208 protein-coding genes, 12 tRNA genes, 3 rRNA genes, 2 other RNA genes, 5 pseudogenes and 1 riboswitch (1 of these 231 only partly in view) are annotated in these 230,686 nt (G+C 37.8%); of the genes and pseudogenes, 108 read left to right on the forward strand and 122 right to left on the reverse strand.

Translation table 11 applies throughout. From position 1 onward, the window contains the following. The first annotated feature begins 303 nt into the window (after positions 1-303). The 5 genes from carA to MZO21_RS08995 all read left to right on the forward strand — a co-directional run bounded on the left by carA (position 304) and on the right by MZO21_RS08995 (position 7,504). Positions 304-1,446 (forward strand): glutamine-hydrolyzing carbamoyl-phosphate synthase small subunit, encoded by a 1,143-nt coding sequence (carA, locus tag MZO21_RS08975; RefSeq protein WP_154773256.1) that lies wholly within the window; start codon positions 304-306, stop codon positions 1,444-1,446. Between the two features lie 13 nt (positions 1,447-1,459). After that, positions 1,460-4,690 carry a carbamoyl-phosphate synthase large subunit gene (gene carB / locus MZO21_RS08980; protein ID WP_154773255.1) on the forward strand — a complete coding sequence of 1,077 codons (3,231 nt, stop codon included), beginning with the start codon at positions 1,460-1,462 and terminating at the stop codon, positions 4,688-4,690. Between the two features lie 105 nt (positions 4,691-4,795). After that, complete coding sequence (gene greA / locus MZO21_RS08985; RefSeq protein WP_154773254.1) at positions 4,796-5,272, forward strand: transcription elongation factor GreA; 477 nt, start codon at positions 4,796-4,798, stop codon at positions 5,270-5,272. Positions 5,273-5,401: 129 nt separating this feature from the next. Next, positions 5,402-6,838: a cryptochrome/photolyase family protein gene (locus tag MZO21_RS08990; RefSeq protein WP_154773253.1), complete on the forward strand. Its 1,437-nt coding sequence runs from the start codon at positions 5,402-5,404 to the stop codon at positions 6,836-6,838. Between the two features lie 42 nt (positions 6,839-6,880). After that, complete coding sequence (locus MZO21_RS08995; protein ID WP_154773252.1) at positions 6,881-7,504, forward strand: CatB-related O-acetyltransferase; 624 nt, start codon at positions 6,881-6,883, stop codon at positions 7,502-7,504. On the opposite strand, the gene MZO21_RS09000 is transcribed toward MZO21_RS08995, so the two are convergent. Continuing rightward, a complete protein-coding gene (locus tag MZO21_RS09000) occupies positions 7,499-8,389 on the reverse strand; it encodes a hypothetical protein (RefSeq protein ID WP_154773251.1) in 891 nt (296 codons plus the stop codon). The two genes, MZO21_RS08995 and MZO21_RS09000, sit on opposite strands and share 6 nt — an antisense overlap. A 179-nt stretch (positions 8,390-8,568) precedes the next feature. Between MZO21_RS09000 and MZO21_RS09005 the strand changes: the two genes are divergently transcribed. From MZO21_RS09005 to MZO21_RS09015, 3 genes are all read left to right on the forward strand, one after another. After that, on the forward strand, positions 8,569-8,988 hold the full coding sequence (locus MZO21_RS09005; RefSeq protein WP_154773250.1) for a YeeE/YedE family protein: 420 nt from the start codon (positions 8,569-8,571) through the stop codon (positions 8,986-8,988). Continuing rightward, a complete protein-coding gene (locus tag MZO21_RS09010; protein WP_154773249.1) occupies positions 8,985-9,407 on the forward strand; it encodes a DUF6691 family protein in 423 nt (140 codons plus the stop codon). Before MZO21_RS09005 ends, MZO21_RS09010 begins: the two co-directional genes overlap by 4 nt. 269 nt (positions 9,408-9,676) lie before the next feature. Beyond that, complete coding sequence (locus tag MZO21_RS09015) at positions 9,677-10,117, forward strand: universal stress protein (protein ID WP_154773248.1); 441 nt, start codon at positions 9,677-9,679, stop codon at positions 10,115-10,117. Between the two features lie 45 nt (positions 10,118-10,162). Here MZO21_RS09015 and MZO21_RS09020 read toward each other — a convergent pair whose 3' ends face one another. The 4 genes from MZO21_RS09020 to MZO21_RS09035 all read right to left on the reverse strand — a co-directional run bounded on the left by MZO21_RS09020 (position 10,163) and on the right by MZO21_RS09035 (position 14,080). Continuing rightward, the gene (locus MZO21_RS09020; RefSeq protein WP_154773247.1) at positions 10,163-10,471 is read right to left on the reverse strand and encodes an MGMT family protein; all 309 of its coding nucleotides are present in this window, start codon (positions 10,469-10,471) and stop codon (positions 10,163-10,165) included. A 6-nt stretch (positions 10,472-10,477) separates the two neighbouring features. Beyond that, positions 10,478-11,977, reverse strand: a complete 1,500-nt coding sequence (locus tag MZO21_RS09025) for a cation:proton antiporter (RefSeq protein ID WP_154773246.1) — start codon at positions 11,975-11,977, stop codon at positions 10,478-10,480. 225 nt (positions 11,978-12,202) lie between these two features. Beyond that, complete coding sequence (gene ypfJ / locus MZO21_RS09030) at positions 12,203-13,108, reverse strand: KPN_02809 family neutral zinc metallopeptidase (RefSeq protein WP_154773245.1); 906 nt, start codon at positions 13,106-13,108, stop codon at positions 12,203-12,205. A gap of 48 nt (positions 13,109-13,156) precedes the next feature. Beyond that, positions 13,157-14,080, reverse strand: coding sequence for a DUF808 domain-containing protein (locus MZO21_RS09035; RefSeq protein ID WP_154773244.1), 924 nt, complete (start codon positions 14,078-14,080; stop codon positions 13,157-13,159). 277 nt (positions 14,081-14,357) lie between these two features. Here MZO21_RS09035 and trpS point away from each other — a divergent pair, with 277 nt between their 5' ends. Further along, positions 14,358-15,371, forward strand: coding sequence for a tryptophan--tRNA ligase (gene trpS / locus MZO21_RS09040; protein ID WP_154773243.1), 1,014 nt, complete (start codon positions 14,358-14,360; stop codon positions 15,369-15,371). Positions 15,372-15,739: 368 nt separating this feature from the next. On the opposite strand, the gene sucD is transcribed toward trpS, so the two are convergent. The 9 genes from sucD to sdhC form a co-directional block, all read right to left on the reverse strand. Beyond that, positions 15,740-16,630 (reverse strand): succinate--CoA ligase subunit alpha, encoded by an 891-nt coding sequence (gene sucD, locus MZO21_RS09045; RefSeq protein WP_154772328.1) that lies wholly within the window; start codon positions 16,628-16,630, stop codon positions 15,740-15,742. A gap of 12 nt (positions 16,631-16,642) precedes the next feature. After that, on the reverse strand, positions 16,643-17,809 hold the full coding sequence (gene sucC / locus MZO21_RS09050) for an ADP-forming succinate--CoA ligase subunit beta (protein WP_154772327.1): 1,167 nt from the start codon (positions 17,807-17,809) through the stop codon (positions 16,643-16,645). 169 nt (positions 17,810-17,978) lie between these two features. Then, positions 17,979-19,409 (reverse strand): dihydrolipoyl dehydrogenase, encoded by a 1,431-nt coding sequence (lpdA, locus tag MZO21_RS09055; protein ID WP_154772326.1) that lies wholly within the window; start codon positions 19,407-19,409, stop codon positions 17,979-17,981. A gap of 68 nt (positions 19,410-19,477) precedes the next feature. Continuing rightward, positions 19,478-20,686: a 2-oxoglutarate dehydrogenase complex dihydrolipoyllysine-residue succinyltransferase gene (gene odhB / locus MZO21_RS09060; RefSeq protein ID WP_154772325.1), complete on the reverse strand. Its 1,209-nt coding sequence runs from the start codon at positions 20,684-20,686 to the stop codon at positions 19,478-19,480. A gap of 18 nt (positions 20,687-20,704) precedes the next feature. Further along, entirely contained in the window at positions 20,705-23,524 is a 2,820-nt protein-coding gene (locus tag MZO21_RS09065; RefSeq protein WP_154772324.1) for a 2-oxoglutarate dehydrogenase E1 component, read from the reverse strand. Between the two features lie 738 nt (positions 23,525-24,262). Then, complete coding sequence (locus tag MZO21_RS09070; protein WP_154772323.1) at positions 24,263-24,973, reverse strand: succinate dehydrogenase iron-sulfur subunit; 711 nt, start codon at positions 24,971-24,973, stop codon at positions 24,263-24,265. A 14-nt stretch (positions 24,974-24,987) separates the two neighbouring features. Then, on the reverse strand, positions 24,988-26,886 hold the full coding sequence (locus MZO21_RS09075) for an FAD-binding protein (protein WP_154772322.1): 1,899 nt from the start codon (positions 26,884-26,886) through the stop codon (positions 24,988-24,990). Positions 26,887-26,898: 12 nt separating this feature from the next. Beyond that, positions 26,899-27,264 (reverse strand): succinate dehydrogenase, hydrophobic membrane anchor protein, encoded by a 366-nt coding sequence (sdhD, locus tag MZO21_RS09080; protein WP_154772337.1) that lies wholly within the window; start codon positions 27,262-27,264, stop codon positions 26,899-26,901. Then, positions 27,264-27,662 (reverse strand): succinate dehydrogenase, cytochrome b556 subunit, encoded by a 399-nt coding sequence (sdhC, locus tag MZO21_RS09085; protein WP_154772321.1) that lies wholly within the window; start codon positions 27,660-27,662, stop codon positions 27,264-27,266. Before sdhC ends, sdhD begins: the two co-directional genes overlap by 1 nt. A 1,010-nt stretch (positions 27,663-28,672) precedes the next feature. Here sdhC and gltA point away from each other — a divergent pair. From gltA to MZO21_RS09115, 6 genes and pseudogenes are all read left to right on the forward strand, one after another. Beyond that, positions 28,673-29,947 (forward strand): citrate synthase, encoded by a 1,275-nt coding sequence (gene gltA / locus MZO21_RS09090; RefSeq protein ID WP_154772320.1) that lies wholly within the window; start codon positions 28,673-28,675, stop codon positions 29,945-29,947. 238 nt (positions 29,948-30,185) lie between these two features. Further along, positions 30,186-31,730 (forward strand): annotated as a pseudogene (locus MZO21_RS09095) (peptide MFS transporter). Continuing rightward, positions 31,730-33,523: an aminopeptidase P family protein gene (locus MZO21_RS09100; RefSeq protein WP_248101803.1), complete on the forward strand. Its 1,794-nt coding sequence runs from the start codon at positions 31,730-31,732 to the stop codon at positions 33,521-33,523. The pseudogene MZO21_RS09095 and the gene MZO21_RS09100 overlap by 1 nt, the downstream one beginning before the upstream one ends. Before the next feature lie 227 nt (positions 33,524-33,750). Further along, on the forward strand, positions 33,751-35,295 hold the full coding sequence (locus MZO21_RS09105; protein ID WP_154772318.1) for a peptide MFS transporter: 1,545 nt from the start codon (positions 33,751-33,753) through the stop codon (positions 35,293-35,295). A gap of 130 nt (positions 35,296-35,425) precedes the next feature. Further along, positions 35,426-35,923, forward strand: a complete 498-nt coding sequence (locus MZO21_RS09110; RefSeq protein WP_154772336.1) for a hypothetical protein — start codon at positions 35,426-35,428, stop codon at positions 35,921-35,923. Between the two features lie 275 nt (positions 35,924-36,198). Then, on the forward strand, positions 36,199-37,824 hold the full coding sequence (locus MZO21_RS09115; protein ID WP_154772317.1) for an NAD+ synthase: 1,626 nt from the start codon (positions 36,199-36,201) through the stop codon (positions 37,822-37,824). 129 nt (positions 37,825-37,953) lie between these two features. Here the strand turns inward: MZO21_RS09115 and MZO21_RS09120 are convergent. Next, positions 37,954-38,030, reverse strand: a tRNA-Met gene (locus MZO21_RS09120). A 256-nt stretch (positions 38,031-38,286) separates the two neighbouring features. Between MZO21_RS09120 and MZO21_RS09125 the strand changes: the two genes are divergently transcribed. Continuing rightward, entirely contained in the window at positions 38,287-38,625 is a 339-nt protein-coding gene (locus tag MZO21_RS09125) for a hypothetical protein (RefSeq protein WP_248129632.1), read from the forward strand. A 58-nt stretch (positions 38,626-38,683) separates the two neighbouring features. Here MZO21_RS09125 and MZO21_RS09130 read toward each other — a convergent pair. From MZO21_RS09130 to coaD, 4 genes are all read right to left on the reverse strand, one after another. Beyond that, positions 38,684-38,760 (reverse strand) — tRNA-Met (locus MZO21_RS09130). A 72-nt stretch (positions 38,761-38,832) separates the two neighbouring features. Further along, positions 38,833-39,210, reverse strand: an RNA gene (rnpB, locus tag MZO21_RS09135) — RNase P RNA component class A. A 26-nt stretch (positions 39,211-39,236) separates the two neighbouring features. Continuing rightward, positions 39,237-39,500 carry a YfhL family 4Fe-4S dicluster ferredoxin gene (locus MZO21_RS09140; RefSeq protein ID WP_171501232.1) on the reverse strand — a complete coding sequence of 88 codons (264 nt, stop codon included), beginning with the start codon at positions 39,498-39,500 and terminating at the stop codon, positions 39,237-39,239. 1 nt (position 39,501) lies between these two features. Beyond that, positions 39,502-39,993, reverse strand: a complete 492-nt coding sequence (gene coaD, locus MZO21_RS09145) for a pantetheine-phosphate adenylyltransferase (RefSeq protein WP_154772314.1) — start codon at positions 39,991-39,993, stop codon at positions 39,502-39,504. A gap of 188 nt (positions 39,994-40,181) precedes the next feature. Here coaD and smpB point away from each other — a divergent pair, with 188 nt between their 5' ends. Beyond that, on the forward strand, positions 40,182-40,655 hold the full coding sequence (smpB, locus tag MZO21_RS09150; RefSeq protein WP_154772313.1) for an SsrA-binding protein SmpB: 474 nt from the start codon (positions 40,182-40,184) through the stop codon (positions 40,653-40,655). 57 nt (positions 40,656-40,712) lie between these two features. Here smpB and MZO21_RS09155 read toward each other — a convergent pair whose 3' ends face one another. Genes MZO21_RS09155 through rluD form a run of 3 tightly spaced genes read right to left on the reverse strand, consistent with a single transcriptional unit; the run spans position 40,713 to position 43,136 of the window. Next, complete coding sequence (locus tag MZO21_RS09155) at positions 40,713-41,264, reverse strand: flavodoxin family protein (protein ID WP_154772312.1); 552 nt, start codon at positions 41,262-41,264, stop codon at positions 40,713-40,715. A 39-nt stretch (positions 41,265-41,303) separates the two neighbouring features. Continuing rightward, on the reverse strand, positions 41,304-42,044 hold the full coding sequence (gene pgeF, locus MZO21_RS09160) for a peptidoglycan editing factor PgeF (RefSeq protein WP_154772311.1): 741 nt from the start codon (positions 42,042-42,044) through the stop codon (positions 41,304-41,306). A gap of 39 nt (positions 42,045-42,083) precedes the next feature. Continuing rightward, on the reverse strand, positions 42,084-43,136 hold the full coding sequence (gene rluD, locus MZO21_RS09165) for a 23S rRNA pseudouridine(1911/1915/1917) synthase RluD (RefSeq protein ID WP_154772310.1): 1,053 nt from the start codon (positions 43,134-43,136) through the stop codon (positions 42,084-42,086). 71 nt (positions 43,137-43,207) lie between these two features. On the opposite strand from rluD, the gene MZO21_RS09170 reads away from it, so the two are divergent. Continuing rightward, complete coding sequence (locus tag MZO21_RS09170) at positions 43,208-44,221, forward strand: outer membrane protein assembly factor BamD (RefSeq protein ID WP_154772309.1); 1,014 nt, start codon at positions 43,208-43,210, stop codon at positions 44,219-44,221. Positions 44,222-44,429: 208 nt separating this feature from the next. Continuing rightward, a complete protein-coding gene (locus tag MZO21_RS09175; protein ID WP_154772308.1) occupies positions 44,430-46,319 on the forward strand; it encodes a DNA primase in 1,890 nt (629 codons plus the stop codon). Positions 46,320-46,355: 36 nt separating this feature from the next. Here MZO21_RS09175 and hemA read toward each other — a convergent pair whose 3' ends face one another. Then, on the reverse strand, positions 46,356-47,639 hold the full coding sequence (hemA, locus tag MZO21_RS09180; RefSeq protein ID WP_154772307.1) for a glutamyl-tRNA reductase: 1,284 nt from the start codon (positions 47,637-47,639) through the stop codon (positions 46,356-46,358). 76 nt (positions 47,640-47,715) lie between these two features. Here hemA and MZO21_RS09185 point away from each other — a divergent pair, with 76 nt between their 5' ends. From MZO21_RS09185 to panD, 11 genes are all read left to right on the forward strand, one after another. After that, positions 47,716-49,428 (forward strand): tetratricopeptide repeat protein, encoded by a 1,713-nt coding sequence (locus tag MZO21_RS09185; protein WP_248101813.1) that lies wholly within the window; start codon positions 47,716-47,718, stop codon positions 49,426-49,428. 7 nt (positions 49,429-49,435) lie between these two features. Further along, the gene (gene lolB / locus MZO21_RS09190; RefSeq protein ID WP_154772306.1) at positions 49,436-50,014 is read left to right on the forward strand and encodes a lipoprotein insertase outer membrane protein LolB; all 579 of its coding nucleotides are present in this window, start codon (positions 49,436-49,438) and stop codon (positions 50,012-50,014) included. A gap of 12 nt (positions 50,015-50,026) precedes the next feature. Next, positions 50,027-50,857 (forward strand): 4-(cytidine 5'-diphospho)-2-C-methyl-D-erythritol kinase, encoded by an 831-nt coding sequence (gene ispE, locus MZO21_RS09195; protein WP_154772334.1) that lies wholly within the window; start codon positions 50,027-50,029, stop codon positions 50,855-50,857. Continuing rightward, positions 50,856-50,930, forward strand: a tRNA-Gln gene (locus MZO21_RS09200). The genes ispE and MZO21_RS09200 overlap by 2 nt, the downstream gene beginning before the upstream one ends. A 28-nt stretch (positions 50,931-50,958) precedes the next feature. Next, a tRNA-Gln gene (locus MZO21_RS09205) sits at positions 50,959-51,033 on the forward strand. A gap of 19 nt (positions 51,034-51,052) precedes the next feature. After that, a tRNA-Gln gene (locus MZO21_RS09210) sits at positions 51,053-51,127 on the forward strand. A gap of 91 nt (positions 51,128-51,218) precedes the next feature. Beyond that, positions 51,219-51,293: transfer RNA gene (locus tag MZO21_RS09215), tRNA-Gln, on the forward strand. A 36-nt stretch (positions 51,294-51,329) separates the two neighbouring features. After that, positions 51,330-52,283, forward strand: a complete 954-nt coding sequence (locus tag MZO21_RS09220) for a ribose-phosphate pyrophosphokinase (RefSeq protein ID WP_154772305.1) — start codon at positions 51,330-51,332, stop codon at positions 52,281-52,283. 99 nt (positions 52,284-52,382) lie between these two features. Beyond that, complete coding sequence (gene rplY, locus MZO21_RS09225; RefSeq protein WP_154772304.1) at positions 52,383-52,679, forward strand: 50S ribosomal protein L25; 297 nt, start codon at positions 52,383-52,385, stop codon at positions 52,677-52,679. Positions 52,680-52,698: 19 nt separating this feature from the next. Next, a complete protein-coding gene (gene pth, locus MZO21_RS09230) occupies positions 52,699-53,280 on the forward strand; it encodes an aminoacyl-tRNA hydrolase (protein WP_171501231.1) in 582 nt (193 codons plus the stop codon). Between the two features lie 140 nt (positions 53,281-53,420). Beyond that, the gene (panD, locus tag MZO21_RS09235; RefSeq protein ID WP_153372096.1) at positions 53,421-53,801 is read left to right on the forward strand and encodes an aspartate 1-decarboxylase; all 381 of its coding nucleotides are present in this window, start codon (positions 53,421-53,423) and stop codon (positions 53,799-53,801) included. 80 nt (positions 53,802-53,881) lie between these two features. Here panD and MZO21_RS09240 read toward each other — a convergent pair whose 3' ends face one another. Next, positions 53,882-54,457, reverse strand: coding sequence for a GDYXXLXY domain-containing protein (locus MZO21_RS09240; RefSeq protein WP_171501230.1), 576 nt, complete (start codon positions 54,455-54,457; stop codon positions 53,882-53,884). After that, positions 54,454-56,259: a DUF2157 domain-containing protein gene (locus MZO21_RS09245; RefSeq protein ID WP_154772303.1), complete on the reverse strand. Its 1,806-nt coding sequence runs from the start codon at positions 56,257-56,259 to the stop codon at positions 54,454-54,456. The genes MZO21_RS09240 and MZO21_RS09245 overlap by 4 nt, the downstream gene beginning before the upstream one ends. 168 nt (positions 56,260-56,427) lie before the next feature. Continuing rightward, positions 56,428-56,569: riboswitch (FMN riboswitch) on the forward strand. Positions 56,570-56,692: 123 nt separating this feature from the next. Between MZO21_RS09245 and ribB the strand changes: the two genes are divergently transcribed. Beyond that, on the forward strand, positions 56,693-57,352 hold the full coding sequence (gene ribB / locus MZO21_RS09250; RefSeq protein ID WP_248102250.1) for a 3,4-dihydroxy-2-butanone-4-phosphate synthase: 660 nt from the start codon (positions 56,693-56,695) through the stop codon (positions 57,350-57,352). Positions 57,353-57,370: 18 nt separating this feature from the next. On the opposite strand, the gene MZO21_RS09255 is transcribed toward ribB, so the two are convergent. Next, the gene (locus MZO21_RS09255; protein WP_154772301.1) at positions 57,371-57,859 is read right to left on the reverse strand and encodes a DUF1289 domain-containing protein; all 489 of its coding nucleotides are present in this window, start codon (positions 57,857-57,859) and stop codon (positions 57,371-57,373) included. A gap of 169 nt (positions 57,860-58,028) precedes the next feature. Between MZO21_RS09255 and MZO21_RS09260 the strand changes: the two genes are divergently transcribed. The 4 genes from MZO21_RS09260 to MZO21_RS09275 all read left to right on the forward strand — a co-directional run bounded on the left by MZO21_RS09260 (position 58,029) and on the right by MZO21_RS09275 (position 60,652). Then, positions 58,029-58,961 carry a rhodanese-related sulfurtransferase gene (locus MZO21_RS09260; protein ID WP_154772300.1) on the forward strand — a complete coding sequence of 311 codons (933 nt, stop codon included), beginning with the start codon at positions 58,029-58,031 and terminating at the stop codon, positions 58,959-58,961. A gap of 295 nt (positions 58,962-59,256) precedes the next feature. Further along, a complete protein-coding gene (locus MZO21_RS09265) occupies positions 59,257-59,544 on the forward strand; it encodes a hypothetical protein (protein WP_154772299.1) in 288 nt (95 codons plus the stop codon). 42 nt (positions 59,545-59,586) lie between these two features. Further along, on the forward strand, positions 59,587-60,204 hold the full coding sequence (locus tag MZO21_RS09270; protein ID WP_154772298.1) for a DedA family protein: 618 nt from the start codon (positions 59,587-59,589) through the stop codon (positions 60,202-60,204). 34 nt (positions 60,205-60,238) lie between these two features. Further along, complete coding sequence (locus tag MZO21_RS09275; protein ID WP_154772297.1) at positions 60,239-60,652, forward strand: ABZJ_00895 family protein; 414 nt, start codon at positions 60,239-60,241, stop codon at positions 60,650-60,652. 98 nt (positions 60,653-60,750) lie between these two features. Here the strand turns inward: MZO21_RS09275 and MZO21_RS09280 are convergent, their stop codons facing one another. Next, a complete protein-coding gene (locus MZO21_RS09280) occupies positions 60,751-61,275 on the reverse strand; it encodes a YecA family protein (protein ID WP_154772296.1) in 525 nt (174 codons plus the stop codon). A gap of 66 nt (positions 61,276-61,341) precedes the next feature. Then, positions 61,342-61,545, reverse strand: a complete 204-nt coding sequence (locus MZO21_RS09285) for a PA3496 family putative envelope integrity protein (protein ID WP_171501229.1) — start codon at positions 61,543-61,545, stop codon at positions 61,342-61,344. A gap of 372 nt (positions 61,546-61,917) precedes the next feature. Between MZO21_RS09285 and rpoD the strand changes: the two genes are divergently transcribed. The 6 genes from rpoD to MZO21_RS09315 all read left to right on the forward strand — a co-directional run bounded on the left by rpoD (position 61,918) and on the right by MZO21_RS09315 (position 68,426). Beyond that, on the forward strand, positions 61,918-63,798 hold the full coding sequence (gene rpoD / locus MZO21_RS09290; RefSeq protein ID WP_154772295.1) for an RNA polymerase sigma factor RpoD: 1,881 nt from the start codon (positions 61,918-61,920) through the stop codon (positions 63,796-63,798). A 111-nt stretch (positions 63,799-63,909) separates the two neighbouring features. Next, a complete protein-coding gene (locus MZO21_RS09295; RefSeq protein ID WP_154772294.1) occupies positions 63,910-64,197 on the forward strand; it encodes a YbeD family protein in 288 nt (95 codons plus the stop codon). A 96-nt stretch (positions 64,198-64,293) separates the two neighbouring features. Continuing rightward, positions 64,294-64,974 carry a lipoyl(octanoyl) transferase LipB gene (gene lipB, locus MZO21_RS09300; protein ID WP_154772293.1) on the forward strand — a complete coding sequence of 227 codons (681 nt, stop codon included), beginning with the start codon at positions 64,294-64,296 and terminating at the stop codon, positions 64,972-64,974. An 81-nt stretch (positions 64,975-65,055) separates the two neighbouring features. Further along, entirely contained in the window at positions 65,056-65,589 is a 534-nt protein-coding gene (locus MZO21_RS09305; RefSeq protein WP_248102247.1) for a hypothetical protein, read from the forward strand. A gap of 2 nt (positions 65,590-65,591) precedes the next feature. Beyond that, complete coding sequence (locus MZO21_RS09310) at positions 65,592-66,776, forward strand: iron-containing alcohol dehydrogenase (RefSeq protein WP_248102244.1); 1,185 nt, start codon at positions 65,592-65,594, stop codon at positions 66,774-66,776. A 261-nt stretch (positions 66,777-67,037) separates the two neighbouring features. Further along, a complete protein-coding gene (locus MZO21_RS09315; RefSeq protein ID WP_248102241.1) occupies positions 67,038-68,426 on the forward strand; it encodes an APC family permease in 1,389 nt (462 codons plus the stop codon). Between the two features lie 82 nt (positions 68,427-68,508). Here the strand turns inward: MZO21_RS09315 and MZO21_RS09320 are convergent, their stop codons facing one another. From MZO21_RS09320 to rplU, 8 genes are all read right to left on the reverse strand, one after another. Beyond that, positions 68,509-68,886, reverse strand: a complete 378-nt coding sequence (locus tag MZO21_RS09320) for a hypothetical protein (RefSeq protein ID WP_248129633.1) — start codon at positions 68,884-68,886, stop codon at positions 68,509-68,511. Between the two features lie 197 nt (positions 68,887-69,083). Continuing rightward, positions 69,084-69,563, reverse strand: a complete 480-nt coding sequence (locus tag MZO21_RS09325) for a tRNA (cytidine(34)-2'-O)-methyltransferase (protein ID WP_171501227.1) — start codon at positions 69,561-69,563, stop codon at positions 69,084-69,086. Between the two features lie 35 nt (positions 69,564-69,598). Then, a complete protein-coding gene (cysG, locus tag MZO21_RS09330) occupies positions 69,599-70,975 on the reverse strand; it encodes a siroheme synthase CysG (RefSeq protein ID WP_248102236.1) in 1,377 nt (458 codons plus the stop codon). 82 nt (positions 70,976-71,057) lie between these two features. Further along, a complete protein-coding gene (gene serS, locus MZO21_RS09335) occupies positions 71,058-72,329 on the reverse strand; it encodes a serine--tRNA ligase (RefSeq protein ID WP_154772289.1) in 1,272 nt (423 codons plus the stop codon). 121 nt (positions 72,330-72,450) lie between these two features. Next, on the reverse strand, positions 72,451-73,236 hold the full coding sequence (locus MZO21_RS09340) for an RsiV family protein (protein ID WP_154772288.1): 786 nt from the start codon (positions 73,234-73,236) through the stop codon (positions 72,451-72,453). A 162-nt stretch (positions 73,237-73,398) separates the two neighbouring features. Then, positions 73,399-74,097, reverse strand: coding sequence for an outer membrane lipoprotein chaperone LolA (lolA, locus tag MZO21_RS09345; protein ID WP_154772287.1), 699 nt, complete (start codon positions 74,095-74,097; stop codon positions 73,399-73,401). A 214-nt stretch (positions 74,098-74,311) separates the two neighbouring features. Further along, positions 74,312-74,566, reverse strand: coding sequence for a 50S ribosomal protein L27 (gene rpmA / locus MZO21_RS09350; RefSeq protein ID WP_005097774.1), 255 nt, complete (start codon positions 74,564-74,566; stop codon positions 74,312-74,314). A gap of 19 nt (positions 74,567-74,585) precedes the next feature. Beyond that, entirely contained in the window at positions 74,586-74,897 is a 312-nt protein-coding gene (gene rplU / locus MZO21_RS09355) for a 50S ribosomal protein L21 (RefSeq protein WP_004280640.1), read from the reverse strand. A gap of 421 nt (positions 74,898-75,318) precedes the next feature. Here rplU and sdsA point away from each other — a divergent pair, with 421 nt between their 5' ends. The 7 genes from sdsA (at position 75,319) to MZO21_RS09390 (ending at position 85,950) form a co-directional block, all read left to right on the forward strand. Continuing rightward, positions 75,319-76,296, forward strand: coding sequence for an All-trans-nonaprenyl-diphosphate synthase (gene sdsA, locus MZO21_RS09360; protein WP_154772286.1), 978 nt, complete (start codon positions 75,319-75,321; stop codon positions 76,294-76,296). Positions 76,297-76,346: 50 nt separating this feature from the next. Then, positions 76,347-78,398, forward strand: coding sequence for a site-specific recombinase (locus tag MZO21_RS09365; protein WP_154772285.1), 2,052 nt, complete (start codon positions 76,347-76,349; stop codon positions 78,396-78,398). Between the two features lie 774 nt (positions 78,399-79,172). Continuing rightward, positions 79,173-80,396 (forward strand): efflux RND transporter periplasmic adaptor subunit, encoded by a 1,224-nt coding sequence (locus MZO21_RS09370; RefSeq protein WP_248102233.1) that lies wholly within the window; start codon positions 79,173-79,175, stop codon positions 80,394-80,396. A gap of 12 nt (positions 80,397-80,408) precedes the next feature. Continuing rightward, complete coding sequence (locus MZO21_RS09375; RefSeq protein WP_248102230.1) at positions 80,409-83,588, forward strand: efflux RND transporter permease subunit; 3,180 nt, start codon at positions 80,409-80,411, stop codon at positions 83,586-83,588. Beyond that, positions 83,588-85,051, forward strand: a complete 1,464-nt coding sequence (gene adeK, locus MZO21_RS09380) for a multidrug efflux RND transporter AdeIJK outer membrane channel subunit AdeK (protein ID WP_248102254.1) — start codon at positions 83,588-83,590, stop codon at positions 85,049-85,051. Before MZO21_RS09375 ends, adeK begins: the two co-directional genes overlap by 1 nt. 102 nt (positions 85,052-85,153) lie before the next feature. Continuing rightward, positions 85,154-85,510: a YbjQ family protein gene (locus MZO21_RS09385; protein ID WP_154772282.1), complete on the forward strand. Its 357-nt coding sequence runs from the start codon at positions 85,154-85,156 to the stop codon at positions 85,508-85,510. Between the two features lie 5 nt (positions 85,511-85,515). Beyond that, a complete protein-coding gene (locus MZO21_RS09390) occupies positions 85,516-85,950 on the forward strand; it encodes a YbjQ family protein (RefSeq protein ID WP_154772281.1) in 435 nt (144 codons plus the stop codon). A 59-nt stretch (positions 85,951-86,009) separates the two neighbouring features. Here MZO21_RS09390 and MZO21_RS09395 read toward each other — a convergent pair whose 3' ends face one another. Both MZO21_RS09395 and MZO21_RS09400 read right to left on the reverse strand, forming a co-directional pair. Further along, positions 86,010-86,816: an SDR family oxidoreductase gene (locus MZO21_RS09395; RefSeq protein ID WP_248102228.1), complete on the reverse strand. Its 807-nt coding sequence runs from the start codon at positions 86,814-86,816 to the stop codon at positions 86,010-86,012. Between the two features lie 11 nt (positions 86,817-86,827). Further along, entirely contained in the window at positions 86,828-87,496 is a 669-nt protein-coding gene (locus MZO21_RS09400; RefSeq protein WP_248102226.1) for a hypothetical protein, read from the reverse strand. A 194-nt stretch (positions 87,497-87,690) separates the two neighbouring features. On the opposite strand from MZO21_RS09400, the gene MZO21_RS09405 reads away from it, so the two are divergent. Both MZO21_RS09405 and MZO21_RS15140 read left to right on the forward strand, forming a co-directional pair. Continuing rightward, entirely contained in the window at positions 87,691-90,585 is a 2,895-nt protein-coding gene (locus MZO21_RS09405) for a valine--tRNA ligase (RefSeq protein ID WP_248102223.1), read from the forward strand. 58 nt (positions 90,586-90,643) lie between these two features. Continuing rightward, positions 90,644-91,339 (forward strand): hypothetical protein, encoded by a 696-nt coding sequence (locus MZO21_RS15140; protein WP_348983666.1) that lies wholly within the window; start codon positions 90,644-90,646, stop codon positions 91,337-91,339. A 114-nt stretch (positions 91,340-91,453) separates the two neighbouring features. On the opposite strand, the gene nhaA is transcribed toward MZO21_RS15140, so the two are convergent. The 10 genes from nhaA to madL form a co-directional block, all read right to left on the reverse strand. Continuing rightward, a complete protein-coding gene (gene nhaA / locus MZO21_RS09415) occupies positions 91,454-92,791 on the reverse strand; it encodes a Na+/H+ antiporter NhaA (RefSeq protein WP_248102220.1) in 1,338 nt (445 codons plus the stop codon). Between the two features lie 80 nt (positions 92,792-92,871). Continuing rightward, positions 92,872-93,786 (reverse strand): acyltransferase domain-containing protein, encoded by a 915-nt coding sequence (locus MZO21_RS09420; RefSeq protein ID WP_248102217.1) that lies wholly within the window; start codon positions 93,784-93,786, stop codon positions 92,872-92,874. Then, entirely contained in the window at positions 93,764-94,642 is an 879-nt protein-coding gene (mdcB, locus tag MZO21_RS09425) for a triphosphoribosyl-dephospho-CoA synthase MdcB (protein ID WP_248102214.1), read from the reverse strand. The genes MZO21_RS09420 and mdcB overlap by 23 nt, the downstream gene beginning before the upstream one ends. 3 nt (positions 94,643-94,645) lie before the next feature. Further along, on the reverse strand, positions 94,646-95,290 hold the full coding sequence (mdcG, locus tag MZO21_RS09430) for a malonate decarboxylase holo-[acyl-carrier-protein] synthase (protein ID WP_248102211.1): 645 nt from the start codon (positions 95,288-95,290) through the stop codon (positions 94,646-94,648). Between the two features lie 13 nt (positions 95,291-95,303). Next, positions 95,304-96,020 (reverse strand): biotin-independent malonate decarboxylase subunit gamma, encoded by a 717-nt coding sequence (gene mdcE / locus MZO21_RS09435; protein WP_248102208.1) that lies wholly within the window; start codon positions 96,018-96,020, stop codon positions 95,304-95,306. After that, positions 96,017-96,913, reverse strand: a complete 897-nt coding sequence (locus tag MZO21_RS09440) for a biotin-independent malonate decarboxylase subunit beta (protein WP_248102205.1) — start codon at positions 96,911-96,913, stop codon at positions 96,017-96,019. The genes mdcE and MZO21_RS09440 overlap by 4 nt, the downstream gene beginning before the upstream one ends. Further along, positions 96,906-97,223: a malonate decarboxylase acyl carrier protein gene (mdcC, locus tag MZO21_RS09445; RefSeq protein ID WP_248102202.1), complete on the reverse strand. Its 318-nt coding sequence runs from the start codon at positions 97,221-97,223 to the stop codon at positions 96,906-96,908. Before mdcC ends, MZO21_RS09440 begins: the two co-directional genes overlap by 8 nt. A gap of 4 nt (positions 97,224-97,227) precedes the next feature. Continuing rightward, complete coding sequence (gene mdcA, locus MZO21_RS09450; protein WP_248102199.1) at positions 97,228-98,883, reverse strand: malonate decarboxylase subunit alpha; 1,656 nt, start codon at positions 98,881-98,883, stop codon at positions 97,228-97,230. Positions 98,884-98,919: 36 nt separating this feature from the next. After that, positions 98,920-99,681, reverse strand: coding sequence for a malonate transporter subunit MadM (gene madM, locus MZO21_RS09455; protein ID WP_248102197.1), 762 nt, complete (start codon positions 99,679-99,681; stop codon positions 98,920-98,922). Positions 99,682-99,720: 39 nt separating this feature from the next. Next, positions 99,721-100,134 (reverse strand): malonate transporter subunit MadL, encoded by a 414-nt coding sequence (madL, locus tag MZO21_RS09460; RefSeq protein WP_248102194.1) that lies wholly within the window; start codon positions 100,132-100,134, stop codon positions 99,721-99,723. Between the two features lie 130 nt (positions 100,135-100,264). Between madL and MZO21_RS09465 the strand changes: the two genes are divergently transcribed. Together MZO21_RS09465 and MZO21_RS09470 are read left to right on the forward strand one after the other, a co-directional pair. Then, a complete protein-coding gene (locus tag MZO21_RS09465; RefSeq protein WP_248102191.1) occupies positions 100,265-100,936 on the forward strand; it encodes a GntR family transcriptional regulator in 672 nt (223 codons plus the stop codon). Between the two features lie 72 nt (positions 100,937-101,008). Next, positions 101,009-101,418: pseudogene (locus MZO21_RS09470) on the forward strand (hypothetical protein); the annotation flags it as partial. Positions 101,419-101,664: 246 nt separating this feature from the next. Here the strand turns inward: MZO21_RS09470 and ssrA are convergent. After that, positions 101,665-102,023: a transfer-messenger RNA gene (gene ssrA / locus MZO21_RS09475) on the reverse strand. Between the two features lie 130 nt (positions 102,024-102,153). On the opposite strand from ssrA, the gene glpK reads away from it, so the two are divergent. Further along, positions 102,154-103,638, forward strand: a complete 1,485-nt coding sequence (gene glpK, locus MZO21_RS09480; RefSeq protein WP_248102188.1) for a glycerol kinase GlpK — start codon at positions 102,154-102,156, stop codon at positions 103,636-103,638. Between the two features lie 67 nt (positions 103,639-103,705). Here the strand turns inward: glpK and MZO21_RS09485 are convergent, their stop codons facing one another. The 3 genes from MZO21_RS09485 to MZO21_RS09495 all read right to left on the reverse strand — a co-directional run bounded on the left by MZO21_RS09485 (position 103,706) and on the right by MZO21_RS09495 (position 107,141). Beyond that, positions 103,706-105,235: a DHA2 family efflux MFS transporter permease subunit gene (locus tag MZO21_RS09485; protein ID WP_248102185.1), complete on the reverse strand. Its 1,530-nt coding sequence runs from the start codon at positions 105,233-105,235 to the stop codon at positions 103,706-103,708. Positions 105,236-105,241: 6 nt separating this feature from the next. Beyond that, positions 105,242-106,393, reverse strand: coding sequence for an HlyD family efflux transporter periplasmic adaptor subunit (locus MZO21_RS09490; RefSeq protein ID WP_248102182.1), 1,152 nt, complete (start codon positions 106,391-106,393; stop codon positions 105,242-105,244). Between the two features lie 250 nt (positions 106,394-106,643). Beyond that, positions 106,644-107,141 (reverse strand): thioesterase family protein, encoded by a 498-nt coding sequence (locus MZO21_RS09495; RefSeq protein WP_154773698.1) that lies wholly within the window; start codon positions 107,139-107,141, stop codon positions 106,644-106,646. 107 nt (positions 107,142-107,248) lie between these two features. On the opposite strand from MZO21_RS09495, the gene hemB reads away from it, so the two are divergent. Beyond that, the gene (gene hemB, locus MZO21_RS09500; RefSeq protein ID WP_248102179.1) at positions 107,249-108,262 is read left to right on the forward strand and encodes a porphobilinogen synthase; all 1,014 of its coding nucleotides are present in this window, start codon (positions 107,249-107,251) and stop codon (positions 108,260-108,262) included. 76 nt (positions 108,263-108,338) lie between these two features. Next, the gene (gene thiO, locus MZO21_RS09505; protein ID WP_154773700.1) at positions 108,339-109,457 is read left to right on the forward strand and encodes a glycine oxidase ThiO; all 1,119 of its coding nucleotides are present in this window, start codon (positions 108,339-108,341) and stop codon (positions 109,455-109,457) included. Positions 109,458-109,490: 33 nt separating this feature from the next. Here thiO and MZO21_RS09510 read toward each other — a convergent pair. After that, positions 109,491-109,850, reverse strand: a pseudogene (locus MZO21_RS09510) (diguanylate cyclase domain-containing protein); the annotation flags it as partial. 71 nt (positions 109,851-109,921) lie between these two features. Here MZO21_RS09510 and MZO21_RS09515 point away from each other — a divergent pair. Next, positions 109,922-110,623, forward strand: coding sequence for an IS1 family transposase (locus MZO21_RS09515; protein WP_152874006.1), 702 nt, complete (start codon positions 109,922-109,924; stop codon positions 110,621-110,623). 2 nt (positions 110,624-110,625) lie between these two features. On the opposite strand, the gene MZO21_RS09520 is transcribed toward MZO21_RS09515, so the two are convergent. Then, the gene (locus MZO21_RS09520) at positions 110,626-111,675 is read right to left on the reverse strand and encodes a sensor domain-containing diguanylate cyclase (RefSeq protein ID WP_248104254.1); all 1,050 of its coding nucleotides are present in this window, start codon (positions 111,673-111,675) and stop codon (positions 110,626-110,628) included. Between the two features lie 239 nt (positions 111,676-111,914). On the opposite strand from MZO21_RS09520, the gene MZO21_RS09525 reads away from it, so the two are divergent. Continuing rightward, positions 111,915-112,388: a transposase family protein gene (locus tag MZO21_RS09525; RefSeq protein ID WP_248129634.1), complete on the forward strand. Its 474-nt coding sequence runs from the start codon at positions 111,915-111,917 to the stop codon at positions 112,386-112,388. Then, the gene (locus MZO21_RS09530) at positions 112,280-112,768 is read left to right on the forward strand and encodes a transposase family protein (protein ID WP_248129660.1); all 489 of its coding nucleotides are present in this window, start codon (positions 112,280-112,282) and stop codon (positions 112,766-112,768) included. The genes MZO21_RS09525 and MZO21_RS09530 overlap by 109 nt, the downstream gene beginning before the upstream one ends. A 346-nt stretch (positions 112,769-113,114) precedes the next feature. Here MZO21_RS09530 and MZO21_RS09535 read toward each other — a convergent pair whose 3' ends face one another. Together MZO21_RS09535 and MZO21_RS09540 are read right to left on the reverse strand one after the other, a co-directional pair. Continuing rightward, entirely contained in the window at positions 113,115-113,564 is a 450-nt protein-coding gene (locus MZO21_RS09535; protein ID WP_154773820.1) for an ABZJ_00895 family protein, read from the reverse strand. Between the two features lie 290 nt (positions 113,565-113,854). Beyond that, positions 113,855-114,817, reverse strand: coding sequence for a GGDEF domain-containing protein (locus tag MZO21_RS09540; protein ID WP_248103117.1), 963 nt, complete (start codon positions 114,815-114,817; stop codon positions 113,855-113,857). A gap of 241 nt (positions 114,818-115,058) precedes the next feature. On the opposite strand from MZO21_RS09540, the gene MZO21_RS09545 reads away from it, so the two are divergent. Both MZO21_RS09545 and MZO21_RS09550 read left to right on the forward strand, forming a co-directional pair. Further along, positions 115,059-116,312 (forward strand): exonuclease SbcCD subunit D, encoded by a 1,254-nt coding sequence (locus tag MZO21_RS09545; protein ID WP_248103114.1) that lies wholly within the window; start codon positions 115,059-115,061, stop codon positions 116,310-116,312. Between the two features lie 9 nt (positions 116,313-116,321). Then, a complete protein-coding gene (locus MZO21_RS09550) occupies positions 116,322-119,918 on the forward strand; it encodes an AAA family ATPase (RefSeq protein WP_248103111.1) in 3,597 nt (1,198 codons plus the stop codon). 31 nt (positions 119,919-119,949) lie between these two features. Here the strand turns inward: MZO21_RS09550 and MZO21_RS09555 are convergent, their stop codons facing one another. Further along, the gene (locus MZO21_RS09555; RefSeq protein WP_154772398.1) at positions 119,950-120,372 is read right to left on the reverse strand and encodes a hypothetical protein; all 423 of its coding nucleotides are present in this window, start codon (positions 120,370-120,372) and stop codon (positions 119,950-119,952) included. A gap of 110 nt (positions 120,373-120,482) precedes the next feature. Continuing rightward, positions 120,483-121,169 carry a YggS family pyridoxal phosphate-dependent enzyme gene (locus tag MZO21_RS09560; protein WP_154772397.1) on the reverse strand — a complete coding sequence of 229 codons (687 nt, stop codon included), beginning with the start codon at positions 121,167-121,169 and terminating at the stop codon, positions 120,483-120,485. 123 nt (positions 121,170-121,292) lie between these two features. Here MZO21_RS09560 and MZO21_RS09565 point away from each other — a divergent pair, with 123 nt between their 5' ends. Then, positions 121,293-122,330, forward strand: a complete 1,038-nt coding sequence (locus MZO21_RS09565; RefSeq protein WP_154772396.1) for a type IV pilus twitching motility protein PilT — start codon at positions 121,293-121,295, stop codon at positions 122,328-122,330. 33 nt (positions 122,331-122,363) lie between these two features. Beyond that, on the forward strand, positions 122,364-123,485 hold the full coding sequence (locus MZO21_RS09570; protein WP_154772395.1) for a PilT/PilU family type 4a pilus ATPase: 1,122 nt from the start codon (positions 122,364-122,366) through the stop codon (positions 123,483-123,485). A gap of 64 nt (positions 123,486-123,549) precedes the next feature. On the opposite strand, the gene fur is transcribed toward MZO21_RS09570, so the two are convergent. Further along, positions 123,550-123,987, reverse strand: coding sequence for a ferric iron uptake transcriptional regulator (fur, locus tag MZO21_RS09575; RefSeq protein WP_154772394.1), 438 nt, complete (start codon positions 123,985-123,987; stop codon positions 123,550-123,552). A 111-nt stretch (positions 123,988-124,098) separates the two neighbouring features. Between fur and MZO21_RS09580 the strand changes: the two genes are divergently transcribed. Then, on the forward strand, positions 124,099-124,497 hold the full coding sequence (locus MZO21_RS09580) for an outer membrane protein assembly factor BamE (RefSeq protein ID WP_248103108.1): 399 nt from the start codon (positions 124,099-124,101) through the stop codon (positions 124,495-124,497). Between the two features lie 42 nt (positions 124,498-124,539). On the opposite strand, the gene MZO21_RS09585 is transcribed toward MZO21_RS09580, so the two are convergent. From MZO21_RS09585 to MZO21_RS09625, 9 genes are all read right to left on the reverse strand, one after another. Further along, positions 124,540-124,866, reverse strand: coding sequence for an RnfH family protein (locus tag MZO21_RS09585; protein WP_154772392.1), 327 nt, complete (start codon positions 124,864-124,866; stop codon positions 124,540-124,542). Beyond that, positions 124,866-125,948 (reverse strand): hypothetical protein, encoded by a 1,083-nt coding sequence (locus MZO21_RS09590; RefSeq protein WP_248103105.1) that lies wholly within the window; start codon positions 125,946-125,948, stop codon positions 124,866-124,868. Before MZO21_RS09590 ends, MZO21_RS09585 begins: the two co-directional genes overlap by 1 nt. Before the next feature lie 155 nt (positions 125,949-126,103). Beyond that, a complete protein-coding gene (locus MZO21_RS09595; protein WP_154772390.1) occupies positions 126,104-126,559 on the reverse strand; it encodes a bacteriohemerythrin in 456 nt (151 codons plus the stop codon). Positions 126,560-126,832: 273 nt separating this feature from the next. After that, entirely contained in the window at positions 126,833-127,681 is an 849-nt protein-coding gene (locus MZO21_RS09600) for a class II glutamine amidotransferase (RefSeq protein ID WP_154772389.1), read from the reverse strand. A 219-nt stretch (positions 127,682-127,900) separates the two neighbouring features. Further along, positions 127,901-128,797, reverse strand: a complete 897-nt coding sequence (gene argB / locus MZO21_RS09605) for an acetylglutamate kinase (protein ID WP_154772388.1) — start codon at positions 128,795-128,797, stop codon at positions 127,901-127,903. A gap of 10 nt (positions 128,798-128,807) precedes the next feature. Then, positions 128,808-130,232 (reverse strand): phosphomannomutase/phosphoglucomutase, encoded by a 1,425-nt coding sequence (locus MZO21_RS09610; protein ID WP_154772387.1) that lies wholly within the window; start codon positions 130,230-130,232, stop codon positions 128,808-128,810. 174 nt (positions 130,233-130,406) lie between these two features. Continuing rightward, complete coding sequence (dut, locus tag MZO21_RS09615) at positions 130,407-130,859, reverse strand: dUTP diphosphatase (RefSeq protein WP_154772386.1); 453 nt, start codon at positions 130,857-130,859, stop codon at positions 130,407-130,409. A gap of 26 nt (positions 130,860-130,885) precedes the next feature. After that, positions 130,886-132,928, reverse strand: coding sequence for a UvrD-helicase domain-containing protein (locus MZO21_RS09620; protein ID WP_154772385.1), 2,043 nt, complete (start codon positions 132,926-132,928; stop codon positions 130,886-130,888). A gap of 141 nt (positions 132,929-133,069) precedes the next feature. Beyond that, entirely contained in the window at positions 133,070-133,720 is a 651-nt protein-coding gene (locus MZO21_RS09625; protein WP_248103102.1) for an OmpA family protein, read from the reverse strand. Positions 133,721-133,965: 245 nt separating this feature from the next. Between MZO21_RS09625 and MZO21_RS09630 the strand changes: the two genes are divergently transcribed. From MZO21_RS09630 to MZO21_RS09655, 6 genes are all read left to right on the forward strand, one after another. After that, a complete protein-coding gene (locus MZO21_RS09630) occupies positions 133,966-134,889 on the forward strand; it encodes an acyltransferase (RefSeq protein WP_154772383.1) in 924 nt (307 codons plus the stop codon). Positions 134,890-134,900: 11 nt separating this feature from the next. Continuing rightward, positions 134,901-135,959 (forward strand): preprotein translocase subunit SecA, encoded by a 1,059-nt coding sequence (locus tag MZO21_RS09635; protein WP_154772382.1) that lies wholly within the window; start codon positions 134,901-134,903, stop codon positions 135,957-135,959. Positions 135,960-136,077: 118 nt separating this feature from the next. Further along, positions 136,078-136,791: a septum site-determining protein MinC gene (gene minC / locus MZO21_RS09640; protein WP_154772381.1), complete on the forward strand. Its 714-nt coding sequence runs from the start codon at positions 136,078-136,080 to the stop codon at positions 136,789-136,791. 67 nt (positions 136,792-136,858) lie between these two features. Further along, complete coding sequence (gene minD, locus MZO21_RS09645) at positions 136,859-137,671, forward strand: septum site-determining protein MinD (RefSeq protein WP_171501238.1); 813 nt, start codon at positions 136,859-136,861, stop codon at positions 137,669-137,671. A 1-nt stretch (position 137,672) separates the two neighbouring features. Continuing rightward, on the forward strand, positions 137,673-137,945 hold the full coding sequence (gene minE, locus MZO21_RS09650; RefSeq protein WP_154772380.1) for a cell division topological specificity factor MinE: 273 nt from the start codon (positions 137,673-137,675) through the stop codon (positions 137,943-137,945). Between the two features lie 128 nt (positions 137,946-138,073). Further along, the gene (locus tag MZO21_RS09655) at positions 138,074-138,361 is read left to right on the forward strand and encodes a PA4642 family protein (RefSeq protein ID WP_154772379.1); all 288 of its coding nucleotides are present in this window, start codon (positions 138,074-138,076) and stop codon (positions 138,359-138,361) included. A gap of 65 nt (positions 138,362-138,426) precedes the next feature. On the opposite strand, the gene MZO21_RS09660 is transcribed toward MZO21_RS09655, so the two are convergent. After that, the gene (locus tag MZO21_RS09660; RefSeq protein ID WP_154772378.1) at positions 138,427-139,050 is read right to left on the reverse strand and encodes a LysE family transporter; all 624 of its coding nucleotides are present in this window, start codon (positions 139,048-139,050) and stop codon (positions 138,427-138,429) included. Between the two features lie 94 nt (positions 139,051-139,144). Continuing rightward, entirely contained in the window at positions 139,145-142,291 is a 3,147-nt protein-coding gene (locus tag MZO21_RS09665) for a DNA translocase FtsK (RefSeq protein WP_248103099.1), read from the reverse strand. Positions 142,292-142,542: 251 nt separating this feature from the next. Between MZO21_RS09665 and trxB the strand changes: the two genes are divergently transcribed. Together trxB and MZO21_RS09675 are read left to right on the forward strand one after the other, a co-directional pair. Continuing rightward, positions 142,543-143,496, forward strand: a complete 954-nt coding sequence (gene trxB, locus MZO21_RS09670) for a thioredoxin-disulfide reductase (protein WP_154772376.1) — start codon at positions 142,543-142,545, stop codon at positions 143,494-143,496. Between the two features lie 95 nt (positions 143,497-143,591). Beyond that, a pseudogene (locus MZO21_RS09675) lies at positions 143,592-144,267 on the forward strand (methyltransferase regulatory domain-containing protein); the annotation flags it as partial. Between the two features lie 19 nt (positions 144,268-144,286). Here MZO21_RS09675 and MZO21_RS09680 read toward each other — a convergent pair. Beyond that, positions 144,287-145,377, reverse strand: a protein-coding gene (locus MZO21_RS09680; RefSeq protein ID WP_085940648.1) for an IS4-like element ISAba1 family transposase whose coding sequence is annotated in 2 segments (ribosomal slippage) — positions 144,287-144,837 and positions 144,837-145,377 — 1,092 coding nt in all. Because the reading frame shifts where the segments join, the coding sequence is not laid out codon by codon here. 89 nt (positions 145,378-145,466) lie between these two features. Here MZO21_RS09680 and sul2 point away from each other — a divergent pair. Beyond that, complete coding sequence (sul2, locus tag MZO21_RS09685; protein ID WP_001043260.1) at positions 145,467-146,282, forward strand: sulfonamide-resistant dihydropteroate synthase Sul2; 816 nt, start codon at positions 145,467-145,469, stop codon at positions 146,280-146,282. Positions 146,283-146,368: 86 nt separating this feature from the next. Beyond that, a complete protein-coding gene (locus tag MZO21_RS09690; RefSeq protein WP_000251875.1) occupies positions 146,369-146,671 on the forward strand; it encodes a phosphoglucosamine mutase in 303 nt (100 codons plus the stop codon). Between the two features lie 175 nt (positions 146,672-146,846). On the opposite strand, the gene MZO21_RS09695 is transcribed toward MZO21_RS09690, so the two are convergent. From MZO21_RS09695 to MZO21_RS09720, 6 genes and pseudogenes are all read right to left on the reverse strand, one after another. After that, complete coding sequence (locus MZO21_RS09695) at positions 146,847-148,340, reverse strand: IS91-like element ISCR2 family transposase (protein ID WP_001120888.1); 1,494 nt, start codon at positions 148,338-148,340, stop codon at positions 146,847-146,849. Between the two features lie 210 nt (positions 148,341-148,550). Next, positions 148,551-148,775: a hypothetical protein gene (locus MZO21_RS09700; protein ID WP_000743213.1), complete on the reverse strand. Its 225-nt coding sequence runs from the start codon at positions 148,773-148,775 to the stop codon at positions 148,551-148,553. Next, a complete protein-coding gene (locus tag MZO21_RS09705) occupies positions 148,772-149,509 on the reverse strand; it encodes a recombinase family protein (RefSeq protein ID WP_001366550.1) in 738 nt (245 codons plus the stop codon). The genes MZO21_RS09700 and MZO21_RS09705 overlap by 4 nt, the downstream gene beginning before the upstream one ends. A 148-nt stretch (positions 149,510-149,657) precedes the next feature. Further along, positions 149,658-150,824: a tetracycline-inactivating monooxygenase Tet(X3) gene (locus MZO21_RS09710; RefSeq protein WP_024160783.1), complete on the reverse strand. Its 1,167-nt coding sequence runs from the start codon at positions 150,822-150,824 to the stop codon at positions 149,658-149,660. A 189-nt stretch (positions 150,825-151,013) separates the two neighbouring features. Next, a complete protein-coding gene (locus MZO21_RS09715) occupies positions 151,014-151,721 on the reverse strand; it encodes a tyrosine-type recombinase/integrase (protein WP_160241743.1) in 708 nt (235 codons plus the stop codon). A 242-nt stretch (positions 151,722-151,963) separates the two neighbouring features. Further along, positions 151,964-152,794: pseudogene (locus MZO21_RS09720) on the reverse strand (IS91-like element ISCR2 family transposase); the annotation flags it as partial. Positions 152,795-152,857: 63 nt separating this feature from the next. Here MZO21_RS09720 and MZO21_RS09725 point away from each other — a divergent pair. Beyond that, positions 152,858-153,562 carry an IS6-like element IS1006 family transposase gene (locus MZO21_RS09725; protein ID WP_001067784.1) on the forward strand — a complete coding sequence of 235 codons (705 nt, stop codon included), beginning with the start codon at positions 152,858-152,860 and terminating at the stop codon, positions 153,560-153,562. An 84-nt stretch (positions 153,563-153,646) separates the two neighbouring features. On the opposite strand, the gene MZO21_RS09730 is transcribed toward MZO21_RS09725, so the two are convergent. Together MZO21_RS09730 and MZO21_RS09735 are read right to left on the reverse strand one after the other, a co-directional pair. Continuing rightward, on the reverse strand, positions 153,647-154,084 hold the full coding sequence (locus MZO21_RS09730) for a hypothetical protein (RefSeq protein WP_000030933.1): 438 nt from the start codon (positions 154,082-154,084) through the stop codon (positions 153,647-153,649). Positions 154,085-154,134: 50 nt separating this feature from the next. After that, on the reverse strand, positions 154,135-157,053 hold the full coding sequence (locus MZO21_RS09735) for an AAA family ATPase (RefSeq protein WP_005119228.1): 2,919 nt from the start codon (positions 157,051-157,053) through the stop codon (positions 154,135-154,137). Between the two features lie 453 nt (positions 157,054-157,506). Between MZO21_RS09735 and MZO21_RS09740 the strand changes: the two genes are divergently transcribed. Beyond that, on the forward strand, positions 157,507-158,037 hold the full coding sequence (locus MZO21_RS09740) for a conjugal transfer protein TraD (protein ID WP_000963725.1): 531 nt from the start codon (positions 157,507-157,509) through the stop codon (positions 158,035-158,037). Between the two features lie 232 nt (positions 158,038-158,269). On the opposite strand, the gene MZO21_RS09745 is transcribed toward MZO21_RS09740, so the two are convergent. The 4 genes from MZO21_RS09745 to aph(3'')-Ib form a co-directional block, all read right to left on the reverse strand. Beyond that, positions 158,270-158,680, reverse strand: coding sequence for a hypothetical protein (locus MZO21_RS09745; RefSeq protein ID WP_001057867.1), 411 nt, complete (start codon positions 158,678-158,680; stop codon positions 158,270-158,272). Between the two features lie 215 nt (positions 158,681-158,895). Then, the gene (locus MZO21_RS09750; RefSeq protein WP_000656635.1) at positions 158,896-159,318 is read right to left on the reverse strand and encodes a hypothetical protein; all 423 of its coding nucleotides are present in this window, start codon (positions 159,316-159,318) and stop codon (positions 158,896-158,898) included. A 141-nt stretch (positions 159,319-159,459) separates the two neighbouring features. Continuing rightward, the gene (locus tag MZO21_RS09755; protein WP_000480968.1) at positions 159,460-160,296 is read right to left on the reverse strand and encodes an aminoglycoside O-phosphotransferase APH(6)-Id; all 837 of its coding nucleotides are present in this window, start codon (positions 160,294-160,296) and stop codon (positions 159,460-159,462) included. Then, positions 160,296-161,099 carry an aminoglycoside O-phosphotransferase APH(3'')-Ib gene (gene aph(3'')-Ib, locus MZO21_RS09760; protein WP_001082319.1) on the reverse strand — a complete coding sequence of 268 codons (804 nt, stop codon included), beginning with the start codon at positions 161,097-161,099 and terminating at the stop codon, positions 160,296-160,298. Before aph(3'')-Ib ends, MZO21_RS09755 begins: the two co-directional genes overlap by 1 nt. A 101-nt stretch (positions 161,100-161,200) precedes the next feature. On the opposite strand from aph(3'')-Ib, the gene MZO21_RS09765 reads away from it, so the two are divergent. The 4 genes from MZO21_RS09765 to MZO21_RS09780 all read left to right on the forward strand — a co-directional run bounded on the left by MZO21_RS09765 (position 161,201) and on the right by MZO21_RS09780 (position 164,672). Next, positions 161,201-162,291, forward strand: a protein-coding gene (locus MZO21_RS09765; RefSeq protein ID WP_085940648.1) for an IS4-like element ISAba1 family transposase whose coding sequence is annotated in 2 segments (ribosomal slippage) — positions 161,201-161,741 and positions 161,741-162,291 — 1,092 coding nt in all. Because the reading frame shifts where the segments join, the coding sequence is not laid out codon by codon here. Then, a complete protein-coding gene (locus tag MZO21_RS09770) occupies positions 162,288-163,037 on the forward strand; it encodes a methyltransferase regulatory domain-containing protein (protein WP_248104207.1) in 750 nt (249 codons plus the stop codon). The genes MZO21_RS09765 and MZO21_RS09770 overlap by 4 nt, the downstream gene beginning before the upstream one ends. 75 nt (positions 163,038-163,112) lie before the next feature. Beyond that, positions 163,113-163,838 (forward strand): leucyl/phenylalanyl-tRNA--protein transferase, encoded by a 726-nt coding sequence (gene aat, locus MZO21_RS09775; RefSeq protein WP_248104209.1) that lies wholly within the window; start codon positions 163,113-163,115, stop codon positions 163,836-163,838. A gap of 18 nt (positions 163,839-163,856) precedes the next feature. Beyond that, positions 163,857-164,672 (forward strand): arginyltransferase, encoded by an 816-nt coding sequence (locus tag MZO21_RS09780; protein WP_154772374.1) that lies wholly within the window; start codon positions 163,857-163,859, stop codon positions 164,670-164,672. A 16-nt stretch (positions 164,673-164,688) separates the two neighbouring features. Here the strand turns inward: MZO21_RS09780 and rimI are convergent, their stop codons facing one another. The 6 genes from rimI to MZO21_RS09810 form a co-directional block, all read right to left on the reverse strand. Next, positions 164,689-165,147 (reverse strand): ribosomal protein S18-alanine N-acetyltransferase, encoded by a 459-nt coding sequence (gene rimI / locus MZO21_RS09785; protein ID WP_154772373.1) that lies wholly within the window; start codon positions 165,145-165,147, stop codon positions 164,689-164,691. A gap of 116 nt (positions 165,148-165,263) precedes the next feature. Then, positions 165,264-166,454, reverse strand: a complete 1,191-nt coding sequence (gene tuf / locus MZO21_RS09790; protein WP_154772372.1) for an elongation factor Tu — start codon at positions 166,452-166,454, stop codon at positions 165,264-165,266. A gap of 91 nt (positions 166,455-166,545) precedes the next feature. Beyond that, complete coding sequence (fusA, locus tag MZO21_RS09795; protein WP_154772371.1) at positions 166,546-168,684, reverse strand: elongation factor G; 2,139 nt, start codon at positions 168,682-168,684, stop codon at positions 166,546-166,548. A 130-nt stretch (positions 168,685-168,814) separates the two neighbouring features. Then, a complete protein-coding gene (gene rpsG / locus MZO21_RS09800; RefSeq protein ID WP_004279240.1) occupies positions 168,815-169,285 on the reverse strand; it encodes a 30S ribosomal protein S7 in 471 nt (156 codons plus the stop codon). Between the two features lie 179 nt (positions 169,286-169,464). Next, positions 169,465-169,839 carry a 30S ribosomal protein S12 gene (gene rpsL, locus MZO21_RS09805; RefSeq protein ID WP_004648013.1) on the reverse strand — a complete coding sequence of 125 codons (375 nt, stop codon included), beginning with the start codon at positions 169,837-169,839 and terminating at the stop codon, positions 169,465-169,467. Between the two features lie 209 nt (positions 169,840-170,048). After that, positions 170,049-171,377: an EcsC family protein gene (locus MZO21_RS09810; RefSeq protein WP_154772370.1), complete on the reverse strand. Its 1,329-nt coding sequence runs from the start codon at positions 171,375-171,377 to the stop codon at positions 170,049-170,051. A 257-nt stretch (positions 171,378-171,634) separates the two neighbouring features. Between MZO21_RS09810 and MZO21_RS09815 the strand changes: the two genes are divergently transcribed. Together MZO21_RS09815 and MZO21_RS09820 are read left to right on the forward strand one after the other, a co-directional pair. Continuing rightward, on the forward strand, positions 171,635-172,864 hold the full coding sequence (locus MZO21_RS09815; RefSeq protein ID WP_154772369.1) for a beta-ketoacyl synthase N-terminal-like domain-containing protein: 1,230 nt from the start codon (positions 171,635-171,637) through the stop codon (positions 172,862-172,864). Positions 172,865-172,883: 19 nt separating this feature from the next. Continuing rightward, complete coding sequence (locus MZO21_RS09820) at positions 172,884-173,336, forward strand: CopD family protein (RefSeq protein WP_154772368.1); 453 nt, start codon at positions 172,884-172,886, stop codon at positions 173,334-173,336. 311 nt (positions 173,337-173,647) lie between these two features. Here the strand turns inward: MZO21_RS09820 and MZO21_RS09825 are convergent, their stop codons facing one another. From MZO21_RS09825 to MZO21_RS09840, 4 genes are all read right to left on the reverse strand, one after another. After that, positions 173,648-175,069: an amino acid permease gene (locus MZO21_RS09825; RefSeq protein ID WP_154772367.1), complete on the reverse strand. Its 1,422-nt coding sequence runs from the start codon at positions 175,067-175,069 to the stop codon at positions 173,648-173,650. 160 nt (positions 175,070-175,229) lie between these two features. Next, positions 175,230-175,589 carry a RidA family protein gene (locus MZO21_RS09830; RefSeq protein ID WP_154772366.1) on the reverse strand — a complete coding sequence of 120 codons (360 nt, stop codon included), beginning with the start codon at positions 175,587-175,589 and terminating at the stop codon, positions 175,230-175,232. A 12-nt stretch (positions 175,590-175,601) separates the two neighbouring features. Next, positions 175,602-176,714, reverse strand: a complete 1,113-nt coding sequence (gene alr, locus MZO21_RS09835; RefSeq protein ID WP_154772365.1) for an alanine racemase — start codon at positions 176,712-176,714, stop codon at positions 175,602-175,604. A gap of 29 nt (positions 176,715-176,743) precedes the next feature. Next, complete coding sequence (locus MZO21_RS09840; protein WP_154772364.1) at positions 176,744-178,000, reverse strand: D-amino acid dehydrogenase; 1,257 nt, start codon at positions 177,998-178,000, stop codon at positions 176,744-176,746. A 139-nt stretch (positions 178,001-178,139) separates the two neighbouring features. On the opposite strand from MZO21_RS09840, the gene MZO21_RS09845 reads away from it, so the two are divergent. After that, a complete protein-coding gene (locus tag MZO21_RS09845) occupies positions 178,140-178,604 on the forward strand; it encodes a winged helix-turn-helix transcriptional regulator (protein WP_248102534.1) in 465 nt (154 codons plus the stop codon). A gap of 29 nt (positions 178,605-178,633) precedes the next feature. On the opposite strand, the gene MZO21_RS09850 is transcribed toward MZO21_RS09845, so the two are convergent. Continuing rightward, positions 178,634-179,290 (reverse strand): HAD-IA family hydrolase, encoded by a 657-nt coding sequence (locus MZO21_RS09850; protein ID WP_248102531.1) that lies wholly within the window; start codon positions 179,288-179,290, stop codon positions 178,634-178,636. Between the two features lie 112 nt (positions 179,291-179,402). On the opposite strand from MZO21_RS09850, the gene MZO21_RS09855 reads away from it, so the two are divergent. The 6 genes from MZO21_RS09855 (at position 179,403) to MZO21_RS09880 (ending at position 186,226) form a co-directional block, all read left to right on the forward strand. Next, complete coding sequence (locus MZO21_RS09855) at positions 179,403-180,170, forward strand: hydroxymethylpyrimidine/phosphomethylpyrimidine kinase (RefSeq protein WP_171501236.1); 768 nt, start codon at positions 179,403-179,405, stop codon at positions 180,168-180,170. A gap of 448 nt (positions 180,171-180,618) precedes the next feature. Then, positions 180,619-181,659: an AraC family transcriptional regulator gene (locus tag MZO21_RS09860; protein ID WP_248102528.1), complete on the forward strand. Its 1,041-nt coding sequence runs from the start codon at positions 180,619-180,621 to the stop codon at positions 181,657-181,659. A 147-nt stretch (positions 181,660-181,806) separates the two neighbouring features. Beyond that, on the forward strand, positions 181,807-183,012 hold the full coding sequence (locus tag MZO21_RS09865) for an acetyl-CoA C-acetyltransferase (protein WP_248102525.1): 1,206 nt from the start codon (positions 181,807-181,809) through the stop codon (positions 183,010-183,012). Positions 183,013-183,022: 10 nt separating this feature from the next. Next, positions 183,023-185,149 carry a 3-hydroxyacyl-CoA dehydrogenase NAD-binding domain-containing protein gene (locus MZO21_RS09870; RefSeq protein ID WP_248102522.1) on the forward strand — a complete coding sequence of 709 codons (2,127 nt, stop codon included), beginning with the start codon at positions 183,023-183,025 and terminating at the stop codon, positions 185,147-185,149. A gap of 159 nt (positions 185,150-185,308) precedes the next feature. Next, positions 185,309-185,623 (forward strand): hypothetical protein, encoded by a 315-nt coding sequence (locus MZO21_RS09875; protein WP_248102519.1) that lies wholly within the window; start codon positions 185,309-185,311, stop codon positions 185,621-185,623. A 168-nt stretch (positions 185,624-185,791) separates the two neighbouring features. Beyond that, on the forward strand, positions 185,792-186,226 hold the full coding sequence (locus MZO21_RS09880; RefSeq protein ID WP_248102516.1) for a DoxX family protein: 435 nt from the start codon (positions 185,792-185,794) through the stop codon (positions 186,224-186,226). A gap of 54 nt (positions 186,227-186,280) precedes the next feature. Here the strand turns inward: MZO21_RS09880 and MZO21_RS09885 are convergent, their stop codons facing one another. Next, entirely contained in the window at positions 186,281-186,721 is a 441-nt protein-coding gene (locus tag MZO21_RS09885) for a GNAT family N-acetyltransferase (RefSeq protein WP_248102513.1), read from the reverse strand. 9 nt (positions 186,722-186,730) lie between these two features. Next, on the reverse strand, positions 186,731-187,948 hold the full coding sequence (locus tag MZO21_RS09890) for a class I SAM-dependent methyltransferase (protein WP_248102510.1): 1,218 nt from the start codon (positions 187,946-187,948) through the stop codon (positions 186,731-186,733). Between the two features lie 104 nt (positions 187,949-188,052). Here MZO21_RS09890 and trhA point away from each other — a divergent pair, with 104 nt between their 5' ends. Next, positions 188,053-188,694 carry a PAQR family membrane homeostasis protein TrhA gene (trhA, locus tag MZO21_RS09895; protein ID WP_154772355.1) on the forward strand — a complete coding sequence of 214 codons (642 nt, stop codon included), beginning with the start codon at positions 188,053-188,055 and terminating at the stop codon, positions 188,692-188,694. A gap of 140 nt (positions 188,695-188,834) precedes the next feature. Then, positions 188,835-190,145 (forward strand): MFS transporter, encoded by a 1,311-nt coding sequence (locus MZO21_RS09900; protein WP_154772354.1) that lies wholly within the window; start codon positions 188,835-188,837, stop codon positions 190,143-190,145. A 70-nt stretch (positions 190,146-190,215) separates the two neighbouring features. Here MZO21_RS09900 and MZO21_RS09905 read toward each other — a convergent pair whose 3' ends face one another. Next, entirely contained in the window at positions 190,216-191,226 is a 1,011-nt protein-coding gene (locus MZO21_RS09905) for a metallophosphoesterase (RefSeq protein WP_154772353.1), read from the reverse strand. Between the two features lie 187 nt (positions 191,227-191,413). Here MZO21_RS09905 and MZO21_RS09910 point away from each other — a divergent pair, with 187 nt between their 5' ends. Continuing rightward, positions 191,414-192,964 (forward strand): phospholipase D family protein, encoded by a 1,551-nt coding sequence (locus MZO21_RS09910; RefSeq protein WP_154772403.1) that lies wholly within the window; start codon positions 191,414-191,416, stop codon positions 192,962-192,964. 3 nt (positions 192,965-192,967) lie between these two features. On the opposite strand, the gene MZO21_RS09915 is transcribed toward MZO21_RS09910, so the two are convergent. Next, entirely contained in the window at positions 192,968-193,750 is a 783-nt protein-coding gene (locus MZO21_RS09915; RefSeq protein WP_154772352.1) for a lysophospholipid acyltransferase family protein, read from the reverse strand. Between the two features lie 205 nt (positions 193,751-193,955). Between MZO21_RS09915 and MZO21_RS15120 the strand changes: the two genes are divergently transcribed. The 6 genes from MZO21_RS15120 to MZO21_RS09940 all read left to right on the forward strand — a co-directional run bounded on the left by MZO21_RS15120 (position 193,956) and on the right by MZO21_RS09940 (position 197,745). Continuing rightward, the gene (locus tag MZO21_RS15120) at positions 193,956-194,090 is read left to right on the forward strand and encodes a hypothetical protein (RefSeq protein ID WP_266095561.1); all 135 of its coding nucleotides are present in this window, start codon (positions 193,956-193,958) and stop codon (positions 194,088-194,090) included. Between the two features lie 71 nt (positions 194,091-194,161). Next, complete coding sequence (gene hflX, locus MZO21_RS09920; protein WP_171501234.1) at positions 194,162-195,502, forward strand: ribosome rescue GTPase HflX; 1,341 nt, start codon at positions 194,162-194,164, stop codon at positions 195,500-195,502. A gap of 35 nt (positions 195,503-195,537) precedes the next feature. Further along, a complete protein-coding gene (locus MZO21_RS09925) occupies positions 195,538-195,909 on the forward strand; it encodes a hypothetical protein (protein ID WP_248102507.1) in 372 nt (123 codons plus the stop codon). A gap of 10 nt (positions 195,910-195,919) precedes the next feature. Next, complete coding sequence (locus tag MZO21_RS09930; protein WP_248102505.1) at positions 195,920-196,594, forward strand: LrgB family protein; 675 nt, start codon at positions 195,920-195,922, stop codon at positions 196,592-196,594. A gap of 74 nt (positions 196,595-196,668) precedes the next feature. Further along, the gene (locus MZO21_RS09935; RefSeq protein ID WP_154772349.1) at positions 196,669-197,115 is read left to right on the forward strand and encodes a DUF2147 domain-containing protein; all 447 of its coding nucleotides are present in this window, start codon (positions 196,669-196,671) and stop codon (positions 197,113-197,115) included. A 186-nt stretch (positions 197,116-197,301) separates the two neighbouring features. Continuing rightward, positions 197,302-197,745: a DUF2147 domain-containing protein gene (locus MZO21_RS09940; RefSeq protein WP_154772348.1), complete on the forward strand. Its 444-nt coding sequence runs from the start codon at positions 197,302-197,304 to the stop codon at positions 197,743-197,745. 56 nt (positions 197,746-197,801) lie between these two features. Here the strand turns inward: MZO21_RS09940 and MZO21_RS09945 are convergent, their stop codons facing one another. The 4 genes from MZO21_RS09945 to pdxA all read right to left on the reverse strand — a co-directional run bounded on the left by MZO21_RS09945 (position 197,802) and on the right by pdxA (position 201,364). Continuing rightward, positions 197,802-198,611 carry a hypothetical protein gene (locus MZO21_RS09945; RefSeq protein WP_248102503.1) on the reverse strand — a complete coding sequence of 270 codons (810 nt, stop codon included), beginning with the start codon at positions 198,609-198,611 and terminating at the stop codon, positions 197,802-197,804. Between the two features lie 86 nt (positions 198,612-198,697). Then, positions 198,698-199,546, reverse strand: coding sequence for a symmetrical bis(5'-nucleosyl)-tetraphosphatase (locus tag MZO21_RS09950; RefSeq protein WP_248102500.1), 849 nt, complete (start codon positions 199,544-199,546; stop codon positions 198,698-198,700). Then, complete coding sequence (gene rsmA / locus MZO21_RS09955; protein WP_154772345.1) at positions 199,547-200,362, reverse strand: 16S rRNA (adenine(1518)-N(6)/adenine(1519)-N(6))-dimethyltransferase RsmA; 816 nt, start codon at positions 200,360-200,362, stop codon at positions 199,547-199,549. It lies immediately after the preceding gene. A gap of 33 nt (positions 200,363-200,395) precedes the next feature. Continuing rightward, positions 200,396-201,364, reverse strand: coding sequence for a 4-hydroxythreonine-4-phosphate dehydrogenase PdxA (pdxA, locus tag MZO21_RS09960; RefSeq protein WP_248102496.1), 969 nt, complete (start codon positions 201,362-201,364; stop codon positions 200,396-200,398). A 309-nt stretch (positions 201,365-201,673) separates the two neighbouring features. Here pdxA and rplM point away from each other — a divergent pair, with 309 nt between their 5' ends. The 9 genes from rplM (at position 201,674) to MZO21_RS10005 (ending at position 206,909) form a co-directional block, all read left to right on the forward strand. Beyond that, positions 201,674-202,102 (forward strand): 50S ribosomal protein L13, encoded by a 429-nt coding sequence (gene rplM / locus MZO21_RS09965; protein WP_153372433.1) that lies wholly within the window; start codon positions 201,674-201,676, stop codon positions 202,100-202,102. A 12-nt stretch (positions 202,103-202,114) separates the two neighbouring features. Then, positions 202,115-202,501: a 30S ribosomal protein S9 gene (rpsI, locus tag MZO21_RS09970; protein WP_067731057.1), complete on the forward strand. Its 387-nt coding sequence runs from the start codon at positions 202,115-202,117 to the stop codon at positions 202,499-202,501. 168 nt (positions 202,502-202,669) lie between these two features. Next, complete coding sequence (locus tag MZO21_RS09975; protein WP_154772343.1) at positions 202,670-203,323, forward strand: glutathione S-transferase N-terminal domain-containing protein; 654 nt, start codon at positions 202,670-202,672, stop codon at positions 203,321-203,323. 8 nt (positions 203,324-203,331) lie between these two features. After that, positions 203,332-203,760 carry a ClpXP protease specificity-enhancing factor gene (locus tag MZO21_RS09980; protein ID WP_154772342.1) on the forward strand — a complete coding sequence of 143 codons (429 nt, stop codon included), beginning with the start codon at positions 203,332-203,334 and terminating at the stop codon, positions 203,758-203,760. A gap of 16 nt (positions 203,761-203,776) precedes the next feature. Continuing rightward, positions 203,777-204,424 carry a hypothetical protein gene (locus tag MZO21_RS09985; protein ID WP_154772341.1) on the forward strand — a complete coding sequence of 216 codons (648 nt, stop codon included), beginning with the start codon at positions 203,777-203,779 and terminating at the stop codon, positions 204,422-204,424. A 356-nt stretch (positions 204,425-204,780) separates the two neighbouring features. Continuing rightward, on the forward strand, positions 204,781-205,107 hold the full coding sequence (locus tag MZO21_RS09990; protein ID WP_248102540.1) for a roadblock/LC7 domain-containing protein: 327 nt from the start codon (positions 204,781-204,783) through the stop codon (positions 205,105-205,107). A gap of 192 nt (positions 205,108-205,299) precedes the next feature. Continuing rightward, complete coding sequence (locus MZO21_RS09995) at positions 205,300-205,584, forward strand: hypothetical protein (RefSeq protein ID WP_248102493.1); 285 nt, start codon at positions 205,300-205,302, stop codon at positions 205,582-205,584. Between the two features lie 362 nt (positions 205,585-205,946). Further along, positions 205,947-206,489 (forward strand): GTP-binding protein, encoded by a 543-nt coding sequence (locus MZO21_RS10000; protein WP_154772339.1) that lies wholly within the window; start codon positions 205,947-205,949, stop codon positions 206,487-206,489. Beyond that, complete coding sequence (locus MZO21_RS10005; RefSeq protein WP_154772338.1) at positions 206,490-206,909, forward strand: roadblock/LC7 domain-containing protein; 420 nt, start codon at positions 206,490-206,492, stop codon at positions 206,907-206,909. Positions 206,910-206,987: 78 nt separating this feature from the next. Here the strand turns inward: MZO21_RS10005 and rrf are convergent. From rrf to trpA, 17 genes are all read right to left on the reverse strand, one after another. Further along, positions 206,988-207,102: ribosomal RNA gene (rrf, locus tag MZO21_RS10010) — 5S ribosomal RNA — on the reverse strand. Positions 207,103-207,278: 176 nt separating this feature from the next. Further along, positions 207,279-210,173, reverse strand: a 23S ribosomal RNA gene (locus tag MZO21_RS10015). Positions 210,174-210,547: 374 nt separating this feature from the next. Beyond that, positions 210,548-210,623, reverse strand: a tRNA-Ala gene (locus MZO21_RS10020). Between the two features lie 68 nt (positions 210,624-210,691). Beyond that, positions 210,692-210,768: transfer RNA gene (locus MZO21_RS10025), tRNA-Ile, on the reverse strand. Between the two features lie 60 nt (positions 210,769-210,828). Further along, a 16S ribosomal RNA gene (locus MZO21_RS10030) occupies positions 210,829-212,365 on the reverse strand. The 16S, 23S and 5S rRNA genes sit together here with 2 tRNA genes alongside, the layout of an rRNA operon. An 850-nt stretch (positions 212,366-213,215) precedes the next feature. Further along, positions 213,216-213,292 (reverse strand) — tRNA-Pro (locus MZO21_RS10035). A gap of 3 nt (positions 213,293-213,295) precedes the next feature. Then, positions 213,296-213,371: transfer RNA gene (locus MZO21_RS10040), tRNA-His, on the reverse strand. 42 nt (positions 213,372-213,413) lie between these two features. Beyond that, positions 213,414-213,490, reverse strand: a tRNA-Arg gene (locus tag MZO21_RS10045). Positions 213,491-213,535: 45 nt separating this feature from the next. Next, positions 213,536-213,612: transfer RNA gene (locus MZO21_RS10050), tRNA-Pro, on the reverse strand. Between the two features lie 143 nt (positions 213,613-213,755). Then, a complete protein-coding gene (gene nadA / locus MZO21_RS10055) occupies positions 213,756-214,829 on the reverse strand; it encodes a quinolinate synthase NadA (RefSeq protein WP_154772900.1) in 1,074 nt (357 codons plus the stop codon). A gap of 137 nt (positions 214,830-214,966) precedes the next feature. After that, positions 214,967-216,187 carry a bifunctional glutamate N-acetyltransferase/amino-acid acetyltransferase ArgJ gene (gene argJ / locus MZO21_RS10060; protein WP_154772865.1) on the reverse strand — a complete coding sequence of 407 codons (1,221 nt, stop codon included), beginning with the start codon at positions 216,185-216,187 and terminating at the stop codon, positions 214,967-214,969. A gap of 156 nt (positions 216,188-216,343) precedes the next feature. Beyond that, positions 216,344-216,643 carry a hypothetical protein gene (locus tag MZO21_RS10065; protein WP_154772866.1) on the reverse strand — a complete coding sequence of 100 codons (300 nt, stop codon included), beginning with the start codon at positions 216,641-216,643 and terminating at the stop codon, positions 216,344-216,346. Positions 216,644-216,801: 158 nt separating this feature from the next. Beyond that, positions 216,802-219,513 carry a preprotein translocase subunit SecA gene (gene secA, locus MZO21_RS10070; protein ID WP_154772867.1) on the reverse strand — a complete coding sequence of 904 codons (2,712 nt, stop codon included), beginning with the start codon at positions 219,511-219,513 and terminating at the stop codon, positions 216,802-216,804. A gap of 425 nt (positions 219,514-219,938) precedes the next feature. Beyond that, a complete protein-coding gene (locus MZO21_RS10075; RefSeq protein WP_154772868.1) occupies positions 219,939-220,967 on the reverse strand; it encodes an SPOR domain-containing protein in 1,029 nt (342 codons plus the stop codon). Next, positions 220,964-222,247, reverse strand: a complete 1,284-nt coding sequence (folC, locus tag MZO21_RS10080) for a bifunctional tetrahydrofolate synthase/dihydrofolate synthase (RefSeq protein ID WP_154772869.1) — start codon at positions 222,245-222,247, stop codon at positions 220,964-220,966. Before folC ends, MZO21_RS10075 begins: the two co-directional genes overlap by 4 nt. Further along, positions 222,244-223,140 (reverse strand): acetyl-CoA carboxylase, carboxyltransferase subunit beta, encoded by an 897-nt coding sequence (accD, locus tag MZO21_RS10085; RefSeq protein WP_154772870.1) that lies wholly within the window; start codon positions 223,138-223,140, stop codon positions 222,244-222,246. The genes folC and accD overlap by 4 nt, the downstream gene beginning before the upstream one ends. Next, positions 223,137-223,940 carry a tryptophan synthase subunit alpha gene (trpA, locus tag MZO21_RS10090; protein ID WP_154772871.1) on the reverse strand — a complete coding sequence of 268 codons (804 nt, stop codon included), beginning with the start codon at positions 223,938-223,940 and terminating at the stop codon, positions 223,137-223,139. The genes accD and trpA overlap by 4 nt, the downstream gene beginning before the upstream one ends. A gap of 361 nt (positions 223,941-224,301) precedes the next feature. On the opposite strand from trpA, the gene MZO21_RS10095 reads away from it, so the two are divergent. Both MZO21_RS10095 and MZO21_RS10100 read left to right on the forward strand, forming a co-directional pair. After that, the gene (locus MZO21_RS10095; RefSeq protein WP_248101511.1) at positions 224,302-225,633 is read left to right on the forward strand and encodes a Na+/H+ antiporter NhaC family protein; all 1,332 of its coding nucleotides are present in this window, start codon (positions 224,302-224,304) and stop codon (positions 225,631-225,633) included. A 201-nt stretch (positions 225,634-225,834) separates the two neighbouring features. Then, a complete protein-coding gene (locus tag MZO21_RS10100; RefSeq protein WP_154772873.1) occupies positions 225,835-227,673 on the forward strand; it encodes a DUF3413 domain-containing protein in 1,839 nt (612 codons plus the stop codon). A gap of 84 nt (positions 227,674-227,757) precedes the next feature. On the opposite strand, the gene MZO21_RS10105 is transcribed toward MZO21_RS10100, so the two are convergent. From MZO21_RS10105 to trpB, 3 genes are all read right to left on the reverse strand, one after another. Then, positions 227,758-228,750, reverse strand: coding sequence for a DUF2804 domain-containing protein (locus MZO21_RS10105; protein WP_248101508.1), 993 nt, complete (start codon positions 228,748-228,750; stop codon positions 227,758-227,760). 138 nt (positions 228,751-228,888) lie between these two features. Then, positions 228,889-229,419 (reverse strand): DUF1543 domain-containing protein, encoded by a 531-nt coding sequence (locus MZO21_RS10110; RefSeq protein ID WP_248101505.1) that lies wholly within the window; start codon positions 229,417-229,419, stop codon positions 228,889-228,891. 185 nt (positions 229,420-229,604) lie between these two features. Beyond that, a protein-coding gene (gene trpB, locus MZO21_RS10115; RefSeq protein WP_248101503.1) for a tryptophan synthase subunit beta crosses the window boundary here: on the reverse strand, positions 229,605-230,686 show its 3' portion. 160 nt of this gene lie beyond the right edge of the window; 1,082 of the gene's 1,242 nt are visible here — the last part of the coding sequence; the start codon falls outside the window, past its right edge — the gene reads right to left on this strand; the stop codon is at positions 229,605-229,607.

Raw genomic sequence — 230,686 nt, forward strand, 5'->3', positions numbered from 1 at the left:
ACCCAAAGTTACATCTTATTTATTATGTGATTTTTCAAATTTGATAAAATTTAAGTTTTGATTTGTTTAACAATTATTAATTGCTTAGTTTTTCAGTACAAGCTTAAGAAATAAACCAATACTCAAATTGCAAGTGATTTATCTTACTTATTCACAATAAATAGAATGGACTTTTGGCAGTGTTGTCCGTATAATGCCGTGTTAAGTTCAAGCGAGCAGACATAGGAGGGTAGGTTTAAAAAATAGCCTTCCTTTTTTTTCGTCTTCTCGCTTTTTTACAGCCTAAATTTCAGGAGCTTTGGTTTGAGCACCCCAGCAATTTTAGCCCTTGCCGACGGAACTATCTTTAAAGGTACTTCTATTGGCGCATCGGGTAGTACGACTGGTGAAGTCGTTTTTAACACTGCCATGACTGGCTATCAAGAAATTTTGACTGACCCAAGTTATGCACAACAACTTGTGACTTTAACTTATCCGCATATTGGTAACACTGGTTGCAATGATGAAGATGCTGAGTCAGGTCGAATTCATAAAGTATGGGCTAACGGTTTAATTATTCGTGACCTTCCTTTATTGCACAGTAACTTCCGAGCTACACAATCTTTAGGTGAATACTTAGAACAACATAATGTTGTAGCAATTGCAGATATCGACACCCGTAAACTTACACGTATTTTACGTGATAAAGGCGCGCAGAATGGTTGCATCCTTGCTGGCGAAAATATCACGGCAGAAGAAGCTTTAGAAAAAGCTCGTGCATTTGGTGGTTTAAACGGTTTAGATCTTGCAAAAGAGTGCTGTGATCCTGAAGGTTTCGAATGGACTGAAGGTTCTTGGACACTTGGTCAAGGTTTCTCTCAGCCTGAAGCTAAATTCCATGTTGTTGCATACGATTACGGTGTCAAAACCAACATCTTACGTATGCTTGCAGACCGCGGTTGTAAATTGACTGTTGTTCCTGCACAAACTCCTGCTGCTGACGTGCTTGCACTGAATCCAGATGGCGTGTTCTTATCGAACGGTCCTGGCGATCCTGCTGCATGTGACTACGCAATTGAAGCTGTAAAAACAATTGTTGAAGATGCTCGTAACGTACCAGTTTTTGGTATTTGCTTGGGTCATCAAATTCTAGCTTTAGCATCTGGTGCTAAAACTGTAAAAATGCCTCATGGTCATCATGGTGCAAACCATCCTGTACAGAACATTGAAACTGGCACAGTGATGATTACTTCGCAAAACCATGGCTTCGCAGTTGATTTCGATACATTACCTGCAAACTTGAAAGCTACGCACAAGTCTTTGTTCGATCAAACTCTTCAAGGGATTCATCGTACAGACAAACCTGCGTTCAGTTTCCAAGGTCACCCTGAAGCAAGCCCTGGTCCACATGACTGCGCACCATTGTTCGATCATTTCATCGAACTTATCGAAGCATCTAAGAAGTAATTAAGGAAGCATCATGGCTAAACGTACAGACATTAAAAGCATCTTAATTCTTGGTGCTGGTCCAATTGTTATTGGTCAAGCATGTGAGTTTGACTACTCAGGTGCACAAGCATGTAAAGCGCTTCGTGAAGAAGGTTACCGTGTAATTTTGGTAAACTCTAACCCTGCGACAATCATGACTGACCCGACAATGGCAGACGCAACTTACATCGAGCCAATCACTTGGCAGACTGTTGCAGCAATCATTGAAAAAGAGCGTCCAGATGCGGTTCTACCGACAATGGGTGGTCAAACAGCATTGAACTGTGCCCTTGCACTTGATGAGCACGGCATTTTAGAAAAATACAATGTTGAATTGATTGGTGCTACGAAAGAAGCGATTGAAAAAGCTGAAGATCGTAAATTATTCGACCAAGCAATGCGTAAAATTGGTCTTGAATGTCCAAAAGCTGACATTGCAGAATCAATGGAAGAAGCTTTAGAAATTCAAGCACGCTTCGGCTTCCCTGTAATCATTCGTCCATCATTCACGATGGGTGGTTCAGGTGGCGGTATCGCTTATAACAAAGAAGAATTCATTGAAATTTGTGAACGCGGTTTCGATCTTTCTCCAACTAAACAATTATTGATTGATGAATCTTTAATTGGTTGGAAAGAGTACGAAATGGAAGTTGTTCGTGACAAAAACGACAACTGTATCATTGTATGTACAATTGAAAACTTCGACCCAATGGGCGTGCACACGGGTGACTCAATCACTGTTGCGCCTGCTCAAACACTTACAGATAAAGAATTCCAATTACTACGTAATGCATCTTTAGCTGTACTTCGTGAAATTGGTGTTGAAACTGGTGGTTCTAACGTTCAGTTCGGTATTTGCCCGAAAACTGGTCGTATGGTTGTTATTGAGATGAACCCTCGTGTATCACGTTCATCTGCTTTAGCATCTAAAGCTACTGGCTTCCCTATTGCGAAAATTGCTGCGAAATTAGCTGTTGGTTACACGCTTGATGAATTGAAAAATGACATCACTGGCGGTACAACTCCTGCTTCGTTCGAACCTGCAATTGACTACGTAGTAACGAAGATTCCTCGTTTCAACTTCGAGAAATTCCCACAAGCTGACGCAACTTTAACAACACAGATGAAATCTGTGGGTGAAGTAATGGCAATTGGTCGTAACTTCCAAGAGTCTATGCAAAAAGCACTTCGTGGTCTTGAAGTGGGTGCTTGTGGCTTTGATGAAAAAATCGAAGTGGGCACTGAAGGCGCGAAAGAAAAAATTCTTCAAGAACTTAAAGTTCCAGGTCCTGAGCGTATTTGGTACGTGGGTGATGCATTCCGTCACGGTTTCACACTAGACGAAGTATTTGCTGCAACAAACATCGACAAATGGTTCTTGATTCAAATTGAAGACATCATCAAAACTGAAAATCAAATTAAGACTTTAGGTTTTGGCGATTTAAATGCAGACAATATCCGTTCGTTCAAACGCAAAGGTTTATCTGACCTTCGTATTGCGAACTTAATGGGTATTTCGCAAAAGCAATTCCGTAAACACCGTTGGAACTTGGGTGTAACTCCAGTTTACAAACGTGTTGATACATGTGCAGCTGAATTCGAATCTGATACAGCGTACATGTACTCTACTTACGATGATGAATGTGAAGCGAATCCGTCTAGCAAAGACAAAATCATGGTAATTGGCGGTGGTCCTAACCGTATTGGTCAAGGTATCGAATTCGATTACTGCTGTGTACACGCTGCCCTTGCAATGCGTGAAGATGGCTACGAAACAATTATGGTTAACTGTAACCCTGAAACTGTTTCTACAGACTACGACACATCAGATCGTTTGTACTTCGAACCAATTACGTTGGAAGATGTGCTTGAAATCGTACGTATTGAGAAGCCTAAAGGCATTATCGTTCAGTACGGTGGTCAAACTCCTCTTAAATTGGCTCGTGCTTTAGAAGAAGCGGGTGCACCAATTATCGGTACATCACCTGACGCAATTGACCGTGCAGAAGACCGTGAACGTTTCCAACAAATGATTCAACGTCTACAACTTCGTCAACCAAACAACAGCATTGTAAAATCTGCTGAAGAAGGTATGGCTGAAGCATCTAAAGTAGGCTACCCACTTGTTGTACGTCCATCTTACGTACTTGGTGGTCGCGCGATGGAAATCGTTTACAACGATGAAGAATTAAAACGCTACTTACGTGATGCTGTTCAAGCATCAAACGAAGCGCCTGTTCTTCTTGACCGTTTCTTAGATGACGCAATTGAAGTTGACGTAGACTGCGTATCTGACGGTAAAGACGTTGTTATTGGCGGTATTATGCAGCACATCGAACAAGCAGGTATTCACTCTGGTGACTCTGCATGTTCAATTCCTCCTTACTCTTTATCTAAAGAAGTTCAGGATGAAATGCGTCGTCAAACTGTTGCTATGGCAAAAGAGCTTGGCGTAATTGGTTTAATGAACGTTCAGTTTGCAGTTAAAGGCGATGACGTTTATATTCTTGAAGTGAACCCACGTGCATCTCGTACTGTTCCATTCGTATCGAAATGTATTGGCGAATCTTTAGCGAAAGTTGCTGCACGTTGTATGGCGGGTCAATCTCTTGTGTCTCAAGGATTCACATCAGAGATTATTCCTGAACACTTCTCTGTAAAAGAAGCAGTGTTCCCATTCAACAAATTCCCTGGTGTTGACCCTATTCTTGGGCCTGAAATGAAATCTACAGGCGAAGTAATGGGTGTTGGTAAATCTTTCGGCGAAGCATTCTATAAAGCTGTACTTGGTGCTAACGAACGTTTACCAGGCTTACCAACTGAAGGCGAAGTGAAACATGCATTCATCTCTGTACGTGAATCTGATAAACCACGTGCTGTAGGTATTGCTAAACAACTTATCGCTTTAGGCTTCAAGATTCTTGCAACCGATGGTACATTTAAAGTAATCAGCGAAGCTGGTCTTGAGTGTGAACGCGTGAACAAGGTTACTGAAGGTCGTCCTAACATTGTGGACCGTATTAAAAACGGCGAAATCCACCTTGTTATTAACACGACTGAAGGTAAAAAAGCGCAAGAAGATTCTTTCTCGATCCGTCGTTCAGCGCTTCAAGGTAAAGTGTATAACACAACTACTTTGAATGGTGCAGAAGCAGTATGCCAAGCTTTAGCAATCCAATTACCAATGGATGTTTACCGCTTGCAAGACCTTACTAAAGGTTAATTAAGTTACCAAGAAGTCCCGCTACCTCTTGGTGGCGGGATTTTTTTCATTTGTAGATCAATGTTTTTATTGATCTAATTTTTCTTACGAACTTGAGGGACAACAATGCAACGTTATCCTATGACTCCTGAAGGCAAAATTGCCCTAGAGAAAGAATTACAGCAACTTAAAAGTGTTGATCGTCCACGTATTATTGCAGCAATTGCTGAAGCACGTGAACATGGGGATTTAAAAGAAAATGCTGAATATCACGCTGCCCGTGAACAGCAAGGTTTCTGTGAAGGTCGTATTCAAGACATCGAAGGCAAATTAGGTGCAGCTCAAGAAATTGACGTAAAAACACTTGAGCAAAATGGCCGTGTTGTTTTTGGTGTGACTGTAACTATTGAAAACTTAGATACTGAAGAGCAAAAAACTTACAAAATTGTAGGCGATGATGAAGCTGACTTCAAAATTAATAAGATTTCTGTGAACTCACCAATTGCTCGTGGTCTTTTAGGTAAAAATGAAGGCGACGACGTAAAAATTGCAACTCCACAAGGTGAAGTTGAATACGAAATTGTAAAAGTTGAATATCTTTAATTTATAAAGCATTCATCTTAAAGCCCCTCTTTTGAGGGGTTTTTTATTATTTTTTCTAGAAAGTTCACGGAAAAATCACAAGAAATGTATATGATTTAAGACCTAATATTTCAAATTTTAAAATTAAATATGCAACTTATTTGGTTTAAACAAGATTTACGCATTCATGATCATGCTGCACTGTGGCAAGCGCATCAGGCAGGCTCATGTATTGCCCTTGTTGTTTTATCTCCAGAACAATGGAAACTGCATAACGATGCCGATATTAAAATTGATTTTTACCTTAGACAGTTACAACAATTAAAAATTGCACTTCAGCAAAAAAATATTCCTCTTATTATTTTAACTATTCCATTATGGAAAGACATTCCAAATAAACTATTAAGCTTATGCCAACATCATAATATTCAAGCTATTCATGCCAATATTGAGTTAGGTGTCAATGAACTTAAACGTGATGCTCAAATTCAAAATCTATTAGAAAAAAATAATATTCGTTTTGAGTTATATCATGACCGAACTATTTCCCCTGTTGGAAGCATTCGTAATAAAAGTGAATTGCCCTATCAAGTGTTTGGGGCATTTAAAAAGCAATGCTACGAAAAACTCAGCATAAGTTTGCCACAGTGCTATCCCACTATTGAGGTTCAAAATGCAATTCCACAGCACAAAGACTTTGCAAAAGAAGTTCCAATATTTAGTGATATTTACCCAGATTCAGAAGAAAAAGTAATCAGCGAAAATACACAAAATCTTTGGCAAATTGGTGAGCATCATGCTTGGGAGCTTTTAGATGAGTTTATTGCAAACCAAGTTGAGCATTATCATACAGAACGAGATTTCCCGAATTTAAATAGCACAAGCAAACTTGCAGCTTATTTAAATATTGGCATTCTTTCTATTCGCCAATGTTTACAAGCTTTGTTTCGCCACAGTCACGGCTATATGGAATTTGAAAACAATGGACAACAAATTTGGTTAGATGAATTACTTTGGCGTGAGTTTTATCAGCATATTTTATTCGACTACCCTCGCGTATCGAAAAACTTACCATTTAAATTAGACACTCAACGCATTGTATGGCGCAATGCTCCTGAAGATTTACACGCTTGGCAACAGGGTCAAACAGGCATTCCAATTGTAGATGCAGGCATGCGACAACTGCTTGCCACAGGTTGGATGCATAATCGTGTTCGTATGATTTGCGCGATGTTTTTAAGTAAAAATTTACTTATAGATTGGCGCTTAGGCGAGGCGTGGTTTATGCAGCATTTAATTGATGGTGATTTGGCTGCCAATAATGGTGGATGGCAGTGGTGTGCATCTACAGGAACAGATGCTGCACCGTATTTCCGTATTTTCAACCCTGTAAGTCAGTCGCAAAAGTTTGACGAAAATGGAGATTATATTCGTTTATGGATACCTGAAATTTCACATTTAGATGCGAAACAAATTCATGAACCTTATGCGAAAAATCCACAACTAAAATTGGATTATCCAAAGCCGATTGTAGATTTAAAAAGCAGTCGTATGCGTGCAATTGAAGCCTTTAAGCATTTGAGTTAACTTCGGCTATAATGGCGTTACGCTTGTTCTTTGATTGCTCTTATGGCTGAATCTTTAATTAATTCCCCTGTTAAGCATTGGTGTGAATTCGAATTTATTTCTAAAACTGTGAAAAACCCGAATATTCACATTAAGGGAAACTATTCTTATTATTCTGCTTATTGGGATCGGGGTTTTGAGCGTTGTGTTGTGCGTTATTTGCATGACAAGCCTTCTACGCCTGAGAAGCCAATTGATCAGCTTTATATTGGCAATTTCGTGTGTTTTGGGGCGGAATGCGTGATTATGATGGGCGGTAATCAGTTACACCGTACAGATTGGATTTCGGCTTTTCCCTTTGATACGCGTAGTTTTGTACCTGCGGGTGACACTGTTATTGGCGATGGTTGTTGGATTGGTTCTCGTGCCATGATTATGCAAGGTGTGAAACTTGGTGAAGGTGCTGTAGTTGCGACTGGTGCTGTAGTCACGAAGGATGTGCCTCCTTATGCCGTTGTAGGTGGCGTACCTGCGAAAGTTATTAAGTACCGTTTTCCTGAGGAAGATATAGAAAAACTGCTTTCTCTAAAGTTGTATGATTTAGATGAAAAGCAGTTTTTAAAGATACGTGAGCAATTGCAAACGGATGATGTATCGGCTCTAATTCAATATATTGAGAAGTTATGATCTACTCAAGATATATTGTTCATATCCATTTAAAAAAGCTTGTCTTTGTGGACAATCACTCAGCATTGCTAATTGTATTGCCATATATAATGACCAATTAATTTCCTCTACCTTAGCTTCTTCAAACTTAGCTTCTTTGAAAACAATATGTCTAAAGTCACGTAACCTTATAATTTCTTTGTTCACAATTTCTGAAGCCAACTCTTCTTGAAAATACTTTTGACGTTTATTACCATTCATTTTCAAATTAGGCAGAGAATTAATAATTGCTTCAAAAGCAACCCACATTAAAATAAAACGTTCATCTGGAAATCTTTGTTGAAAAGCTTTATCTAATAAAATTAAAGCATCAACTGGTAATTCACGTAATTGACAATATTCTATACTCTCATACAAATTTAAATCTTGAATATCAAATTTAGAAGCATAACCTAGCTCCGAATGATGACCCGCTACATCATAATTTTTTGAATCAAAATTACTTACTTGCATCAATTCACGAGCTATAGGGATTCCAAATATAATTCTTAAGCTATTAATTATATAAAGTGTCTTATCCTGACATTCTTGATTTTTTACTTCACCTTCTAACCCAATAGTTAGTTTTAAATTATTACTATTCTTTGGAACGGTGATTCCATAATTAGTACTAAAGCATTGACCATCTTCACTATAATGAGTTCTAAATTTCATCCTCTCTATTGAATCATCTTGTGGTCTAACAATACTAATATCAAAATACTTAAAATTATTAACTTTTAAAAAGTCTCGAACTCTAGGTAAATCAGAATGCATAATTGAAGAACTCCATATAGATTCTTCAAAATACGTAATTCCCTCAGCTCCCCACTCACTTATTAACTTCTTTCGAGTATCAACTATCATCTTTTTTATTCACTCATATAAAAACTTTAAGACCAATATACTTAAAAATTTCAAAGTAATAGGGACTTTTATCTAACAATATTAAAGAAAATCCACATCTATCAAGTTGAGTTTTTAGTTCCCTATTACCACAAGCAATTTCATATAATAAGCCATCATATTTTTAAAAGACTATGTTCATGCATGAATATATCATTTCATTTTTAGGTGGAACACTACTAGGCATATCTGCCGTGGGCTACTTATACGTGCATGGACGCATAGCAGGCATTAGCGGTTTACTCGCACAATCACTCAACATCAAAAACTTTATAAACTCCCCTGCATTTTGGTTCTTAACAGGCTTAATTGTTGTTCCATTTATCTATGCACTTTTCACACAACCTGAAATCAATATACAAGCATCACCATTCAGCATGATTATTGCAGGCTTACTTGTAGGCTTTGGCACACGTTTAGGCTCAGGCTGTACAAGCGGACATGGCATTTGCGGTATAAGTCGATTATCTCCACGCTCATTAATTGCGACTGTTAGCTTTATGCTTGCAGGCTTTGTAACCGTATATATAGCGCGCCATTTATTAGGAGCGAATGCATGAAAAACCTTCTCGCTTTTATATTTGGTGGCATTTTTTCGCTTGGTTTAATGATTTCAGGCATGGCAAATCCACAAAAGGTTTTAGACTTTTTAGATTTATTTGGACAGTGGGATGCAAGCCTTGCCTTTGTGATGATGGGCGCAATATACGTTGCGTTTATTCCATTTCAAAAAGCAATAAAACAAAACTCACCCAAAACAGTATTTAAAGAAGCTATTCAACTTCCACAAAATACACAAATAGATCGCTCACTTATTTTAGGTAGCATAATTTTTGGTATTGGTTGGGGAGTTGCAGGAATATGCCCTGCACCAAGCTTAACTTTAATTGGTTTAGGTCATTATGAAGGGCTGTATTTTATTATTTCCATGATTTTAGGCTTTTATATACATAAACTCATTTTTCAAAAGAATAGCTAAAACAAATTTTACATGGATGAAAATGCCAATTCATACATTGGCATTTTCATTAATCTAAGACTAAAGAATATATAGATGTTTACATTTTAATCTTTTTTGCCATTGTTCAATTCCTATAAATATTCATTAATAAATACATAAAGTTAGCTTTATATTCCAAGTGTTTTGGTGGGTTTTATTCTTTTATAAATCAATATATTATGAAGTTATAAAGAAGTATTCTTAACGTTTTAAGTAATTCAATTGTTTTAAAAATAAGGAGTAATAAAATGTCATTTAATAATATTTTAGTCCCTGTAGATGGTTCAGAAACATCTTATGCTGCAATTGAAAAAGCGGCAGATTTAGCAAAAGCATTTAATAGTAAAGTAACTGTTGTGCAAGTACTTACTTTAGACCCTTATATTGCTGCTGAATACATTACTGCATCTCATACAAACGAACTTATTGAGCGTGCGCGCACATCTTTACTTAAAACTTTAGATGAAGCGAAAGCTAAATTCGCTGAATACGGCGTAACCGTTGAAACTCAACTGTTAGAAGGTCAAGTCATTCAACGTGAAATCGTAAAAGCAGCTGAAGCAGCTAAAGCAGACATCATTGTGATTGGTTCGCATGGTCGTACAGGTTTCAAAAAATTAGTACTTGGTAGCGTTGCACAAAGCATTCTTGCTGAAGGCGAAGTTCCTGTACTTATTGTTCGTAAATAAGTCACTTCCCAATAAAAAAAGCTTCTTTTAAGAAGCTTTTTTTATTTATAGAATCCATTGAAATAGCTTCAAATTCACCTTGCCATTAAGCACCACAACCCCTTCTGATTGTAGTTTTAAAATTTGAATATTTTCACCAAGACCATCTTCTTTGCTTAGGCTAATTTTCCCTTGAGAATTAATCACTCTATGCCAGGGTACAGCTGTATCATCCGCCATATTTTTTAAAGCAAAACCCACGTGTCGTGCATGTTTAGGCAAACCTGCAAGCTTTGCAATTTGCCCATAGGTTGCGACTTTTCCTTTTGGAATTAACTGAATAATTCCATAAAATTCACGTATATAATCTTGCATTATAGTTTAGAAATTCTCTGGACTTTCAAGGCGCTTAACTTCTTGTAATTTATCTGGATGATGAAGCTTCGCGACACCATCATCTGTTTTCTGATCGACAATACTGTCTGGCTTATACACGCTAATAATTTCATTACCATGCTCGTCTTCTTCCACAACATATTGAAAACCTTTCTTATTCATTTTGTGGCACATACGCTGATACCAACCTTTGAATCCTGTTTTCTCTTCATTCGGGTTGTAATAAAAAGCATTCATTACCGCAGGCAAACCTAAACCACAAACCAAACCTGACAACAACACAGAAATAAATGTGTAGCCAATTAAAATACTACTATATTCACTTAATTGTGGAATATTAGCGACCGCCAAAATTAACGCAAGCGAAATACCACCACGCACCCCACCCCAAGATAAAATGACCAAACTACCGTTATAACTTTTATGTTTTAAACTTGGAAATAATGCAAATGATAAAAAATTCGCTGCAAAACGTGAAGCATGAAGAATAATAAAGGCAACAATACCACCCAAAATTAAACTTACACTTAAATCTAGAATGAAAAGTTCTAAGCCAATTAAGGTAAATAAGAACGAATTAATAATGCCTTCAACTGTATGCCAAAAATGGTTTACTTCACGAATTTCTCTATCTTGTAGAATCTCTTTCCATTTATTACCAACAATTAAACCACCAATAACACATGCAATTGGTGCAGATGCATGTGCAAACAAAGCGACTAAATATGAACCACAAGCCAGTAACGCAGTTGTTAAAATTAAAGACTCCATTTCATGCTTACCACGGAGTAAGCGTAAAATTCCTAAACCAAATGCCCAACCAATAATCACAGCAACAACAATTTCATAAAGTAGTGTTTCAAGTACACCCACAATTGTGAAATTTTCGCCTTGTAATACATTCAATAAAGTCATAAACAATGCAATACACATTGCATCGTTAAACAAAGACTCACCTTCAAGCTTCACCATAAGATGGTGCGGCGCACGAACAGAGCTTAAAACACCTTTAATTCCAATTGGGTCTGTTGCACCTAAAGCTGCACCAAGCAGTAAAAGCACCAATAAATTGACATGGTTACCCACTAAAATTTGATAACCATAAAGTAAAACGCCAACAAATACGGCACATAAAACTAAGGCAATACTGGCAAGAATACTAATAGGTTTCCAATAACTTCTTAAATCTGAAACCTTAAATTTCAAGGCAGATGACGTCAAAATAAAGCAGATTACGCCATTAATTAAAAAGTCATAAAAATCGATATGTCGAACAGCATTTTCAATGTTGTGAATATTAATAGTGATAAATTCATTACCACTCAATAAACTTGCACCCCATTGTAAAATAAAGACAAAAATTGCAGATACTAAGGGAACGCCTATCGCTTGAGGAAAACCTAAAACACGTTTGTTAAAGATTGTCGTTGCGATTGAAAGTGCAAAAATAACCGTAAAAATCTGGAGAAAAAAATAATTACCCATCAGTATTCCATATATTGCAACAGTACGTGCCCTTAATATTTCTATATTAAATAGAAAGTCTTTCAGGATTTATTATTTTAATAGTGTAATATTTTTTTCTAATTGCTTTTTCATTTGTTAAAGTTTTTTAACATAAATTTTTACATTTAGAATTTTTATACTTTATAAACAAAAAAAGGGAGCGAACTCCCTTTTATACATTTCTTTTAATCAAATCTTTAACCTTTAAATATTTTGATTAAACGTATCGCAATCGTTCATGTTTCCGCTTTTTAAACCCGTTTGAAACCACTTCATACGCTGTGCACTTGTGCCATGTGTAAAGCTATCTGGAACAACTTGCCCTGTTGCACTTTTCTGTAAATAATCATCGCCAATTTTATGCGCAGCATCCATAGCTTCTTCAATATCGCCCTGCTCTAAAAATTGAGTACGTTGTTGATTATGATGTGCCCAAATACCAGACAAACAATCTGCTTGTAATTCTTGTCGCACAGAAAGCTCATTTCCCTGAACTTTTGTCGCTTGTGAACGTGCTTTATGAACTTGTTCTGAAATACCCAATAAAGTTTGAATATGGTGCCCTACTTCATGTGCAACCACATAAGCCTGTGCAAAATCACCTGCTTGATCCTTCCGTGATAACTCAGTTTGGTTTTGCTCACCCGTAATACCCATTTGTGACTTCATATCTTTAAAAAAAGAAGTATCTATATAAACTTTTCGATCACTTGGGCAATAAAATGGTCCCATTGCTGACTGAGCTGTACCACATCCAGATTTTACAACGCCATTGAACATCACAAGTTTTGGTGGCTGATATTCTGCATTAAGCTGATCACGAAACACTTGAGTCCAAGTATCTTCTGTATCTGCCAAAACAGTTCCAACAAATTCCATTGCTTCTTGCTGATCTGGCGTTGGATTACTTAAGCCACTTGTTTCGGCAGGTTGAACTTGCGCTGTAACTTGTTTAGTCGCCTGATATGCTTGTTGAGGATCTACACCAAAAAACTTCCATGCAACAAAGGCTACAACTAAGCCAAGAATACTTATTCCGCCTGCTTTACCTGCACCGCCACCACGACGATCTTCAATATTATTACTTACCCGACGACCTTTCCAGCGCATAGTCTTATCCTTTTTTATATATGCTTTATTTTAGCGTTCTCTATTTCATTATGCTTGTTTTGCTTTTGAAAAAACTTTTTGTCCTAATGCAATAATCACTAATACAATTAATCCTGCAATAAAGCCTGTCACTAAATTAATCATGGTTGGTGTAACGGCACCCACAATATTTCCAACACTTGGAATAAGCTCCATATAATCTACGGCATCTTCAGTCCAATGGTGAAATAGTGGAATTGCATGATTAATTATTCCTCCACCCACTAAGAACATTGCAATAGTCCCTACAATAGTCAGTGTTTTCATCAGCTTTGGTGCAAAAGCAAGTAAAGCTCTACCCATACTTTGCTTTAGTGATGATGCTTGCTCTACCAAATACAAACCTAAATCATCAATTTTGACAATCATTGCGACCAAACCATAAACGCCTACTGTCATTCCTATTGCAATAACAGCCAATACACTCAATTTAGTCATAAAAGTGGCAGCAGCTACCGTGCCCAATGAAATCACCACAATTTCCGCAGATAAAATAAAATCAGTTCGAATTGCACCTTTAATTTTATCTTTTTCATACGCTGTTATATCAACATCTTCCAAAGACTTATTTTCAAGATGATTCTTTGAACCTGATTTCTTCTTATGTAAAGAGTGTAAAACCTTTTCCACACCTTCATAACACAAAAATAATCCACCAATCATAAGTAACGGATTAATAAGCCAAGGTGCAAATACGCTAATTAATAATGCAAGTGGAACTAAAATCAGCTTATTTACAAATGAACCTTTTGCAACAGCCCAAACTACAGGAAGCTCTCGGTCTGCTTTTACTCCACTCACCTGCTGTGCATTTAAAGCTAAGTCGTCGCCCAAAACACCTGCGGTTTTTTTCGCCGCCATTTTACTCATAACAGCAACATCGTCAAGTACAGTGGCAATATCATCTAATAGTAATAATAAACTGCTCGCCATTTTTTCTTATCCTATGCGTTTTCTATATTCTATATTTAATAACTACGTTAAAAAAAGAAAAATCTATTTATATAAACAAAGAAACTAAATAAAAGTTCCACCTTAAGTCATGTTCCAATTTAAAAATAAGTTCTAGTGATATTCATTAATATGTAAAAAATCTCCCTATTTTTCCACTTCACTATTTAATCTTGCTGACAATAAAAAATAAATTACCGTACAATAACTGCATTCTTTGTATATTTAAGTAGCGCTGGCTACTGTTCTGGAATTCATAATGAGTAATCAAGATAATCGTCCAGTGATTTTGACTGGCGACCGCCCTACTGGCCAACTTCACTTAGGTCACTTTGTAGGTTCTTTACGTTCACGCGTAGGTTTACAAGATTCGCATCATCAACATCTTTTATTGGCTGATGCTCAAGCATTTACAGATAATGCAGATAACTTTGAAAAAGTTCGTCGCAATATTATTGAAGTAGCAACAGACTATTTGGCTGTAGGCATTGACCCGACTAAAACAACAATTTGTGTTCAATCAAGCTTGCCTGCTTTAAATGAACTCACAATGTTGTATTTAAACTTTGTGACGGTATCGCGTTTAGAACGTAATCCAACAATTAAATCTGAAATTCAGATGCGTGGCTTCGAGCGTGATATTCCAGCAGGTTTCTTATGCTATCCAGTCGCTCAAGCGGCTGACATCACAGCATTTAAAGCAACAGTTGTTCCTGTTGGTGAAGACCAAATTCCAATGATTGAACAAACCAATGAAATTGTTCGTCGTTTAAACCGTCAAATTGGTCATGATTTACTTCCAGAATGCCAAGCATTACTTTCAAATGTAGGTCGTTTACCCGGCTTTGATGGTAAAGCAAAAATGTCTAAATCTTTAGGCAATACCATTGTGTTAGATGCGTCAGATAAAGACATTAAGAAAGCGGTTAATGCAATGTACACAGATCCAAATCACTTACGTGTTGAAGATCCAGGTCAAGTAGAAGGTAATGTTGTATTTACTTACTTAGATGCTTTCGATCCAAACAAAGAAGAAGTTGAAGAACTTAAAGCACATTATCGTCGTGGTGGTTTAGGCGATGGTACTGTGAAAAAACGTTTGGAAGGTGTTCTTAAAGAATTAATTACACCAATTCGTGAACGTCGTATGGAGCTTGCGAAAGATCCTGACTACATCATGGATATTTTAAAATCTGGTACAGACAAATGCCGTGACATTACACAACAAACTCTAGATGAAGTTAAATCTGGTTTAGGTGTTTTCCACTTTTAATATCTAAGCAATTTTTGAACAAAAAAGCTCATATTTGAGCTTTTTTGATTTTTATACATAAAGCGTGATGTAGTCACCTAAAATAACATTAATTACAAGGCTTAACACCAGCCACACAATAGAGTAAAAGACCTAATCTATTTTCTACATTATTATTCTCTTATCGAAATTAATCATATATTTAATTTCAATAGTTACCCCCGAACCTGTGAAAACAGATTCGATTTTCTGCGCAATGTGTACCCCAACCATTGCGTATTTTTTTGTCTAAAATTTAGTGAATATCCATCAATATAATTATTTATGTATTAATAGCAGAAAAATGACTGTAAAAAAGCCCTCAATTGAGGGCTTTTTTACAATTTAAATTAAACTAAACCTTTATCTTTCAGCACTTGATACATTGTAGAACCAAGCTCTGCTGGACTACGTGTATAAGCCATACCTGCTTTTTCAAATGCTGCAAATTTTTCTTCAGCAGTACCTTTACCACCAGAAATAATTGCACCAGCATGCCCCATACGCTTGCCTTTAGGCGCTGTTACACCTGCAATATAACCAACAACAGGTTTGGTCACATTGGACTTAATGTATTCAGCAGCTTCTTCTTCGGCAGAACCACCAATTTCACCAATCATAATAATGGCTTCAGTTTGTGGATCTTCTTGGAATAATTTCAAGCAATCAATTTGGTTCATACCTGGAATTGGGTCACCACCAATACCAATACATGTAGATTGACCTAAACCAAGCTTCGTCGTTTGAGCAACAGCTTCATACGTCAAAGTACCTGAACGTGAAATAATGCCAATTTTACCAGGTTGATGAATATGACCCGGCATAATGCCAATCTTACATTCGCCTGGAGTAATAATACCCGGACAGTTTGGACCAATTAAACGCGTGTTATTGCCATAAGTTTCTATATAGCGTTTTGCTTTTAACATATCAATTGTTGGCACGCCTTCGGTGATTACAACAATTAATTCCACGCCTGAATCTACAGCTTCAATAATTGAATCTAAAACAAATGGAGCAGGTACATAAATTACTGTTGCATCGGCAGATGTTTCACGTACAGCATCTTTCATTGTGTTGAAAACAGGAAGGTCTAAATGAACAGAAGCACCTTTTCCTGGTGTTACACCACCTACTACTTTTGTGCCATAGTCTAAAGCTTGAGCTGAATGGAAAGTACCATTTTTACCAGTAAAGCCTTGTACCAATACCTTTGTGTCTTTATTAATTAATACGCTCATGATTGATACTCCTTAAGCTTTCACTGCAGCAACGATTTTTTCTGCAGCATCGGCTAGGCCATTTGCAGAAATTAGTTTTAATCTTGATTCATCAAGTATTTTTGCACCAAGTTCAGCATTGTTACCTTCAAGGCGAACAACAACTGGAACAGATACATTTACTTCTTGAACCGCTGCAATAATTGCCTCAGCAATCATGTCACAACGCACAATACCACCAAAGATGTTAATTAAAACACCTTGAACAGAGCTATCTGCAAGAATAATTTTGAATGCTTCAATTACACGATCTTTCGTTGCACCACCACCAACATCTAGGAAGTTTGCAGGTTGACCACCATATAATTTAATGATGTCCATGGTTGCCATAGCAAGACCAGCACCATTCACCATACAACCAATATTACCCTCTAGGGCAACATAGTTAAGCTCGAATTCAGATGCTTTAAGTTCACGTTCATTTTCTTGCGATGTATCACGTAAAGCTAAAACTTCAGGTAAACGATAAAGTGCATTTGAATCGATACCTACTTTGGCATCTACACATAAAATATCGCCATTTTCACGAACAGAAAGCGGGTTAATTTCAAACAATGCAAAATCATTTTCAATAAATGCTTGATAAGCTGCTGTCATAATTTTTACAAATTGATTAATTTGCTTATCTTTTAAATTTAGTGCAAAAGCCACTTCACGTGCTTGGAATGGCAACAATCCAACTAAAGGATCTACTTCTACTTTAATAATTTTTTCTGGTGTTTCTTCTGCAACTTTCTCAATTTCAACACCACCCTCGGTTGATGCCATGAAAGTCACACGACGGCTTGAACGATCAACTACAGCACCAAGATATAATTCACGCTCAACAGGATATACATCTTCTGCAACAAGTACGCTATTTACAGGTTGACCATCTGCATCTGTTTGATAAGTAACAAGCCGTGTACCAATAATACTGTAAGCATAATCACGAGCTTCTTGTGCAGATTTAACAACCTTAACACCACCTGCTTTACCACGTCCGCCTGCATGTACTTGAGCTTTCATTACGGCAAACTTACCACCGAGTTTCTCAAATGCTTGAACCGCTTCTTCTGCATTCGTTGCAATAATGCCTTCTTGAACAGGCATTCCATATTTTTTTAATAGAGCTTTTGCTTGATACTCATGTAGATTCATTTAATTATTTACCTTTTACTACTTTTCACGTTTTTATGGTCACTAATACTTATACTGCTATGCAGTAAGCATTAGCATTTATCAAAATTTATTTTTATATTTTTAGATGATTGTTCAAGTTAAAACAACCACCAAATGTAAAGAGAGCGGCCGAAGCCGCTCTTTTTATTTATTTACGTTTACGCTGAATCGCATGAATGGCACGACCATCAACCGCTAAAGCAGCTTCATGAACTACTTCAGAGAATGTCGGGTGACCAAACGTCATCAATTGAAGATCTTCAACAGATGAAACAAATTCAAGTGCGATCATACCTTGGTGAACGATATCAGACGCAGCAGGTCCAATTACGTGCATACCAAGTAAACGGTCAGTTTTTGCATCAGCAACAAACTTAACGAAACCAGCACCTTCACCAGCAGCTAAAGCGCGACCATTTACAGCAAAACCGAATTGACCAGTTTTAACTTCATGACCTTTTTCTTTCGCTTGCTCTTCTGTTAAGCCTACCCACGCCGCTTCAGGGTGTGTGTAAATTACAGAAATAATTGTGTCGTAGTTAACTTGAGCAGCATGGCCGTGAATACGTTCAACAGCCATTACGCCTTCTTCCATTGCTTTATGAGCAAGCATTGGACCACGTACTAAGTCACCGATTGCATATACGCCTTCAACAGAAGTAGCACACCAATCGTTCACTTCAACTAAACCACGTTCAGTTAATTTAATACCACAATCATCCGCCAATAAACCTTCAGCATAAGCACGACGGCCTACACATACGATTAACTTGTCGAATACTTGAGTTTTGTCTTCACCACCTTGCGTGTACTTAACAGTTACTTCAGAACCGTTAACTTCTGTACCAGCAACTTTAGCGCCAACACGAATATCTAAACCTTGCTTAGTTAAAAGCTTTTGGTAGTCTTTTGCCAAAGCTTTATCAGCCATTGGTAAGAATGCATCCATTGCTTCAAATACAACAACTTCTGCACCAAGACGACGCCAAACTGAACCAAGTTCAAGACCAATAACACCAGCACCAATAACACCTAAACGCTTAGGCACTTCTTGGAATTCTAACGCACCAGTAGAATCAACAATAATGTCTTGATCTACAGGAGCTACTGGAATATTTACAGGTACAGAACCAGTCGCAAGAATTACGTATTTAGGCTCTAAAATTTGAGTTTCACCTTCGTGAGATACAAACTCAACTTTTTTACCAGCAAGTAATTTACCAGTACCTTTTAACCACTCAATACCGTTACCTTTTAATAACTGATCGATACCGCCAGTTAATTGGTCAACGATTTTGTCTTTACGCGCTAAAAGTTTAGCAAGATCGAACTTAACTTCACCAGTCGTAATACCATGATCATCTAAATGATGAACTGTATCTTCATAACGATGAGAAGAGTCAAGTAAAGCTTTAGAAGGGATACAACCTACGTTTAAGCAAGTACCACCTAAAGAAGGTTTACCTTTATGAATACGCTTTTCGATACACGCAACTTTAAAACCAAGTTGAGCTGCACGAATTGCTGCTTCGTAGCCACCTGGGCCACCACCGATTACAACTAAATCGAATTGAGACATTTGTATCTCCAAGAACGAGTTCAAAGGATCGCCCTGAACTCGTTTTGATTATTCTTAAGAACTATAAATTATAGATCAAGGATAAGACGTGCTGGCTCTTCTAACAATTCTTTGATTGCTACAAGGAAACCTACAGCTTCTTTACCATCGATTAAACGGTGGTCATAAGAAAGTGCCAAGTACATCATTGGCAAGATTTCTACTTGACCATTTACTGCCATAGGACGATCTTGGATTTTATGCATACCCAAAATAGCAGTTTGTGGTGTGTTCAAAATTGGAGTAGATAATAATGAACCGAAAGTACCACCATTAGTAATAGTGAAAGTACCGCCAGTCATATCTTCAATACCCAATTTACCATCACGTGCTTTCGCAGCGTAAGCACGGATACCGTTTTCAACTTCAGCATAGTTCATGCGATCTGTATCACGTAATACAGGAACTACTAAACCACGCTCAGAAGAAACAGCTACACCAATGTCATAGAAACCGTGATAAACAATATCTTCGCCATCAATTGAAGCATTTACAGCTGGGTAGCGTTTAAGTGCTTCAGTTGCAGCTTTAACAAAGAATGACATGAAGCCAAGACGTGCACCGTGACGCTTTTCAAAAGCATCTTTATATTGAGCACGCATTTCCATGATTGGTTTCATGTTAACTTCGTTAAAAGTCGTTAACATTGCAGTTTCTTGAGTTGCAGCAAGAAGACGTTCAGCAACACGCTTACGAAGACGAGTCATAGGAACACGTTTTTCGATACGCTCACCAACAGCAACACTTAAAGGTGCAGCAGCAGGTTTAGTTTGATGATTTGCAACATCTTCTTTAGTGATGCGACCACCACGACCAGAACCAGCAACATCAGAAGCAGCAATACCAGATTCTGTTAATGCTTTACGAACTGCAGGAGCTTGATCTGTAACAGCTTGAGCACGCTCAACAACAGGTGCAGCACCTGCTTGAGTTTGAGATGCAGCAACTTCTACTTTCTCTTCAGATTGAACTGCTTGAGTTTGAGCAGCGCCAGAAACAGCACCTTCTTCAAACTGAGCAATCACTTCATTTGAAAGAACAGTATCGCCTTCGCCTTTGATGATAGATGCAATTGTGCCATCAGCAGGAGCTACAACTTCTAAAACAACTTTATCTGTTTCAATATCACAGATTACTTCGTCACGTGATACTGCTTCACCTGGTTGTTTGTGCCAAGTTGCGATAGTTCCATCCGCAACTGATTCTGGGAATACAGGTGCTTTAATTTCGGTTGCCATGATTTTAGAATCTCCTGATTATTCTACGATCGCTAAAGCATCATTTACGAGCTGAGCTTGTTGTTTTGCATGTAAATATGGTGAACCACACGCTGGTGCAGCAGATGCTTCACGGCCCGCATAGCTAATACGTACTTGTTTACCAGCATTCATTACATCGTCATATAAACGAGGAGCAATGAACAACCAAGCACCTTGGTTTTTAGGCTCTTCTTGAGCCCAAACAAGTTCTTTCACATTTGGATATTGTGCTAGAACTTCAGCAAGACGTGCTTCTGGGTATGGATATAACTGTTCAATACGAACGATAGCTGTATTGTTCAATTCTTTTTCACGACGTTTTTCAACTAAGTCGTAGTAAACCTTACCACCACAAAGTACTAAACGAGTTACGTCTGCTTTGTTGATGTTGTCGATTTCATCAATCACAGTTTGGAATGAACCATTTGCAAGTTCTTCTAAAGTAGAAGTTGCTAACTTGTGACGAAGTAATGACTTAGGTGAAGTCACGATCAACGGTTTACGAATTGGACGAAGTGCTTGACGACGTAAAGCATGATAAATCTGTGCTGGTGTAGTCGGTGTAATCACTTGCATGTTGTCTTCTGCACAAAGCTGTAAGAAACGCTCTAAACGTGCTGAAGAATGCTCAGGACCCTGACCTTCAAAACCATGTGGAAGAAGCATTGTTAAACCACATGCACGTTCCCACTTCGTTTCACCAGAAGAAATGAATTGGTCGATAACCATTTGTGCACAGTTAGCGAAGTCACCAAACTGAGCTTCCCAAATGATCAAACTCTTAGGAAGAGTTGTTGCATAACCATATTCAAATGCAAGTACAGCCATTTCTGACAATAATGAGTCATAAATAGCAGTACGTGGCTGGTTTTCTTTTAAATTACAAAGTGGGATGTAAGTAGAACCATCTACTTGGTTATGCAATTTTGCATGACGGTGTGAGAACGTACCACGACCAACATCTTCACCTGTTAAACGAAGCAAGAAACCTTCATCTAAAATAGATGCATAAGCTAAAGTTTCAGCAGCACCCCAGTTTAGAGGCATTTCGCCTGTTTGCATTTTCAAACGATCATCAATCACTTTTGATACTTGGCGTTGCATTACGAAGCCCTCTGGAAGCTCACGCATTTTTGTACCAAGTTCTTTTAAGCGCTCGATCGGGAAAGTTGTATCCCAAACGTCTGTATAGTCATGACCTACATATGGAGACCAATCTACAAACATTTTTGTATTTGGTTCTAATACCAATGCATTCGCAACATGACGACCTGCTTCAAGATCAGCACGATAATCTTCAATCATTTGATCAGCAGTTTCACGATCTAATACTTTCTCTTGAACCAATTGATCAGCATACAAAGTACGAGTCGTCGTTTTTTTGTTGATCACTTGATACATCATTGGCTGAGTTGCAGCTGGCTCATCCGCTTCGTTATGACCACGACGACGGTAGCAGAACATATCAATCACAACATCTTTACGGAATGTATGACGGAAATCATGTGCCAATTGAGTTACAAAAATCACAGCTTCAGGATCATCACCATTTACATGGAAGATCGGCGCTTGGATCATTTTTGCAATATCAGTACAGTATTCTGTAGAACGCGCATCACGTGGATCTGAAGTTGTGAAGCCCACTTGGTTGTTTACAACAATGTGAACTGTACCACCTACTGTGAAACCACGAGTTTGTGACATTTGGAACGTTTCTTGGTTTACGCCTTGACCAGCAAATGCAGCATCACCATGAACGATAATTGGAAGTACATCATCACCACCAATATCTTTACGACGCACTTGACGAGCTCGTACAGAACCTTCAACTACAGGTCCAACGATTTCTAAGTGTGATGGGTTAAACGCTAATGCTAAGTGAACTTCGCCACCTGGAGTCATTACGTTAGATGAGAAACCTTGATGGTACTTAACGTCACCAGAACCTTTCTTATGAAGAGATTTACCTTCGAACTCACCAAATAGGTCAGCTGGGTTTTTACCCATGATGTTAACAAGAAGGTTTAAACGACCACGGTGTGGCATACCAATAACAACTTCTTTACAACCTACAGCACCTGCACGTTGAATAAGTTCGTTTACCATTGGAATGAAAGACTCACCGCCTTCTACACCAAAGCGTTTAGCGCCAACATATTTATTACCTAAATATTTTTCTAAACCTTCAGCAGCAGTTAAGCGTTCTAAAACGTGCTTTTTCTGATCCGCATTAAGTCCGAATTGCCCACGTGCACTTTCAAGACGTTGTTGAATCCAACGCTTCTCTTTGGTGTCCACAATGTGCATATATTCAACACCAATTGATCCGCAATAGATTTTTTCCATTGCATCAACAATTTCACCTAGAGTAGCTTCAGTCTTGCCAATCTCTAAGTTACCTGTATTGAATACTGTATCTAAATCAGATTTAGTTAAACCATGAGCGCCTAATTCTAAGTCATAAGCATCTTCACGTTTAGCCAAACCTAATGGATCCAACTTCGCTTTTTGATGACCACGGTTACGGTACGCAGCAATAAGTTGTAACACGCCAATTTGACGCTGACCATGTTCAGAACTCACTGTACTTTGCACAACAGACTGAATACGATTTGAGTTACGACCTAATAATAGAAATTGCTCGCGCACATTACTATGTGGTTGATCACCTTTTGGAAATTTATCGAAGTATTTACGCCAATCTTCTCCAACTGAATCTGGAGCCGTTAAATACTGCTCATAAATTTCTTCAATATACGCTGCACTATCAGCGGAAAGTTCAGTGTCTAGACGCGAAGCGTCAACAACTTCTTGCATTTTTGGACCCATTTCCTATTGCAAAAATATTTACAGGTTGCTTTTGACAGCAAAACCCATGATTTGTAATGTCAAATTGGCGACACTACATTACTCCCCTTTAGGCGTAACCTTTGAGGCGTTATCACTACATTAGATAACTCTAATGTAAACAATGAATCATAACGCCCTCAGCGGCATCATCACTCACATATACTCGGCGATACCGAGCAATTTTCTGCAAACTGACTTAGAAAAAATAACTTTTTAAGTTTGTTTTTCTAAAGCAATTATATTTATTAACGATTAATCACCCTATTTTGATTAAATTTCACACATAAAATATGCATTTTTTTCAAATATAGTGATGTGAGTTATTTTAACACGAACTTTCAACTTGAATTGATTTTTTTGACATATACCTTTCATAAATTGGCTAAATACAATACATATAATCCACCCTAATATATGGGGTTTTACATTTTGCAAATCAAGCTCTAAATTATTAAATTTTGATAATAAATTTTATTCGTATTTCTCAATAAAAATCGCCCTCAAACCCCTTCATATTAACATTTCAAATTTTAACTTTCAGTACAACTGTAAATTTCACTTTAATTTATAACTAAATAGATCACTTACTACCTTCCTTTAATTAGGAGTAAATTACTATAAGATCACCAAAACTTTTGTATCATTTTATTACTTATATATTAAAAAAAAGCACACCCGAAAGTGTGCTTTTTTTTAGTGCTAAAATTAGCCAGCTTGATCAAACATCATGCTACGGATATGACCAATAGCTTTTGTAGGATTCAAACCTTTAGGACAAACAGATACGCAGTTCATAATACCTTTACAACGGAATAGAGAGAATGGGTCGTCAAGACGAGCCAAACGCTCTTGTGTACCTGTATCACGCGAATCAATAATGAAACGGTATGCATTTAACAATGCAGATGGACCTAAGAATTTATCAGGGTTCCACCAGAATGATGGGCATGAAGTTGAACAACATGCACATAAAATACATTCATACAAACCATCTAAGTGTTCACGCTCTTCTGGAGATTGTAAACGCTCTTTAGGTGGCGCAGGTTGATTATTGATTAGGAATGGATGAATTTTGTTGTACTGTTCGTAGAACTGATTCATATCCACAACTAAATCTTTAACCACTGGCAAACCAGGTAAAGGACGAACTGTAATCACTTCTGGTAAATCGTTTAGGTTCCAAAGACACGCTAAACCATTTTTACCATTAATGTTCACACCATCAGAACCACAAATACCTTCACGGCACGAGCGACGGAATGTTAATGTTTCGTCCTGTACTTTTAGCGCAAGAAGAGCATCAAGCAACATACGATGCTTATCAGTCAACTCGAGCTTAAAAGTTTGCATGTACGGTGCTGCATCCTTATCAGGATCGTAGCGGTAGATATTAAATGTACGAGTACCTCTACTCATCTCAACTCTCCTAATTAGAATGTACGTGGTTTAGGTGGAATAGCCTGAACCGACAATGGACGGTAACGAACTGGCTTATACTCAAGACGGTTATCGCTAGAGAACCATAAAGTATGCTTCATCCATTCATCATCACGACGGCCGTACGGATAATCTGCATGATCAGGTGGTAATTCGAAATCTACCACCGTATGCGCACCACGACACTCTTTACGAGCAGCAGCAGAAATCAAGGTCGCTTTAGCAACTTCATAAATATTTTCAACTTCTAGAGCTTCAATACGTGCAGTGTTGAATACTTTAGATTTGTCTTTCAAATGAATATTACGTACGCGTGGCTCGATTGCAAGAATCTCTTTTACGCCTTTTTCAAGCAACTCAGTTGTACGGAATACACCTGCGTGGTCTTGAACAATGTCACGAATCGCATCAGCAACGTCTTGAGCATTTTCACCTGAAGTCGATTCATCCAATGCACGAATACGTGCAACAGTTTGCTCAAGTACAGTCGTAGGAAGTGGCTCGTACTCATCACCGTGATGCTTAGTCACATAATCGATAATGTGTTGACCAGCAGCTTTACCAAATACAACTAAGTCAAGAAGTGAGTTGGTACCTAGGCGGTTTGCACCATGTACAGATACACATGAACATTCACCGATTGCATAGAAACCTTTCACTGGTTTAGTGAAGTCACGGTCTTCTGCATTAGTAGAATAAACGTCATTTTCTTTATCGTAATGCGCTTTAAATGGAGTTGTCTCAACACTTTCAGGCACAACCACTTGACCGTGAATATTCGTAGGAATACCACCCATTTGATAATGGATTGTTGGTACAACTGGAATCGGCTCTTTAGTGATATCAACGTTCGCGAACTTCTTACCAATCTCAAATACAGATGGAAGACGCTTCATGATTGTTTCAGCACCCAAGTGCGTCATATCAAGCAAGATGTAGTCTTTCTTAGGACCACAACCACGACCTTCTTTAATTTCTTGGTCCATAGAACGTGATACAAAGTCACGTGGCGCCAAGTCCTTAAGTGTCGGAGCATAACGCTCCATGAACGGCTCGCCTGAATCGTTACGAAGGATTGCGCCTTCACCACGACAACCTTCAGTTAACAATACGCCTGCGCCCGCAACACCCGTTGGGTGGAATTGCCAGAATTCCATATCTTGTAATGGAATACCTGCACGAGCAGCCATACCAAGACCGTCACCAGTGTTGATATATGCGTTTGTAGATGCACGGTAAACACGACCAGCACCACCAGTAGCAAATAAAGTCGCTTTTGCTTGGAATACTGCAATTTTACCAGTTTCTTGGTCAATTGCTGTTACACCAAGTACATCGCCTGCTTCGTTACGGATTAAATCTAATGCGATCCATTCAACGAAGAATTGAGTACCCATTTTCACGTTGCTTTGATAAAGCGTGTGAAGAAGTGCGTGACCTGTACGGTCGGCAGCAGCACAAGCACGTGGAACCGCTTTTTCACCGTAGTTTGCAGAATGACCACCAAACGGACGTTGGTAAATTGTACCGTCTGCGTTACGGTCAAATGGCATACCTAGGTGTTCAAGTTCATAAACAACTTGAGGCGCTTCACGAGTCATAAACTCGATTGCGTCTTGGTCACCTAACCAGTCAGAACCTTTTACTGTATCGTAAAAGTGGTAGTGCCAATTATCTTCTTGCATGTTACCAAGAGATGCACCAATACCACCTTGAGCAGCTACAGTGTGTGAACGTGTTGGGAATACTTTAGTAAGTACCGCAACTTTCAAACCAGCTTGAGCAAGTTGGTAAGAAGCACGCATACCTGAACCACCACCACCAACGATGACTGCATCGAAAGTTTCGTGTGGAATATTTGTGTAATCTTCTTTAGGGTTTATAGCGCCCATGATTGTTTCCTATCAATTCGCCCAAAAAATCTGGATTGCCCAGATTGCGTATGCCAATACAGCAATAATTACTGCTGAAGTTAGTACAATACGCAAACCATTTGCAGAAGGACCCATTTGACGAGTCGTCACGTAATCCGTGAAAACCTGCCACATACCGATCCATGCATGTGCAACAAGAGATAAGACTGACAATAAAGATAAAATCTTCATTGGTGTTGTCATCATAAAACCGTACCACTGTTCAAAGTTGAATCCGCCATTACACAGAATCCAACCTAATACCACTACGGTATAAACAGCTAATACAACAGCACTTACGCGTTGGATAAACCAATCACGAGAACCTGAACCCGTAAAACCTGTAGCACTTTTCATTAGAGTACGATCCATACAAATGCTGCAACAATACCAATTGCAGACAAGATTAATGAAATAGTAGCTGCAACACGACCACTTTGCAGTTCTTCTGCAATGCCTTGATCAGCAAGTAAATGCTTGATACCAGCAATAAAGTGGAAAATTAAGCCAGCTACAAATACCCATACGATGAAACGCACAATAAAGCTATCAAAAACAGCTTGAACTTGTGCAAAACCTTCTGGAGAAGACAAAGATTTGTCTAAGATCCATAAAAGTACCGGAACGAGTAAAAATACGATGACACCTGAAAGACGGTGTAAAATTGATGCAATAGCCACAGGGGATTTTAAGTTTACTTCTAAAACTTGACCCATGGACAAATTGACAGGTCTGTTGCTTTTCACAGCGGGCATCCTGTAAGTAAAAACTCCATCCGGAGTTTGTTGGAATTAGTTCGAAGGAAAGCTGGCATAGATAGGCAAGCTTTTGCCTAAATTAAAAACGACACTGAATTATAAAACGTCAAGTTTCAAATTACAAACGGCTCTCAAGCCCATTTCAAGCAAATATCTATAAATAAGAATCATTAACAAAATATCAAATAGTATAAAATTCACCTATTTGAATATCAAAAAACACCCAAAGCCTGCATTTACCTAGGTTTACAGCTAAAAAAACGACTTTTTCAGTATTTTTATTACATACTTAGCCCAACCATAACTACGACTAAAGATGAATGTAATTGGAATGAGATTGGTTTTTCCCATAAGGTACAGCAAAATTTTAATCAACCCATTATTTTTAAATTAAATATTGCAAAGCTATTGAGCAAAATTATCAAATATCCTGAATATTAATAACAACTTAATTATTCAAATTAAACCTAACACCTATTTCCGCGATATTTTACGTATAAAATGACTCATATTTTTGGTTATTTTTTAATCTACGTGTGTTTTTCAATCAACCCAAACATCTATTTTTCAACCAATCAGTACATTAAAAAAGGATGTTTATATCATTTTATTTATAGTGATCTATCTAATGTTTTAGATTAAAAATTTAATGTAAGTTACGAAAATTATAATCTTTTACGCGATTTAGCCATTTACTTATATACAAAGCCACATGAATTAAACCCGTATAATTCCTTACAATTAAATTAAATCAGCTTATTTTTTTCTGCATTTCTCTTTAGATTTGACATATTATATTGCCCCGATACTGTGATTATATTATGTTTTTTATTAAGTTGGCTTTTTGACGAAACAATGATTTGTCAGCCTCTTTTTAGCCCTAAGTATAATTGACAAATTTTCAGTAGCTACTAATCTTGTAGCAATTTTCGATCCGTTTGATTCATGTATTAAAAGATGAACTTTTAGAATCAGACTAACATTCACCAGGACAGGAGATCTATTGAATGTCTGAAGCAACTGGCAAAAAAGCTGTTTTACAACTTGATGGCAAAGAAATTGAACTACCAATTTACAGCGGTACATTGGGCCCAGATGTAATCGACGTTAAAGATGTATTGGCCGCAGGTCACTTTACTTTTGATCCTGGTTTTATGGCTACTGCTTCTTGTGAGTCTAAAATCACATTCATCGATGGTAACAAAGGTATTCTTTTACACCGTGGTTACCCAATCGACCAGTTAGCTACTAAAGCTGATTACTTAGAAACTTGCTATTTATTATTAAATGGCGAGCTTCCAACTGCTGCACAAAAAGAAGAATTTGACGCTAAAGTTCGTAACCACACTATGGTTCACGATCAAGTTAGCCGCTTCTACAACGGTTTCCGTCGTGATGCTCACCCAATGGCTATAATGGTTGGTGTTGTTGGTGCGCTTTCTGCGTTCTATCACAACAACTTAGACATCGAAGATGTTAACCACCGTGAAATCACAGCAATTCGTTTAATTGCTAAGATTCCTACATTGGCAGCTTGGAGCTACAAGTACACTGTTGGTCAACCATTCGTTTACCCACGTAATGACTTAAGCTACGCTGAAAACTTCTTGTACATGATGTTTGCTACTCCTGCAGATCGTGATTACAAAGTTAACCCTATTCTTGCTAAAGCAATGGATCGTATTTTCACGCTTCATGCTGACCACGAACAAAACGCATCTACTTCTACAGTACGTTTAGCTGGTTCTACTGGCGCTAACCCTTATGCATGTATCGCTGCTGGTATCTCTGCACTTTGGGGACCTGCTCATGGTGGCGCGAACGAAGCTGTTCTTAAGATGCTTGATGAAATCGGCTCTGTAGAAAACGTTGCTGGCTTCATGGAAAAAGTGAAAACTAAAGAAGTTAAACTTATGGGCTTCGGTCACCGAGTTTACAAAAACTTCGATCCACGTGCGAAAGTAATGAAAGAGACTTGCGACGAAGTGTTAAGCGCACTTGGTATCAACGATCCACAATTAGCTTTAGCTATGGAACTTGAACGTATCGCTCTTTCTGACGAATACTTCATCAAACGTAACCTATACCCTAACGTAGACTTCTACTCAGGTATCATCCTTAAAGCGATTGGTATCCCAACAGAAATGTTTACTGTAATTTTCGCTCTTGCACGTACTGTTGGCTGGATCAGCCACTGGTTAGAAATGCACAGCGGTCCTTACAAAATCGGTCGTCCTCGTCAGCTTTACACTGGCGAAGTTCAACGCGATATCGTTCGTTAATTCGAACTCCGTTGAAAAAACCACCCTTTTGGGTGGTTTTTTTATACTAAAATTAATTCATTCTTTTTATTAATACTATTTATTCCAAAGTCAAATAGATTCTTTAGATTGAAACATAAACGCAATAATCTGTATTAATTACACATCATTTAATTACTATTCATCATCAATCCGCACATATAAAAGCCCATATATTCGAATTTCCATATGGAATTCAATAAATATAAACGGACTTTATATGCAGCCAGATGTAAATAAATACGATCAAGCTTTCTACGGACACCCAAAACCACTCAGAGGATTATTCTTCACAGAACTTTGGGAACGCTTTTCTTTTTACGGCATTCGCCCTCTTCTCATTCTTTATATGTCCGCAATGACAATTAATGGCGGTTTAGGACTAGATCTCCCTACTGCATCAGCAATTGTTGGTTTATTTGCAGGTTCTATGTATCTCATGACCGTATTTGGTGGATGGGTTGCAGATAACTGGCTAGGTCAAGCACGTGCTGTTTGGTATGGCTCAATTATTATGGCTTTAGGACATCTTTCTATTGCCTTAACTGCATTTTCTAGCAATTTCTTTTTCTATTTTGGTCTTGTACTTATTGTATTAGGCTCAGGTTTATTCAAAACCTGCATTTCCGTTATTGTCGGTACATTATATGAAGCCAAAGATTAACGACGTGATGCAGGATTTTCCATTTTCTATATGGGAATCAATTTAGGTTCTTTTGTTGCACCACTTATTACAGGCTTCCTAATTAAAGACTATGGTTGGCATTTAGGTTTTGGTGTTGGCGGACTAGGTATGTTGATTGCTCTGGTTATCTTCCGCTCTATTGCGGTACCAGAAATCACAGAATTCAGCACAGTTAAAACTATTGATAACTCTTGGAAACAAGCAACTAATCAAAACCGTCATGCACCTAAAATTGTGATGGGCTTTTTGGCCATTTGTGCGGTAGTAATTGCCTTAACAGCAACAGGGATTATCATCATTAATCCTGTTGAAATCGTCACTTATTTGACTGTTATAATTTGCATTACCATTATTGGCTATTTTGCCTACCTTTTACTATTTTCCAAAACCACTGTAAAAGAGAAACAAAAACTGGTTATTTGCTTTATTTTATTGATTATTGCCGCTTTATTTTGGTCTGCATTTGAACAATCAGCAACATCTCTTAATTTATTCGCAAATGATTTCACAAATAAATATGTATTCGGCTATGAAATACCTGCGGTATGGTTTCAATCTATTAACCCGTTATTTGTGATTATTTTCGCACCAATCATGGCCTGGCTTTGGGTAAAACTTAGGAAAGCAAATAAAGATCCGAGTTACATTTCCAAATTCATTATTGCTTTAGTGCTTGCTGCTTCAGGTTTTGGACTTATGGCACTTGCAAGTTACTCTGTTATTTCAAGTGGCGGTGCTTTAGTTTCACCTTGGTGGCTAATTTCAACATTCCTTTTACTTACCCTTGGTGAGTTGTGTCTAAGTCCAGTTGGTCTTTCAACAATGACCAAATTAGCACCTATCGTAATTCGTGGTCAGGTTATGGGACTATGGTTTACAGCATCTGCACTTGGTAACTTAATGGCGGGCTTAATTGGCGGTCATGTATCTCAAGATTCGCTACAAGATTTACCAACTTTATTTATACGTTGCGTAGTTGCCTTAATGATTGGTGCTATTGTTCTACTTATCATCAAAAAACCTATTCTTAAACTTATTTCAGATAGTGACGATAAAACTAAATTGACGGAAACTTTATAATGACTGCTTCAGAAAAACTTAAATGCTTACGCGAGCACATGCAAAAACACAATGTTGATGCTTTCATTGCACTAAGTGCTGATCCACATATGTCAGAATATTTACCTGACTATTGGAAAATTCGTGAGTGGCTTACAGGTTTCACAGGTTCTATTGGTACCATCTTAGTTACTCAAGATATTGCAGGACTTTGGGTAGATGGTCGCTATTGGGTTCAAGCAGAAACACAGCTTAAAGATACTGGTTTTAGTCTGCAAAAACTAACTAGCGATGAAAGCTCATCACATTGGGCTTGGTTAAGTCAAAATTTAAAAGCCAATGCAAATGTTTCAGTGAATACACAAACTGTCTCTGTTCAACAATTTGAAGTTTTACAGCGCATCGCTAAGTTAAATAATTTCAATATTGTTGAAAATATCGATCTCATTTCAGAAGTTTGGCAAGACCGCCCTGCCTTACCTGTGCAAGCAGTTTATGAAATGAAAGAAGGTATTAATGCATTACCCCGTACTAAAAAAATCAATAAAATTCGCGAAAAACTTGCTTCAAAGCAAATTGAAGGACATTTAATTTCTGCTGTAGATGATATTGCTTGGATACTGAATTGTCGTGGTGCAGATGTTGAATACAATCCTGTGTTCTTATCTCATCTTTATATCGACAGCAAACAAACTATCTTATTCTGTGACCTAAATAAGTTTGATGATGCTTTAGTTTCACGTTTTAAAAGTGAAAACATCACTATTTTAGATTACACAGAAAGTAAAAACTTCTTAAACAAACTACAAGTTTCTAGTGTTTTAATTGATCCTGCAAAAGTATCTTACTACCACCAAAGTGCTTTAAATTCTCAGGTGAAAATACATCACGATATTAACCCAAGCACTTTATTTAAGTCACAAAAGCACGAAAGTGAAATTGCACATATTCGCATCGCAATGCAAAAAGATGGCGTTGCGCTCTGTCATTTCTTCCATTGGTTAGAAAATGCTTTAAAACACAATGAAGCAATTAACGAACTTACCATTGATGAAAAAATTACAGCGTATCGTGCAGAGCAAGATGGTTTTATTGGACTAAGTTTCTCGACTATTGCAGGATTTAATGCTAACGGTGCACTCCCGCATTATCGCGCAACACCTGAAAGTTATAGCGATATTCAAGGTAATGGATTACTTCTAATTGACTCAGGTGGTCAATATGAAGATGGCACAACCGACATTACGCGAGTTGTTCCTGTAGGTACACCATCGGCTGATCAAAAACGTGATTACACGCTTGTTTTGAAATGTCATATTGCATTGGCACAAGTCGTTTATCCTGAAGGTTTAGCTGCGCCATTACTGGATTCAATTGCTCGTCAACATTTATGGCAACATCAATTGGACTATAGACACGGTACAGGTCACGGCGTTGGTTTTGCGTTAAATGTTCATGAAGGTCCACAAGTTTTATCTTATTACGCACCTATTCATGCGTATTCTAAACTACGTGAAGGCATGATTATTTCAAATGAACCTGGCTTGTATCATGAAGGTCAATACGGCATTCGAATTGAAAACTTGGTCGCAAACCGCTTAAAAGAAAATACCAGTACAATTTACGGTGATTTCTTAGAGTTTGAAACACTTACACTATGCCCAATTAATATTGATTGTATTGATTTAACTCTTATCACTAAAGAGGAAAAAACGTGGTTAAATCAATATCACAACACTGTTCGTGAACAACTTTCGCCTTCACTTACAGGTGAGGTTTTAGATTGGTTAATTCATAACACACGAAAAATCTAAGTAAAGAAAAGCCACCTTTGGGTGGCTTTTTTACACTCTAAAAAATTCATTCCTTTTGGTTATATTATTTATTCCAAAGTCAAATGAATTTCCTTACATGAAACATAATTGCAATAATTTCAATTAAATACACATCAATTTATTACCATTCAGCATCATACTGCTCATAAAAAAGCCCATATATTCAAAACTCAAACAATTAATTTAAAAAGAAAAATGGATTTTTTATGTCAAATGATGTCAAAAAATATGATGAGGAATTCTACGGACACCCAAAACCTTTAAGAGGTCTATTCTTTACCGAACTTTGGGAACGTTTTTCTTATTATGGTATTCGCCCTTTACTTATTCTTTATATGTCTGCAATGACAATTAATGGTGGTTTAGGCTTAGATAGACCTACTGCTGCCGCAATTGTTGGTTTATTTGCTGGCTCTATGTATTTAGTAACCGTTTTTGGTGGTTGGGTTGCCGATAACTGGTTAGGACAAGCGCGTTCCGTTTGGTATGGCTCTATTATTATTGCTTTAGGTCATTTATCTATTGCATTAACAGCGCTCTTTGGTACGTTTTTCTTTTATTTTGGGCTTGTGCTCATTGTTTTAGGATCTGGTTTATTTAAAACCTGTATTTCCATTATTGTCGGAACGCTATATGCCGCACAAGATTCACGTCGCGATGCTGGTTTTTCCATTTTCTACATGGGAATTAACTTAGGCGCATTTGTTGCTCCATTACTTACTGGCTTATTAGTAAAAGATAATGGATGGCATTTGGGCTTTGGTATTGGTGGCATTGGAATGTTAATTGCCTTGCTCATTTTCCGTTTTATTTCCATACCACAACTCAAACAGTTCAATGAAGCGCGTGGCATTCAAAACACTTGGAATCAAGCAACAAATTACAATCCGAAAGCACCTAAAATTGTTGCAGGCTTTTTAGTAATTTGCGGACTATTAATTACACTGGTTACTCTAGGTGTTATTACCATTAATCCAATATTACTTGTTACCTATTTAACTATTTTTATATGTGCCGCTATTGTTAGTTATTTTGCTTATCTTCTCTTGTTTTCAAAAACAACAATTCAAGAAAAGAAACAACTTGTGATTTGTTTTATCTTGCTTATTGTTGCGGCTTTATTTTGGTCTGCATTTGAACAAAAACCTACATCTTTCAATTTGTTCGCTCAAGACTTCACTTATCGCTACATTTTTGGATTTGAAATTCCAACTGTCTGGTTTCAATCAATAAATGCATTATTCATTATTATTTTCGCACCTATTATTGCATGGCTTTGGGTAAGACTTGGTAAGTCAAATAAAGACCCTAGTTATATTACTAAATTTATTATTGCTTTGGTTTTAGCCGCAGCTGGCTTTGGTGTTATGGTACTTGCAAGTCAATCTGTTCTTGCCAGTAGCGGTGCTTTAGTTTCTCCGCTATGGCTTGTATCAACACTGTTATTACTTACACTTGGTGAACTTTGCTTAAGTCCTGTTGGTCTTTCAACTATGACTAAATTAGCACCCACTGTTATTCGAGGTCAGGTAATGGGCCTGTGGTTTACAGCTTCAGCACTTGGTAATTTAATGGCAGGCTTAATTGGTGGTCACGTATCTCAAGATTCACTTCATGATTTGCCTACCTTATTTATGCGCTGTGTAATTGCTCTTCTTATTGGTGCTGCGGTTTTATTCTTACTGAAAAAACCTATTCTTAAACTCATTTCAGATTGTGATGAGAAGCCAAAGAACATTGAAGCCTCTTAAGTTTTAAATCATCTTGCAATAAAAAACCAAGCCTTTGTGCTTGGTTTTTTATATCTAATTTATAACCACAATACTTGATGTTTTTATTGAAGCTTTTATAGTGAAAGAATCAACTTACATGTCAAACACCATGAATCTTTTTCTAAGGTTTCTCCCCTTTTTTATTCATCTTCTTAAGCTGGATTTATTTAAAGCTCGATCACTAACAGCAGGTGAAATTGATTTGTGTCGTTCTGTTTTTGGCGATTTAATTAATTACAAGCAAGTCAAAATTATGAATCAACCCTATTTACCTTGGCAACATGCTTATATTTTTATGGCACCACAAGGAAATATTCACAGTAAAGACTCAATTTATAGAGAAGATTACTCAAAGGAAAATATTAATTTCCAAGCTGTTTTCATTCATGAAATGGCGCATATTTTGCAACACCAAAAGAACATAAACGTACTATTGCAAGGTACTTTATTACAAAGTGCCTATTACTTAAGTTTAAAATATTATAACCCCTATAAATATCAAATCATTAAGGGTAAATCTTTTTGGGCATACAATATTGAACAACAAGGAGATATTGCTCGAGACATTTTTCTAAAACGCATCCCGAATATTATTTTAAAGAACTAAAAAACATCAAAACAACACCCTTAATTTTGCATATAACAAGCCAATACATTTAGCCACGAATAAACATCATTAAACCCTAGCTTCTCTGCTAATTTAATATAAAATAACAAAGCGCTGTTTTTGCACTGCTAAATTTAATACTTTTCAGTGAAATAATTATGGTTTTTGCCTTGTGGCAGTATTTTTAGCATCAAACACCTCAAAGCCAAATTAAAGCAAAATAAAATCAAATGGTTAGATGTGTTTTAAACCTATAGGAATAGGATTAAATTTAAATGAAATCTTTTAAAATTGCCCTAGCTCAGTTCTCTCCAGTAGTTGGTGATATAGACGCTAACGTTCAAAAAATGATTGATCAAGCAAATGAAGCAACAAAACAAAATGCAGATCTAATCGTTTTTCCAGAATTATCTACAATTGGCTATCGCGCAGAGGATCTTTTCCTTCGCCCAAGTCTTACAAAACGTAGCGAAAATGCTTTTAAAGCACTTAGCCAAGTTAAAAATATTGTGATGGTTTTTGGCTTTGTAAACCAAACTGAAGATGGTCAACGTTATAACTCTGCTGCCGTTATGAAAGATGGTCAGATTTTAGGTATTTATAACAAACAAAACTTGCCAAATTACAGTGTGTTTGATGAGAAACGCTATTTCAGCGAAGGTCATCAACACCTTGTATTTGAATATTTAGGTCATAAGTTTGGTGTATTAATTTGTGAAGATGTTTGGTCACTTCCAACAGTACAACAACTTGCGAGATTAAATGTTGAAACTGCACTTGTACTTAATGCATCGCCATACGAAGTGGGTAAACCACAGCATCGCGTAGCAACTATGTCTGAGCTTGCTAAACAATTAAACATCAATTTGGTTTATACCAACCAAGTTGGCGGTCAAGATGATTTAATCTTTGATGGTACAAGCTTTGTTGTGAGCAATAGCGGTACTGTTGCAACTCAAGCAGCAACCTTCAAAGAAGAACTTCTTATTGCAGAATACGAAATTGAAAATAAAGCATTTAAACAAGGTTCAATTGCTCCTGCTTTAGACACAATGGCTGAAATTTACCAAAGCCTTGTTGTAGCAACACGTGATTATGTCACTCGCTCAGGCTTCCCTGGTGTTATTTTAGGTTTATCCGGTGGTATCGATTCTGCACTTACTCTTGCTATTGCTGTAGATGCAATTGGTGCAGACAAAGTACAAGCGGTGATGATGCCTTATACATACACTGCACAAATTAGTGTTGAAGATGCAGCAGAACAAGCGAAAAACATGGGTGTTACTTTTGGTATTGCCGAAATCAATCCTATTGTAAACAGCTTCATGCAAACACTTTACCCATTCTTTGGTAATAGCCCTGCCGATGCGACAGAAGAAAACCTACAAGCACGCTCTCGTGGCACATTGCTTATGGGTCTTTCAAATAAATTTGGTAACCTTGTACTTTCTACAGGTAACAAATCTGAATTAGCTGTTGGTTATTGCACGCTTTACGGTGATATGGTTGGTGGTTTTGCTGTACTTAAAGATGTGTATAAAACGATTGTCTTTGAACTTGCGAAATACCGTAACAGCATTTCAGAAACACCAGTTATTCCTGAACGTGTAATTACGCGTCCACCATCAGCAGAATTACGTCCAGATCAAAAAGATCAGGACTCTTTACCTGCTTACGATGTATTAGATGCGATTCTTTATGCGTACATTGAAGAAGATGTTAGCCAAGATAACATCATTGCTAAAGGCTTCGATAAAGACGTTGTAGAGAAAGTGATTAAACTTGTAGATCGTAACGAATACAAACGTCGCCAAGGCGCAATTGGTCCTCGTATTACTTCACGTGCATTTTCACGTGAACGTAGATACCCAATTGTGAATGGTTGGAAACCTGGAATCTAATCCTTTCCAATAAAAAAGCCCAAACATTTGTTTGGGCTTTTTTATGACTTAATCATTTTATTTTACTTAAAATAATTGAGCTTTTTACAGATAAAAAAAGACCACGTTTTGGAACGTGGTCTATAAAAATGGTGGCTATGACGAGACTTGAACTTGTGACCCCCGCATTATGAGTGCGGTGCTCTAACCAACTGAGCTACATAGCCGTAAACTGTGGACGCATTATCTAAATTTCATCCCTGATCGTCAAGCACTAATCACATCAAATGTTCAGTCTTTATACGAAATAATACTTTTTTATTATTTTTTGATTTAATTTCACTTTTTTAATCAAAAAAATGAGATTAAGGTTATGAATATATGATTGAAAACTTAAGTTAAAAGATGAAACTTTGGAAAAAATTAACGATATGCACTGTAGTTTCTCTATTAGGTGCATGCTCACTAATCTCCCCATTAGTCGTGGACTATAATGGCGTTAGGAGAGATGTTGCGACAGCAATCAATCAAAATACACTGCTCAGTATTTCAAGCAGGCATGTGCTTGTTGCTTATGCTAAAGAACAACAGAAAATTTTAAGTTCACAATATCAAAGTGAAGATCAACAAAAACGTTTAGCAACGGAACGAGCGATAGGCACATATTGCGCATTACAAAAAGTATCTGACAAAAAATTAAATTGGGTAGATTCAAAAATATTTGCTTTACCTGAACAGCAAGAAAAATTAAAACATAATCAAAGTTTACAAAATAAAATTCACATTAATAGTGCTGAAATTGATTGCACAAATAAATTTTAATATTTTCGACAAATTTTAGATAAAAAAAGACCACGTTTTGGAACGTGGTCTATAAAAATGGTGGCTATGACGAGACTTGAACTTGTGACCCCCGCATTATGAGTGCGGTGCTCTAACCAACTGAGCTACATAGCCGTAAACTGTGCGCGCATTATCTTCTGATATGATATTCGCGTCAAGCACTAACCGCGCTAATTGTACAAAAAATAGTGAAGTGAGCCGATAAGCCGGGTTCTGTCGTGAACGATCATTCCTCTAGGCGCACAATCACTCATGCGCTCAAGCGACCTACCCGAATCCAGCATGGGCCATGCCTAATGGATTCCTATTTGGTCTTGCTTCCGGTGGGGTTTACCTCGCCATGAACTGTTACCAGCCATGCGGTGCGCTCTTACCGCACCCTTTCACCCTTACCTTCGATTCTAATTGCTTAGAAACATAATGAAGGCGGTCTTCTCTCTGCTGCACTTGCCGTCGGTTTACACCGCCCAGGCGTTACCTGGCACCTTGCCCTATGAAGCCCGGACTTTCCTCCCCTGCTTCAATCACGGAGATTTCCACAGCAGCGATCGTCTGGCTCACTTCGAGGCGCATATTAACAAATATACGAACTAATTGCTTGATGTTTTTTGATCAGTTAGTTTTTCATACTTCGCTTGAAGCTGTTCACGCGTTTCAACATGATTCGGATCTAGCGGAATACAATCGACAGGACAAAATAACTGACACTGCGGTTCATCATGATGTCCTACGCACTCTGTACATAAATTTGGGTGGATTTCATAAATGACCTCCCCCATAAATATTGCCTCATTTGGGCAAACAGGCTCGCACACATCACAGTTAATGCATTCATCAGTTATATATAAAGACACGTTACCAACCTTGTTTATGCTTACGTTCAAATGCTTCTACCACAGCAGGTGGTACAAACTGAGTTACATCGCCTTGTAAACGCGCAATTTCACGTACAAGTGTCGATGAAATAAATGAATATTGTTCAGATGGTGTTAAAAATACAGCTTCAAAATTTGAATCTAAACGACGGTTCATATTTGCCAACTGAAATTCGTATTCGAAGTCAGACACAGCACGTAAACCACGTAATACAGCAGTCGCTTTTTGCTCGCGAAAAAAGTTTACAAGCAAACCATCAAAACCAAGAAACTCTACATTTGGTAAATGCTTTAAAGATTCCTTTGCTAATGCTACACGCTCTTCCAGAGTAAATACTGGATTTTTATGATGACCAATTGCAATTGCAACAACGACCTCATCGAACATTTTAGATGCACGTGAAACTAAGTCGATATGACCGTTGGTAATTGGATCAAAAGTCCCTGGATAAATTACGCGAGTTTTAGACATCCATTTTGCTCTGTTTTAGTGACAGATGGCTATTTTATCAAAAAGTAATTTTTTAGGTGAATAAACCTGTTATTTTTATGAAATATCTTAAGCAAGTACCTTAAATTACTTAAATACCTTTACATTTATCAATTGTCTTTAAGCCCTTGTTTGGGGCACAATAGACATAAGTTTGGAAGTAACTGATTATGGCGAAGGTAGAAGTTAAAAAAAATTCGAGTGGAACAATTGCGCTAAACAAGCGTGCCCGCCACGATTATTTTATCGAAGAAAAATTTGAAGCTGGTCTTTCATTAAAAGGCTGGGAAGTTAAATCTATGCGTGCTGGTCGTATGACCATCGTAGAAAGCTATATTACGTTTAAAAATGGTGAAGCTTTCTTATTTGGTGCGCAGGTTCAACCATTACTAAGCGCATCTACACATGTTGTTCCTGAAGCAACACGTACACGTAAGCTTTTGCTTAACCGTCGTGAAATTGAAAAACTACAAGGTGCAATTAACCAAAAAGGTTATTCTTGCGTACCTTTAGCGTGCTATTGGAAAGGTCGAAATGCCAAGCTTGAAATTGCATTGGTAAAAGGTAAGCAATTACATGACAAACGCGCAACTGAAAAAGACCGCGATTGGCAACGTGATAAAGCACGTATTTTCCACAAATAAAATACGCATAAAAAAACCTCCATTTGGAGGTTTTTTTAGTTTTAGGAATTAGTTTGTTTAGTTTAAACGCAACATTTGTGAAGCAATATGTTTACCAAACCAAATTGCAGTGTCCAAATCACCTTGTGGTGGCGTAACATCTACAGGCGCATTATCAGACTGAGTCATTAAGCCCAAAAAGCTCGACATACGGTTTACATCTTCAACTGAACGCCCTGTTGCCATTAGAGGCAAACCTGACCAAAGCATGCCATGTTGCATAGCAAATAAATTAATTTGCTGTAACACCGCCAATTTATCACCACTTAAACCACCACCATTGGTAAATGCTGCTGCAAGTTTTCCTTGCCACGCGCGTGCTAACCAACGTTTTGATGATTGCTCCATAAATAACTTCATTGCTGCACTGATGCTACCCATATAAGTTGGACAGCCAAAAATAATCGCATCGGCTGTATCTAGTACATCCCAGTCAATTTGTTCCACATTCATTAATGAAACACAAACTCCCGCATCTAAAGCACCCTGCTCAATATAACGAGCAACTTTAGCGGTATGTCCATAAGGACTGTGATAAACAATAGCAAGAGATTTAGAAGATATAGACATATCGATCAAAACAAAAAATTTGGAGAAAGTTTAGCATTTTCAGCGAATAAAGACGAATGTTGTCATACGTCCTGTTTTTGCTTCACGGCGATATGAGAAATATTCATCTGCTTGAGTATATGAACATTGATTGCCACCAAGTACAGTTTCAATTCCATGCTGATTCAAAATATAGCGCGCAATTGCGTATAAATCTGCATAGAACTTTCCTGCTACTTTCCCCGCTAAAAATGCACTTTCTAATGTAGGATATTTAGAGCAAAAAGCATCTTTAACTTCAGCACCAATTTCAAAACAAGGCTGACTAATTGCAGCACCTAACCATGCCCAAGTAGGTTTGGTTTGCATAGTTGCAATGGTATTTTCAACAATACCATTTGCTAAACCACGCCAACCTGCATGCAAATTTGCAACTTCCGAACCTTCAGCATTTCCCAAAACCACAGGCAAACAATCTGCTGTCATCATCATGAGTGCGTGAGATTTGGCTTGCGTAACCAAACCATCACCAACCAATGCATCGAAAGTAATCTGATCATTTACAGTATGACAAATCGTACTATGCGTTTGCGTCATCCATGTAATTTTATTCACACCAAATTCAGCAAAATCTTCTAACAAAGTCATGCGATGTTGCTGAACGCGATGCGCTTGGTCATTGACATGCAATGCAACATTAAATCCCGCTAATTCAGGCTGTTCAGAGTTTAATGTTTTCTCGTGATGCACTCTTGTTTGCCCCACAAAAACGCCTTGTGGTAAGCCTTGAACAAATTGCATGTCAATTTCCTTATAAAATCATCATCAAATTTTAAATGATTAGTACGCTTTGTTTTCTGTACGAAGTACATCAACCAATTGTGCAAAATCTTCAGGCCACGGTGCTTCAAACATCATATCTTCACCCGTTTTAGGATGGACTAAACCAAGTTTCGCAGCATGAAGTGCTTGGCGTTTAAAACCACGTAATGTATCTGCTAAAAGTTCAGAAGAACCCGCAGGTAAACGTACACGAGGCATATACACCTGATCGCCTACTAAGCCATAACCAATATAACTAAAGTGAACACGAATTTGGTGTGTACGACCAGTTTCTAAACGTGCTTGAACACGCGTGAAGTGTTGGAAACGCTCTTTTACGTTGTAGTGCGTAACAGCATCTTTACCACCAGGTAATACTGTCATTTTCACACGGTCCACAGGGTGACGTTTGATTGGCTCATCAATTGTGCCACCCGCAATAATGTTGCCATACACAACAACATCATAAATACGATAAACAGATTTTTTAGCCAATTGCTTACTTAAAGAAAATTGCGCTTCTAAGCTTTTAGCAACAACCAATAAACCACTCGTGTCTTTGTCGATACGATGTACTAAACCTGCACGTGCAAGTTCAGAAGATTTTGGATAATGATGAAGCAAAGCATTTACCAGAGTACCCGTTGAATTACCCGCACCTGGGTGAACAACCATACCAACAGGTTTATTAATAACTAAAATTTCATCATCTTCATAAATAATATTTAACGGAATATCTTCAGGTAAGCTACGTGTTTGGGCTTCAAGCTCAACATTTAATGTTAAAACTTCATCACCTTCACACTTGTACTTTGGCTTAACACTGTTACCATTAACCAATAAATGACCATCTTTCAGCCATTGTTTTAGTCTTTCTCTGGAATAATCGTTCCAAATCAAGGCTGCAACTTGGTCGATGCGTTGCCCTAAATAGCTTTCATCCAGTTGAAATTGCAACGATAAACGTGTTGCAGTTACTTCGGAAGTATGGTTATCTGCTTCCTCAGAATCATCAAATATATGGAAATCAGTTTCAGGGGTATTTGAATTGGAAGATTGTGCTTGGCTCATTTGATCATTCAGAAAAAAGTGGTTTAATTGTGCAATTGTAGCTCATTGCCCGGAATAACAGAGGAATTTTTATGTCGCTACCACATTATAAAATTACAATGCTTGCTCTAACGATTGGTATAACTACGTCAATCGTGGGTTGTAGCAGTAATCCAAAAAAAGAAGTGGTCGATACAGGTCCGCAGTCTAGCGAACAAGTTTATATTCAAAAAGCAGAAAAAGCACTTGAACGCGGTCAATATACAGACGCATCAAAACATTTAGAAGCAATTGAAACATATTATCCGACAGGCGAATATGCGCAACAAGCTCAATTAGAACTTTTATATGCGAAGTTTCAGCAAAAAGATTATGAAGGTGCGCTTGCATTAGCAGATCGTTTTATTCGCATGAATCCTCAACATCCTAACGTTGATTATGCTTACTATGTTCGTGGTGTGGCGAATATGGAGCAAAATTACGACGGTCTTATTCGTTTCACTTCACTTAAACAATCTCATCGCGATGTAAGCTATTTAAAAGTTGCTTATCAAAACTTTGTAGATCTTATTCGTCGCTACCCTTCTAGTACGTATGCTGTAGATGCAGCACAACGTATGAAGTTTATTGGTACCGAACTTGCTGAATCTGAAATGAATGCGGCTCGCTTTAACGAAAAACGTAAAGCTTGGGTTGCATCTATTGAGCGTGCGCAATGGGTTGTAGAACATTACCCAAATACACCGCAAGTTCCTGAAGCACTTGCAATGATGTCTAATGGCTATGCGCAATTGGGCGATCAACAACTTGCTCAGCAATATGCAGATGTCCTAAAACTGAATTCACCAAATCTTGTTAAAGCTGATGGCACTGTAAATATGCGTGCTGCACGTAACCAAGGTAGCTTATTAAACCGTGCAACTTTAGGTTTATTTGGTCGTGAAGCAACAACATCTACTGCAACTGAAATTGAAGCACCTCAAGATACAAACAAACCAAGTTTGTTGAATCGTGCTAGTTTTGGTTTATTAGATCGTCCGAATCGTGTTGAACCAACAACACCTGCAACAGCAAATGAAAGTTTATACGATCCACAGCGTAATTAAGCTTCTTAAGCATCGCATTTTCAGCAAGGGCAAGTTATCATACTTGCCCTTTTGCTTTTGCATGTACCGTTATTTTTTTAACATGATTAAAAGCTAGACAAATTTAAATTCAGTGACTAAATTGTGATTGTAGATGAATCACATACTGAAAATATTCGCAATTAACACAAAATCGATTTAGACCAACATAGCGACCGATAGAAGACTTATGGCAATTCCTCAGCACACGATAGATCAAATTTTAGATCGTACAGATATTGTCGATTTAATTGGTCAACGTGTGAAATTAAAAAAGTCAGGTCGTACCTATTCAGGCTGTTGCCCTTTTCATCAAGAAAAATCACCATCTTTCCATGTTTATGCAGACAAACAGTACTATCACTGCTTTGGTTGCCAAGCCAATGGTAATGCCATTCGCTTTTTAATGGATATTGATGGACGCAACTTTGTTGAGGTCATGAAAGATCTATCAAGCCAAACAGGCATAGATCTTCCAAAAGACAATCAAGAATCTAAAAAAATTCTCTATAAACGAGAAACAAAAAAACCGACAGCGCCAAAACCTGCTGAACAACAAACGGCTTCACCTGTTGTAGAAAATAGTGCACCTGTTGCCTTCGATCCATTTGAGGACTTTCAAGCTCCAAGCGATCCTTTTGCAGGTTTTGAACAATTTCAAATTGAAGATGAAGCACCTGCACAAGAAGGTAATCTTTTTGATTTATTGGAAAATATTGCACAATTTTACGAGCGCCAATTACCAAACAGTCAATCTGCACAGCAATATTTCAAAAAACGTGGCTTAACTGAAAAAACCATTCAGTTTTGGCGTTTAGGCTATGCACCTGAAGATTGGCAACATTTAGAAAAAGCATTTCCTCAAGATATTGAAGGTTTAAAGCTTTTAGGACTTATTCGTACAAGCGATAGCGGACGTGATTTCGACTTATTACGAGATCGTGTCATTTTCCCTATTCGTGATACAAAAGGTCGTGTTGTTGGATTTGGTGGTCGTGCGCTTAACGATGAAATAAAACCAAAATACATCAACTCACCCGATTCTGAAGTGTTTCATAAAAACCAACTTTTATATGGTTTGTATGAAGGACGCAAAGAAAAAGCACATGATTATTTAATGGTTGAAGGCTACATGGATGTTATTGCGTTACAGCAATCTGGCATTCATGGCGCTGTCGCAACATTAGGTACAGCAAGTAACACAGAACACTTAAATATTTTATTTAAGCAAAATAACCGCATTACCATTGCATTTGATGGTGATGCTGCGGGACAAAAAGCGGCACGCCGAACTTTAGAAATTGCATTACCACTATTAAATGATGGTCGTGAACTTAAGTTTTTTGTATTACCTAACGACCACGATCCAGATTCACTCATTCGACGTGAAGGTGTTGAAAACTTTAAGCGCCTGCTTGAAAATGCTCCACTAATGTCTGAATTTATTTTTAGCCATTTATCACGAAACCATAATGTAACCACACCCGAAGGCAAAAGTCAGGTAATGGCAGAGCTTAAACAGCTTACTGAACTACTTCCAAAATTCGGTTCTTATCGCTATTTATTACAACAATATTTCCGTGAAAAATTAGGTTTTAACCGTAAATGGCAACCTCAGGTTAATAATGATGCAGCTCTCAGCTTTAGCACAAAAATTGATGCTGAAGAATATGTTGCCGCAATTTTAATGAATCACCCATATTTGTATATTCATTTTGAACCTTTGCGCGCACTCATTCCGCAAGATCAATTACTTTATAAAATCCTGAATATTTTTAATATTATTTTTGATGAATTACCTGATGATGCTGAACATGCAAAATATTATGTGCTTGGTGCATGTGCGAATCACCACTTTGAATTACAAAGAATTTTACAGCAAGCGAATGTAAGCGATTACACTACTTCACCAGAGCAAGCAGATAAGCTCGCAGCAGATTTTTCAACGAAATTGCAACATCAATACTTGCAACAAAAAATTCGTTCGAAAAAGTTTACCAGTATTGCTGAAATGAAAAATCTAAAACATCAAATTTATATGATTGATAAAAAAAGATCGCTTACTTTAATTGATGAGTAAACGATCTTTTATTTAAATCATATTTTTAAAATTACGTTAAGGCTTTGGTTTACGACGTTTTTCAATTACATCACTTAAACTATTTTGTAAAACTTCTAAGCCTTCAGGATCTTCTGCTTTCGCAGCTTCACGTAATAAAATTGATGCTGGATGTAAAAGCTTTTGCGTTAACCGATGTGAAAATTCCTGTAAAACTTTCTCAGCATTTTCGCCCTTTTGTAATTGCAATAAAGCCTGTGCTAACTCTTCTTGACGCAAAACATCGCCATGTTCACGATATTGCTGAATTGTACTTCCTGCACCTTTAATTTTTTGCTGTGTAACCAACTCTGTTGCAAGCTGATTTACCATCACTTCAGCTTCAACCGCAGCCTGTCTACGTTGTGCTAAGTTTTCCTCAATAACACTTTGTAGATCATCTACACCATATAAATAAACGCCGTCTAGCGTTTCAACTTTGGCATCAATATCACGCGGAACAGCCAAATCGACCAATAACATTTGTTGGTAACGCCGCTTCTTTAATGCTGCTTTTACATCTTTAAAATGAATAACTTGATGCAAACTACCTGTGCAACTTGAAATTACATCTGCCCGATGTAAATTTTCTGCAAGTTGATCAAATTCAATAATTTCTACATTTACACGATGCGCTATTTCTTGCGCTAAACTTTCTGCTCTTGCTCGTGTTCTATTGCAAATAAGAACTTTACCAACACCCATTTCAGCTAAATGTTTAGCAACCAAGCTATTCATTTCGCCCGCAGCAACTACCATTACTGTCAATTCTTCAGGCTTACTGAATACTTGAATCGCCAACTGAGCTACAGCATAACCCATTGAAACAGCATGACTTCCTACTGCAGTTTCAGAACGAACACGTTTTGCTGCATAAAAAGCATATTCAAAAATTTGGTTAAGTTCAGGAGAAACTGTTTCAGAATCTTTTGCTAAAGCCAAAGCAGTTTTAACTTGTCCTAAAATTTGAGGTTCGCCCAACATTAAAGAATCAAGACCACTTGCTACACGCATTAGGTGCGTAACAGCTTGGGCATCTTCATAACGATATACATGATTTGCAAGTTGTTTTACATCAATACTATTTACTTGAGCGAGCCAATTTAACACCATGTCAACGTTCTCGGACATAGCGTAAACTTCAGTACGATTACACGTCGAAACCACCACCATTTTATTTAAATCGGCGTGATGGCTTTGACTTGCAAGTAAAGCACTTAACTTTTCTGGGTTAAATGCAATTTTTTCTCGCAACTCTACAGAAGCGGTTTGATGGTTGACACCCAATGCAAAGAAAGACATATCAGATCATCATTTCACTAAATTTATGCTATTGTGGATTATTGGTGTCATAAAAACATTACTTGGATTAAGAAAAATTCGTCAAATAAATAGCCAAATAAATGGCGTAAGAATCAAGCAATATTCTACCACAATCTTACTCATTGGTAGCATGTTCTCTGTTGCACAACTTCATGCAGCTGGAGGAATATATCATGCTAACTCAAAAAATAATGCGATAAAACAAAGTATGATTGCAGAATTTGCAATTGCATACCACGATATTCCGACTGCTTTACACAATTACACCGTTCTTGCAATTAAAGGCAACTCCACTTCTGTGAAACAACGCGCCTTAAATATTGCCATTGAACAAGAAGATTTAAGTGCCGCCTTAGAAATTGCAACGCATTGGGTTTTACAAGAACCCAAAGATGTTCCTGCTCTATTCTATTTATCACATATTGCACTAAAATCACATGAATATGAACTTGCTGCAGAAACGCTCGATAAAATTTTAAAAATAGATCCAAATGCAGAACTAGAAGAAATTTTAGCCAGTATTTCACCAGAACAAGCATCTGACCGTGAAGATCTCATTCGCGCTTTAAAAACCAGTAGTGAAAAAAACAATCCTTCTATTTTAGTTCTTATAGCAGGTCTTAAAGCTCAAAATGGTCAACTAGAAGATGCATTAGACACAATTAATTTAGCTTTAAAAAAACGTCCTAAAGCAACAAGTTATATCTTAATGAAGGCCAATCTGTTAAATGCGCTTGGCGACCAACAAGCAACATTAGCATGGTATGAAAAAGCCAGTAAAAAATATAAAAATAACTATGATATTCAAATTGCTGGCGCAAAGTTTTTAGTTAAGCAAAATAGAAATATAGATGCTTTAAACAGACTTGAAAATATTATTAAGAAATGGCCAAAGCAAGAAGAAGCTTTGTTTATTGCAGGCTTAACCAGTATTGATTTAAAGGAATATGAAAAAGCTGAAAAATATTTAGTTGAATTACGATCTTCCAATCAATATCAAAATGAAGCTTATTATTATTTAGCTGTAAATGCAGAACGCAAAGAGCATTATGAAACAGCGAAAGCTTATTATCGCTTGGTGGATGGAAGTTTATATTCAATTTCACGTCGTAGCATGATTTCTATTTTCGCCAAGCAAAATCAGTTGAGCGATGCTTTACGATTTTTAACACAAGAACGTGTGAATTATCCTCATCAAGCAAGTTTTCTGTATCAGGCACAAGCTGAAATTTTAATGATGATGAACAACAAAAAGGCAGCATTACGCCTTCTTGATGAAGCTATTAAAAATATTCCTGATGATCCTGAACTCATTTATGCGGAAGTTCTATTACTCGATGCACATGTCGATAAAGAAAAACTAGATAAACTTTTGCAAAATCTATTAGAAATTGAACCAAATAATCCTGCATATTTAAATGCTTATGCTTATACACTCGCATTACAAAATAGAAATCTAAAAGAAGCACGTCAAATTGCAGAACATGCAGCAGACCTTGCACCTGAACAAGCTTCAATTTTAGATACATTGGGTTATATCACCTATTTACAAAATGATTTTTCTGCAGCGGCAAAAGCACTTAAAAAAGCATATGAATTAAGTACAAGCGTAAAAATTGGTGTGCGTTATGCAATGTCACTTTATATGCAAGGTAAAATGCAGCAATTTGAGATGGTGTTACAAGAATTACAAACAAATCACCGAAATGATCCTCAATTAGAGCCATTAAATTCTTTACTATTACCGCAACAAATAAAAAAGAGTTAAGCAAAACATGGGAACTTTTAAAAAGTTAAGTTTAAGCCTAATTGCAAGCACAGTTTTCTTAACAGGTTGTCAGCAATTCACCACCCCCCTTGGTAGCGCACCAACACAAATGGTTGAAGCTAATAATCAATTTAACTTACAAGGGAAAATTGGCGTTCGCACACCGCAACAATCTGGCAGTGCATTTTTCCGCTGGGTTCAAGAACAGCAAGAGTTTGATATTGAGTTAAGTGGCATGCTTGGTATTGGAAAAACACAAATTTCAGGTAAGCCAGGTCAAGTTACACTGAACAGTGCAAATACAGGTTTAGTCACAGCAAACACTCCTGAAGAACTTTTAGAACAAGCAACAGGATGGAAAACACCAATCACAAATTTAGTGAGCTGGATTCAAGCACGACCTGCAACATCAACTGCGCAAATTCAAAAAGATGAGAACAATAGACCAACTCAATTTATTGAAAATGATTGGACTGTCGATTTAAGTTATAACGAACAAGCAACACTACCAAATAAATTAATTTTGAAGCAGTCGCTTGAATCTGGACAAGAAAATCGTATTACAATGATCATTCAAAACCGTTAATTTTGTATGTCTATGATTCGTGTTGCCTCGCCTGCCAAACTTAACCTTTTTTTGCATATTACTGGTCGCCGTGAAAATGGTTATCACGAATTGCAAAGTATTTTCCAACTTATAGATTTATATGATTGGTTGGAATTTACACCAATTGAATTAAATGAAATTCAAATTAATGGTCTAAACAGCGTCGATTTACAGCAAAATTTAATTTTCAAAGCGACAGAAATTTTAAAACCTTATGCGAAGAAGCCAACAGGTTTAAACATTTCTATTGAAAAAAATATTCCAATGGGTGCAGGCTTAGGTGGTGGATCCTCTAATGCTGCAACAACGCTGATTGTGGTCAACAAGCTTTGGCAATGCGGATTAACAATAGAACAACTTGCAGATTTAGGTGTTAAATTAGGTGCTGATGTTCCTATTTTTGTGCATGGCTTAAATGCTTGGGCTGAAGGCATTGGCGAACACTTAACATTCATAGACTTAGATCAAAAAAAATTCATTGTGCTTAAACCTGATTGTTTTATCAGCACTCAATTGCTTTTTTCGCAAAAATCATTGACAAGAGACACGAAGCCTACTAAATTTTGCGCCTATCAGTTAACGCCATCCAATTTTGGAAATAATTTTGAGCCTCTAGCTAGAAATTTATATCCAGAAGTGAATGAAGCAATGCAATACTTAGATCAGTTCGGTAAAGCAAAACTTACAGGTACAGGTGCTTGTGTGTTTATTGAGGTAACTGAAAAAATGAATGTTGATGACATTCTTAAGAATGCGCCTTGTAAATCTTACTTGGTTAGCAGTTTGAAAGAATCACCATTACGCCATTTTGAAGTTTGTTAGGGGTATCGCCAAGTGGTAAGGCACCGGGTTTTGATCTCGGCATCCGTTGGTTCGAATCCAGCTACCCCTGCCATTTAACTCACCTGTAGATGTACTGTATTAGGGGTATCGCCAAGTGGTAAGGCACCGGGTTTTGATCTCGGCATCCGTTGGTTCGAATCCAGCTACCCCTGCCACCTTACAGTTATCAAATTTAGGGGTATCGCCAAGTGGTAAGGCACCGGGTTTTGATCTCGGCATCCGTTGGTTCGAATCCAGCTACCCCTGCCATTTTCTCAAAAAAGACAGAGCAATACTTTACTGCTCAAATGTTAATTAATCTTGACATTTAGCTGTAAAAATATTAAAGTTCTGCCGCATTAGGGGTATCGCCAAGTGGTAAGGCACCGGGTTTTGATCTCGGCATCCGTTGGTTCGAATCCAGCTACCCCTGCCATCTATTCCATACATTCTTAACCGCCAAGGGTGCTTCATGCCCAATCTTGTCGTTTTTAGTGGAACTGCGCATCCACAATTCGCTCAAAAAGTCGTAAGTCACTTACATATTCCTCTAGGCGCTGCCTCTGTAGGTCAGTTCTCTGACGGTGAAATTGCTGTCGAAATTACTGAAAATGTTCGTGGTAAAGACGTATTCATCGTACAGCCTACTTGTGCCCCTACCAATGATAACCTAATGGAAATCTTGGTAATGGCTGATGCGCTTCGTCGTGCAAGTGCTGGTCGTATTACTGCTGTAATCCCTTACTTTGGTTATGCTCGTCAAGATCGTCGCCCTCGTTCAGCCCGTGTACCAATTACTGCAAAAGTTGTAGCAGATATGCTTACAACTGTAGGCGTTGACCGCGTTGTAATGATCGACCTTCATGCCGACCAAATCCAAGGTTTCTTCGATATTCCTGTAGACAACATTTACGGTACGCCAGCGCTTTTAGCTGACTTACGCCAACAGTCGCATCACAACCTTATGGTTGTTTCGCCTGACGTTGGTGGTGTAGTACGTGCTCGTGCTGTTGCTAAACAAATGGGTGATATCGATCTTGCGATCATCGACAAACGTCGTCAAAAAGCAAATGAATCACAAGTGATGCATTTAATTGGCGATGTGAGAGATCGTGACTGTGTCATTGTTGATGACATGGTGGATACTGCAGGTACTCTTTGTAAAGCCGCTGATGCATTAAAAACTTTTGGTGCTCGCAAAGTTGTCGCTTATGCAACTCACCCAGTTTTATCTGGTAAAGCGATTGAAAACTTAAAGAACTCTGTTATTGATGAATTAGTTGTTACAGACACTATTCCTCTTTCAGAAGAAGCTTTAGCACTTGGTAAGATTCGCCAAGTTTCAGTAGCAAGTATGGTTGCTGAAACAATTCGTCGTATTAATAACGAAGAATCTATTAGCGCAATGTTCGATTCTTATCTATAATAGAGCGCTGAATTTTCAAAGCCCTGCTTTTTGCAGGGCTTTTCTAGTACTAAATCGGTCGCAGATTTAGTCCAATTAAACTTAAATAGGATGTCTATCATGGCAAACTTCGTATTAAACGCAGCAGCACGTGAAGAAGCAGTACAAGGGAAAGGTGCGAGCCGCCGCCTTCGTCTTCAAGCTAAAGTTCCAGCTATCATCTACGGTGGCGAAGCAGCTCCTGTAGCAGTTACTTTAGAGCTTCGTGAACTTGTTAAAGCTCTTGAAAGCAATGCTTTCTTTGAAGAAGTTGTTGAAATCAACATCGACGGTAAAGTTGAAAGCGTTAAAATCCAAGCTTTACAACGTCACCCAGCTAAAAACACTCCAATGCACGCTGACTTCAAACGTGCATAAGTGTTAATGGTGTAAATTAGTGTCAAATATTTCACTGATTGTAGGTTTGGGTAACCCTGGTAAAGAGTATGCCCAAACCCGCCATAATGCAGGCTTCTGGTTCGTAGAACGCCTTGCAGAACAATATGGCATTTCTCTTAAAACAGATCCTAAATTCTACGGAATTAGCGGTCGTGGTAATATTGAAGGTCAAGACGTTCGTCTGCTTTTACCAACAACCTTTATGAATGCCTCAGGCAAAAGTGTTGTTCCCTTCGCAAAATTCTATCAAGTCGCTCCAGAAGCAATGCTTATCGCACACGATGAACTCGATATGAACCCTGGTATCATTCGCCTTAAAACAGGTGGTGGTCATGGTGGTCATAATGGTTTACGTGACATCGTACCGCACACAGGTCCAAACTTTCACCGCTTACGTATTGGTATTGGTCACCCTGGTTCTAAAGAACGCGTGTCAGGTCATGTATTAAGCAAAGCACCAAGCAGCGAACAAACTTTAATGGATGATGCTCTTGCACATGCTTTATCTCGCATTAAGTTGCTAGTAAACGGTGATATACAGCAAGCCATGAATCAAATCAATGCCCATAAGCCAAACTGATCATTCTATAAATTGTTGAATAATCATGCTTGCCTTGTTGCTTTTTTCAGAGCAAAATGCGCTCTCGATGAATGCACTACCCATTCAAAATAATTTGTTTATTAAGACAAAATCTTAGGTCAACTAAGGAGACGCTAGCCATGCTATCTCGTTTATTAAAAGCTAAAATTCACCGTTGCGTCGTTACACAAGCAGAATTACATTATGAAGGTTCTTGTGCAATTGACGGTATTCTATTGGATTTAGCGGGTATCCGTGAATATGAAGAAATTCATATGTGGAACGTGACGAATGGTAAGCGCTTTACCACTTATGCAATTCGTGGTGAAGAAGGTTCAGGCATTATTTCTGTAAATGGTGGCGCTGCGCTTCAAGCAGATGTTGGTGATTTAATGATTATCGCGACATTTGGTGATTTCACAGAAGCTGAAGCTGATGCACATAAACCACGTCTTGTTTATGCAAATCCAAACAATACTGTAAATCACACAGCTAACTGCATTCCTGTACAAGTTGCATAATACGCATCTACAAAATTCAAAAAAGCTCGCAATATGCGGGCTTTTTTATTGAAAAGCATTTCTACTAAAATTTATTTTAGCTAGCTACCCTGCCCCCATTTTTTTGAATTTTCACAGTTTAATGGTATTAAGTTCTGATCCACTAAATTTACCAATAATGCCAATCCATTTTCTTTTACTTTAATTTCGGCATATTTTGCTTTGCTGTAGCATGGCTCTAACCCTTCTGCAAACATAAAGCTATTTGCTGCTGGATATAAATTTTGTAATTGATTGGACGGATTCTTTAAAACTAAACGCAAGGAAATCTGTGAATCAGCTTTTATAAAATTATCATCAAAACGGGTTTGTATCACACGACGTTGCTCATCCAACAACACAAAACTTAAAGGATGTGCTTTATTCTGAATGTGTTTCTCTAAAGCTAAAATTTTCCAATTTTGTAAAGCTTCAGCACCATCATCAATACCAGTCTCAAAATACAGTTCATAATTTAGTATCATATAGTCGCCTTGCAAAATCGAACGTGGATCGACAGGAGCAAGCTCAACAAAAATTGACTGACTATTTGCTAAATGATTTTCATGTTTCAGAATTAAACCTGTAAAAATTAAAATACTGAATCCAGCTAAAATTAGAGAAAATAACTTTTTCACGCCTCTTCTCCTCTAATCTGATTCAACTTCACCTGCTTTAAACCATAAACTACAAGCCAAACCATAAGACCTGAAATGAAAATCGTCAGACTCTTCACAAGAAAACTAAGTCCTAAATTGTAATACAGCATCCAAAGCCAAAAGATCAGCAATAAAATCAATAACCCTTGTAAAAGGCGTTGCTGATACACCACAGCCCACGCCATAAGCAACATAATAATAAAAATTTCAAAGTAACCTAATAAAAGTAATGAAATACCAAAGATAGGAATCAGCCATAGCCATCGTTCAAAAAACTGTTGTCTGTTTTGCCAAATAAAGCTAAGCATTAGCAAACTCGGAAGAATATAAAACAGCAATATTTGATCAAAACCAATTTGTCCAACGCCCTGCCAGTGCTCTAACCCAGTTACAGATTGAACAATAGCTGAACCTGTTAGCATGGCAATCATCCAAAGATAAATACTCTTCTGATAGTTTGAAGCCTGCCAATATTGAGACATTAAAAATAGCCCAATAAAAATGACATAGTTAAGGCTTAAGGCAATGTGAATCACAACATCATCATACCGAAAAGAAGTTTCTAAGGCTAAAACTGCAATTCCTAAAGCATGAGAAACAAGCAGCTGCAAGGTAAGAATGAACCAGTGCATTCGCTTAATTACAGTCAAAGCGAGTAATACCAATTGCAAAAGCCAAACCACAAACATATTTTCGGTAAGCAATCCGGTATGAATTAAAATTGCAGCCTGACCACATACCCACAAACAATAAGCAAACTGGCGCATAAAAACTGAAGGCTGCTTGTTTAGCAATCTCCACGCAATACCAATAAAGATAATGCCCATCAATATTGAAAACACTTCCCAATAGGTCAAAAGCAAAGTCGCGAGAATAATTCCGGAAATCCAAGCACCAAGTGCTAGTGGAATCACTGAAAATTTAGTTTGAGGAAAGATTTTCTTTAACGCAAAACTGATCATGGCAAACCAGCCAAAAATCAGCGTTGCTAATACAAATAAGCCGAGAGCAGAGTGAGTTAACTGTTCATCTACCAGTTCAAACATCCATATACTTAAACTTGCAGCCAAACCTGCAATGAGCAAAATTGTTTCTAATGCTTGATGTTTACGATAAAAATAGAAAGCCGTAGTAATAGGAAGAATGATTGATGAAGCTAAATAGATCAGCTGAAATTGATTAATGAAGAGCATCATGCTACCAATCGAAATGGCGATCATGAATGCAATAAACAAAAACCGTAGTATCGAGTAATAACGTACTGCAAAAACAAAACTTATCGCAGTGAGTACATTCAGACCTAGCAGATAAAGTCCTTCTGCCCTTTCCATCCAAAAACTTTGCTTAAAATACAAATACAGCGCCAACTGGCTAACGATACACAACATGGCAAAAATGCCAATATTCGGACGATACAACCAAGGCAACAGCATGACTGACCACAGTAAGAATAATAAATAACTATCCGCACCGGTTTGATAAATCTGTCCAATTACAGCCAGACTTAAGCCCAACATCAATCCTGCTACTGTATCTAAACCCTGTCTAATCCACTCCTGTTTGCTAAAGTAGACACTTGCGCTAGCACTACAAAATAAAATCAACATTGGAATTGTTAGTTGAATCCAATTGGGCAGCATCCACCAGTTCGCTGCGATTAAATACAAAAAACTGACTGCAATCAGTGCAAGTCCTAAAATATTTAAATAACGCAGTACTCCTTCATGACAGAAGAGTAAGGGAGAAAATTGATGGTTTTGAGTTAATTTGGTCTTATCCATTGTTAGAATGAGTTATGAATTTTAATATTGCTAGCACGATAGCATATTTCCTGCATTATGCTAAAAAGCTAAACAATCCAGATTTTCTTTTTTACTTATATCAAATTCTGCAAATTACAATCCTTTTCAAACATCCTATCTTTCTACAAAAAGAGCTATAATAAATTTAATCGCTTCAGGGCGGGGTGTAATTCCCCACCGGTGGTAATAAGCTCAAGCTTTTAGCCCACGAGCCGAATGTAATTTTACATGACGCAGATTTGGTGAAACTCCAAAGCCGACGGTATAGTCCGGATGAAAGAAGACGACAGCACTTTATTATTCACTTAATTCATCTTTTATTATTTATAAGATATTAAGTGAATTCGCTACGAGCCTATTTTCACACGTCCTGAAATGTTCAATCGTACTTAAAATTTACGCGAGCGTTTCAATGTCTAGTTTAATTCAACCCGAAATTTTCTTTTCTGCCTTAAGACCCGCAGAAGAACGTATACAACAAGCACTTGAAGATATCCGCCAAGGCAAACCTGTTTTGGTTATGGATGATTTTGATCGTGAAAATGAAGCAGACTTAATTGTTGCTGCTGAAACATTAACAGATGAAACCATGGCACGTATGATTCGTGATGGCTCTGGTATTGTTTGCTTATGCTTAACCGATGAGTTGGCAGATCATCTAGAACTTCCACCAATGGTTGTAGATAACTCAAGTCAGTTTAAAACAGCATTTACCATTACTATTGAAGCTGCTGAAGGTGTAACCACTGGTGTATCTGCAAAAGACCGCACAACAACAGTAAAAGCTGCTATTAAAGATGATGCTATAGCAACAGACCTAAATAGACCTGGACATGTTTTCCCTTTACGTGCACGTAAAGGTGGTGTTCTAGAACGTCGAGGTCATACTGAAGGTACGATTGACTTAGCTCGCTTAGCAGGTTTAAAACCTTCAGGTGTGTTATGTGAACTTACCAATCCTGATGGAACAATGGCTTCAGGCATTCAAGTATTGGCTTATGCTCAAACACATCATTTGACGGTCATTACTATTGAAGAAATTGTGCAATATCGTTTAGTACACAACCTTTAAACTATAAAAAAAGAGAGCTTAATCGCTCTCTTCCATATCTTTTAGCAAACTTAGACTCATGACATCGGCTCTTAAAAATGCCATTTCAAAACTAGCCGTCGCCAAAGCTAAAACTCGACGCTCAAATTCTTGCCAAATACTTTTTACTTGTTTTGACTGAATTCCCAACCCACTTTCATCTGCAAAGTTTTTATTTTTTTCACAAATTTTTAACGCATGGTAAAGCTTACGCCCTTTTGATGCATCATCACGTAAGCGAACACGCTTAGACAACACAAATTTTTCAGCGACTTCAATATTTGCCAAAGGTAGCATTGGCACTAAAATTTGATCAAGCTGTGCATCTAAACGATGCCAAACAGCACTTTGCTGTTCAAGTGAATATGTATTCCACTTAATCACTTCATGATTAAAGCGACGACAACCACGACATACTGAATCACCAAATACCGTAGAGCAACGCCCTGCACAAGGTGTTAATGATGCGATTCGACGATCAGTACTCAAAACCTACTCCAATACAAATACAGTAACGTGTGAATGAATTCGAATATGCATCATACCTGTTGCATGCAGATTTAAAAACCATAAATACGGATGGGTTTTCTCGCCAATTCCAACTTTTCAGGTTAGAATATGCGCCTTATTTTTTATCCTACATATATTGGAGTACTCCATGAACGCTACTGTAGAACAGCTTGCACCTGTAGAACAGCAAGCGACCACTGATTGGGTTGTTGCAGCGCTTTACCAGTTCAAAGAAGTTCAAGATCCTGCCGATCTTCAACAACGTTTATTAGATTTGGTAAAAACAATCAATCTGTGCGGTACTCTTATTGTTGCAGGTGAAGGTATTAACGGTACTGTTGCTGGTGACCGTGATGCTGTTGATGCAATTCATCAGTTTCTTTTAAATGAAGGTTTTACAACAATGGAATATAAAGAGTCTCACAGCTCTGAAAAACCATTCCGTAAAATGAAAATCAAACTTAAAAAAGAAATTGTAACTTTAGGCGTAGAAGTTAAGCCACGTGATTTAGTTGGTCACTACTTAGATCCTAAAGAATGGAATGAACTTATTGCTCGTGACGATGTTATTCTGATTGATACACGTAACGATTACGAATATAAAGCAGGTACTTTTAAGGGCGCAATTGACCCGAAAACTGAAACCTTCCGTGAATTTCCTGAATACGTTAAAAAGAATCTTGAACAACATAAAGATAAGAAAATCGCAATGTTCTGCACAGGCGGTATTCGTTGTGAAAAATCAACATCTTTACTTTTACAAGAAGGTTTTAACGAGGTTTACCATCTTAAAGGTGGCGTTCTAAAATATTTAGAAGAAACACCTGCTGAAGAAAGCTTATGGGAAGGCGAATGCTTCGTATTTGATGGTCGTACTGCTGTTACTCATGGTATGGAAGAAGGCGCAAACATTAAGTGTCATGCTTGCGGTTGGCCACTACTTCCTGAAGAAGTTGAGCTTCCAAGTTATGAACATGGCGTTTCTTGTGTTTACTGCATTGAAAAAACAACAGAAAAGCAAAAAGAAGGTTTCCGTATGCGCCAATCACAAATTTTGGCAGCAAAACGTAAACGTCTTTAATTAGACAGAAAAAGGGGCAATTATTTGCCCCTTTTTTACATTCTTACAGTCCATTTACAATAATAAAAAATATGATTGAAATTTAACCACCAAACCTAAGCCAGACAACACATTAAAACTTATTACTAAAATTCAAGCACTTAACCAAAAACAAACAAATCAAATATCTTAACAACAAATTCATGCTGTAAATCTCACAAGAATAAACCTTATCCATAATTCTAGTTTGCTAAGTTAATTTTTGAACTGCATTTAATCGCTTAAATCATTTAGAAAAATAAGATAGGTGCTCGAAATGTCAAAATTAATAGAAAACTCATCCAATCCTAATTTGCATCCTAACTATGCATTTTCTGAACTTCACTTTGAAAATAAATATCTTGAGCTTAAAGATAATCTCGAAAGAAAATCACACACTTTGATTGTATTTTTAGGTGCATGCATTGGCGGTATTTTATCGTTATTTATTTCCTACCATCTAAATGCAACCTTCTATTTTTTAATATTCTTATGTCTGTTGCCTATTGGCTTTGCTTACATTTTAAGAAAAGTTTATATAAACACTTTGGTCAAAATTGATTAATATTAATATCACAAAAATTTAATCTTTTATTTCCTTAAAATTATGAATTTAACCGAATGGGTGATCTCCATAATGGAACAGCTTGGCTATTTAGGTATAGCCATTCTTATGTTCTTAGACAACGTATTCCCTCCTATTCCCTCTGAAATCATTATGCCTTCTGCGGGTTATACTGCTTCGCAAAATCAATTACTGCTTGTAGGCGTTATTATTGCAGGATGTATAGGATCTTTGCTTGCTGCCGCGCTACTGTATTGGATTGGCTATAAATTCAAACACGAAACTATATTCAATTTTGTAGATCGCTACGGAAAGTTTTTATTTATTAAATCTGAAGATGTAAAAAAATCACTCTCTTGGTTTGAAAAATATGGACATAGAATTGTGTTCTTTGGACGAATGATTCCTGCTGTACGTTCACTGATCAGCATACCTGCCGGAATGAGTCGAATGCCTTTTTGGAAATTTATGTTTTACAGCAGTTTAGGAACTATTATTTGGACAACTTTCCTTGCTTGTATTGGTTTCTATTTTGGTGAAAACCAAGCTTTTATGCAGAAAATATTCAGCCAAGTTGGATATTTCATTATAGGAATCGTGCTGATTATTGTTGCTTGGATATGGTATCGTCGTAATCAGAGAAAATCTCGAATTTTATAAAACTTAGAATGTTAAAACTTTGCTTGGGGAATTTATGGCGTATTATTTAAAACACTTTGCTGCTGTTTATAGCATTGCTTTAGTACTCGCAACCACAATTCTTATTTTTGTTCTAAACCTTGGTGGAATCACGCTCCTCCCTGCATTAATTGCATCTGCATTTATTTGTGCAAGAAAGTTTGTTAAAAAAGAATTAAGACTTCCATTGCCAGAAGAAAAAATTCAACTGGTTTGGGGAAGTAGTGCTGTCGCACTCATTATTGGTAGCTTCTTTATTTTCTTTTTAATTTTAATGAACCCAAATGCAGAAGAAATTTTAAAATCTGCGGATAATGCAGGCCTAGTTCTTGCTGCTGTTGTAATGCTTTGCCTTGTTGCATTACATGGAGCAATATTTCACATTGCTTATGGATGGTACGCAAAACACACCTACCAAAATTTAAAATAATCATTGCAAAAAAAAGCACCGTATTCGGTGCTTTTTTAAAATCAAACAATTCGCTTAAGTAATACATAAGTCACTGTTAGAGCAACTTAATATTTTAATTAAGCTGGTGTGTGATACATCAAGTACAATTCATTTAAATTGTCTGGAATTTCTTCCGCAATTTCATCCATCAACTGACCATTACGACGGAAAGATTCCATTTGTGGATCTTCTTCATCTACACCACTGAAAACCATCATTGGCAATGTCAAATCAATTAATTGATCTTCAAATTCAGGCGTAAACCATGCATCTTCGTTTAAGAACATTGCATCAACAAAGCCCACACTCCAATCACCAAGGCTCGATTCTACGTCTGCTTCTTCAATTTCAAAAGGAAACTCAATTCCTTCTTCATTGGCTAAATTTTGACGAAGAGCTTCCAACCAAGCTTTCACTTGCGTAATAATTTCAGCAGGTACTTTCTTTTGATTATTATCAAAAAGCTCATCTAGCCATTTGCTAAATTGAGGACCAACTGCAACTGCACACAAAAAACCATGAGTTGCTGCGAAATCTAGACCATATTCGTTTTGGTCACCATCTAGATATTCACTCAACAGGTCTAAATCTAAAGCACTCATTTCAAATCCAAACTTAGATATTCAAGATGTATAGCATAGCATTTAACTTTTGCTTTACTGTAGGTTTTAGTCATCTAAATCGTCATCGTCGTCGAAGTCATAATCAAAATCTTTTAATTCGCGCTCTAAGCGACGTTGTGCAAGTAGTTCATCAATCAAACGACGTTTTTCTAATGACTCTTTTGCACTAATTTTACTTGATGATTCATCGAAATTAACATCGTCATCATTACTGAAGCTATCGTCTAGTTCAAAATCTGTAGAAGACACTTAAACTACCTCTGAATGAAAAAAGTGAATGGGTCTAGGCGCTATTTATCGTTCTTTACAAAACTTGTCAAGAAATATTTAATTTATCTTCTTTTTTTCACGATTTTACACTTGAAAATATTCTTAGATATCGTGTATTTATTCATTACTAAATTTGCTATTATTGTTATGGTAAAATTACAAAAATATTTTAGCTTAAACAGGAAGCAAGACTTGAAAAAACGAAGTCTGGCCCCATATTTATATACAATTGTTAATTCAGACATTTTAATAAAATTTGGTTTGACCGATCAATTCAAAAGCTATTTGAAGCAAATTGTGCTATCATGCACGGTTTTTCCACGCCACAGATTCAACAAAGAGTAAGCAAAGATGAGCGATATGAATTCCCCTACTTCGCAAGTAGCGGCTCTGATTAGCCGAGGCAAAGAGCAAGGTTACTTAACTTATGCCGAGGTTAACGATCATCTACCCGACTCTATTACAGAGAGCGAACAGATTGAAGACATTATTCAAATGCTTCAAGACGTTGGTATTCCTGTACATGAGCGTGCGCCTGAATCTGATGATACGATGTTTGAAGGCAACAGCGAAGCTGCCGATGAAGTAGCTGAAGAAGAAGCTGCCGCAGTACTTGCCTCTGTAGAAAATGAGCCAGGTCGTACAACTGACCCTGTTCGTATGTATATGCGTGAAATGGGTACAGTTGAACTTTTAACACGTGAAGGCGAAATCAGTATTGCTAAACGTATTGAAGAAGGTATTCGAGATGTCCTTCATTCAATCGCTTACTGGCCAAATGCTGTTGAAGTCGTACTTCAAGAATACAAAGATTACGAAGCAGGTGAACGTCGTCTTGCTGACATTCTTTCTGGTTATTTAGACCCTGAAAGTGATGAAGAAATTCCTGAAGTTTTAGAAGAAGAAGCTGAACTCGAAACAGAAGAAGCAACAACTAAAACGACAAAAGACGTTAAACTTGACGATGATGAAGATGAAGAATCTGAAAGTGATGATGATTCTGAAGGTGAGTCTGGTCCAGATCCTGAAATTGCAAAAGCACGTTTCACTGAACTTGAGAAAGTTTGGCAAAATGCTAGTACTATTTTTGAAAAGCATGGTCGTAACAGCAAAGAAGGTGCAGCAGCACTAGAAGCGCTTGCTGACGTATTTATGATGTTCAAATTCACACCTCGTTTATTTGACATCATTTCTGAAATGATTCGTGGCACACATGAGAACATTCGTACTTCAGAACGTGAAACTATGCGTTATGCAGTTCGTCGTGGTCGTATGGACCGTAATCAATTCCGTACATCATTCCCAGGTCAAGAATCTAACTTTGCATGGTTAGATGAGCAAATTGCAAAAACACCTGCTGAATTGCGCCCTTATTTAGAAAAAGTTCGTCCTGATGTTTTAGCTTTCCAACAAAAGATTGCTGACATTGAGAAAGACCTAGGTTTAAGCGTTAAAGAAATTAAAGAAATTTCTAAACGTATGGCAGTTGGTGAAGCGAAAGCTCGTCGTGCTAAGAAAGAAATGGTTGAAGCAAACTTACGTTTGGTAATTTCGATTGCGAAAAAATATACCAACCGTGGTTTACAATTCCTCGACTTGATTCAAGAAGGTAACATCGGCTTGATGAAAGCGGTAGACAAGTTTGAATACCGTCGTGGTTATAAGTTCTCAACTTATGCAACATGGTGGATTCGTCAAGCAATTACACGTTCTATTGCCGATCAAGCGCGTACGATTCGTATTCCAGTACACATGATCGAAACAATCAACAAGATCAACCGTGTATCTCGTCAATTACTTCAAGAAATGGGTCGTGAGCCTACTCCTGAAGAACTAGGCGAACGTTTAGAAATGGACGAAGTTAAAGTTCGTAAAGTTCTAAAAATTGCGAAAGAACCGATTTCAATGGAAACACCAATTGGTGATGATGAAGATTCGCATCTTGGTGACTTCATTGAAGATGGCAACATCACATCCCCAATTGATGCTGCAACTTCTGAAGGACTTAAAGAAGCAACACGTGAAGTTTTAGAAAACTTAACTGAACGTGAAGCAAAAGTCTTAAAAATGCGTTTCGGTATCGATATGCCAACCGACCATACTTTAGAAGAAGTAGGTAAACAGTTTGATGTAACACGTGAACGTATTCGTCAGATTGAAGCAAAAGCTTTACGTAAATTACGTCACCCTTCTCGTTCTGAACACCTTCGTTCATTCCTAGAAAATGACTAATTTTTGATTACAAAATGGAGACTTGAAAATTAAACTTTCATCTCCATTTAGTAATGAAGAGAAACACAACGCCTGCACTCTTGCAGGCGTTTGATATAAAGGGGGACTACAATGTTAGACCGTACACCATCTCGCGAATTACAAGAACATCTTTGGGTCTTCCCAATGGATTATCCTATCAAACTCATTGGTTTGGCAGGCGATGACTTACGTGTTGCTGTTCTCGAAATTTTGGTTAAACACTTCCCTGATTTCGATGCTGACACTATTAACACTCAGCCATCACGCACAGGTAAGTATCATTCCCTTACAGCTCAATTGCGTTTTGAAGCATTAGAGCAAGTGCATCAGCTTTATGCCGACTTAGCAGCTTGTCCTTTAATTAAGACAGCACTTTAATTTTAAAACACGCTTTCGAGCGTGTTTTTTATATCAATTTGATATGCAACATTTCCCCTCTTTGTCTCATCAATTTACTATAATAAAACTGTATTTATGTATTTTAAGGATGCATCAACATTGAATGCTGTTTCAAAGCCAAATCTTGTCATTCGCCAATATAACGACTTAACAGATTACGAAGCGCGCTTTCATGAAATGAAAAGCTTGACTGAAAATCGTGATGAATCTACGCCAGATGAATTATGGATTTTACAACATCATGATGTACTTACTCAGGGTCAAGCAGGCAAACCTGAACACATATTAATTCCTTCAAATATTCCAGTTGTACAAACAGATCGTGGCGGACAAGTTACTTGGCATGGCCCTGGTCAAATGGTCATTTATTTTATGTTCGACTTAAACCGTTTAGGTTGGAATGTAAGAACATTAGTGACTTATGCTGAAAATCTGATGATAGATCTCGCTAAAAGATACAATATAACAGCATACTCAAAACCAGATGCACCCGGCGTATATGTCGATGAACGCAAAATTGGCTCTTTGGGCTTTAAAATTCGGAAAGGTCGTAGCTACCACGGTTTAGCATTAAATATTGATTGTGAATTGATGGGCTTCCACACGATTAATCCATGTGGTTATGCAGGGCTTGAAATGGTTCGCATGATGGATTTAATGCAAGATTATCCAAAATTTACAAAGCTAAGTGCTGATGTAATTGAAAATTTTCAAAACAGTGGTTACTTTAATGACGTACAGGTCATTCAATATTAATTGAATAACTTTGCATTTCTACCTAAAATATTTTAGAGTAAATACTCTAAATAAATAATTATTGTTAAATGGGATGCAATTGTGATTTCTAATAAATCCGTAAAGCCCGCTTTTCAACAAGCCTACGTTAAACTCATGATGGATGTGATTGGACGTGGTTTAGTTATGGCTAGTCAAGTCGATCAAGAAATTCAACAGGAAGTTGCAAAATTTCCAACGAACTTTGTGCTCTCAATGAACGTCTTCCCCAGTGGCCCTGCTTTTATCGCCAAAGTCACGGAAGATCATCAACTTGTTTTACTTTCATCAAGTGAAACCAAGCCAGACTTAACAATCACATTTAAACATTTAAGCCATGCCTATCTTGTATTTTCATTTCAAGAAAGTACAGCGCAAGCTTTTGCCAACGACCGAATGATTGCAGATGGTGATTTATCTTACGCCATTCGTTTAGTTCGTTGTTTAAATAAAATGGAATCTCTCATTTTACCAAAAATTCTTGCAGAGCTTGCAGTAAAAGAATATCCAACACATTTAAGCTTAAAAGATAAATTAACAGGCGCTGCCAATATTTACTTAAAAGTTGCACAATCATATTTTAAACGGAGTGCTTAATCATGACCAAATCGTATTATGAATTTTTCTGCCCTGTAAAAGTCATTGCTGGTCATGCGGCACTCGAGCACATTCCTTTTGAGCTTTCAACATTAGGCGCAAAACGCCCAATGATTATTACAGACAAAGGCGTGCGTAGTAATAATTTACTTGCTCCAATTGAAACCGCGTTTGAGTCTACCGATACCAATATTGGTTATATTTTTGATGATGTACCACCAGATTCAAGCCTAGAAACAGTGCAAAAGGCTGCACAGTTTTATCGCGAAAATAATTGTGATGCCATTATTGCTGTTGGTGGCGGTTCTGTAATTGATACATCTAAGGCCACCAATATTTTAGTATCCGAAGGTGGAAATGATTTACTAAAATACTCGGGCGCGCACAATTTACCAAAACCACTAAAACCATTTTTCGTTATTCCAACAACTTCTGGCACTGGTTCTGAAGTAACTATGGTTGCTGTTGTTTCCGACCCTGTGAAAAATGTAAAACTTGCATTTGCTTCATATTATTTAATGCCTCATGCTGCCATTTTAGACCCACGCATGACGCAAACACTGCCACCGCATTTAACCGCTATGACTGCAATGGATGCATTAACACATGCTATTGAAGCTTATTCATGCATGGCAGCCAATCCAATTTCAGATGCATATGCAACTGCTGCAATTCAAAAAATCAGTAAAAATCTTTTTAATGTTTTAGATAATCCATCAGATGCAGAAGGTCGTCTTGAACTTGCACAAGCTTCAACAATGGCGGGAATTGCTTTCTCTAACTCAATGGTTGGACTTGTACATTCACTAGGACATGCTTTAGGTGCAGTTGCACACTTGCCACATGGTTTATGCATGAATTTATTCTTGCCTTATGTGCTGGAATACAACAAAGATGTAAACGGCGATAAAATTGCCGAACTTTTACTGCACCTTTCTGGTGCAGATGTTTATGCGCAAACCCCTGCCCATTTACGTGCAGAAAAAACAATTTCAGGTATTTTAGCAATGCGTGATCGTTTATATGCATTAACTAAATTGCCACGTAATTTACGTGAAACTGCTAAAGTTTCTGAAGCACAATTAGATGAAGTTGCTGAAAAGGCACTCAATGATGGTTCTATTATTTACAATCCTAAAGAAGCAAATTTAGAAGAGCTAAAAACTATTCTAAAAAAGGCTTGGTAAATTAAAAAAAATAGGACAATATAGCAAAAATAGGCCTGATGATTTTTTAAACATCAGGCTTTTCATTATGTTATCAAATAATTAATTTTTTGAAAAAAACTTGGCAGAAAGTTTGCTAAAAAAATTCAGAAAGTTACTAGCAAACTGCTTCAATTTAGAGTAGATTGGCGCACTTTGTTTCAAATGTAGGGGGGATCGTTCGTCTCAAACGATCCTTATAACATGACTGATCCTTGATCAACGATTAAGAGGATAACGCCGTTGACAAATATCTCTGGGACTCAATCGACAGCTAAACTGCAAAAGACATTAGGTCTTTGGCACATCATTATCATTGGTTTGGCATACATCCAACCAATGACATTGTTTGATACGTTTGGCTTAGTATCTGAAGAAAGTCACTTCCATGTGCCAACTTCATACATTGTTGCTCTTATTGCAATTTTATTTACCTCGATTAGTTACGGTCATATGATTCGCCGTTACCCATCGTCAGGTTCAGCATATACCTATGCACAAAAATCAATTCACCCGAACGTTGGTTTCATGGTGGGTTGGTCTTCTTGGTTAGATTATCTACTTTCTCCAATGGTAAATATTATCCTTGCGGTAATTTACCTTGAAGCATTATTCCCAGATGTTAACCACTGGGTATGGGTAATTGTACTTACAGCATTTATGACAGGTATTAACCTTCGCGGTGCTAAATTTGTTGCAAATTTTAACAGCTTAATTGTATTAATTCAGCTAATTGTAATTGCTGCATTTACTTACCTCATTTTTACTAAATTACAAGCTGGCTTCAATGCTGATGGCCCTATTACATCAGAAACACGTTATCAGCTATGGAGTTTAGATCCTTTCTGGAATGAGCTTACTGCTGTCGCTCCATTAATTACTGGTGCAACTTTACTGTGTTTCTCATTCACAGGTTTTGACTCGTTAAGTTCTCTAGCTGAAGAAACAAAAGATACAGAAAAGACTTTACCAAAAGCTATTTTCTTAACTGCATTAATTGCAGGTATCATTTTCATTGTTAGCACATACTTCATGCAGTTGTATTTCCCGAATGCGCCAGGTTCATACTTTAAGAATATTGCTGAAACTCAACCAGAAATTTTATTACTGGTAGGTGGATCACTTTTCCAAGCTTATGTTCTTGCATTCGCAATTGTGACTGTAATGGCTTCAGGTATTTCTGCACACGCAGGTGTATCTCGCTTAATGTACGTAATGGGTCGTGATGGCGTAATTAACAAGAAGATTTTTGGTCACATTAGTCCGAAAAATTTCACACCATCATATAACATTATGATTGTTGGTGCGGTTGCATTAACAGCTGGCTTCATGGACTTAGACATTGTTATTTCTATGATTAGCTTTGGTGCCTTAACTGCATTTACATTCGTGAACTTATCTGTAATTTCACGTTACGCATTACGTGATGGCCGCACTAAAACAACCAAAGACATTATTAGCTTTGTTGTTATTCCGCTTCTAGGTTTCATCAGTATTTTTGCGATGTGGCTAGAAATTGAAGAAACAGCATTGAAATACGGTTTATGGTGGGCAATGTTCGGTATTTTATACCTTGGTTATAAAACTAAAGGTTTCAAACACCCTGCTCCACAACATAACGAATTTGATTAACCTACATCAGATTAATTCAAAAATAAAAAAGGCGCTTCATGCGCCTTTTTTATTCCCATAATATAAAGATAATTTCTACGTTTTAACGTAAACGACAATTAAAACCCATTTGGGTATCTACAATATTATTTTTATATCCAAAACTTTGAATAAATAAATTTCTATCTTCAATAATTTTATGATCACTTTCAGGTAAACGAGCTTTATTTTCTACAGCAAGCTTATAACTACGATCAATCACGCCTTGAAAAATCCCACAAACTTCTTGGCGCTTTTGCTTATTTAATTGACGACCAGAAAATATACCTCTTTCAAAATCTTCAGCCTTTAAGTTTGCACCCCACGCATCTATGCGGTCATGTAAATCTTGCTTCATCACAAGTATACCTTGTTGTATTTCTGCTTTAGTTAATGGCTGATTATTCACAACAGGCTCATCTGCATGAACAACACCAAACATCAGTGTTAAGCAAAATATAGAAATATTTATTTTTTTTAATTTTTTTAACAACGTCAATCACCCTCAAATATTAGCTATATCGCTCTTATACACACTATTTTATTATTCACAAAGCCATGTTAAAAAAGCTTTACATAATTATTAATTCATCAGATAAAAAAAGCCACCTTTCGGTGACTTTAAATATGTAAACAAAATTATATAAGTGCTTTAAAATCTTGCTGACGCCAAGCTTCATACAAAATAACAGCAGTTGCATTCGACAAGTTTAAACTACGTGAGTTCGCTGCCATTGGTAAACAGATCCAATGATTTTGAGGAAACATCATACGAATATTTTCAGGTAAACCACGTGTTTCAGGCCCCATCAATAAAGCAACAGGACGGTTTAAATTTGATGTATGAGGTGTTTCAGAACCCTTTGTCGTTAAAGGATAAATTGCATCTAGCTCAATTCCTTGCGATTTTAAGTTCGCAAGACATTCATCAAAATTTTCCCAAATTTGCATACGCGCATATTCGTGATAATCCAAACCTGCACGTTTCAATTTTTTATCATCTAGCTCAAAACCCAAAGGTTTAACCAAATGCAGTTGTGCGCCTGTATTCGCACATAAACGAATGATATTCCCTGTATTACTTGGAATTTCAGGCTCATATAAAACTACATGAATCACAGGCTTTCTCTTCTCTTTTCAATGCAACAAGACGATTAGCCTTGCCACTGTAATTGTTCACGCAAGCTTACCACTTCACCAATAATGGTTAAAGTTGGTGCTTGAATTTGATGTTCTGCAACTTTAGATGCAATATCTTCCAAAGTTCCCACCACTACTTTTTGCTGTGGTGTTGTTCCCTTCGAAATCAATGCAACAGGCATATTTGGTCGTTGACCATGTTCTATCAACTTAGCGCAGATTTTTTCTAATCCAACCAACCCCATATAAAGCACAAGCGTTTGGTTTTCATAAACAAGCTCATTCCAAGGAAGTTCTGGCGAACCTTCTTTTAAGTGTCCTGTTAAGAAACGTACACTTTGCGCATAATCGCGGTGCGTTAGCGGAATGCCTGCATAAGCAGAACAGCCCGATGCAGCAGTGATACCAGGAACAACTTGGAATGCAACACCCGCATCAAATAGTTCTTGAATTTCTTCACCACCACGACCAAAAATAAATGGATCTCCACCTTTTAAGCGGCAAACTCGTTTACCTTCACTCGCGTATTTCACAAGTAAGGCATTAATTCCGTCTTGTGGAACAGCATGATTTGATCGTGCTTTACCGACATAAATTTTTTCAGCATCACGGCGACATAAATCCATAATAGGCTGTGAAACCAAACGATCGTAAATCACAACATCTGCTTGTTGCATTAAACGCAAAGCTTTCAGTGTTAATAGTTCAGGATCACCCGGTCCTGCACCTACCAAATAAACTTCACCTTTTGGTTTTTGCCATTCAATTAACGCTCGTTCAATTAAACGATCTGCTTCTGCAATATTGTCATTAAACACCTGTTCTTTGAGTGGACTTGCGTACAAATCTTCCCAAAAAATACGACGTTCATCAGGATTTAGAATTTTAGCTTTTACCGCACTGCGCCATTTTCCTGAAAACTCAGCAAGCTTACCCATTCCATGTGGAATTGTACTTTCTAATTGCGTTCGAATTTGACGAGATAAAACAGGCGATGTTCCATTACTTGCAATTGAAATCACCAAAGGTGAACGGTCTACAATTGCAGGAACCATAAAGCGACAATGCGGAGGATCATCCACACTATTCACAAGAATATTTTCAGCTTCACAGACTTCAAACACAGTTGCATTAACAGCTTTGTCGTTTGTTGCTGCAATCACAAGTCTATATGGACGTAATGGAATATCTAAAGAAAATGGTGCTTGAACATATTGCCCTTGGCTTTTATGAACCAAATCTAACAAGCTTTCTTCAATTTCAGGTGCAACTACATGAATTTCCGCACCCGCTTTTGCAAGTAAAACTGCTTTTCGGTAAGCGATTCGTCCACCACCGACAATCAGACAAGGTTGCTGTTGCAACTTTAAAGAGATTGGAAAAATATCCACGAAATACCTCAAAACTTTATCTGACTGTTTAAAACAAAAGTGCACAAAATTTTGTGCACTTTATCGAACTTACAAAGACCTATTAGTCGATGTAAGTAGCACCGCCCATGTATGGACGTAATGCTTCAGGAATTTCAATTGAACCATCTGCACGTTGGTAGTTTTCCATTACTGCAAGTAATGTACGACCAACAGCCAAACCAGAACCATTTAATGTATGAATAAATTCAGTTTTCTTTTGGTCTACACGGTAACGTGCTTTCATACGACGTGCTTGGAAATCACCCATACATGAACAAGATGAAATTTCACGGTATGTATTTTGACTTGGCACCCAAACTTCTAAATCATAAGTTTTAATTGCACCAAAGCCCATATCACCACCACAAAGTACAACTTTACGGTAAGGTAGACCTAAAGCTTGCAAAATGCCTTCAGCGTGACCAGTTAACTCTTCCAAAGCATCTAAAGATGTTTCAGGTTTAACAATTTGAACCATTTCAACTTTGTCGAATTGGTGCTGACGAATTAAACCACGGGTATCGCGACCATAAGAACCCGCTTCACTACGGAAACAAGGTGTATGCGCTGCATATTTAAGTGGTAAACGATCTGCATCGATAATTTCATCACGTACAAAGTTCGTTACAGGTACTTCAGCAGTTGGAATTAAATAAAATTCTTTTTCGCCTTGAAGTTTAAACAAATCTTCTTCAAATTTAGGAAGTTGACCTGTACCACGTAAAGAGTCTGCATTCACTAAATATGGAACATACGCTTCTGTATAACCATTTTTAAGTGTGTGCGTATCTAACATAAATTGTGTTAAAGCACGCTGTAAACGCGCTAAAGGACCTTTTAGAACACTGAAACGAGAACCTGTAAGCTTCGTTGCAGTTTCAAATTCTAAACCACCCATCATTTCGCCAAGGTCAGTATGATCTTTCACATCAAAATCAAATTGACGAGGCATGCCCCATTTCAAGACTTCAACGTTATCGTTTTCATCTTTACCTTCTGGAACAGATTCGTGTGGCAAATTAGGAATAGATAAAGACTTTGCTTCAATTTCTGCAAGTAATTCTGCAAGAGCAACTTCAGCAGCCTTAATTTCATCACCAATCGCAGACATGCGCGCCATGATTTCAGATGCATCACCACCGGATTTTTTAATTTGACCGACTTGTTTTGCGCCCGCATTACGTTCTGCTTGTAATGACTCTGTCTTCGATTGAATTTCTTTACGACGAGCTTCTAAAGATGCCCACTCTTCAACATTCAGTTGGACACCACGTTTAGCTAAAGCTAAATTTACAGCTTCAATATTATTTCTGAGTAATTTTGGGTCGATCATAGCCAATCTTTTGGAAAGAAAAAAACTGGCTATAGTGTAAGCTCTTCATAGCAAAAAATATAGTGAAACAGCTTACACATGCACCTTATTAGAACAATAAAATACAGATCTCATTGAAATATTACAGATTTACATACTTTGGCAAACTAGGCATAAATTCTGGCTTAAATAATGCTTTTGCAGATCTATAAGGCAATGTTAACTCACTCATACCTTCAGCATAACTTGCAAGCTCATACAGCGGATAAACAAAGACAATACCATTTACGCCATAATAAAAATTATCGCTTAATTGAAGTCTTGCACGCTCAATCACATGATTTTCCAACCAAATTGAATTTGAATCATATAATGCGTTTAAAATTTTAGGCTGAGCATCTTTCATCACGATATCTTCAAGTGATAAACGCTTTTTATTTTTTAAATCAAAATTTACATATTCGGTATGATACATACCATGTGCAGCACCTGCATTGTAGATATAACTATCAATAGTGAAAGTTGCGATATTACCAAATTGACTAATAAAACGAACAGTTGTGGTTCTTTGGCTTAAACCCACATTTTCAGGATCACTAAAAACAACTTTTTCCGCAGATTTTGGTTCAAATGCTATTGGATCTGCTTTGTGAATACGATCTGTAAAGTAGTCATTAATCCAATCAATATTCGTTTCAACATTTTGAATACTATATTGTGTACATCCCTCAGGTAAACATACTTCAGCACTTGGTAGCTCCATTGGTACCACTTTTGAAATAATGACTGGAGTTGCGCTGTCAGTAACTTCTGCCTTTTTTGATGAGCCATCATTTACAGGCTCATTCACAGGTTTACACCCTGAAATACCACCCACAAGTATCATCGCAGTGACAAGCCCTAACACTTTATATTGTGAACCTAGCATTTCATCCCCCAAAATATTATTTTCTTACAACTATAATCACACTATACAAACTAGTAGCGCCACATGGAACAACGAAATAGTATTGTTTGTATTAACAAGCAATGCTTTATCAATTTACATAAAAAAAGCAACGTTTCCGCTGCTTTTTAAAGTCATAAATACTTATTGATCAATAATATCGGTGCCTTTTGGCGGTGTGAAATTAAAGATTGAAGATGACACACCCGCATTCACTTTAACATTACTAAAGCGCACATAAGTTGTTTGCCCCAATGAATCTTGCAAAATCATGAGCGTAGGCGCACTTTTTGCTCCAAAGCTAATTGTTAAACTTTGAAATGCACCATCTTTTTGTTTCGGATACAGCGTGTAATAAGTTTTTGATTTATTCGGCTGAGTAATACGATAGGTCTTCATAATTTGACTTGTATTACCAGATAACAATAACGCAGGCGTATTTGAAACTTGCTCATCTAAACTTTGACGAACAGCTTGTTGTAAATCTGGATCATAAATCCAAATTGTTTTTCCCGATGTCACAATCGTTTGTTTTACAGGAGATGTAATTTCCCAATAAAACTTACCAGGTGACGCAACTTTCATCACACCTTTAAAAGTTTGATTCATGTGCTGAGATGACAGCCCTTTATTTTTTACTGGTTTAGCATTTTCAACTGTAGTCTTTTGCTCAAAATTAGCAGAAATATTTTGTAAACTTTCTAATTGTTTCACCAAGCTAGCTGCTGCTTGTTGCTCCGATGCTGCTACAGGCGTTGCAGCAAAAACAGACGTACTCATCACGGGTGCCAAAGTTGCAGCTCCAATAGCTACAGCACAGATTGTTTTACGAAGCATATTCATACATTCACCTTTTATATTTGCACAACGCAATTCGTTTTATGACTTTTATCTTAAACTAAAATATATCGCTAAATTTAGAGATAATAAGAAGTTTTGTATTGTTATTAGTATTAAAAGTCGTATTTCATCCATCATGATGAAGATAACTAACTAATTTTTACATTTTAAAGGCATAAAAAAACCCGCAATAAAGCGGGTCTTTTTCTACTAAAGCTTACGCTTCAACAGATACGTAGCGACGACCGAATTGGCCTTTCACTTCGAATTTGATTACGCCGTCAGCAGTCGCGAACAAAGTATGGTCACGGCCCATACCTACGTTTTGACCAGCGTGGAATTCTGTACCACGTTGACGAACGATAATGTTACCAGCAGTCACAGATTGACCGCCGTACATTTTAACACCTAACATTTTAGGATTCGAGTCACGACCGTTTTTAGTCGAACCACCGGCTTTTTTAGTTGCCATGTCTATTTACTCCTCGTAATTAGCCTGAAATAGCTGTAATTTTCAACTCAGTGAACCATTGACGGTGACCTTGTTGTTTACGATAGTGTTTACGACGACGCATTTTGATAATGCGGATTTTGTCGTGACGACCATGACTAACTACTTCAGCAGTTACAGTAGCACCAGCAACAACTGGAGCACCGATTTGAATGCTTTCGCCATTCACTAACATTAATACGTCATCAAACGTAATTGTAGCGCCAGTTTCAGCTTTCAATAATTCTACTTTAAGGGTTTCACCCTCAACTACACGGTGCTGTTTACCACCGCTTTGGATTACTGCGTACATAATGTACTCCAACTTACCCGTGTCGTCGTGCCGATAAAGGAATATACCGAACTTAAGACGTACGCCACTGGGGGTTATACAAGGGCAGAGATTTTAAGCGATATTCAAAAAAACAACAAGTGATTTGCCTTAAAAAATGATAAAGCTCACTGATTATTTTATAAACACCCATCCTTTTTCATATTTGAATGTATTTCATACAAAGAACAACCATCCAATTTAAAGAAAACAAGAGTAAAATAAGCATAATAAATAATGTGTTTGTTGTTGATATATTTAATTACACGTTCAACTCCTGTTACTATTCTCAGGCTATAGTTAAAATTGTATGATTTGGTTGCATTAATCTGCAATGATGCTTGTAAGCTTTAGATATTTGTTAAACTAAGTTCCAATTCCAAAAAATGAGGTTCCTCTTCACATGACCATCGATTTTAAGCAAGACATTCTCGCTCCTGTTGCTTCTGATTTTGCCGCGATGGATACATTTATTAACGAAGGGATTACTTCAAAAGTTGCTTTAGTCATGGCTGTTAGTAAGCATGTTGTTGAAGCTGGCGGTAAGCGCATGCGCCCAATTATGTGCTTACTTGCTGCAAAAGCATGTGGTGAAGAAAACTTAGAAAAACACACAAAACTTGCTGCAATTATTGAGATGCTTCATACAGCAACTTTAGTTCATGATGATGTTGTGGATGAGTCTGGTTTACGTCGTGGACGCCCTACTGCAAATGCAACTTGGAATAATCAAACAGCTGTTTTAGTAGGTGATTTTCTAATTTCACGCTCATTCGATCTTTTGGTTGATTTAGACAACATGAGCTTATTAAAAGATTTCTCTACAGGAACATGTGAAATTGCTGAAGGCGAAGTTTTACAATTACAATCTCAACACCAACCAGACACAACAGAAGAAACTTATTTAAGTATTATCCACGGCAAAACTTCACGCTTATTTGAACTAGCAACCGAAGGTTCAGCAATTTTAAGTGGGAAAGATCAATTCCGTGAACCATTACGTAAATACGCAGGTCACTTTGGTAATGCCTTCCAAATTATTGATGACATTTTGGATTACACTTCAGATGCTGAAACATTAGGTAAAAATATTGGTGATGATTTAATGGAAGGTAAACCTACTTTGCCTTTAATCTCAGCTTTAGCAAATACCTCTGGTGAAGAGCGTGAAATTGTTCGAAAAAGTATTGCTACTGGCGGAACAGAAAACTTAGAACGTGTTATTTCAATTGTACAATCTTCAGGTGCACTAGATTATTGCCGCAAACGTGCAACTGAAGAAACAGAAGCAGCACTTCAAGCTTTAGCTGTCTTACCAAATACACCATATCGTCAAGCTCTTGAAAATTTGGCTAAATTAGCTTTAAACCGTATTCAATAAAGCATAGCCAAATCTTACAGCTCATTTAAAGAAAGATTTAATACTTGCTTATGCATATAAAACTCAATGATTTATTCCTAGAAATGCAAGAACAGCTTGATCAAAATCAAGCTGTTTTAGATGATGCTTTGCTTATTGAGTTAGTGGACCGTATTCGTCCTAATGACACCCGAAATCAAGACGAAGTTCAGGCAAAATTTAATGCCTTTGTTCAAGCCATTTTAATTACACCAGACGCAGCATCTACCTTACAAAGTTTTGTTTTAAAACTTATTAGCCAATACAAACAAACGAGTCTTTATGCCGATACCGGTATTTTGTCTTTAGAAGGTTTTTGGAACCAAATTTTCCAACGCTTAGGCTCTCATTTTCTTCCGCTTATAAGTGATGAAAGCCAACTTCAAGAACTTGTACGTCGAGTTTTTCATCAATATTCAGATCAATATTGGTTAGACAGCATTGAAGATAAACAGTGGCAACAACTTTTCAGATTACTTAATCAAGGTCATAGCAACCAAGAAGAAAAACGGCTAATCCGTAGTGAAATTATTAAAGCGATTACCGTTTTATCTTATCGTGTAAGCGGTATTGGGTTATATCCTGAATTTATTAATGCACACCCAGAATTAACTGAATATGAATCTCCATTTTTGGTTCAAAACCGTGAAATCAATGATTTTATTCAGCAATATAAACAGCGTCATTTAAATGACAATAATTTAGTTGCCATTATCCCACCCGATGCAGCTCAAGCTCTAGTAATGCTTGAACAATGTAAAGATGTTACTGCAAAAATCCGTAGATCGACCAAGCGTATTGGCGTGAGTATTAGCTTAACTTATTTACTTTCATTGCTTGAACAATGCCTAGAACGCATAGAAATTTTAATTAACTTCATTGTTGAAAAAGATGATGTTCGTTACAACTCTTTAGGCTGGCTGTTAAACGATATTACAACTGCCATTTATAGCGAACGTAGTGTTCGTTCATTATTGGTCACTAACAGCGAACTTATTGCACTTCAAGTAACAGAAAATGCGAGTAAAACTGGTGAACATTACGTAAGTACAGATAAATCTGGATTTTTCGGAATGTATAAATCGGCTGCTGGCGCAGGCGTGATTATTGCCACTATGGCAACTTTAAAAGTATTAATGGCTCGCGCATCTTTAGCACCATTAATGCAAGCATTTTCATATAGCATGAATTACTCACTAGGATTCATGCTCATTCATGTTTTGCATTTTACCGTTGCAACCAAACAACCTGCGATGACGGCAGCAGCACTTGCATCTACCGTACAGCATCAAAAAGGTTCTAAAACAGCGCAAATTGCAGAACTTGCTGCGCTAATTATTAATATTATTCGAACCCAATTTGTGGCAATTTTAGGAAATATCTCTATTGCGATTCCTGTTGCCGCCATTATTGTCATGTTTTGGGATTTTACCTTACATGAACCTTTAATGAACCATTACAAAGCTACAAAAACTTTACATGATTTAAATCCATTTACCTCTTTAGCTGTTCCTCATGCTGCTATTGCAGGTGTTTGTCTTTTCTTCTCTGGGTTGTTGGCTGGTTATTTCGATAATATGGCCGTCTATCGTAAAGTTGGACCACGTATTCAGGCTCATCCTCAACTTCGCAAATACATAAAACAAGAACGCTTAGATAAATTCGCTCAATATATTGAGCGTAACCTAGGTGCACTAGCAGGTAACTTCCTGTTTGGTATTATGCTCGGAAGTATGGGAACGCTTGGTTATATTTTAGGTTTACCTTTAGATATTCGCCATATTGCATTTGCTTCTGCAAACTTTATTCAAGGTTTAATGCTCATTAATGGCACACCGGAAATTGGCTTAATAATTGTTTCATTTCTGGGTGTATTGCTCATTGGATTAACCAACTTATTTGTCAGTTTTACGCTCACAATTATTGTTGCATTACGCGCCCGTCGTGTACGTTTTGAACAATGGAATCCATTAGCAAAATTAGTACTCACTCACTTTTTAACGCGCCCTACTGATTTCTTTTGGCCGCCTAAAAACAAGTTAGAAATAGAAGAAAAACAAGAGAGTAAAAAATATCATCACTAATTATTAGGTAATTAAACTCATTGCTTATCACACAAAATCACATGAAATATGAATAAATAATATGCGCTTGAAAAAAAGTGTACTGACGGGTACACTTTATTTTCCTTATTAGGTGCACTTTAGCCTGTTGAAACAACAAAAATTTCAACATGCCAATAAATCCGACTAATTTAGGTTGTTTTCTATTATTAATCAGTATTTTATATACAAATACACAAAGTCTAAAATCTTTTAACTTAAGCTTTATCTAACGCTTATGTCTTTTTAGAATAGACTTTTTAATGAAATAACCGTTAATTTATCAACTATTGGCAACACAATTTCTGTATTATTTATAGCCACATAATGTGTTATATACATGTCTTGTTATAAAAATATATGGTTATTGCATTCTACTTTTTGGCAATCGTTGAGAGCATTGCAATTCTTTGGACGTTAATATATTTAGTCTCCATATTTTGCCCATCCTCAAACTTCCAAATAGTCGAATTTTTGGGATTCACACCCAAGCGCACATACTTTCTATGTTGCAATTTTAGGTTACTTATTTATACACACCAATTTGTAACATCTGCAATTTAAAGTATTAACTTTATGTGGATGCTTATTTATTGGGGTATCTAGACTGTACCTAGGTATATATGTCCATCCCGATGTCATTTCTAGTCGGGATATAGGTTTAATTTGGACGTCACTGCTCTATCTGATTTCCATCAAATACTGTGGTGCAAAAGAATTTATAATTTAGATAGAAAATCTAATTGAGGTGGAAGAATGATGTCGGCAAAGCTTTGGGCACCAGCCCTGACTGCTTGCGCATTAGCAACAAGTATTGCACTTGTTGGTTGTAGCAAAGATCCCAAGGATGCTCAGCAAGCTGCTGCAGCTCAACAAATGCCACCTACTGAAGTTGGTGTTATCGTTGCACAACCTCAAAGCGTAGAACAGTCTGTAGAACTTTCAGGTCGTACAACTGCATTTGAAATTTCAGAAGTACGCCCACAAACAAGTGGTGTTGTCCTTAAGCGTTTATTTGCTGAAGGTAGTTATGTACGTGAAGGTCAAGCGCTGTATGAAATTGACTCTCGTACTAATCGTGCAAGTGCTGACAGTGCTCGTGCTGCTCTAACTCGCCAACAAGCAAACCTAAATGTGTTACGTATTAAAGAAGGTCGTTACCGTCAACTTGTAGGTACAAATGCCATTTCTAAACAAGAATATGATGACATTGTAGCTCAAGTAAAATTAGCTGAAGCAGATGTTGCAGCTTCTCGTGCTGAAGTTAAAAATGCTGAAATCAATTTAGGCTATTCAACTGTTCGTTCACCTATTTCAGGTCAAACAAACCGTTCAACAATCACTGCTGGTGCATTAGTAACAGCAAACCAAGAAGCGCCTTTAGTAACAGTTCAACGTCTAGACCCTATTTATGTTGATATTAACCAATCTAGCGCTGAGCTATTGCGTTTACGTCAACAATTAAGCAAAGGTAGTTTAGATAGCAGCAACAACACTAAAGTGAAGTTAAAGCTTGAAGATGGCAGCGATTATGGTGTTGAAGGTCGTTTAGCGTTTTCTGATGCAAGCGTGAATCCAGATACTGGTACTGTTACTTTACGTGCAGTATTCCCGAACCCAAATCATTTACTACTTCCTGGTATGTTTGCAAATGCACAAATCGTACAAGGTGTAATTCCAAATGCTTACCTTATTCCTCAGGCAGCGCTTACTCGCACGCCAACAGGTCAAGCAATGGCTATGATTGTAAATGCGAAGGGTCAAGTTGAACCACGTCCTGTAACAACTGTAGCAACTCAAGGTAAAGACTGGATTGTGACTGAAGGCTTAAAAGCTGGTGACAAAGTGATTGTTGATGGTATTGCGAAAGTAAAACCTGAACAAGCTGTAGTTGCTAAACCATATCAGCCACAAGGTGCTGCTCCTCAAGGTGCTCAACCTGCGGCGACTACCGAACAAAAAGCTACTTCAAATAAATAAGGGGTAGACTGAATGGCTCAATTCTTTATCCATCGCCCAATTTTTGCTTGGGTGATTGCATTGGTGATTATGTTAGCTGGTATTCTTACCCTAACAAAAATGCCAATTGCACAGTATCCGACCATTGCACCACCCACTGTCACAATTTCTGCGACGTACCCTGGTGCATCTGCCGAAACTGTTGAAAATACTGTAACTCAGATCATTGAACAACAGATGAATGGTCTAGATGGCTTACGCTATATTTCTTCAAATAGTGCGGGTAACGGTCAAGCATCTATTTCAATTAACTTTGAACAAGGCGTCGATCCAGATATCGCACAAGTTCAAGTTCAAAACAAATTACAATCTGCAACTGCCCTTTTACCTGAAGATGTTCAACGTCAAGGTGTAAAAGTAACGAAATCTGGTGCAAGCTTTTTACAAGTTTTAGCATTCTATTCGACAAATGACAGCCTTTCTGCAGATGACATTAAAGACTATGTAAACTCTAATATTTCAGAACCGCTTAGCCGTGTTGCTGGTGTTGGTGAAGTACAAGTATTTGGTGGTTCTTATGCAATGCGTATTTGGATGGATCCATCCAAAATGGCAAGTTTGCAAGTTACTCCTAGTGATATTGCAACAGCTTTACGTACTCAAAATGCTCAAGTTGCAGTAGGTCAATTAGGTGGTGCCCCATCTGTTGAAGGTCAAGTACTCAACGCGACTGTAAATGCTCAGAGTTTATTACAAACACCTGAAGAGTTTAAAAATATCTTCCTTAAAAACACAGCAAATGGTGCTCAAGTTCGCTTAAGTGATGTTGCTCGTGTTGAACTAGGTGCAGATAACTACCAATTCGATTCTAAATTTAATGGTAAGGCTGCTGGTGGTGTTGCAATTAAACTTGCGACAGGTGCGAATGCACTCGATACAGCAAAAGCTGTTGAAGCACGTTTAAGCGAGTTACGTCATAACTACCCAGAAGGCATGAAAGACCAACTGGCATTCGATACAACGCCGTTTATTCAACTTTCAATTGAAAGTGTAGTACACACGTTAATCGAAGCTGTTGTACTTGTATTCCTTGTAATGTTCTTATTCTTGCAAAACTGGCGTGCCACGATTATTCCAACAATGGCAGTTCCTGTTGTTGTATTAGGTACATTTGCAGTTATTAATGTATTCGGTTTCTCAATTAACACGCTCACTATGTTCGCAATGGTTCTTGCCATTGGTCTATTGGTAGATGATGCGATTGTTGTGGTCGAAAACGTTGAACGATTAATGGTTGAGGAACATTTAGATCCTGTTACAGCCACTGAAAATTCAATGAAGCAAATTTCAGGTGCGTTAATTGGTATTACTTCTGTATTGACTGCAGTATTCGTACCAATGGCATTCATGAGTGGTACAACAGGTGTAATTTATCGTCAATTCTCTGTAACACTTGTAACTGCAATGATTCTTTCATTAATTGTTGCACTTACATTTACACCTGCGCTTTGTGCCACCATGTTAAAACAACATGATCCAAACAAAGCTGAAAGCAATGGTTTCTTTGCTCGTTTCTTCCGTTCGTTCAATACTAATTTTGACAAGCTAGCAACCAAATACCAAGGTGGTGTAAACCGCTTAACACACGCGAAAGTCTTCTCTGGCGTGATTTATGTTGCTGTTATTGCAGTAATGGGACTGTTATTCACAAAACTACCGACTTCATTCCTTCCAGATGAAGACCAAGGTGTCGTGATGACCTTAGTTCAATTACCGCCAAACGCATCTTTAGACCGTACAGATAAAACCGTTACAGCAATGACTAACTATTTCTTGAACAATGAAAAAGATTATGTCGAATCTGTATTTAGTGTAGCGGGCTTCTCGTTTACAGGTGTTGGTCAAAATGCTGGTCTTGCTTTCATTAAATTGAAAGATTGGAGCGAACGTACTACACCAGAATCACAAGTAGGTGCAATTATCCAACGTGGTATGGCGCTGAACATGATTGTGAAAGATGCATCTTACATCATGCCATTACAACTTCCTGCAATGCCTGAATTGGGTGTAAGTGCAGGCTTTAACTTCCAACTTAAGGATGCAGGTGGTCAAGGTCACGATGCTCTTCTTGCTGCACGAAATACCATTCTTGGTTTAGCGGCTCAAGATAAGCGCTTAACAGGCGTACGTCCAAATGGCCAAGAGGATACTCCTCAATACAAAATCACTGTAGATCAAGCGCAAGCAGGTGCTATGGGCATTAGTATTGCGGAAATCAATGCGACTATGGGTATGGCTTGGAGTGGTTCTTACATTAATGACTTCGTTGATCGTGGTCGTGTGAAGAAAGTTTATGTTCAAGGCGAAGCAAATGCACGTATGGTGCCTGAAGACTTGAACAAATGGTACGTTCGTAACAACCAAGGCACTATGGTTCCATTCTCTGCATTCGCAACTGGCGAATGGACTTATGGTTCACCGCGTCTTGAGCGTTATAACGGTATTGCCTCTATGAACATTCAAGGTACACCGGCTCCTGGTGTCAGTTCTGGTGATGCAATGTTAGCAATGGAAGAAATTGCGGCTAAGTTACCATCTATGGGCTTGCAAGGCTTCGATTATGAGTGGACTGGTTTATCTCTAGAAGAACGTGATTCTGGCTCTCAAACTCCATTCCTAATGGCACTTTCGATTCTTATCGTATTCCTTTGCCTAGCTGCATTGTATGAAAGTTGGTCTATTCCATTCTCTGTAATTATGGTGATTCCACTGGGTATTGTTGGTGCAGTATTGCTAACCTATCTAGGTATGTTATTAACAAAAGATCCAAATCTTTCGAATAACATTTACTTTAAAGTTGCCCTAATTGCTGTAATTGGTCTATCTGCTAAAAATGCGATTTTGATTGTTGAGTTTGCAAAAGAACTTCAAGAAAAAGGTGAAGAACTTTTCGATGCAACTTTACATGCAGCGAAAATGCGTTTACGTCCAATCATTATGACAACCTTAGCTTTTGGTTTTGGTGTACTTCCTCTTGCACTTGCTTCAGGTGCTGGTGCAGGTAGTCAGCACTCTGTGGGTTATGGCGTACTTGGTGGCGTAATTAGCTCAACACTTCTTGGTATTTTCTTTATCCCTGTATTCTATATTTGGGTACGAAGTATCTTTAAGTACAAACCAAAACAACAAAATAATCAGGAGCAATCATCGTGATGCAAAAAATATGGTCTATTTCAGGTCGTAGCATTGCGGTTTCTGCACTTGCGCTTGCTTTGACTGCATGTCAAAGCATGCGTGGCCCAGAGCCCGTAGTGAAAGCAAGTATTCCAAGTAGCTATACCAATGCTTCTGGTACTTCTGTTGCTGAACAAGGTTATAAAAATTTCTTTGCAGATCAACGCTTATTACAAGTGTTAGATTTAGCATTGACTAATAACCGTGATTTACGTATTGCTGCATTAAACATTCAGCGTGCGCAGCAACAGTATCAAATTACTGAAAACAACCAACTTCCAACAATTGGTGCAAGTGGTAGTGTTTTACGTCAAGTAACGCCTACTCGAGATCCGAATAACCCTTATTCATCTTACAATGTTGGTTTGGGTGTAACGGCGTACGAACTTGACTTTTGGGGTCGTGTCCGTAGCTTAAAAGACAATGCTTTAGATACTTATTTAGCAACGTCGAGTGCACGCGATGCAACGCAAATTGCTTTAATTAGCCAAGTTGCGCAAGCATGGTTAAATCATGCTTTTGCAAATGCAAACTTGAAGCTTGCAGAACAAACACTTAAAGCTCAATTAGAGTCTTACAACCTCAACAAAAAACGTTTTGATGTAGGTATCGACAGTGAAATTCCTGTGCGTCAAGCGCAAATTTCTGTTGAAACGGCACGTAACGATGTTGCGAATTATAAAACTCAAGTTGCTCAAGCGAAGAACTTATTAAACCTACTTGTAGGTGAAACAGTTCCTGAAAACTTACTTCCTGCACAACGTGTAATGCACATTACCAATACAAATTCTATTGGTGCTGGCTTACCAAGCGATTTATTAAATAATCGTCCTGATGTTCGTGCTGCGGAATATAAACTTTCAGCTGCAGGTGCAAATATTGGTGCGGCGAAAGCTCGTTTATTCCCAACAATTAGTTTGACTGGTAGCGCAGGCTACGCATCTACAGATTTAAACAATTTATTTAAATCTGGTAATTTTGCTTGGTCTATTGGTCCTAGCCTAGATCTTCCAATTTTCGATTGGGGCACACGTAGAGCGAATATTAAAATCTCAAAAACAGATCAAGAAATTGCTTTATCTGATTATGAAAAATCTATTCAATCTGCTTTCCGTGAAGTAAATGATGCGCTTGCTGTTCGTCAAAATATTGGTGATCGTTTAGCAGCTCAACGTCGTTTGGTTGATGCAACAAATACAACGTATAAACTTTCAAATGCTCGCTTCCGTGCAGGTATTGATAGCTACTTAACTGTATTAGATGCACAACGTTCTGCTTATGGTGCAGAACAAGGCTTATTGCTTTTAGAGCAAGCAAACCTAAACAACCAAGTTGAACTTTACAAAACTTTAGGTGGTGGCGTAAAAGCCAACACAACTGATGAAGTGGAAAAACAGCCCTCTTCTTCAGATGTTAAATACAAAAAAGTAGATCAAAAATAATGTTTTGATTTAAAGTAAAAAGCCCACTTCGGTGGGCTTTTTATTGCATTTATAGTTAATTTTTCATATCTTCATACTTAGTAATTTTTAGAAATAATATTTATGTTATTAAGCAATTTAGAGTCCGTTCCAGGTCATAAAATTAGTCGTCAACTCGATGTTGTTTATGGAAGTACTGTTCGCAGTAAACATGTTGGTCGCGACTTAATGGCAGGTTTAAAAAATATTGTTGGTGGTGAGCTTAAAGGCTATACAGAACTTTTAGAAGAATCTCGTCAAGAAGCAATGCAACGTATGATTGAAAAGGCACAATCTTTAGGTGCTAATGCAATTGTCGGCATACGCTTTTCTACGTCAAACATTGCTCAAGGTGCATCTGAGCTTTTTGTATATGGCACAGCAGTTATTGTAGAAACAAATTTAGCACCTATTCCAAATCCATTTCCTACCCAAGGTTAATGCACATGGATGCTTTTTTACTAAAAGTTGCCATTTTTGTTGTCTTGTTTTCAATTGGCTGGGGCTTTGGTCGACATACAGAACGAAAACATTTCCAAGCATTGAAAGAACAAGAAAATCGTCTGGCTTATATACGCATAGAAACGAATCGTTTTAAAACCAGTGAAGCGACAGGTCAGCTTGTGAGTAGCAATGTAGTCATTTCTCATGACTACTTTAAATATGTAATTGCCAATATTCAGAATTTCTTTGGCGGACGTTTAACAAGTTACGAAAGTATTGTAGAACGTGCAAGACGTGAAGCTGTTATTCGCTTAAAACTAGAAGCTGAAAAAATGGGAGCAACTGAAATTTTAGGATTACGTTTAAGTACCACAGAATTGGGTATGCAAGGCGGAATGGTTGAAGTTTTTGCTTATGGGACTGCAATTAAAAAATAAGATTTTATGTTTCATAATCCCACCAACCTCCCTTTTAAAAAAGGGAGGCTTTTATAGTTTTATTTCACTTTAGTTTTGCGAATCATTTTATAAAGTGTGCTTGGTGATAAACGTGAAATCCATGTGCCAAGTACTTCTTTTTGCCCACCAATGACAATATATTCCTGCCCTTTCACCAAAGTATTCACCGCAATTTTGGCAAACTCATTTGCTTCTAAACCATTTTCAATTGCATCATCTTGATGTTGTTGTGGTTGCCCTGCACCATTTAAAGCATTAAATGAAACATTGGTTTTTACAAAACCTGGGAAAATCACGGAAACATTTACACCTTCATTTGCAACTTCAGCACGTAAGCTATTTGCCCACATATGAATTGCACCTTTTGCAGCCGAATACGTTGCGCGATATTGTGTACCCAATAATCCTGCAACACTTGAAACAAATACAATGCGACCCGTTTTTTGCGTTAAGAATGTTGGTAAAACTGTTTTGGTTAAATTCACTTGCGAGAAATAATCAATCTCCATGATTTTACGTTCAGTTTCCATGGTTGTATCTGTAATTAATGCACGTTGACTTAAACCTGCATTATTAATTAGCCAATCAATTTTTCCCTTTTCTTTAAGAACAATTTCATACGCATTTTGCACTTGGCTTTCATCGGTTACATCTAAAACAACAGATAAATGCTTATTCGGCTCAACAAGCTCTGCACGAACTTTTTCTAATTCTTCTAAACGACGTGCAGATAAAACAACTTGTGCACCGCGATTCGCACATTCAACAGCTAATGCCTTTCCTAACCCTGAAGAAGCGCCTGTAATCCAAACAACTTTTTGGTCTAATTCTTTTGAAGTGGTCATCTGATATTCCCCTATGTAGATGGTTGATTTGGCTGTTCTAAAAAGCTAAAAAAGTGCATTAATGTTTTTTGTGCATGAATAAAATCGAACTGCGTTGAAACCTTTTCAATACGTTTATAACCCAACTGTGTTGTTAAATGAATAACACCTGTTAGGGTTTTATCGACTACAAAATTAAATTTCAACATTTTTTTTGGCGCATAAATAAGTTGATCAATACCTTGATCGACAATTTTAGTAAATACTTGAAAGGCTGGCACAATATAAGATTGATCCCCCTTTTCAATTTGCGCCATGTAATTTATAGCGTCATTTAGTAAAGATTGATCTACTCGATACGTCAAAAAATGTTGCTCATTTTTACACTGCATTTGCGTTTGTAAATATTCAACCAATGGATTTAAACGCTCATTACTAAAAAGGGCAATTGCCCAAGGCATATATTTTTTTAAATTATCTTTAATTTGCTGTAAGGTATTTTCAGACTCTAAATCAGTATGCGCACGAATTTTCGCAATTTCTCCAAAAACTTGATCAACTACATGACAAGACATCTCTGCTAAAACTTGACCTAATTCTTGAGCAATACTCGATGAAGTTCCTTGTTTTAAGCGCTCTGAAATACTTTGAAACTGTTCAAATGTATTTTTTTCCAAGCCAAGAAAAACCATATTCTGCATAGAAACATCCTTTGTCTATCTTTATCTATTTGTCCTTTTTCAAAAAATTAATAACTTTCAAAATGTATAACATATCAAGGCTATTACAACATCACTCTAATTACATACAGTTTGCATTTGGTTAAAGTGCCTCAAGTCCTGTTTTTTTGCTACAATAGATGCAATTTTTTATCCACTTTTGATCTGTTCGAACTATGACTGATTCAGCGCAAAATATTGCTACAACTTACGATCCGACTGAGATCGAGAAAAAATGGTACCAAACTTGGGAAGAGCGTGGTTACTTTAAGCCGTCTGAAAATGGCGAGTCTTTTTGTATTATGATTCCACCGCCAAACGTCACCGGTAGCTTGCACATGGGTCATGGTTTTAACAATGCCATTATGGATGCCCTCACTCGTCATAAGCGTATGTCTGGTTTTAACACGCTTTGGCAACCGGGTACAGACCACGCAGGTATTGCAACGCAAATGGTTGTAGAGCGTCAGCTGGGTGCACAAGGTATTAGCCGTCATGATTTAGGTCGTGAAAAATTCATCGACAAAATCTGGGAATGGAAAGAACAATCTGGCGGTACAATTACACGTCAAATCCGTCGTTTAGGTTCTTCTGTTGACTGGTCACGTGAACGCTTCACTATGGATGATGGTTTATCAAATGCTGTTAAAGAAGTGTTTGTAAAACTGCACGAAGATGGTTTGATCTACCGTGGTAAACGTCTTGTAAACTGGGATCCAAAATTACAAACCGCCCTTTCTGACTTAGAAGTTGAGTCTGATAAAGAAGAAGCAGGTTCACTTTGGCACTTCAAATATTTCTTTGAAGATAAGTCACTTCGCACACACGATGGTAAAGATCACATTGTAGTTGCAACGACTCGTCCTGAAACCTTATTAGGTGATACAGCGGTTGCTGTTGCGCTTGATGATGAACGCTATGTGGCACTTGTTGGCAAGAACATCATCCTGCCAATTACAGGTCGTGCTGTTCCAATCGTTAAAGACGAATATGTAGACAAAGAATTCGGTACAGGCTGTGTAAAAATCACTCCTGCGCATGACTTCAATGACTATGAAGTGGGTAAACGTTGCGAATTACCAATCATCAACATCTTCAACAAAAATGCTGAAGTTCTTGCTGAGTTTGAATACATCGCTAAAGCGGGTGAGCAAATTTCTAAAACCATTCCTGCGCCAGCAGATTACATTGGTTTAGAGCGTTTTGAAGCACGTAAAAAGTTAGTAGAACAAGCGGAATCTGAAGGCTGGTTAGACCAAATTCAACCGTACACATTGAAACCACCTCGCGGTGACCGTTCAGGTGTAATCGTTGAGCCGTTATTGACTGACCAATGGTATGTAAAAATTGCACCACTTGCTGAACCTGCAATCAAAGCAGTGAAAGATGGCGACATCAAATTCGTTCCAGAGCAATACAGCAACATGTATATGGCTTGGATGAACAACATTCAAGACTGGTGTATTTCTCGTCAATTATGGTGGGGTCACCGTATCCCTGCTTGGTACGATGCAGAAGGCAATGTTTATGTTGGACGCAATGAAGACGAAGTTCGTGCGAAAAATAACATTCCTGCCGATGTTCAATTAGATCAAGACGAAGATGTACTTGATACATGGTTCTCATCGGGTCTTTGGACATTCTCAACTTTAGGTTGGACTGGCGATGCTGCGAAAGATAAAGAAAACTATTTCTTAAATACGTTCCACCCGACTGATGTTCTTGTAACTGGTTTTGACATCATCTTCTTCTGGGTTGCCCGCATGATTATGATGACCATGCACTTCATGAAAAATGAAGATGGTACACCTCAAGTGCCGTTCAAAACTGTGTATGTACACGGTTTGGTACGTGATGGCGAAGGTCAGAAGATGTCTAAATCTAAGGGTAACGTTCTTGACCCATTAGATTTGATTGACGGTGTTGATTTAGAAACTTTAGTACAAAAACGTACGACTGGTTTGATGAACCCGAAACAAGCGGCGAAGATTGAAAAATCAACCCGTAAAGAATTCCCTGAAGGTATTCAATCTTACGGTACAGATGCGGTTCGTTTCACATTCTGTGCGCTTGCAAACACCGGTCGTGACATTAAGTTCGACATGAAACGTGTTGAAGGTTACCGTAACTTTGCGAATAAAATCTGGAACGCAACACGTTTCGTGATGATGAACTGCGAAGAGCAAGTGATTGGTCAAGAAGAACGTCAAGACCTTTGGGAATTGCCTGAACAGTGGATCGTAAGCCGTCTGCAAAAAGCTGAACAAGCGGTGCAAACTGCATTTGCAACGTATCGTTTAGACTTGGCTGCACAAGCGATTTACGAGTTCATTTGGAATGAATACTGTGACTGGTATGTAGAACTAACTAAGCCTGTTCTGAATGACGAAAATGTATCGGTTGAGCGTAAGGCTGAAGTACGTCGTGTTCTTCTTTCTGTGATGGAAGCATCTTTACGTTTAGCGCATCCATTAATGCCTTACTTAACAGAAGAAATCTGGCAAACACTTGCGCCAAAACTAAACATCGTTGGCGAAACAATTATGTTAGCGCAGTACCCTGTTGCTGACCAAGCGCTTATCAACGAACAAGCTGAAGCTGATATGCAATGGCTTCAAGGTTTGATTGGTGCGGTACGTAACATCCGTGGTGAGATGGGTCTAGGTAATGCGCGTTTGTTGCCTGTACTTCTTCAAAACACGACTGATGCGGAAAAAGCACAAATCGCACGTATTGAACCATTGTTTAAAGCATTGGCTAAAGTTGAAAGTATTACGTTCCTTGCAGATGCAGAACAACCGCCATTGTCTTCTTCATCTGTTGTAGGTCATGTGTCTGTATTCGTTCCAATGAAGGGCTTAATTGACCCGAAAGCGGAATTGGGGCGTCTACAAAAAGACTTAGACAAGGTTCAAAAACAGCATGACCAAATTGCAACTAAATTGGGCAATGAAGGTTTTGTGGCGAAAGCACCTGCGGCTGTGGTTGAAGGCGAGAAAGTGAAACTTGCTGAGTTTGCTGACCAATTAGCGAAAATTAAAGCGAATATGGAGCAGATTGCAGCGCTTTAACATATTGCTAAATACTTAAAAAACAAGATAAAATCCCCTTGAATTCTAGGGGATTTTTATGCCTATACTTTACAACTTAGAACAAAATAAAAGCTTTCTTAAATTTATTGATGATGATTTCAAACTACAAGATAAAAATGTATATACTTTTTTAGTAGGCAAAAACTCTGTTGGAAAAAGTAGGCTTTTAAGAAGTATTATAATTCACGCTCTTGAAGAAAATAGATTTAATCAAATTATAGCTTTATCTAATACCCAATATCATAAATTCCCCTCATATCGTGAATTGCCAAATAAAGATATTTTTATTAATAGTAAATATATCAGACTCGCGTTTGAGGTTCGACCACCAGTACTTACAAGTGGATATGATTATAAAAAAAGAAATAATTATATTAATCCACAACTTGAATATATATTTAATTTCTTCGAAAGATATGAAATTAGATTCCGCAGAAACTTAAACACTAACCTTAATTTCATTCAATCTATTGAAGAATTTATAACCAAATCCTCTTTAAAAGAAAAAAATTATTACAATCTACTTACCATTCTCGATTTTTTAAAACTTGATCATTATGTGAAATGCACTGTACTACCAATACATGGCTTTATTACAGTCGAAAATCACTTGGCATACTATGAGTTTTTAGATCAATGGATTGCTTTCGGAAAAACGGAAGCCTTCATTCAATTAGTTTCCGAGGCTGTACTAGAGGGATTTAAACCATATCAGGTTGTTTTAGGAATATAGATTCGCCTGTAGTAGCTATTCAAAACTAAATATAGGAATGTATCTAGACATAGCGAGAAGTAAACTTCGTTTGGTAATTGAATTTTACTTACTCGCTATTTTGAACAGCAAATATCAACAACCCCTATTTTTCATCGAATAAATCACCCACAAACCAATAACCAATCCTAGAATTGCAGCAATGCTAGAACCTATTAGAATTCCAATTTTGGCTGAAGATAGTAAAATAGCATCTGTAAAAGCAAGGTTAGCAATAAAAATTGACATAGTGAAACCGATGCCAGCTAAACAACTAATTAAAAATAACCAGCGATAATTAAAACCAGCAGGAACACGCCCTAAACCAATAAAAATAAAGAACCATGTTGTTAAAAATATTCCTAATGGCTTACCAACTACCAATGCAATTGCGATTGCTATCATCGCATTCATTGAACCTATCACTCCTAAATCGACATTACCAATATCTACTCCAGCATTAGCCAATGCAAATAAAGGCATAATCAGAAAGGCAACCCACGGTGAAAATAAGTAACTCACACGTTCTGTAGGATTAATTAGTTCTCTTTGAGCAAGTTTGAGTTTAGTTATAGATTGTTGTAGATCACATGTATCTGCATGCTTATATTCATTTAATGCATTCTCAATTTGTTGTAAGGGACTAAGATTGTGTGGTCGGGAGAAAACTGGTGTCATTAATCCAATTAATACACCTGCTAACGAGGGATGAACACCAACTTTTAATAAACCATACCAAATTAAGATACTTGGAAATACGTAAGGAAATATTGAAAATATCCCCATTTTTTGTAAAAGAATAATTATTGCTACGCCTGCAACAAAATACCCCAAACCAAAGACATCTAATCCACCTGAATAAAATAAAGCAATAATCAAAACAGCCACAATATCATCGATAATAGCTAATGTAAGTAGGAATATGCGAACTGAAGAAGGGACACTTTTACCAAGTAAAGCTAATACACCAACAGCAAATGCAATATCTGTAGCTGTTGGTATTGCCCAGCCTTGGCTTATATTTGGAGAGCTAATTGCCCAATAAATTAAAGCGGGCACTAAAACGCCACCAAAAGCAGCCATAATAGGTAAAAATGCGACACGTAAATCCGCTAGTGCTCCCTCATGTATTTCTCTACGAACCTCTAATCCAACAACCAAGAAAAATACAGTCATTAAAATATCATTAATTATAAAATGCATATCAGCTGAGAAGACCCAACCTGCTATATTTAATGAGATTTCACTATGTAAAAAGTTTTGATAACTGTCTGCATATTGTGAATTTGCCCAAAACATTGCAATTGTGGCAAATATCAACAACACCATGCCTCCAACAGCTTCAATGCTCCTCACGCGTTCACATAAAGAAAAAAAACTATCTGTGGTTTTTTGTAATATCGGAATAGAAGATATTGGCTGATGATCTTGCATATTTGTAAATCCTTTACATTTCACCTAGGCACTTTGCCGTTAATATTTTCATTGAAGATAATGGTGTAAATCACGTTTACTCAACGTTCTAACAACCTTTGTAACCAAACTTCCAAACCCTTTAAGGTTTTAAAATCGTCAATTGACCTTGCAATAACATTCGGCTGAATATCTAACATCATTTTGCTTAATGCATTACCTGGTCCAATTTCTAATACAACGTCGGGTAAATTTTCTTTTAATGATTCCAAACATAGATGCCAATCTATTGCATGGTCCATTTGATGAATAAGCATCTCAACAGCTTGAGATTGGCTATATAATTTGACACCACCTGTGCCACTAATAATAGGTGCTGAAGGCGTATTGAATGATTGTTGATTTAAAAAAACTCTATATGGCTCTACAGCACTGTTCATAAGAGATGTATGTGAAGGAATTGAGACACTCAAAGCTTTAACCTGCGCACCTGCCAACTTCGCTTGATTCGTCAATTGTTCTAGATCTGACGATAAACCACCCACAATACAACTGCTATCATTTAACTTTATTGATAATTCTGTTCCTGTGAATGCAAGCAACTCATTTAACTGGACTATATTTAGGCCCTGAACAGAAACTAAACCGCCATACTCACTTACAGCACCTGACATTAGTCTAGCCCTCTCTCTTGTAAGTGCTAAACCTGTTGCTAGGTCTGTCTCTGTTGAGCAAATTAAGGCACTTAATTCTCCCAAGGAATATCCAGAAAAAGCACCAACATCATCAATTATGGTCTTAATATTTTTCCATCTACACCATTGCAATGCAAAAATAAAAGGCTGAGCGAATTGATTATTGTAAATATCCAATTCATGTAAATTTTCTTCAAATATTTCAGGAAGACCTTGCTGTAAACATGATCGGATTTCATCATCGACAGCATAAGCTAACAACTCTTCAATATGCTGCCATGTTTGAAGTCCCTGACCACTAAATAATATTGCGAAATTCATATTCCACCTTGTATAAAAATAAGGTGACACCAAGCAAATCTGCACTACCGCCAGGGCTTAAATGCTGCTGCACAAAATAGTCACAAATTTGTTGGACTTGTTGCTTCCAATTTAATTGTAAAACCCCACCTGCTTGAAGAAAGTCTTTTGCCATATCTTGTACAATTAATAATGAGGATAAACCTCCACGCCAAACAATATTAGTATCCTGAACATGTGCCATCAGGCTAAATAAAGTCTGTATAGCAGACAGTTCAAGACTTTGAGTCTTCATGTATGTCTGTTTAAAACATGGCAGTGAAATTTCTCGTACAGTAATAAACCCTGATGCAACCTCTTCTATGGCACCAGTTATTCCATACTTTTCCCGCATTTGTTGCCCATGATTAGATTGATGACGTTTAAGATGGTGTAATAATTTATGGTTCCAATTTAACTGTAATAGTTTGGATATTTCTGAAGCCTCTATCGCTTTATTTTCTGCAACGCACTTACCAATTGCTGCACAAGAAAATCCTAAATTAAAAATTGCACCTTTATGCGTATTGATACCATGAGTTGCTGTCAACATATGCTGTTCAGCTAATAAGCCACGCTGTCTAATATTTTCAAAATCTACAGCATGATAGCCATACAAAAATTGATCATGGAAATAGCCTTTTAATGCGCTGATACTCAATAAAAATAATTCATGATCCATATCTGTATGGCTACCACGACTATTTGGACAAACTAAGCCAGGCTTTAAATTTAAACCGACCTCTTCTAGAAGCGCTTCTTGTGCTAATTGATCAATCAAATCAGCAAAAACATGAATATCTAGTTGAGTATCAAGTTGTAATAATTGTGTCTGCATAAGTCATCCTAATAGTTCTTTTAAAGTGAATAGTCCTATTCGCTTAATTCCTTTCGCAATAATTTTTTGTTCTATATCAGGTAAAATCTTAATCAGCTCATTAAAAGAGACATGCCAATCTGGGTGGATTTTTATATCTCCATCAATACATATATTTGTTTGCTGCTTAAGTTTTTGAATCTGATTTAATATTGCGGTTATGTCTTGTTCTGACTTTGGATATAACACAATATCTAAATCAGAATTTACGTTTACATAATGCTCTTTTGTTAGATATTCATAAGCATAAGAGCCATAAACATAAATATCACACTCCATGATTTTCATTTTTTGAATAAAATCACTAAACACTCGTGTAGATAACTCACTAAAATTATGCGCTACACGATGTAATTCTATAGGGCGTGTAATTTTAGAAAGATCGCTCTGATCTATAGTTAATGCTATTCGATATTTCATCCCTTCAACAAAACAACTGATCGCCAGCTTAATATGCCCTTCATCAACATGGTCTTGCCGACACACCGTGAGTGGAACATTATCTTGCAATAAATCTAGCACTTTATGTTTTGCATGTTCTGATAAGGAATCATCCCAAAAGTGTACACTTGCTGATTGGTTTAAATAAGCTAAGTCATGGCGATCCATTTCCATCTTTCCCTTAACTATGTAAAATCTTACTAATTACATCGTTACATAACATACGACCTTGCCGTTGTTCAGCTATGTTTCTACGTTGATCACTCTTAAAACTTTCAATTTGTTGCTGCTGATTTAGAATTGCATGAGCAACTAAATCTGTATTTAAATCTTTCCAAATTGAATTAATTGCTCCCATTTTGTAGAAGTTTTCTACACCTGGCGCAAAAATAGAGGAACTTTTCGAAAGTGCCTGTAATTTATCAACAGGAATTTTGGTCACACGTGACATAGCATTTAAATCCATGACTTTAACTTGTGACTCATCTAATGCATAAATCTCATTCGCCATTAATCCATATGATAAAAAGCCACCACTAACAGCTTCACCTAAAATAAGCGAAAAATTAGGATGTTGCTCTCGACGGAGTAAATCAACACAAGAAGCTAGATGTGCAAATGTCCGATTTAAACAAAGTACTTCATCTGTTCGAGATAAAGCTTGACCTTGAGTATCGACAATAAACACAACAGGTGTCTTTTCCCCCAATCGAATTACGTCTAGAATTTCATCTGCAATTTTTATAGCTATATCTTGATTAATTGGTGCTGAGTTGACTGTACCAATAATACGAACATCACCTTGTACAGTAGTTGCTTGTCCTTTGATAAAATATCCATCAATTTCATATTTTAATTGATCAGGGAATAAGGCGTTTAAAACTTGCTCTGTATTCATTGATTTAATCCTTTTTTAATTTCAGTCACTTTGCTAGCCGACAGCATTGGAATTTTTTCTGCAAGTTGAATGTCCAAATCTTTCCAAATATCCAAACCATCTTTATAACCAATCCATTTCTGATATTGATGTTTCAGACTATTTTGCTGTTCAGTCAATGTATCAATATCTAGAGCTTTTAATGGTGCAACCAACATCATTGAAATTACTTCGCGGATATCATTAATATTATCTTCTACTAATGCATCTACATGGCCTAGCAAATAGCGATTCTTTCCACCGGTCACTCGCCAAACCAAAGCACGATCTTTGGAGTCAAACTCTTCAACCCCCTTTACCGTTTCTATCACTTCTGGCCCTGACAGTGCTAAACGACCTTCTTCAGTCATAATGATATGACTACTTAAACAAGAGCTAATACCCATACCACCAAATGCACCACAAGTACCGCCAATCATAGTCACAATGCGAATACCTGCATTACGCACAGCCAACATGGCACGCATAATTTCAGAAATTGCAATCAAACCAGCATTTGCTTCGTGTAAACGTACACCACCTGAATCAACTAGAAACACAACCGCTTGTGATCTATCTTTAATTGCTTTTAGTAATAGACCAACAATTTTTGCACCGTGAATTTCACCTACAGCTCCTCCCATGAATTGCCCTTCTTGTGCAATAACATGGATAGGCTGTTGATTTATACTTGCTGTACCAATCACGACACCATCATCAAAACTTCCTGAAATATCTAAAGCCTGTAAATGTGGACTAAGCGCATATTCACCTGGTTTTAATATCTCTAGAAAGCTATTTTTATCGACAAGTGCTTCAATACGACCGCGAGCTGTTTTTTCATAAAAACTATTTTTTATACCTAACTTATTCATTTCTTTCTCCTTGTAGCATAACTACTGCCTGACTCAACCGTAAGCTCACTACCGCAGGAGTTGCCCCCATATCATTCAATTGAAACTTATAACCACCCACAGCATATCGTTGAGAAAATTCATTCAGTACTGCATGCCAAACTTTCTCAAACCCCACTGCCGATGTATTTACTTCAATCACACACTGATATTGATTTTCAGTTTTAGATACTAAAATTTCTAAATTGCCAGAACCGACAACACCACAAATTACCGATTTTTTTGTAGCACTTGGGCTGTTTGAATCAAGTTGAAACTGTAATTTTTCCATGTGATCACCAATTTCTAAAACGACTAGGTGGGTTATACAAATCATCTGACCATTTCACTAAATCTTTAACAGACTGCGCAGCCAATAAATCTCTAGTTGCCAAAGTTGGATCTATACCTAAATCTTCAGGGCGCTGAATAATCCCACGCTCTCTCAGCTCTGCCACTTTGACATGGTCACGTTGCATACCAATAGGGGTATAACCAGCCACACCACGAATAGCCTGTTCTCTCTCTTCAGGAGTACGACAAAGTAAGAGATTAGCAATTCCTTCTTCTGTAACAATGTGAGTGACATCTTCACCATAAATCATAATTGGAGGTAAATCGCTTTCCATTTTTTCTTGGAGCTGCCATGCATCAAGTTGCTCAACAAATACTGGATGCATATGTTCACGATAAGTCTCTACCATCTGAACTACTAGTTTTCGACCTTTTATTAACCGACCATCAACTGCTTCACGACCTGCTTTTTGGTATGTATAACTTGAGTGGCGACGGCCATGTGGATCTGAGCCCATATTCGGTGCACCACCAAAACCAGATATACGATCTACTGTTGCTGTAGAGCTGTTACCCTCAAGATCTATTTGTAAAGTCGAACCAATAAATAAATCACACGCATATAATCCTGCTGTCTGACTGAAGGCACGGTTAGAGCGCATACTGCCATCACTGCCCGTAAAGAAAATATCTGAACGCTGCGTAATATAATCTTCCATACCCACTTCTGAGCCAAAACTATGTACTGACTGTACAAAGCCACTCTCGATTGCTGGAATTAAAGTTGGATGTGGATTGAGTGCCCAATTAGTGCATATTTCACCCTTTAAGCCCAGTGAAGCTGCATATGTTGGTAACAATAGTTCTATCGCGGCTGTATCAAATCCAATACCATGATTTAGACGTTTAACTTTATATGGTGCATAAATTCCTTTAATCACCATCATTGCCATTAAAATTTGCACTTCAGTAATCTGAGCAGGATCACGAGTAAATAGTGGCTCTATATAATTTGGCTTTGGACTAACAATAAAAAAATCCACCCAATCACCAGGAATATCAACTCGAGGTAATTCATCAACCAATTCATTTACCTGTGCAATAACAATTCCACTTTTAAATGCAGTTGCTTCTACAATAGGTGGAGTGTCTTCAGTATTTGGTCCTGTATAAAGATTGCCATATGGATCCGCAGAGTGTGCCGTCACTAAACATACATTTGGTGTAAGATCTATAAAGTAACGTCCGTACAGTTCTAAATAGGTATGTATTGAACCAATACTTATTTTTTGTTGCTGAACCAACTGTGCCAAACGCAGACTTTGAGGACCAGCAAAAGAAAAATCTACCTTAGATGCTATACCTTTTTCAAAAACATCAATATGACTAGGTAAAGCAAGCACTGATTGCAATATATGCAAATCATTTAATTTTTCTGGATCACACTGGCTCAAAGTCTTTGAAAGAAAATCTGCCTGCTTTTGATTATTACCTTCAATACAAACACGATCACCACAAGATATAACCGTTTCAAGCAATTCCCTTGCTTGCTGTGCATTTACTTGTTTGCTAAAACCTTTTTGCTTAGCAAAATCAAGTTTATTTTGCCTTTTGACTTTTTGCGTATTCCACGCCTGATTCGCCGTTACATGATTCATCACTGATCCTCTTAATAATATGGCTCAAATTTATCTTTAACCAAAAATTGCTTTAACAATAAGGAAAAATAGTGATGGTCCTAATAAACAGCCTAAACCTGTATAAAATGTTGCAACCAATGCGCCGTAAGGAACTAGACGAACATCTGTACCAGCTAGACCCGCTGCAGTACCACTCGTAGTTCCAGCCAAACCACCAAATATCATTGCTGAACGAGGGCTTTTTAAGTACATGAATCTCGCCAAAATTGGCGTACCAACCATAAAGAACACAGCTTTAATCAAGCCGATAGCAATTGATAATGCAATAACGTCCGAAGTCGCACCAATTGCTGTCCCCGTAATTGGACCAACAATATACGTCATAGCGCCTGCACCAATAGTGGTCATTGATACTGCATCTTTATAACCCATCACCCATGCAATGCCTGCACCTGCTACGAAAGGCACAACACAACCTAATACCAATGCAATCAAACCAACTTTTCCTGCTTTTTTCACTTCTCTTACATCAACCTCAAATGCTGTTGATGCAATAGCAAGGTCACGAATCATTGCTCCCCCTAAAAGAGCAAATCCCGAAAATATTGCAATGTCCGAAACACCTTTTGTGCCTTCAGTGTATAAACCCGCAAAATATGCAACAACTAATCCCAAAGTGATGGCAATAGCTGAGCTCTGTAGTTTTCCATTGGTTAAATATTTAGACAAAATTTGAGATACAAACATCATCAAACCTGTTATTGCGAGTGCAGTAACCAACGCATTTTTAGTTAAAACATCTACTAATAGATCCATAGCGTAACTTCCGTTTTAAATTTTCCATTAATACAATTATTATTTTTTCTCAGCACTGAATTGATCATTAGCTGCAGTTGGCCACTCATAGGTATCGTAATCACCACTAGATTTATTCAACCAACGAATTACAAGTACTGTTGCTACTAATGCAACAATAGAAACGACCACCCCAACCATGCCACCAGATAATGCAGCAACAACGTTTTGACCTGCTGACATTGCAACTACAATCGGGATATACATACCAGACCAATACAAAACCCCTAATTGTGTAGTCTGTGGAAGTAACCCCTTTTTAGCTAAGACTTCTTTGAAAAAGATAAGTAGAATCATTGCGATTGCTACGCCACCAACATTGGCCTCAACACCAATTAAAGCGCCTAATGCTTTACCAAGAAAATCGCCAAGTAAATGCGAAATTGCGAGAATTGCTGTTCCATAAATCAACATTTCTTAATCCTCCCTGGATTACTAAAAATGAAATTATTTTCATATTTTGATATAGTTATAGTTTAGGTGTGTCCAAAAATCAAGCAATTTGCACTCATTTTTATATATTTTGTATACAATAAGGTCTTTTATGAACACAACAAGCCACTTACCACTATCTATACAAGTAACAAAAAAAATAGAAGATGATATTATTCTTGGCCGCTTAATGCCTGGTACTAAATTAGATGAACAAGAATTATGTGACCGCTATAACGTTTCAAGAACACCTATTCGTGAAGCTCTAAAATTGTTAGCAGCCGATGGTCTCGTTGAAATTCGCCCTAGACGTGGGGCTATTGTCCCGACTATCCAACCAATCGTATTATGTGAAATGTTTGAAGTAATGGCTGAACTAGAAGGTATGTGCGGCCGTCTAGCAGCAAGACGTATAAATTTTGATGAAAAGAATGAATTGATTGCTCTCCATAAAAGTTGTGAGAAATTTTTATTCAACAATGATTCTGAGGGATATTACGAGGAAAATAAAAATTTCCATTTTGCTATTTATCATGCAAGTCACAATTCATTTCTTATTGAGCAAGCTAGCTCTCTTCATAAGCGTCTACATCCTTACAGACGCTTACAATTACGAGTTCATAATCGTATGAATCACTCATACTCAGAACATGAAGCGCTTTTGAATGCCATAATAGATGGTGAGGAGCTCCTTGCAGAAAAGTTATTAAAAGAGCATGTTGTTATTCAGGGAGAAAAATTCACAGATCTTATATCATCCTTAAATACTTTAATTTCATCGTAATACGGCTTGATGTATGTTGGTAAAACAGAGTCTTTGACTTGGTAAACTAAACATACTCATCAGGAGTTTACCATGAGCAAAAAACAGAATATTTACTCCGTACAATTCAAAGCTGAAGCAAATAAAGGAAATGTTTAAGAAATTGCACGACAGCTTGATATTTCCATGCAAACGCTTTCGAATTGATATAATTAAGTAAAGGCTGAAAATTTAACTGGTACACAACAATTATGAAACAGCAAAGACATTTATTTCCGATTGTTTTAATGGTTCGATTACTTGATGTATCAGTTTCATTCTTTTATGACTGGCTCAAAAGAGGCATAAGTAAAAGCACCATAAACACTTTAAAAGCCCCCGAATAGCAATCATAATCGAGCAATCTATGCGAATTTACTAGAGCAGAATTTTCAATGACCAAGCCTAATCTCGCATGGTCAAGCGACATTAGCGATATATGGACAACTGACGGTTGTATTTGGAGCAATAAAAGACCTCTTATTCTTTGCTAGGGTATTTGCTGAAATATAGAAGGCGAAACTTTAATATCAGCTCTTTGCACTTCTTGTATCCCCATGGATTCAATTTTTATTCAAGGATACACGAAGCGCAATACTATATACTTTTATTTTTACTTATGTTTAGGCAAGAAAAAAGGCTTAACCCCTTTAGGATCAAGCCTTTCCACTTCACATTTCCTCATATTGAGTCATATAAAGTTAAGTGTTTGGTGGAGGTGGCGGGAGTTGAACCCGCGTCCGCCAGCATTACGCTCGAGAATACTACATGCTTAGATATCGTCTATTGATTTAACCCTTTGCGACCCGACGAACAGGGTGCTAAGGCGATCCTCTAAATTTAGTACAAAGCCCCGAGGCGTGGCTTTAATACGGACTTGTGTGCGTGCGCTTCAGTCGGACTCTCTAACCACAAGTATTCGGAGAGGCGGACAAGCTGCCCTTAGGCAGCTAGAGCGTATGATTCGTCGTTTGCGACTAAAAAATGCAAATTTGATTTACGAGAGAAAATGCGCTCTCGGCATGCATCTATGAGTTTCATCACCAGCGTCGAAGCCAGAAACACCCCCAAAGTACTTAGTAATCATAGCATAAAACTCTAAAGTCAGTGCTTGTTTTTCACTCATTTACACAACTAGATGCGTTTATTTACAAAATTGCGCTAATATTTAAAGCTTCAAATCTTAAAAAAATATTTATATGAGCTATTTACTTGCACTCGATCAAGGAACGACATCCAGTCGTGCAATTATTTTTAATGAACACGGCATTGTTCAGGCGACAGCTCAACGTGAAACACACATTCAAACACCACATTCGGGTTGGGTGGAACAAGATGCTCAAGAAATTTGGTCATCTCAAATTGCAGTTGTTCAGCAAGCACTTGCCAATGCTCGAATTTTAGCAAAAGACATTAAAGCAATTGGCTTAACCAACCAACGTGAAACAACAGTGGTATGGGACAAATGCACAGGTAAACCTTTAGCGCCTGCTATTATTTGGCAAGATCGCAGAGCCACAGATTGGTGTAATCATCTTATTCAAAAAGATTTAAACCAACTTATACAAACAAAAACAGGCTTAAGAATTGACCCGTATTTCAGTGCAGGAAAACTGGTTTGGCTGTTAAAAAATGTAGACGGTCTAAAAGATTTAGCCCAACAAGGACATGTTGCCTTTGGCACAATTGATAGCTGGTTAATTTGGAATTTAACCCAAGGTTCAGAACATGTAATTGAAGCAAGCAATGCATCTAGAACCATGTTAATGAATTTACAAAACCAATCTTGGGATGAAGAATTACTCGAATTATTTGATATTCCAAAATCGGTTTTACCTAAAATTATTCAATCTGACCATTATGTTGCAAACACAGCCGAAGGTTTATTAGGTGCAACCATTCCTATTACAGGAGTTTTGGGAGATCAACAATCTGCCCTATTTGGTCAATCTTGCTTTGAAGCAGGAACAGCAAAAAACACCTATGGTACAGGTTGTTTCATGCTGTTTAATACAGGACATGAAGTTCAATATAGCCAAAATAAATTACTTTCTACTCTCGCTTGGCAAGCTCAAAGGCAAACTACATATGCACTTGAAGGTAGCGTGTTTATGGCAGGTGCAATTGTTCAATGGCTTAGAGATAGCTTAGGTATTATTCAAAAAAGTTGTGATATCGAAAAACTCGCATCTACAGTTGAACATACAGATGGCGTAGTACTTGTTCCTGCATTTACAGGTTTAGGCGCTCCGCATTGGGACAGTGATGCACGCGCCCTTTTATGTGGAATGTCACGAGGCACAACCAAAGCGCATATTGCACGTGCAGCTTTAGAAGCGATTGCATTTCAAGTTTCAGACGTTTTAAGTGCGATGCAGTCTGACATTGATCAACCACTTAAAGAGCTTCGGGTAGATGGAGGCGCAAGTCAAAATGATATGCTCATGCAGTTTCAAGCAGATATTTTAAATGTGCCTGTATTACGTCCTAAAATGTTGGAATCTACGGCGTGGGGAGCGGCTGCTATGGCTGGTTTAAAAGCAGGTGTTTTCACAAATTTATCAGATATTTCTGCTTCCTGGAAACTTGACCGTTGTTTTGAACCCAATATGCAGCAAGATAAACGCGACGAACATTTAGAACATTGGAAAACTGCGCTAAAACGTGCAAAATCTGATATTTAATGATGAAATAGAAAATAGATCTCTGCCCTTTTACTCATATAAAATGACAGAGATCTAAATAATTTACTTAATGCGCATGCCCACCACCCGATACACCTATTTTAGGTTTCGGGCATAGCCAAATAATCAATCCTGCAAAAATAAAGACCATCGCCAAAATAATAAATACATGATTTGCAGACAATGTACTGGCTTCTTTATCGACAATACTAGAAATATAACCTAAAGCACTTTGCGCACTAAAACCTGTTTGCATTAAGGTATTTTGCGTTTCTTCTACGTGTAAGTTACCCACCAATTCACTGCGAGCAACTTTAGAATGGTCATCCCAAAGTGTTACGACAAGCGAAGCACCAATTGCACCAGCCATCGTTCTAAGAAAGTTCATTAAACCCGCCGCCGATGCAATTTCATGTGGCAAAACTGCTGCAAGTGCCATATTTGTTAGGGGAATAAAGAAGAATGGGACAGCAAAACCTTGAATAATTTGTGGTAAAGCCAATGCCATAAAGTCAGCATCTGTTGTCCAAAATGCACGCATTAAAGTGACAAAACCAAGCAACATTAACCCAAAACATGCCAAAGCACGCTGATCGTATTTAGTCGCGAGCTTTGCAACAATTGGTGACATGAGCAAACTACCAAAGCCCATTGTTGCCGTTAGATAGCCCGCCCATGTTGCGGTATAACCTAAGTTAATTTGTAGCCACTGCGGAATAAGTACAATACTGCCAAAGAAAGCGCCAAATCCAAATGCAAGTGCCAATACCGAAATGGTAAAACCCCGATACCTAAAAATTTGTACATTCACAATAGGATACCGTTCGGTCAGCTCCCAAATTGTGAAAATAACTAATCCAACAAAAGCGGTTATCGCAAGAACTGAAATAGCAGGATGATTAAACCAATCATATTCATGCCCTAAATCGAGCATGAGCTGTAAAGCACCAATCCATAAAATGAGTAGGAATAATCCGCCCATATCAATTTTAAGTTTATCTGTTGGTGTTTCGGCAGTCTTTAATAAGCGCATTGCAGCAAATGCACAGAATAATCCGACAGGAATATTAATAAAGAATATCCAATGCCAAGAGAAATTATCGCTAATTGTACCGCCTAAAATTGGACCTAAAATTGGACCAATAACCGTCGTCATTGCCCACATGCCCATTGCCTGAGATTGCTTTTCTGGCGGAAAAATTCGCATAAGCAACATTTGGCTAAGTGGCATAATTGGACCACCAAAAATACCTTGTCCAATTCGGCAAAATACCAACATTTCTAAGCTAGTGGATAAACCACATAAAATAGAGAAAATGGTGAAGCCAAATAACCCAACACAAAAGGTACGAACTGCACCAAACCGCCCTGCTAACCATCCTGTTAATGGAACACAAATGGCTTCAGCAACAGCATAAGACGTAATAACCCAAGTGCCTTGTGTAGGAGAAACTGCAAGACTACCTGTAATGTGAGGTAAAGATACGTTAGCAATGGTCATGTCTAACACGACCATAAAGTTTGCCAATGCCAATACAAATGCAGCGAGTATTAAGCGACCACCTTTAAGATCGCTCATTGCAGTATCGTATTTCATAAGCGATTACTTCGACTTCAAATCGACTTTAGCTTCCATCGACAAGCCAACACGAAGTGGATGTTTTTCTAGCTCTTTAGGATCTAACTGAATACGAACAGGTAAACGCTGAACCACTTTAATCCAGTTTCCTGTCGCATTTTGTGCAGGAATAAGTGCAAAGGCTGCACCTGTACCACCAGAAAAACCAACAATTGTTCCTGTGTACTCAACAGAGTCGCCATATAAATCTGAAGTTAAAGTAACCTTTTGACCTGCACGTACTTTTTCTAATTGGCTTTCTTTAAAATTTGCATCTACATATAACTGATTTTCAGGAACAATCATCATTAAAGATGTTCCTGGCGAAACTCGCTGTCCAACTTGAATATTACGACGTGTAACTACGCCATCTAACGGGGCTTTAATTTGTGTACGTTCTAAATCAAGTAATGCTTGTTTGAGCTTTGCTTGTGCAACCAAAACATCTGGTGTGCTTTGTTCATTTGCACCACGAATTAATGCTTCATTTGCTTCTAAATTACTTTGCGCTGCTTTTTGGCTCGACTTTGCTTGTGCCAAACCTGCTTGAGCAACATCCAATACTGCTTTTGCTGTGTTCACAGATGCTTTAGATGTACTTAATTCTTCTTTAGAAATAGCACCAGAACTACTTAATTGCACACGGCGATTATAATCATCCTGCGCTTTAGCCAAATCTGCTTTTGCTTTAGCCACTTGTGCAGTAGCACTTTGAATTGCATCGCTACTTACATAAATTTGTGAGCTTAAAGAGCTACTATTTGCTTGTGTTTGTTTGAATTGACGCTGTGCTTTAAGTAATTCTGCTTGAGCTTGAGCCACTGTAATTTCAGCATCACGTGGATCTATTTGAACCAATAAATCACCTTTTTTGACTTGTTTAGTATCACTTGTAAATACTTCCGCAACTTGTCCTGTCACCATAGATGTAATAGATGCCGTTTCAGCACCCACATAAGCATTATCTGTCGTAACAGTATTATTAAATACAAATTTCCAAATCAAAAACAGAACCAAAACAATCGCAAATAATAGGGCAACTAAGCTGAGCGCTTTTTTTCGTTTCGCTTTTAATTGCTGATCTGTTGCTTCATTTGAATTTGGTGTTTCTGGCAACGTAGCTTGAGCATCTGTCATCGATTATTCCTAAGTTCAATAAACTTGGTCATCAGGCATCCCCTTGTTAAACAAGGAATGGACTTTTATGTCCTCGCTGAGGTGTCGATGAGAAAGTCTTAATTTTTTTAATCATCATATTTTATATAAGAATGAATTATATTTTGAGTGTGGAAATATAATTCATTCTTGATTTTTCTTAATTTCATTATATTTTTCAAAATCATACAAAATGTATGATTTTTATATTTTTGAGTATTTAAACTTTAAATTAATAAGCATAAGAAGCAATTGCTGTTGCGATTGGCTTATTTTCATCATTAATTAAAGTCATTCGCATGGTGCAACCTTTACGACCTAAACGTAAGGTTTCCGCACGAGCCGTAAAATACTGCCCACGACCTGGCGCCAAATAATCTACACGCATATCGACTGTTGCTAAGCGAGATACTTTTTTACCCGTTTCAGTAATTTCATCAGCAGGTGCTTTTTTATAAAGCTCGCCCATAGCGGTAATACCGCCAATACTATCTAAAATAGTCGCTGCTACACCTCCATGTAAAATTTGAAAAGCAACATTACCAATTAAGTCTTTTTGCATTTCAACATGGGCTTCAATTTCACCATCGACAACACGCATGGTCATGCCACAAAATTTATAAAACGGTGAACCATTAAAAGCCTGACACAACTGATCTAGAACAACATTAATGTCTAAATTTTCATCTGCTTCAATATTTCCTGTCCAACTTTTTTCCGTTTCTTTCATCGTTTACTCAAATTACTAAAATTAAATAAAAAAATAAGATGTATCGCGCACAACCTCATTTAAGAGACTACAATAGACGAAGTTTAATACTGATCAATGAGATTGTTATGACTTATACGTTCAATCGTCCTGCATTTCCAGCTACTCGTATGCGTCGCATTCGTAAAAATGACCAATTGCGCTCAATGGTTCGAGAAACCCATTTAACCGCAGATCATCTCATTTATCCTGTATTTGTTTTGCCAGGTCAAAACCAAACTCAAGATATTCCAAGCATGCCAAATGTTCAGCGTTTATCTGCTGATTTATTGCTAAAAAAATCTGAAAAATTATTAGAACTTGGCGTATCTAAACTTGCGCTATTTCCTGTTACACCACAAGAAGACAAAAGTTTAACCGCTGAAGCAGCGTGGCGTGAAGACGGTTTAGTTCAACAAACTGTACGTTTATTGAAAAAAGAATTACCAGAAATGGTGCTCATTACAGATGGTGCACTCGATCCATATACAACACATGGTCAAGACGGCATTATTGATGACACAGGCTATGTGTTAAATGATGAAACAATTGAATGCTTAATTAAACAAGCATTAAGTCATGCTGAAGCGGGTGCAGATGTTGTTGCACCAAGTGACATGATGGATGGTCGTATTGGCGCAATTCGTCAAGCTTTTGAAGCCAATGGTCATATTTATACAAATATCATGGCGTATTCTGCTAAATATGCATCTAGCTTTTATGGCCCATTCCGTGATGCTGTAGGTTCATCTAGCAACCTAAAAGGCGGTAACAAATACAATTACCAAATGGATATTGGCAACCGTGCTGAAGCTTTACATGAAATTGCACTCGATATTCAAGAAGGTGCAGACATGGTAATTGTAAAACCAGGTATGCCTTACTTAGATATTGTACGTGAAGTAAAAGATACTTTTGGTGTACCAACTTTTGTGTATCAAGTAAGTGGCGAATACGCAATGCTTGCAGGTGCAATTCAAAATGGTTGGTTATCTAACAGCGTAATTATTGAATCTTTAATGTCTTGCCGTCGTGCGGGTGCAGATGGTATTTGGACTTACTTTGCAGAAGAAGCTGCAATGATGTTAAAAGAAATGAAATAAGTTTCATTAAAAAGCCCTCCCTCTATATGAGGGCTTTTTTATCTCTCATTTTTAAGGATTAAAGGATTCAAACCTGATGCATATCGCCATCATAGGTGCAGGAATTAGCGGTTTAATGACTGCTTTAGAATTGGTTGAGCAAGGATGTTCTGTCACTATTTTCGATCAACAACAAGCAGCAAAAGCAGCTTCATGGGCAGGTGGCGGTATTCTTTCTCCCATGTACCCTTGGCGTTATGATTCTGCTGTAAATGCGCTTGCTAAACACGCCAAACCACTTTACCAAGCATGGAATGAAAAGTTAGCACCACAAACAGGTATCGACTTTCAAATTCATGAAACTGGCATGCTTATTTTAGATGAAGATGATTTTGAAGTTGGTCTAAATTACGCAAAACAGCATCATGAACCTATGCAACAAGCAGAATATTTACAACAAGAACAGCTTGAGCAAGTGAATCCGCATATTCATTCTAAATATCAACATGGCATATACTTTCCACAGATTGCCAATGTTCGAAATCCACGTGTTTTACAATCTATTACAACCTATTTAAAACAGCATCCTAAAGTTCAATTTCATGAACACTGCCCTATTCAAAAGCTGAACATTCAAAATAATAAAATTTCATCCATTACAGATGACTTTGATCAAAAGCATTTTGCAGATGAATATGTACTTGCAACAGGTGCATGGTCAAAACATTGGGCTGAACAACTCAATTTAGAGATTCCTGTAGCCCCAATTCAAGGACAAATGCTGCTATTTAAAACGCCTGAAAACTGGTTGCCAACCATGTGTATGAATAAAGTGATGTATCTTATTCCACGCAATGATGGTCATATTGTATGTGGTTCAAGCATGCGTAATGTTGGCTTTAATATCACACCAAATGAAGCCGTAAAACATAATATTTTAGATGCCTGCTTTGATATGGTACCTGAACTTGCCAACTTCCCTATTGTGCATGAATGGGCCGGTTTAAGACCAAGCTCACCAAATGGTATTCCGTATATTGGTAAAATGCCTGAGCTAAATAATTTATGGGCGAACTTCGGTCATTTTAGAAATGGTTTATGCATGGGCGCTGCTTCGGCTCGCTTACTCAGACAACTTATGCTCAATCAAACAACCATTGAAGATGCTAAACCATATAGTCCTCAGCATCTAACTCAAATGGATTTTGCCTATTAAAAAATAAGATGAATAAGAAAATGCATATTCAACTTATGCATTTTCTTGGGCAATATAAAACCTGTTTTTGCCACTTTTTTTCGCTTGATACATTGTCTGATCTGCAATACGTAATAAGTTCTCAGGCTCATCACCATGTATTTTATAAATTGCAGCACCCAAACTTACAGAGATATTGATAACATTGTCCGAAATAACAACTTGCTCTCGAACAACATCTACAATTCTTTTTAAAATTTTGTCTAATTGCTCAAGTGATTGCAATTGATTTAAAACAATCACAAATTCATCTCCACCAACTCTGGAAATAAAATCATGCTTTTTAATTGCTTCGAGAAGCTTTTTAGAAATAACTTTTAAAAGCTCATCCCCAATTTCATGTCCAAATGCATCATTAACATATTTGGTGGTGTTTCAAAAAGTATGCTGAAAAAAAACAGGTTGGCTTTTGATAAAATAGTGAGATGCAAATAACACTAGAAATCAAATGTCCAACCTGTCGAAGTGACAGTATAAAGAAAAATGGCTTCAAACTAAATGGTAAGCAAAACTATCAATGTAAAAACTGCAAGCGTCAGTTTATTGGGGATCATGCTCTTAGTTACCGAGGTTGTCATTCTGGTATAACAAATAAAATACTCCACCTGATGGTTAGAGGGGGTGGTATAAGAGATATTGCAGAAACCGAGCGTGTCAGCATAGGTAAGGTTTTACGAACATTAAGTAAATCCACTTATAAAATTCGCCCTAAGCAAAATTATTATGAATCTATTGAGGTTGATGAGTTTTGGACTTTTGTAGGAAATAAAAAGAATAAACAATGGCTTATTTACGCATACCATAGAGAAACAGGTGAAATTGTTGCTTATGTTTGGGGTAAACGAGATCTGGCGACAGTCCAACGATTGAAGGCAAAGTTAAAGCAATTAGGTGTTCACTACACCCGAATTTCAAGTGATCACTGGGATAGTTTTGTGACTGCCTTTAAAAACTGTAAGCAAAGTATTGGTAAGTTTTTTACTGTAGGTATTGAAGGAAATAATTGTAAAATAAGGCATCGAATTAGACGTAGTTTTAGGAAAAGTTGTAATTTTTCGAAAAAGCTTGAAAACCATTTTAAAGCCTTCGACTTAACCTTCTTTTATATCAATAATGGCTTCATTTAATTTCAGCATACTTTTGGAAACACCACCACATATTTAAATCCATCTAAATCGAGATAACACACAACAATATAATCTGAAGCGTCTTTATCTCGAATAAAATCTTCCAATTTAATATTGAGCAAACGTCTATTTGGTAGGTTTGTTAAAGGATCAAACATCGCAATTGAGTTTAATTGTTCACGTTGCTTAGACATGGTGAGCACTAAATATGTCAACCAAGTAACTAGACCTGCCACTAAAATAATAACTAAAAATATTGAAACTATTTTAAGTAAACTTGTTGGCATATGTAATGAAGATACTTTTAAAGACCAATCTGCGCCATGTAACTGAATTGGAACTGAAATAACGTTTTCTGTTAAAGGTTCTTTTGAGGCATCTATAACTTCTTTTTGTTTAGTAAATGGATTAATACCCGACAATTCATAGGCATAACCATTTTGAACCAAATTATTTAGTTGTACATCTTCAATTGCATTTGGCAGTTGTAAAGTAACAACGGTATATCCCCAAAAATAACGAGTACCATCTTCCTTTTTCAAAAATACAGGAAGCCTTCCAACAGCCCCTTGAGGACCTTGAATCAATTTAAATGGTCCTAAAAACTGAAGATCACCTTCCTTAATATTTTGTATTTCTTTTACTCTGTCCTTACCTTCAAAGAAATCATGATTTTCTACACCCTTATTTTGTAAGGGTGGTTCAATTTGTTGCATAATTACATCAGGTGCAATTGATAATGCATAAGCACCGTTATACATAGGCAACATATATTTAGCGAGTTTACTAAAATTAGCAACTGTGCCTTTGTTCTGATGTACCATTACAGCAAGCGTATTAGTCGAAGACAAAGAATGGTGTATTGTTTCCTCTATTGAACTTGCATAGGTATTCGCAATTTGATTCGCATGCGCTATGCGTGCTTCAGTTTCTGCATGTTTTATTTTTGAATAAATAAGCACACCAAATATGCAGCACAGAACAAAAACTAATATTGAAATATTTCTTTTATTCAGTACTTTCGCATATTTTTTACAAATACCATTAAGCATTACCCATTTTCTAATTTAAAGCTTTGAATGCATATAAAAGTAATTTTTAATCAAATTACTTTTAATACACTTTTCTACCATTTAATTTCTAAAAAAATTCATTTAAAAATAACTCACTGAGCTATAAAGAGAATTTATCAAAATTAAACAATAGACTTCCGTCATAAACCAAAAAACGTACAATTTATTTGATCTTAAATTAATCAGCAAAATTATTTAATCCAAGGGATAATCCTTGGATGAAATTCAAAGATCTTCAAAAATTATCAGACGTTAAGTTTCGTAGGCTTACCGGTGTTAGTTGGGCTACATTTAACCTCATGTTGGCCGAGCTAAATAAGGAGTTACCTTGTCATATTGGTAAAGGACGACCACATAAATTACCGTTAGAAGATCGTTTGCTCTTATGTATAGAATATTGGAGAGAATATCGAACATTTTTCCATCTTGGTATGAGTTACGGTGTATCTGAAACGAGTGCAATTCGTATCACACGCGTTATTGAAGATACCTTAATCCGTTCTGGAAAATTTAACTTGCCAAAACAACTTCCTAATCGAGATGAAGTGGATTGGGAAGTTGTTGTGATTGATGCAACTGAAATATTAGTTCAACGTCCAAAAAAAAACAGAAGAAATGGTATAGCGGTAAAAAAAAGCGACATACCTTTAAATTTCAGCTATCTATGCACTATACAACAGGTGAAATACTGAGTGTATGTGGAAGTCATGGAAGCATGCATGATTTTAAAATATTTAAAAAAAGCATGAGGAAATTAAAATTTAAGCCCTTTTTTATCGTTGATAAGGGGTATTTAGGGATAAAGAAATTGGGTTTTGGATGCCTCATGCCATCTAAAGCAAAGAAAACTGAAAAACTAGATCCTGAATTAAAAAAGTTAAATAAAGAGATTGGTCGTAGACGAATTCAAGTAGAGCATGTATTTGGAAGGATGAAATGTTTTAAGATTTTATCTTGTGTATATAGAAATCGTCGTAAACGATTAAACCTGCGGTTTAATTTACTTGCTGGCATATACAATTTAGATTGGGTGAAAGATAAACAATTAAATTGGTTGAAAAATGATTTATGAAGGAAGTCTACTTTTTAAGATTAAGTAAAATAATGTCTTCAAAGGTTTTTTAATTTATTTTTTTAAGTTTAAAAATATTTTTTGAGCAGATATTTTTGTACAAATTTTTGCCCATTATTCAAAGTAATCGATGTCATAAAACTAAGAGCCCCCCTGAAAGTATTCGCTTTAATTTAAATATTAATGATAATTAGGCACTTTATTTTTATCGTGTTAAATAAAAAAATGATAATCTTTTTTATAAATACTTAATTAAATGAGAACCAAGGCTTTTCATACAGCAATCTCATTATTACAATGAATTATTCCATTGCACATAAAAAGATTGCTGAATAATTAAGTAATGTTAAGCATCAAACATTTTTGAAGCCATGCGCTCTGCTTGTTTTCCATAAAACCAATACGTGAGTAAATACAAAGGAATTGCAATAAGTAAAAACATAATGAAGGTGATCAGTAAAAATTGTGTATTTTGTAAATACAACATTAAATCTTGCCATGCATTCGGATTTGACCGCGTTGCAAGCACAACACCTAAAATTAAAAAACAAACGTTATATAACCAATAAATTGCACTAAAACCTAAGGTAAATTTTTGGCGCTCTGCTTGCGTGGGTGCGCGACGTTGTTGTTTTAAAAATTTAAATAACACCCAAATCATAGCAATTAAATACGGTATGATTGTTAAAATTGCCCCCATGCCTGTAGGCATAATTGCAGCAAGCACGCCACAAATAAAAGAACAGACTAAAACAATAGCAAAAAACCAAAGAAAATAACGTGTTAAAGCGACCATTGAGATGACCAATACAACTTTAAAATCCTAGTATAAAAAAAATTGAGTTTTTTTTCATGTTTGTGTCAACCATACGTGTATTTATATCGTTATATAAAGAGCGAGGTCAGCAACAACCGTAAATTTGTACCGGCATCCACAATATTTCGGTGACCTTAAACCTAGAGCAATAAGCTTGCTTAAGCATTAATTTTGATTAGTAGCCAAAATTCTTGTTCTGAGCAGATTTCTTTGACCGACGATTCATCCATCACTCGAATCGTCGGTCTTTATTTTTTACATCTTATTTTTTAACATTTCATCTCATAATTTACGTTTGAATATTGATTTCGACCACTACGTTTACTCCGATACAAGGCTTTATCTACATCTCGTAAAAACTGTACTTTCTCATCTGCTTCATGCACGAGTGTTGATTTCACCCCCATAGAAACCGATAAATAAGGCACAACTTCCGATTTTATGTGTTCAATTTGAGCCATTTCAATATTGTGTTTTATGAGCTTTGCGATATTCATAGCATCAGTCTCATTTGTATTTGGCAAGATAATAGCAAACTCCTCTCCACCAAAACGAGCAACCATATCTCGTGGACGATGCAATGATTTTTTTAGAATTTGAGCAACTTGTCTTAAAGCGATATCACCCTGAATATGTCCATAATTATCGTTATATGCTTTGAAATAATCTATATCTAATAAAATCATTGAAAATAATGATTTTTCTTTTATCGCACTCAACCATTCGCGCTCGAATAAATGCTCAAATAAACGCCTATTTGCGATACCTGTTAAGTTATCTTGATATGAATATTCTTCTAATTTTTTCTTTAAATCTTCTAATTCTTGTTCCTGTCTTTTCCGTTCAGAAATATCAAACATAAAACCAACTAAACGCTCTACAGTTCCATCTGGCTTACGCACAACATGAACAACGTCTCGTATCCATACATATTCGCCTGTTGCTGTCAGCGCACGATAATCAGCTTCATGGTCTATCCCCTCAAGCGATTGTTGAACACAATAATTAACCACCCATTCTCTATCCGTTTCATGCATGCGATCAGCCCAATCACCAACGGTTTTCCAAGAGCCTTGAGACCATCCTAATAATTTTTCAATTTGTGGGCCAATATAGCTAAAGGTCTTTGTATCCCATTCAATACTCCACGGTATTGCTAATGTCGACTCAACTAAGGTTTTGTAGATAAGATTATCTGCAAGCTGTTGCTCTGAAAATGGTGATTTAGACATAGCTGTACCTCTCAATGGAAAATCCATTGCTCCCCAATCCAATTTTTGGACATAAAAATAAATCTCGCTCACTAAGCATACGCTTTTTTTAGCGTATTGAATTACCTTTCAGTTTTTTTCTATTTTTAATCTAAGGATGATTCACGACAAAATATGTCGTTGTATTTTGGTTTTTATGTTAGTTTTTTAAATCAGCTGTTTTATAGTTAACATGCGCATAAAAATATTAAGGTTCTAATACATGGCAGTTCGTTTTTTTCATACATCTGATTGGCATTTAGGACAATTTTTCCATAATCATGATCGTGAATATGAACATACCCAATTTCTAAACTGGCTATTAGAACAAATAAAAGAAAAACAGCCACATGCCTTACTTATTGCAGGCGACATTTTCGATGTCATTAACCCTGCATCTGCAGCGCAAAAACAACTTTACCAATTTTTAGCAGATGCGCACGACATTGCCCCAAACATGCAAACTTTAATGATTGCGGGTAATCACGACTCAGGCTATCGCATTGAACAAGTCGAGCCTTTATTAGAAAAATATAATGCAAAGGCTGTGGGTGTTATTGATTGGAATAAAGATAAATCACTCAATATAGATCATTTATTACAGCCTATTTATAACGAACAAAAAGACATTGTTGCTTGGTGCTTAACGCTACCCTTTTTACGCTCTGCGGAAATCACAGGTTTTAACGACCAAACCACAAATAGTCAAAATGCAATTGCCTATTTACATCAACAATTAATCGCAGAAGCTAAAGCACGTAAACAGCCCAATCAAGCACTAATTTTAATGTCACATGCGCATATGCAAGGTGGAGAAACTTCAGATTCAGAACGCCCAATTATTATCGGTAATGAAGAAGCACTGTCTACATCGCTGTTTGATGATGTGATTGACTATGTTGCACTTGGACATTTACATAAACCGCAAAAAGTAGGACAAGCACATATTCGATATAGTGGCTCGCCTATTCCTCTTTCATTTAGTGAAATTAATTACAAGCACCAAGTGGTTGAAGTGGAAATTGATCCTACTTTACAAACTGAAGATCGATTTAAATTTCAAGCTTTGCCAATTCCACGTAGCGTTCAACTTCATAAAATTTCAGGTGAATTACAAAGTGTATTTGAACAACTTCGAAATCTTGCAGATGGAGAAATTGAAGCGATTAATCAACGTGAATATGTCGATATCGAATATCACACAGATACACCACCACAACCCAATTTACGCCAACAATTTGAAGATGCAATGCCATCAAATCGTTATAGATTGGTGCGAATTTCACGTAAATATTTAAATCAGCAAAATAATAATGATTTAAACCATAAAATAAGTTTAGAACCGCCAACACCTGAAAAGCTCTTTCAACAAATTTGGGAGAAACAAGGCTACAGCACAGATGAATCTGTTTTAAAAGATTTTTTAAGCTTGGTTGATGAAGCACAAAAATCACTTGAAGATGATGCGAGCGTTTAAGGAGTTGCCATGAAAATTTTATCTATTCGAATTAAAAACTTGGCATCTTTAGCGGGTGAGCATTTTATAGATTTTGAAAGCGAGCCTTTAGCAAGCGCAGGTTTAGTTGCCATTGTGGGAAAAACAGGTGCAGGAAAATCAACCATTTTAGATGCAATGTGTTTGGCATTGTTTAATCAAATTCCTAGATTAAAAGGCAGCGATGGAAAGCTTATAGATGTTGATGGCTCCGAGCTTTTAACCAATTCCCCTTTAACAGTATTACGTCGTGGCACAGGACATGGTTTTGCCGAACTTAGCTTTGTTGCGCAAGATCAAAAAGTCTATTTGGCACGTTGGGAAATTAAACGAGCGCGTGAAAACCCAAATGGTAAATTACAAAGCGTTCAACGCTCACTCAAATGCTTAACCGATGGCAATGTTGTTGCAGATAAAAGAACGAGCGTTGAGGAAAATATTAAAAGAATCACCCAACTGAGTTTTGAACAATTTACCCGAGCCGTATTACTTGCGCAGTCTGAAGTTACCGCTTTTTTAAAAGCACGAGATAACGAACGTGGCGAACTTTTAGAGTATCTAACCAACTCCAGTCTTTTTGCCAAAATTGGGCAATTGGCATTTGGAAAAACCAAAGAAATTGCCAATCAGCGTAAAGAAATTGAAAATGTTTTAGGACATATTGAAATTTTAGCGGATGAAGATTTAACAGCAACAACCAATCAATTCAATACTGTTTCTAAGGAATACAAAAGGTTAGAACTGGAAAAATCTGCGCTTGAAAAAAATCAGCAATGGTATGAACAAAAGCAAAAATATGAAAATGATGTTCAAACACGCCAGCAACAATTAGAAATTCAAAAGCAACAACTCGATGCACTTGCTCCTCAAAAACTACAACTACAACAACTTGAGCACTTTGCTTCTATCCGCCCAAATGTAATTCAACAAAAGAATATAAATACCGATCTTGCTAAATTACAACCGCAATTGGCACAAGCACAACAGCAGTTCAATGCCATTGAACAACAATTCAACTCTGAAAAAATTACTTTTGAAAAAATTGATGCCGAACAAGCTCAACAACATCAATTCGAAATTAAGCATCAAGAAAAAATTGAGCTTGTTCGCGCTCGCATTGCAGAGCGCCGCCTTTTAGGTGAACAGTTACTAAAAACAAAAGATGAGCTTAAATTCTTACAAGATCAGCATCTACCTTTAGTCAATCATGAAAATCTGATCAAAATACAGCTTGAGCAAATACAACAAAATATTGCCCAAAGCACGGCGCAATTAGCGACATCGGCTCATTTTAATTCTTTGGATGATGCACTTTCTGCTCACATCACGCAAACGCAACGTTTTATTCAAAGCTATACACAATTTGAAAACAACTATGGTGATGTTAATCACGCGAATTCACAAATAATTCAACAACAAAATGAGCTAGAACAACTCACCAAACAGTTTGGGAAAGATGATGCCTTAACACAAAAAATTGGGGCATTTCGTACAGAACGAGAACAGCTATTAGGAACATTAAATCAGCTTAGTCTTGTTCAACATCAGTATAAAAATTTCCAAAATATTGATACTGAACATCATAAATTAAGCGTTTTGCAAAATACATTAAAGCAACAAGTTGAACAAAGTCATGTACAACTAATAACTGCTGAAACGACTTATCAAACTCAAAAAAAATCACGTGAACAATTACAGCAAGTTTTACAACAACAGCGCTTACTTCATACCGAAAATATTGAGAAATTAAGAGCTGATTTGGTCGATGGTGAAGAGTGCTTAGTCTGTGGAAGCACACATCATCCTTATGTAAAAAATCAAAATGTACTTTCAGATGAATTATTCAAACTGCAAGAACAACAAGAGCAGCAAGAATATGAAAAAGAAAAAATTGCTTTTGATGATTGGCAAAAACTGCAAAATACGCATACACAGCAAACAACTGCTTTCGATGCGAATACAAAACAACTTACGAATATTCAGACTCAGCTACAACAAGCTCAGATTTTGCTTGAACAACAATTGAATGCTCTAAATATTTCTTTTGATTTTTCACAGAATCATGAAGCATTAATGCAAGTGATTCAAACAAAAATTAATGAATCGCAACAAGCACAAAAACAGATTGAAGATGCATTAAATTCACATGAATTAACCCTGAATAAATCTCAAAAAATTGTGCAGTTTATCCAACAAACCACGCAACATTTATCGGTTGTGAAACAAGCTGAAGATAATATTCATCAAATTTTAGAACTACTCAATGAAGCTGAAAAAAATGAATGGAAGCAATCTCCTTTAGCAACAGCCGAAAAAATACAAATAGGCTTACAACAACGTCAACAGATGTTAAAACAACTGAATGATTTCAATACTCAACTTAATCAAACATCTCAACAACTCAAACAAGCTGAACAGAACGTAAAATTTAGTTTTGAAAAAATTCAATCCGCTGAAAAGCAAATTGAAAATTTAACGATTGAAGGAAAACAAAATAGCGATATTGCAATTCAAGCAATTCTTGAAATGACTCAAATAAATGTGGAAAAACCACATGAATGGTTAGCGCAATTTGATCAAAATAGACAGCAACTTCAAAGTCAATTTAATGAAACTCGACAAAAGTTCGATCAAGTACGTCAAGCCTTTGAAACAAAGCAAAGCATATTAAAAGAATGCCTAACGCAACAAGATCAGCTACAAGCACAAAAACAACACGTTGAACACAATATTCAACAATGGATGATTCAAAACTCAGCGTTTAATGAAACTCTTTTAGAGCAACTCTGTGCTTTTTCACATGAACAGGAACAGCATCTTAAACAACGTGTTTTAACTATTGAACGTGCTTATACAGATGCCCAAGCAGGGATTCAAGCCATTCAGCAAACCCTAGCCGAGCATTTAAAAACGCAACCAGAAATACAAATTTTACAAATTGAGCAGGCACTTGCACTTAATCTTAAATTATTAGCAGAGCAACAAGAGCTTCGTGAGCAACTGAAAAGTAAGTTAGATATTCACCATGCAAACATAAATAGACAAAAACAATTTGCTGAGCAAATTCAACAAATTCAAATCGAAGAACATCGCTGGAATAAAATTTCGAGTTTAATGGGCGATTCTACTGGCAAAAAATTCCGCGATTACGCACAGCAATATAACCTCGATATTTTAATTGAATATGCCAACCAACAATTGGCTATGCTGTCACAGCGCTATACCTTAAAGCGTTTAGATAATTCTTTAAGCCTTGCCATTGTTGATCATGATATGGATGGTGAAACACGTTCTGTATCTTCGCTTTCAGGTGGTGAGTCTTTCTTAACTGCGCTTGCCTTATCATTGGCTATTGCAAGTATGGCTTCAGGTTCAATGAAAATTGAATCTCTGTTTATTGATGAAGGTTTTGGAACGCTCGATACTTCTTCACTTCATATGGTAATGAATGCGCTAGATCAATTACAAAGCCAAGGTCGTAAAGTCGTGCTTATTTCGCATATTCAAGACATGCATGAGCGTATTCCTGTACAAATTCAGGTACAACCTGTTGGTGCGGGTGCAAGTCGAATTGAAGTTGTTGGATAAAAAAAGCCTGCTTTTATCGCAGGCTTTTTCTTTAGCGTCGGCACTCAATGTTTCCATCGACACGGTTTTTTGTACCTTGTAAGCGACTACCCTGTTCACACACAATATTTCCATCTACTGTAGTTTTATTCACTTTAAATGTTGGCGTATAAGTTTTAGCCTCAATATTGCCATCAATATTTGAAGACAAAATATCAATACTTTTTGCCTTTTTTGAAATGACATTACCATCAACATGTGCATTATTTAACTTTAAAGATGCTTGTGAATACACTTCAATATTGCCATCAACACGTGTGCCATTCATTTGACAATTTGCACTTTGTGGCACTTTCACATTATCTTCAATATGCACAGCACCTAAACTACCCCGACAAATACGATCATCCGCCCAAACCGTACTTACCCCAAGTAGCATTAAAATACCCACTACACTTTTATGTATTATTGTCATGCCTATTCTCCTTTTATATATAACTTTGCTTCGATTATTGCAAAAAAATATGTCAAAAATATGAACAGTTCCAATAAAACATATATTGTTCAATGGGCTATGTCATAACACTAAACCGAATAATCCCTTGCACCGAACAATGCTGTTCCTACACGTACCATCGTTGAACCTGCTGCAATCGCATCTACCATATCACCAGACATACCCATGCTTAAGGTATCCCAATCTTCAGGTTTGGCATGCTCAGACTTTACTTGTTCAAATAACGCCTTCGCATCAGCAAAGGCTTGTGTGTTATTTGGCGCAGGAATCACCATCAATCCACGTAAACGTAAATTTGGTAATTGGCTAATCGTTCTTACTAAATCGGCAACTTCCGCAGGTAAACAACCATCTTTTGTATCTTGTGCATCAATATTTACTTGTAAGCAAATATTTAAAGGCGTTTGAGATGCTTCACGTTGATTCGATAAGCGCTCTGCAATAATTAAACGATCGACCCCATGCACCCATGCAAACTTTTCTGCTAAATGTTTGGTTTTATTACGTTGAACATGACCAATAAAATGCCATTCAATCTCTAAATCTTTTAATGCTTCAATTTTATCTAAAGCTTCTTGTAAATAATTTTCTCCAAATGAACGCTGTCCTGCTTCATACATTTTCTGCAAAATTTCACTCGGATGTGTTTTTGAAACAGCCAATAACTGAACATCTTTTTCTGAACGATTCGCTAATTCACATGCATTTTTTATTTGTTCTAAAACTAAATTTCGCGATGTTTGCAGACTATTCATTGACGTATTTCTCATTTCAAGATGATTATTTACATTAGGCTCAAACAAACTGTTGGTTAAGCCGATGGAAAACCGTATTATTCTAACAAAATAATTAAGATTTACTCATTATCGGGGATTTAAATGGACATTACTGAACTACTCGCATTTTCTGCAAAAAATAATGCATCAGATTTACATCTATCTGCGGGTATGCCACCAATGATTCGTGTGGATGGTGAAGTACGTAAAATTAATTTACCAGCCTTAGAACACAAAGAAGTTCATAAACTTGTTTATGACATTATGAACGATAAACAACGTCGCGATTATGAAGAAAAATTAGAAACTGACTTTTCATTTGAAGTTCCTGGCGTAGCTCGTTTCCGTGTGAATGCATTCAACCAAAACCGTGGTGCAGGTGCTGTATTCCGTACAATTCCATCAAAAGTATTAACGATGGAAGATTTAGGCATGACTCAAATCTTTAAAGATATTTGTGAATATCCACGTGGGATTGTTCTGGTTACAGGGCCAACTGGTTCGGGTAAATCAACAACACTTGCAGCAATGATTGATTACATTAACGACAACCGTTATGACCATATTTTAACTGTCGAAGACCCAATCGAGTTTGTGCACCAATCTAAAAAATGCTTGGTGAACCAACGTGAAGTACACCGTGACACACATGGCTTTAATGAAGCACTTCGTTCAGCGCTGCGTGAAGATCCAGATATTATCTTAGTTGGTGAGATGCGTGACCTTGAAACGATTCGCTTAGCGCTAACTGCTGCGGAAACAGGTCACTTAGTATTTGGTACGCTACATACCACATCTGCGGCTAAAACCATTGACCGTGTAATTGACGTATTCCCTGCCGAAGAAAAAGATATGGTTCGTGCCATGTTGTCAGAATCATTACAAGCCGTTATTTCTCAAACACTCTTAAAGAAAAATGGTGGCGGTCGTGTTGCTGCACATGAAATTATGATTGGTATTCCTGCTATTCGTAACTTAATTCGTGAAAACAAAGTAGCGCAAATGTATTCTGCAATTCAAACAGGTGCAAACTACGGCATGACTACGCTTGACCAAAGCTTAAAAACTTTAGTCAACAAAGGTGTAATTAGCGCACAAACTGCACGTACTGCAGCAAAACAGCCTGAAACATTCCTCTAAATAAGACTTTAAATTTCAGTTAAGGATTCACTTATGGACTTTAATGACTTATTGAACCTCATGATTCAGCAAAAAGCATCTGACCTATTTATTACGGCAGATGTTGAACCATCAATGAAAATTAATGGTCAAATTGTGCCTGTCGTGAAAACAAAGTTATCAGGTGATGTTGTTGGTCAGCTTATACAAGCAATTATGACTGACAAACAGAAGCAAGAGTTTTCAGAAACACGTGAATGCAACTTTGCAATTTCAAATAAAGATAAAACTGCACGTTTTCGTGTAAGTGCATTTCAACAGCGTGATCAACCTGGGATGGTATTACGTCGTATTGAAACACGTATTCCTGAAATTGAAGAGTTAAATCTTCCACCTATTTTAAAAGACCTAGCCTTAAAAAAACGAGGTATTGTAATTTTTGTAGGTGCAACTGGTACGGGTAAATCTACTTCACTAGCATCTGTTATTGGCTTTCGTAATCAAAATTCTAAAGGTCATATCATTACCATTGAAGACCCTATTGAATTTATTCACGAACATGCAGGCTGTATTATTACGCAACGTGAAGTTGGTATAGATACAGATTCATTTGAAGTTGCATTAAAAAATACGCTTCGTCAGGCGCCAGATGTCATTATGATTGGTGAGATTCGCTCTCGTGAAACCATGAATTATGCTATTGCCTTTGCCGAAACAGGTCATTTAGTTTTTGCAACTTTGCATGCAAACAATGCCAACCAAGCACTCGATCGTATCATCCACTTCTTTGAAGCTGACCGCCACAGTCAATTGTTTATGGATTTATCTTTAAATTTACAAGCAATTATTGCGCAACAACTTATTCCAACAGTTGATGGCAATTCTAGACGTGCAGCAATTGAGATTTTAATTAATTCACCGCTTATTTCTGACTTAATTCGTAAAGGTGAAATAAATGAAATTAAAGAACTCATGAAACGTTCACGTGAATTAGGGATGCAAACTTTTGACCAAGCTTTATTTGATTTGTACCAAGCAAAGCAAATTAGCTATAAAGAAGCGTTAAAGCATGCAGATTCACCAAACGATTTGCGTCTACAAATTAAGCTCTCTGAAGAGGGTGGCTTAAGCCGATTATCAGAATCAACAAGTCGCATCACCTTTGATACTGAATAAAATTCAAAGTATATTTTTAAACAAAAAAGGCTTCTTAACGAAGCCTTTTTTAATACCACATATTTTATTTCTTACGGAATACTTCTTGGCATTCTGAAGCATCGCAATAACCATAAAGATTAAGCGAATGTCCTGTAAGTTCAAAACCGAACTTTTTAGCAACTTCGTGCTGTTCAGTTTCAATAACATCGTTATGAAACTCCACAACTTTGTTGCAGTTGTAACATACTAAATGATCGTGATGATCATCTTGCATAATTTCAAAAACAGAATGATTGTTTTCAAAATAATGACGTTGAATAATACCGGCAGCTTCGAACTGTGTTAATACACGATATACAGTTGCTAAACCGACATCTTCCCCTTGATCGAGTAAAGTCTTATAAATGTCTTCTGCGCTTAAATGATGTTGTTTTGAATTTTCTAATAATTCCAATATTTTAATTCGCGGAAGTGTGACTTTTAGTCCAGCTTTACGTAAATCTTGATTTGAAATAGCCATGTAGTTAAGTCTCTCAACAAAATGAAAGTTGGAATATGCAACAAAGTTTAGATGCAGTATGATCTATCCTTGGATCAAATGCATCATAATTAATTGGGATAGTGTAGCAAAATGCAAAAAATCATGTTGACGTTATTCGTCGCTTCATTGCTCACAGGTTGTTCAACCTTGGGCGTTTATAAAGTTGATATTCCTCAGGGTACACCTTTAACTCAAGCTCAAGCATCTAAAGTTCAGGTTGGTATGAGTCACCAACAAGTACGCTTTTTGCTTGGAAGCCCAACAATATCAGACCCTTTAAACCCTTTACGCTGGGACTATATCTACAATTACATCCCAGGAACTTATGCTAAAAAAGCAAAAATTTCAGCAGCACATGGTCAGCATTTAAAAATATTCTTTGATGCAAACGGTATTGTACAGAATATTGAAGGTTTAGAAACAATTCCTGAAACACAACCAGGTTTACCAGGTTCTAAAGAAGCTATTTTGAATGCGCCACCACTATAAACACTTTAAATTTAAAAAAAACCCCTCAATGAGGGGTTTTTTTTATGATTTCACTTGTTTAAAACGATTACTTCGACAATAACGACTTGTTGGATTGTTTTCTGCACGCTTTCTTCGGATATCTTTAGGATTAATTGTAAGCGCCCTATAAATCTCTACGCGATCCCCTATTTCAATCGGTTGAGATAAATCTTTTAAGCGCACGCCAAAAATCCCTAATTGTAAGTTTTCAGGTAGTTCAACTTTTTGACGAATACCACTTTTTTCAATGGCATCTAATGCTGTCATACCTTCAACATAATCTACACGTATATGAAATTGTTGATCTTGGGCTACATATGCGACCCAAATATCTTGATTCTGCGACATTATAAAATTTGCCCAAAGTACGATATAAGCGCAACAATAATAGAAAGTGGTAAAACAATACGAACTGCAATACGCCAAATATTGTAAATCGCCTCACTTTTAAAATTTAATGCTTTACGTAAGTGGCTAATTTTCATTATCCAACCTACAAAAATTGCATAAATAAAGCAAATTGCTAAACCCCAAAGAATAAGCACCACATTAAAAATAGGTGCAATGGATGGAATAGCCCACAATAATGTTGTAACAGCTAAAATTAACCATTGAATTGCAATATTGATTTTACGTTGAGCTAACTGTTCACGTGCAAGTTGCAAAACAAGCGCAGCAGAAGTCACCACAGCAAATATAAGTGCGAATGCAGGAATTTGTGCCTTAGCTGTAAAAAATCCGAATGCGACAACGGCAAGTAATTGTGCAATCCAAATAGGTAAAGCTGTTTTTGTTGCAACATCTTCTGTCTTAACAACAGCTAAACTACTTTGCCAGTAAATCCCCATGCCCAAACCACTTGCGACTAAAGCAAGAATTGTTGCATTCGCCCATTCGCCAAACATTAATGGAGTGATTGTCCACTCAGGTAATGTAGAACCTGCTGTATTAGCTAAAATAATTGATGCAATAACGGCAATAGCAGTTAAAACAACAATAATTTGGCGTGAAACACACGATATAGCAAACGCAGCGATCGCAAGTCCAGCAAACAATAAATTCGTTTGAAGACCCGTAGATGTGTATGTGCTTAATAACTGACTTGCATTAGATAACATTCCACCCGCAAGAAAAGGAATGAAAACAACAGCTAACCAACCAACTAAGCGCCATCTTTGTGAAGCATCTGCATCACGAGTTAAGCTAGATAATGCCTCTAAAGCGGTGGTTTTTGAACGTTTCGCCAAAGCTATTTCTAAATAGCAAATAGGTAAAGCTAAAATCACCATAGTACCAAGCCAAAGTAGCCAAAAGTCAATTTGACGCTCAACTAAAATACCTGTTACGGGTGCGAGTGTTGCAATAATAATAAATGATAGACAAAACGCCATCAGCGGCGAGATCCATCTTGCTATAGCATTATCTTGCATGATGCTTTCCTAATAAAAATCTACGGCTATTTTGCCCTGCTCATCGCGGAAAATCAAAACCCTATAAAAAGAAAAAGCAAACTATCTCGAAAGATAATTTGCTGCGCTGAATATTAAAACATGCATGTAATTATTATTGTTTCGTTTATTCCCAATTATGAAAAAAAGCGAGCGAACCAGTTTTTACCTCTTTTCTGCTCTTTTTCTTTAATAATGCCCATCATATTTTCTTTTACAGCGCCTACATAATCAGCATCATCGTGCTGAATATGATTAATCAACCATTTTGACAACACTTCATGAAGCTCAGCTTCAATAGAATGCCCCATTTGGAATCTATCACGATAAGATTCAATCTTTTTAATAAATAAATCATGTACACGTTTATGAGGTACACGGTATTTATAATCTGCTTCTTCTTGCAGTGATTCTTCAAACGTAAAATGTGACTGTGTATAGTCAATAATATTGTCTAAAATCTGTTTAATTCGATCTTTATCTGTGTGATCCGAAATCTCTACAATTTCATTGATATAATCAAGAATTCGTTTATGTTGATCGTCTATCACATCGATACCAGTATTATATTCTGGAATCCATTTCATCTTCATGCGATCACCTGTTGATCTTAAGTTACTAAACACTTACAAAGCATAGTAGCCACATTTTGATGAAATAAAAATCAACTAAATTACTCTACTTATCTAGTTTTTAATCAAAAAAACAATAAGTCATTGTTTTATATTTATTTAAACATTAAACCATACTAAAAGAATCAGTTATTAATTAACCAATCTATTGATTTTAAACATTTTAATAAATTAGATGCATTTTACAAAAAATAAATAGACTGTTAAATACATCAATAATCTATTTTCACAGGTTTAATATTGATCTGCCTTGGTGATACGCTTTAATTCAGGATTTAAACGCTCACGTTCTAAGCGTTCAATATAAGTCGACTCTTTGCGAATAGGTTGACCATGCTGAAATAAAATCATTTCACCAGGCTTATATACTATCCATTTTTCATTCTGTGTAAGTGGTTCAGTCGTAATTACAGCAACACGATCTTCTGGTGTTGTGTGCTGACTAAAATCGACTTCAACATCAAGATCAACAAGCTGTGCAGGCTGAAATGGATACTCTCGCACCAACCAATGCAATTTTGTTACCGCATAACTAAATAGTGCCTTTCCATTTGAAAGACAGAAATTAAAAGTGCCATGCTCAGCAATTTTTGGTGAAACTTCCAATAACAAATCAAAAATTTGATCTAATGAAGGCTCTTCATATCCAAATTTTTGTACTAATTGATCGAGCAAATAGCAAAATGATAGTTCACTATCTGTATTGCCAATTGGTGTAAAACGCCCCGATAGCGTTGGTTCAAAACCATGTAAATCGCCATTATGCGCAAAAATCCACTGACGTCCCCACAACTCACGTACAAAAGGATGTGAATTTTCTAAGGTGATTTTTCCTTGCGTGGCTTTACGAATATGCGCAATTACATTGCGTGATTTAATTGGATAATTTCGAATGAGTTCTGCAATTGGAGATTCCACGGCAGATTGATTATCTACAAATAAACGGCATGCTTTATCTTCAAAAAACGCAATGCCAAAACCATCGCAATGGTCAGAAGTAATTCCTGCACGTTGCGAAAAACCACGAAATGAAAATGTAATATCCGTAGGTGTTGCACAATTCATTCCGAGTAACTGACACATAATTTTTCTTTCAAATAAATCTATTTTATATAGTTAGATATTTTGCATGACTCATGCTTCGTTTTGCAAATCACATTGCCAAATAAGGTCTTCTTTTTAGAATATTTGCTGTATCTTTTGAATTTAGTCCAATTTATTTAATTCGACATCTTTAAAATTAAAAAGAAATAAACTAAAAAAAGAGCCTTTAAAGGCTCTTTTTTATTCAAACTAAATTTATCACTTCGCTCTATTGGTAATTAATGTTCCAACACCGTGATCTGTAAAAATTTCTAACAATGTTGCATGTGGCACGCGACCATCAACAATATGCGCACTTACAACACCGCCTTTAACTGCATCTAATGCACAACCTACTTTAGGAATCATCCCTCCATAAATTACGCCTGTTTCAATTAAACGATCAACTTCTTGCGTTGTTAAACCCGTTAAAAGGTTTTTATTTTCGTCTAATACACCTTTAATATTAGTGAGTAAAACAAGTTTCTCTGCGCCTAATGCTTCAGCAACTTTACCTGCAACCAAGTCAGCATTAATGTTGTAAGTATTCCCTTCATCATCTACACCAAGTGGTGCAATAACAGGAATAAAGTCGCTATCTGTAAACATTTCAAGTACGTCAGTTTTTACACCAACCACTTCGCCTACTAAACCTAAGTCAATTTCTTGAACAGAACCATCTTCAGCTGTTTTTTGCATTAACAGTTTTTGCGCACGAATTAAATTGCCGTCTTTACCTGTTAAGCCAATTGCACGACCACCGTGTTTATTAATCAAATTCACAATAGATTTGTTCACGCTGCCGCCCAATACCATCTCAACAACTTCCATAGTTGCAGGATCAGTTACGCGCATGCCATCAATACGGTCAGATTCACGCCCAAGCTGCTTCAAAAATGAATCGACTTGTGGACCACCACCATGAACAACAATTGGGTTTAAACCCACTGTTTTAAGCAATACGATATCACGAGCAAACGAACTTTCTAGCTCAGGATCGGTCATTGCGTTGCCGCCATATTTCACAACTAGGGTTTTACCCGCAAAACGTTGAATATACGGCAAAGCTTCTGTCAAAATTTGTGCTTTGTCGATGCCAGTTTGCTGATGTGGCATTCGCCTCTCCTTATTGAGCATCTAAAATGTCTTGTGCGATATTCGGATATCGACCACTTAACATAGTAACAAATGTATTTCGAATTTCATTTAAACGTGTCGAATTATCGGCATCAAAACGTACGGTAAAATACTCTCCCGTATTTGATGCTCGAATAATGCCAAATCCGTCCTCAAAATCAAGTCGAATCCCATCAATTTTACTTAATTCTGCGTCAACATTCAGACATAACTGTTCAAAATATTGAAGTACTTGAGCCGTATCGACGTCATTAATATGAATATATGTATCTTCAGTACTTGCTCTTTTAGGATACTTTTCAAATAAAGCCGACACTGTTTTACTGGCCGATTCGCTTAAATATTCTAAAATTCTGAGTGCTGCATATAAGCCATCATCATAACCAAGCCCGCGCCCATCATTGAAAACATAATGACCTGCATATTCACCACCAAAAACAGCCTGACCACTCGATTGTGCCAAATATGTTCTTAAGAAAGTACTGCCTGTACGAATCATTTTAGGCTTACCACCTAAATGACGTACAGTATTACGAACCATAGTCGAACATTTTACATCAAAAACAATTTCACTATTCGGATGTGTTTTTAAACAAATTTCACTAAATAAAGACAGTAATTGGTCTGCTGAAATTAGCTTAGCTTTTTCATCTAAAATCACTAAACGATCGCCATCACCATCTAAAGCAATGCCAATATCTGCTTCATGCTGTTGAACAGCACATTTTAATTTTTCAAGATTCTGCTCTTTAGATGGATCGGGTGCATGATCTGGAAACTCACCATTTGCGTCACAGCGTAAAGCAATCACTTCACAACCTAATTTTTCTAATATATGAACCGCGCATTCGCCTGCCGAGCCATTTAAACCATCTATTGCGACTTTAAATTTTCGTTTTAATTGAATATCAGAAATTAAATGTGATTGGTAAGCTTGGCAAAATTGAGGAATATGCTCAGCTTCTAGCTTTTTATACAATTTGTAATGTGTAGATGGAAAATACTGTTGAGATTTTTGAGCAACAACTTGAATCATTTCAGGTGTTGGAGGAAAACCCTGAAGCATCCACTTAATGCCGTTATCACATTTTTCATTATGGCTCGCGGTAACCATAATGCCATTACCGCCATTTTCACGTGCGCTAAAATACATTTGCGGGCTTGAACATCTTCCTAATAGCGTGACGTTTAAACCTTTTTCAATACATGCTTGTTGTATAATTCCAGCATATTCAGCACTTGTAATTCGTGCATCGTAACCCAAAACAATATTACTTTCGCCTCGTTCTAAAAATAGTTCTGCTAGTCCATTTGCTACAGCATATATAAATTCAGGCGTCAAAATGCTGACCTTGCCACGAATATCGTAAGCACGGAAAACCTGAATAGGAAAAATTTGCTGAGCTAGGTTCATAGGCAATAATTTTTGATTAATTTTAAATGAAGAAAGTTCAAACTAGAATTTGATTGTAGACCGCTACAATTGTTATTTTCTCAGTTATCTGTAATTTTTAATACACTTTTTGTTACATTTAAAGCAAAAGCGATAAAAATAACTTTTTATCGCTTTTTTAGTCTTCAAATAAAATTAGTTTTTACCTGTATGACCAAAGCCACCTGCACCACGTTCAGTTGCAACAAACTCTTCAACTAAATCGAATTGTGCTTGAACTACAGGCACAAGCACATACTGAGCTAAACGCTCACCTGGCTCTAAAGTGAATGCAGTTTGGCTACGGTTCCAAACAGAAACCATGAGCTCACCTTGGTAATCTGAATCGATTAAACCAACAAGGTTACCTAAAACAATACCGTGCTTATGACCTAAACCTGAGCGCGGTAAAATTAAACCTGCAAAGTTTGTATCTTCAATATAAATAGAAAGACCTGTTTTAACCAAAACAGTTTGACCTGGTTCAATAATTGTTGCTTCATCTACACATGCACGTAAATCTAAACCTGCAGAACCTGCTGTTGCATATGTTGGCATTGGCCATTCGCCACCAAGACGTTTGTCGAGCACTTTAACTTGAACTTTCATGTTTTCTTTCCTATTCAATTAATTTATTAACGTTTAATCAGTGAACGTAAATTTTCTAAATACTGTTGAGCTTGTAACTTAGGATCTATATCACCTGCAAGTTTTTTCTTACGACCTAACCAATCTAGCTCATCTTGCGGTAATTCATCTAAGAAACGACTTGGCGTCATTTGTTTCATTTGACCGCCAGCTTTACGCTGTTCTGCCAAAGTAATGGTTAAACCCTGACGAGCACGAGTAATCCCTACGTACATTAAACGGCGTTCTTCTTCAATAGTATCGGCAGCAATTGAGTTTTTATGCGGCAGAATTTCTTCTTCCAAACCAATTAAATACACATACGGAAACTCTAGACCTTTCGAAGCATGTAGCGTCAATAAGTTTACTTTGTCTGTGTCTTCTTCTTCCTGCTGTTGCTCTAACATATCTAGCAACACCATTTTACGAATTACACTTTCAATATTTTTTTCATCAACATCTTCAGCACGGTTAATTAAGCTTTGAATACTGCTATATAAAACTTCAATATTATCGAGCTTAGTTTTTTCTTGTGCTGGTGTTGCCGCAGTTTCTTTAACGTAGTCAATGTACCCTGCTTCTAGCATCATTTGGCGAATAATGGGTACAGGTTCATCGTCTTCAATTAGGTTACGGGTAAAGGTATTAATAAAGTCTGCAAACTCTGCAAGCTGTGTGGTGGCTTTTTTCGGAATTGCCATGGTTAAGCGTTGATCGCCTGCAGCTGCCAGTAAAGATAAATTACTTTCTTGTGCAAATAGACCTAACTTTTCAAGTGTTACAGGTCCAATCGCACGTTTTGGCGTATTAATAATACGTAAGAATGCACTGTCATCTTCAGGGTTAATAATGAGTCGTAAATAACTCATAAGGTCTTTAATTTCGGCACGTCCAAAGAATGACTGACCACCTGAAAGCTTATAGGGAATTTGCATTTGACGAAGTTGTGTTTCTAGAACACGTGCTTGGAAATTCCCACGATACAAAATCGCATAATCTTTCCAGCTTTTACCATTCATCAATTTATGCGTAATTAGGTCTTTTACTACACGTTCTGCTTCATCGTCATCATTACGACAAGTAATAACACGAATAACCTCACCATGACCTTTATCTGACCATAATTTTTTGTCAAATAAATGCGGATTATTTCCAATAACCGTATTCGCTGCTCTTAAAATACGACTGGTTGAACGATAGTTTTGTTCTAATTTAACAACTTTTAAATTGGGAAAATCGGTCTGCAACAAAGCCATATTTTCAGGCTTTGCACCACGCCATGCGTAAATAGATTGATCATCATCACCTACGGCAGTAAATTGCCCCATTACCCCAACAAGCAATTTCACCAAAATATATTGGGCAGTGTTAGTATCTTGATACTCATCGACCAAAAGATAACGAACACGATTTTGCCATTTATCTCGAACTTCAGCATTTTCTTGTAATAAACGTGCAGGCATAACAATTAAGTCATCAAAATCGACTGCGTTATAAGCACGTAAGTTACGTTCATAAAGTTGATACAAATGTGCAAACTGAACATCTTCCTGAGTTTCACATGTCGTATGAGCTTGCTCGGGCGGAATAAGATCATTTTTCCAATCTGAAATCATTTTCATTGCTTTCGCAATAAGTTCTTTACTTTCCGCACCCGACAAATTATCGCGATGCATTAAATCCATCAAAATACGTTTGCAATCATCTGCATCTAAAATAGAAAAGTTATTTTTAAGCGGTGTATTTTTGAGTTCTAATCTGAGTAAATTCAAACCAAAGTTATGGAATGTCGAAACAGATAAACCTTTCGCCTCTTCACGTGTCATCAACTTTGTTACACGCTCTTTCATTTCACGTGCAGCTTTATTGGTAAACGTCATGGCTGTAATGCGATGCGATGGAATACCACAATGTTTAACTAAGTATGCAATTTTACGTGTAATTACAGATGTTTTACCTGAACCCGCCCCTGCAAGTACTAACAAGGGTCCTTGAGTGTATTTCATGGCTTCAAGTTGCTTGTCATTCAATTGACCTGCCAGCGACGACATAGTTTTTCCTCTTTTATATTCGATGTCGATTATAGACATCTCCCCTCAACTTTCATATTGAAAAAATTGAACGATTTATTTTTTATTTCTTGTTCAATAAAAAAACCACCCGAAGGTGGTTTTCTTTTGACTCAATAAAAATTATTGAGTTGCATAAACACTAATTTCTACACGGCGGTTTTGTTCACGGCCTGCAGGAGTAGAGTTGTCAGCGATTGGGTTAGCAGCGCCTTGACCTTGTGCATTAATACGAGTTGTAGAAACACCTTGTGAAGAGATGTAGCTAGCAACAGCTTGTGCACGATCTTGAGACAATGGAATGTTGATTGAATCGTTACCAGTGTTATCTGTGTAACCAGTTACAAGAATCGCGCTCTTGTTATCTTCAGCCAAAACTTGAGCAACTTTGTTTAAAGTTGAATAGAAGTTTGGTTTGATTGCAGATTTGTTTGTATCAAATGTAATGTTGCCCGGCATAATTAGGCCAACAGAACCATCTGGATTACGGCTTACATCAATACCTGAACCTGCAGTCGCTGCACGTAATTTTTTCTCTTTGTTATCAAGATACGCACCACCAACACCACCTAGAACTGCACCAATTGCTGCAGCACGGTTGTTTTGGCTAGAAGTATTTGCATTACCTTTAGAAACACCATAACCCGCTAAAGCGCCAACTACAGCACCAATCGCAGCTTTATCATATTCCACACCACCGATGTTATTACCTGTTGTTTGGCAACCAGAAAGAACCATTGCCCCAACTACTGCTGAAATTGCTAGTGCACGCATTTGCATGACTCCTATGTTAATGTTTTGTTGTCGTCAAAAATAATGGAATAATTTTTGTAGTTAGACCATTGATTTTTTGTTAATAATAAGTGGTTTGATTACAATTTGTAATATTTATTTGAATTATTTGACTAAGTTCACCATATTTCCTACATAGTTGAACATTAAAGCTTTTCTATATGGTCAACTCGCTTTATATTTAGTCTAAACACTGCGCAAAAATGGTTTTATCCTAAGGATGAGATATGTCTGCATCATCGCAAAAACAACCTTTATTAAAAAAAATTACAACTGGTCTTACAGTCTGTACGGTTGTTACGGGAAGCACATTCTTCCATGGTCCACCTGTTCTTGCTTTAGGACTTACAAAATTATTTAAAAAATCACGTAAAGTTGATGAAACAAATATTCAAATTACCAATAGCTGGTTAACTGTAAATAACTGGTTAATTGACCACGTATTACCCAATACAGAATGGGATATTTCTGTAGACGACAACTTAGATTTAAACATGCAAGGTCGTTATTTAATGACATGTAATCATCAAAGTTGGGTCGATACAACGGTCAATCAATATTTTGGTTTAACACGTATGCCTTTGACTCGTTTCTTCACAAAATGGGAACTTATTTTCATTCCATTTGTTGGTCAAGCCTTCAAAATTTTAGGCTTCCCAATGATGAAACGTCATTCAAAAGAACAAATTGCAAAGAATCCTGAACTCAAATACAGAGATATTGAAGAAGCTCGAAAATCTTGTGAGCAACTTCTCAGCCAACCTTTTACTTTACTCAATTATTTGGAAGGTACGCGCTATACGCCAGAAAAACATGCGCAACAAAAATCTCCATATAAGCATTTACTCAAGCCTAAAGCTGGTGGTTTAGCATTAGCTTTAAATATTTTAGGTAAAGATGTAGATGCCCTTGTTGATATGACCATTATTTACCCAAATGGTGCACCAGGTTATGGCGAATTTTGGTTAGGAGATGTGCCAAAAATTGCGGTAAATTTACGTAAAATTGATATCCCTGAATGGGTTCATGGCGGAGATTATGAAGATGATCTAGAATATCGAGATCGTTTTCAAAAATGGGTTGATGACTTATGGGCGGAAAAAGACCAACTCATTGAAAAAATGAAACAAAATATTGCATCTGCGGAGTAGTTTTAAAAAAAATGAGCATCAATGCGAATAAAAAGCAAATTAAACCAACTTTTAATTTTGTAAGACAAGGTTCATGGGGCTGGAAAGTTGCGTTAGCTTATGACGTATTTATGATGTTTCTCATCATTATTAACCTCTTCTGCTTATCTGCAAATGCAATTTTAATGAGTGATTTTGGTGAATGGTTATTTAAAATCATTCAATTACCCGATGTTCTACAGTTTTATAAAAGTGAACTTCGACCTTGGGTTGTTGTTACAGAAGGTTGGTTTGTTAGCTTTCTAATTATTGAACTTTTTGTTCGTTGGTTTATTGCTATTGTTTTAAAACAGCATCAACGTTGGTTCTTCTTCCCGTTTGTGCATTGGTATGAAATTTTAGCTATTTTACCGCAATTACGTTTTTTACGTTTATTACGTGCAGGTGTTATCGCCTATCAATTACATGATCATGGTTATAAAATTTTCCCTGCAAGTTGGTATAAACAAATTTACTTTTATTACAATTTAGTGATGGAAGAGCTTTCTAGTCGTATCGTTTTAACTGTTTTGAACGGCATTAAAACCGAACTGACCACAAGCACAACACATAAGAAACTCATTGAAAATGTGGTCAATCATCATAGAGAGTTGTTTGCTGTTGCTTTGGCAGATATTCTTCAAGATTCTTTAGGCAAAGAATTACAGCAACATCGTCAACTTATTGCCAAAGATGTCGGTTTAATTGTAAATAAAGCGATTGAAGATACACCTGAACTCACTCAATTACTTCGTCTTATTCCAATTGTTGGTGGTCGAATTGAGCAACAAATTCAAAGTATTGGACAGCGCTTAGGTGAAAATATTACACAAGGTTTAATTGATCCTTTTGCAACGAATCAAGCAAATAGTGAATTAACCAGTTATAAATATATCTCTGAACGCATTAGTAAGATACCATTTGAAAATAATACGCATATTGAACAGCTTGTAGAATCTGCCGTATTTGAAAGTTTGGAAGCCATTCAACAACAAGTTAAAGTGAAGCAATGGCAACAAATACTTGAAGAAAGTAAAACAAATAAAAATTGATCAAATGTGAAAAAAATGAAAACCGTGCTAGAGAAATCATTAAAATTGTTCTAGCATTTGCTCCACAAACAAATGTGCTTCGCCCCCAAATAAAGGTCAGAAGATTTAAGGAAAAAATATGGCTGAAATACGGATAAAAGGCAGAATGGTCAATGCAATTCGCATTAGCCTAGACACCAATGATCATGATGCTATCCGCAAGCAACTATCTCCAATGCTTGAAAAAACAGCACCTCAAGGTACTCTGGCTGTTATTGAAAGCTCAGTTGACCAAGAACTCATTGCGCTTATTCAATTATTAATAGACCTAGATTTACAACCAATGGCTGTAACAGAAGGTCCTTTAGCAGAACAAGCTCGTGCAATTCAGTTCCCTGTTATTCCGCCAGACCGCCAAATGCAACAAGTTAAAGCAACAAAAGAACAAGTAGTTGAAGTAAAAGTAGATACTCCACCCGATCAAGTTCAAGAAGTTGCAATACTACCGACTGTTAAGCATATAACGTCATACCATGATGAAATTTTACGTACAGGTCAAAGCCTTGTACAAAATGATGGTGATATCATTCTAAATAGTGGCATTAATAGCGGTTCTGAAGTAATTGCTTCAGGAAATGTACATATTTATGGTAGCGTCCGTGGTAGAGTTATCGCAGGTGCAGGTGGAAACCATGCAGCGCGTATTTTTTGTCACTCACTAGAAGCTGAACTAGTCTCTATTGCAGGAACATATTGTGTTGCAGACGACATTCCACAACATGTGCTAAAAAAAGCAGTTCATATATATTTAAATGATAATCAAGAGCTCGTATTTGACGCCTTGCAATTTTAATGTATAAATAAACACCAAAAAGCCCCAAACAATAGGGGAATTTGAAACCATTACAGGAGTGGATTCGGTGGCGAAAATTGTTGTCGTAACATCAGGCAAAGGTGGCGTAGGTAAAACTACAACTAGCGCATCATTTGCAACAGGCTTAGCTCAACGTGGCCACAAAACAGTTGTTATCGATTTTGACGTAGGTTTACGTAACCTAGATTTAATTATGGGGTGTGAACGTCGTGTAGTTTACGATTTCGTAAACGTATTAAATAACGAAGCTCGCCTACAACAAGCGCTTATTAAAGATAAAGACCTCGAGAATCTATTTATTTTACCCGCGTCACAAACACGTGATAAAGATGCCTTAACAGATGAAGGCGTTGCACGTGTAATGGATGAACTTTCACAAGAATTTGACTACATTATTTGTGATTCACCGGCAGGTATTGAACGTGGTGCAATCTTAGCGATGTATCATGCAGATGAAGCAATTATTGTAACGAATCCAGAAATTTCGTCTGTTCGCGACTCAGATCGTATTATTGGTATGCTTGATAGCAAAACCAAGAAAGTAGAACAAAACGAAGGGCGTATTCGTAAACATTTATGTATTACACGTTTCAATCCTGAACGTGCAGACAAGCAAGAAATGTTAACAATTGACGATATCTCTAAAGATATTTTACGTATTCCAACACTTGGTGTAATTCCTGAGTGTAAAAGTGTCTTACAAGCATCTAACGAAGGTAAGCCTGTAATCTTATTTACAGAAGATGCTGCTGGGCAAGCTTACGATGATTTAGTTGCACGCTTCCTTGGTGAAGATCGCCCTTACCGTCACATTACGGTTAAGCCTAAAGGTTGGTTAGCACGTTTATTTGGAGCATAAGATGGCTGGATTCTGGAGTAAGTTATTTAGTAGCGAAGAAAAACCATCTAGCGCTCAATTGGCGAAAGATCGTTTAAAAGTTATCGTTGCATCTGAACAAGGTCTTGGAAAACGTTTAAGCCAAGACAAAATTGATCAAATGAAAAAAGAAATCATGCAAGTGGTTAACCGCTATGTACGTGGTGTAGATGAACAACACATTCAAATGTCTGTGCGTTCTGAAGCAAATATTGAAATGCTTGAAATGAATATCAATTTACCTGAAGAGCGTTAATTTTATTTTTGATTAGTCAAGCAAATTGAATCAGGGCAAAATATGAGATAGTTCAGGAAATAATAAATTCCACTATCGGAAAATATTTTGCCCTTTTTTATTGTTTAAAAGATTTCAAGGAGCTAGTAATGGCATTGTCTCAACCAGCAACGTTTAATGAAGAATGGTCAGATGAGCGTGTATTTGCCTATTTAACTCAGCTTCCTCCTGAAGGTGTAAATGCTGATTTTCACGTGTTATATCATGCATTCAAGCATATGCGTCCATTTGACTACACTCGCCTATTAACTCAATTTGTTGCAGATGGTCGTGACGTAAATGCTACGAATCCTGAAGGCCAGCGTATTCATGACATTATTGCTGAATACCCTCGCCAAAGTGCAGAATTCTTAGAAGTTTTGGCAAAATTTGCTTAAAGACTTTTAAATAAAAAAGACCGCTAATTGCGGTCTTTTTTATTTAACATTTAAAAACTTAAAATTTATTTAGTAAAAATTAGATAGCCACCAAATAGACTAAATAATCCACCAACTAAACCGTCAATCCATCTTGTCGATTTTTGATATGCATTTTTAAAGCTTGGTAATGAGAAAACAAATACCACGAACATGAACCAAACAAAACTTTCTAACGTCACAATAGCCAATAATAAAGTATGTGATTCATTCAACACAGGATTTGCTAAGAACATTGAAAATACACTACCAAAATAAATCACAGCTTTCGGATTTGCTAAATTAGTAAATAAGCCTTGCAAGAAAAATCTCAAATTACTCTGCGGCAACTCAATTTCTTTTAATGGTGACGCTTCATCTTTCTTAGAAAATGCAGATTTGAGTAATTGATAGCCTAACCAGCATAAATAAAGTCCACCCAATACCAATAAAACTTTATGTAACCAAACAAACTTTTCAAGAATATAGTTAAGCCCCAACAAAGCAAATAGTGCCCATAAGAAAATGGCACATGTAATACCTAACACGACAAAAATAGCCTGCTTACGTGAACGACTCACAGCTGTTTGAGAGACAATAAAAAAATCTGGACCAGGACTAACCAAAGCACATAAATGAATAAAAAATAACGTCAATAAAGCCCACAACATTTTATATACTCACAATAAAAAAGCAGTTTGGATGAACAAACTGCTTTTCGTTTATATTAAATTCAAAATTAAACGATTCAACTCAATAATAAAATTAGACCAAAATATCTCGCTTACCATTTGGCCCCATTGCACTCACAATACCACTTTCTTCCATTTGATCGATGATACGTGCAGCACGGTTATAACCAAGGCTAAATTTACGCTGTAACGACGATGTAGATGCTTTACGGGTTTCTAGTACAAATGAAACACATTGATCATATAAAGCATCTCGGTCTGAACCGCCTTCTCCATCTTCAAAACCACGCGATGTTGGTTCCTCATCATAAGGTGTCAAAATCTCATCAATATAGTTTGGATCGCCACGCTCACGCCATGCATCACAAATACGGTTGACTTCATCATCTGAAATAAATGCACCATGTACACGCTCAGGTTCAATTTTACCTGGCCCAAGGAACAACATATCACCATGACCAAGTAAGTCTTCTGCGCCACCACCATCTAAAATAGTACGTGAATCGAGCTTACTGTTTACACGCAATGCCGCACGTGTTGGAATATTGGCTTTAATTAGACCTGTAACAACATCAACAGTTGGACGCTGTGTCGCAAGTAATAAATGAATACCCGCAGCACGAGATTTTTGCGCCAAACGTGTAATCATTTCTTCTGCTTTCTTACCCACTTGCATGATCATGTCTGCAAATTCATCAGCAACAATTACAATTAAAGGCATTGGCTCTAATCGTGGTGCGCGATTTATTGTTGCAGTGTCATCTGGCTTCCACGTTGGATCAAGTAAATCTTCACCATTGGCAATGGCATCTTCAATTTTACTGTTAAAATCACTTAACTTACGTACTTTCATTAATGACATGAGCTTATAACGTCGCTCCATCTCATTTACACACCAATTCAATGCATTAACTGCATCTTTCATATCAGTTACAACAGGCGTTAACAAATGTGGAATATCATTGTAGTTCGCAAGTTCGAGCTGTTTAGGGTCGATCATAATTAAACGCAATTGTTCAGGCGTATATTTGAGTAACATCGACAATAACATTGCATTTACAGCAACTGACTTACCCGAACCTGTCGTACCTGCAACCAACATATGTGGTGCTTTCGCTAAATCTGCTAATACTGGATTACCCGAAATATCTTTACCCATTGCCATACTCAGCAATGCATTTGGATCTCTATAAGCAGGTGTTTCAAGCAATTCAATTAAACGCACCATTTCACGTGTGCTATTTGGTACCTCAATACCAATATACGGCTTGCCCGGAATAACTTCGACAACACGTACCGAAGCCATAGACATAGAACGTGCTAAATCTCGTGAAATATTCGTGACTTTAGATGCTTTCACGCCAGGTGCTAAATCTAGTTCAAAACGAGTAACTACTGGCCCTGGTTGAGCCTCTATCACTTTTGCTTTAACGTTAAATTCTTGAAGTTTAATTTCAAGTAATTCAGATAAACGCGCCAATTGCTCCGCAGTAAAGTTCACCTTTTTATTCGGATCAACTTTATCTAAAATTTCTAAGCCCGGAAGTGTTGGTAAATCACGACGTTTTGCTGCCACTTGCATTGCACGTGACATTGGTCGACCAAATGAATCTGTTAAAGGTGCATCTAAATCGAAGTCATCTTCTTTAAGTTCAGCCTCTTCAACAGCTACCCCACCTGTCGTACCCTGCCAAGCTTCACGGAATGCATCTTTATTAGTGCTAATTAACTCTTTTTCATCTTCAGATACCAGCGGTGCTGTTTGCTGTAAATCTGTCTGAATTTGAGCTTTTACAAATGGGCTAGATTGCGCATAACTACTTGTTGTCGTTGTAGATTGTACCGTCGGCTGAACTTCTTTTGTTTCGTCTAACAAGAAATCATCTAAACTATCAAAATCATCAAGTGCAATATGTGTAGTTGCTGCTGTAGAAACCACATTTGAAGCTGTTTGAGTCGCTAAAGATGCAACTGATGCTACAGGAGAACTTACATTTTCCTGAACAATAAAATCTGTACGATTGTCTACATATTTATCTGAATTATTATCTGCATGGCTATCCGCATGATTAAATGGCGTATGAACGTCTGTTGCAGTTTTAGCACTTGGAACAGCTGCTAATAACTCATCAAAAATTTCATCATCATCCCAATTAATATTTTGCATATTCGATGTAGATTGATACGCATCACCAGGTGTTGCTTGATGTGCTTGTGTTTCATAGCCTTGACGAATATCTTGCGATGCTTTTAACAGCTCATTAATATCATTTTTATGCTTTTGTTCTGAGTCATCATGAATCGCACGCCAAACTTCACCAGTTTCAACAACTTTAGGACTTTCTTGTTCTTGCTGATGAGCTTTTTCAAGTTCTCGTTCGAGTTCTAATTCGTCGTCTTTATCAAATTGAGAAGCATATTTTTGATTTTGTTGTTGTTCAAATCGAGATTGATCTTCTCGTTCTTCACGGTCAACCATATCTTCAAATAAGCGATTTGCAGCGGCATCATTCATTACGGTAGATGCAACAGCAATTGGAGCTACAGCAACATCTTCTTGAATTGGCGTTGGTGATGGAACTATATTTTGATTTTTTTCTTCATTTACTTGAATCGGTTTATGGCTGAAATTGGTTTCAGCTTCAGGTGCATTTCTATAGAACAAATCTTGCATATAAGCAGGAATTGCTTTTATTGTGCTCCATGTTTTATTCCATTTAACGCCAAATGCAAGTGTAAATAAAACAACCCAAAACACTATTAAAAACAAACTCGCACCATAAATGGTTAAAAGCGAAGAAAGGCTTTGACCTAATTCATAACCAATAATACCGCCAGATGCATTTTCAAGCGTATCTGCGGGTACATTCCAGAATAAGTACAAAATACTTGATGTCGATAAAATAATAAAAAATTGTGCAGCATAACGAAATGGCTTATTTAAAAAGCTTCGTGGCCACCACAATTGAATTGCCTCAATAAAAAAGTACAAAGGCACCAATAAACTTGCCCAGCCTAAAAAGCCGAACAACAAATCTGCAAGCCAAGCCCCAACCACACCACTTGCATTCGAAACGGTTTGCGTGTCGCTAGAAACATGCATCCAACCCGGATCAAACGGTGTATAAGTTACTGTTGCAAGGAACAGATAAATCCCAAATGAGATTAAAAATAATGTGATTATAAAGCGTTGTGCATATGCACTCGACACCGCTGTCATAGACTATCCTGTAACCAATTATTCATCGTATTTTTTTTCGCAGACCCAATTCAGATCTACAGATAATTAACTTTATATTATGCACCTGTTCATAAAAAAAAGATGCAAGATAATGTGAGTATGTGTTTAAGATGATTCTATATAGTTCAAATCGATTTATATGATCAATAATATCGACTTTAATCTCACACAACTGTTATACAGTTTCACGTATAATTTCACAAATTTCTAAATAAAAAAGGATGCAACAGATGAGCGCTCGTCACTCACGTTTGGTTATTCTTGGCTCTGGTCCTGCTGGATATAGCGCAGCAGTTTACGCAGCGCGTGCCAATCTTAAACCAACACTTATTGCTGGCTTACAACTTGGTGGTCAATTAACAACGACAACTGAAGTAGATAACTGGCCAGGTGGCGTTGAAGGCTTAACAGGCCCTGCCCTTATGGAGCAAATGCAAGCGCATGCTGAACGTTTTGGTACTGAAATTGTTTATGACCATATCAATGAAGTAGATTTAAGCGTACGTCCTTTTGTACTTAAAGGTGATATGGAAGAGTTCACATGTGATGCGCTTATCATCTGTACAGGTGCTACAGCACAATATTTAGGTCTTGAATCTGAAGCGAAATTCATGGGTCAAGGTGTAAGTGCTTGCGCAACTTGTGATGGTTTCTTCTACAAAAACCAAAAAGTAATGGTTGTGGGCGGTGGTAATACTGCTGTTGAAGAGGCACTTTACCTTTCAAACATTGCATCTCATGTAACACTAGTTCACCGTCGTGACACTTTACGTTCAGAGAAAATTCTACAAGATCATCTTTTTGCAAAAGAAAAAGAAGGCAAAATTAGCATCATTTGGAATCACCAAGTTGAAGAAGTAATTGGCGACAACACAGGTGTAACGACTGTACGTCTTCGATCTACAAAAGATGAATCAACTCAAGATGTAGATGTAACAGGTCTTTTTGTTGCAATTGGTCATAAGCCAAATAGCGAAATGTTTGATGGTCAATTACAACTTCGTGATGGTTACATTCAAGTGCAAAGCGGTACAGCAGGTAATGCAACTCAAACTTCAATTCCTGGTGTATTTGCAGCAGGTGATATTGCAGATAGCATTTACCGCCAAGCAATTACATCAGCGGGTTCAGGTTGTATGGCTGCGCTAGATGCAGAGAAATACCTCGATGCATTAGGTGAATAATCAATTAATTCAGAAATTTAACCACCTTAGGGTGGTTTTATTTTATTCAAAATTCCACTATAACTCTTAAAATAAAATAGTATAAGAGAAATATAATGGCAAAAAATTGGACAAACGGATATTAAACAAAAGTAAATTACACATATGGTTATTACAAAGAGTTAAGCTCAAACTATCAAATTTTTTGTTTACTACTTAGTGGTATAGACACGCAAGATAACACTCAAGAGTAAAATCACTGTGAATTAGGTTTTGGGCAAGGTGTAAGTTTAAATGTACATACTGCATCAAATTTAGGGACCTTTTACGGTACAGACTTTAATCCTGCACATGCAGCACATGCCAATATTCTTGCTGAAAAAGCAAAAACAAATCATTATTTTTATGATGCTAGTTTTTTAGTTACAATTGCTTAACTGGCTGGGCTGCAAATATGCCTATTCGTGAACTATTCCATAGCCATTTTAAATTTAATAGTAAAAGTCATAATCCAGTTCAAAAAGTTAAAGACTCATTAGATTTTAGCGAAGCATTACTTCTTCAAGAGCCAACATTCGCAACTAGAAATCCAAATGCATTACAAAAAGTTCAAGAACTAAAAAAACAGAATCCAAATTATTTAATTCACGAATATTTAAACCAAGATTGGCAGTGTTTTTCTTTTCAGCAAGTCATTAAAACTTTAGAAGATATTAAATTATCCTATGCAAGTCCTAGCGACCTGAATGTGCATTTAGACAATATTAATTTTGTGAACAACATCAAAATTTTACTCTGTACACGACAAATTTCACAGAACCCTTATCCTATCAGGATTCTGCTTTCTTAAAATTGCCAAAATTTCCTTAAACTCTTCTTTTTTCCCAAAACCAATTAAACGCTGAATCGCCATTTGAACATAGTCTAAACCATAGCGAAATAAACTCATTGAGAGTCGTCCATGCTTCTTTATTTTTATCGCTTTTTTTTGATTATGTTGCCATTCACCCGTTAAGTAACACCAACAGAAGCTTATAGCTAACACCGCAATCAATTTTTTCACTCGTCTAGGGTCTGTCAAGCGCGTATTTTCAAGATTAAACCCGCGTCCTTTGAGACAACTGAATAAGGTTTCAATTTCCCAGCGTAATGCATAATCCTGAATAGCATTGGCATTAAACTGAGGAGAAACGACGAGTAAAAGCTCTCCATTTTCTAACTGTAGTGCACTTATATATAGTTTCACCCGACCAACCAAAATCCGTCGTTTACGACATTCAATTTGACCAACTTTAAGATGGCGAAATAAATCACTAATTTTATGATTCTTTCCTAAATGATTGGTGACAATGAAGTTTTTTTAACACGAATGCAGAAGTTGATGTCTTGTTCAATTAACCATGTAAACCACTGCTCACCGATAAACTCTCTGTCTGCGAACACATTCACAATACGGTCTTTACCAAAAATGGCTATAAAGCGTTGAATCAAAGCAATACGCTCTTTCGTATCTGAATTTCCACGTTTATTAAGCAATGTCCAAAGGATAGGTATCGCTATTCCACGATAAACGATTGCGAGCATCAGGATATTAATATTTCGTTTTCCCCATTTCCAATTGGTTCTATCTAAAGTCAGTTGCACTTGGTCGAATGAAAACATATTGAAAATCAACTGAGAAATTTGACGATAATCAAAATACTGACCTGCAAAGAAGCGCTGCATACGTCGATAAAATGATTGTGGTAAACACTTGATGGGCAAGGCTTTAGATGCAGAAGAAAGATTACATGTTTGCTTTAAAATAATCACAAGCATGATGAGCGCAAAGCACTTTAAATGTGACTTGTTCCATTTTAGAGATTTGTTTAAGATAAGATATAACTCATTGAGATGTGTCATAGTATTCGTCGTTAGAAAACAATTATTGTGACATTATTTCAATGAGTTATCTATTTTTGTCGTGTACAGAGATTATTATAGAAGCCCCCATGAATAAATCGCTCATCATTTTCGGCATCGTCAACATAACCTCGGACAGTTTCTCCGATGGAGGCCGGTATCTGGCGCCAGACGCAGCCATTGCGCAGGCGCGTAAGCTGATGGCCGAGGGGGCAGATGTGATCGACCTCGGTCCGGCATCCAGCAATCCCGACGCCGCGCCTGTTTCGTCCGACACAGAAATCGCGCGTATCGCGCCGGTGCTGGACGCGCTCAAGGCAGATGGCATTCCCGTCTCGCTCGACAGTTATCAACCCGCGACGCAAGCCTATGCCTTGTCGCGTGGTGTGGCCTATCTCAATGATATTCGCGGTTTTCCAGACGCTGCGTTCTATCCGCAATTGGCGAAATCATCTGCCAAACTCGTCGTTATGCATTCGGTGCAAGACGGGCAGGCAGATCGGCGCGAGGCACCCGCTGGCGACATCATGGATCACATTGCGGCGTTCTTTGACGCGCGCATCGCGGCGCTGACGGGTGCCGGTATCAAACGCAACCGCCTTGTCCTTGATCCCGGCATGGGGTTTTTTCTGGGGGCTGCTCCCGAAACCTCGCTCTCGGTGCTGGCGCGGTTCGATGAATTGCGGCTGCGCTTCGATTTGCCGGTGCTTCTGTCTGTTTCGCGCAAATCCTTTCTGCGCGCGCTCACAGGCCGTGGTCCGGGGGATGTCGGGGCCGCGACACTCGCTGCAGAGCTTGCCGCCGCCGCAGGTGGAGCTGACTTCATCCGCACACACGAGCCGCGCCCCTTGCGCGACGGGCTGGCGGTATTGGCGGCGCTGAAAGAAACCGCAAGAATTCGTTAACTGCACATTCGGGATATTTCTCTATATTCGCGGTTCAGCAGGCATGTCCCCTTTGAGGGCGACCCGACGACAGGATAATCGACCTTATGGTGCGCAAATATTTCGGCACAGACGGTATTCGTGGCAAAGCCAACGAAGGCGCGATGACGGCGGAAACCGCCTTGCGCGTCGGCATGGCGGCTGGCCGTGTCTTTCGTCGCGGTGACCACCGCCATCGTGTCGTGATCGGCAAGGATACGCGCCTGTCGGGCTATATGCTTGAACCCGCGCTCACAGCCGGTTTCACCTCGATGGGCATGGACGTATTCCTTTTTGGCCCGCTGCCGACAACGTATAGGAAGAATAAACGCCCTTTTCACCCAAGTCCAACAGCTTTGGACCGCAGTTGACTCTTTCGACACCCCTGCGATGCAACCCAATCCGGCTGACGGGGAGCCAGCAACGCTGAAAATTTACCCTCCTCTTTCCCACTAGCGGCTCCTTTTCCGACAACCAGCACGGCGGATCCCTGCCGCGGCGCTGTGAACGCAGCATTTTGATTGGTATCGTTGGCCTTCAGGCTCGTCAGTCAAACAGACCCAGGAGCAGCTCAGCCGGTGGCGCCCGGCTTTCGGGTAACGCCCTGGTCCCGCTGGTTTCGGCTTTGTGCTTCAGGTGATCAAGGATCTGCTTGATCACTATAGGGTCTTCAATGCAGGCGATGACTTTCATGGCGCCGCCGCAGCCGCTGCAGGTCTCGATGTCGATATTGAAAACACGCTTGAGCCGTTGCGCCCATGTCATCGACGCTCGCCGTTGTGCTGGTGTTGCCGGTTCATCAGCCACCCTGACCTTGTTGCCCCTGCCCCGTTTTGCCGGCGTGACCAACGCCCGGTGCCGACTGTTGGGTGCGAACACCCCGTGGAAGCGGGTTAGGTTGACTCTGGGCTTCGGTACCAGGGCGGCCAGCCTTGCAATGAAATCCAATGGTTCGAAAATGACGTGCGTGGTGCCGTCCCGGTACGGCGTCTTGAGCTGGTAGCGCACGTTGCCGCCTCGTGTTAACGACAGCCGCTTCTCGGATACCGCCGGGCGGCTGATGTACCGGCACAGCCGTTCGAGCTTCTTGCGTTCATCGGCCCTGGCCGCCACGCCGGCGTGCAGGCTGGACCCGGCTACCTTGCCAATCCCGTCACCGAACGGATCACCACTGGTCGGCAGAGTTTGCAAAGTGAACACCTTTCGCCCCGCCTGTGAACCGACAGCGATACGGTAAGTGATCGAGTGCCCCAGCAGGGGTGTCATCGGGTCGTCATCCACCGCATCCGAGGCCAGATAGCTGTTTTCGACATCCCGTTCCAGCAGGCCTTGCCGTTCCAGATAGCGACCCACCCGGTGGGCGATGGTGTGCGTCAGCTGGGTGAGCTCTGGGCTGGTCGGCGCCTTGACCCAGCGGAAACGCGCTGAGCCGTGGGATTGCTCGACATACACACCGTCGAGAAACAGCATGTGGAAGTGAACATTCAGATTGAGCGCCGATCCAAAACGCTGGATCAGGGTGACCGCGCCCGTCTTGGCCACTTGGTGGGTATGGCCCGCTTTCTTGACCAGGTGCGTGGCAATGACGCGGTAAACGATGCCCAGCACCCACCCCATGATCTCGGGCCGGCTGGCAAACAGGAAACGCAGCTGAAACGGGAAGCTCAACACCCACTGACGCATGGGTTGTTCAGGCAGTACTTCATCAACCAGCAAGGCGGCACTTTCGGCCATCCGCCGCGCCCCACAGCTCGGGCAGAAACCGCGACGCTTACAGCTGAAAGCGACCAGGTGCTCGGCGTGGCAAGACTCGCAGCGAACCCGTAGAAAGCCATGCTCCAGCCGCCCGCATTGGAGAAATTCTTCAAATTCCCGTTGCACATAGCCCGGCAATTCCTTTCCCTGCTCTGCCATAAGCGCAGCGAATGCCGGGTAATACTCGTCAACGATCTGATAGAGAAGGGTTTGCTCGGGTCGGTGGCTCTGGTAACGACCAGTATCCCGATCCCGGCTGGCCGTCCTGGCCGCCACATGAGGCATGTTCCGCGTCCTTGCAATACTGTGTTTACATACAGTCTATCGCTTAGCGGAAAGTTCTTTTACCCTCAGCCGAAATGCCTGCCGTTGCTAGACATTGCCAGCCAGTGCCCGTCACTCCCACTCGATTGTAAACAAGCACACAAAACCCTTTAGTGACAACAATTTGCAAGAACTATCAGGCTCAGTGCCATGAAAAATACCATGACCAGATCATGAGGTTGAACACGGCTTGCGCCGGCAGCGTTCACGCTCCTGGTCGGCGATCTCGCCCGGCTGCAATGCTAGCTCAGCATCGGTCATGCGCTCCAGCACGTCGCGTAGGCGGATGGTGCAAGGAATGGGCGGCAGCTCGAACTCATAGCCGCCGGCGATCATTTCGGCCGCAATCTCCTCGGTGATGAAAAACGGCTCGTCGTCTTGGTTCGGCTTCTTCATGCCCTTTCCTCCTGGCGCTCATCCTGGCCGACAGCGGCCAGGGCATCGGCTTCCGTCAATGCGTCCTCCACGAACGCGCCGTGCTGCTTCGCTTCGGCCTGGCTGACCTCGGCCCATATCCGTTTCACCTGGGCCGCACTGTACCCGGCCAGCTCGGCGGTCTTGTTGATGCTGTAGCCGGACTTGCGCAGCGCGACAACTTGGGCGCGGCGCTTCGGATCAGCACGGCGGCCCTTGTACCGCCCGGCCTGGCGGGCCAACTCAATGCCTTGGCGCTGGCGTTCGCGCCTGTCCTCGTAGTCGTCGCGGGCCATCTGCAAGGCCAGGCGAAAAAGCATGATCTGCACGGCTTCCAGCACGATCTTGGCGACGCCCTGGGCCTCGGCCGCCAGGTCGGATAGATCGACCACGCCAGGGACGGCCAGGCGTGCGCCTTTGGCCTGTATCGAGGCCACCAGGCGCTCGGCCTCGGGCAAAGGTAGGCGGCTGATGCGGTCGATCTTCTCGGCAATGACCACCTCGCCGGGCTGTAGGTCGCCGATCATGCGCAGCAGCTCAGGCCGGTCGGCGCGTGCGCCGGATGCCTTCTCACGGTAGATGCCGGCGACGTAGTAGCCGGCGGCCTTCGCGGCCGTAGTGATCGCCTCTTGGCGTTCCAAGTCCTGCGCGTCGGTGCTGACGCGCAGATAGACCCGCGCCACCATCGGCGCGGCTACTGGCTTCGTCCTGCGCATACTTGCGGGCTCCTTTGGGCATACTCAAATGCACCCATCTTAAACTGGCAGCTAATGTACAAAAGTTGATAGAAGCACACAAGTTCAATTTTGCACTTCTGCCCCACTATTGCAAAACTGCTTGTTAGTAGCCGTTTTTTCTTACTGTTTATAGATTCAATAATTTTTGAAACGAAAAATTGGGACTAAACATTTCGGTTTCGTTTTCTGTCGATTCGTCCTGCGTATCTTTTGCATAAACAAACATTTGTTGTTCGTAGTTTTCGATGGCATTTTCAATACTTGTAAATTCTCCGTTTGTAAGGTTTTCAGACAATATCAAAGCATCCAATAATCCCGTATTTACACCCTGTCCTGCAAAAGGCGACATCAAATGAGCAGCATCGCCAATCATTGTTATGGGTAATGGACGGTTACTTTTCCAATCATTGTTCAAAGGAAATTTCCTTGTGGGCAAGCATTGAAATGTTGATACCGAACGTATTAATTGTTTGTAAACTTCACTCCATTTGGAAAATCTTTTCAATAAAAAATCGGCAACGCTGTTTCTGTCCTGAAAATCTAAGGGAATTTTATTTTTCCATTCATCGGGCGTTTTAAAACTAATTCCTAAATACAATGCACCATTATTATTGGGATTGGCAAACAATAAAATGCCCTGATGTCCCGCCATTAATCGGTTGCCGTTGCATAGCTGAAAAAATCCGGGACAGTTTATTTCCGGTTGAAGAATATCAGCTTGGATGTTGAAAGTACCGGTTTCTTCAACTTGCGTGTCGGTAACAAAGCTCCTTATTTTCGACATTCCACCATTGGCAAGAATAACCAAATCTGCTGTTTCACTCGGTTTATTCTCAAAAGTTAGTGTCCACTTCTTCTTACCAGGTTCAAGCATAACAAGTTTTCTATCCCAAATAACCGTGTCGTTTTCTAAACTATTCAACAAGATAGCCCTTAAGTCATTTCTGTTTATTTCAGGATTGTCAAATCGATTTTCGGGCTTTACATTTTTTGTGGATAAAATATTGCCTTTTTCATCAGCAATATTTACACCCATTGGTAAGGCTAAGTCATAATAAGTTTGTAACAATCCCGCTTTTTTCATTGCTTCCTGACCTGAACCTTTGTGTAGGTCAAGGGTTCCACCAAAAATTCTTGCCTCTCGGTCGTTGTCTCTTTCGTAAACTGAAACGTCTATGCCGTTTTGCTGTAATAATTTTGCCATAGTCAGTCCAACGGGTCCACCACCAATTATTGCAACGTTCTTATCACTAAGTAAATTCATTTGTTTGTCTGTATCTATTCGCATTGTCATTCAAAAATGGCACATAACAAGTGGCTATACGCCAAATGGCGTATATATCCACTATATCTTATTTTGCTAAACCTTTCATTATCAGTGACAAATCCGTTTTCAACCGTTTACCGTTCGTTTCTACTCTCTCAAAAGGATTTATATTCATAGTGCTTTTTGTTAAGTTTTGCTCAAATATACAAATCCTTTCTATATATCTAACAAATCCATCGGACTTTTTAATTGTTCCATTCCCTTGGTGGTAATATGTGTATAAACCTCAGTTGTTTTACTGCTTGAATGACCTAACAACGATTGAATATAACGTAAACTCGTACCATTCTCAAGCAAATGCGTTGCAAAGCTATGTCGTAAGGTATGTACAGTAACTTCCTTTTGAATCTTTGCTTTTAAAACAGCTGCTTTAAAAATGTTTTGAATACTTCGGCTTGAGTATGCGCCACCTTTTTGACCTTCAAATAAATAATCTTTTGGTTTATATTCCATAAAGTATGTTCTTAAAATAATTAATGTTTTCTCAGATAAAATGGTATAACGACCTCTTTTTCCTTTTGACTGTTCTATACGAATTTGCATGCGCTTGGAGTCAATGTCTTTTATTTTCAGGTTTATACATTCAGAAATGCGCAAACCTGCCGAATAAATAGTCATCAGAATAGCCTTGTGTTTCACGTTTTCAATAGCGCGTAGTACCCGAATGGTTTCTTCTTCACTCATCACAACAGGAAGTGTTTTTTCTTTTTTTGGTCTTTCGATGAAATATGTTTTCCGTTGTCCACCCAAAACACGTTCGTAATAAAACTTAATCGCATTGATTGCCTGGTTTTGATAAGATATTGAAACTTTTCGCTCCATAACCAAATGTCGGAGAAATGATTGTATATGTCCTTCATTCAATCGATCGACGTATAGGAAGAATAAACGCCCTTTTCACCCAAGTCCAACAGCTTTGGACCGCAGTTGACTCTTTCGACACCCCTGCGATGCAACCCAATCCGGCTGACGGGGAGCCAGCAACGCTGAAAATTTACCCTCCTCTTTCCCACTAGCGGCTCCTTTTCCGACAACCAGCACGGCGGATCCCTGCCGCGGCGCTGTGAACGCAGCATTTTGATTGGTATCGTTGGCCTTCAGGCTCGTCAGTCAAACAGACCCAGGAGCAGCTCAGCCGGTGGCGCCCGGCTTTCGGGTAACGCCCTGGTCCCGCTGGTTTCGGCTTTGTGCTTCAGGTGATCAAGGATCTGCTTGATCACTATAGGGTCTTCAATGCAGGCGATGACTTTCATGGCGCCGCCGCAGCCGCTGCAGGTCTCGATGTCGATATTGAAAACACGCTTGAGCCGTTGCGCCCATGTCATCGACGCTCGCCGTTGTGCTGGTGTTGCCGGTTCATCAGCCACCCTGACCTTGTTGCCCCTGCCCCGTTTTGCCGGCGTGACCAACGCCCGGTGCCGACTGTTGGGTGCGAACACCCCGTGGAAGCGGGTTAGGTTGACTCTGGGCTTCGGTACCAGGGCGGCCAGCCTTGCAATGAAATCCAATGGTTCGAAAATGACGTGCGTGGTGCCGTCCCGGTACGGCGTCTTGAGCTGGTAGCGCACGTTGCCGCCTCGTGTTAACGACAGCCGCTTCTCGGATACCGCCGGGCGGCTGATGTACCGGCACAGCCGTTCGAGCTTCTTGCGTTCATCGGCCCTGGCCGCCACGCCGGCGTGCAGGCTGGACCCGGCTACCTTGCCAATCCCGTCACCGAACGGATCACCACTGGTCGGCAGAGTTTGCAAAGTGAACACCTTTCGCCCCGCCTGTGAACCGACAGCGATACGGTAAGTGATCGAGTGCCCCAGCAGGGGTGTCATCGGGTCGTCATCCACCGCATCCGAGGCCAGATAGCTGTTTTCGACATCCCGTTCCAGCAGGCCTTGCCGTTCCAGATAGCGACCCACCCGGTGGGCGATGGTGTGCGTCAGCGGCACTGTTGCAAATAACCACGAATGGTAAGCTGAAGACTGTTTTAGCTAAAGGTGCAGCATATGAATCCTTTCCATGGTCGGCATTTTCAGGGCGAAATCATTCTTTGGGCTGTGCGCTGGTATTGTAAATATGGCATTAGCTATCGTGAACTGCAGGAAATGCTGGCCGAACGGGGTGTGAATGTTGATCACACGACTATTTACCGTTGGGTTCAACGTTATGCTCCTGAAATAGAAAAACGTTTACGCTGGTATTGGCGTAATCCTACAGATCTGAGCTCGTGGCATATTGATGAAACCTATGTAAAAGTGAATGGACGATGGTCTTATCTGTATCGTGCAGTCGATCAACGTGGCGATACCATTGATTTTTATCTTTCTTCTAGACGTAATACCAAATCAGCATATTGTTTTCTTGGAAAAATTTTAAATAATGTGAAGAAGTGGCAAATTCCACAAGTGATCAACACGGATAAAGCACCCACATATGGACGTGCTTTATCACGGTTAAAACGGGAAGGTAAATGTCCACCAGACCTTGAGCACAGGCAGATTAAGTATAAAAATAACGTGATTGAATGTGATCATGGCAAGCTAAAGCGGATCATCAGGGCCACATTAGGATTCAAATCTATGAAGACGGCTTATGCCACAATTAAAGGTATTGAAGTCATGCGTGCACTACGTAAAGGACAAGCATCGTCATTTTATTATGGTCAGCCTCAGGGTGAAGTGTGTCTAATCAACAGGGTTTTCGGTCTCTAAGTACTTTTTAAAGGGAACATCATCGACTCAAATCTCTATTTGCAACAGTGCCAAAAAAACCAACTTCAAGTTGGTTTTTCTTTTTTAATCATCAGTGGCGACCTTAACACCATATCCAATTAAACCTGCAAGGCTAGCATAGGCTATTTTGGCATAAATCGAACCCCACCAGACCGTAATTTTACTGGCACCAAATTCCCGAACCGTTTGCCCCATAAAATTAGTGGTTTCATAGAAATTTTTAGCAGAATAACCTAACGCAATATGATCAAGGACAGGGAATAAACTAAAAGCTAAACCTACTGCTGCTGCGGGGAAAGTAAACTCTCTTGATAGACCGAATTTTCCAGTAATAAATACAAGCGATACCACGATAATTAATCTAATGATAGTCCATAGCATCACTGTGAAAGGCAAGTTAAAGATGCCTGCTCCCTGCCACGCAAGACCGCAAACAACTAACACGATAAAGCCTACAACTATCAGGAATAATACAAATTTATCATGATCATCTTTACTCATTAAAAAGTCTTTTATGGTTTGTTATTTTCACTTGCTTATGCCAGGTGAAGTTAGATTCTAGGTGTATTTCTAGGGGTAGTATTAAGATTGCTTTGCAGCTTCATCTTGTGATTAGGAGCATTCAAATTTTCTTCCGGTGCAGTAATCTTTTGCTTCAATAACTGCTCACGGTACTCGCTATAAACTTCAGTTTTATTGCGGGCAGTAAAACGGTGTGCGCTCTGATCTTTAAACTCTGTGAAGTACCGATCTGAATACTTAACAGAAAGTTTTTCAAATGGAATCTCATATTCCATATCATTGATTCGAGCTTTAATCATTGGTTTATCTTTCATCTTGTAGGCATCAAGAACCTTTAATTCTGTTCCCTTCTCAAAGGTTTCTTTCTTAAAGAATCCAGTCTTGATCTGTAACCCTTCCTCAAGTTTGAGAAGCTCACCTTTTGCAATTTTCATACCTCTAATGCTACCGATCTCATCACCTAAAATAGATTTAGATTTAAGATTCGCACGAACCTCGGTAACAATTTCTTCCTTCGTGAATGTACGATTCTCTGAAGTTAAAGCATGTATCTTCGAGTTAATTCCGTATATCTCCCGCTTATCTTCAATATGGTGGCGGTGATCTTGCAGATATGCTTTGATCAATTTTTCTTGCTTGTCTACTAAAGTGAAGTCTGTAGAAAATTCTTTCTTTTCTGATCGTCCTAGAACTTTTTTGAAGTTTTCAAAAGGTGTAACTTCTTTTTCAACAGGATTGTAATTCTGATCATATGAGATTTTCCCATCTGGACGTTTAACGAATTCTTTTTCATTCGTGGTAAACGACATAGCAGAATAATTAATTTCGACATTATGTTTATGTCGGGTCAAAGCAACATAAGTTAAATTAGCATTCATGTTCTCACTCGCCACAATATAGGCATTATCAACAGTCATACCTTGTGATGAGTGAATAGTATTTGCATAACCATATTTAAATTGGTTGTATTCATTTAAATCTACTTTAATGATCTCATTATTTCTATCTGACTGAACCATCATAAATTTAATGTTATTAAGATTATCTTTTTCAAAACCGATTACTTTTGCTGTTTCACCATTGCTAACTTTTAATTTTGAATCATTCTGCTTAAATACAATTTTTTCTCCGACAGTAATTTCAATATCACCGAAAGCAGTTTTAACATGATTACCAGTAGCAGAAAGTTGACCATTTTTAATTAATACATTTCTTGCCATGCGGTTTAATTCATTCACATCATTATTTGAATGAGCAAGCATTAACTTATTTTCGCTAGAATCTTCACTCCAAGATTTAATAGTTTTGGCTAGTGCTAGATCGTGAGATTCATATTCATTAACAGCATTAATGGTCTTATAAATATCTAATGCTTTGTCAACTTCATGCTTAGATAACAACTTAGATGCTTCAATCATTTTCTCTGATTCCTTCGCATATTTTTGTCGTTGTATATTTTCTAATGAAGCAATATTTTTCTTATCAAGGTTATCTTGAATATGAGCAAAAGCAGAACCAGCACTAACAGCACTTAACTGATAACTATCACCAACAAGTTTTATTTGAGCATCATGCTTCTCTACGATCATGAGAAGTTTTTGCATGTCTCTTGAGCCGACCATCCCCGCTTCATCTAAGATCAAGACAGTCTTATTATTGATCTCAAAATTACCACTTTCATATCGGGCAAGGAATGAAGCAATTGTACTGCTTGGAATATTACAATCGTCAGAAATAGCTCTAGCTGTAATTGCCTGCAAAGCAATACCATGAACTTTATAATCTGAAGTTTTGAAGGCTTCAGAAACAGCACTAAGAACATAAGACTTACCAGTACCAGCCGAACCATTTAGCAATGAGATTCGATCAGTAGAAGTCAAAGTATAATAGGCTGCTTCTTGCTCTCTATTGAATGTTCTTTTATCAGCAATTTTTACAGCATTTAAAGTGAATTTTTCAGTTAAATTAAATGGCTTCTGTACTCGACTTTGCTCATTGGCATTGTAGATAAATGCAGTAATAGAATCTTCAATTCCGACCAATTCTTTTGATGAGAATACAACCTTATCTTTCCCAAACAACATTGCCATATCAGGACAAGTCATTACAGCTTCATAGGCTTTAAGATATTGTTCTTGACTGTCAGTATGAGCCATAACAAAACGCTCAAGATCACGGGCAGTAAATACAGACTGATTAGAAGTTAAAGCTCTAATAACTTCCGAAGGACGCTCAATAATAATTTCGCCATTTTGATGACGTATATTTTTTATATTTTCATTAATGAAATATTTATGATTACTAACATAATCAGCCCTGAAGTTTTGACTGGATAATTCAAGCCCCTGAGCCTTATAACTTCTATGATCTATACGAGCATCAAGACCTAAATTTTCGCAAAAATCGTTTACATGGTTAGCCCATGATAAGCGTGTATCTGCCACAAAAACTTTAGATGAAAAATAGCGATCTTTACCTGCCCCGCCCTTTTCAGGATTAGTCGGATTGTAGCGTTTAAAGTGTTGTACTTCGTCACGATCAATACCATCTAATTTTCTTTCACTAAACATCAAATGAATATGAGGATTTTGTTCACCATCACTTGCTAATGGGCTATGAATTGCATAGGAATATGTGAAGTTTTTACCTAAAGTCTTATCTACAAATTCCTGTACTAATTCTTCACGTTGTTCTTTATTCAATTCTCTAGGCAATGAAATTTCCAATTCAGTATAAATACGTCCATTAATGCGTTCGTTCTTATCTGCTGACTTCCAAAAATGAGCAGCATCTTTAGCCCAATTTGGTAAATTTCCTGATTTTATATTTTCTAAATCTTCTCTTTTGTATTTACCTTCACGATTTATATAAGCGTAATGGCTTGCCCCTCGACTTCCCGAAGAACCGTATTGCCTACCTGATTTAACTGATAAGTGATAAATCGCCATAATTCGCCTATTTTGAATCTGCTTTTTTTGTTTCTCGGAGAGAAACGCGGAAGCGTGCATTCCAACTGCTGTTGTCATGATAACTTCAATATATATTCGCTACAAGGTGATAACCCATAGTTCAGAAACCCCAAATCTGAGGGTCTATAAGTGACACGATTAATAAGGATTTTTTTAAGCTATAAACTGTAATTTTTTGTTATTAGATAGACATTAGGATATTTTTTAAACTAAAGGACTGAAAGCCAATTTTAAAATTTTAAAAATCCTATAAAAAATGATCACCTGGCTAAATATTTTTCAATTCAAGTCATACTCAGAATAAATATTTCTTTAATTGTAAAAGTCAGAAATTAATAATTTAATATGATTTTTGTTGTTTAGTGCTGTAATAGATTTCCTCTATTTTTAGTTATGCTATGATTTAAAAATATTGACAATGAGGAAGTGGCAATGGCTATCGAAAATCTAAAATTTACTGAAGATCAAAAAAAGTTTGTAACTGATGAAATCTCTCGTTTGAAGGGATTAGAGAATAGAAACCAAACTGAAGATTTAATTTTGTCACTTGTTAAAAGTATTGAATCAGGCTCACCAACAAAGCAGCAAATTAGTTCATTTGAACGTGTAATGAAAAATGAATTTAAAAAACATAAAGCACGTTTAGAATTAGAAAAAATTAAGGAAGATGAAAAAAAACTTTTAGCTAGTTTGAAAAAAGATGCTCAAGCTGCTCAAGTTAAAGATCGCAAAAAACGTGAACATAAATTAATTTCAATTGGTGCGCTTTTTGAAATAGTAGATTTCCCAACTGAAGATAAAGGAATTATTACTGGTGTTCTTTTAAAGGCTCTTGAATCATATAAATCCAATCCCCAACATTTTGACAGTTTAAAAATTGCTGGTGACAAATTTATTGCTGATCGGGAACAATCAAAAAAATCTAAATCAACTCTAGTTGATAATTCAGGCTCTACAAATTAAAGAATATTCAAACTGGTAAAAATATAATTTAATTTTTTTCAGTCGCAACCCTGCGGGATTGCTTTGTTAATCCCGCTTATAGGTAACATGGAAGTAGTTGCGGGTCTGCGGTCAGCTAGCCAAAATCACAGATTTTGTCTGCTTCGCTTGCCCCATTCAACAGTAATCAGAGAAGGGAGGATTTTTCAGATTTTTCAGTTCGCAAAGTAGACACTTTGCTCTGCTCTATCGTTTAGGATTCAATATCTTTTTTTGAAAATTCAAAATAAATTAAATCTTTTTTACCTAGCTCAACCATTATTGAATTATAAAAATTGACAGGTAAATTTATAAATTCCTGATGCTCCGACCATAGTGCTTGTTCACCTTTGAATAGATATTTATATCTTGGATTGCCAAGTTCTATACGCTCTTTTTCTTTTGCAATTACTTCCGATCTGATTGCATTAAGCATATCTACAATTTGAATTGCTTTAGGGTCAATTTGATATTCCCTAGAGCTTTTCCCATTAATCCAAAGTTGAGCATCACGGCTATTGTACTTAGTTTCTTCCGTGTGGACTACCTTGTAAAATTCAATTATTTGCTCTGGGCTATATAAACCATTTCTGAAGCATTCAATTTTGAATTGAGCATTATTCATTTTTTCAGTTCCTTAATATTCATTATATGATACGCAATGAACCGCATTTTTTTGAAGCATTAGAAATCTAAACATCAAAAAAATGCGGGTGACTATTACCCCTATTTATTTTCAAATAAGAGCCTTAAATATAATTGCCAATCTTTATATATTAATTTTGAATGCTTCATATTTTCCTCTGTAGTGAATTGACCCCCTTCAGGGGGTCAACTGTTTTATGCGTATGATGATGTATAGCAGCGTTTATAAACTTTTGTACCTGTCGGCAATAATTCAAAATCTAATACTGTTGCATTTGCAGACTGATGAATCACGATATAGTTATCCATGATCTTTTTTTTCATTGGCTCTTTGCTGGTAAATTCATTCGGTAAAGGCACAACATAACCTTGCATTGAACCTGTTGCATCATAAGCCTGTTTAAGTTCACGGATGACACAATATGCCCGGCTTTTCTCAATAACTTGATAGAAGTCTACATTTGTTTGCTCATATCCCCATGAGGTATATAAGATCGTCCCGATCTCTAACTGATCACGGAATTTTTTAATTCGGGCTTTTTGTTCTTCCTTGTTCTTGATGGCGTTTTGATGGCTCAAGTTGTCTGATTGAATATTTTGAGAAACAGCTTCTTTCATACGTTCAACTGTTTTAAATCTAGTGTAGATAAAAGGGGGTCGTTTGCGGGAGAGGGCGAAATCCTACGCTAAGGCTTTGGCCAACGATATTCTCCGGTAAGATTGATGTGTTCCCAGGGGATAGGAGAAGTCGCTTGATATCTAGTATGACGTCTGTCGCACCTGCTTGATCGCGGCCGCGATAGCTAGATCGCGTTGCTCCTCTTCTCCATCCGCGTTCCAAGCTGCGGAAAGGCACCCATAAGCGTACGCCTGGTCGAGCAGGCGACGCGGATCGACGTCCAGCGCACGAGAGAATGCGTCCGCCATCTGTGCAATGCGTCTAGGATCGAGACAAAGGTCGTCTCTGTCAGCCGGATCGTAGAACATATTGGCGGCGCCAAAGCCCACTTCACCGACCAGACCGACGGGATCTATCACCAGCCAGCCGCGACTGGAGAACATGATGTTTTCATGATGCAGATCGCCATGTAGCCCACGCAGTTCCGAGGCATTGCTCATCATTTGATCGGCTATAATCGCCGCGTGGACGTAGTCAGTTTGACAACCTGCGTTTTGATCATCGCGCGCCCGCTGAAACAAAGCTGCAAAGCGATCCCGGATCGGGAGAAGGGCAGAAGGCAGGGGTTCCTCAGATGCGGCATACAGCTTCGCCATTAGTTCCGCTGCAATTTCGGTCGCCTGGTAGTCGCCGTGCTCGGCAACGATGTGAGAGAGCATTCGCTCCCCGGCATATTCGAGCAACATCAGATTGTTCTCACGACCGAGCAACCGGACTGCTCCCCTCCCATTGCGCCATACCAGATAGTCGGCCCCGCGCAGTTCATCAGCAATGTCTTCTATAGGTTTCAATCCCTTGACGATTGCAGGAGTCCCGTCTGGCAATGAAACTTTCCAAACGAGGCTGGAAAAGGTGTCCGCAATGAGAACAGGTTGCGAAACGTGCCAATGAGCAGGAAAAACAGGCGGCATGAACATCAACCCCAAGTCAGAGGGTCCAATCGCAGATAGAAGGCAAGGCGTTCGCGGTCGGGGGCTTCGATCCCCAATACATTGAATAGGACAGCGAAGGCGCGCTCTGCTTCATCTGGCGCTGCCCAGTTCTCTTCGGCGTTAGCAATCATGAGTGCCAAATCGGCATAGCGATCTGCTGTTCCGAGCCGCCCAAGGTCGATCAGACCCGTGCATTGAAGAGTTTTAGGGTCCACCATGAAGTTCGGCATGCAGGGATCACCATGGCAAACAACCATATCGGTGCGCTCTTGGTCGAGCCGCACCGGTAGCTCTCGTTCGACACGAGCCAAAAGATCGAGCTGCGGCGTACTCTTGTCCTCGTCCGGTAAGAAGTCGGGATTGACGGCATTGCGGGACACCACATCAACGGCGCGTCCGAACATTCGCGACAGCCTGCGCTCAAACGGACATTGATCAACCGATAGGCTGTGAACAGCGCCAAGTTGCTGCCCCATTGACGGCCACGCTTTGAGCAAATCCGCTCCAGACAGATCAGCCGCCGGTACTCCCGGAATTGCCGTTATCACCAAGCATGCACCCTCCTGTTCCTCCTGCCAGTTGATCACCTCGGGGCAAGCCACACCTCGACCTTTGAGCCAAATGAGGCGGTCACGCTCTCCAGCGAGCTCACCGCGGCGGGAAGCAGGTGCGATTTTCGCGAAGGCATGCCCGTCACCACGTCGAAAAACAAAATCACCAGATTCTCCGCCTCTGACAGGCAACCAGTCAGAATGCGATTCACCAAAAAAAATATTAGTTCGATTCAATGGAGGTTCCTTCAGTTTTCTGATGAAGCGCTCTGTACACGACAAAAATAGATAACTCATTGAAATAATGTCACAATAATTGTTTTCTAACGACGAATACTATGACACATCTCAATGAGTTATATCTTATCTTAAACAAATCTCTAAAATGGAACAAGTCACATTTAAAGTGCTTTGCGCTCATCATGCTTGTGATTATTTTAAAGCAAACATGTAATCTTTCTTCTGCATCTAAAGCCTTGCCCATCAAGTGTTTACCACAATCATTTTATCGACGTATGCAGCGCTTCTTTGCAGGTCAGTATTTTGATTATCGTCAAATTTCTCAGTTGATTTTCAATATGTTTTCATTCGACCAAGTGCAACTGACTTTAGATAGAACCAATTGGAAATGGGGAAAACGAAATATTAATATCCTGATGCTCGCAATCGTTTATCGTGGAATAGCGATACCTATCCTTTGGACATTGCTTAATAAACGTGGAAATTCAGATACGAAAGAGCGTATTGCTTTGATTCAACGCTTTATAGCCATTTTTGGTAAAGACCGTATTGTGAATGTGTTCGCAGACAGAGAGTTTATCGGTGAGCAGTGGTTTACATGGTTAATTGAACAAGACATCAACTTCTGCATTCGTGTTAAAAAAACTTCATTGTCACCAATCATTTAGGAAAGAATCATAAAATTAGTGATTTATTTCGCCATCTTAAAGTTGGTCAAATTGAATGTCGTAAACGACGGATTTTGGTTGGTCGGGTGAAACTATATATAAGTGCACTACAGTTAGAAAATGGAGAGCTTTTACTCGTCGTTTCTCCTCAGTTTAATGCCAATGCTATTCAGGATTATGCATTACGCTGGGAAATTGAAACCTTATTCAGTTGTCTCAAAGGACGCGGGTTTAATCTTGAAAATACGCGCTTGACAGACCCTAGACGAGTGAAAAAATTGATTGCGGTGTTAGCTATAAGCTTCTGTTGGTGTTACTTAACGGGTGAATGGCAACATAATCAAAAAAAAGCGATAAAAATAAAGAAGCATGGACGACTCTCAATGAGTTTATTTCGCTATGGTTTAGACTATGTTCAAATGGCGATTCAGCGTTTAATTGGTTTTGGGAAAAAAGAAGAGTTTAAGGAAATTTTGGCAATTTTAAGAAAGCAGAATCCTGATAGGATAAGGGTTCTGTGAAATTTGTCGTGTACAGAGAAAATTTTATTAATTCTATTGAACATCCTATTTTTAAAGAACAGTGTCGAGATTACTTTGCAAATACCCAATTTAGACGTGATTTATTTGTTCGAGGTAAAAATACCTTAACTCCTCTACAAATTAGGGAAAAGTTAAGAAAAATATCTTTTGTACTTTTAACAGCACCAGAACATATTCCAACCACAATTCAAGGATCTCTAGGTCAATTTAATTTAATTCAAGAAATCTACAAACCAATTGGTGAGTATTTCCAAAAAAATAACTATGCACCTGTAACGCTAGCCGAAATAGAAAATAATATTCCCGAGCTTAACTATAATCAAATTTCAAATGCGCTGACCATTTTATGTCATTTAAATATTACTCAACCTTGTTTCAATGAGCCGACCGATCTTATTTTGAAACAATTGCAGGACTTTAATTTATATACACTTGAACAAGCGAGTTTCCATCCAAACTATCAAGTATTAGCAAATCCATACTCAGGTATTGGTATTACTACCGACCATTTCTCTCAATTGTCTTATCCTGCACATTTTATTGATAAGTTAAAATCAGCAAAACAATTTGCAGAATATGTTCATAAAAACTTGCTTAACTTGAATTTACTCGTCCTCAATGAAAAAGGTGAGCTTGTAAAAGACAAGGCTGAAAGCTTGAAAATCATTCAGAAAAAGCGCAAAATTTTATCGATTCCGACAAAATTAAAATTGCACAAACATTAAAGCTTTTTGCTTAATCGTTAACATCATCTACAAGATCGGCTAATATAAAATCTGATTTTGTAGATGATTTCTCTTATGCTTCCACCTTCACAATTTATCTTTCCTAATCCAGCTGAAGTCGATCCAGAGGGAGAAGGACTAATTTGTATTGGTGCCGACTTATCGGCTTCTACACTTTATGAGGCTTATACGCATGGACTATTTCCTTGGTTTTCCGAAGGAGAGCCTATTTGTTGGTGGAGTCCAGAACCTCGCTGTATTATCGATCCTAAACAATATCAGCCGAGTAAATCACTCATTCGAAATATGAAAAAATTTGATTATCAAATTACGGTTAATCATGCTTTTAAACAAGTGATTCGCTCATGCTCTCTCCCCCGCAGCTACGCCAACGAAACATGGATTAGCGAAGACATCATTCAGGCTTATTGTGACCTTTTTAATGTAGGTTATGCATATAGCATTGAAGTTTGGAATAACACCAAACTTGTAGGTGGACTTTATGGAGTAAACATTGGTTTAGGATGTTTTGGGGAGTCGATGTTCAGCACTCAAACTGATGTCTCAAAAATGGCATTTTATGTTCTTATGCTCATTGGTAAAAAAAATAATTTACCGTGGATAGACTGCCAACTTGTTAATGATCACTTACTTAGCCTTGGTGCAGGTACAATTTCTCGTCAAGATTATTTAAAATCTTTACAAGAAGTTATAAAGCAACCGCAAATAGATTGGCAAACTTATAAAGACAGTGTATTTTCAAGTAAAACAATAGCGCTGAATAATGATTTATTCGAATGATAATTAAGAGGGATCTTTATGAATTCGTATCAACCGAAATCCCTACTCAATGAATTGCAGTACTACATCACACCACCACACGATTGTAGCTACCTCGACAATAAAACTTCTCGCATGGTGTTTTTAGACCCTACGCATAAAATTGATGTTGTCACGCTTTCTGAATTATCTCGCGTTGGCTTTAGACGTAGTGGTGATTTTACATATCGCCCCGAATGTAATTTATGTCGTCAATGCATATCTTCTAGAGTTCCTGCCAAAGAATTTCAAATGAATAGTATTCAAAAAAAGGCCTGGAAAAAAAACCAAGATTTAGATATCAATATTATTTCTACGCATCAAGCTACAGATGAACATTACAAGCTTTATGAAAGATATATCAACGAACGTCATGCAGATGGCGATATGTTTCCACCGACACAAGAACAATTCGAAAAGTTTTTAGTCCTCAGTTGTACTGAAAGTATTTTTATTGAATTTCGCTTAAACGAAAAACTTATTGCTGTTTCTACTTGTGACCAACTTGATGACGGTCTATCTGCTGTTTATACTTTTTTTGAACCATTAGAAAGTAAGCGTTCTTTAGGAACTTTTGCCGTTTTAAAACAAATTGAATATGCAACGAATTTAGGTCTAGATTACGTATACTTAGGCTATTGGGTACCGCATTCGAATAAAATGAATTACAAATCTCAATTCATTCCTTTAGATTTATTATTAGATGGTCAATGGCGACGACTAAATCGCACATTAACCAATGAAGAAATTTTACAACTGGGTAATTCACTTATGACTACATTACCTACAGGTTGGAATCATCCAGTAATTAAATAATTGCTAACAAATGAATTTATTTAAATAATTTAGAAAAATCATCTGTACATGATTTCACCATAATTACGGCATGCTCTTTTGTGCCATCAGTATTTGGATAATAATTTTTACGTAAGTCTATTTGATGAAAACCAGATTTCTCATATAAACCAATTGCCGCCGCATTACTTTCACGCACTTCTAAAAATATCTGCACGGGGTCATTTTTAAGTAATGAGATGGATTCATCTAAAAGCTTATATCCAATCCTCTTTCCTTGCTGACTTGGATGAACAGCCATAAGCAAAAGATTCGCTTCATCTAATACAGGCTGTAAAATACAAAATCCAACAACCTGACCATTTTCTTCATAAACCGTACTTTGATAAGCACTTACAGAATCTTCAAATTGTTTTCTTGTCCAAGGATGGCTTTGTACAAGGTTTTCAATTTGTGTAACCGAATCAACATCTGATTCTTGCATCAAACGAAACATTATTCGTGCTGCTATATTTAAAATAATGAACAAATTATAGAGTTTTTAAAAATGAAAGCGAATATCAAGGCAAAAAAAAGCGCCTCAAAGAGGCGCTTTTTTCACACAATCAGCGATTATGCAGTTACTTTAGCAACTACACCAGCACCAACTGTACGACCACCTTCACGGATCGCAAAACGTAGACCTGGGTCCATTGCGATTGGGTGGATTAATTCTACTGCCATTTCTACGTTATCACCAGGCATAACCATTTCTACGCCTTCTTTAAGAGCAATAGCGCCAGTTACGTCAGTTGTACGGAAGTAGAACTGTGGACGGTAACCGTTAAGGAATGGAGTATGACGACCACCTTCTTCTTTAGAAAGTACGTATACTTCTGCATCGAATTTAGTATGCGGCTTGATTGCACCTGGTTTAGCAAGTACTTGACCACGTTGAACGTCTTCACGCTTAGTACCACGTAGAAGAACACCACAGTTCTCGCCCGCACGACCTTCGTCAAGAAGTTTACGGAACATTTCTACGCCAGTTACAGTTGTTTTAACTGTATCTTTAATACCAACGATTTCAACTTCTTCACCAACACGTACAATACCAGTCTCAACACGGCCAGTTACTACTGTACCACGACCTGAGATAGAGAATACATCTTCAATTGGCATAAGGAATGGAAGATCGATAGCACGTTCTGGCTCTGGAATGTAAGAATCTAGAGCTTCAACAAGAGCTACTACAGCTGGCTCGCCGTATTGACCTTGGTCACCGTTAAGTGCAGCTAAAGCTGAACCACGGATTACAGGAGTGTCATCGCCTGGGAAATCATAAGTAGAAAGAAGTTCACGAACTTCCATTTCTACTAATTCAAGTAACTCTTCGTCATCTACAAGGTCGCATTTGTTTAAGAATACAACGATGTATGGAACACCTACTTGGCGAGAAAGAAGGATGTGTTCACGAGTCTGTGGCATTGGACCATCAGTCGCAGCACATACAAGGATCGCGCCATCCATTTGAGCAGCACCAGTAATCATGTTTTTAACATAATCGGCGTGACCTGGACAGTCTACGTGCGCGTAGTGACGAATTACTGAATCGTATTCTACGTGTGAAGTATTAATTGTAATACCACGTGCTTTTTCTTCAGGTGCAGAGTCAATTGCAGCGTAGTCTTTCGCTTCACCACCAAAAGTTTTTGCACATACAGTTGCAATTGCAGCTGTTAAAGTTGTTTTACCATGGTCGACGTGACCAATTGTGCCCACGTTAACGTGTGGCTTATTACGTTCAAACTTAGCCTTAGCCATGAGATCTTCCTTTTTAAACAACTCATGGGGATTAACCCATGAGCATTTGGTTTTAACTATGAATTAGTTTGGGCTTATAGTAATCGAAAGATTACTCGTCGTCACCTTTTTTACCGCCAGCTTGGAATTTAGAAATGATGCCTTCAGCCACGTTACGTGGAGTTTCAGCATATTTAGCAAATTCCATAGAGTAAGTCGCACGACCTTGAGACATAGAACGCATATGAGTTGCGTAACCAAACATCTCAGCAAGTGGAACTTCAGCACGAATTGCTTTAGTACCACCAGGAAGATCGTCCATACCTTGAACCATACCACGACGACGGTTTAAGTCACCCATGATATCGCCCATGTAGTCTTCTGGAGTTTCTACTTCAACTTTCATGATAGGTTCAAGAAGGATAGGATCCGCTTTCATGAAACCATCACGGAAGGCATAAGAACCCGCCATTTTGAACGATAATTCGTCAGAATCGACATCATGGTAAGAACCGTCGAATAAAGTCGCTTTAATGCCAACTACTGGGTAGCCTGCTAAAACGCCATTCTTCATACGTTCTTGAATACCTTTGTCAACCGCGCCAAAGAATTCTTTAGGTACAACACCACCAACAACTTCTTCAACGAATTGGTAATCTTTACCAGCTTCTTCAGCATCCATAGGCTCTAAACGAACATATACATGACCGAATTTACCTTTACCACCAGTTTGACGAACGAATTTACCTTCTTGCTCAACAGTCTTTTTGATTGTTTCACGGTAAGATACCATTGGTTTACCAATGTTCGCTTCAACACCGAATTCACGCTTCATACGGTCAACAATGATGTCAAGGTGAAGCTCACCCATACCAGCAATAATTGTTTGACCTGACTCTTCGTCAGTACGTACGCGGAACGATGGATCTTCTTTCGCCAAACGACCTAAAGCAACTGACATTTTTTCTTGGTCAGCTTTAGTTTTAGGTTCAACTGCAAGTGCAATTACTGGCTCTGGGAATTCCATACGCTCAAGTGTAATTACGTGGTTTTCATCACATAAAGTATCACCAGTAGTAGTATCTTTAAGACCTACACACGCAGCGATATCACCAGCACGGATTTCTTCGATATCTTTACGGTCGTTAGCATGCATCTGTACGATACGGCCAACACGCTCACGCTTCATTTTAACTGGGTTATAGCACGGGCTACCCGCTTTAAGAACACCAGAATACACACGAACGAATGTTAAGTTACCAACGAACTTATCGTTCATGATTTTGAACGCAAGTGCAGAGAAAGGAGCTTCATCAGACGCTTCACGAGAACCTTCAGACTCAGCTTTATCATCAAGAATACCCTTGATTGCTTCAACGTCAGTAGGTGCAGGTAAGAATTCAATTACAGCATCCAACATACGTTGAACACCTTTGTTTTTGAACGCAGAACCACAAAGCATTGGTTGAATTTCATTCAACAATGTACGTGCGCGGATACCAAAAACGATTTCTTCTTTAGTTAACTCGCCTTCTTCTAGGTACTTGTCCATGAGCTCTTCTGATGCTTCTGCAGCAGCTTCGATCATGTTAGTACGCCATTCGTTAGCAGTATCAACTAAATCAGCAGGAATGTCGCCATATTCGAATTGCATACCTTGAGATGCTTCATCCCAAATGATTGCTTTCATTTCGATTAGGTCAACAACACCTTGGAAGTTTTCTTCTGCACCAATTGGAACAACGATTGGCACTGGATTACCGCCAAGACGTGTTTTAACTTGTTCAACAGCACGGAAGAAGTTAGCGCCAGTACGGTCCATTTTGTTAACGAACGCAATACGTGGAACTTTATATTTATTAGCTTGACGCCATACAGTTTCAGACTGAGGTTGTACACCACCTACAGCACAGTAAACCATGCACGCACCGTCAAGAACACGCATAGAACGCTCAACTTCAATCGTGAAGTCAACGTGTCCCGGTGTGTCAATTACGTTAATACGGTGTTGTTCGAACTGGTTGCCCATACCTTTCCAGAAGCATGTTACAGCTGCTGAAGTAATAGTAATACCACGTTCTTGCTCTTGTTCCATCCAGTCAGTTGTAGCTGAACCTTCGTGAGTTTCACCTAACTTATGGCTCTCACCTGTGTAGAACAAAATACGTTCAGACGTAGTTGTTTTACCAGCATCAATGTGCGCTGAGATACCAATGTTACGGTAACGAGAAATTGGGGTTTGACGAGCCATGATTTCTTGCATTCCTAAATTTTGTTGTTTAAAACAGGACGCTTTAAGTTGCTAGCAACTTAAAGCGTTTTAATGACAAATTGGTGACAACCAACCTGTCAACTTCCTGATTAGGGCCTGTTTTATTTGCTTAGAAACGGTAGTGAGAGAATGCTTTGTTGGCTTCAGCCATACGATGCACGTCTTCACGTTTTTTAACCGCTGCGCCTTTACCTTCAGATGCATCAAGCAACTCACCAGCAAGACGTAAAGCCATAGTTTTTTCAGAACGCTTAGCAGCAGCATCTACTAACCAACGCATAGCCAAGGCAGTACGACGGGATGGGCGTACTTCCATAGGAACTTGGTATGTAGCACCACCAACACGGCGTGCTTTTACTTCGACCATAGGACGAACTTTTTCAAGAGTAGTCTCGAAAAATTCTACTGGGTCTACTTTTGATTTTTCTTGAACGCGGTCTAAAGCACCGTAAACGATACTTTCAGCAATAGATTTTTTACCATCTTGCATTACGTGGTTCATGAATTTAGCGATTGTTTGGCTACTGAACTTAGGATCCGGAAGGATTTCTCGAGCAGCGACTACGCGACGTCTTGGCATTTTAAACTACCTATAAATATGACACTTCAGGTTTATCCAGCATGAGTACAAAGTGTCATGTACAATTCGCTGGCCTTACTACACGTCGCTTGAATTTCACAAAATTAAATGCAGAAATCAGACAAGCGAGACGATAAAGGATTGCGGTATTACGTTCTTAAAATCTAATTCTTTACGAATTATTTCTTAGGACGTTTAGTACCGTATTTAGAACGAGACTGGTTACGATCTTTAACACCAGCGCAGTCTAATGAACCACGAACGGTATGGTAACGCACACCTGGTAAATCTTTAACACGACCACCACGGATAAGAACAACACTGTGCTCTTGTAGGTTATGGCCTTCACCACCGATGTAGCTAGAAACTTCAAAACCTGAAGTTAAGCGAACACGGCAAACTTTACGCATTGCTGAGTTAGGTTTTTTAGGTGTAGTTGTGTAAACACGTGTACAAACACCACGACGTTGTGGACAAGCCTTCAACGCAGGAACTTTTGATTTTTCAATCAAAGTTGTACGACCCTTACGGATCAACTGATTTGTTGTTGCCATTTGGCAATTCTCCCGTTAATTAAAAGCCCCAAAAAATACTACTTTTTGAGGGCATGCAATTGTATGTCATGTTAATGAAATGGTCAATATTCGGCTACATACCAAATATCGACTATTTCTACATTTAAGCAACTTTTGACTTGTTATTTAAACAGATACAATTCGGCCTAATTCTTTGAATTTTTTGTAACCTGATTTTCTCTTACTGTTTATCGCTTTTCTTTAGCGGCTTTTGCTGTTGGTTGACTCACAACAGGACGCTTTCTTTGTTGTGCCGTTTTAACTGGTGCTCTTTTTTTCACATCTACTGCAGAACCTTCAGAACCTATCGCCTTATTTTGTGGAGTTTTTCGAGTAGCTACCTTCTTTATAGGTGTCTGCGTTACAGACTCACCTGCCAATTCATCTTTATTCTTTAATCCAACTTCTTCAATATCTTTAACGCTAGCATCAACATTGGCTTTAATTTGCTCTATTAATTTAGGTTTAATTTGAGTAACCAAAGCCAAAGACTTTTCATATGCTTCCAGTGGAGATAAAGCTGAATCCTTTTGCTCTAACAAATATGCACGCGCTTGAGCAAACACGATTTGCGCTTTTTCATTAACCTCTTCAACAAGCTTCCAACTATACATTGCACCAACAGATGCACTTGCAATAGGTGCAAGTTTTGTCAACATTGAAAATTTCGGAATGCTATTCAACCATTGCCACTTAGCATCACCCTCTTCATTGGTAAGCCATCGCTTTAAGGCTTCAATATCGTTACTTGAGCCCACAAGTTTTTGTAGTTGATGTACATCATGTGTTTCTAATGTATTTGAAATGGCTTTTATCGCCATCAAAATAGCTTGTTTTTCTGCAATTAAGCCTAAATCAATTTGTTTGAAGATATATTGAACAATTTCTTGCTCAGTTTCTTTATTTAGCTCGAAGCCATAAGAACGTCCAACTTGATAAATCGTTCTTAAAGACATAACTATAGATACTGGAATATCAACAGCAGAACCAATTACCCCCGTTGCACCTGTTACAGCACCTTGTACCGAAGCAATCCATTTATTTTGTTCTGCCAAAGCACGACTTATTCTTTCTGAACGGCTGACATCTCGTGTTAGTTCTTCTAAATGTTGTACGCCTGCTTCGTCTAACACAGCATCTACAGAACTTATATTATTGGTAAATGTATTGAGTTGATCGAAGAGATAATCTGAAACTTTATCTGAGAACTGTGGAGCAACAAAATTCGCAACACGATCTATCGTTCCGTAATGTTTTCCAAACAATTGTCTTGAAACCTGAGGCACGTGAGTACGTAATAATTGTTGTGGATTTTCATATATATTTGCTTCAAACATACTTTTGGTTCGAGCTGAACCTTCTATAACGTTTGATTTATCTAAAGCTAAGTTTTGTTTAGAAATATCATTGGAGGTTGCCTGCTGAATTACCTCTATACCAACTTCACTGAGCTTTTTAGCCACTCCAAAAGCATTTGTGAGGAATCCTCTTGATCGTTTATTATCAGAATCTTTCATACTTCCTCACACTCCCAATTATTCGGTTTATTAAGTAAATACTAGGCTTAGTCTAAGTTTATCTCAATATTATTGTGCATCTTTTACTTAAATATACACATATAAGCTTAATCATCAAACAACCCAATAATAGGCATAATATTTGCCATAAGAATTCAAAATTCTTTCTGCTATTATGATCCCATTGAAAATATATTGAGAAGAGCTTCTACAAAGAACTCATACCTCAACATTGTCACCATATAAAGGATCTGTAGATGAAACGTGTTGTAATCACTGGTATGGGTATTAACTCATGCATTGGTAATACATTAGAAGAAGTGAACCACTCTTTACAAAATGGGATTTCAGGAACACGTCTTAATCCAGTCTACCAAGAATTAAACTTCAAAAGCCATGTAAGTGCTGCTGCAGCTCAAGATTTTGATGGTATTGATCGTCGTTTAAAACGCTTCATGGGCGTATGTGCAATGTATGCATATAACTCTGCTCTTGCTGCGGTTGAACAAGCAGGTTTAACTGCTGAACAACTTGGTGGTAATCCTCGTTATGGTATTGCTGGTGGTTCAGGTGGTGGTTCTACTGCTTCTGTAATTGAAATGAATGAGCTTTTAGAAACTAAAGGCGCACGCAAAGTTGGTCCTTTCTTTGTTCCACGTAACATGACCAACACAATTACAGCAAACGTTGGCGTAGCATTTAAATTACAAGGTGTTGCTCACACAATTACAAGTGCTTGCGCAACTTCTGCCGATGCAATTGGTTATGCATACAACCTAATTCAATTAGGCAAACAAGATTTAATGCTTGCTGGTGGTGGTGAAGAAGATCATTGGTCACAAAGTTTATTGTTTGATGCAATGGGCGCACTTTGTTCTAAATATAACGATTCACCTGAAACTGCATCTCGTCCATATTCTGCTGACCGTGACGGTTTCGTTATTGCTGGCGGTGGCGGTTTTGTTGTTCTTGAATCTTTAGAACATGCTCAAGCACGTGGCGCAAAAATTCTTGCTGAAGTTGTTGGTTATGCTGCTAACTCTGATGGTGCAGATATGGTTGCACCAAGCGGTGAAGGTGCAACACGTTGTATCCTTATGGCTTTAGAAGAAGCAAAACAACACGGCGTAGACAAAATTGACTATGTAAACACACATGGTACTTCTACCCCTGCTGGCGATATTACAGAATTAAATGCAATGGGGCGTGCTTTTGGTGAAGGTAATGTTCCTCCGCTAAGCTCTACTAAATCTATGACGGGTCACAGCTTAGGTGCTGCGGGCGTTCAAGAAGCAATCTATTCTATTCTTATGATGCAAAATGACTTTATTGCACCAAACATCAACGTGACTGAACTTGATGAAGGTACAAAAGGTTATGACATCGTACTTGAAAAACGCGAAGCAAAATTGAATACTGTAATGAGTAATAGTTTTGGCTTTGGCGGCGTAAATGCTTGCCTTATTTTCAAGAAGTGGGATGAATAATCCCTAAAAAGGATATTCAATGGATGCTCCTTCAGATGCTTTCTTATGGGTTAAAGCATTACATATAATTGCCGTGGTATGTTGGTTCGCAGCTTTGTTCTATCTACCACGCTTATTTGTTTACCATGCAATGAGTGAGGATGTCGTAAGTCATCAACGCTTTGAAGTCATGGAACGTAAGTTATACCGTGGTATTATGTGGCCTGCCATGATTGCAACACTCATCACAGCTCACTTTTTAGTGGATTGGGGTGATGCAAGAATGCATTATCACGAAGCATTGTGGTTTTACCTTAAAGTTGCTTTGGTTGGTTTATTGGTGATTTACCATTTAATTTGTGGTTATTACCGTAAAAAACTCATCAACAACGCACACTACAAATCACATAAGTTTTGGCGTTACTTCAATGAAATGCCAACTCTGATTTTGTTTGCAGTTGTTATTCTTGTTGTGGTTAAACCCATCTTCTAAAGTTTGCAAAAATTAAATATCATAAAAAAGCCTCCTAAATTGGAGGCTTTTTTACTTTTGCTTTAAATAAAGATTACGAATTTTGTTATGTAATGGCCTAGAGTAATATTTTAAAGTTAGACAGTTGATCGAAAAAGATACCTTTTCAATATCCCATCTTTAAACTTATTTAAGATATTGCCCATTATTATTACTTAACACAGCCTTCCATCTCCAAATTAAATCAGCCTTCTTATACACAACAATAGTAAATACAAAAAAGCCATGAGCACCTAAATACCCATGGCTTTAAATTTAGCAATTTTGAATAATTACTGATCTAGTTTTTTAACACGTGGCATATAAAGAACTCTATATGTTACTGCTAAAATAACTAACCATAATGGACTAATAATTAAAGCTTTTAATGTATCTGGCTCTAAACTTAAAATAACCAAAGCAAATAACAAGAATGCCAATACAACATAAGACATTGCCACGCCGCCTGGCATTTTGAATTTTGATTTTTCATGTAGCTCAGGTTTTAACTTACGATAGCGGATGTAACACACCATAATTAAGCCCCAAATACTAATAAATAGAATTACACACAATGAACTTGCGAGTGTGAATGCTTCCATTGTATTTGGTACAAAATATTGAAACGCTGCGCCAATCATAATAAATGAGCAAGAGAAATATAAACCTTTCGCAGGTACTGCACGTCTAGAAAGCTCTGCAAGTTTTTGAGGTGCCTGACCACCACGCGCCAAACCAAACAACATACGGCTTGTAGAGAATACACCACTATTCATAGATGACATTACAGATGAAAGTACAACCAAATTCATAATAATGGCAGCTGTAGCAATACCTGCATGCAAGAACAAGCTCACAAATGGACTTTGATCTGCAGGAATTTCAACCCAAGGTGTAACTGCCATAATCATAAGCAAAGACAGTACATAGAAAAGAATAATACGTGTTGGAATTGCATTTACCGCTTTTGGTAAGTTCTTTTCAGGATCTTTAGTTTCCGCTGCCATTGTTCCAAGTAGTTCCACACCTACAAAGGCAAACATTGCAATTTGGAAACCGGCTAAGAAACCCATTGCACCTTTAGGGAACATTCCGCCATGCGACCAAATATTACTAAAGCTTGCAACTGAACCTGTTGGTGCTTGGAAACCTGTGAATACCATGTATCCACCGACAAAAATTAAAGCAATAATGGCTAAAATTTTAATTAAGGCAAACCAAAATTCAATTTCACCAAACAATTTAACCGTTACAAGGTTAATTGCTAAAATAAAAACAACGCAGGCTGCACTAATTAAAGCTTGCCCCATTGGGGTAAATGCCATATCAGGCGGTAACCAAAAACCTAAATAGTTAATAATTGCGGCTAAATCTGCAATACCAACAAGTACCCACCCTAACCAATACGACCAACCAATATAATAACCAGCACCTGGGCCAATTAAATCGGTTGCCATATCAATGAAAGATTTATAGTGTAAATTTGAAAGTAAAATTTCACCTAAAGCACGCATTAAAAAGAAGAACATGAAACCAATAATCATGTAAATAAACAGAATAGATGGACCTGCAAGAGAAATTGTTTTCCCCGAACCCATAAATAATCCTGTTCCAATCGCACCACCAATCGCAATTAACTGTAAATGTCGATTCGATAATTTGCGTTGCAATTCATTTGGTGATGATTTTGTATCATCAAGACCTGTTGTTTTCATAATAAAACATCCATTTAACCGTCTTTTACAAAGCTAGATAACATACTTTGATTTAAGTCCTAAAACCAAACATTTATGTTATTTTTCACGTTTATTCATGAATCATTTTATGAATAAACGTGCGCATGATTCCTTATAAATAATTTTTCAAATTACTTAATTATGCTTGTGCTGCTGTCACTGCAATTTCAATTAACCAATTTGGATTAACCAAATCTGCCTGAATAGTTGCACGTGAAGGTGTTTCATGACCTTTTAACCAATCAATCCAAATTGAATTTACAGTTTGAAAATCACTTAAATTTTTCACAAATAATTGCGCAGACAAAATGCGTGTTTTATCTGTATTCGCAAGTGCCAATAATTCATCAATTGTATTTAAAATTTCAGTCGTTTGACCCGCAACATCGTTATCTGTGTTTTTAGGTACTTGTCCAGACAAGTACACAACTTTGTTAAATACAACAACTGAACTCATTACTTCGTTTGTGTTAAATCTTTGAATATCTGATTGAGACATTTTTATTTCCTTTTATTGTGATTGCACAAAGTTCACACGTGCCGTCACAGCACACATCAACTCGTATCCAACTGTTCCTGAAGTTGTTGCAACTTCATCAATTGATAAAACAACGCCTTGGGACGAATATCCCCAAAGCACCACTTCACTTCCAATTTGAGCATTTTTTATAGATGTTAAATCAACAACAAGCATATCCATGCTGACACGCCCAATTGTTGTCGTTCGAATAGAATCTACCAATACAGGTGTTCCTGTTGGTGATATACGCTGATAGCCATCTGCATAACCACATGCAACAACACCAATTTTCATATCGTGTTCAGCGATGAAGTTTGAGCCATAGCCCACACTATCGCCTGCTTTGATATTCTGTATAGCAATGATTTCACTTCTTAAACTCATGGTTGGTTTAAGATTCCAATCTTGAATATTATGCGTTGGATAATCTGGTGAACTGCCGTAAAGCATGATGCCGCTACGAACATAATCCGACTGAAGATGATTTGAATGTCTTAATATTGCTGCGCTGTTGCTAATTGAGGTTTCACCCTCAAGTTTCTGAGTGATAGATTCAAAAATATCTTGTTGATATTTCACACCATCTTGTCCAAAACGTTCACCATCTGCATCTGAAAAATGCGTCATGTGGGTAATAGATTGGACAACGTTCAGCTTTGAAAGCCTTTGCCAAATGTGTGGATATTGCTCAGGTGTAAATCCTAAACGATTCATCCCACTGTTCATTTTTAAGAAAATATCGAATTTAGCTTCAGGGTTGAGCTGTGAAAATTGTTCAAGCCATTGAACTTGATGCTCGCTATGAATTGCGAAACTGATTTGATGTTTTTGGCAAAAGTACAAATCATCGAAAGCAAAAACACCTTCAAGCAAAAGCAGTTGACGCGTACATCCTAAAGCACGTAATCGCTTGCCTTCATCTAAATCAATAAATGCGAAACCATCTGCGGCTTGAAAAGCATGATAAACACGCTCAATACCATGCCCGTAAGCATTTGCCTTAACAACAGCAAATACTTTGCTGTAAGGCATATTTTTGCGTGCAATATCTAAATTATGTTGCAATGCTTCATGATGAATAATTGCAGTAATTGGACGTGGCATTTTCTCTTCCTTGAGCGACCAAATAAACCTTATGCAACTGAATAGCGCTGTAGCGATAAGCCTTCTGTACTAATTTCAGGTGTTTTATTGAGCACTAAATCACTCATTAATTTTCCTGAACCACATGCCATCGTCCAACCTAATGTGCCGTGACCTGTATTAAGGAATAAATTTTTAAAGCGAGTTGCACCAATAATTGGTGTGCTATCTGGTGTCATTGGACGTAAACCTGTCCAGAAACTTGCATTTTCTAGGTCACCGCCTGGGAATAAATCTCGTGTCACCATTTCTAAAGTTCCACGACGATCTTCATTCAGGTTCAAGTTAAAACCACTCAGTTCCGCCATACCGCCAACACGAATACGCTCATCAAAACGTGTAATCGCAATTTTATAAGTTTCATCTAAAACTGTAGATTGCGGCGCAAAAGCAGAGTCAATAATTGGCACAGTTAACGAGTAACCTTTTACAGGGTATACAGGCAAATCTAAATCGAGCGGTTTTAAGAAATCACGTGAATAACTACCAAAGGCAAGTACGTATTTATCGGCAGTGAGTACTTCACCATTCACCAATACGCCTTTAATTTCATCGCCTTCTACAATGAGTTTTTCAACATTTGAATTAAATTGAAATTTCACACCTATCTCTTTTGCCTTATCTGCTAAAGAGTTTGTGAAAATATAACAGTCGCCTGTTTCATCGTTTGGTAGGTGTAAACCGCCTACTAATTTGTCTTTCGCTTGTGCAAGTGCAGGCTCTACACGTGCTAAACCTTCGCTATCTAATAATTCGAAAGCAACGCCTGTTTCTTTTAATACTTCAATATCTCGCTGAACAGCTTCTAACTGAGCTTCATTACGAAAAACTTGGAGCGTGCCTTTTGAACGGTTTTCATAAGAAATACCAATATCTTCTCGTAACTTTTTTAAGCAATCGCGGCTATATTCTGCAACACGAACCATACGCTCTTTGTTAATTGCATAACGATCGGCGCTACAATTTTTTAGCATTTGCGCCATCCATTGCAATTGCCACATGCTTCCATCAATATTAATAGCTAGTGGTGCATGATGTTGGAACATCCACTTCACGGCTTTAAAAGGAATTCCCGGAGCAGCCCACGGCGTCGAGTATCCAGGAGAAATTTGCCCTGCATTACCAAAGCTGGTTTCTTCTGCTGGTCCTGTTTGACGATCAAGCACAGTAACTTCTGCTCCTTGCTGCGCAAGATAGTACGCACTGGTCACACCAATAACACCACTACCTAAAACAATTACGCGCATTTCGAATCCCTCGAATATCTTTTAGTTGATTTAACTAGTATATTTTTGGTTAGATAGTTAAATTCACTGAATTAAAACCGTTTATCTAGGTAATTTAATATTTTTGTCCTGATTTTTTGAGAATAAAAGGAAATTATTCATGCGCCCCTTAGATAGAACTGATCGACAAATTTTAAATATTCTGCAAAAAAATGGACGAATTGCGATCAGCGAATTGGCATCTCGGGTAAATTTATCGACTACACCCTGTTCAGAACGTGTAAAGCGCCTAGAACGTGAAGGTATTATTATGGGATACCACGCACGCGTGAACCCACAACTCATTGATCGCAATTTATTGGTATTTTTAGAAATTAAATTATCTGCCAAATCGGGCGATGTTTTCGATCAAGTTGCACGAGATTTAATTGAAATTCCTGAAGTTTTAGAATGCCACTTAATTTCAGGTGAGTTTGATTATTTGGTTAAAGCACGTTTAAAAGAAATGAGCGCTTATAGACGCTTATTAGGTGATTTATTGAAAAAGCTTCCATCTTCCGCATCTTCACACAGTTATATTGTGATGGAAGAAGTTAAAGAAAGTTTATATTTAGAGATGAGCTAATTTTTTAGCCCATCTCAATAACAATAATATTAGTTGATTGCAGGTAAATGCTTCAGCACATCTGCAAATTGCTGAATACGAGCTTTAGGCTGTGCTCTATCCAACTCATCACTTGCCCCATAACCATATTCGACTGCTATTGCTTCGATGCCATTTTTACGCGCGCCTAAAATGTCATATTCACGATCGCCAATCATTAAGCAATGTTCAGCATTCAAATTTTCTTGTTCCAAAATATAAGCAATAAGTTCAGCTTTATTGGTACGCTCGCCTGTTAATTCACTGCCGTAAATGACTTTAAAGTTTTGCGCTAAATTAAAATGTTCTAAAATTTGCTTGGCATAAATTGTTGGTTTTGCAGTTGCTACATATAAAGTATAGCCACACTCATTTAATGTTTTTAATGTTTCAGCAACTGTTGGATAAACCAAATTTTCAAATAAACCTGTTACAGAAAAACGTTCACGATATCCTAATAAAGCTTGTTCAGCTAAATCATTATCTACAGAAATATTTAAAATTTTAGCCAAAGATGCTTTTAATGGCGGGCCAATAATCCAATCGATATTTACGTCATCTGCAATAGGATGCCCAATTTTATTTAATCCATAACGTGCCGAAGTGGTAATACCTACTTTAGGGTCTGTTAAAGTTCCATCTAAATCTATTAATACTGTTTTAATCACGGAGCAAACTCTGCAAGGCTTGGGGTTTATACATTTTCGATATAAAAGACTATCGAGAGTTGAGTCAATTTTACCTATACTACCTCAAATTGAATCATTAAAGGATGAGCGCGTGCGCCCAACAGTACTTTGTTTTTCTGGATTAGACCCATCTGGCGGTGCAGGCTTACAAGCAGATATTGAAGCTATTGGTCAAAGTGGCGCTCATGCTGCAATTGCATGTACAGCGTTAACCGTTCAAAACTCTCAACAAGTTTTTGGTTTTGAAGCAACATCAAAAGAGCTACTACTTGCTCAAGCCAATGCCATTGTAGGTGATTTACCAATTACGTGTATTAAATCTGGCATGTTAGGCACAACAGATAATATTGCTGCACTTGCAGAATTTTTAACTAAACATGCAGATTACAAATATGTTCTAGACCCTGTTTTGGTTGCAAATAGCGGTGGCTCTTTGGGTGATCAAGCAACTTTAGTGAAAGCATTTGCACAGCTTATTCCTTTAGCTACAGTTCTCACTCCAAATACTGTCGAGCTTAGAGCATTAACAGGCATAGAAGATTTAGAACAAGCAACAGCAAAACTTTTTGAAATGGGTGCGCATGCCGTTTTAGTAAAAGGCGGACATGAAGATACGCCCGACTACATTCGCAATGCTTTATATATTCAAGGTGAACTCATTTCTGAAACCAAATGCCCTCGTCTAGAAGGTGAATATCACGGTTCAGGATGTTCTCTTGCAAGCTTTATTGCAGGACGTCTAGCACTAGGTGACGCATTAAAAGATGCTGTACATCATGCGGAAACATGGTTATTTGGCGTACTTAAAAAAGCAGAAGTACCTGTTCCAAATGGTCAAAGAATTCCAAAACGTTTTTAATTTTCTGCATCTTAGTAAAAAAGCCTATTTAATTTAGGCTTTTTTATTGTCACTTCGGCAAATAAATTTTCCTTCAAAATAAATCTGAAATGATCTGAATGTTGTAACTTAACTTCAAATTGACATTATCGTTAAAAAAACCACTGACCAAATTGATTAAATATGCACAAACATCGCATCTTAATTTTACAAATTTACACTTGTGTCAAAAATGGTAAAACATAACCATATAGCAAGATTATTCAATAACTTAAATAACAATATATTCGAGTTTTTGCTCTAATTTAAATATTTTCTATCTTTTTCAAATAAGATAAAAGTATAAAAACAATGTCATGTTCAGCCAATGACCTTGATAGTTTCGGCAATTTACCATGTACAAAATTGGCAAAAACAATCTTGTAAATTGCCAAATATATTTTTTTAATGTCATTTAGGTCAAATATACGTGAACGCAAAAGAGTCTGAAGTATTTAACGCGAGCCGAGATACCATTAGTATCCACTTTGTAAATGCTGCCCTGACTGGGGTAAAACGCCTAGGCATGGATGTAGAAACCTTGCTGTCTCACGTTGGCATTGAAGCAGAATTATTACGTCAACCTAAAGCTCGTATATCTCCAGAACAATACACACGATTTGTGAAAATGTTGTGGATGGTGACCCAAGACGAACATGTTGGTTTCGATCTACAACCACGTCGTTTAGGTTCATTTGCCATTATGTGTCAATTGATTATTCACGCAAAAACCCTAGGCGACGCACTTGAGCTTTCAACTCAATTCTATAAATTATTTGGTGATGAAGGCTGTGTAACTTTAGAGCGTGACAAACACGAAGCACGCCTTGTTCCACTCATTCCAAAAGAGAGTGACCCTGACCATTTCATTACAGAAAGTATGCTAATGATTTGGCATGGTCTTGCATCGTGGTTAATTGACCGTCGTATTCCATTAGAACGTGTACATTTTGGTTATGAACGCCCGAACCATGCAGATGAATACGATGCATTATTCTTCGCTCCTGTTATGCAATTTGATACACCACGCACTGAAATTACCTTTGCGGCGGATTATTTAGATTTACCAATTCGTCAAACAGAAGAAACACTTGAAGAATTCTTAAAAGCTGCCCCTGCACAACTTCTAGTGAAATTTAAAAATACCAATTCTTTAACTTCACGTATTCGTGATGTATTAAAGAGCCAAATTGGTGAAGAAATGCCAACATTGAATGATGTTGCATCTATGTTGTACTTATCTCCACAAACTTTACGACGTCGTTTGGCTGCGGAAGGCAAAAGCTACCAAGGTGTAAAAGACTCTTTACGTCGAGATGCCGCAATTCATTTATTGTTGAATCCTGCATTAACCCTTGAAGATGTTGCTCAACAAGTTGGCTTTAGTGAAACAAGTACATTCCACCGTGCATTTAAAAAGTGGACAGGTGTAACCCCTGGTCTATACCGTCAGCTTCACGGTTATCACTAATTTTTGATTTTTAAAAGCCCATGTTTAACATGGGCTTTTTTGTGCTTAAAACTTTAATGACCTTTCCGTTTTCATCATTGCAGTTCAAAAAATATCCCGTACACTCAAATAATAAAAAGTTGAAAAATCACAAAAAAGGAATTGAGTATGACAGAGGCTTACATCATTGATGCCATTCGTACACCACGTGGAAAAGGAAAAAAAGATGGCTCACTTTATGAAGTGAAGCCTATATCATTACTCACAACTTTATTAAATGAACTCAAAGATCGGCATCAATTAGACACATCTAAAGTAGATGATATTGTTTTAGGTTGTGTCACACCTATTGGAGATCAAGGTGCTGATATTGCCAAAATAGCAGCCATTGCAGCAGGCTGGGACAATGATGTCGCAGGCGTTCAAATTAACCGTTTTTGTGCTTCAGGTTTAGAGGCTGTTAATTTAGCAGCACAAAAAGTTCGCTCAGGCTGGGAAGACTTAATTGTTGCAGGTGGCGTCGAATCTATGTCGCGTGTACCTATGGGTTCAGATGGTGGCGCGTGGGTATTTGACCCTGAATCAAATATAGCAACCAATTTTGTAGCACAAGGCATTGGCGCAGATTTAATTGCAAGTATTGATGGTTATACACGTGAAGATGTCGATGCATTTGCAGAACAATCACAAAAAAAAGCTGCCTATGCGCAGACACTAGGTTATTTTGATTGTTCGATTATTCCTGTAAAAGATAAAGCTGGCGTAACCATTTTAGCCAAAGATGAGTTTATAAAACCAAACACAACTGTAGAAAGTTTAAGTACATTAAAGCCAAGTTTTGCAAGTATGGGGCAAATGGGTTTCGATGCGATTGCACTACAAAAGTATCCTGAAGTTGGCGCTATTTCACATGTGCATCATGCAGGAAATTCATCGGGTATTGTAGATGGCGCCGCACTTGTACTTTTGGCATCTGAAAAAGCAGTAAAAGAACAAAATTTAAAACCACGTGCCAAAGTTTTAGCAACTGCGCTTGTTGGAACAGACCCCACTATTATGCTTACAGGGCCTGTACCTGCTGCAAAAAAAGCCTTAGAAAAAGCAGGTTTAAAACTTGATGATATAGACCTATTTGAAGTCAATGAAGCTTTTGCTGCCGTGGTTTTACGTTTTATTCATGAATTAAACATTGATCCTGCAAAAGTAAATGTGAATGGCGGTGCAATTGCATTAGGGCATCCTTTAGGTGCAACAGGTGCCATGATTTTAGGTACGCTGTTAGATGAATTAGAACGACAAGGTAAAAAGCGGGGTTTAGCAACCTTATGCGTAGGCGGTGGCATGGGTATAGCCACGATTATCGAGTTGGTATAAGGAGAAAAATATGAGCGCTATTCAATTCCAAAAAAATGCAGATAACATCGCTATTTTAACGCTAGATTCTCCTCATCAGTCTGCCAATACCATGAATGCAGATTTTCGTGCTGCCCTCACAGAAACTGTCGAAAAATTACGAGCAGATGAAAGTATCATTGGTATTGTTTTTCAATCTGCGAAAAAGACCTTCTTTGCTGGTGGTGATTTAGACGAACTTATTCAAGCAAAACCAGAACATGCAACAGAATTCTTCAACATGATTGAAGATATGAAAACTAAACTGCGCTATATAGAAACTCGTGGAATTCCTGTTGTTGCTGCCATTAAAGGTACAGCTTTAGGCGGTGGTTGGGAATTAGCACTTTGTTGTCATCATCGTATTGCTTTAAATAATTCAGAATCTACTTTTGGCTTACCTGAAGTCACCTTAGGGCTACTTCCTGGTGGTGGCGGTATTGTTCGTATGACTCGTCTACTAGGCATTCAAACTGCACTTCCGTACTTAATGGAAGGCAAGCAATTTGGCATTGAAAAAGCAGTTTCATTGGGTCTCATTCATAATACCGCAGAAAATGAAACAGAGCTTTTAGACAAAGCCATTTCTTGGATTAAGAGCAACCCTCAATCTCAACAACCTTTTGATACCAAAGGATCTAAAATTCCAGGTGGAACTCCCGCTTCACCACACATTGCACAAATGCTTTCTATTGCTCCTGCAATGTTAAGAGATAAAACCAAAGGTTGCTATCCTGCACCTGAAGCCATTTTGGCAACAGTCGTTGAAAGTGCTCAAGTAGATGTAGACACAGCGCTTACCATTGAATCGCGCGCCTTTACATATTTAGCAACAGGTCAAGTTTCTAAAAACATGATTGGTACCTTTTGGCATGGCTTAAATACAATTAAATCGGGTGCGAGCAGACCTCAAAAAATTGCTCAATCTAAGGCATCTAAAGTTGGGGTTTTAGGTGCAGGTATGATGGGTGCAGGTATTGCTTATGTAACAGCAAGCAAAGGAATTGCGGTTGTTCTAAAAGATATTTCTATTGAAAATGCTGAAAAAGGCAAAGCCTACTCACAAAAATTGCTAGATAAAAAAGTCACTCAAGGACAACTTGCATGTGAAAAGCGAGATCAAATTCTTAACTTAATAACAGCCACAGCAAATGCAAACGATTTAAATGGATGTGATTTAATTATTGAAGCTGTGTTTGAAAATTCAGAACTAAAAGCCAAAGTCACACAAGAAGCTGAAAACTTTTTAGCCGATGGTGGCGTTATGGCATCAAATACATCTACCCTACCCATTTCAGATTTAGCCAAAGCATCTAAAAATGGAGCCAATTTTATAGGACTTCATTTCTTTAGCCCTGTCGATAAAATGAAATTGGTTGAAATTATTAAAGGGAAAAATACATCTGCGGAAACTTTAGCAAAAGCTTTTGACTTTGTTCTACAAATTGGTAAAACGCCAATTGTGGTAAATGACAGCCGAGGATTTTTTACCAGTCGAGTATTTTTCACTTTTGTAGAAGAAGGAATTCGACTTCTTGCCGAAGGTGTTCATCCTGCACGTATTGAAATGGCAGCCCTAAAAGCAGGCATGCCTGTTGGACCACTCGCAATTCAAGATGAAGTTTCACTCACCTTATCGGAACACGTTGCGAATGAAGCACGCAAAGCAAACCAGAATAAAAACGATAGCTTAACAAGTGCTGAAGAAGTCATTCACACCATGATTCATCACTTTAACCGTAAAGGCAAAGCTTCAGGTGCAGGCTTTTATGAATACCCCAAAGATGAAAAAAAACATTTATGGGATGGCCTAAGCCGTTGGAAAAAAGAAGTGGAAATATCCGAACAAGAAATGATTGATCGCTTTTTATTTATTCAAGCTCTGGAAACTTTACGCTGCCTAGAAGAAGGCGTTTTAACCTCTACAATTGATGGAAATATTGGTTCAATTTTTGGAATTGGTTTTCCCGCTTGGACAGGCGGTGCATTACAATTTTTAAATCAATATGGATTAAGCAAAGTACTAACTCGTGCAAGCGTATTAGAAAGTAAATATGGTGTGCGCTTTAAAGCACCACAAATACTTATCGATAAAGTCAAAAATAATGACTTAATTTAATAGCCTTTTACAGTTTATATAGGTGCTTATTGCACCTATTTTAAGCTTAATTTTGAATAGTACATCTGCACTTTGGCACAAATATACAGCCCTAAATTTGTACTTTTATGATATAAGATTACCCAATTAATGAATTTTTCATCTCAATTGGTATTGATTATGTCCGATCAAACATCTCCAGAAAAATCTCCTTGGGGCTGGAAAGCACTTATTTTATTCACCATTGGTGGCATACTATTTTTAGGCTTTTTCTATTTAGCTGTAAGCAACGAACCTGACTATATGCCAAGTCAAAAAGCAAAAGAGAATACTCAACAACATGCTTTTAAAAATGCACCGGCTATGTCTCAAGAAGCTTTAGATAAAGCTCAAGCAGATAAAGCTGAACGTGAAGCAATGTCTGCTGATATGCACAATATGTCTGCTGATGAACATGCTCAAATGTCTGATGCTTCAAGTGCACATGGTCATTAATATTAAGAATGAAGCATCTTAAAAAAGCAAGGCATATTGCCTCGCTTTTTTAATTCTATATAAACTTTATAATCAAAAATAAAAAAACAGTGTTCTTATATTGATCCGAAAATTCATGTGAATCCTGCATAAACTAGAACATTAAAAATGCAAAGATTGAGTCATATAATGCAGTTATTTTATTCGAGTGATTTTTCAATAAATTCAACAAAATTCAATTTAAGTAACACATCCAATATTCTAAGAATAATTTGCGGTTTATTTTTAATTCCTGAAGTCTTTGGTAAGTTTAATGGCTTCATGCAGCTCAATCTAAACATCGTCAATTTCTTTGCAAGCGTTGGGCTAAATCCTCCTGAATTTTGGGTTTATAGCGCCGCACTTGGTGAGCTTTTATGTGGATTAGCATTAGTTTTTGGAATATGCACTCGCTATGCTGCACTTGGCGCGGCATTAATTTTATTTGTTGCTGTCATTGCCTTAAATATTGTTCGTGGGCACTTTGCTTGGACATGGTCTATCGGTGGCGATGAATATCTTATTTTTTGGATTATCTGCTGTTGTATTGTGGCTTTAAATGATTTTAAAGCATTAAAAGAATAATTTAGATTTTAAAAAAGCGAGATCAATGATCCCGCTTTTTTATAAGATTCACTTTTAAATTACAGACAAATCCATATTAATATGTGGAATTCCACAATCTAAATAAAACTCGCCTTTTTGCTTAAAACCAAGCCCGTTATAAAAAGGAATTGCATGTTCTTGTGCAGATAAATGTATTTGATTTCGACCTTGGTTTTTAGCCACCTGAATAATTTCAAGCATGAGTAATTTCCCAATACCCAAACCACGATGCGAACTTAAAACAGCTACACGTCCAATACTGTTATTTTGCAATAATCGTGCTGTTGCAATGGCTTGATGATCATCATAAACAATAAAGTGCAGACTAATAGAATCTTGCTCATCCCACTCATCTTCAGCAGCAATATTTTGCTCTTGTATAAATACACGTGTACGAATCATTTGAGCATCTAATTTCAACTCTTCCCAAGAACCTGAAACAATCTTGTAGTTAGATGCATTTGTTTTTGTCATTTTAGTTCCTTAACACTTACAACCAATATCTTGCTGATCCCATTCATCATTCATTAGAAGCTCCAATGAATGCTTTTGAATACCATACATATCTTTTAAAGCTTGTATTTGTGCAAGTACCGCTTGATCTGGCTCAGTATAGTCTTTGCGTTTTGTAGCCAAAATCATTTTATTTTTACTGGTGTGTTCTAACGCAACAAATTCAAAAACTTTCGTTTCATAACCATAAGCCTTCAAAATTAAGGCACGAATAGTGTCCGTTAACATTTCAGCTTGTTGCCCTGCATGAATGCCAAATTGAAGCATCGGTTGTAAAACTAGTGGTGCTTTTAATTGTGGACGCAATTCTTTATGACAACACGGCGCGCACATAATCATTTGTGCATTTAAACGAATGCCTGTGTGAATTGCGAAATCTGTTGCAACATCGCATGCATGAAGTGCAATCATTACATCTAAACGTTCTGGTGCGTAGGTACGTACATCACCTTGGAAAAAATCAAGCTGATTAAATTGAACATCGGAAGCTAATTTTTGGCAGAACTGAACCATTTTTTCATTCAATTCCACCCCCGTAACATGCGGTGTTTGAATGTGCTTTGTCATATAGTCGTATAAAGCAAAAGTTAAATACCCTTTACCTGAACCAAAATCGACTACATGTAATGCATGATCATCCGTTTTAATTTGATCTAAAGCACCTGAAAAAATTTCTACAAATTTATTAATCTGTTTCCACTTTCTCGCCATGCTTGGAATAATTTGCGCTTTAGCATCTGTAATACCTAAGCCCTGTAAAAACAAGCTATCTTGCTCAACAAAACGGTGCTTAGCTCGATCATGCCCTTGCTGTTCACTTACTTTAACGACAGGTTTATTTTTACTGATACTTAACATGACTTTTTTCTTATTTTTCTTCAATTGAAGTTCTTGTTCAGATGTTATTAAATTCGCTTGTTTACACACATTCAAAAGATCAACAATAACATCCATAGCTTGTTTAATTGGAAAGTTTTTAGTGACATCTTGCGTCTTATATTTATATAAACAGCTCAAAAACTGTTCATTTTGCAATAAAATGACTCTTAGGTTTATTTTTTCTAATTGCTCTAACTCACCTTTATATTGGCTAAAAATAAGTCGATCAAAACCTTGTGTTTCAAGAGCTTGCTGAAAGGTTTCTAAAAATTGCTGTTCTTGAACTGAGAGATTTGCCAATTGAGACATGAGTAAAACCTAAAGTAAATTGCAGTTAAAGTGTAAATGTTCTTACACAAAAATGAAAATTGAATTACTATACAGTTGTATATTTAATAATATGGCATAAGCCTATGAATGCGCCACTCGTTCAAGATTACGATAGTTCCGAAGAAAGAATTAATGTCTGGAGCCATGGAATTGGTGCCTTACTTGCCTGTATCGCAACAGCACTCATGATATACAAAGGTAGCTATTTAAGCATAGGTCAATGGATTGGGCTTTGGGTTTATGGTTTCAGTATGATCCTGCTTTTTACAGGCTCTACGCTATACCATATGGCAAAAACACCTGATAAACGCTTTTGGTATAAAAAATTAGACCATACCGCTATCTATTATTTAATTGCGGGAACTTATACTCCTTTTTTAGCAATTGCCATTCCAACAGATAAAGCGAAGTATTTATTAGTCGCATTATGGGTGATTGCGCTAATTGGTACACTATTCAAGTTAATTTTCATCCATCGTTTTCAAAAAATTTCACTCATTGCATATTTGGTCATGGGTTGGCTTGCAGTGCTTGTAATAGACGACATGCAGACATATTTAACGAAAGATGCGCTCACTTTTTTAATCATTGGGGGATTATCTTATACGATTGGTGCATTGTTTTATGCATTAAAAAGAGTAAGATACACGCACGCTATCTGGCATATTTTTGTATTGATAGGTGCAGGATCACAATTTCTGTCTATCTATCTCTACGTGATTTAATCATCTCATTCTTCATTACAGTGACCCTGAGCGAGTCGAATTGAGACGGTTGCCGTTGTTTTTTTAAGAAATTATGTTTTTCTAAAAAGATTACGCTTTTAAAACTAAGTTCTTTAATTTTAGTAAGTGTAAGGTCTCCAATGTCGTCTTCCAATACTGTTGCTGCTGAGCAACCAACTAATTCAAAGTTTCGTGTACTTACTGCTAGCTTGGTAGGCACAACAATCGAGTTTTTCGATTTCTATATCTATGCTACAGCTGCTGTCATTATTTTCCCATATTTGTTCTTCCCAACTAGCACAGACCCAATGACGGCAACAATTCAATCTCTTGCGACATTCGCAATTGCTTTTATTGCTCGTCCTATTGGTGCAGCATTATTTGGACATTTAGGTGACCGAATTGGTCGTAAAGCAACACTGGTTGCCGCACTATTGACCATGGGTATTTCAACAGTTTGTATTGGTTTACTTCCAACTTATGCTCAAATTGGAATCGCAGCGCCATTGCTTCTTGCATTATGTCGTTTAGGTCAAGGTTTAGGTTTGGGTGGCGAATGGTCTGGTGCTGTACTTTTAGCAACAGAAAATGCACCTGAAGGTAAACGTGCTTGGTACGGTATGTTCCCGCAATTGGGTGCGCCTATCGGCTTTATTCTTGCAACAGGTTCATTCCTTACTCTCGGTTATTTCATGACTGAAGAAGCATTCATGCAATGGGGATGGCGCATTCCATTCATTTCAAGTGCTTTACTTGTAATTGTGGGTTTATGGATTCGTTTAAAACTTCATGAAACACCTGCGTTCCAAAAAGTTTTAGATAAACAGAAAGAAGTAAACATTCCGTTTATTCAGGTATTTAAAAAGCATTCTGGCATGCTTGTATTAGGTACAATTGCTGCAATTTGTACTTTTGTTGTGTTCTATCTTACAACCGTATTTGCATTGCAATGGGGTACAACAAAACTAGGTTATAGCCGTGAAGAGTTCTTACAACTTCAATTAGTTGCTACGCTATGTTTTGCTGCATTTATTCCACTTTCTGCTGTATTTGCAGAGAAATTTGGTCGTAAAGCAACATCAATTGGTGTATGTGTCGTTTCTGCTATTTTTGGTCTTTTCTTTGCAGACTTACTTGAATCTGGTAGCACATTCGTTGTGTTCTTATTCTTGTGTATTGGTCTTGCAATTATGGGCTTAACTTATGGTCCTATCGGAACTGTATTATCTGAAATTTTCCCAACTTCAGTACGTTATACAGGTTCTGCGCTTACATTTAACATGGCTGGTATTTTTGGTGCTTCTTTTGCGCCATTAATTGCAACTAAACTTGCAACAGGTTATGGTCTATACGCTGTAGGTTACTACTTAACAGCAGCATCAATTCTTTCACTTTTAGCATTCTTGCTTATTCGTGAAACAAAGCATGATGATGTAAATAACCAAGTTTAATTAGCGTTAGTGATCATTAAAAAAACCAGCACAATGTGCTGGTTTTTTTATTTCTTTTTCTATATCTAGCTCAATGTAATTTGATAATATCAATTGTAGGTGGTACTCGAAAACGAAATGGCACACCCACCATTCCTGTTCCTACCGTTACAAATACATCTGCATGTTCATGCTGATAAAGCCCTTTCTTATGACCTAATATCGACACTTTTTTCATAATGTAGTCCGTTAGCCACGGAAGCTCAACTTGTCCGCCGTGTGTATGTCCTGAAAGCATCAGTGGACGTGTTGGTAGCTTAGGCACCATATCTACAGTGTCTGGGTTATGTGAAAGAATAATCCAAGGTTTATCCTGTGGTAAATCTGGCATATAACGCATGTCGGTTTTACCCGCCCACAAATCACCTACACCTAATAATCTGAACTCGTCAAAATCTACAATTTGACCTTCAATATCGAGTACATTATTTTGTTCTAATGCCGTGGCTAATAGTTGCTGAATTGGTGGTCCAGGATATTGCTCATCATGATTACCATTCACAGAATAAACAGGTGCTTGAATGCCTTTTAAAACAGCAAGCTCTTCAACTAATTTATTTTCAGGCTCATAGGTCCAATCCCCTGCTACAACCACCAAATCGGGTTGTTCACGGTTAATTTTATCTACAATAAGTTTAAGTTGACGTTCATGTCCTGAAAATAAACCAATATGTAAATCTGCAATAAGTGCAATTTTGACAGGTTTATTTAAAGGTTTATCTGGATTAATTTTATATTGAGTTGTTTGAACCTGAATAAAGAATGGTTCAATAAATCGTGCATAAATTAAAAGCCCACTCACAAAAACAATAAATATAGTTTCATGAATTGAGTAATAACCAACAAATCCTGCGTATAAACTAAATACAAAAACTGGAATAAGTAAATAAGATAAATAAAATGCGAGTAAATGCACAAATGCTTTAAATGGATGAATGGTTTCAGTATTTGCCTGACTCAACCATGCTTGAGAAATACCCCAAATCGCAAGCAGACCCATCACGATATAAAAATATATAATCATTGAACTTGGATCCCACATATTTATTCTCTACATTTTCTTGACGTTATTATTACGCCCCATATCTTTATCTTTTCACAGCTGAGAACTATACTCAAACCAATTTTTATCTACTCTATTTTTAGATATAACTTCAAGGATTGTTCACTTGCAAGATCAACAAAATATTCATCAATCGAATTCTAGCTCAGTAGCCAAAATTCTACTTATGAGTACGCTTGTGCTTGGTGTTCCTGCATGTTCAACACTTCCTAAACAAATGCCACAGCCAATTCAAAATGCATTTGATATCAATACATCTACAACATCACTTGCAAAAATAATTGAACCTTTACGTGAAAAAAATATAGGTTTAACGGGCTATCATGTTCTTTATGACCCACTTGAAGCACTTGCTGCCCGTATTCATCTTATTGATCGTGCAGAAAAAAGCTTAGACTTACAATACTATATTTGGGACAACGACAAAATAGGTGCACTTGCATTACACTCTATTATTCAAGCAGCAGATCGAGGTGTAAAAGTTCGATTATTAGTCGATGACAATAATGCAAAAAAAATGGAAGGTATTTATCTTGCGCTCGATCAACATACCAATATTAGTGTAAAACTTTATAATCCATACCGTTTCCGTCACTACCGTGCGATGGACATGGTATTAGATTTAAAACGTATTAATCGACGTATGCATAACAAAAGCTTCATTGTCGATAATCAACTTGCGCTCATTGGCGGGCGTAATATGAGTAATCAATATTATAACGTCAGTGATAATTATCAATTTTCTGATGTTGATGTGATTTTAGCAGGGGCTGCATCTGATGAAATTATTCATTCATTTGATGAATATTGGAATGATGATTATGCCTTCCCTGTACGTCAATTGGTTAATCCAAGACATTACACTTTACGTTACGATGGATTAAAACAACAACTTAGTGAACATTATCAACAAGCAACAGTTCAAAATTATTTAAATTTAGCGTATCGCTCTCAAGCTTTTGAAAAATGGCTCAATGAAAATATTCAATTCGATTGGGTAAAAGCCGAAGTTGTAAGTGATTCACCAAGTAAAATTAAATCAAAAGCATCTAAAGAAGAACATTTAAACTTTCAACTACTTAACCGTTTAGATGAGCCAACAAAAAGCGTAGATATTATTTCAGCTTATTTTGTTCCTGAAAAAGAGGGAGCTAAAAAACTCAATGAATTAGCAGAATCTGGCGTGAATGTTCGTATTTTAACAAATTCATTTAAAGCGAATGATGTTCCTGTTGTTCATGCATTTTACTCAAAATATCGACAAAATCTTTTAGAAAATAATGTTCAGCTTTATGAGTTTATGCACACACCTTCGCAAAATAACTTATATGAAAATACAGAAGAACTTTCGAAGAAAGCAAAAGTTAAATTAAAAGGCTTAAGCCGTTCTAGCTTGCATGCCAAACTTATGGCAATTGATGAAAAACAAGTTTTTATTGGTTCATTTAATTTCGATCCAAGATCATCTTATTTAAATTCAGAAATTGGTGTTTTGTTAAATAGTCCAAAATTAGCACTTGGCGTGCATCAGACTATGAGTTCAAACTTACCCAAATACGCTTATAAACTAGTTTTAGACTCTAAAAACAATATTAATTGGAAACATACCAAAGAAGATGGTTCGCTCGAAACTTTGCGTAAAGAGCCTAAATTAAAATGGTATAAAAAAGCAGCCTTAAAATTTGTTTCTTGGCTGCCAATTGAAGGATTTATGTAGTTTCTAGTTTGATGCTGGTGAGGTTACAACTTCTTTTTGCAAAGTCGCTAAACCTTCAACCATTTTTTGTTGAACCAATGCTGTTAAAGTTTCAACAGTATGCCCTTCCACAGAAATTGCAGGCAATGCCATTAAATGTGCAGTTACTTGTGGCATTTCAATCACTTTCTTTACATGCTCTGCAAAACTAATATTACCAATATACGGCGCAACCATATCTTGTTCACCATTTTGGTTTACATAACAAATCACACATGCTTGAACAGGACGCTGTGCTTCAATTGCAGCACCTAAAATTCGGCCGTGCACTTTTTTAATTCGAGTGCCATCTGTTGTAGTTGCTTCTGGAAAAAATAAAACAGGAATATCTTGCTTTAAAAATTCAGCAATTTGTTCTCGAATACGAACTGAATCACCAGAACCACGCTTAATAAATAATGTTCCACCGCCCTTAGCAAGCTTTCCAAGCAACGGCCATTTTTCAATTTCTGCTTTTGCCAAAAAGAAAACGCGTGCACCCGAACCTAATACGGCAATGTCTAACCATGAAACATGATTACTCACCCAAAGTGCAGGCGTACGTGGAATTTCACCATGCACTTTCACTTCAATATTAAATTCACGGCATAACTTTCTACAAAAATACTGCACATAACGCGTATTTTTAGGATTATTCGAATCTTTATATAAACCGTAACGATAAACCAAATAAAAGCCCTGAAGAACAGTGGCTGTACCTGTTATGAGTTTTTTTGAGTAAAGAAAAAATTTAGAAATCGCATTCATATTTAATATTTAATATATTGAAGTTGCAGGATCAATAAGATGCTCGCATTAAACATCATCATTATTTGGCATTATCTTATACTTTTCATAGCCAACTTGCATTGATTATAAAAAACGAACACAAAAATCATATTTATCAATTTTAATTTATTTAACAAATAAAATATTATTATTTTATCGAAATATTAGATCAATGGTGATTTTCATGAATCCTCAAAACAACGATCAAACTCAGAACTCAATCACCTATTCATCTGCACTGCAATTTATTATTGGTGGCTGTATTTTATATTTTGGTGCCATTATTTCTTTTGCACACCTCTTTGTTGCCGCGCTATAAGAAATAGCAAAGCATCGCTATCAGATATACTCTAGAATATAACTTTATTATGTTTGTAGAGATTCGGCTGAGTGATAGATTTAACAGAACATCAAGTTGGTGAGCGAGTTATTCTCGTAAGCGTCATTGTACAAATGCTCAATGACCTTGATGCAGATGAATTTTCTCTTCTCGCAAAATCTGCGGGTGCCGAAATTTTAGAACATATACACGCACAGCGTATTCGACCAGATGCCAAACTTTTTATTGGTTCAGGTAAAGCCGAAGAAATTGCACAGCGTGTTGAAGAACTCGATGCAAATTTAGTTATTTTTGACCATGCGCTCACTCCTGCTCAAGCACGTAATTTAGAACGAATTATGAAATGCCGAGTTGTGGATAGAACAGAACTTATTCTTGATATTTTCGCGCAACGTGCACGTACTTATGAAGGTCGTTTACAAGTTGAATTAGCTCAGCTTCAACACCTTGCATCTCGTCTTATTCGTAGCCGTGGCGATTTAGACAGTCAAAAAGGTGGTATTGGTTTACGTGGACCAGGTGAAACATTACTAGAAACAGACCGTCGATTGCTTCAATTACGCATGGGGCAACTCAAATCTAAAATTGAAAAAGTAAAACAAACACGTCAACAAGGTCGTTTAGCACGTCAAAAAGCAGCAATTCCTACGGTTTCTTTAGTGGGATATACCAATGCAGGAAAATCGACACTTTTTAATATTTTAGCCAATAGTGATGTTTACGCAGCAGATCAACTTTTTGCCACACTCGATCCAACCTTACGTGCTTTAGAATGGGATGGTATTGGTAAACTTGTACTTGCAGATACTGTTGGTTTTGTACGTAACCTATCTCACTCATTGGTAGATTCATTCAAAGCAACACTTGAAGAAACACTCGAAGCAACATTATTACTGCATGTGATTGATTCAAACAGCCCCGATATGTTGGAACAAATTGAAGCTGTTGAAAAAGTTTTAACTGAAATTGGCGCAGATGTACCAATTATTCGGGTTTATAACAAAATTGATCAATCCCAAGAAGAAGCAAAAATTATTTATGCTAAACCACATTTACCAGATCGCGTTTATGTTTCAGCGCATAGCGGAAAAGGTTTAGATTTACTCAAACAAGCCGTTCATGAAGCTTTAATGGGACACCTACAAAGCTTTGAATTAACGCTTAAACCATCTTACGGAAAATTGCGTAATCAGCTTTACTCACTCAATGTGATTCAATCTGAACATTATGATGATGAAGGTAATTTACAGCTTCATGTCATTATGGCTCCACAAAAAATTGAACAGCTTATTAAGCAAGCACATTTACCAATTGGTGAAATATTAGGCGAAAAAGCTAAAATTTTTCAAAGAAAGCTCGAAGAGTTTGAAATTCAGGATAGAATCGATTAAAAGTTGATTAATAACGGATTAGAAGTATAAATAAAATGGAATTTATTAAAGGTATTGATTGGACAGCATGGGTGGGAACAATTCTGCTCATTGTTGGATTTCGTGAATCTGCACTTTGGATTACTACACAATTCAACCATCCAGAACTTGGTAACTTAGTTGGTTTACTGAGCTTACTTGTTGTTCTTTTCCTTTGGCGTACATTTGGAAAACTGCCAACCCGACTAGTCGATACCAATAATAAAATTATGAAAGAAAGTGCATTTGCTTTCTTGCCCATTAGTGCAGGCTCATTACTCATGATGGTGCATATGGGTGACAAAATTCCTGCATTTTTACTGGTGCTGTTTATTAGTACCTTAATTCCCCTATGGGTTTACGCAAAAATGGCCAAGCGTTGGTTATAGGAGAATTAAAATGATTGGAATTCTATACGCTTTTATTATTACCTTTATTGCATATATACTTGCTAAACCCTGCAATAAAAAAATCCCTCAAGTACCCGTTATTGTTTTCGGAATGTTCTTCATTATTGGGCTTTTATTCATTTTGGGTCTGCCTTATGAAAAGTATATGACCAATGCAAACCCACTTTTCAATAATTTATTGGGTTACGTAACTGTTGCACTTGCTATTCCTTTAGCTGCTATGCGCTACGATGACTTACCATTAAAAGGTATTTTAGGCATTTTAATCTTTGCAAGTTTTAGTGCTGTAGCCTTACCTATGGGACTTGCCTACTTATTGCATATGACTAGCCCAGATATTATGGCATTTGCAACTCGTGCTGTAACAACACCTATTGCCATCAATATTGCCACATTGTTACAAGCCCCTATTAGCTTAGTCATTCTTATTGTTATTTTATCTGGCGTAATTGGTGCTGCATTTTCACCTCTTATTTTACGACACATTAACGATGAAAGAGCCTCGGGTTTAGCTTTAGGCCTAGCAGCTCACGCTATTGGAACAGCGCAAGCATGGCAACGTGGAAGTGTTGCAGGTCGTTATGCTGCTTTTGGTATGGCAGTTAATGCCGTATTTACAGCAGTTTGGTTGCCTACTTTCATTTTATTCCTTCAAAACTCTTAAGTTTAAATAATTGTTTTAAATTAAGAAAAAACATATTATGAGCCAAATAACTTTCACATAAAAAGGAACATGAAATGAAAGTGCTTGTGCTTGCAACTTCACTTATTTTCTCTGCAATTGGGAATATTGCATTCGCTAAAGACATCTCTGGAATGTGGAAAAATATTGATGATAAAACAGGATCATCAAAAGCAATCTTAGAGATACGCAAAGAGAAAAATGGCTCGTATACTGCCAAAGTTGTAAAAATCACACCTCGCCCAGGTTACAATCCCAAAGATACTTGTGTTAAATGTCCTGCACCTTATAAAAATCAACCTATTTTAGGTATGGATATTTTAAAAGGTTTGCAGCATACAAATGATGGTGCTTACACTAACGGTAAAATTATAGACCCTCTTACTGGCAAAATTTATAGCACGAAAGCAAAATTAAGTACTAGTGGTACTCGCTTAACACTAAGAGGATATGTTGGTGTTTCTGCACTCGGTCGCAGCCAAACATGGCTAAAAGTAGACTAATTATAAAAGCCACTTACACCAGTGGCTTTTTTATGTTGTTTATAATCTTAACTATTGAATATAAAAATAAATTTCACATAGATAATCAATTAAATATTACCACTTTATATATTGACTAAATTGTAAACAATGGGCTATTTTGAACATTACAAAATAAAAATTATCTTCTATCAAAAGGAATCTGATATGAAAAGTAAATTGCTTATAGCTAGCACATTTGGTTTATTTTTAAGTGCAAATGCTTTTGCCAACGATATTGCAGGAAAATGGCTTCAAATAGATGATAAAACAGGAACATCTAAAGCTGTTATTGAAATTCGTAAAGATGCCAAAGATACCTATACTGCTCAAATTGTAAAAATAACACCACGTCCTGGTTATACGCCTCAAGAAAAATGTAAAGATTGCCCCGCACCTTACACCAACCAACCTATATTAGGTATGGATGTATTGAAAGGTCTAAAACTAGTTTCTGAAAACAACTATGATGGTGGAAAAATAATTGATCCACTTACTGGTAAAATTTATAGTGCGAAAGCCCGACTAAACTCGACAGGTAAACGTTTAACCCTACGTGGTTATATGGGTATTTCTGCAATTGGACGTAGTCAAACCTGGATTCGCCAATAGGTAACTTAAATTTAGTTAAATATTAAAAAACCACTCAAATAAGTGGTTTTTTAATATTATAAATTCTCTTCACCTGTAAGATAAAATTTAGCTCCTGCTGGTCCAGCTATTGCATTTGGTAAGTTAGTCTTTATAGAACTAGCTAAATCACCTTCATAAATTTTTGTACCTTGATGCGTTAATTTAGAGTGTGCATCAATATAAATTTTCCCACCCATTTTCCCCCATAAATAGCAAAAACCATAATCTTCAGATAAATAACGTTTAGACTCAGGATGAACCATCACATCAAAAAATCGATAATGTAACCCCTTATTTTCACAACCATGTGAATCACTTATGTAGTGTAATTCTGGATACTGCAGCATCATTTTTTCAAATACACAACGCTTAATAGCCATAAATCCATTTTCGTTAATTTTTATATCTATTTGATTTGTATTTGGAGTTACAGAAGCATTTACTGGATATTTTTGATAATTATTTCTAAAAGACTCTCTTGTCGTATTTTCAGGAACACCTTCGGCTGGCCAATTTTCCAATTTCAATGGATATATTCCAGCAGCAACATCATAATCAGACATCAATAAACGAAACGCAGCATCCGTATCAAATCCAATATCTGAATCTATCCAAAATAAATGTGTCCACTCTTTATTGGCTAAAAAATCTGCTACAGCATTATTTCTAGCACGAGTAATTAAACTTTCACCACGCATTAAATAATATTGAATAGGCATACCAATTTTTGTTGCATAGTTTTGAAAATTCAATAATGAAATAACATAATTATGAAAATACTTACCATCATGACTCGGAGTAACAACAAGAGGGTATATGTTTTTTAAATCTTCTATTTCTAGCATTTATATTATCCATTTTTTATTGTTTGTTTTTTTATTTTATAATTTATGAATGCTATACAAATAATATAGCACCCATATATTTAATTCTAAAACATTGGGTTATGAACAGCAAATTTCATTTTATCTTCTAAACGATAAGCAATAAGTGAATTCCCCCAAACGCATCCACCATCTACATTTTGGATACTTTCAGAAATAGTTCGCCCTTCTAGCGCAGCCCAATGCCCAAAAATAATTTGATGTATTTTTGCTGCTTGAGATTCAAACTCAAACCAAGGTTTATATCCCTTTGGCATCGGTTCATCTAGCGCATCTTTAAAACTAAACTCTAAACCGCCTTGTTCGTTTGTTAAACGCATACGAGTTAAGTAGTTAGTAATACAACGTAAACGCGCATTGCCTGTTAAATCATCTGACCAGAGTGCAGGCTCTTTTCCATACATATCTTTTAAGAAAGCATCCAACACATTTAAATCATCATGTGCAATTACAGCTTCAACTTCTTTTGCAAATTGTGATGCTTGTTCAGCTGTCCAATTGGTTGGAATACCTGCATGCGTTAAAATAGTTTGATCATTTGGAAATAAACACAAAGGCTGTTTACGCAACCAATCGATTAAATCATCACTTTCTAAAGCATGAATCACATCATCAATATTATCTTGCTCTTTGGCTTTTTTAATACCGCGCGCAACTGCTAATAAATTTAGATCATGATTACCTAAAACCGTTGCTGCTACACCACTATCGACCAATTTTTTAATAAAACGAATTGCACCAACCGAGTTTTCACCACGAGCAACTAAGTCACCTGCAAACCAAATAAAATCTTGATCTGAATCGAACTGTATTTCTTTTAAGAGTGCTTTCAGGGCTTCAAAGCAGCCCTGAACATCACCAATCACATAATTATATCGAACGTTTTCACGAGACATTTATGCATCTACCATTTGATCTGCAAGTGCAACAAATTGAGCTAATGTTAAAGTTTCAGGACGTGCCATAGGATCGACACCTGATTTTTCAAAGCCGTCTTCAACCAACATGCCTTTTAAGCTGTTACGAAGTGTTTTACGACGCTGAGTGAATACATGTGAAACCAAACGCGCTAATGCTTTTTCATTGCTCGCAACAATTGGCTTTTCATCGTAAGGCTCTAAGCGGAACACAGCAGATGTTACTTTTGGCGGTGGATTGAAAGATCCTGGTGGCACTTCAAATAAGAACGTTGGTTTGCAGTAATACTGAATCATTACTGATAAACGACCATATTCTTTGGTATTTGGTGATGCCGTAATACGATCTACTACTTCTTTTTGAAGCATGAAGTGCATGTCTTTTACTTTATTACCAAATCCTAAGAGATGGAATAACAATGGCGTAGAGATGTTATACGGCAAGTTACCCACGACACGTAACGGGCGACCATCTGCAAATAATTCTGTGAAATCGTACTTTAGCGCATCGGTTTCAATAATAGTTAAACGCTCAGGATGAGGTACTCGACCTGGTAAACCTGCTGCTAAATCACGGTCAAGCTCAACGACAGTTAATGCATCGCACTCACCAATTAAAGGTGATGTTAATGCAGCAAGACCAGGACCAATTTCAACAATATTTTCACCTGCACGCGGATTTACCGAGCGTACAATTTTGGCAATTACACGTTGGTCATGTAAGAAGTTTTGCCCGAAACGCTTCCGCGTGTGATGCCCTTCATCTTTTGGGTTTAAGGCATTAATTTGATACATAAAATTTTTCCAACGTGAAACTAAGCAATAAAATCAATGGTGTGCAAGATCAAGCGCTAAATCGACAGCAACATGTAAGCTTGAGCTTTTTGCTTGCCCTGTACCTGCTAGGGAGAGCGCAGTACCATGATCTACAGATGTACGAATAAACGGTAAGCCTAAAGTAATATTAATAGCTTCACCAAACCCTTGCGATTTTAACACAGGTAAACCCTGATCGTGATACATCGCTAAAACTGCATCAGCATCTTTTAAATTTTCAGGGGTAAATAAGGTATCGGCAGGTAAACTTAAGCTCATTTGAATACCCTTTTCACGATAAGTTTCAAGTACAGGATTAATCACTTCAATCTCCTCCATACCTAAATAGCCATCTTCACCTGCATGCGGATTTAAACCACAAACTAAAATATTTGGATGTTCAATCTTAAATTTAGTTTTTAAATCGTGAATTAAAATATCAATAACTTGATGTAATCTCTGTTTTGTTATTGCATCAGGAACATCACGTAAAGCCAAATGTGTAGTAGCAAGTGCTACACGTAAAGACTTTGTTGCAAGCATCATTACAACACGTTCAACGCCCGCATATTCTTGGTAAAACTCTGTATGACCACTAAAATGAATGCCAGCATCATTAATAATAGATTTTTGAACAGGCGCTGTTGCAACACCTACACTTTTTCCATTCATTGCATATTCTGCAGAACGTCTTAATTGTTCTAAAACATAAGCAGCATTATTGGCATTAAGCTGTCCTGAACATACAACTTCATTTAATGGAACATGCTCTACATATAACTGATCTTTAGCAGATGATACCGTTTGTCCTAAATATTCAATAAAATTGATTGAAATATTAAGCTCTTTTGCACGAGCTTTAAGCAGAGTTAAATCGGCTAAAACGACAAGAGGTCGCACATCTACTCGATTTGCTAAACTTAAACAAATGTCAGGACCAATTCCAGCAGGCTCACCACTCGTTACATATAGAGGAAGCATCGATCCTAACCTCACTTTTAAACCGAAATAAATAACATTATACATCTTCAATAAAATTGCAGAAGAACAACCTGTAAGCATCAGAAAATATTTATCTTTTTAATATTTTTTGAACGATTTCTTAGGCTATTTATCATTATTACAAAACTTCTAAGATTATTCTTTGCACTAAAGGCATTTTAATACTAGAATACAGCGCTTGAAATTCTAATTTTCATTTGTGATTCTTCACGTAATCGTTTAGAATCGCGTCTCCTTTAGTTTGGACAGATTCCATAGTCCAAACCAACTATAATAGGTAGTGGTTTAATGAAAACTCTCAGCGCTAAGCCAGCTGAAGTTCAACACGACTGGTACGTTGTTGATGCTTCTGGCAAAACTTTAGGTCGTCTTGCGACTGAAATCGCTCGTCGTTTACGCGGTAAGCATAAAACTTCTTATACTCCTCACGTTGACACTGGCGATTATATCGTTGTTATCAATGCTGAAGAAATTACTGTGACTGGTAAAAAAGCTCACGATAAGAAATACTATCGCCATACTGGTTTCCCTGGTGGTATTCGCGAAACTAACTTTGAAAAGTTAATCGCGCACAAACCTGAAACAGTTTTAGAAAAAGCTGTTAAAGGTATGTTACCAAAAGGTCCTCTTGGTTATGCAATGATCAAAAAAATGAAAGTGTACGCTGGTACTGAGCATCCACACGCTGCTCAACAGCCACAAGTTTTGGACATCTAAGGGATACAGCACATGGCTACTAACTATGGTACAGGTCGCCGTAAGACCGCAACTGCACGTGTTTTCCTATCAGCTGGTACTGGTAAACTCGTAATTAACAACCGTTCTTTAGAACAGTACTTCGGTCGTGAGACTGCTCGTATGGTTGTTAACCAACCTCTTGAGCTTTTAGAAGCTACTAACAAATATGACCTTTACATCACTGTTGCTGGTGGTGGTATTGGTGGTCAAGCAGGCGCTATTCGTCACGGTATTACTCGTGCGTTAATCGCTTCTGACGAAACTTTAAAACCTGCTCTTCGTCAAGCTGGTTTCGTTACTCGTGATGCTCGTGAAGTTGAACGTAAGAAACTTGGTTTACGTAAAGCTCGTAAACGTCCTCAATTCTCTAAACGTTAATTCGTTTACCGAATCGGACAAAAAAGCCTTGGATTTTCCAAGGCTTTTTTATTGGTTAAATATTTTCAATTTTCTTACATCATGTTTACTATAATTCTTTAAACAGCTTCGTGATTTTATAGGCTATTTTTAGTATCCTATCTGATTCATTTATTATTGCTGTGAAATATGTCAGTCGAAGCTGCACCACTCCAAGGAATTACGCTATATAGTCATGCAAATGACTTTCGCTCTCATTGGATTCGTTATGTTCTTGCTGAAAAACAAATTAAGCACCACCTCATTATTGTTGAAGATGATGACGAAGATGTTGCAAGCCTAAATCCATATAACAAATTACCTATGCTCATTGAAAATGACTTGAAGCTTTTTAGCACAAGTATTATTTCTGAGTACCTAGATGACCGATATAGACAAAATAAGCTTTATGCAGATGCACCAATGCAACGTGCAGAACAGCGTCAATATATCTGGCGTTTCGAACAAGATTGGCTAATGCTTGCAGATAAAATGCTTCGTCACCCAGATAGCTTTAATAAAGAAGAAAGTGTTAAAGCACAAAAACAACTCAAAGATACACTCGTCTCACTTACACCATTGTTTCAACATTATCCTTATTTTATGTCAGAAACATTCTCAAGTTTAGACTGCATGCTTGCACCCATTTTTTTACGCTTACCAACAATGGGGATCCATTTACCACCGCAACATTGCAGACCAATTTTACTTTATATGCAACGTATTTTTAGTCGCCCTGCTTTCTTGAAGTCACTCACATTGCAGGAAAAAAACCATTATCGTGAATTATTGAAAAATATTTAGGTCATATTATGTCTGAATCAGAATTGAATGTAACACCTACCCGTCCATATCTTACTCGTGCAATGTATGAATGGATTTGCGACAACAATCTCACACCACACTTACTGGTTGATGCTACACAACCTAATACGCTTGTACCTGAACAATTTATTCAAGATGGGCAAATTGTGTTAAATACAGCACCACATGCCGTACATGCATTAAACATGAGCAATGATGCAATTAGCTTTTCTGCGCGCTTTGGTGGTGTTTCTCGTGACCTATATATTCCTTTTCAAGCATTAATCGGAATATATGCACGTGAAAATGGACAAGGCTTATTTTTTGATGCAAATGAATATGATCATATCAATAATGATCAAGATGCTTTAAAATCAAACACTGAAGAGAATAATGCAACAACGAAAAAGAAACCAAGTCTAAGATTATTAGACTAATAAATGGGGTGTATTAATGGCTTTCGATTTGGTCCAATACTTTAATGATCAATTAATATTTCAAAAACCATCACTTTTGAATAATTATGATCGTGAATTACGTGACAAATACATATTAGAAATTAATACACTCACTTTAGGTAAACTTGTTACCCTTTGGCGTGACAATGATGAGATTCAATTCGAAAAGCTTAATACTCTAAATGATACTTATATTTCAGAGATCGCTAATAGCCTATTAGCGTCTAAGCATAATCAATCTACACTTAAGCCTAATGAACTTAAAGTTACAGTTTTAGAAATCCTCACCTTCCAGCTTGAAGAAATATTACAACTTGAAACAACTGGCAGTTATGGAAAAAGAGGATTAAAAGAACTTCTTTTAGGTCAAATTGAACATCTCTCTGGACATGCAGATGATTGGGTTTGGTCAACAAATGGACTCTTAGAACTACAAGGCTCTAAAATCATTCATCAAGAAGATATATCATTAGATTCAACAATGAAGGAGTTTAATCAAATGGTTCAGCAACACACGCACACTGATGATAATCAAGTTTCAACAGAAACTGTAACGCCTACATGGGCTAAAATTTTAGAACCTGTAGTTGCTCTCGCAATTCTTTGGATTCTAGCTCAAGCTTTATGCAGTGTATTTGCATAAGCACTTATACTTAACTAAAGACTATAGAAATGTAGTCTTTTTTTAATCAGAACTTTTTACAAATGGTTACAATTACATTCTAAGCACCATCATACTTTCTATTTTATGAGAAGGGTCGAATAATTTTCACTAAAGGGTTAAACATATCTCAAAACAACTGACCAAAACTATCATAAAATCTATTCTCATTTTTATTTTAAGTTTACATATAAAAATAATTCATTGATCTTTCTAACTTATTCTTTATAAATAAGATTCTACTTAATGATTTTCATATCAGATATGTAGAAATAATATTATTTATAAAAAGAGAGAGAATAAATATGGCTAAAGTATCATTAGAATAACTATCAAGTATCGACGGATTTTACGCTGCAGCATTAGTAGATGGCGAAAGTGGATTAGCACTAGCAACTCAAGGAGGCGGAGATATCGATTTAGAATTAGCAGCAGCTGGTAATACAGAAGTTGTCCGATCAAAGCAACGCGTAGCACAAGCGCTAAATTTAAATGACACAATTGAGGATATTCTTATCACACTTGGTAAGCAATACCACTTAATTCGCCCACTTGTTAATAATGAAAATGTTTTTCTATATCTGGTACTTGATCGTTCTAAAGCAAATCTAGCAATGGCTCGTCATGAACTAAAAAGTTATGAAAAAGGTTTAGACTTTGCGTAATTCCACACACTTAAGCCCTTTATAGAGTTTCAAAGGGCTTTATTTCCCTATCTTTACTTTAAAGGTGAAATATATGAACCCTAAAACTTATAATAATCAGCATTTACTGAAACAATAATAAATTTCCCTCATTCATTTAGACTATATTTAGCCAAACATACTTACTCACACACCCTCTCTCTCCAATCAAATTTGAATCTTCCTGAATACAATCAGATTGAAGGTTATAACAATAGTATAGAAAGAATTACTTCATTATTTGATAAGTTATATACAACGGATAAAGATATAAAGTTACATTTATTTGATAACAATGGAACTATTGCAATAGCTCAACCAGATAAAAATCAAATATGGATAAACCCTGCAAGAGAGAATACTAAGACTAGTTTTCATTTTAATTTTGAAATTGCAAATACGGACTCCCTTACAAAAGTGAATCGCAAAGAAACTCTAATTTTAAATGATTGGATTTAGAATCTCTTTTGGAACAGTAGTGAAGTTGCAATTGCATTATCCCCAAGTGATGGACATTTCAAGATAAATTATTGGCCAAAACCGTCAGATATTAAAAACAAAAAAATAATATTTCAACTTAGTGCATGTTTTATACAAGGCGGCAAAATTTCAACAATTGCTGATCAGTTAAACTTACCACCCGATTTGGTAAAACAGTTTATTGGTGCAAATATTACTATAGACAATGTTGAAAAAATTAATATTTGGGATAAACACTATAGCCCTCCTACTTCAAATACGGAAAATGAGGATGTTAGCTTCATAAAAGATTTTTTCAGTAATTTAAGAAAAACATTACGCCTATGATATGAGATTTATTTATGATCATCCAACAATATAAAATTGTCTTTGCTGGAACTATGGGAGCAGGGAAAACTGAAGCTATTCGATCACTATCCGATATCCCAATTCTTTTAACAGAAGCACTTAACACAGACCAAGAAAGCCATTCAAAACCACAAACAACCGTCGGCATTGATTATGGTGAAGTAACACTAGATGATGGATTAATAATCGGACTTTATGGCACACCAGGGCAAGAACGATTTGATTTTATTTGGTCCGTGATCTGTAAAGGTGCAATCGGAGCAATCATATTAATTGATCATACTTTAGAAAATCCAATTGAAGAACTCGAACATTATCTAGAAGTATTTCAGGAGTATACAGAATATATTGCTATTGGAATTACACATACAGATGGTGATCTAAATAAATCTACTTATATTTATCAAGAATGGTTGATCAAAAATGACCTTTATCATCCATTATTTATGATTGATGCACGTAAAAAAGATGATGTCAAACTACTATTAGAAGCATTAATTACCACGATAGAAATTAATTACAACATTACTGCTTAATTGGAGAAATTCTATGTTTGCACTAAAGAAAGAAAGATTCCCGAACATATAATTCAGAATGCAAAGATAGAAATCCAGAGCATATTTAATAATGTTAGTGGTGTGAATTTCATCATGATCTGCTCCACAGATGGTTTTGAAATTACAACTCTTTATAAAAAAAATATATTTAACCAAACAAAGCTTGCAGCCGTTAGTAGTTCATTACATGCAATGGTAAGTGCTCTTATGAATGAATTACAACTTATTAAATGCCAATCCATAACCTTAGATGCAGAAAATGGTAAAGCAGTTCTTACATCCATCCCAAGTAGCCAATATCCAATGATTATTGTCGTTTTAGCAAATAAAGATATTCTATTAGGGCAACTTCTACATGCACTAAAAAAATCTAGCTTAGTAATATCTAGCTTTGAATAAATTATTCATATTTTCATTTATTTTTATGCAAGCATAAAAAAACCCCCTCCGTATTGGAGGGGGTTTTTAGAATTAATGAGCTGGCGATGACTTACTCTCACATGGGTAACCCCACACTACCATCAGCGCAAAGAGGTTTCACTTCTGAGTTCGGGAAGGGATCAGGTGGTTCACTCTTGCTATTGTCGCCAGCACAACTGTTTATGCTTACTCGCTTAGGTCTTACGTTTGCCTTAGCTTTCGTCAAATAGAATACATTAACAGGTATATCTGAGTTGAACATTGTCTTACTAACTTTCTTCTGAATCAAGCTATTTTGCTTAATATCGAATCAATTGAGCTTTTATACAACAACTGTTTGGGTGTTGTATAGTCAAGCCTCACGAGCAATTAGTATTGGTCAGCTTCACATATCACTATGCTTCCACATCCAACCTATCAACGTCGTAGTCTTCAACGGCTCTTTAGAGGACATAAAGTCCTAGGGAAATCTTATCTTGAGGTAGGCTTCCCGCTTAGATGCTTTCAGCGGTTATCCCTTCCGAACATAGCTACCCGGCGATGCGACTGGCGTCACAACCGGTACACCAGAGGTTCGTCCACTCTGGTCCTCTCGTACTAGGAGCAGATCCTCTCAAATTTCCAACGCCCACGGTAGATAGGGACCGAACTGTCTCACGACGTTCTAAACCCAGCTCGCGTACCTCTTTAAATGGCGAACAGCCATACCCTTGGGACCTGCTTCAGCCCCAGGATGAGATGAGCCGACATCGAGGTGCCAAACACCGCCGTCGATATGAACTCTTGGGCGGTATCAGCCTGTTATCCCCAGAGTACCTTTTATCCGTTGAGCGATGGCCCTTCCATACAGAACCACCGGATCACTAAGACCTACTTTCGTACCTGCTCGACTTGTGGGTCTCGCAGTTAAGCGCGCTTTTGCCTTTATACTCTACGCGTGATTTCCGACCACGCTGAGCGCACCTTCGTACTCCTCCGTTACTCTTTAGGAGGAGACCGCCCCAGTCAAACTACCCACCAGACATGGTCCTCGCTCCAGATTATGGAGCAGAGTTAGAACCTCAATATTACCAGGGTGGTATTTCAAGATTGGCTCCACCGCAACTAGCGTCGCGGTTTCAAAGCCTCCCACCTATCCTACACAAGTAAGATCAAAGTTCAATGTCAAGCTGCAGTAAAGGTTCACGGGGTCTTTCCGTCTAGCCGCGGGTACACCGCATCTTCACGGCGAATTCGATTTCACTGAGCCTCTGCTGGAGACAGCGCCCCCATCATTATGCCATTCGTGCAGGTCGGAACTTACCCGACAAGGAATTTCGCTACCTTAGGACCGTTATAGTTACGGCCGCCGTTTACTGGGGCTTCGATCAAGAGCTTCGCTTACGCTAACCCCATCAATTAACCTTCCAGCACCGGGCAGGCATCACACCCTATACGTCCACTTTCGTGTTTGCAGAGTGCTATGTTTTTAATAAACAGTTGCAGGGGCCTGGTTTCTGTGGCTGCCGATAGCTCAGGAAGCAAGTTCCATCACCGTCAGCAGCGTACCTTCTCCCGAAGTTACGGTACCATTTTGCCTAGTTCCTTCAGCAGAGTTCTCTCAAGCGCTTTGGTCTACTCGACCTGACCACCTGTGTCGGTTTCGGGTACGATTCCTGTGTAACTGAAGCTTAGAGACTTTTCCTGGAAGTATAGTATCAGCCACTTCGCTAATAAATTAGCTTGCTATCAGTTCTCAGCATAGAGTACCCCGGATTTGCCTAAGATACATGCCTACAACCTTTCACCTGGACAACCAACGCCAGGCTGACTTAACTTTCTCCGTCCTCTCATCGCATTACACAGAAGTATTGGAATATTAACCAATTTCCCATCGACTACGCCTCTCGGCCTCGCCTTAGGGGTCGACTCACCCAGCCCCGATTAACGTTGGACTGGAACCCTTGGTCTTTCAGCGAACGGGTTTTTCACCCGTTTTGTCGTTACTCACGTCAGCATTCGCACTTCTGATACCTCCAGCAGACTTCTCAATCCACCTTCATCGGCTTACAGAACGCTCCCCTACCACTTGCAATAAATTGCAAATCCGCAGCTTCGGCATATAGTTTTAGCCCCGTTACATCTTCCGCGCAGGCCGACTCGACTAGTGAGCTATTACGCTTTCTTTAAAGGGTGGCTGCTTCTAAGCCAACCTCCTAGCTGTCTATGCCTTCCCACATCGTTTCCCACTTAACTATAATTTTGGGGCCTTAGCTGGCGGTCTGGATTGTTTTCCTCTTGACTACGGACGTTAGCACCCGCAGTCTGTCTCCCGGATAGTACTCATTGGTATTCGGAGTTTGCATCGGTTTGGTAAGTCGGGATGACCCCCTAGCCGAAACAGTGCTCTACCCCCAATGGTATTCGTCCGAGGCGCTACCTAAATAGCTTTCGGGGAGAACCAGCTATCACCAAGTTTGATTAGCCTTTCACCCCTATCCACAAGTCATCCCCTGGCTTTTCAACGACAGTGGGTTCGGTCCTCCAGTTAGTGTTACCCAACCTTCAACCTGCTCATGGATAGATCACCTGGTTTCGGGTCTATGCCCAGCAACTAAACGCCCTATTAAGACTCGATTTCTCTACGGCTCCCCTATTCGGTTAACCTTGCTACTGAACATAAGTCGCTGACCCATTATACAAAAGGTACGCAGTCACCGGACACAATGCCGGCTCCCACTGCTTGTATGCATGCGGTTTCAGGATCTATTTCACTCCCCTCACAGGGGTTCTTTTCGCCTTTCCCTCACGGTACTGGTTCACTATCGGTCAGTCAGGAGTATTTAGCCTTGGAGGATGGTCCCCCCATATTCAGACAAGGTTTCACGTGCCCCGCCCTACTCGACATCATCATATAAGCCCTTTCGTGTACAGGACTATCACCCACTATGGTTGCACTTCCCAGAGCATTCCACTAGAACTTATATGACTTAATGGGCTGTTCCCCTTTCGCTCGCCGCTACTGAGGGAATCTCAATTGATTTCTTTTCCTAAGGGTACTGAGATGTTTCACTTCCCCTCGTTCGCCTTGCAACACTATGTATTCATGTTGCAATACCTACCTTATGGTAAGTGGGTTTCCCCATTCAGAAATCTCCGGATCACAGGATATTTGCCGCCTCCCCGGAGCTTATCGCAGGCTATTACGTCTTTCATCGCCTCTGACTGCCAAGGCATCCACCACATGCACTTAATTACTTGACTATACAACCCCAAACAGTCGTTAATCCCTACAAGTAGGATTAGCAACAGATCAACTAACAAGTTAGTCAATCATACAGTTGGCGTCTGTGCACTTAAGCACTGTACAGCTTCAATTAGATTCATATACCAAAACGCTTGATTCAGTTTAATCGCTAGTAAATCATCATTCTCGTAAACTCAGAATTGCTTCTTCGTTTTTAAGTTTGATGAGTTATGAACAAATTATTTCAACTCAAATATATTCTGTTAATGATTTTTCTAGCCTTCGTCAGGTCTAGAAACTGTGATAAATCACAGAACTTAATAAACTTAAACTCTATCGTTTAATTTACTAAATTCTATAATCTCTCAGCTTATATATCGTAAACGATATATGGTGGAGACTAGGAGAGTCGAACTCCTGACCTCCTGCGTGCAAAGCAGGCGCTCTACCAACTAAGCTAAGTCCCCAGCTTATCATATAGATTCAATGTCTCTGATTCTCTGTCTTACTCTGCAATTAATTGCTTCGTCAGTAGTGGTGGGTCTGACAAGACTTGAACTTGTGACCCCACGCTTATCAAGCGTGTGCTCTAACCAACTGAGCTACAGACCCTCAGGTACATCGTATGAAGAACAACTTGTTGTGGATTCTTACCAATCGTCAATCTTTCGTTAAGGAGGTGATCCAGCCGCAGGTTCCCCTACGGCTACCTTGTTACGACTTCACCCCAGTCGTCGGCCACACCGTGGTAAGCGTCCTCCTTGCGGTTAGACTACCTACTTCTGGTGCAACAAACTCCCATGGTGTGACGGGCGGTGTGTACAAGGCCCGGGAACGTATTCACCGCGGCATTCTGATCCGCGATTACTAGCGATTCCGACTTCACGCAGTCGAGTTGCAGACTGCGATCCGGACTACGATCGGCTTTTTGAGATTAGCATCCTCTCGCGAGGTAGCAACCCTTTGTACCGACCATTGTAGCACGTGTGTAGCCCTGGTCGTAAGGGCCATGATGACTTGACGTCGTCCCCGCCTTCCTCCAGTTTGTCACTGGCAGTATCCTTAAAGTTCCCACCCGAAGTGCTGGCAAATAAGGAAAAGGGTTGCGCTCGTTGCGGGACTTAACCCAACATCTCACGACACGAGCTGACGACAGCCATGCAGCACCTGTATGTAAGCTCCCGAAGGCACCAATCCATCTCTGGAAAGTTCTTACTATGTCAAGACCAGGTAAGGTTCTTCGCGTTGCATCGAATTAAACCACATGCTCCACCGCTTGTGCGGGCCCCCGTCAATTCATTTGAGTTTTAGTCTTGCGACCGTACTCCCCAGGCGGTCTACTTATCGCGTTAGCTGCGCCACTAAAGCCTCAAAGGCCCCAACGGCTAGTAGACATCGTTTACGGCATGGACTACCAGGGTATCTAATCCTGTTTGCTCCCCATGCTTTCGTGCCTCAGTGTCAGTATTAGGCCAGATGGCTGCCTTCGCCATCGGTATTCCTCCAGATCTCTACGCATTTCACCGCTACACCTGGAATTCTACCATCCTCTCCCATACTCTAGTCTCCCAGTATCGAATGCAATTCCTAAGTTAAGCTCAGGGATTTCACATCCGACTTAAAAGACCACCTACGCACGCTTTACGCCCAGTAAATCCGATTAACGCTCGCACCCTCTGTATTACCGCGGCTGCTGGCACAGAGTTAGCCGGTGCTTATTCTGCGAGTAACGTCCACTATCCAAGAGTATTAATCTCGGTAGCCTCCTCCTCGCTTAAAGTGCTTTACAACCAAAAGGCCTTCTTCACACACGCGGCATGGCTGGATCAGGGTTCCCCCCATTGTCCAATATTCCCCACTGCTGCCTCCCGTAGGAGTCTGGGCCGTGTCTCAGTCCCAGTGTGGCGGATCATCCTCTCAGACCCGCTACAGATCGTCGCCTTGGTAGGCCTTTACCCCACCAACTAGCTAATCTGACTTAGGCTCATCTATTAACGCAAGGTCCGAAGATCCCCTGCTTTCCCCCGTAGGGCGTATGCGGTATTAGCAGCCGTTTCCAACTGTTGTCCCCCATTAATAGGTAGATTCCTAAGCATTACTCACCCGTCCGCCGCTGAATCCTGTAGCAAGCTACTTTCATCCGCTCGACTTGCATGTGTTAAGCCTGCCGCCAGCGTTCAATCTGAGCCATGATCAAACTCTTCAGTTTAAAATCAGTAGTACCTTTAAAGGGTACCAATCTTGGCTCATCAATTTTCTGACAAATATTTCTCAAATAAACTTCGAGTAATTTCTACCATCAAATCAATGAAAATAATTTCGATTGATCAATCAGTAAAAATCCACACAAGTTGTTCTTCATAATCTCTTAATGATCTTCTTGTTGGTTCGTCACCAGCAAGCTAGGTCGGCTATATTACGCTTTCTTTTCAGAAAGTCAATCAGTAATTCAAATTATTTTTAAACTTTCTTTTCAAAACCCAATCTTAACACTTTGTGCTAAGTTACTGTTTATCAAGAAGTTTTAATCTTCATCACCGCCGATGGATGTGCATTCTACAGTATTTCAAAACCAATACAACCCCATTTTTTAACAAAAAACACCATCTGCTTATTTATTCTACAAAAATCACTACTTTTATTATCTTTTGGTTAAAATTGGGACGGATTAACCAATAAAATTTGTGTTTTACCTAAATTAAATAACCCACCAATACCTAAATGTAAGTTGAGCTACAGAAATAAAGCCAAAATCAAGGAATCAAGGAATCAAGGAATCAAGGAATCAAGGAATCAAGGAATCAAGGAATCAAGGAATCAAGGAATCAAGGAATCAAGGAATCAAGGAATCAAGGAATCAAGGAATCAAGGAATCAAGGAATCAAGGAATCAAGGAATCAAGGAATCAAGGAATCAAGGAATCAAGGAATCAAGGAAATATATCAACAATAAAGAAACAAACATTTTTTAGTTATATTTATTCATTTTTATAAATCGCCAAATTTCAGGCATAAAAAAACCGCTAAACGCGGTATATTTTTATGACCACTTTAAGAAAGTGGTCGGAGCAGTAGGATTCGAACCTACGACCCCCTGGTCCCAAACCAGGTGCACTACCAGGCTGTGCTATGCTCCGAATTGGGGTGAATGATGGGGCTCGAACCCACGACAACCGGAATCACAATCCGGGGCTCTACCAACTGAGCTACAATCACCGTTACAACAAGCTTTCAGATTCTATAATCAAACGAACCAAATGGCGCGCCTGACAGGATTCGAACCTGTGACCATCCGCTTAGAAGGCGGATGCTCTATCCAACTGAGCTACAGGCGCATTACCGCTGATATAAAATATCAAGCTTTCTTTGCCTTGAGGAATTGGTCGGAGCAGTAGGATTCGAACCTACGACCCCCTGGTCCCAAACCAGGTGCACTACCAGGCTGTGCTATGCTCCGTTCATCTCAGCTTGTATCGAACATCTCGTTCGGTACGGTGTGCATTCTAGGCGCGACGCCCAAAGACGTCAACACCTATATTTAAAAAAAATCAAAAAAATGCTTCAACCGTTTATTTATCAAGCATTTTAGATATTTTTCAATCAATTTTGTTGTTTCAATGCAGCACTAAAGCTCAACATTCGATCTAAAGGCAGTTTAGCACGTGTTGCTAAAGCAGAATCAACAAAAATTTCTTGATCCTTTTTTTGCAATACTTCTAAAATTCCATCCAATTCATTCATTGCCATCCATGGACAATGTGCGCAAGAACGACACGTTGCCCCTTCGCCTGCTGTTGGTGCTTCAATAAGTATCTTATTTGGTACAGCTTGTTGCATTTTGTAAAAAATACCGCGGTCTGTAGCAACAATAAGTCTTTCATGTGGCAATGTTTCTGCCGCTTTAATTAATTGAGAGGTACTTCCAACAGCATCCGCCACTTCAATTACAGATTCAGGTGATTCTGGATGAACTAAAACTGCAGCATCTGGATATAAAGCTTTCATGGTTTCAATACCACGCGCTCGGAATTCTTCATGCACAATGCACGAACCATCCCAAAGCAACATATCGGCACCTGTTTTCTTTTGGATATAACGCCCTAAATGCTGATCTGGCGCCCAAATAATTTTTTCGCCCAAACTATCTAGGTGTTCAATAATTTCTACAGCACAACTTGATGTTACTACCCAATCTGCACGTGCTTTAACTGCAGCAGAGGTATTTGCATATACCACAACGGTATAATCTGGATGCTCATCACAAAACTTAGTGAACTCATCTACAGGACAGCCCAAATCTAAAGAACAAGTTGCTTCTAAAGTTGGCATAAGCACAGTTTTTTCAGGTGATAAAATTTTAGATGTTTCACCCATAAATTTTACACCAGCTACTACAAGTGTTTTTGCGGGATGGTCGCGACCAAAACGTGCCATTTCTAATGAGTCTGAAACACAACCACCTGTTAGCTCTGCTAACTCTTGTACTTCAGGATCACAATAATAATGCGCAACCAATACTGCATTTTGCTTTTCTAATTCTGCTTTTATTTGGGCAAATTTTTCTTGTTTAACTTCTTCAGTTAAATGAGAGTCTTTAGATTCACCTAAGCGATCTAAATGCGCCTGCACAATTGATTTAGCGTCATTGGCAATTAAATTGGTCGCATTATTCATAACAACGTCTTCTCTATCCATATTGCTTACTTGCTGTAAGCGATCCCAACACCCAGTCAATTTTATTTTCTTGACCAGTAAGTAAAAAATAGTAGTTATAAAAAAGCCTCTCGACGGAGGCTTTTTTATATTAAATTTTATGAACGATAATCTGCATTAATTTTTACGTAGTCATATGACAAATCGCAGGTATATACCGTATCTTTGGCTTGACCTCGACCTAAATCAACTCGAATAGTCATTTCAGTCTGAGCCATAACGCGGGCACCAGCTTCTTCCGTATAATCTTCTGCTGCACCACCATCTTTACAGATTTGCACATCATCTAACCAAACTTGAATTTTTTCAACATCTAAATTAGGAACGCCTGCATAACCAATTGCAGCTAAAATACGTCCCCAGTTTGGATCTGATGCGAAAATTGCCGTTTTAACTAAAGGTGAGTGTGCAATGCTATATGCAATATCGCAACATTCTTGAGTGTTTTCACCACCTTCAACAGCAACAGTAATAAATTTAGTAGCGCCTTCACCATCACGTACAATCAATTGTGCTAGACGTTTCATTACGCGCGTTAGAACTTCTAAAACTTTTGAATAGCGTACATCTTCAGGTGATGTAATTTCAGTGCCACCTGCTTGGCCTGTCGCAACAAAAATACATGAGTCGTTTGTTGATGTATCACCATCTACCGTAATACGGTTGAAGGATACATTCACTGTTTCATTCAAAAGTTGTTGTACTAGCTCACGACTAATTGGCGCATCTGTAGCCACATAGCTCAACATAGTCGCCATATTGGGGCGAATCATGCCTGCACCTTTTGAAATACCTGTCATGGTGTACGTAACACCATCTATTTCAAACTGCTCAGATGCACCTTTTGGTGTTGTATCTGTCGTCATAATGCCTGTTGCAGCATCTAACCAAGCGTTTTCATTGAGGCTTTCTAAAGCAGGCTGTAAACCATTTACTAAGCGTTCAATTGGAAGTTGCTCACCAATCACACCTGTAGAAAATGGAAGAACTTCAGATGTAGATACACCCGCAAGTTCTGCTAGCTTTGCACAAGTCGCTTCTGCATTTGCCATCCCCGTTTTACCCGTACCCGCATTGGCATTTCCTGTATTAATTACAAGATAACGTGGGTTGGTAATTTTAAGATGTGCTTTAGAAATATGTACAGGCGCTGCACAAAATGCATTTTGCGTAAATACACCTGCAACATTTGAACCTTCTGCAAATTCAAAAATAACAAGGTCACGTCGGTTCTGGTAACGTACATACGCTTCTGCCGAACCAATTTTTACACCTTTCACCGCATGCATTTGCGGCATAGATACGTCACCTACAGCCATTTTGAAATTTCCAATGTAGTTTTATATAGAAAACCACAGCTTATTAGAAATTCATTGAAAAATCGAGCAAAAGCAAAGCAAGAGTGTAACTTTCTTCTATTTTATTTATAAAAAAACCAGCTTAGTCGCTGGTTTTAAATATCTAATATTTTTTAATTATTGTGCAGCCAATAATGCTTTTTTAGCAGCTTGCTGACTTTCTTCAGATAAAGCAGGATTAGATGCAACAATTCGATTTACTGTTGCCGATGTTGCTGCTGCAATTGCTTCAGTTTGAATTGATACAGGACGTTGATGTGGATTATCTATAGTGTATCTGATACCTGTGCGTGGGCTTGCAACAGTTACCTTTCCATCTACAACTTGTGCTTGTGAGGTCGATTTAGCCGTATTCGCAAATGAAAGTGTTGGAATTGCCAATGCAGCAATCACGAATGTTTTTAATACTATTTTCATTATATTTCCCATATCTAAATTTCAATCTGCCATTAAATACCACTTAATAAAGTGAACATCAACAACTCATGAAACTCACTCAATTAATTTAGCTCTATTCATAACAAAAAAGCAGAACATTTTGCTCTGCTTTTTTGTTAAATAGAATTCAATATAAATTAAATTTTACCGTGACATTGTTTGTACTTCATACCAGAACCACATGGACATGGCGCATTTCGGCTTGCAGGTGCAACAATCTCTTGATTTTCAACAGGCGTAAATTCTGTTTCAGCTGCTTCAAAATCAAAATCAGGTACTTCAGAATGAGACAGATTAAGTTTCATTGCTTCAGCTTGTGCTTGTTGCTGTGCTTCCAATGCAGCTAACTCTTCTGCTGTTGGAACGTGAACACGTGATAAGTCCATTACAACATCAGACTTAATTACACCTAACATATTAATAAATAAGTTAAATGCTTCTTTTTTGTATTCTTGCTCAGGATTCTTTTGTGCATAACCACGTAAATGAATACCTTGGCGCAAATAATCCATTGCTGCAAGATGATCTTTCCAATGACGATCTAGCGAACCCAACATGAAATGACGTTCAAGCATTGCTGCTGACTCTGCACCCATTTGTTCACGACGGCTACGATAGCGTTGTAAAATTTCATCGTAAATACGTTCAACCAAAGCTTCTTCGTCTAAACGACGGTCTTCTTCAAGCCAACGCGTAATTTCCATTTCAACGCCAAAGTCTTCACGCAACGCTGCTTCCAAACCTGGAATATCCCATTGATCGTGAATAGATTCTGGTGGAATGTAGTTTGCGATTAAACCTTTCACAACTTCTTGATGCATTTCTTCAACGTATTCTTGAAGTGTACTTTCAGCAAGAATTTCATCACGTTGAGAATAAATAATCTTACGTTGTTCGTTGTTTACATCATCGTATTTCAATAAGTTTTTACGAATATCGAAGTTACGTGCTTCTACTTTACGCTGTGCATTTTCAATAGAGCGAGACACCATTTTGTGTTCAATCGCTTCATCTTCAGTTAAGCCCATCGCACGCATCATACTTACAATACGATCGCCTGCGAAAATACGCATTAAGTCATCTTCAAGAGATAAGTAGAAACGTGAAACACCTGGGTCACCTTGACGACCTGCACGACCACGAAGCTGATTATCAATACGACGTGATTCATGACGTTCTGAACCAATAATGTGTAAACCACCAGATGCAAGTACAGCATCGTGGTTCTTTTCCCACTCAGCTTTTAAACGAGTTTCATCTTCAGCCGTTGGGTTTTCAATTTTGGCAAGTAATGCTTTCCAGTTACCACCCAAAAGAATATCTGTACCACGACCCGCCATGTTTGTTGCAATAGTTACTGCACGCGGAGCACCCGCTTGCGCAATAATATCTGCTTCACGCTCATGCTGTTTCGCATTTAATACTTCATGTGTAATACCAGCTTCTTTTAGCTTATCCGATAAAATTTCAGATGCTTCAATAGTTGCAGTACCAATAAGAATTGGCGCAACACCTGATTCATGAATACGTTGAATTTCTTTAATAATTGCAGAATATTTGCCGTTACGATTTAAATAAATTAAATCGTTTTCATCTTTACGCACCATTGGGCGGTGTGTAGGAATAAGAACAACATCTAAACCATAAATTTCTTTCATTTCTGCAGCTTCAGTATCTGCAGTACCCGTCATACCAGATAATTTTCTGTATAAACGGAAATAGTTTTGGAATGTTGTTGTTGCCAAAGTTTGGTTTTCAGGCTGAATTTCTAAGCCTTCTTTCGCTTCTACTGCTTGATGCAAACCTTCAGACCAACGACGACCTGGCATCGTACGACCTGTATTTTCATCGACAATAATGATTTCACCATCGTTAATGATGTATTGAACATTACGTTGATATAAATAATGTGCACGAATTGCAGCCGTCACGTGATGAACAAGGTTTAAGTTAGAAGATGAATATAAACTCTCACCTTCTGCTAATAAACCCATTGAAATCAGTTCATCTTCAACTGTTTCAAAACCAATTTCAGTCATTTCAACTGAACGTTGTTTCTCATCAATCCAGAAATGTCCGCCATCTGCCACTTTTTCTTCTTTCTGTGGCTTCAATTTTGGCGGAATCGCATTAATTGCCGCATAAAGCTGTGAAGAATCTTCACTTTGACCAGAAATAATCAATGGAGTACGTGCTTCATCAATTAAGATCGAATCGACTTCATCGATAATTGCATAAACTAAACCACGTTGTTTCTTTTCACCTAAAGAAAACACCATGTTGTCACGAAGGTAATCAAAGCCAAATTCGTTGTTTGTACCGTAGGTAATATCTGCTTTGTAAGCTTCAGATTTTTCCATTGGATCTTGCATTGAGTAAATAACACCAATGCTTAAACCTAAGAATTCGAATAATGGACGGTTTAATTCAGCATCACGTTGCGCCAAATAGTCATTTACGGTAATTACGTGAACGCCTTGACCACTAATTGCATTTAAATAGCAAGCAAGCGTACCCATAAGCGTTTTACCTTCACCGGTACGCATTTCTGCAATTTTACCTTCGTGAAGTGTAATACCACCTACTAACTGAACATCATAATGACGCATTCCCATAATACGTTTTGCTGCTTCTCGGCAGACTGCAAACGCTTCTGGTAATAGCTTATCTAAGCTTTCGCCCTTGTTATAGCGTTGTTTAAATTCTTCGGTTTTTGCAGATAAGTCCGCATCACTTAAAGCTGATATCGTCGGCTCGAGCGCATTAACTTTTTCAACAATTTTGCGCATGCGTTTAAGTTCGCGCTCATTTTTAGTACCGAAGATTCCTCCGATCAGACTTGCCAACATGAATAGACTCTCTAAATCTTGCTTATCAAAATAAGTTTTTCTTAGTCTTTATTATGGTGCTAGAAATTTGAAGTACAAGGGTTTTGCACAAAACCAATATAAAAATAATCTTCGCGTTACTAAGCACTGAAATCTAAGTGCCAACAATGTATCAAATTTTAATCTTTCTATATATAGATAAGTCCTGATTTTCTCGTTTGTTTTTTTATTCAATAAAAACTGACATATCCTATTTAGAAATAAGTCATTAAATATTTTATAAATTAACCTTCTTGTTTCATCCAAAAACATTACAAAAAATGAATCAATCCAATGCAATAAAATACCTTTACTTTCCTATTAATAACTTCAATCTTTTCAAACAAAAAAGGATTCAACTAAAACGAGTCGAATCCTTTTTTTACTTTCAACAATGAATAATTAAATTAATTGCGTTTTTCTAAAGGCACCCAATCAATTACCCAAGCAGATTTCATTCCTAAACTTGCATCAGCCGCAATTTTCTTACGTGACGCATCGGCAGTTTCACGGTCTTTAGATGGCCCAACCATAATTCGAATCCCTTTAGATGTTGGACTCTTCGTTACTTTGTAGCCTTTTGCCCGAAGTTTTGCAGCTACAGCATCTGCATTTGCTTCATTTGCAGCAAGCGCAACTTGTACCATCCACTGCTTATCTCCATTTTCAAGTAAATCCCGTGCTTTTTTAGCCTCGGCATTTTTCTTTTCTTCGGCTTTACGTTTCTCATCCGCTTTGCGTTTTTCTGCAGCCTTACTTTTTTCTTCAGCTTTACGCTGCTCTTCTTTTTTCTTCTCGTCTGCTTTACGTTTTTCTTCAGCTTTCAACTTTTCATTGGCTTTTTGCTTTGCCTCAGCTTCAGCTAATTTCTTTTGTTCCGCTTGACGAGCTAATTCAGCTTGACGTTTTTTCTCAGCTTCTTTCTTGGCATCATCAGCTTTTAACTGATTTGCCTTTTGTTGCTCTAATTTCTTTTGAGCCACAAGTTTTTCTTCAGCTAAACGTTTCTGCTTTGCTTTTTCATCTTCAATGAGTTCTGGTGGAATATTGTCTGAACTTTGATTTACACCGTTACGATGTGCATTAATTGCAGCATATTCTTCTGCGGCTTTACGTGCAGCTTCAGCTTCAGCTTGTTGCTGAGTTGCTAAAAACTCTGCTGCCCGTGCTTCTTGTTCTGCAACCGCTTTTTCACGTGAACGCTTCTGCTCTTCAAGCAAACGCTTTTCTGTTTCAACATCCACAGTTAAAGGCTGAAGTTGAATCATTTCACTTTCAGTAGTTTTTTGTTGTGTTTGCTGAGCAAGTTCAACTTGTTGCGGTGCATTGACATTATTTTGATGTATTTCTTCTTTGCCTTTTAGAAGTAAGGCCGCCAATAAAACACCACCACCTAATAAAACAACGCCACCCATCCAGCGTTGCTTGTTATTCATTGACATTCTTCCAAATACTCCCATACGGCTTCTAATGTATGAAATGATCCACACACCAAAATCAGCTGATTATTTTTTGATTCATCAAGTGCCGATTTAAATGCCAATTTAACACTTTCAAAGTGTTCTATATTTTGTCCTTTCAGCGCATCATCAAGTTGAGAAATTTCTGCTGCTCGAGGGACTGTTAATTGTGCAATTTTCCACATTAATACAGTATCTTTCAACAACTGTGCAACAGAATTTATGTCTTTATCTGTCAACATCGAGAAAACACTCACGACTTCAGTGAGCTGTTTATTGTAATTCAAATAGTTTTTCAATTGTTTTAATAAGAACTCAACACCATGCGGGTTATGTCCTGCATCAAAAATTACAGTCTTATTTTTTATTTGGCGAATTTCAAATCGACCTGCTAATTTAGCTTGCTGAATACCATCTTCAATAGCTTCTTGTTTTATTTCTAAACCGCTTACCAAAATAGCAGCAACAGCAGTTGAAATATTTTCTAGTGCCAATGAACCTAATGGCAACTTTAATGTACAACCCGTAGATGCAAACATCCATGCCTGACCATCTTGAGTAAGGCGATAAAAATAATCACGATTTACCGCAGATAAAGGCGCATTACATTCTTGAGCTTTATTTAGAATTGCTTGCGGAATATCTTGAGATCCACCAAAAATAACGGGAATATTCGAACGAATAATTCCTGCTTTTTCAAAAGCAATTTTCTCAATGGTATCGCCCAACCAATCTGTATGATCTAAACCGATATTGGTAATAACAGCAACATTTGGGTTTACAACATTTACAACATCTAAACGACCACCTAAACCAACTTCAAGCACCCATGCATCACATTGTTGATCTTTAAAAATAACAAAGGCTGCAAGTGTGGTTGCTTCAAAGAATGATAAAGATAAATCACATTCACGGCGTGCAATATCAACTTGAACAAAGGCATCTACCAGTGTTTGGTCATCTACTTCTATTCCCGATAATTTTACGCGTTCGTTAAAACGGTAAATATGCGGAGATTGGTAAAGTCCAACGTTATAACCTTGGGCTTTTAATATCGCTGCCAAAGTTGTTGTCGTTGAGCCTTTACCATTTGTTCCTGCAACAGTAAAAACTTTTGCTTGAGGACTTGTTACACCCAGCTTTTCAGCAACAGGAATAACTCGTTCCAAACCTAAATCAATACCCGTAACGTGAACATGGCTCCAATAATCGAGCCATGTGTTTAAACAGTCTGTTGCAAGTGGTGCTTTATTCAAGGCAAATTCATCAATTTCGTCACAATGCGATATACAGTATCACGTAATGCATGACGGTGTACGATTTGATCGATTACACCATGATCAAGTAAATACTCAGCACGTTGGAACGGTTCTTCCAATTTTTCACGTACTGTTTGTTCAATTACTCGTTTACCCGCAAAACCAATCATTGCTTTAGGTTCTGCAATATGAACATCACCTAACATTGCTAATGATGCAGTTACACCGCCATAAACTGGATGTGTTAATACAACAATGTACGGTAAACCAGCTTCTTTCATACGTTGAATTGCAGCAGATGTACGCGCCATTTGCATAAGAGATAACATGCCTTCTTGCATACGTGCGCCACCAGAAGCAGCAAAGCAAATTAAAGCTTGTTTAGATTGAATAGCACGCTCTGCAGCTTGTACAAAACGATCGCCAACAACTGTACCCATTGAGCCCCCCATGAAGTCAAACTCAAAAGCACATGCAATCATAGATACATTTTTCAAAGTACCTTGCATTACAACCAATGCTTCAGTTTCACCTGTTTTAGCTTGAGCTTCAGACATACGGTCTGGATAAGCCTTGCTATCTACAAACTTAAGCGGATCTTTGGCTTTAAATTCCTGACCAAGTTCGTTATCTACTTGATCAAAGAACCAAGTTAAACGTTCACGAGCTTTCATACGTAAATGTTCATCACATTGTGGACAAACATAAGCATTAAAAGACATTGCTGTGCGTGTAACTAAAGAATGGCACTCAGGACACTCAATGGTTGGTTCTGTAAATGTAGATTTATAGACTTCTTGTTCATCTGGAACATGAATACTTGGAACAGCACGATCTGTCCACGGCGTAGTAGGGCTAAGAATCTTCCCTGTTTTCACTTCTTGACTCATACTAACTCATCGAGCGCAGCTCGAAGCTCCTTAACTTTATTAACCGTTTCTATAGCGGCTTGTTCTGGTGTTAAGTTCGCAAATTGTTTTACAAAAGCACTTCCAACAATTACAGCATCTGCCACACCACCAATTGCTTTTGCAGAGGCAGCATCGCTAATACCAAAACCAACACCAACTGGAATATTTGTTTCAGTTTTAATTTTTTGGATACGTGCAGTAACTTCAGGAACATCTAATGTTGCCGCACCTGTAACCCCTTTCAAAGATACATAGTAGATAAAACCACTTGCCTGTTTCACAACGTGTTTAATTCGTTGTTCTGTTGATGTTGGTGCTAATAAGAAAATTTGATCCATATCAAACTTTTTCAAAACAACATTTAGATCGTGAGCTTCTTCAGGTGGTAAATCCACAAGTAGAACACCATCTACACCACATTCATTGGCATAAGATACAAATTTTTCATAACCAAGAACTTCAACAGGATTTAAATAACCCATTAAAACAACTGGTGTTTCTGTATCTTTTTGACGGAACTCTTTCACCATATTCAAAGCATCTAGGGTATTTGTTCCACCTGCCAATGCACGTTCTGCTGCAAGGGCAATAACTGGACCATCTGCCATAGGGTCTGAAAATGGAAGTCCAAGTTCAATCACATCTACCCCTGCTTCAACCATATTATGCAATAACGGAACAGTTACTTGCGGTTGAGGGTCACCTGCCATGACATACGAAACTAAAGCCTTACGCTGTTGAGATTTAAGCTGTGCAAATCGAGTGGCTAAACGTGACATAGGGTTGTACATTCCTTGAATTATTTAAAACTGAGGAGTTGCTTTTGTAGAAATACAAGACAATGCATTGTAACGCTATTTTTTACTCGATGAATAGCTCTCAATTCTTGCTTTTGATATTCCATTTGCAAATATTCTCGCTCAGAACAATCCGAAAGATACATTTACCGATATTTCGTTTTTTTACACAATGATCAAAGATGCCTATTTTTCGCTTTTCTAAATTTTCCAATCATTTAGATAAACTTAGATTTATTTTAAAATATTGATAAAAATAAATTGCTTAGCAATTAAATTTAAAAATGACTGAAATAGCAAAACCTGCATTATACTAATAGCATTCTTCTTTTTTTTATCTCCTATGACCTCCCATCACTCAACAAAAGTGCATGCTCGCGCAATTGCATTGCTACCTCTTATTGTTTTTTTATCGTTGTTTTTAGGCAGTGGCATTTATCACTCCATCATTGGAACAGAGTTTGCTTTTTATCAAATTAAAGCACCTGTCGCGGCTATTCCTGCAATTATTGTGGCTGTTTTATTGTATCGAGATAAGCTCAATATTGGCATTGAAGAATTTTTGAAAGGTGCAAGCCATCCTAATTTAATTCTGATGTTTATGGTGTTTATGCTTGCAGGTGCTTTTGCAAGTACCAGCAGTGCAATTGGTAGCGTAGATGCAACTGTACAATTTGGTTTATCTATCATCCCTCCTTCTTTCGTACTTCCAATGCTATTTCTAATTGCTGCATTTATTGCAACAGCAATGGGAACATCTATGGGAACCATTGCAGCATGTGCGCCTATTGCTTTTGGCTTTTCTCAAGCAACAGATATTGCACCTGTTTTAGCCATTGGTGCAGTCGTTGGCGGAGCAATGTTTGGCGATAACTTATCTATGATTTCTGATACAACAATTGCCGCAACAAACAGTCAGAAGGTTCAACTCCGAGACAAATTTAAGGTCAATGTTTGGATTGCAGTTCCTGCATCAATTATTACTATTTTTATATACATGATGCTCACACAAAGCTCTCACGCAATTACATATAAAGATTATGACCTTTGGCTAATTCTTCCTTATGTTGCTGTATTTACTCTTGCATTTACACGTTTGCATGTATTGGCAGTTTTAACCATTGGTGTAATTCTATCTGGAATTATTGGCTTGGTTGATTCATCAAGCTTTAACGTTTTAAAGTTTAACAATGCCATTTATGATGGTTTTGTAAGCATGTTCGAAGTGGCTCTACTTTCTATGTTCTTAGGTGGCTTATCTGCCATTATGCAAAAGGAAGGCGGTTTAGAATGGCTCATTCAACGTATTTATAAAATCACTCAATTATTTAAAGTTGGTAGGCAACGTGCAGGTGAAATTGGAATTAGCCTTCTTGTGATTTTCTCTAACTTATTTGTTGCCAATAACACAGTTGCTATTATTTTATCTGGAGATATGGCACGAGAAGTTGCTAAAGAATATGGCGTAGATCCTAAACGTGCTGCAGCATTATTGGATATTTTTTCTTGCGTAATTCAAGGCTTAATTCCTTATGGTGCACAACTTCTATTAGCATGCTCGATTGCAAAAATATCACCAGTGGAACTTATTGGAAGTATTTATTACTGTTGGGTACTTGCCATATTTGCGGTATTCGCCATTATTTTCCATTATCCAAAATTTAAACAAGCCTAAAGTTTCTAAGCGGTCTATATGGCCGCTTTTTTAGGATAGTTCATTTCTCCCATGCCTTTGTAATATTTAATGAAATAGTAATAAACAATTGTGTGACGAATAGTTTTTATTCAACAACTCACTTTTTAAGTTTATTATACTCCCCTTTAAAAGTTGAGCCTCAAGCTTAACCCACCTAATTCATATCAAAGCGTGCTGTTTATGCCTTTTAAAACAAAACTACATAGTCATGGATACTTCATTGCGGTAAATGCAATTATTGCAATGTTAATTGCTTGCAGATACTTCTTTGTGATGCCTGAAATTCCAAGCGATCTTTTAGGTTTTAGCTTTTTAGTGTCGAGTGTCATATCTCATATGGCAACATTAACTGCACTTATTGGTTTAATCCTAATTCCATTGTTGTTACTTCCGACAATTGCTCGTCGTTTAATTATTTCAGGCATAAGCTCTTTCATCTTAATTACACTGTTTATTGATACGATTGTTTTCTCTCAATATCGTTTTCATATCAGTATGGTGATGCTTGAACTTGTGATGTCAGGGCAAGTTGTAAGCTTTCCATTATCTACATGGCTGATGACCATTTTCGGCATTTTAGCTTTATGGGCTTTACAATATGCATTGATTGTAAAATTAGATAAAAATATTCCACTTCCACATTGGAAGCTAGGTAAAAAGTTTGCTTGGATCACCTTTATTACCCTATTAATTTCTCATGGTATTCACATTTGGGCGGCAGCTAATGTCTATCAACCTGTAACCATGACCAAAAAATATTTACCATTGTTCCAGCCATCATCTTCAACAGCAACCATGCGTAAAATGGGTTGGATTGATGAAGAGGCAATTAAAAAACAACAAGAGATGAAAGTCTCTAGTAATAGTGATTTGAACTACCCTTTACAGCCACTTCAAACCCAACCTGTAAGTAAACCAACCAACATCGTGTTTATTGTGGTGGATTCTTGGCGTGCAGATACCTTTAATGCTGAGACCAGCCCCAATATGTGGGCTTACGCGCAAAAAGGCAAAATTTTACAAAATCATTTATCAACTGGTAGTGCAACTCGTACGGGTATTTTTGGTTTGTTTTACGGCATCCCTGGTACATATTGGCATAGCGTTTTATCAAATCGTAAAACTCCAGTATTTATGGATCGTTTACAAGCTATGGACTATCAATTAGGGATTTTTGCTGCTGCGAAACTTACAAATCCAGAGTTTGATCGTACTGTATTCGCCAAAGTACCAAATTTACGTATTAGTTCTGCAGGCCGCTCTCCTGATGGTTTAGATGTCGGTTTAACGCAGGACTGGTTAACATGGTTCGATAAACGCGATAAAAACAAACCAACTTTCTCATTCTTATTCTACGATTCACCTCATGGATATGCTTTCCCAAATGACTATCCTCATCAATTTAAGCCAATGCTTGAAGAAGTGAATTATCTAAAACTTAGCAATGATACAGATCGCTCTTTAATGATGAATCGCTATAAAACAAGCGTTCATTATGTTGATAGCATTGTGAAACAAGTACTAGATAAAATTAAAGCATCTGGTGATGAAGAAAATACGCTTGTAATTATTACAGGCGATCATGGTCAAGAAGTAAATGACAACATGGAAAATTTCTGGGGTCATAATGGCAACTTTACAGATCCTCAAGTTAAAGTTCCTTTTGCAATTATTGGTCCAAAAATCAATACTTCAGGCATTATGAATTGGAGTGATGATACATTTACAAGTCATCAAGATGTCGTACCGACGCTTATGAAACATTATTTAGGCGTGACCAATAACATCAAAGATTACTCTGTAGGTGAAGACTTGATGAGCTCAGAAGTAAAACGTGATTGGATTCTTGCATCAGGTTATAGTCGTTATGCAGTAATCACCAAGCAAGATATTTTAGAAGTTGGTGCTGTAGGTCAATATGAGTTCTTAGACAAGTCGAATAAACCGATTAAAGGTCAGCAATTTAATGGTCAATATTTACAAAGTGCTTTAGAGCAAATGAGTCGTTTTAATAAATAAATGTGAAATAACACCAAATAAAAAGGCTTCTTTAAGAAGCCTTTTTATTGCTTGAGTTTTAACTCAATTCACGAAAATCTATAACTACCATTTCGCATAATGCTGTTCAATTAAGCCATATTGTTCATTAAAAATAATTTTTTGACCATCTTGTAAAACAGTGCCACTAATCTTGGCTTGCCACTGACTAAACTGACTTCCAACCAATCTTAAATTTAAATTTTCATAACGGCGCCAGCCCGTCGTAACGGTCAAATTTAAAGATTCATCTAAAGATTGAATTATCCACTGCGCATCTGAAACTTGCTGAAATAAAACATCAGATAATGCATATAACTGACCATTCACCCACAAGCTATTTTCATTACCAAAGCTTTCATTTACACCTGATGCTAAGTTAATGCCTATACGATTATTTTGCTCATCCCAAAAATTACAAGATAACCAAAACCACGCTGTTTCAGGTCTTAAAAAACCACAAGTATCATCTAAAGCAACAAAAGTACGATCATTAAATTGAATAACCTGACCTTTCTTATTCTTGAAAAATCCCTCACAAGCAAGCGTGGTTAATTTTTGCGTATACGTCCAACCATTAATACCATTTGGGCTACACAAGCTTAAAGGTGTTGTTCCAGCACAAAATGTTCTAACACTTAAAATAATTTCACCATATTTTGATACGGTGATATAACGTGCCCCATTCGCATGCTGCATTTCAATTTGATAAGGATTATTTAAAAAATAACTTTGATTAAATAGAGGCTGTTCATCGAGTTTTGTATTTCTAGCAAATGCATTTATCGCATTCCATTCTAAAACATCATTACGTTCATGATCATAAATATAGAAAAAACCGTGCCCTGCCCATGCAATATCAACAATCGCAACACCTATACTGTAATGTTCATGTTGAATAGAACAAAATTTAAATTTTTTATATTTTAGACGCTTACGCCACCCGACTAAAGAATTTCCATATGGTGTTTTATAATCGTATTTACTAACATCAATACTTAATGGTAGTTCTGAAAAGCGACCATAACGAGGCTGTCCATTCGATTGAATCAAATCCATTTTTGACAATCCTTAATCACTTAAATCCATACAATTTTAAAGGCTTTAACACCTCATATTTTTAAAATAGCAAATTAACACTCAATATTCAAAACCTATATGAATTATGTGAATTTGCCATAAATAATAGACTCATAATCAGTGTTCATCTAGCATCAGATATGTATTTTCCCAATGGTTAGTTTCAATACTTTTTGCAGAATCATACTCTACCAATTCAATATAACGCCCATGTACATGATCAATTGCAATACAGTCATCTACATCTAAAACTCGGTCTGTATGCTGTTTTTGCCAATGTTGTGCAAAATATGCCTTACCTTTTTGTTTAGCGACCATTGCATTTTGTGCAACCACTAAAACATAGCGATGTAACTCGCCAAATTCACGTGAATCATAGCCACCTAAATTAATTAAAAATAGTTTTTGATTTTCTTGATTTGGTGCAGTATCACTAAATTGTACTTGATATTTTCTACCTTCAAATTCCACACTATTTATTTTTGCCCAAGCATCTATATGTAAACCTTTTTGTTCACCAAACCATGCATTTTTTAATTGAGGGTAGATATCTTTTAATGTTTCGCCCACTGCAAGCACAACATCATGTACTTCCGTGTTTGCACGTGTATGACGACCACCGAGCATGGCAATAAATAAGCTTGGCATAAAAAATTCCATTGGCTTTTGGCTAGGAATTTAATCATACGTCAGCTATATATTTCATGCCATTTAATAATCGTAGATGAGTATTTTATTTATTTTTGACAATAAAAAATCGCACTTTCGAGTGCGATTAATCTTTGGATTACCTCTCCCCAACCCTCTCCTGTAAGGAGAGGACTTAAAGGAAATTACATCTCTACCATTTCCACGCCATCAATACGTGCAACTGTCATTAAATCTTTATCACCACGACCTGAAACCGTCGCAATAATAATTTGATCTTTAGACATCGTTGGCGCAAGTTTCGTTACATATGCCATTGCATGAGAGCTTTCTAATGCAGGAATAATACCTTCAATTTGCGTTAAATCACGGAAACCTTGAAGCGCTTCATTGTCATTAATTGGCACATATTCAACACGGTTCATATCTTTTAAGAAACTGTGTTCAGGACCAACACCAGGGTAATCTAGACCCGCTGAAATTGAATGCGTTTCAATAATTTGACCTTGATCATCAGACATTAAATAAGTACGGTTACCATGAAGTACGCCCACATGACCTGCATTTAACGGTGCAGAATGTTTACCTGTTTCAATGCCGTAGCCTGCTGCTTCAACACCGTACATTTTCACATCTTGGTCATTTAAGAATGGATAGAACAGGCCCATTGCATTTGAACCACCACCGACACAAGCAACAAGCGCATCAGGTAAGCGACCTGCTTGTTCTTGAATTTGACGACGTGCTTCACGACCAATAATCGATTGGAAATCACGTACCAATTGTGGGTATGGATGTGGACCTGCAACTGTACCAATTACATAGTAAGTTGAATCTACATTTGTTACCCAGTCACGCATTGCTTCATTCATGGCATCTTTTAATGTTTTAGAGCCACTTTCTACAGGAACAACTGTCGCACCTAATAAACGCATGCGATACACGTTCATTGCTTGACGTTTAACGTCATCAGCCCCCATAAATACAACGCATTCGAGACCTAAACGTGCTGCAATTGTTGCTGTTGCAACACCGTGCTGACCTGCACCTGTTTCAGCAATAATACGCTTTTTACCTGAAAGTTTTGCAAGAAGCGCCTGACCAATTGTGTTATTTATTTTGTGAGAACCTGTATGGTTTAAGTCTTCACGTTTTAAATAAATTTGTGCACCACCGAGTTCTTTCGACCATCGCTCTGCATAATATAAAGGACTTGGGCGACCGACATAGTACGCCAAGTCACGGTCAAATTCTGCCAGAAACTGTT

It is taken from the genome of Acinetobacter portensis (genome assembly GCF_023158935.1).
Lineage (GTDB): Bacteria > Pseudomonadota > Gammaproteobacteria > Pseudomonadales > Moraxellaceae > Acinetobacter > Acinetobacter faecalis.

Coding starts and splice junctions, on each gene's coding strand:
- carB (WP_154773255.1), top strand. CDS start 1,460: ATGGCTAAACGTACAGACATTAAAAGCATCTTAATTCTTGGTGCTGGT.
- greA (WP_154773254.1), top strand. CDS start 4,796: ATGCAACGTTATCCTATGACTCCTGAAGGCAAAATTGCCCTAGAGAAA.
- MZO21_RS08990 (WP_154773253.1), top strand. CDS start 5,402: ATGCAACTTATTTGGTTTAAACAAGATTTACGCATTCATGATCATGCT.
- MZO21_RS08995 (WP_154773252.1), top strand. CDS start 6,881: ATGGCTGAATCTTTAATTAATTCCCCTGTTAAGCATTGGTGTGAATTC.
- MZO21_RS09000 (WP_154773251.1), bottom strand. CDS start 8,389: ATGATAGTTGATACTCGAAAGAAGTTAATAAGTGAGTGGGGAGCTGAG.
- MZO21_RS09005 (WP_154773250.1), top strand. CDS start 8,569: ATGCATGAATATATCATTTCATTTTTAGGTGGAACACTACTAGGCATA.
- MZO21_RS09010 (WP_154773249.1), top strand. CDS start 8,985: ATGAAAAACCTTCTCGCTTTTATATTTGGTGGCATTTTTTCGCTTGGT.
- MZO21_RS09015 (WP_154773248.1), top strand. CDS start 9,677: ATGTCATTTAATAATATTTTAGTCCCTGTAGATGGTTCAGAAACATCT.
- MZO21_RS09020 (WP_154773247.1), bottom strand. CDS start 10,471: ATGCAAGATTATATACGTGAATTTTATGGAATTATTCAGTTAATTCCA.
- MZO21_RS09025 (WP_154773246.1), bottom strand. CDS start 11,977: ATGGGTAATTATTTTTTTCTCCAGATTTTTACGGTTATTTTTGCACTT.
- ypfJ (WP_154773245.1), bottom strand. CDS start 13,108: ATGCGCTGGAAAGGTCGTCGGGTAAGTAATAATATTGAAGATCGTCGT.
- MZO21_RS09035 (WP_154773244.1), bottom strand. CDS start 14,080: ATGGCGAGCAGTTTATTATTACTATTAGATGATATTGCCACTGTACTT.
- trpS (WP_154773243.1), top strand. CDS start 14,358: ATGAGTAATCAAGATAATCGTCCAGTGATTTTGACTGGCGACCGCCCT.
- sucD (WP_154772328.1), bottom strand. CDS start 16,630: ATGAGCGTATTAATTAATAAAGACACAAAGGTATTGGTACAAGGCTTT.
- sucC (WP_154772327.1), bottom strand. CDS start 17,809: ATGAATCTACATGAGTATCAAGCAAAAGCTCTATTAAAAAAATATGGA.
- lpdA (WP_154772326.1), bottom strand. CDS start 19,409: ATGTCTCAATTCGATTTAGTTGTAATCGGTGGTGGCCCAGGTGGCTAC.
- odhB (WP_154772325.1), bottom strand. CDS start 20,686: ATGGCAACCGAAATTAAAGCACCTGTATTCCCAGAATCAGTTGCGGAT.
- MZO21_RS09065 (WP_154772324.1), bottom strand. CDS start 23,524: ATGCAAGAAGTTGTTGACGCTTCGCGTCTAGACACTGAACTTTCCGCT.
- MZO21_RS09070 (WP_154772323.1), bottom strand. CDS start 24,973: ATGAGTAGAGGTACTCGTACATTTAATATCTACCGCTACGATCCTGAT.
- MZO21_RS09075 (WP_154772322.1), bottom strand. CDS start 26,886: ATGGGCGCTATAAACCCTAAAGAAGATTACACAAATATTCCACACGAA.
- sdhD (WP_154772337.1), bottom strand. CDS start 27,264: ATGAAAAGTGCTACAGGTTTTACGGGTTCAGGTTCTCGTGATTGGTTT.
- sdhC (WP_154772321.1), bottom strand. CDS start 27,662: ATGCCCGCTGTGAAAAGCAACAGACCTGTCAATTTGTCCATGGGTCAA.
- gltA (WP_154772320.1), top strand. CDS start 28,673: ATGTCTGAAGCAACTGGCAAAAAAGCTGTTTTACAACTTGATGGCAAA.
- MZO21_RS09100 (WP_248101803.1), top strand. CDS start 31,730: ATGACTGCTTCAGAAAAACTTAAATGCTTACGCGAGCACATGCAAAAA.
- MZO21_RS09105 (WP_154772318.1), top strand. CDS start 33,751: ATGTCAAATGATGTCAAAAAATATGATGAGGAATTCTACGGACACCCA.
- MZO21_RS09110 (WP_154772336.1), top strand. CDS start 35,426: ATGAATCTTTTTCTAAGGTTTCTCCCCTTTTTTATTCATCTTCTTAAG.
- MZO21_RS09115 (WP_154772317.1), top strand. CDS start 36,199: ATGAAATCTTTTAAAATTGCCCTAGCTCAGTTCTCTCCAGTAGTTGGT.
- coaD (WP_154772314.1), bottom strand. CDS start 39,993: ATGTCTAAAACTCGCGTAATTTATCCAGGGACTTTTGATCCAATTACC.
- smpB (WP_154772313.1), top strand. CDS start 40,182: ATGGCGAAGGTAGAAGTTAAAAAAAATTCGAGTGGAACAATTGCGCTA.
- MZO21_RS09155 (WP_154772312.1), bottom strand. CDS start 41,264: ATGTCTATATCTTCTAAATCTCTTGCTATTGTTTATCACAGTCCTTAT.
- pgeF (WP_154772311.1), bottom strand. CDS start 42,044: ATGCAATTTGTTCAAGGCTTACCACAAGGCGTTTTTGTGGGGCAAACA.
- rluD (WP_154772310.1), bottom strand. CDS start 43,136: ATGAGCCAAGCACAATCTTCCAATTCAAATACCCCTGAAACTGATTTC.
- MZO21_RS09170 (WP_154772309.1), top strand. CDS start 43,208: ATGTCGCTACCACATTATAAAATTACAATGCTTGCTCTAACGATTGGT.
- MZO21_RS09175 (WP_154772308.1), top strand. CDS start 44,430: ATGGCAATTCCTCAGCACACGATAGATCAAATTTTAGATCGTACAGAT.
- hemA (WP_154772307.1), bottom strand. CDS start 47,639: ATGTCTTTCTTTGCATTGGGTGTCAACCATCAAACCGCTTCTGTAGAG.
- lolB (WP_154772306.1), top strand. CDS start 49,436: ATGGGAACTTTTAAAAAGTTAAGTTTAAGCCTAATTGCAAGCACAGTT.
- ispE (WP_154772334.1), top strand. CDS start 50,027: ATGATTCGTGTTGCCTCGCCTGCCAAACTTAACCTTTTTTTGCATATT.
- MZO21_RS09220 (WP_154772305.1), top strand. CDS start 51,330: ATGCCCAATCTTGTCGTTTTTAGTGGAACTGCGCATCCACAATTCGCT.
- rplY (WP_154772304.1), top strand. CDS start 52,383: ATGGCAAACTTCGTATTAAACGCAGCAGCACGTGAAGAAGCAGTACAA.
- panD (WP_153372096.1), top strand. CDS start 53,421: ATGCTATCTCGTTTATTAAAAGCTAAAATTCACCGTTGCGTCGTTACA.
- MZO21_RS09245 (WP_154772303.1), bottom strand. CDS start 56,259: ATGGATAAGACCAAATTAACTCAAAACCATCAATTTTCTCCCTTACTC.
- ribB (WP_248102250.1), top strand. CDS start 56,693: ATGTCTAGTTTAATTCAACCCGAAATTTTCTTTTCTGCCTTAAGACCC.
- MZO21_RS09260 (WP_154772300.1), top strand. CDS start 58,029: ATGAACGCTACTGTAGAACAGCTTGCACCTGTAGAACAGCAAGCGACC.
- MZO21_RS09265 (WP_154772299.1), top strand. CDS start 59,257: ATGTCAAAATTAATAGAAAACTCATCCAATCCTAATTTGCATCCTAAC.
- MZO21_RS09270 (WP_154772298.1), top strand. CDS start 59,587: ATGAATTTAACCGAATGGGTGATCTCCATAATGGAACAGCTTGGCTAT.
- MZO21_RS09275 (WP_154772297.1), top strand. CDS start 60,239: ATGGCGTATTATTTAAAACACTTTGCTGCTGTTTATAGCATTGCTTTA.
- MZO21_RS09280 (WP_154772296.1), bottom strand. CDS start 61,275: ATGAGTGCTTTAGATTTAGACCTGTTGAGTGAATATCTAGATGGTGAC.
- rpoD (WP_154772295.1), top strand. CDS start 61,918: ATGAGCGATATGAATTCCCCTACTTCGCAAGTAGCGGCTCTGATTAGC.
- MZO21_RS09295 (WP_154772294.1), top strand. CDS start 63,910: ATGTTAGACCGTACACCATCTCGCGAATTACAAGAACATCTTTGGGTC.
- lipB (WP_154772293.1), top strand. CDS start 64,294: ATGTATTTTAAGGATGCATCAACATTGAATGCTGTTTCAAAGCCAAAT.
- MZO21_RS09310 (WP_248102244.1), top strand. CDS start 65,592: ATGACCAAATCGTATTATGAATTTTTCTGCCCTGTAAAAGTCATTGCT.
- MZO21_RS09320 (WP_248129633.1), bottom strand. CDS start 68,886: ATGTTTGGTGTTGTTCATGCAGATGAGCCTGTTGTGAATAATCAGCCA.
- serS (WP_154772289.1), bottom strand. CDS start 72,329: ATGATCGACCCAAAATTACTCAGAAATAATATTGAAGCTGTAAATTTA.
- MZO21_RS09340 (WP_154772288.1), bottom strand. CDS start 73,236: ATGCTAGGTTCACAATATAAAGTGTTAGGGCTTGTCACTGCGATGATA.
- lolA (WP_154772287.1), bottom strand. CDS start 74,097: ATGAATATGCTTCGTAAAACAATCTGTGCTGTAGCTATTGGAGCTGCA.
- rpmA (WP_005097774.1), bottom strand. CDS start 74,566: ATGGCAACTAAAAAAGCCGGTGGTTCGACTAAAAACGGTCGTGACTCG.
- rplU (WP_004280640.1), bottom strand. CDS start 74,897: ATGTACGCAGTAATCCAAAGCGGTGGTAAACAGCACCGTGTAGTTGAG.
- sdsA (WP_154772286.1), top strand. CDS start 75,319: ATGACCATCGATTTTAAGCAAGACATTCTCGCTCCTGTTGCTTCTGAT.
- MZO21_RS09365 (WP_154772285.1), top strand. CDS start 76,347: ATGCATATAAAACTCAATGATTTATTCCTAGAAATGCAAGAACAGCTT.
- MZO21_RS09370 (WP_248102233.1), top strand. CDS start 79,173: ATGATGTCGGCAAAGCTTTGGGCACCAGCCCTGACTGCTTGCGCATTA.
- MZO21_RS09375 (WP_248102230.1), top strand. CDS start 80,409: ATGGCTCAATTCTTTATCCATCGCCCAATTTTTGCTTGGGTGATTGCA.
- adeK (WP_248102254.1), top strand. CDS start 83,588: ATGCAAAAAATATGGTCTATTTCAGGTCGTAGCATTGCGGTTTCTGCA.
- MZO21_RS09385 (WP_154772282.1), top strand. CDS start 85,154: ATGTTATTAAGCAATTTAGAGTCCGTTCCAGGTCATAAAATTAGTCGT.
- MZO21_RS09390 (WP_154772281.1), top strand. CDS start 85,516: ATGGATGCTTTTTTACTAAAAGTTGCCATTTTTGTTGTCTTGTTTTCA.
- MZO21_RS09395 (WP_248102228.1), bottom strand. CDS start 86,816: ATGACCACTTCAAAAGAATTAGACCAAAAAGTTGTTTGGATTACAGGC.
- MZO21_RS09400 (WP_248102226.1), bottom strand. CDS start 87,496: ATGCAGAATATGGTTTTTCTTGGCTTGGAAAAAAATACATTTGAACAG.
- MZO21_RS09405 (WP_248102223.1), top strand. CDS start 87,691: ATGACTGATTCAGCGCAAAATATTGCTACAACTTACGATCCGACTGAG.
- MZO21_RS15140 (WP_348983666.1), top strand. CDS start 90,644: ATGCCTATACTTTACAACTTAGAACAAAATAAAAGCTTTCTTAAATTT.
- nhaA (WP_248102220.1), bottom strand. CDS start 92,791: ATGCAAGATCATCAGCCAATATCTTCTATTCCGATATTACAAAAAACC.
- MZO21_RS09420 (WP_248102217.1), bottom strand. CDS start 93,786: ATGAATTTCGCAATATTATTTAGTGGTCAGGGACTTCAAACATGGCAG.
- mdcB (WP_248102214.1), bottom strand. CDS start 94,642: ATGCAGACACAATTATTACAACTTGATACTCAACTAGATATTCATGTT.
- mdcG (WP_248102211.1), bottom strand. CDS start 95,290: ATGGATCGCCATGACTTAGCTTATTTAAACCAATCAGCAAGTGTACAC.
- mdcE (WP_248102208.1), bottom strand. CDS start 96,020: ATGAATACAGAGCAAGTTTTAAACGCCTTATTCCCTGATCAATTAAAA.
- MZO21_RS09440 (WP_248102205.1), bottom strand. CDS start 96,913: ATGAATAAGTTAGGTATAAAAAATAGTTTTTATGAAAAAACAGCTCGC.
- mdcC (WP_248102202.1), bottom strand. CDS start 97,223: ATGGAAAAATTACAGTTTCAACTTGATTCAAACAGCCCAAGTGCTACA.
- mdcA (WP_248102199.1), bottom strand. CDS start 98,883: ATGAATCATGTAACGGCGAATCAGGCGTGGAATACGCAAAAAGTCAAA.
- madM (WP_248102197.1), bottom strand. CDS start 99,681: ATGGATCTATTAGTAGATGTTTTAACTAAAAATGCGTTGGTTACTGCA.
- madL (WP_248102194.1), bottom strand. CDS start 100,134: ATGTTGATTTATGGAACAGCAATTCTCGCAATTTCGCATTTACTTGGC.
- MZO21_RS09465 (WP_248102191.1), top strand. CDS start 100,265: ATGAACACAACAAGCCACTTACCACTATCTATACAAGTAACAAAAAAA.
- glpK (WP_248102188.1), top strand. CDS start 102,154: ATGAGCTATTTACTTGCACTCGATCAAGGAACGACATCCAGTCGTGCA.
- MZO21_RS09485 (WP_248102185.1), bottom strand. CDS start 105,235: ATGAAATACGATACTGCAATGAGCGATCTTAAAGGTGGTCGCTTAATA.
- MZO21_RS09490 (WP_248102182.1), bottom strand. CDS start 106,393: ATGACAGATGCTCAAGCTACGTTGCCAGAAACACCAAATTCAAATGAA.
- MZO21_RS09495 (WP_154773698.1), bottom strand. CDS start 107,141: ATGAAAGAAACGGAAAAAAGTTGGACAGGAAATATTGAAGCAGATGAA.
- hemB (WP_248102179.1), top strand. CDS start 107,249: ATGACTTATACGTTCAATCGTCCTGCATTTCCAGCTACTCGTATGCGT.
- thiO (WP_154773700.1), top strand. CDS start 108,339: ATGCATATCGCCATCATAGGTGCAGGAATTAGCGGTTTAATGACTGCT.
- MZO21_RS09515 (WP_152874006.1), top strand. CDS start 109,922: ATGCAAATAACACTAGAAATCAAATGTCCAACCTGTCGAAGTGACAGT.
- MZO21_RS09520 (WP_248104254.1), bottom strand. CDS start 111,675: ATGCTTAATGGTATTTGTAAAAAATATGCGAAAGTACTGAATAAAAGA.
- MZO21_RS09525 (WP_248129634.1), top strand. CDS start 111,915: ATGAAATTCAAAGATCTTCAAAAATTATCAGACGTTAAGTTTCGTAGG.
- MZO21_RS09535 (WP_154773820.1), bottom strand. CDS start 113,564: ATGGTCGCTTTAACACGTTATTTTCTTTGGTTTTTTGCTATTGTTTTA.
- MZO21_RS09540 (WP_248103117.1), bottom strand. CDS start 114,817: ATGTCTAAATCACCATTTTCAGAGCAACAGCTTGCAGATAATCTTATC.
- MZO21_RS09545 (WP_248103114.1), top strand. CDS start 115,059: ATGGCAGTTCGTTTTTTTCATACATCTGATTGGCATTTAGGACAATTT.
- MZO21_RS09550 (WP_248103111.1), top strand. CDS start 116,322: ATGAAAATTTTATCTATTCGAATTAAAAACTTGGCATCTTTAGCGGGT.
- MZO21_RS09555 (WP_154772398.1), bottom strand. CDS start 120,372: ATGACAATAATACATAAAAGTGTAGTGGGTATTTTAATGCTACTTGGG.
- MZO21_RS09560 (WP_154772397.1), bottom strand. CDS start 121,169: ATGAATAGTCTGCAAACATCGCGAAATTTAGTTTTAGAACAAATAAAA.
- MZO21_RS09565 (WP_154772396.1), top strand. CDS start 121,293: ATGGACATTACTGAACTACTCGCATTTTCTGCAAAAAATAATGCATCA.
- MZO21_RS09570 (WP_154772395.1), top strand. CDS start 122,364: ATGGACTTTAATGACTTATTGAACCTCATGATTCAGCAAAAAGCATCT.
- fur (WP_154772394.1), bottom strand. CDS start 123,987: ATGGCTATTTCAAATCAAGATTTACGTAAAGCTGGACTAAAAGTCACA.
- MZO21_RS09580 (WP_248103108.1), top strand. CDS start 124,099: ATGCAAAAAATCATGTTGACGTTATTCGTCGCTTCATTGCTCACAGGT.
- MZO21_RS09585 (WP_154772392.1), bottom strand. CDS start 124,866: ATGTCGCAGAATCAAGATATTTGGGTCGCATATGTAGCCCAAGATCAA.
- MZO21_RS09590 (WP_248103105.1), bottom strand. CDS start 125,948: ATGCAAGATAATGCTATAGCAAGATGGATCTCGCCGCTGATGGCGTTT.
- MZO21_RS09595 (WP_154772390.1), bottom strand. CDS start 126,559: ATGAAGATGAAATGGATTCCAGAATATAATACTGGTATCGATGTGATA.
- MZO21_RS09600 (WP_154772389.1), bottom strand. CDS start 127,681: ATGTGTCAGTTACTCGGAATGAATTGTGCAACACCTACGGATATTACA.
- argB (WP_154772388.1), bottom strand. CDS start 128,797: ATGCCACATCAGCAAACTGGCATCGACAAAGCACAAATTTTGACAGAA.
- MZO21_RS09610 (WP_154772387.1), bottom strand. CDS start 130,232: ATGAACCTAGCTCAGCAAATTTTTCCTATTCAGGTTTTCCGTGCTTAC.
- dut (WP_154772386.1), bottom strand. CDS start 130,859: ATGAAAGTTCAAGTTAAAGTGCTCGACAAACGTCTTGGTGGCGAATGG.
- MZO21_RS09620 (WP_154772385.1), bottom strand. CDS start 132,928: ATGTCGTCGCTGGCAGGTCAATTGAATGACAAGCAACTTGAAGCCATG.
- MZO21_RS09625 (WP_248103102.1), bottom strand. CDS start 133,720: ATGCGTGCACTAGCAATTTCAGCAGTAGTTGGGGCAATGGTTCTTTCT.
- MZO21_RS09630 (WP_154772383.1), top strand. CDS start 133,966: ATGTCTGCATCATCGCAAAAACAACCTTTATTAAAAAAAATTACAACT.
- MZO21_RS09635 (WP_154772382.1), top strand. CDS start 134,901: ATGAGCATCAATGCGAATAAAAAGCAAATTAAACCAACTTTTAATTTT.
- minC (WP_154772381.1), top strand. CDS start 136,078: ATGGCTGAAATACGGATAAAAGGCAGAATGGTCAATGCAATTCGCATT.
- minE (WP_154772380.1), top strand. CDS start 137,673: ATGGCTGGATTCTGGAGTAAGTTATTTAGTAGCGAAGAAAAACCATCT.
- MZO21_RS09655 (WP_154772379.1), top strand. CDS start 138,074: ATGGCATTGTCTCAACCAGCAACGTTTAATGAAGAATGGTCAGATGAG.
- MZO21_RS09660 (WP_154772378.1), bottom strand. CDS start 139,050: ATGTTGTGGGCTTTATTGACGTTATTTTTTATTCATTTATGTGCTTTG.
- MZO21_RS09665 (WP_248103099.1), bottom strand. CDS start 142,291: ATGACAGCGGTGTCGAGTGCATATGCACAACGCTTTATAATCACATTA.
- trxB (WP_154772376.1), top strand. CDS start 142,543: ATGAGCGCTCGTCACTCACGTTTGGTTATTCTTGGCTCTGGTCCTGCT.
- sul2 (WP_001043260.1), top strand. CDS start 145,467: ATGAATAAATCGCTCATCATTTTCGGCATCGTCAACATAACCTCGGAC.
- MZO21_RS09690 (WP_000251875.1), top strand. CDS start 146,369: ATGGTGCGCAAATATTTCGGCACAGACGGTATTCGTGGCAAAGCCAAC.
- MZO21_RS09695 (WP_001120888.1), bottom strand. CDS start 148,340: ATGCCTCATGTGGCGGCCAGGACGGCCAGCCGGGATCGGGATACTGGT.
- MZO21_RS09700 (WP_000743213.1), bottom strand. CDS start 148,775: ATGAAGAAGCCGAACCAAGACGACGAGCCGTTTTTCATCACCGAGGAG.
- MZO21_RS09705 (WP_001366550.1), bottom strand. CDS start 149,509: ATGCGCAGGACGAAGCCAGTAGCCGCGCCGATGGTGGCGCGGGTCTAT.
- MZO21_RS09710 (WP_024160783.1), bottom strand. CDS start 150,824: ATGACAATGCGAATAGATACAGACAAACAAATGAATTTACTTAGTGAT.
- MZO21_RS09725 (WP_001067784.1), top strand. CDS start 152,858: ATGAATCCTTTCCATGGTCGGCATTTTCAGGGCGAAATCATTCTTTGG.
- MZO21_RS09730 (WP_000030933.1), bottom strand. CDS start 154,084: ATGAGTAAAGATGATCATGATAAATTTGTATTATTCCTGATAGTTGTA.
- MZO21_RS09735 (WP_005119228.1), bottom strand. CDS start 157,053: ATGGCGATTTATCACTTATCAGTTAAATCAGGTAGGCAATACGGTTCT.
- MZO21_RS09740 (WP_000963725.1), top strand. CDS start 157,507: ATGGCTATCGAAAATCTAAAATTTACTGAAGATCAAAAAAAGTTTGTA.
- MZO21_RS09745 (WP_001057867.1), bottom strand. CDS start 158,680: ATGAATAATGCTCAATTCAAAATTGAATGCTTCAGAAATGGTTTATAT.
- MZO21_RS09750 (WP_000656635.1), bottom strand. CDS start 159,318: ATGAAAGAAGCTGTTTCTCAAAATATTCAATCAGACAACTTGAGCCAT.
- MZO21_RS09755 (WP_000480968.1), bottom strand. CDS start 160,296: ATGTTCATGCCGCCTGTTTTTCCTGCTCATTGGCACGTTTCGCAACCT.
- aat (WP_248104209.1), top strand. CDS start 163,113: ATGCTTCCACCTTCACAATTTATCTTTCCTAATCCAGCTGAAGTCGAT.
- MZO21_RS09780 (WP_154772374.1), top strand. CDS start 163,857: ATGAATTCGTATCAACCGAAATCCCTACTCAATGAATTGCAGTACTAC.
- rimI (WP_154772373.1), bottom strand. CDS start 165,147: ATGTTTCGTTTGATGCAAGAATCAGATGTTGATTCGGTTACACAAATT.
- tuf (WP_154772372.1), bottom strand. CDS start 166,454: ATGGCTAAGGCTAAGTTTGAACGTAATAAGCCACACGTTAACGTGGGC.
- fusA (WP_154772371.1), bottom strand. CDS start 168,684: ATGGCTCGTCAAACCCCAATTTCTCGTTACCGTAACATTGGTATCTCA.
- rpsG (WP_004279240.1), bottom strand. CDS start 169,285: ATGCCAAGACGTCGCGTAGTCGCTGCTCGAGAAATCCTTCCGGATCCT.
- rpsL (WP_004648013.1), bottom strand. CDS start 169,839: ATGGCAACAACAAATCAGTTGATCCGTAAGGGTCGTACAACTTTGATT.
- MZO21_RS09810 (WP_154772370.1), bottom strand. CDS start 171,377: ATGAAAGATTCTGATAATAAACGATCAAGAGGATTCCTCACAAATGCT.
- MZO21_RS09815 (WP_154772369.1), top strand. CDS start 171,635: ATGAAACGTGTTGTAATCACTGGTATGGGTATTAACTCATGCATTGGT.
- MZO21_RS09820 (WP_154772368.1), top strand. CDS start 172,884: ATGGATGCTCCTTCAGATGCTTTCTTATGGGTTAAAGCATTACATATA.
- MZO21_RS09825 (WP_154772367.1), bottom strand. CDS start 175,069: ATGAAAACAACAGGTCTTGATGATACAAAATCATCACCAAATGAATTG.
- MZO21_RS09830 (WP_154772366.1), bottom strand. CDS start 175,589: ATGTCTCAATCAGATATTCAAAGATTTAACACAAACGAAGTAATGAGT.
- alr (WP_154772365.1), bottom strand. CDS start 176,714: ATGCCACGTCCAATTACTGCAATTATTCATCATGAAGCATTGCAACAT.
- MZO21_RS09840 (WP_154772364.1), bottom strand. CDS start 178,000: ATGCGCGTAATTGTTTTAGGTAGTGGTGTTATTGGTGTGACCAGTGCG.
- MZO21_RS09845 (WP_248102534.1), top strand. CDS start 178,140: ATGCGCCCCTTAGATAGAACTGATCGACAAATTTTAAATATTCTGCAA.
- MZO21_RS09865 (WP_248102525.1), top strand. CDS start 181,807: ATGACAGAGGCTTACATCATTGATGCCATTCGTACACCACGTGGAAAA.
- MZO21_RS09870 (WP_248102522.1), top strand. CDS start 183,023: ATGAGCGCTATTCAATTCCAAAAAAATGCAGATAACATCGCTATTTTA.
- MZO21_RS09875 (WP_248102519.1), top strand. CDS start 185,309: ATGTCCGATCAAACATCTCCAGAAAAATCTCCTTGGGGCTGGAAAGCA.
- MZO21_RS09880 (WP_248102516.1), top strand. CDS start 185,792: ATGCAGTTATTTTATTCGAGTGATTTTTCAATAAATTCAACAAAATTC.
- MZO21_RS09885 (WP_248102513.1), bottom strand. CDS start 186,721: ATGACAAAAACAAATGCATCTAACTACAAGATTGTTTCAGGTTCTTGG.
- MZO21_RS09890 (WP_248102510.1), bottom strand. CDS start 187,948: ATGTCTCAATTGGCAAATCTCTCAGTTCAAGAACAGCAATTTTTAGAA.
- trhA (WP_154772355.1), top strand. CDS start 188,053: ATGAATGCGCCACTCGTTCAAGATTACGATAGTTCCGAAGAAAGAATT.
- MZO21_RS09900 (WP_154772354.1), top strand. CDS start 188,835: ATGTCGTCTTCCAATACTGTTGCTGCTGAGCAACCAACTAATTCAAAG.
- MZO21_RS09905 (WP_154772353.1), bottom strand. CDS start 191,226: ATGTGGGATCCAAGTTCAATGATTATATATTTTTATATCGTGATGGGT.
- MZO21_RS09910 (WP_154772403.1), top strand. CDS start 191,414: ATGAGTACGCTTGTGCTTGGTGTTCCTGCATGTTCAACACTTCCTAAA.
- MZO21_RS09915 (WP_154772352.1), bottom strand. CDS start 193,750: ATGAATGCGATTTCTAAATTTTTTCTTTACTCAAAAAAACTCATAACA.
- MZO21_RS15120 (WP_266095561.1), top strand. CDS start 193,956: ATGAATCCTCAAAACAACGATCAAACTCAGAACTCAATCACCTATTCA.
- MZO21_RS09925 (WP_248102507.1), top strand. CDS start 195,538: ATGGAATTTATTAAAGGTATTGATTGGACAGCATGGGTGGGAACAATT.
- MZO21_RS09930 (WP_248102505.1), top strand. CDS start 195,920: ATGATTGGAATTCTATACGCTTTTATTATTACCTTTATTGCATATATA.
- MZO21_RS09935 (WP_154772349.1), top strand. CDS start 196,669: ATGAAAGTGCTTGTGCTTGCAACTTCACTTATTTTCTCTGCAATTGGG.
- MZO21_RS09940 (WP_154772348.1), top strand. CDS start 197,302: ATGAAAAGTAAATTGCTTATAGCTAGCACATTTGGTTTATTTTTAAGT.
- MZO21_RS09945 (WP_248102503.1), bottom strand. CDS start 198,611: ATGCTAGAAATAGAAGATTTAAAAAACATATACCCTCTTGTTGTTACT.
- MZO21_RS09950 (WP_248102500.1), bottom strand. CDS start 199,546: ATGTCTCGTGAAAACGTTCGATATAATTATGTGATTGGTGATGTTCAG.
- rsmA (WP_154772345.1), bottom strand. CDS start 200,362: ATGTATCAAATTAATGCCTTAAACCCAAAAGATGAAGGGCATCACACG.
- pdxA (WP_248102496.1), bottom strand. CDS start 201,364: ATGCTTCCTCTATATGTAACGAGTGGTGAGCCTGCTGGAATTGGTCCT.
- rplM (WP_153372433.1), top strand. CDS start 201,674: ATGAAAACTCTCAGCGCTAAGCCAGCTGAAGTTCAACACGACTGGTAC.
- rpsI (WP_067731057.1), top strand. CDS start 202,115: ATGGCTACTAACTATGGTACAGGTCGCCGTAAGACCGCAACTGCACGT.
- MZO21_RS09975 (WP_154772343.1), top strand. CDS start 202,670: ATGTCAGTCGAAGCTGCACCACTCCAAGGAATTACGCTATATAGTCAT.
- MZO21_RS09980 (WP_154772342.1), top strand. CDS start 203,332: ATGTCTGAATCAGAATTGAATGTAACACCTACCCGTCCATATCTTACT.
- MZO21_RS09985 (WP_154772341.1), top strand. CDS start 203,777: ATGGCTTTCGATTTGGTCCAATACTTTAATGATCAATTAATATTTCAA.
- MZO21_RS10000 (WP_154772339.1), top strand. CDS start 205,947: ATGATCATCCAACAATATAAAATTGTCTTTGCTGGAACTATGGGAGCA.
- nadA (WP_154772900.1), bottom strand. CDS start 214,829: ATGAATAATGCGACCAATTTAATTGCCAATGACGCTAAATCAATTGTG.
- argJ (WP_154772865.1), bottom strand. CDS start 216,187: ATGGCTGTAGGTGACGTATCTATGCCGCAAATGCATGCGGTGAAAGGT.
- MZO21_RS10065 (WP_154772866.1), bottom strand. CDS start 216,643: ATGAAAATAGTATTAAAAACATTCGTGATTGCTGCATTGGCAATTCCA.
- secA (WP_154772867.1), bottom strand. CDS start 219,513: ATGTTGGCAAGTCTGATCGGAGGAATCTTCGGTACTAAAAATGAGCGC.
- MZO21_RS10075 (WP_154772868.1), bottom strand. CDS start 220,967: ATGAATAACAAGCAACGCTGGATGGGTGGCGTTGTTTTATTAGGTGGT.
- accD (WP_154772870.1), bottom strand. CDS start 223,140: ATGAGTCAAGAAGTGAAAACAGGGAAGATTCTTAGCCCTACTACGCCG.
- trpA (WP_154772871.1), bottom strand. CDS start 223,940: ATGTCACGTTTAGCCACTCGATTTGCACAGCTTAAATCTCAACAGCGT.
- MZO21_RS10095 (WP_248101511.1), top strand. CDS start 224,302: ATGACCTCCCATCACTCAACAAAAGTGCATGCTCGCGCAATTGCATTG.
- MZO21_RS10100 (WP_154772873.1), top strand. CDS start 225,835: ATGCCTTTTAAAACAAAACTACATAGTCATGGATACTTCATTGCGGTA.
- MZO21_RS10105 (WP_248101508.1), bottom strand. CDS start 228,750: ATGGATTTGATTCAATCGAATGGACAGCCTCGTTATGGTCGCTTTTCA.
- MZO21_RS10110 (WP_248101505.1), bottom strand. CDS start 229,419: ATGCCAAGCTTATTTATTGCCATGCTCGGTGGTCGTCATACACGTGCA.